The sequence below is a fragment of the Nocardia sp. NPDC050717 genome (assembly GCF_040654275.1).
In the GTDB taxonomy this organism is placed as follows: domain Bacteria; phylum Actinomycetota; class Actinomycetes; order Mycobacteriales; family Mycobacteriaceae; genus Nocardia.
In genome coordinates, this window is sequence record NZ_JBFAHR010000010.1 from 1 (window position 1) to 224,619 (window position 224,619).

At 70.7% G+C, this 224,619-nt stretch carries 217 protein-coding genes, 1 pseudogene and 1 riboswitch (1 of these 219 only partly in view); of the genes and pseudogenes, 98 read left to right on the top strand and 120 right to left on the bottom strand.

Translation table 11 applies throughout. From position 1 onward, the window contains the following. Positions 1–50: 50 nt before the first annotated feature. From AB0H56_RS20150 to AB0H56_RS20210, 13 genes are all read right to left on the bottom strand, one after another. The gene (locus AB0H56_RS20150) at positions 51–1,376 is read right to left on the bottom strand and encodes a helix-turn-helix domain-containing protein (protein ID WP_357165261.1); all 1,326 of its coding nucleotides are present in this window, start codon (positions 1,374–1,376) and stop codon (positions 51–53) included. 14 nt (positions 1,377–1,390) lie between these two features. Next, positions 1,391–2,617 carry a helix-turn-helix domain-containing protein gene (locus AB0H56_RS20155; protein WP_357165264.1) on the bottom strand — a complete coding sequence of 409 codons (1,227 nt, stop codon included), beginning with the start codon at positions 2,615–2,617 and terminating at the stop codon, positions 1,391–1,393. Next, positions 2,614–3,207, bottom strand: coding sequence for a hypothetical protein (locus AB0H56_RS20160; RefSeq protein ID WP_357165267.1), 594 nt, complete (start codon positions 3,205–3,207; stop codon positions 2,614–2,616). The genes AB0H56_RS20155 and AB0H56_RS20160 overlap by 4 nt, the downstream gene beginning before the upstream one ends. Positions 3,208–3,223: 16 nt before the next feature. After that, the gene (locus tag AB0H56_RS20165; protein ID WP_357165270.1) at positions 3,224–4,408 is read right to left on the bottom strand and encodes an MCE family protein; all 1,185 of its coding nucleotides are present in this window, start codon (positions 4,406–4,408) and stop codon (positions 3,224–3,226) included. Continuing rightward, a complete protein-coding gene (locus AB0H56_RS20170; protein ID WP_357165273.1) occupies positions 4,405–5,517 on the bottom strand; it encodes an MCE family protein in 1,113 nt (370 codons plus the stop codon). Before AB0H56_RS20170 ends, AB0H56_RS20165 begins: the two co-directional genes overlap by 4 nt. After that, complete coding sequence (locus AB0H56_RS20175; protein ID WP_357165275.1) at positions 5,514–6,620, bottom strand: MCE family protein; 1,107 nt, start codon at positions 6,618–6,620, stop codon at positions 5,514–5,516. Before AB0H56_RS20175 ends, AB0H56_RS20170 begins: the two co-directional genes overlap by 4 nt. Further along, positions 6,620–7,633 carry an MCE family protein gene (locus tag AB0H56_RS20180; RefSeq protein ID WP_357165278.1) on the bottom strand — a complete coding sequence of 338 codons (1,014 nt, stop codon included), beginning with the start codon at positions 7,631–7,633 and terminating at the stop codon, positions 6,620–6,622. The genes AB0H56_RS20175 and AB0H56_RS20180 overlap by 1 nt, the downstream gene beginning before the upstream one ends. Next, a complete protein-coding gene (locus AB0H56_RS20185) occupies positions 7,630–8,652 on the bottom strand; it encodes an MlaD family protein (protein WP_357165281.1) in 1,023 nt (340 codons plus the stop codon). The genes AB0H56_RS20180 and AB0H56_RS20185 overlap by 4 nt, the downstream gene beginning before the upstream one ends. Next, the gene (locus AB0H56_RS20190) at positions 8,649–10,082 is read right to left on the bottom strand and encodes an MCE family protein (protein WP_357165284.1); all 1,434 of its coding nucleotides are present in this window, start codon (positions 10,080–10,082) and stop codon (positions 8,649–8,651) included. Before AB0H56_RS20190 ends, AB0H56_RS20185 begins: the two co-directional genes overlap by 4 nt. A gap of 9 nt (positions 10,083–10,091) precedes the next feature. Continuing rightward, positions 10,092–10,955 carry an ABC transporter permease gene (locus AB0H56_RS20195; RefSeq protein ID WP_357165287.1) on the bottom strand — a complete coding sequence of 288 codons (864 nt, stop codon included), beginning with the start codon at positions 10,953–10,955 and terminating at the stop codon, positions 10,092–10,094. A gap of 1 nt (position 10,956) precedes the next feature. Then, positions 10,957–11,766: an ABC transporter permease gene (locus AB0H56_RS20200; RefSeq protein WP_357166000.1), complete on the bottom strand. Its 810-nt coding sequence runs from the start codon at positions 11,764–11,766 to the stop codon at positions 10,957–10,959. A gap of 83 nt (positions 11,767–11,849) precedes the next feature. Then, positions 11,850–12,035, bottom strand: a complete 186-nt coding sequence (locus AB0H56_RS20205) for a hypothetical protein (protein ID WP_232998558.1) — start codon at positions 12,033–12,035, stop codon at positions 11,850–11,852. After that, positions 12,035–12,259 carry a hypothetical protein gene (locus tag AB0H56_RS20210; protein ID WP_110038543.1) on the bottom strand — a complete coding sequence of 75 codons (225 nt, stop codon included), beginning with the start codon at positions 12,257–12,259 and terminating at the stop codon, positions 12,035–12,037. Before AB0H56_RS20210 ends, AB0H56_RS20205 begins: the two co-directional genes overlap by 1 nt. Before the next feature lie 356 nt (positions 12,260–12,615). Between AB0H56_RS20210 and AB0H56_RS20215 the strand changes: the two genes are divergently transcribed. After that, on the top strand, positions 12,616–13,779 hold the full coding sequence (locus AB0H56_RS20215) for a thiolase family protein (protein WP_357165292.1): 1,164 nt from the start codon (positions 12,616–12,618) through the stop codon (positions 13,777–13,779). Between the two features lie 50 nt (positions 13,780–13,829). Here the strand turns inward: AB0H56_RS20215 and AB0H56_RS20220 are convergent, their stop codons facing one another. Continuing rightward, entirely contained in the window at positions 13,830–14,582 is a 753-nt protein-coding gene (locus AB0H56_RS20220) for an oxygenase MpaB family protein (RefSeq protein ID WP_357165294.1), read from the bottom strand. Then, a complete protein-coding gene (locus AB0H56_RS20225; protein ID WP_357165297.1) occupies positions 14,579–15,934 on the bottom strand; it encodes an AMP-binding protein in 1,356 nt (451 codons plus the stop codon). Before AB0H56_RS20225 ends, AB0H56_RS20220 begins: the two co-directional genes overlap by 4 nt. Before the next feature lie 285 nt (positions 15,935–16,219). Here AB0H56_RS20225 and AB0H56_RS20230 point away from each other — a divergent pair, with 285 nt between their 5' ends. Both AB0H56_RS20230 and AB0H56_RS20235 read left to right on the top strand, forming a co-directional pair. Further along, positions 16,220–17,041, top strand: coding sequence for an oxygenase MpaB family protein (locus AB0H56_RS20230; RefSeq protein WP_357165300.1), 822 nt, complete (start codon positions 16,220–16,222; stop codon positions 17,039–17,041). A 183-nt stretch (positions 17,042–17,224) separates the two neighbouring features. Further along, positions 17,225–18,223, top strand: coding sequence for an oxygenase MpaB family protein (locus AB0H56_RS20235; protein ID WP_357165303.1), 999 nt, complete (start codon positions 17,225–17,227; stop codon positions 18,221–18,223). Between the two features lie 48 nt (positions 18,224–18,271). Here AB0H56_RS20235 and AB0H56_RS20240 read toward each other — a convergent pair whose 3' ends face one another. The 3 genes from AB0H56_RS20240 to AB0H56_RS20250 all read right to left on the bottom strand — a co-directional run bounded on the left by AB0H56_RS20240 (position 18,272) and on the right by AB0H56_RS20250 (position 20,838). Then, positions 18,272–18,667 (bottom strand): Rid family hydrolase, encoded by a 396-nt coding sequence (locus AB0H56_RS20240; protein WP_357165306.1) that lies wholly within the window; start codon positions 18,665–18,667, stop codon positions 18,272–18,274. A gap of 82 nt (positions 18,668–18,749) precedes the next feature. Beyond that, entirely contained in the window at positions 18,750–19,901 is a 1,152-nt protein-coding gene (locus AB0H56_RS20245) for a hypothetical protein (RefSeq protein WP_357165309.1), read from the bottom strand. Between the two features lie 10 nt (positions 19,902–19,911). Continuing rightward, positions 19,912–20,838 (bottom strand): metal-dependent hydrolase, encoded by a 927-nt coding sequence (locus AB0H56_RS20250; RefSeq protein WP_280221580.1) that lies wholly within the window; start codon positions 20,836–20,838, stop codon positions 19,912–19,914. A gap of 134 nt (positions 20,839–20,972) precedes the next feature. Here AB0H56_RS20250 and AB0H56_RS20255 point away from each other — a divergent pair, with 134 nt between their 5' ends. Beyond that, the gene (locus AB0H56_RS20255) at positions 20,973–21,593 is read left to right on the top strand and encodes a TetR/AcrR family transcriptional regulator (RefSeq protein WP_357165312.1); all 621 of its coding nucleotides are present in this window, start codon (positions 20,973–20,975) and stop codon (positions 21,591–21,593) included. Here AB0H56_RS20255 and AB0H56_RS20260 read toward each other — a convergent pair. Genes AB0H56_RS20260 through AB0H56_RS20270 form a run of 3 tightly spaced genes read right to left on the bottom strand, consistent with a single transcriptional unit; the run spans position 21,559 to position 23,844 of the window. Further along, the gene (locus AB0H56_RS20260; RefSeq protein WP_357165315.1) at positions 21,559–22,392 is read right to left on the bottom strand and encodes a sugar nucleotide-binding protein; all 834 of its coding nucleotides are present in this window, start codon (positions 22,390–22,392) and stop codon (positions 21,559–21,561) included. The two genes, AB0H56_RS20255 and AB0H56_RS20260, sit on opposite strands and share 35 nt — an antisense overlap. Positions 22,393–22,397: 5 nt before the next feature. Beyond that, complete coding sequence (locus tag AB0H56_RS20265) at positions 22,398–23,039, bottom strand: LysE family translocator (protein ID WP_357165318.1); 642 nt, start codon at positions 23,037–23,039, stop codon at positions 22,398–22,400. 22 nt (positions 23,040–23,061) lie between these two features. Continuing rightward, positions 23,062–23,844 (bottom strand): crotonase/enoyl-CoA hydratase family protein, encoded by a 783-nt coding sequence (locus tag AB0H56_RS20270; RefSeq protein ID WP_357166003.1) that lies wholly within the window; start codon positions 23,842–23,844, stop codon positions 23,062–23,064. A gap of 188 nt (positions 23,845–24,032) precedes the next feature. Here AB0H56_RS20270 and AB0H56_RS20275 point away from each other — a divergent pair, with 188 nt between their 5' ends. The 3 genes from AB0H56_RS20275 (at position 24,033) to AB0H56_RS20285 (ending at position 27,246) form a co-directional block, all read left to right on the top strand. Then, complete coding sequence (locus tag AB0H56_RS20275; protein WP_357165321.1) at positions 24,033–24,452, top strand: YciI family protein; 420 nt, start codon at positions 24,033–24,035, stop codon at positions 24,450–24,452. Positions 24,453–24,460: 8 nt separating this feature from the next. Next, the gene (locus tag AB0H56_RS20280; protein WP_357165323.1) at positions 24,461–25,756 is read left to right on the top strand and encodes a DUF6596 domain-containing protein; all 1,296 of its coding nucleotides are present in this window, start codon (positions 24,461–24,463) and stop codon (positions 25,754–25,756) included. A gap of 128 nt (positions 25,757–25,884) precedes the next feature. Then, on the top strand, positions 25,885–27,246 hold the full coding sequence (locus tag AB0H56_RS20285; RefSeq protein ID WP_357165325.1) for an MFS transporter: 1,362 nt from the start codon (positions 25,885–25,887) through the stop codon (positions 27,244–27,246). 41 nt (positions 27,247–27,287) lie between these two features. Here AB0H56_RS20285 and AB0H56_RS20290 read toward each other — a convergent pair whose 3' ends face one another. The 6 genes from AB0H56_RS20290 to AB0H56_RS20315 all read right to left on the bottom strand — a co-directional run bounded on the left by AB0H56_RS20290 (position 27,288) and on the right by AB0H56_RS20315 (position 33,450). After that, positions 27,288–27,764, bottom strand: coding sequence for a nucleoside deaminase (locus AB0H56_RS20290; RefSeq protein ID WP_357165328.1), 477 nt, complete (start codon positions 27,762–27,764; stop codon positions 27,288–27,290). Further along, the gene (locus tag AB0H56_RS20295) at positions 27,761–28,741 is read right to left on the bottom strand and encodes an ornithine cyclodeaminase family protein (protein ID WP_357165331.1); all 981 of its coding nucleotides are present in this window, start codon (positions 28,739–28,741) and stop codon (positions 27,761–27,763) included. The genes AB0H56_RS20290 and AB0H56_RS20295 overlap by 4 nt, the downstream gene beginning before the upstream one ends. Positions 28,742–28,770: 29 nt before the next feature. Then, the gene (locus AB0H56_RS20300) at positions 28,771–29,697 is read right to left on the bottom strand and encodes an ABC transporter permease (RefSeq protein ID WP_357165334.1); all 927 of its coding nucleotides are present in this window, start codon (positions 29,695–29,697) and stop codon (positions 28,771–28,773) included. Beyond that, positions 29,694–30,764, bottom strand: a complete 1,071-nt coding sequence (locus tag AB0H56_RS20305; RefSeq protein ID WP_357166006.1) for an ABC transporter permease — start codon at positions 30,762–30,764, stop codon at positions 29,694–29,696. The genes AB0H56_RS20300 and AB0H56_RS20305 overlap by 4 nt, the downstream gene beginning before the upstream one ends. A gap of 110 nt (positions 30,765–30,874) precedes the next feature. Further along, the gene (locus tag AB0H56_RS20310; RefSeq protein ID WP_357165336.1) at positions 30,875–32,452 is read right to left on the bottom strand and encodes an ATP-binding cassette domain-containing protein; all 1,578 of its coding nucleotides are present in this window, start codon (positions 32,450–32,452) and stop codon (positions 30,875–30,877) included. Between the two features lie 5 nt (positions 32,453–32,457). After that, positions 32,458–33,450, bottom strand: coding sequence for a BMP family protein (locus AB0H56_RS20315; protein ID WP_357165339.1), 993 nt, complete (start codon positions 33,448–33,450; stop codon positions 32,458–32,460). A gap of 160 nt (positions 33,451–33,610) precedes the next feature. Here AB0H56_RS20315 and AB0H56_RS20320 point away from each other — a divergent pair, with 160 nt between their 5' ends. The 3 genes from AB0H56_RS20320 (at position 33,611) to AB0H56_RS20330 (ending at position 35,087) form a co-directional block, all read left to right on the top strand. Beyond that, positions 33,611–34,333 (top strand): GntR family transcriptional regulator, encoded by a 723-nt coding sequence (locus tag AB0H56_RS20320; RefSeq protein WP_357165342.1) that lies wholly within the window; start codon positions 33,611–33,613, stop codon positions 34,331–34,333. 209 nt (positions 34,334–34,542) lie between these two features. After that, positions 34,543–34,830 (top strand): hypothetical protein, encoded by a 288-nt coding sequence (locus tag AB0H56_RS20325; protein WP_357165345.1) that lies wholly within the window; start codon positions 34,543–34,545, stop codon positions 34,828–34,830. Next, entirely contained in the window at positions 34,827–35,087 is a 261-nt protein-coding gene (locus AB0H56_RS20330; RefSeq protein WP_357165347.1) for a hypothetical protein, read from the top strand. The genes AB0H56_RS20325 and AB0H56_RS20330 overlap by 4 nt, the downstream gene beginning before the upstream one ends. Positions 35,088–35,115: 28 nt before the next feature. On the opposite strand, the gene AB0H56_RS20335 is transcribed toward AB0H56_RS20330, so the two are convergent. Further along, entirely contained in the window at positions 35,116–36,027 is a 912-nt protein-coding gene (locus AB0H56_RS20335; RefSeq protein ID WP_357165350.1) for a LysR family transcriptional regulator, read from the bottom strand. A gap of 71 nt (positions 36,028–36,098) precedes the next feature. Here AB0H56_RS20335 and AB0H56_RS20340 point away from each other — a divergent pair, with 71 nt between their 5' ends. Beyond that, entirely contained in the window at positions 36,099–36,992 is an 894-nt protein-coding gene (locus AB0H56_RS20340) for a dihydrodipicolinate synthase family protein (protein WP_357165353.1), read from the top strand. A 67-nt stretch (positions 36,993–37,059) separates the two neighbouring features. Continuing rightward, positions 37,060–38,586, top strand: coding sequence for a DHA2 family efflux MFS transporter permease subunit (locus AB0H56_RS20345; protein WP_357165356.1), 1,527 nt, complete (start codon positions 37,060–37,062; stop codon positions 38,584–38,586). A gap of 61 nt (positions 38,587–38,647) precedes the next feature. On the opposite strand, the gene AB0H56_RS20350 is transcribed toward AB0H56_RS20345, so the two are convergent. After that, positions 38,648–39,079, bottom strand: a complete 432-nt coding sequence (locus tag AB0H56_RS20350) for an SRPBCC family protein (protein ID WP_357165359.1) — start codon at positions 39,077–39,079, stop codon at positions 38,648–38,650. A 284-nt stretch (positions 39,080–39,363) separates the two neighbouring features. On the opposite strand from AB0H56_RS20350, the gene AB0H56_RS20355 reads away from it, so the two are divergent. From AB0H56_RS20355 to AB0H56_RS20375, 5 genes are read left to right on the top strand one after another with little or no spacing between them, the layout of a single operon-like run. Then, positions 39,364–40,749: a sensor histidine kinase gene (locus tag AB0H56_RS20355; RefSeq protein WP_357165362.1), complete on the top strand. Its 1,386-nt coding sequence runs from the start codon at positions 39,364–39,366 to the stop codon at positions 40,747–40,749. Beyond that, positions 40,727–41,137, top strand: a complete 411-nt coding sequence (locus tag AB0H56_RS20360) for a roadblock/LC7 domain-containing protein (protein WP_110038567.1) — start codon at positions 40,727–40,729, stop codon at positions 41,135–41,137. Before AB0H56_RS20355 ends, AB0H56_RS20360 begins: the two co-directional genes overlap by 23 nt. After that, positions 41,137–41,487: a DUF742 domain-containing protein gene (locus AB0H56_RS20365; protein WP_110038568.1), complete on the top strand. Its 351-nt coding sequence runs from the start codon at positions 41,137–41,139 to the stop codon at positions 41,485–41,487. The genes AB0H56_RS20360 and AB0H56_RS20365 overlap by 1 nt, the downstream gene beginning before the upstream one ends. Further along, entirely contained in the window at positions 41,462–42,067 is a 606-nt protein-coding gene (locus AB0H56_RS20370) for an ATP/GTP-binding protein (RefSeq protein WP_110038569.1), read from the top strand. Before AB0H56_RS20365 ends, AB0H56_RS20370 begins: the two co-directional genes overlap by 26 nt. Next, entirely contained in the window at positions 42,064–43,269 is a 1,206-nt protein-coding gene (locus AB0H56_RS20375) for a cytochrome P450 (RefSeq protein ID WP_357165367.1), read from the top strand. Before AB0H56_RS20370 ends, AB0H56_RS20375 begins: the two co-directional genes overlap by 4 nt. A gap of 6 nt (positions 43,270–43,275) precedes the next feature. Here the strand turns inward: AB0H56_RS20375 and AB0H56_RS20380 are convergent, their stop codons facing one another. Then, complete coding sequence (locus tag AB0H56_RS20380; RefSeq protein ID WP_357165370.1) at positions 43,276–43,824, bottom strand: helix-turn-helix domain-containing protein; 549 nt, start codon at positions 43,822–43,824, stop codon at positions 43,276–43,278. 193 nt (positions 43,825–44,017) lie between these two features. On the opposite strand from AB0H56_RS20380, the gene AB0H56_RS20385 reads away from it, so the two are divergent. From AB0H56_RS20385 to AB0H56_RS20395, 3 genes are all read left to right on the top strand, one after another. Next, entirely contained in the window at positions 44,018–45,253 is a 1,236-nt protein-coding gene (locus tag AB0H56_RS20385; RefSeq protein ID WP_357165373.1) for a cytochrome P450, read from the top strand. A gap of 468 nt (positions 45,254–45,721) precedes the next feature. Further along, on the top strand, positions 45,722–46,534 hold the full coding sequence (locus AB0H56_RS20390) for a carbohydrate-binding protein (protein ID WP_357165376.1): 813 nt from the start codon (positions 45,722–45,724) through the stop codon (positions 46,532–46,534). A gap of 108 nt (positions 46,535–46,642) precedes the next feature. After that, positions 46,643–47,035 carry a hypothetical protein gene (locus AB0H56_RS20395; RefSeq protein ID WP_357165379.1) on the top strand — a complete coding sequence of 131 codons (393 nt, stop codon included), beginning with the start codon at positions 46,643–46,645 and terminating at the stop codon, positions 47,033–47,035. A gap of 54 nt (positions 47,036–47,089) precedes the next feature. Here the strand turns inward: AB0H56_RS20395 and AB0H56_RS20400 are convergent, their stop codons facing one another. Continuing rightward, positions 47,090–49,663 (bottom strand): ATP-dependent Clp protease ATP-binding subunit, encoded by a 2,574-nt coding sequence (locus AB0H56_RS20400; RefSeq protein WP_357165382.1) that lies wholly within the window; start codon positions 49,661–49,663, stop codon positions 47,090–47,092. Between the two features lie 274 nt (positions 49,664–49,937). Between AB0H56_RS20400 and AB0H56_RS20405 the strand changes: the two genes are divergently transcribed. Then, positions 49,938–52,004, top strand: a complete 2,067-nt coding sequence (locus tag AB0H56_RS20405) for an AMP-binding protein (protein ID WP_357165385.1) — start codon at positions 49,938–49,940, stop codon at positions 52,002–52,004. Here the strand turns inward: AB0H56_RS20405 and AB0H56_RS20410 are convergent. The 4 genes from AB0H56_RS20410 to pruA form a co-directional block, all read right to left on the bottom strand. Beyond that, complete coding sequence (locus AB0H56_RS20410) at positions 51,987–52,598, bottom strand: TetR family transcriptional regulator (protein WP_357165388.1); 612 nt, start codon at positions 52,596–52,598, stop codon at positions 51,987–51,989. The genes AB0H56_RS20405 and AB0H56_RS20410 overlap by 18 nt on opposite strands. A gap of 34 nt (positions 52,599–52,632) precedes the next feature. Then, positions 52,633–54,060, bottom strand: a complete 1,428-nt coding sequence (locus tag AB0H56_RS20415) for an amino acid permease (RefSeq protein ID WP_357165391.1) — start codon at positions 54,058–54,060, stop codon at positions 52,633–52,635. A 96-nt stretch (positions 54,061–54,156) separates the two neighbouring features. After that, complete coding sequence (locus tag AB0H56_RS20420; RefSeq protein ID WP_357165394.1) at positions 54,157–55,116, bottom strand: proline dehydrogenase family protein; 960 nt, start codon at positions 55,114–55,116, stop codon at positions 54,157–54,159. Further along, positions 55,116–56,768 (bottom strand): L-glutamate gamma-semialdehyde dehydrogenase, encoded by a 1,653-nt coding sequence (gene pruA, locus AB0H56_RS20425; protein WP_357165397.1) that lies wholly within the window; start codon positions 56,766–56,768, stop codon positions 55,116–55,118. Before pruA ends, AB0H56_RS20420 begins: the two co-directional genes overlap by 1 nt. Before the next feature lie 129 nt (positions 56,769–56,897). On the opposite strand from pruA, the gene AB0H56_RS20430 reads away from it, so the two are divergent. Next, positions 56,898–58,514 carry a helix-turn-helix domain-containing protein gene (locus AB0H56_RS20430; protein ID WP_357165400.1) on the top strand — a complete coding sequence of 539 codons (1,617 nt, stop codon included), beginning with the start codon at positions 56,898–56,900 and terminating at the stop codon, positions 58,512–58,514. Positions 58,515–58,729: 215 nt separating this feature from the next. Then, positions 58,730–60,643, top strand: coding sequence for an alkyl sulfatase dimerization domain-containing protein (locus AB0H56_RS20435; RefSeq protein WP_357166009.1), 1,914 nt, complete (start codon positions 58,730–58,732; stop codon positions 60,641–60,643). Between the two features lie 47 nt (positions 60,644–60,690). On the opposite strand, the gene AB0H56_RS20440 is transcribed toward AB0H56_RS20435, so the two are convergent. Next, on the bottom strand, positions 60,691–61,494 hold the full coding sequence (locus AB0H56_RS20440) for a VOC family protein (protein WP_357165403.1): 804 nt from the start codon (positions 61,492–61,494) through the stop codon (positions 60,691–60,693). A gap of 262 nt (positions 61,495–61,756) precedes the next feature. On the opposite strand from AB0H56_RS20440, the gene AB0H56_RS20445 reads away from it, so the two are divergent. After that, positions 61,757–63,796, top strand: coding sequence for a CocE/NonD family hydrolase (locus tag AB0H56_RS20445; protein ID WP_357165406.1), 2,040 nt, complete (start codon positions 61,757–61,759; stop codon positions 63,794–63,796). Positions 63,797–63,885: 89 nt separating this feature from the next. Next, positions 63,886–64,368, top strand: coding sequence for a gluconokinase (locus AB0H56_RS20450; protein ID WP_357166012.1), 483 nt, complete (start codon positions 63,886–63,888; stop codon positions 64,366–64,368). Here the strand turns inward: AB0H56_RS20450 and AB0H56_RS20455 are convergent. From AB0H56_RS20455 to AB0H56_RS20465, 3 genes are all read right to left on the bottom strand, one after another. After that, positions 64,359–65,105: a M50 family metallopeptidase gene (locus tag AB0H56_RS20455; protein WP_357165409.1), complete on the bottom strand. Its 747-nt coding sequence runs from the start codon at positions 65,103–65,105 to the stop codon at positions 64,359–64,361. The genes AB0H56_RS20450 and AB0H56_RS20455 overlap by 10 nt on opposite strands. Before the next feature lie 9 nt (positions 65,106–65,114). After that, entirely contained in the window at positions 65,115–65,720 is a 606-nt protein-coding gene (locus tag AB0H56_RS20460; RefSeq protein ID WP_357165412.1) for a pyridoxamine 5'-phosphate oxidase family protein, read from the bottom strand. Positions 65,721–65,800: 80 nt separating this feature from the next. Further along, a complete protein-coding gene (locus AB0H56_RS20465; protein ID WP_357165415.1) occupies positions 65,801–66,793 on the bottom strand; it encodes an LLM class flavin-dependent oxidoreductase in 993 nt (330 codons plus the stop codon). 145 nt (positions 66,794–66,938) lie between these two features. On the opposite strand from AB0H56_RS20465, the gene AB0H56_RS20470 reads away from it, so the two are divergent. Both AB0H56_RS20470 and AB0H56_RS20475 read left to right on the top strand, forming a co-directional pair. Further along, complete coding sequence (locus tag AB0H56_RS20470) at positions 66,939–68,354, top strand: amino acid permease (protein WP_357165418.1); 1,416 nt, start codon at positions 66,939–66,941, stop codon at positions 68,352–68,354. Positions 68,355–68,488: 134 nt separating this feature from the next. Continuing rightward, the gene (locus tag AB0H56_RS20475) at positions 68,489–69,496 is read left to right on the top strand and encodes a hypothetical protein (RefSeq protein ID WP_357165421.1); all 1,008 of its coding nucleotides are present in this window, start codon (positions 68,489–68,491) and stop codon (positions 69,494–69,496) included. A gap of 55 nt (positions 69,497–69,551) precedes the next feature. Here AB0H56_RS20475 and AB0H56_RS20480 read toward each other — a convergent pair whose 3' ends face one another. Then, on the bottom strand, positions 69,552–70,100 hold the full coding sequence (locus tag AB0H56_RS20480; RefSeq protein ID WP_357165424.1) for a hypothetical protein: 549 nt from the start codon (positions 70,098–70,100) through the stop codon (positions 69,552–69,554). Positions 70,101–70,208: 108 nt separating this feature from the next. Between AB0H56_RS20480 and AB0H56_RS20485 the strand changes: the two genes are divergently transcribed. Together AB0H56_RS20485 and AB0H56_RS20490 are read left to right on the top strand one after the other, a co-directional pair. Further along, positions 70,209–71,360: a histidine kinase gene (locus tag AB0H56_RS20485; RefSeq protein WP_357165427.1), complete on the top strand. Its 1,152-nt coding sequence runs from the start codon at positions 70,209–70,211 to the stop codon at positions 71,358–71,360. Continuing rightward, entirely contained in the window at positions 71,357–71,998 is a 642-nt protein-coding gene (locus AB0H56_RS20490; RefSeq protein ID WP_357165430.1) for a response regulator transcription factor, read from the top strand. The genes AB0H56_RS20485 and AB0H56_RS20490 overlap by 4 nt, the downstream gene beginning before the upstream one ends. On the opposite strand, the gene AB0H56_RS20495 is transcribed toward AB0H56_RS20490, so the two are convergent. The 3 genes from AB0H56_RS20495 to AB0H56_RS20505 form a co-directional block, all read right to left on the bottom strand. Further along, positions 71,985–72,770 carry a class I SAM-dependent methyltransferase gene (locus AB0H56_RS20495; RefSeq protein WP_357165433.1) on the bottom strand — a complete coding sequence of 262 codons (786 nt, stop codon included), beginning with the start codon at positions 72,768–72,770 and terminating at the stop codon, positions 71,985–71,987. The genes AB0H56_RS20490 and AB0H56_RS20495 overlap by 14 nt on opposite strands. 115 nt (positions 72,771–72,885) lie before the next feature. Continuing rightward, complete coding sequence (locus AB0H56_RS20500; RefSeq protein ID WP_357165436.1) at positions 72,886–74,319, bottom strand: MFS transporter; 1,434 nt, start codon at positions 74,317–74,319, stop codon at positions 72,886–72,888. A gap of 99 nt (positions 74,320–74,418) precedes the next feature. Next, positions 74,419–75,168 carry an IclR family transcriptional regulator gene (locus tag AB0H56_RS20505; RefSeq protein ID WP_357165439.1) on the bottom strand — a complete coding sequence of 250 codons (750 nt, stop codon included), beginning with the start codon at positions 75,166–75,168 and terminating at the stop codon, positions 74,419–74,421. 212 nt (positions 75,169–75,380) lie between these two features. Between AB0H56_RS20505 and AB0H56_RS20510 the strand changes: the two genes are divergently transcribed. Genes AB0H56_RS20510 through AB0H56_RS20545 form a run of 8 tightly spaced genes read left to right on the top strand, consistent with a single transcriptional unit; the run spans position 75,381 to position 82,952 of the window. Further along, positions 75,381–76,418 carry an NrtA/SsuA/CpmA family ABC transporter substrate-binding protein gene (locus tag AB0H56_RS20510; RefSeq protein ID WP_357165442.1) on the top strand — a complete coding sequence of 346 codons (1,038 nt, stop codon included), beginning with the start codon at positions 75,381–75,383 and terminating at the stop codon, positions 76,416–76,418. A gap of 1 nt (position 76,419) precedes the next feature. After that, the gene (locus tag AB0H56_RS20515) at positions 76,420–77,235 is read left to right on the top strand and encodes an ABC transporter permease (protein WP_357165445.1); all 816 of its coding nucleotides are present in this window, start codon (positions 76,420–76,422) and stop codon (positions 77,233–77,235) included. Continuing rightward, a complete protein-coding gene (locus tag AB0H56_RS20520; protein ID WP_357165448.1) occupies positions 77,232–77,996 on the top strand; it encodes an ATP-binding cassette domain-containing protein in 765 nt (254 codons plus the stop codon). The genes AB0H56_RS20515 and AB0H56_RS20520 overlap by 4 nt, the downstream gene beginning before the upstream one ends. Then, positions 77,993–79,018, top strand: a complete 1,026-nt coding sequence (locus AB0H56_RS20525) for an ABC transporter substrate-binding protein (RefSeq protein ID WP_357165451.1) — start codon at positions 77,993–77,995, stop codon at positions 79,016–79,018. Before AB0H56_RS20520 ends, AB0H56_RS20525 begins: the two co-directional genes overlap by 4 nt. Beyond that, a complete protein-coding gene (locus AB0H56_RS20530) occupies positions 79,015–80,109 on the top strand; it encodes an LLM class flavin-dependent oxidoreductase (protein WP_357165453.1) in 1,095 nt (364 codons plus the stop codon). The genes AB0H56_RS20525 and AB0H56_RS20530 overlap by 4 nt, the downstream gene beginning before the upstream one ends. Next, complete coding sequence (locus AB0H56_RS20535) at positions 80,106–81,275, top strand: LLM class flavin-dependent oxidoreductase (RefSeq protein WP_357165456.1); 1,170 nt, start codon at positions 80,106–80,108, stop codon at positions 81,273–81,275. Before AB0H56_RS20530 ends, AB0H56_RS20535 begins: the two co-directional genes overlap by 4 nt. Before the next feature lie 16 nt (positions 81,276–81,291). Further along, positions 81,292–82,011 (top strand): class II aldolase/adducin family protein, encoded by a 720-nt coding sequence (locus AB0H56_RS20540; protein WP_357165459.1) that lies wholly within the window; start codon positions 81,292–81,294, stop codon positions 82,009–82,011. Next, entirely contained in the window at positions 82,008–82,952 is a 945-nt protein-coding gene (locus AB0H56_RS20545) for an ABC transporter substrate-binding protein (RefSeq protein ID WP_357165462.1), read from the top strand. Before AB0H56_RS20540 ends, AB0H56_RS20545 begins: the two co-directional genes overlap by 4 nt. Positions 82,953–83,013: 61 nt before the next feature. Here AB0H56_RS20545 and AB0H56_RS20550 read toward each other — a convergent pair whose 3' ends face one another. Next, the gene (locus tag AB0H56_RS20550; RefSeq protein ID WP_357165465.1) at positions 83,014–83,160 is read right to left on the bottom strand and encodes a hypothetical protein; all 147 of its coding nucleotides are present in this window, start codon (positions 83,158–83,160) and stop codon (positions 83,014–83,016) included. 283 nt (positions 83,161–83,443) lie between these two features. Here AB0H56_RS20550 and AB0H56_RS20555 point away from each other — a divergent pair, with 283 nt between their 5' ends. The 6 genes from AB0H56_RS20555 to AB0H56_RS20580 all read left to right on the top strand — a co-directional run bounded on the left by AB0H56_RS20555 (position 83,444) and on the right by AB0H56_RS20580 (position 87,008). Next, entirely contained in the window at positions 83,444–83,725 is a 282-nt protein-coding gene (locus tag AB0H56_RS20555) for a hypothetical protein (RefSeq protein ID WP_110038598.1), read from the top strand. 41 nt (positions 83,726–83,766) lie between these two features. Further along, on the top strand, positions 83,767–84,354 hold the full coding sequence (locus AB0H56_RS20560; protein WP_357165468.1) for an NAD-dependent epimerase/dehydratase family protein: 588 nt from the start codon (positions 83,767–83,769) through the stop codon (positions 84,352–84,354). 52 nt (positions 84,355–84,406) lie between these two features. Next, positions 84,407–85,297 (top strand): transcriptional regulator CynR, encoded by an 891-nt coding sequence (cynR, locus tag AB0H56_RS20565; protein ID WP_357165471.1) that lies wholly within the window; start codon positions 84,407–84,409, stop codon positions 85,295–85,297. Positions 85,298–85,409: 112 nt separating this feature from the next. Then, entirely contained in the window at positions 85,410–86,000 is a 591-nt protein-coding gene (locus tag AB0H56_RS20570) for a carbonic anhydrase (protein WP_357165474.1), read from the top strand. A 25-nt stretch (positions 86,001–86,025) separates the two neighbouring features. Then, on the top strand, positions 86,026–86,496 hold the full coding sequence (gene cynS, locus AB0H56_RS20575) for a cyanase (protein ID WP_357165477.1): 471 nt from the start codon (positions 86,026–86,028) through the stop codon (positions 86,494–86,496). A gap of 8 nt (positions 86,497–86,504) precedes the next feature. Further along, a complete protein-coding gene (locus AB0H56_RS20580; RefSeq protein ID WP_357165480.1) occupies positions 86,505–87,008 on the top strand; it encodes a nucleoside deaminase in 504 nt (167 codons plus the stop codon). Here AB0H56_RS20580 and AB0H56_RS20585 read toward each other — a convergent pair. From AB0H56_RS20585 to AB0H56_RS20625, 9 genes are all read right to left on the bottom strand, one after another. Continuing rightward, on the bottom strand, positions 87,001–88,236 hold the full coding sequence (locus tag AB0H56_RS20585; RefSeq protein ID WP_357165483.1) for a serine hydrolase: 1,236 nt from the start codon (positions 88,234–88,236) through the stop codon (positions 87,001–87,003). The two genes, AB0H56_RS20580 and AB0H56_RS20585, sit on opposite strands and share 8 nt — an antisense overlap. Before the next feature lie 43 nt (positions 88,237–88,279). Then, a complete protein-coding gene (locus AB0H56_RS20590) occupies positions 88,280–88,669 on the bottom strand; it encodes a VOC family protein (protein ID WP_357165486.1) in 390 nt (129 codons plus the stop codon). A gap of 95 nt (positions 88,670–88,764) precedes the next feature. Then, positions 88,765–91,479, bottom strand: a complete 2,715-nt coding sequence (locus AB0H56_RS20595; protein ID WP_357165489.1) for a fumarate reductase/succinate dehydrogenase flavoprotein subunit — start codon at positions 91,477–91,479, stop codon at positions 88,765–88,767. Further along, positions 91,476–92,216: an ABC transporter ATP-binding protein gene (locus AB0H56_RS20600; RefSeq protein WP_357165492.1), complete on the bottom strand. Its 741-nt coding sequence runs from the start codon at positions 92,214–92,216 to the stop codon at positions 91,476–91,478. Before AB0H56_RS20600 ends, AB0H56_RS20595 begins: the two co-directional genes overlap by 4 nt. After that, positions 92,213–93,130, bottom strand: coding sequence for an ABC transporter permease (locus AB0H56_RS20605; protein WP_357165495.1), 918 nt, complete (start codon positions 93,128–93,130; stop codon positions 92,213–92,215). The genes AB0H56_RS20600 and AB0H56_RS20605 overlap by 4 nt, the downstream gene beginning before the upstream one ends. After that, a complete protein-coding gene (locus AB0H56_RS20610; protein ID WP_357165497.1) occupies positions 93,127–94,557 on the bottom strand; it encodes an ABC transporter substrate-binding protein in 1,431 nt (476 codons plus the stop codon). The genes AB0H56_RS20605 and AB0H56_RS20610 overlap by 4 nt, the downstream gene beginning before the upstream one ends. Before the next feature lie 16 nt (positions 94,558–94,573). Further along, positions 94,574–94,801 (bottom strand): ferredoxin family protein, encoded by a 228-nt coding sequence (locus AB0H56_RS20615; RefSeq protein WP_019046727.1) that lies wholly within the window; start codon positions 94,799–94,801, stop codon positions 94,574–94,576. Next, positions 94,802–95,578, bottom strand: a complete 777-nt coding sequence (locus tag AB0H56_RS20620; RefSeq protein ID WP_357165500.1) for a GntR family transcriptional regulator — start codon at positions 95,576–95,578, stop codon at positions 94,802–94,804. 188 nt (positions 95,579–95,766) lie between these two features. Beyond that, complete coding sequence (locus AB0H56_RS20625; RefSeq protein WP_357165503.1) at positions 95,767–96,441, bottom strand: PaaI family thioesterase; 675 nt, start codon at positions 96,439–96,441, stop codon at positions 95,767–95,769. Between the two features lie 166 nt (positions 96,442–96,607). On the opposite strand from AB0H56_RS20625, the gene AB0H56_RS20630 reads away from it, so the two are divergent. Then, entirely contained in the window at positions 96,608–97,093 is a 486-nt protein-coding gene (locus tag AB0H56_RS20630; RefSeq protein ID WP_357165506.1) for a hypothetical protein, read from the top strand. Positions 97,094–97,108: 15 nt separating this feature from the next. Here AB0H56_RS20630 and AB0H56_RS20635 read toward each other — a convergent pair whose 3' ends face one another. From AB0H56_RS20635 to AB0H56_RS20645, 3 genes are read right to left on the bottom strand one after another with little or no spacing between them, the layout of a single operon-like run. After that, positions 97,109–97,375 (bottom strand): hypothetical protein, encoded by a 267-nt coding sequence (locus tag AB0H56_RS20635; protein ID WP_357165509.1) that lies wholly within the window; start codon positions 97,373–97,375, stop codon positions 97,109–97,111. A 54-nt stretch (positions 97,376–97,429) separates the two neighbouring features. Then, a complete protein-coding gene (locus tag AB0H56_RS20640; protein WP_357165512.1) occupies positions 97,430–98,212 on the bottom strand; it encodes an ATP-binding cassette domain-containing protein in 783 nt (260 codons plus the stop codon). Then, complete coding sequence (locus tag AB0H56_RS20645; RefSeq protein WP_357165515.1) at positions 98,209–98,880, bottom strand: FCD domain-containing protein; 672 nt, start codon at positions 98,878–98,880, stop codon at positions 98,209–98,211. Before AB0H56_RS20645 ends, AB0H56_RS20640 begins: the two co-directional genes overlap by 4 nt. 264 nt (positions 98,881–99,144) lie before the next feature. On the opposite strand from AB0H56_RS20645, the gene AB0H56_RS20650 reads away from it, so the two are divergent. Beyond that, positions 99,145–100,806, top strand: coding sequence for a 2-isopropylmalate synthase (locus AB0H56_RS20650; protein ID WP_357166017.1), 1,662 nt, complete (start codon positions 99,145–99,147; stop codon positions 100,804–100,806). Positions 100,807–100,849: 43 nt separating this feature from the next. Here AB0H56_RS20650 and AB0H56_RS20655 read toward each other — a convergent pair whose 3' ends face one another. Beyond that, positions 100,850–101,854, bottom strand: coding sequence for a putative sulfate exporter family transporter (locus AB0H56_RS20655; RefSeq protein ID WP_357165518.1), 1,005 nt, complete (start codon positions 101,852–101,854; stop codon positions 100,850–100,852). Between the two features lie 142 nt (positions 101,855–101,996). Between AB0H56_RS20655 and AB0H56_RS20660 the strand changes: the two genes are divergently transcribed. The 3 genes from AB0H56_RS20660 (at position 101,997) to AB0H56_RS20670 (ending at position 104,574) form a co-directional block, all read left to right on the top strand. Continuing rightward, positions 101,997–102,599 (top strand): YdcF family protein, encoded by a 603-nt coding sequence (locus tag AB0H56_RS20660; protein ID WP_357165521.1) that lies wholly within the window; start codon positions 101,997–101,999, stop codon positions 102,597–102,599. 36 nt (positions 102,600–102,635) lie between these two features. Next, positions 102,636–103,613, top strand: a complete 978-nt coding sequence (locus AB0H56_RS20665) for a LysR substrate-binding domain-containing protein (RefSeq protein ID WP_357165524.1) — start codon at positions 102,636–102,638, stop codon at positions 103,611–103,613. Positions 103,614–103,740: 127 nt separating this feature from the next. Continuing rightward, entirely contained in the window at positions 103,741–104,574 is an 834-nt protein-coding gene (locus tag AB0H56_RS20670; protein ID WP_357165527.1) for an IclR family transcriptional regulator, read from the top strand. A 7-nt stretch (positions 104,575–104,581) separates the two neighbouring features. On the opposite strand, the gene AB0H56_RS20675 is transcribed toward AB0H56_RS20670, so the two are convergent. Further along, positions 104,582–106,276: an FAD-binding dehydrogenase gene (locus tag AB0H56_RS20675; protein WP_357165530.1), complete on the bottom strand. Its 1,695-nt coding sequence runs from the start codon at positions 106,274–106,276 to the stop codon at positions 104,582–104,584. Positions 106,277–106,364: 88 nt separating this feature from the next. Between AB0H56_RS20675 and AB0H56_RS20680 the strand changes: the two genes are divergently transcribed. Together AB0H56_RS20680 and AB0H56_RS20685 are read left to right on the top strand one after the other, a co-directional pair. After that, positions 106,365–106,580 (top strand): hypothetical protein, encoded by a 216-nt coding sequence (locus AB0H56_RS20680; protein WP_232998640.1) that lies wholly within the window; start codon positions 106,365–106,367, stop codon positions 106,578–106,580. Positions 106,581–106,753: 173 nt separating this feature from the next. Further along, positions 106,754–107,416: a cutinase family protein gene (locus tag AB0H56_RS20685; protein WP_357165533.1), complete on the top strand. Its 663-nt coding sequence runs from the start codon at positions 106,754–106,756 to the stop codon at positions 107,414–107,416. A gap of 19 nt (positions 107,417–107,435) precedes the next feature. On the opposite strand, the gene AB0H56_RS20690 is transcribed toward AB0H56_RS20685, so the two are convergent. Beyond that, positions 107,436–108,038, bottom strand: a complete 603-nt coding sequence (locus AB0H56_RS20690) for a TetR family transcriptional regulator (RefSeq protein ID WP_357165535.1) — start codon at positions 108,036–108,038, stop codon at positions 107,436–107,438. Between the two features lie 141 nt (positions 108,039–108,179). Between AB0H56_RS20690 and AB0H56_RS20695 the strand changes: the two genes are divergently transcribed. The 6 genes from AB0H56_RS20695 to AB0H56_RS20720 all read left to right on the top strand — a co-directional run bounded on the left by AB0H56_RS20695 (position 108,180) and on the right by AB0H56_RS20720 (position 112,920). Next, entirely contained in the window at positions 108,180–109,403 is a 1,224-nt protein-coding gene (locus tag AB0H56_RS20695; RefSeq protein WP_357165538.1) for an alkane 1-monooxygenase, read from the top strand. Continuing rightward, a complete protein-coding gene (locus AB0H56_RS20700; RefSeq protein WP_357165541.1) occupies positions 109,403–109,579 on the top strand; it encodes a rubredoxin in 177 nt (58 codons plus the stop codon). Before AB0H56_RS20695 ends, AB0H56_RS20700 begins: the two co-directional genes overlap by 1 nt. Further along, entirely contained in the window at positions 109,576–109,758 is a 183-nt protein-coding gene (locus AB0H56_RS20705) for a rubredoxin (protein WP_280300448.1), read from the top strand. Before AB0H56_RS20700 ends, AB0H56_RS20705 begins: the two co-directional genes overlap by 4 nt. Beyond that, the gene (locus tag AB0H56_RS20710) at positions 109,755–110,936 is read left to right on the top strand and encodes an FAD-dependent oxidoreductase (RefSeq protein WP_357165544.1); all 1,182 of its coding nucleotides are present in this window, start codon (positions 109,755–109,757) and stop codon (positions 110,934–110,936) included. Before AB0H56_RS20705 ends, AB0H56_RS20710 begins: the two co-directional genes overlap by 4 nt. Positions 110,937–111,048: 112 nt before the next feature. Continuing rightward, on the top strand, positions 111,049–111,978 hold the full coding sequence (locus AB0H56_RS20715) for a DMT family transporter (RefSeq protein ID WP_357165547.1): 930 nt from the start codon (positions 111,049–111,051) through the stop codon (positions 111,976–111,978). Between the two features lie 63 nt (positions 111,979–112,041). After that, positions 112,042–112,920, top strand: a complete 879-nt coding sequence (locus tag AB0H56_RS20720; protein ID WP_357165550.1) for an NAD(P)H-binding protein — start codon at positions 112,042–112,044, stop codon at positions 112,918–112,920. A 46-nt stretch (positions 112,921–112,966) separates the two neighbouring features. Here the strand turns inward: AB0H56_RS20720 and AB0H56_RS20725 are convergent, their stop codons facing one another. The 4 genes from AB0H56_RS20725 to AB0H56_RS20740 form a co-directional block, all read right to left on the bottom strand. Further along, positions 112,967–114,991 carry an SDR family oxidoreductase gene (locus AB0H56_RS20725; RefSeq protein WP_357165553.1) on the bottom strand — a complete coding sequence of 675 codons (2,025 nt, stop codon included), beginning with the start codon at positions 114,989–114,991 and terminating at the stop codon, positions 112,967–112,969. Positions 114,992–115,288: 297 nt separating this feature from the next. Continuing rightward, positions 115,289–116,920 carry an ABC transporter permease gene (locus AB0H56_RS20730; protein ID WP_357165556.1) on the bottom strand — a complete coding sequence of 544 codons (1,632 nt, stop codon included), beginning with the start codon at positions 116,918–116,920 and terminating at the stop codon, positions 115,289–115,291. Next, positions 116,917–117,855 carry an ABC transporter ATP-binding protein gene (locus AB0H56_RS20735; RefSeq protein ID WP_357165559.1) on the bottom strand — a complete coding sequence of 313 codons (939 nt, stop codon included), beginning with the start codon at positions 117,853–117,855 and terminating at the stop codon, positions 116,917–116,919. Before AB0H56_RS20735 ends, AB0H56_RS20730 begins: the two co-directional genes overlap by 4 nt. A gap of 3 nt (positions 117,856–117,858) precedes the next feature. After that, positions 117,859–118,506 carry a TetR family transcriptional regulator gene (locus tag AB0H56_RS20740; protein WP_232998651.1) on the bottom strand — a complete coding sequence of 216 codons (648 nt, stop codon included), beginning with the start codon at positions 118,504–118,506 and terminating at the stop codon, positions 117,859–117,861. A gap of 113 nt (positions 118,507–118,619) precedes the next feature. On the opposite strand from AB0H56_RS20740, the gene AB0H56_RS20745 reads away from it, so the two are divergent. Next, on the top strand, positions 118,620–120,551 hold the full coding sequence (locus tag AB0H56_RS20745) for an acyl-CoA dehydrogenase (RefSeq protein WP_357165562.1): 1,932 nt from the start codon (positions 118,620–118,622) through the stop codon (positions 120,549–120,551). On the opposite strand, the gene AB0H56_RS20750 is transcribed toward AB0H56_RS20745, so the two are convergent. From AB0H56_RS20750 to AB0H56_RS20760, 3 genes are all read right to left on the bottom strand, one after another. Further along, positions 120,548–121,159: a phosphatase PAP2 family protein gene (locus AB0H56_RS20750; protein ID WP_357165565.1), complete on the bottom strand. Its 612-nt coding sequence runs from the start codon at positions 121,157–121,159 to the stop codon at positions 120,548–120,550. The genes AB0H56_RS20745 and AB0H56_RS20750 overlap by 4 nt on opposite strands. A gap of 22 nt (positions 121,160–121,181) precedes the next feature. Further along, the gene (locus AB0H56_RS20755; RefSeq protein ID WP_357165568.1) at positions 121,182–122,060 is read right to left on the bottom strand and encodes a nuclease-related domain-containing protein; all 879 of its coding nucleotides are present in this window, start codon (positions 122,058–122,060) and stop codon (positions 121,182–121,184) included. A 112-nt stretch (positions 122,061–122,172) separates the two neighbouring features. Next, positions 122,173–123,561 carry a DUF2252 domain-containing protein gene (locus AB0H56_RS20760; RefSeq protein WP_357165571.1) on the bottom strand — a complete coding sequence of 463 codons (1,389 nt, stop codon included), beginning with the start codon at positions 123,559–123,561 and terminating at the stop codon, positions 122,173–122,175. Between the two features lie 123 nt (positions 123,562–123,684). On the opposite strand from AB0H56_RS20760, the gene AB0H56_RS20765 reads away from it, so the two are divergent. The 7 genes from AB0H56_RS20765 to gcvP all read left to right on the top strand — a co-directional run bounded on the left by AB0H56_RS20765 (position 123,685) and on the right by gcvP (position 130,814). Beyond that, positions 123,685–124,320 (top strand): CDP-alcohol phosphatidyltransferase family protein, encoded by a 636-nt coding sequence (locus AB0H56_RS20765; RefSeq protein WP_357165574.1) that lies wholly within the window; start codon positions 123,685–123,687, stop codon positions 124,318–124,320. A gap of 42 nt (positions 124,321–124,362) precedes the next feature. Continuing rightward, a complete protein-coding gene (gene gcvH / locus AB0H56_RS20770) occupies positions 124,363–124,761 on the top strand; it encodes a glycine cleavage system protein GcvH (protein ID WP_357165576.1) in 399 nt (132 codons plus the stop codon). A 178-nt stretch (positions 124,762–124,939) separates the two neighbouring features. Then, positions 124,940–125,425, top strand: a complete 486-nt coding sequence (locus AB0H56_RS20775) for an FHA domain-containing protein (RefSeq protein WP_110041099.1) — start codon at positions 124,940–124,942, stop codon at positions 125,423–125,425. A 70-nt stretch (positions 125,426–125,495) separates the two neighbouring features. Continuing rightward, a complete protein-coding gene (locus tag AB0H56_RS20780) occupies positions 125,496–126,290 on the top strand; it encodes a MerR family transcriptional regulator (RefSeq protein ID WP_357165579.1) in 795 nt (264 codons plus the stop codon). 170 nt (positions 126,291–126,460) lie between these two features. Then, positions 126,461–126,934 (top strand): bifunctional nuclease family protein, encoded by a 474-nt coding sequence (locus AB0H56_RS20785; protein WP_019046780.1) that lies wholly within the window; start codon positions 126,461–126,463, stop codon positions 126,932–126,934. 170 nt (positions 126,935–127,104) lie between these two features. Beyond that, a complete protein-coding gene (locus tag AB0H56_RS20790) occupies positions 127,105–127,662 on the top strand; it encodes a MerR family transcriptional regulator (RefSeq protein ID WP_110041101.1) in 558 nt (185 codons plus the stop codon). 83 nt (positions 127,663–127,745) lie between these two features. Further along, positions 127,746–127,845, top strand: a riboswitch (glycine riboswitch). Positions 127,846–128,003: 158 nt separating this feature from the next. Beyond that, entirely contained in the window at positions 128,004–130,814 is a 2,811-nt protein-coding gene (gene gcvP / locus AB0H56_RS20795; RefSeq protein WP_357165583.1) for an aminomethyl-transferring glycine dehydrogenase, read from the top strand. 58 nt (positions 130,815–130,872) lie between these two features. Here gcvP and AB0H56_RS20800 read toward each other — a convergent pair whose 3' ends face one another. After that, entirely contained in the window at positions 130,873–131,463 is a 591-nt protein-coding gene (locus AB0H56_RS20800) for a TetR/AcrR family transcriptional regulator (RefSeq protein WP_357165586.1), read from the bottom strand. Between the two features lie 72 nt (positions 131,464–131,535). Between AB0H56_RS20800 and AB0H56_RS20805 the strand changes: the two genes are divergently transcribed. Together AB0H56_RS20805 and AB0H56_RS20810 are read left to right on the top strand one after the other, a co-directional pair. Next, positions 131,536–133,014, top strand: a complete 1,479-nt coding sequence (locus AB0H56_RS20805) for an ABC-F family ATP-binding cassette domain-containing protein (RefSeq protein WP_357165589.1) — start codon at positions 131,536–131,538, stop codon at positions 133,012–133,014. Then, positions 133,007–133,852 carry a virginiamycin B lyase gene (locus tag AB0H56_RS20810; RefSeq protein WP_357165592.1) on the top strand — a complete coding sequence of 282 codons (846 nt, stop codon included), beginning with the start codon at positions 133,007–133,009 and terminating at the stop codon, positions 133,850–133,852. Before AB0H56_RS20805 ends, AB0H56_RS20810 begins: the two co-directional genes overlap by 8 nt. A 198-nt stretch (positions 133,853–134,050) precedes the next feature. On the opposite strand, the gene AB0H56_RS20815 is transcribed toward AB0H56_RS20810, so the two are convergent. The 8 genes from AB0H56_RS20815 to AB0H56_RS20850 form a co-directional block, all read right to left on the bottom strand. Next, the gene (locus tag AB0H56_RS20815) at positions 134,051–135,718 is read right to left on the bottom strand and encodes a VWA domain-containing protein (RefSeq protein WP_357165594.1); all 1,668 of its coding nucleotides are present in this window, start codon (positions 135,716–135,718) and stop codon (positions 134,051–134,053) included. Positions 135,719–135,828: 110 nt separating this feature from the next. After that, a complete protein-coding gene (locus tag AB0H56_RS20820) occupies positions 135,829–136,083 on the bottom strand; it encodes a WhiB family transcriptional regulator (protein ID WP_232998661.1) in 255 nt (84 codons plus the stop codon). Further along, the gene (locus tag AB0H56_RS20825) at positions 136,080–136,622 is read right to left on the bottom strand and encodes an HNH endonuclease (protein WP_357165597.1); all 543 of its coding nucleotides are present in this window, start codon (positions 136,620–136,622) and stop codon (positions 136,080–136,082) included. The genes AB0H56_RS20820 and AB0H56_RS20825 overlap by 4 nt, the downstream gene beginning before the upstream one ends. 272 nt (positions 136,623–136,894) lie before the next feature. Then, positions 136,895–138,448 (bottom strand): GMC oxidoreductase, encoded by a 1,554-nt coding sequence (locus tag AB0H56_RS20830; protein ID WP_357165600.1) that lies wholly within the window; start codon positions 138,446–138,448, stop codon positions 136,895–136,897. Next, a complete protein-coding gene (locus AB0H56_RS20835) occupies positions 138,445–139,959 on the bottom strand; it encodes an aldehyde dehydrogenase family protein (protein WP_357165603.1) in 1,515 nt (504 codons plus the stop codon). The genes AB0H56_RS20830 and AB0H56_RS20835 overlap by 4 nt, the downstream gene beginning before the upstream one ends. 12 nt (positions 139,960–139,971) lie before the next feature. Further along, entirely contained in the window at positions 139,972–142,125 is a 2,154-nt protein-coding gene (betT, locus tag AB0H56_RS20840; RefSeq protein ID WP_357165606.1) for a choline BCCT transporter BetT, read from the bottom strand. A gap of 87 nt (positions 142,126–142,212) precedes the next feature. After that, positions 142,213–143,502: an acyl-CoA dehydrogenase family protein gene (locus tag AB0H56_RS20845; protein WP_357165609.1), complete on the bottom strand. Its 1,290-nt coding sequence runs from the start codon at positions 143,500–143,502 to the stop codon at positions 142,213–142,215. A 2-nt stretch (positions 143,503–143,504) separates the two neighbouring features. Next, positions 143,505–144,164: a TetR/AcrR family transcriptional regulator gene (locus AB0H56_RS20850; protein ID WP_357165612.1), complete on the bottom strand. Its 660-nt coding sequence runs from the start codon at positions 144,162–144,164 to the stop codon at positions 143,505–143,507. A gap of 223 nt (positions 144,165–144,387) precedes the next feature. Between AB0H56_RS20850 and AB0H56_RS20855 the strand changes: the two genes are divergently transcribed. Both AB0H56_RS20855 and AB0H56_RS20860 read left to right on the top strand, forming a co-directional pair. After that, positions 144,388–146,565: a malate synthase G gene (locus AB0H56_RS20855; protein ID WP_357165615.1), complete on the top strand. Its 2,178-nt coding sequence runs from the start codon at positions 144,388–144,390 to the stop codon at positions 146,563–146,565. 191 nt (positions 146,566–146,756) lie between these two features. Then, a complete protein-coding gene (locus tag AB0H56_RS20860; RefSeq protein WP_357165618.1) occupies positions 146,757–147,323 on the top strand; it encodes a hypothetical protein in 567 nt (188 codons plus the stop codon). Positions 147,324–147,433: 110 nt separating this feature from the next. Here the strand turns inward: AB0H56_RS20860 and ilvD are convergent, their stop codons facing one another. Further along, entirely contained in the window at positions 147,434–149,122 is a 1,689-nt protein-coding gene (gene ilvD / locus AB0H56_RS20865; protein WP_357165621.1) for a dihydroxy-acid dehydratase, read from the bottom strand. A 140-nt stretch (positions 149,123–149,262) separates the two neighbouring features. Next, on the bottom strand, positions 149,263–150,375 hold the full coding sequence (locus AB0H56_RS20870; RefSeq protein ID WP_357165624.1) for an esterase-like activity of phytase family protein: 1,113 nt from the start codon (positions 150,373–150,375) through the stop codon (positions 149,263–149,265). Between the two features lie 285 nt (positions 150,376–150,660). On the opposite strand from AB0H56_RS20870, the gene AB0H56_RS20875 reads away from it, so the two are divergent. Next, complete coding sequence (locus tag AB0H56_RS20875; RefSeq protein WP_357165627.1) at positions 150,661–151,530, top strand: alpha/beta fold hydrolase; 870 nt, start codon at positions 150,661–150,663, stop codon at positions 151,528–151,530. A gap of 36 nt (positions 151,531–151,566) precedes the next feature. Here AB0H56_RS20875 and AB0H56_RS20880 read toward each other — a convergent pair whose 3' ends face one another. Further along, on the bottom strand, positions 151,567–152,052 hold the full coding sequence (locus AB0H56_RS20880; protein WP_357165630.1) for a DUF6326 family protein: 486 nt from the start codon (positions 152,050–152,052) through the stop codon (positions 151,567–151,569). A gap of 159 nt (positions 152,053–152,211) precedes the next feature. Here AB0H56_RS20880 and AB0H56_RS20885 point away from each other — a divergent pair, with 159 nt between their 5' ends. Further along, positions 152,212–153,330: a histidine kinase gene (locus AB0H56_RS20885; protein WP_357165633.1), complete on the top strand. Its 1,119-nt coding sequence runs from the start codon at positions 152,212–152,214 to the stop codon at positions 153,328–153,330. Continuing rightward, positions 153,327–153,982, top strand: a pseudogene (locus AB0H56_RS20890) (response regulator transcription factor). The gene AB0H56_RS20885 and the pseudogene AB0H56_RS20890 overlap by 4 nt, the downstream one beginning before the upstream one ends. A gap of 133 nt (positions 153,983–154,115) precedes the next feature. Here AB0H56_RS20890 and AB0H56_RS20895 read toward each other — a convergent pair. Further along, complete coding sequence (locus AB0H56_RS20895; protein ID WP_357165636.1) at positions 154,116–154,805, bottom strand: helix-turn-helix domain-containing protein; 690 nt, start codon at positions 154,803–154,805, stop codon at positions 154,116–154,118. 92 nt (positions 154,806–154,897) lie between these two features. Between AB0H56_RS20895 and AB0H56_RS20900 the strand changes: the two genes are divergently transcribed. The 3 genes from AB0H56_RS20900 to AB0H56_RS20910 all read left to right on the top strand — a co-directional run bounded on the left by AB0H56_RS20900 (position 154,898) and on the right by AB0H56_RS20910 (position 157,237). After that, positions 154,898–155,398, top strand: a complete 501-nt coding sequence (locus tag AB0H56_RS20900) for a hypothetical protein (RefSeq protein ID WP_357165639.1) — start codon at positions 154,898–154,900, stop codon at positions 155,396–155,398. Between the two features lie 88 nt (positions 155,399–155,486). Beyond that, the gene (locus AB0H56_RS20905) at positions 155,487–156,380 is read left to right on the top strand and encodes an alpha/beta hydrolase (RefSeq protein WP_357165642.1); all 894 of its coding nucleotides are present in this window, start codon (positions 155,487–155,489) and stop codon (positions 156,378–156,380) included. 311 nt (positions 156,381–156,691) lie between these two features. After that, positions 156,692–157,237 carry a hypothetical protein gene (locus AB0H56_RS20910; protein ID WP_357165645.1) on the top strand — a complete coding sequence of 182 codons (546 nt, stop codon included), beginning with the start codon at positions 156,692–156,694 and terminating at the stop codon, positions 157,235–157,237. On the opposite strand, the gene AB0H56_RS20915 is transcribed toward AB0H56_RS20910, so the two are convergent. The 9 genes from AB0H56_RS20915 to AB0H56_RS20955 all read right to left on the bottom strand — a co-directional run bounded on the left by AB0H56_RS20915 (position 157,228) and on the right by AB0H56_RS20955 (position 167,577). After that, positions 157,228–158,595 (bottom strand): hypothetical protein, encoded by a 1,368-nt coding sequence (locus AB0H56_RS20915; RefSeq protein ID WP_357165648.1) that lies wholly within the window; start codon positions 158,593–158,595, stop codon positions 157,228–157,230. The two genes, AB0H56_RS20910 and AB0H56_RS20915, sit on opposite strands and share 10 nt — an antisense overlap. 11 nt (positions 158,596–158,606) lie before the next feature. Next, positions 158,607–159,428 (bottom strand): ABC transporter permease, encoded by an 822-nt coding sequence (locus AB0H56_RS20920; RefSeq protein ID WP_357165651.1) that lies wholly within the window; start codon positions 159,426–159,428, stop codon positions 158,607–158,609. A gap of 20 nt (positions 159,429–159,448) precedes the next feature. Next, positions 159,449–160,396: an ATP-binding cassette domain-containing protein gene (locus AB0H56_RS20925; RefSeq protein WP_357165654.1), complete on the bottom strand. Its 948-nt coding sequence runs from the start codon at positions 160,394–160,396 to the stop codon at positions 159,449–159,451. Beyond that, a complete protein-coding gene (locus tag AB0H56_RS20930) occupies positions 160,393–161,649 on the bottom strand; it encodes a nucleotide disphospho-sugar-binding domain-containing protein (protein ID WP_357165657.1) in 1,257 nt (418 codons plus the stop codon). The genes AB0H56_RS20925 and AB0H56_RS20930 overlap by 4 nt, the downstream gene beginning before the upstream one ends. Positions 161,650–161,653: 4 nt before the next feature. Next, positions 161,654–163,075, bottom strand: coding sequence for a condensation domain-containing protein (locus AB0H56_RS20935; protein ID WP_357165660.1), 1,422 nt, complete (start codon positions 163,073–163,075; stop codon positions 161,654–161,656). 395 nt (positions 163,076–163,470) lie between these two features. Beyond that, positions 163,471–164,790 carry a diacylglycerol kinase family protein gene (locus AB0H56_RS20940; protein WP_357165663.1) on the bottom strand — a complete coding sequence of 440 codons (1,320 nt, stop codon included), beginning with the start codon at positions 164,788–164,790 and terminating at the stop codon, positions 163,471–163,473. A 28-nt stretch (positions 164,791–164,818) separates the two neighbouring features. Continuing rightward, positions 164,819–165,250, bottom strand: coding sequence for an acetyltransferase (locus tag AB0H56_RS20945; RefSeq protein ID WP_357165666.1), 432 nt, complete (start codon positions 165,248–165,250; stop codon positions 164,819–164,821). Between the two features lie 173 nt (positions 165,251–165,423). Next, positions 165,424–167,028 carry an MFS transporter gene (locus tag AB0H56_RS20950; RefSeq protein WP_357165669.1) on the bottom strand — a complete coding sequence of 535 codons (1,605 nt, stop codon included), beginning with the start codon at positions 167,026–167,028 and terminating at the stop codon, positions 165,424–165,426. Between the two features lie 15 nt (positions 167,029–167,043). Next, the gene (locus AB0H56_RS20955) at positions 167,044–167,577 is read right to left on the bottom strand and encodes a hypothetical protein (protein ID WP_357165672.1); all 534 of its coding nucleotides are present in this window, start codon (positions 167,575–167,577) and stop codon (positions 167,044–167,046) included. Positions 167,578–168,245: 668 nt separating this feature from the next. On the opposite strand from AB0H56_RS20955, the gene AB0H56_RS20960 reads away from it, so the two are divergent. Next, positions 168,246–168,617, top strand: a complete 372-nt coding sequence (locus tag AB0H56_RS20960) for a hypothetical protein (RefSeq protein WP_357165675.1) — start codon at positions 168,246–168,248, stop codon at positions 168,615–168,617. 52 nt (positions 168,618–168,669) lie between these two features. On the opposite strand, the gene AB0H56_RS20965 is transcribed toward AB0H56_RS20960, so the two are convergent. Continuing rightward, positions 168,670–169,011, bottom strand: a complete 342-nt coding sequence (locus AB0H56_RS20965) for a hypothetical protein (protein ID WP_357165678.1) — start codon at positions 169,009–169,011, stop codon at positions 168,670–168,672. A 218-nt stretch (positions 169,012–169,229) separates the two neighbouring features. Here AB0H56_RS20965 and AB0H56_RS20970 point away from each other — a divergent pair, with 218 nt between their 5' ends. After that, entirely contained in the window at positions 169,230–169,955 is a 726-nt protein-coding gene (locus AB0H56_RS20970) for a hypothetical protein (RefSeq protein ID WP_357165681.1), read from the top strand. Here the strand turns inward: AB0H56_RS20970 and AB0H56_RS20975 are convergent. The 9 genes from AB0H56_RS20975 to AB0H56_RS21015 form a co-directional block, all read right to left on the bottom strand. Beyond that, complete coding sequence (locus AB0H56_RS20975; protein ID WP_357165684.1) at positions 169,945–170,283, bottom strand: ferredoxin family protein; 339 nt, start codon at positions 170,281–170,283, stop codon at positions 169,945–169,947. The two genes, AB0H56_RS20970 and AB0H56_RS20975, sit on opposite strands and share 11 nt — an antisense overlap. Beyond that, positions 170,280–171,869, bottom strand: coding sequence for an FAD-binding protein (locus tag AB0H56_RS20980; protein WP_357165687.1), 1,590 nt, complete (start codon positions 171,867–171,869; stop codon positions 170,280–170,282). The genes AB0H56_RS20975 and AB0H56_RS20980 overlap by 4 nt, the downstream gene beginning before the upstream one ends. A 61-nt stretch (positions 171,870–171,930) precedes the next feature. Further along, positions 171,931–172,866, bottom strand: coding sequence for a TauD/TfdA family dioxygenase (locus tag AB0H56_RS20985; RefSeq protein WP_357165690.1), 936 nt, complete (start codon positions 172,864–172,866; stop codon positions 171,931–171,933). Between the two features lie 103 nt (positions 172,867–172,969). Continuing rightward, entirely contained in the window at positions 172,970–174,310 is a 1,341-nt protein-coding gene (locus tag AB0H56_RS20990; RefSeq protein ID WP_357165693.1) for an LLM class flavin-dependent oxidoreductase, read from the bottom strand. Between the two features lie 14 nt (positions 174,311–174,324). Then, entirely contained in the window at positions 174,325–175,218 is an 894-nt protein-coding gene (locus AB0H56_RS20995) for an ABC transporter permease (protein WP_357165696.1), read from the bottom strand. Continuing rightward, positions 175,211–176,071 carry an ABC transporter ATP-binding protein gene (locus AB0H56_RS21000; RefSeq protein WP_357165698.1) on the bottom strand — a complete coding sequence of 287 codons (861 nt, stop codon included), beginning with the start codon at positions 176,069–176,071 and terminating at the stop codon, positions 175,211–175,213. The genes AB0H56_RS20995 and AB0H56_RS21000 overlap by 8 nt, the downstream gene beginning before the upstream one ends. Next, on the bottom strand, positions 176,068–177,150 hold the full coding sequence (locus AB0H56_RS21005; protein WP_357165701.1) for an ABC transporter substrate-binding protein: 1,083 nt from the start codon (positions 177,148–177,150) through the stop codon (positions 176,068–176,070). Before AB0H56_RS21005 ends, AB0H56_RS21000 begins: the two co-directional genes overlap by 4 nt. Positions 177,151–177,456: 306 nt before the next feature. After that, the gene (locus AB0H56_RS21010) at positions 177,457–178,197 is read right to left on the bottom strand and encodes an IclR family transcriptional regulator (RefSeq protein WP_357165704.1); all 741 of its coding nucleotides are present in this window, start codon (positions 178,195–178,197) and stop codon (positions 177,457–177,459) included. A gap of 102 nt (positions 178,198–178,299) precedes the next feature. Further along, positions 178,300–179,097 carry an IclR family transcriptional regulator gene (locus tag AB0H56_RS21015; protein WP_357165707.1) on the bottom strand — a complete coding sequence of 266 codons (798 nt, stop codon included), beginning with the start codon at positions 179,095–179,097 and terminating at the stop codon, positions 178,300–178,302. Between the two features lie 65 nt (positions 179,098–179,162). On the opposite strand from AB0H56_RS21015, the gene AB0H56_RS21020 reads away from it, so the two are divergent. The 4 genes from AB0H56_RS21020 to ptsP are packed head-to-tail and all read left to right on the top strand — an operon-like array spanning position 179,163 to position 184,283. After that, positions 179,163–179,900, top strand: a complete 738-nt coding sequence (locus tag AB0H56_RS21020) for an aquaporin (protein ID WP_357165710.1) — start codon at positions 179,163–179,165, stop codon at positions 179,898–179,900. An 11-nt stretch (positions 179,901–179,911) separates the two neighbouring features. Further along, complete coding sequence (gene dhaK, locus AB0H56_RS21025; protein WP_357165713.1) at positions 179,912–180,913, top strand: dihydroxyacetone kinase subunit DhaK; 1,002 nt, start codon at positions 179,912–179,914, stop codon at positions 180,911–180,913. A 2-nt stretch (positions 180,914–180,915) separates the two neighbouring features. Beyond that, on the top strand, positions 180,916–181,536 hold the full coding sequence (dhaL, locus tag AB0H56_RS21030) for a dihydroxyacetone kinase subunit DhaL (protein WP_357165716.1): 621 nt from the start codon (positions 180,916–180,918) through the stop codon (positions 181,534–181,536). Then, positions 181,533–184,283 carry a phosphoenolpyruvate--protein phosphotransferase gene (gene ptsP / locus AB0H56_RS21035; RefSeq protein WP_357165719.1) on the top strand — a complete coding sequence of 917 codons (2,751 nt, stop codon included), beginning with the start codon at positions 181,533–181,535 and terminating at the stop codon, positions 184,281–184,283. The genes dhaL and ptsP overlap by 4 nt, the downstream gene beginning before the upstream one ends. 3 nt (positions 184,284–184,286) lie before the next feature. Here ptsP and AB0H56_RS21040 read toward each other — a convergent pair whose 3' ends face one another. Then, positions 184,287–184,433: a hypothetical protein gene (locus AB0H56_RS21040; protein WP_357165722.1), complete on the bottom strand. Its 147-nt coding sequence runs from the start codon at positions 184,431–184,433 to the stop codon at positions 184,287–184,289. A 53-nt stretch (positions 184,434–184,486) separates the two neighbouring features. Then, positions 184,487–185,110 (bottom strand): carbonic anhydrase, encoded by a 624-nt coding sequence (locus tag AB0H56_RS21045; protein ID WP_357165725.1) that lies wholly within the window; start codon positions 185,108–185,110, stop codon positions 184,487–184,489. A gap of 231 nt (positions 185,111–185,341) precedes the next feature. Here AB0H56_RS21045 and AB0H56_RS21050 point away from each other — a divergent pair, with 231 nt between their 5' ends. Next, on the top strand, positions 185,342–186,214 hold the full coding sequence (locus tag AB0H56_RS21050) for an LLM class flavin-dependent oxidoreductase (RefSeq protein WP_357166020.1): 873 nt from the start codon (positions 185,342–185,344) through the stop codon (positions 186,212–186,214). Positions 186,215–186,378: 164 nt separating this feature from the next. Here the strand turns inward: AB0H56_RS21050 and AB0H56_RS21055 are convergent, their stop codons facing one another. The 6 genes from AB0H56_RS21055 to AB0H56_RS21080 all read right to left on the bottom strand — a co-directional run bounded on the left by AB0H56_RS21055 (position 186,379) and on the right by AB0H56_RS21080 (position 193,195). Beyond that, the gene (locus tag AB0H56_RS21055) at positions 186,379–187,758 is read right to left on the bottom strand and encodes a hypothetical protein (protein WP_357166029.1); all 1,380 of its coding nucleotides are present in this window, start codon (positions 187,756–187,758) and stop codon (positions 186,379–186,381) included. Between the two features lie 10 nt (positions 187,759–187,768). Beyond that, positions 187,769–188,590 carry an ABC transporter permease gene (locus AB0H56_RS21060; RefSeq protein WP_357165728.1) on the bottom strand — a complete coding sequence of 274 codons (822 nt, stop codon included), beginning with the start codon at positions 188,588–188,590 and terminating at the stop codon, positions 187,769–187,771. Further along, complete coding sequence (locus AB0H56_RS21065; protein WP_357165731.1) at positions 188,587–189,549, bottom strand: ATP-binding cassette domain-containing protein; 963 nt, start codon at positions 189,547–189,549, stop codon at positions 188,587–188,589. Before AB0H56_RS21065 ends, AB0H56_RS21060 begins: the two co-directional genes overlap by 4 nt. Beyond that, positions 189,546–190,802 (bottom strand): nucleotide disphospho-sugar-binding domain-containing protein, encoded by a 1,257-nt coding sequence (locus AB0H56_RS21070; protein WP_357165734.1) that lies wholly within the window; start codon positions 190,800–190,802, stop codon positions 189,546–189,548. Before AB0H56_RS21070 ends, AB0H56_RS21065 begins: the two co-directional genes overlap by 4 nt. Positions 190,803–190,804: 2 nt before the next feature. Then, positions 190,805–192,229, bottom strand: a complete 1,425-nt coding sequence (locus AB0H56_RS21075; RefSeq protein WP_357165737.1) for a condensation domain-containing protein — start codon at positions 192,227–192,229, stop codon at positions 190,805–190,807. A 282-nt stretch (positions 192,230–192,511) separates the two neighbouring features. Continuing rightward, positions 192,512–193,195 (bottom strand): TVP38/TMEM64 family protein, encoded by a 684-nt coding sequence (locus AB0H56_RS21080; protein ID WP_357165739.1) that lies wholly within the window; start codon positions 193,193–193,195, stop codon positions 192,512–192,514. Positions 193,196–193,349: 154 nt separating this feature from the next. Between AB0H56_RS21080 and AB0H56_RS21085 the strand changes: the two genes are divergently transcribed. Genes AB0H56_RS21085 through meaB form a run of 3 tightly spaced genes read left to right on the top strand, consistent with a single transcriptional unit; the run spans position 193,350 to position 198,576 of the window. Continuing rightward, positions 193,350–195,221 carry a methylmalonyl-CoA mutase family protein gene (locus tag AB0H56_RS21085; protein ID WP_357165742.1) on the top strand — a complete coding sequence of 624 codons (1,872 nt, stop codon included), beginning with the start codon at positions 193,350–193,352 and terminating at the stop codon, positions 195,219–195,221. Further along, on the top strand, positions 195,221–197,485 hold the full coding sequence (scpA, locus tag AB0H56_RS21090; RefSeq protein ID WP_357165745.1) for a methylmalonyl-CoA mutase: 2,265 nt from the start codon (positions 195,221–195,223) through the stop codon (positions 197,483–197,485). Before AB0H56_RS21085 ends, scpA begins: the two co-directional genes overlap by 1 nt. Beyond that, positions 197,482–198,576 (top strand): methylmalonyl Co-A mutase-associated GTPase MeaB, encoded by a 1,095-nt coding sequence (meaB, locus tag AB0H56_RS21095; protein ID WP_357165748.1) that lies wholly within the window; start codon positions 197,482–197,484, stop codon positions 198,574–198,576. The genes scpA and meaB overlap by 4 nt, the downstream gene beginning before the upstream one ends. Before the next feature lie 6 nt (positions 198,577–198,582). Here meaB and sigJ read toward each other — a convergent pair whose 3' ends face one another. Then, positions 198,583–199,467, bottom strand: coding sequence for an RNA polymerase sigma factor SigJ (gene sigJ, locus AB0H56_RS21100; RefSeq protein ID WP_357165751.1), 885 nt, complete (start codon positions 199,465–199,467; stop codon positions 198,583–198,585). 101 nt (positions 199,468–199,568) lie between these two features. On the opposite strand from sigJ, the gene AB0H56_RS21105 reads away from it, so the two are divergent. From AB0H56_RS21105 to AB0H56_RS21120, 4 genes are all read left to right on the top strand, one after another. Continuing rightward, positions 199,569–200,180, top strand: a complete 612-nt coding sequence (locus tag AB0H56_RS21105) for an NAD(P)H-dependent oxidoreductase (protein WP_357165753.1) — start codon at positions 199,569–199,571, stop codon at positions 200,178–200,180. Next, positions 200,155–200,607, top strand: coding sequence for a nuclear transport factor 2 family protein (locus AB0H56_RS21110; RefSeq protein ID WP_357165756.1), 453 nt, complete (start codon positions 200,155–200,157; stop codon positions 200,605–200,607). Before AB0H56_RS21105 ends, AB0H56_RS21110 begins: the two co-directional genes overlap by 26 nt. A 79-nt stretch (positions 200,608–200,686) precedes the next feature. Then, positions 200,687–201,052, top strand: a complete 366-nt coding sequence (locus AB0H56_RS21115) for a metalloregulator ArsR/SmtB family transcription factor (protein WP_357165759.1) — start codon at positions 200,687–200,689, stop codon at positions 201,050–201,052. Beyond that, positions 201,049–201,522: an SRPBCC domain-containing protein gene (locus tag AB0H56_RS21120; RefSeq protein WP_357165762.1), complete on the top strand. Its 474-nt coding sequence runs from the start codon at positions 201,049–201,051 to the stop codon at positions 201,520–201,522. Before AB0H56_RS21115 ends, AB0H56_RS21120 begins: the two co-directional genes overlap by 4 nt. 40 nt (positions 201,523–201,562) lie before the next feature. On the opposite strand, the gene AB0H56_RS21125 is transcribed toward AB0H56_RS21120, so the two are convergent. Continuing rightward, positions 201,563–203,050 carry a multicopper oxidase domain-containing protein gene (locus AB0H56_RS21125; RefSeq protein ID WP_357165765.1) on the bottom strand — a complete coding sequence of 496 codons (1,488 nt, stop codon included), beginning with the start codon at positions 203,048–203,050 and terminating at the stop codon, positions 201,563–201,565. Positions 203,051–203,206: 156 nt separating this feature from the next. Between AB0H56_RS21125 and AB0H56_RS21130 the strand changes: the two genes are divergently transcribed. The 3 genes from AB0H56_RS21130 to AB0H56_RS21140 all read left to right on the top strand — a co-directional run bounded on the left by AB0H56_RS21130 (position 203,207) and on the right by AB0H56_RS21140 (position 205,717). Continuing rightward, positions 203,207–204,358, top strand: coding sequence for a histidine kinase (locus tag AB0H56_RS21130; protein ID WP_357165768.1), 1,152 nt, complete (start codon positions 203,207–203,209; stop codon positions 204,356–204,358). Continuing rightward, entirely contained in the window at positions 204,355–204,993 is a 639-nt protein-coding gene (locus AB0H56_RS21135; RefSeq protein ID WP_357165771.1) for a response regulator transcription factor, read from the top strand. Before AB0H56_RS21130 ends, AB0H56_RS21135 begins: the two co-directional genes overlap by 4 nt. Positions 204,994–205,087: 94 nt before the next feature. Further along, positions 205,088–205,717 carry an NAD(P)H-binding protein gene (locus AB0H56_RS21140; protein ID WP_357165774.1) on the top strand — a complete coding sequence of 210 codons (630 nt, stop codon included), beginning with the start codon at positions 205,088–205,090 and terminating at the stop codon, positions 205,715–205,717. A gap of 7 nt (positions 205,718–205,724) precedes the next feature. On the opposite strand, the gene AB0H56_RS21145 is transcribed toward AB0H56_RS21140, so the two are convergent. Together AB0H56_RS21145 and AB0H56_RS21150 are read right to left on the bottom strand one after the other, a co-directional pair. Then, the gene (locus tag AB0H56_RS21145) at positions 205,725–206,606 is read right to left on the bottom strand and encodes an amidohydrolase family protein (RefSeq protein ID WP_357165778.1); all 882 of its coding nucleotides are present in this window, start codon (positions 206,604–206,606) and stop codon (positions 205,725–205,727) included. Continuing rightward, positions 206,603–207,640 (bottom strand): nucleoside hydrolase, encoded by a 1,038-nt coding sequence (locus AB0H56_RS21150; RefSeq protein WP_357165781.1) that lies wholly within the window; start codon positions 207,638–207,640, stop codon positions 206,603–206,605. The genes AB0H56_RS21145 and AB0H56_RS21150 overlap by 4 nt, the downstream gene beginning before the upstream one ends. Positions 207,641–207,755: 115 nt before the next feature. Between AB0H56_RS21150 and AB0H56_RS21155 the strand changes: the two genes are divergently transcribed. After that, entirely contained in the window at positions 207,756–209,303 is a 1,548-nt protein-coding gene (locus tag AB0H56_RS21155) for an acyl-CoA carboxylase subunit beta (RefSeq protein WP_357165784.1), read from the top strand. A 5-nt stretch (positions 209,304–209,308) separates the two neighbouring features. Here the strand turns inward: AB0H56_RS21155 and AB0H56_RS21160 are convergent, their stop codons facing one another. Then, a complete protein-coding gene (locus tag AB0H56_RS21160) occupies positions 209,309–210,523 on the bottom strand; it encodes an FAD-dependent monooxygenase (RefSeq protein ID WP_357165787.1) in 1,215 nt (404 codons plus the stop codon). A gap of 106 nt (positions 210,524–210,629) precedes the next feature. Here AB0H56_RS21160 and AB0H56_RS21165 point away from each other — a divergent pair, with 106 nt between their 5' ends. Continuing rightward, complete coding sequence (locus tag AB0H56_RS21165) at positions 210,630–211,199, top strand: TetR family transcriptional regulator (protein ID WP_357165790.1); 570 nt, start codon at positions 210,630–210,632, stop codon at positions 211,197–211,199. Positions 211,200–211,320: 121 nt separating this feature from the next. On the opposite strand, the gene AB0H56_RS21170 is transcribed toward AB0H56_RS21165, so the two are convergent. Next, positions 211,321–212,748, bottom strand: a complete 1,428-nt coding sequence (locus AB0H56_RS21170) for a CoA transferase (protein WP_357165793.1) — start codon at positions 212,746–212,748, stop codon at positions 211,321–211,323. A 49-nt stretch (positions 212,749–212,797) separates the two neighbouring features. Between AB0H56_RS21170 and AB0H56_RS21175 the strand changes: the two genes are divergently transcribed. Beyond that, positions 212,798–213,544, top strand: a complete 747-nt coding sequence (locus tag AB0H56_RS21175) for an alpha/beta fold hydrolase (RefSeq protein ID WP_357165796.1) — start codon at positions 212,798–212,800, stop codon at positions 213,542–213,544. Here AB0H56_RS21175 and AB0H56_RS21180 read toward each other — a convergent pair. Further along, complete coding sequence (locus tag AB0H56_RS21180) at positions 213,525–213,905, bottom strand: DUF2784 domain-containing protein (protein WP_357165799.1); 381 nt, start codon at positions 213,903–213,905, stop codon at positions 213,525–213,527. The genes AB0H56_RS21175 and AB0H56_RS21180 overlap by 20 nt on opposite strands. Before the next feature lie 72 nt (positions 213,906–213,977). After that, the gene (locus AB0H56_RS21185) at positions 213,978–215,408 is read right to left on the bottom strand and encodes an SDR family NAD(P)-dependent oxidoreductase (RefSeq protein WP_357165802.1); all 1,431 of its coding nucleotides are present in this window, start codon (positions 215,406–215,408) and stop codon (positions 213,978–213,980) included. Positions 215,409–215,643: 235 nt separating this feature from the next. Here AB0H56_RS21185 and AB0H56_RS21190 point away from each other — a divergent pair, with 235 nt between their 5' ends. Further along, entirely contained in the window at positions 215,644–216,195 is a 552-nt protein-coding gene (locus AB0H56_RS21190; protein WP_357165805.1) for a TetR/AcrR family transcriptional regulator, read from the top strand. Here AB0H56_RS21190 and AB0H56_RS21195 read toward each other — a convergent pair. Further along, positions 216,192–216,551, bottom strand: coding sequence for a hypothetical protein (locus tag AB0H56_RS21195; RefSeq protein WP_357165808.1), 360 nt, complete (start codon positions 216,549–216,551; stop codon positions 216,192–216,194). The genes AB0H56_RS21190 and AB0H56_RS21195 overlap by 4 nt on opposite strands. 256 nt (positions 216,552–216,807) lie before the next feature. On the opposite strand from AB0H56_RS21195, the gene AB0H56_RS21200 reads away from it, so the two are divergent. Further along, on the top strand, positions 216,808–217,512 hold the full coding sequence (locus AB0H56_RS21200) for a hypothetical protein (protein ID WP_357165811.1): 705 nt from the start codon (positions 216,808–216,810) through the stop codon (positions 217,510–217,512). A gap of 42 nt (positions 217,513–217,554) precedes the next feature. On the opposite strand, the gene AB0H56_RS21205 is transcribed toward AB0H56_RS21200, so the two are convergent. Together AB0H56_RS21205 and AB0H56_RS21210 are read right to left on the bottom strand one after the other, a co-directional pair. After that, positions 217,555–218,106, bottom strand: a complete 552-nt coding sequence (locus tag AB0H56_RS21205; protein WP_357165814.1) for a hypothetical protein — start codon at positions 218,104–218,106, stop codon at positions 217,555–217,557. Between the two features lie 29 nt (positions 218,107–218,135). Then, positions 218,136–219,779, bottom strand: coding sequence for an AMP-binding protein (locus tag AB0H56_RS21210; RefSeq protein ID WP_357165817.1), 1,644 nt, complete (start codon positions 219,777–219,779; stop codon positions 218,136–218,138). A gap of 130 nt (positions 219,780–219,909) precedes the next feature. On the opposite strand from AB0H56_RS21210, the gene AB0H56_RS21215 reads away from it, so the two are divergent. Continuing rightward, a complete protein-coding gene (locus tag AB0H56_RS21215) occupies positions 219,910–220,497 on the top strand; it encodes a TetR/AcrR family transcriptional regulator (protein ID WP_357165820.1) in 588 nt (195 codons plus the stop codon). Position 220,498: 1 nt separating this feature from the next. Here AB0H56_RS21215 and ligD read toward each other — a convergent pair whose 3' ends face one another. The 3 genes from ligD to AB0H56_RS21230 form a co-directional block, all read right to left on the bottom strand. Then, entirely contained in the window at positions 220,499–221,500 is a 1,002-nt protein-coding gene (gene ligD / locus AB0H56_RS21220; RefSeq protein ID WP_357165823.1) for a non-homologous end-joining DNA ligase, read from the bottom strand. Next, positions 221,497–222,576: an ATP-dependent DNA ligase gene (locus AB0H56_RS21225; RefSeq protein ID WP_357165826.1), complete on the bottom strand. Its 1,080-nt coding sequence runs from the start codon at positions 222,574–222,576 to the stop codon at positions 221,497–221,499. The genes ligD and AB0H56_RS21225 overlap by 4 nt, the downstream gene beginning before the upstream one ends. A gap of 120 nt (positions 222,577–222,696) precedes the next feature. Then, positions 222,697–223,083 carry a cold shock domain-containing protein gene (locus tag AB0H56_RS21230; RefSeq protein ID WP_232998739.1) on the bottom strand — a complete coding sequence of 129 codons (387 nt, stop codon included), beginning with the start codon at positions 223,081–223,083 and terminating at the stop codon, positions 222,697–222,699. 198 nt (positions 223,084–223,281) lie between these two features. Between AB0H56_RS21230 and AB0H56_RS21235 the strand changes: the two genes are divergently transcribed. Then, a protein-coding gene (locus AB0H56_RS21235; protein WP_357165830.1) for a condensation domain-containing protein crosses the window boundary here: on the top strand, positions 223,282–224,619 show its 5' portion. It continues 201 nt past the right edge of the window; 1,338 of the gene's 1,539 nt are visible here — the first part of the coding sequence; its start codon is at positions 223,282–223,284; its stop codon lies off the right edge, out of view.

Here is a 224,619-nt window from a genome sequence, read left to right on the forward strand (position 1 = left end):
GCGCGCGGGGGCGGCGCGGGGCCGGCCCGCGGGCGGCACGCCCACGTCGGTCAGCGCCGGGGCCTGCCGAGCAGAATAGCCTCCAGCAGCTGGATCACGGTGTCCTGCGGGCAGATCCGGTCGTCGAAGGCGCGACCGAGATCGACTACGAGGCTGAACGCGGCGTGCACCAGGATCCTGGCCTCGCCCAGCGAGAGTTCCGGGCGCGCGGCCACGACCAGCTTCGCCCACTCGGTGATGATCAGCTGCTGCAGATGCCGCAGGGTCACCTGGTCGGCGTGATCGACGTGGCCGAATTCCGCGTAGTACACGAAGGTCAGCGCGCGTTCGTCGAACGAGCCGGCCACGTACAGCCGGATCAGGGTGCCCAGCGCCGCGGCGGGACCGTCGGCCGCGGCGATCGCGGGGGCGATGGCGCCCGAGACCCGGTCGGCCGCGCGACGGAACGCGGCCACCAGCAGGTCGCTCTTGCTGCGGTAGTAGCGGTACACCGCCGAGGCGGCGGAGAGGTCGGCGGCGGTGGCGATGTCCTCCACGCTGACGTTCGGATAGCCGCGCTCGTGGAACAGCTCCACCGCCCTGCGCAGCAACAGGTCGTGCTTGAACGGCTGGTAGTCCGCCTTGGCGGGCGCGCTCGGCGCCGCGGTGTCCGGGCGGACCAGGTCGGCGTCGATCAGCGCCCAGCTCGTCGCGGCGAGCAGCGGGGCGAGCGCTTTCGCGGGCACATTGGCGTGGTGATCGCCGATGCTGCTGATCACCGCGAAGATCGACACCGCGCGAATGGCCAGATCGCGCCGGTCCAGTTCGGGGCGGACCGCGCCGATGAGGGCGCGCAGCGCGGCGATGGCCGCGGTGAACTGCGCGGTGAGCTCGTCGAAATCGGCGGGCTCGAGATAGCGGCGCTCCCAGCGCACGAGGGCGACGGTGGGCCGGTTGGCGATCGTCAGGCCGATGATCGCGTCGAGGACGTGCTCGACGCGCTGCCTGGCGGTCCAGTCGTCGGCCTCGGCGGGCAGCTCGGTCGCGCTCAGCGCCAGGCCGGACAGGCGCAGCAGTTCTTTGCGGAACAGCGCGTACTTGCTGGGGAAGTGACGGTAGAGCGCGGTGGAGCTGATGTCGAGCCGCTTGGCGATGTCGTCCATGGACACGCCGTGATAGCCGTGCGCGCCGAACGCGGCCGCCGCCTCGGCCGCGATCTGGGCACGCCGGTTCTTCGGCCTGCGCCGGATCGGGCGTTCCGGCGCGGCCGCGGGTGCTTCGTCTGCCTGCTTGCTCGTCGTCTCGCCCTTTGTTCCTCGGGTGCCGCACAGTCGGCGATGATCTTGCCGCCATGCTATCGCCTGACCGGGTGGGCGCCGCGCACCGGATTCGGTCACCGCGCCCCGTGCGCTCAGTGGGGCAGCGGCCGGCCGAGGGTGACGATCTGGAGCAGCCCGATCACCAGTTCGGGCGGGCAGATCCCGTCGTCGCCGAAGGTGCGGCCGAGGTCGACGACGAGACTGAACGCCGCGTGCACGAGGATCTTGGCCTCGCCGAGCGACAGCTCGGGCCTGGCCTCGGTCACCAGGGCGGCCCACTCGGTCACGATGAGCTGCTGACGGTGGCGCAGGGTGACCTGGTCTGCCTGGTCGACGTGGCTGAACTCGGCGTAGTAGACGAAGGTCAGCGCGCGTTCGTCGAAGGACCCGGTGACATAGAGATCGATCAGTGTCGCCAGCGCCTCGGCGGGCGTGGCCGCGGCGCTCACCGCGGGCAGGATCGCGCCCGAGACCCGGTCGGCCGCGCGCCGGAACGCCGCGGCCAGCAGGTCGCTCTTGCTGCGGTAGTAGCGATACACCGCCGAGGCCGCCGACAGGTCGGCCGCGGTGGCGATGTCCTCCATGCTGACGTTCGGATAGCCGCGCTCGTGGAACAGCTCGACCGCTCTGCGCAGCAGCAGCTCGTGTTTGAACGGCTGCGCCCGGCCCGCGGCCCTGCGCATGAGCTCCGGCGCGCGGCCGCAGGCCGGGTCGGCGTCGATCATCGCCCACGCCGTCGCCTTCAGCAGCGGGGCGAGGGTTTTCGCCGACATCGTCGTGTGGTGGTCGCCGATGCTGCTGATCACCGCGAACAGCGACACGGCCCGGACCACGCGGTCGTAGCCGTCGAGTTCGGGGCGTACCTCGCGCAGGAGCGCGCGGAGCGCGGCGATCGCGGCGGTGAACTGCCCGGTGAACTCGGCGAAGTCGTCGGGCTCGAGATAGCGGCGCTCCCAGCGGGCCAGCGCGGCGGTGGGCCGGTTGCCGATGGTCAGCACGACGATCGCGTCGAGCACGTGATCCAGGCGGTCGCGCGGGGACCAGGTCGTCGCCTCCGCGGGCAGCTCGACCGCGCGCAGCGCGAGTCCGGACAGGCGCAGCAGTTCCTCCCGGAACAGCGCGTACTTGCTCGGGAAGTGGCGGTAGAGCGCGGTCGAGCTGATGTCGAGCCTGCGGGCGATGTCGTCCATGCTCACGCCGTGATAGCCGTGCGCGCCGAAGGCCGCCGCCGCCTCGGCCGCGATCTGGGCCCGCCGGTTCTTCGGCCTGCGCCGGACCTGGCGGGGGCGCGCGGCCGAGGTCGAGGAGGGTTCGGTCACTGGGCGGGTACCGCCGGTAGGGGGGAGTTCACCTTCTCGACCAGCCAGCGGCCGTCGTCGTTGCGCAGGCTGAGCACCATCGACAGCTGGCCGGGCTTGGCCTTGTGCTCGGTGCCGAGGCTCGAGATGCTCGTCCCGATCACCACGATGGCCTCGGCGGCGTTCTCGTCGCCGGTGCGTAGCGCGCACTGGGTGTCGGTGGATTTCGACACCACCTCGCCCTGGGTGAGGGCGTCGCGCAGCTCGGCGCTGGTGGATTCGAACTGCTTCTTCCAGTCGCCGGTGGCGCCGTCGAGCACGGCCCGGAAATAGGTGTCGAGGCTCTTGCTGTCGTAGTCGGCCAGCACCGGGCCGTACCGGCAGGCCGCCTCCCTGGCCTGCTGCTGGGCCGCGAGCAGGTCCTCGCTGTCCTTGTTCTCGAAGAACAGGTACACCGAGGTGGCCACCGAGGCGCCGAGCACGATCGCCGCCGCGCCGCGCAGGCCGAGCGTCTTGCGATCGAGGGCGGACCAGCGGCTTGCGCGCGTGGCGGGCGTCGTGGCCGGGTCGTCCGATTCCGCGGTGGCGGTGGGTGTTTCGTCCTTGCTCATGGTTGGTCGATGCTCCTTATCGAGGTGCGGGCACGGCGGGCTGGGACAGTTCGTCGCCGGTGACTCCGGGCGGCGGGCCCGCGCCGTTGTCGGGTCCGGCGGGCCGTGGCGCGTTGGCCGAGCCGCGCACCTGGAGCGCGGGATTGTCGGTGACGCAGTAGTTGTAGAGCCGCACCCTGGTGTCGGTGGTGGGCGTGGTCGGCACGATCGGGACCGTGTCGTAGTCGCAGGTCGGTCGCGGCCACGGGTCGACGAGGGTGAAGAACGCGTTGTCGTGGGCCGGGACGCCGACCGCCTCGGTGAAGCGGCTCAGCGTGGGGAACAGCAGCTCGATCGCGGGCTGGCGCAGCTTGGCCGCCCGGGTGATGGCGACGAAGTTCGTCACCAGGTCGGTGATCGGATCGTGGGTGCGGGAGAGGAATCCGCCCAGGGTGCTCAGCTGACCCGGTCCCCGCTCGAGCAGCTGGCGCAGTTCGGCGTCGGCGGCGGTGAACTGCTGGAACAGGGCGCTGCCCGCGCTGGTGATGGTGCCGAGGTCCGGCTGGGCGTGCGAGGTCGTCTCGGCGATGACCTCGAGATTGCGCAGCAGATGCTCGGTCTCCGGGAGCAGATCGGTGAGCCCCGCCATCGCCCGCGACAGCCCGGAGATCATGTTGCGCAAGCTGTCCGGCCCACCGGCCAGTGCTTTGTCGAGCTCGTCGACGATGACGTTGAGCCGCTCGGGGTTCATACCGCCCACGAGCCCCGCCATGTTGCCCAGCACCGACTGCACCTGCACGGGCACGGCGGTGTCGGCCCTGGCGACGACGGCGCCGTCGGTGAGGTAGGGGCCGGTGTCGGTCGCGGGCCGGAAATCCAGGTACTGCTCACCGGCCGCCGACAGCCGCGCGACCGAGACGGTGCCGCCGCGCGGAATCCGCGTGCCCTCCTCGATCTCGGCCACGGCCGCGATGCCGGTGCCGTCGACGCGGACCTGCGCGACCCGGCCCACCCGCACACCGCGGAAGGTCACGTCGCTCCCGGTGGTGAGCCCGCCGGAGGTGGCCAGCTCGACGGTGACGGCGAACCGCTCGCTGGTCGGGTCGATCCGCAGGACCGCGCCGCCGAGATACAGACTGCCGAGCACCATGACCACGACCAGGCCGGCATTGGCGACCGCGACGCGACGGCGAACCAGCCACTGCCACAACGGTGAATTCATCGGGGGCCCTCCTGCGGCGGCAGCTGTGGGGTGCTGTTGAGGCGTCCGGTCACCTTGGCGATGACATCGGTGATGCTGCCGACGAACGCGGGAATGTCGGTGCCGTCGGGCCAGCGGCTACCGGCCGGATCGGTGATCGCGCCGATGTCGAGATAGGACAGGATCGCGCCGACCGAGAGGTTCGGCCCGCGCATGCTGTCCATCACCGAGGGGTAGATCTGGTGGAAGCCGTCGAGGGCGCCGGTCAGGTCGTCGCCCATCGCCACGAACCCGTTCATCAGGTTCTGGATGCTCTGGAACAGGCTCACGAACTGCGGTCCGTTCGTCTGGCTGAAATCGCCGAGCGCGTCCATGGTGACCGCGACCTTGTTGATCAGATCGACCATCGCCTGGTTGTTCTCGGCGAACAGGCCGATCAGCTGCGGGAAGCTGTCGGCCGCCGCGCCGAGTTCGGCCTTGCGCCTGGCCAGTTCGCCGGTGAGCACCGACAGGCCGTGCAGGGTCGCGTCCAGATCGCCGGTGCGCGCGTTGAGCGCGGCGATGACCGAGGTCATCTCGCCGATCAGGTGCTGCAGCTGCGGCGCCTTGCCTGCGAAGATGGAGTTCAGTTCGGAGGTGACGCGGGCGGCCTGATTGAGCCCGCCCCCGTTGATCAGCATCGAGACCGACATCATCAGCTGTTCCACCGAGGCCGCCGAGGCGGTGCGCTCGGGGCCGATCCGCGCGCCCTCGCGCAGCGGTGGTCCCGCCTCCGCGGCGCTGGGCAGGGTCATCGCCACGAAGATGTCGCCCAGCGGGGTCGCCTGCCGCAGCTCGACGGTGGTGCCCTCGGGCAGCTGGATGTCCTCGCGGATCAGCATCTCGACATCGGCGAGGAACGAGGTGGTCGAAATGCCGGTCACCACACCGATATCGGTGCCGCCGATCTTGACGTGCGCCCGGTCGGGCAGGTTGAGTGCGTCGCGGAAGGTGGCGTGCAGGGTGTAGCCGGGCCCGCCGATGCCGGGTTCTGGCATCGGCAGCTCCGCCACGGTCATCGAGCAGCCGGTGGCGGACGCGGCGACCGCGGCCGCGCAGAACGCCGCGGCCAGCGTGGTGCGAAGGGTCATTTCGTGAGTCCCAACAGCGCGGCGGTGAGCCCGAAATCCGGGCCCATGTCGGAGATCTTGCCGGTGCGGCAGCCGTCCAGACGCATCTGCACGCGCTCACAGAAGGTGGCGAGCACCTCGCTGTCGAGCACGATCTTGTCGAGCAGGCCGTGCAGGCGCAGCGCCTGGTGCTCGCGGCTGATCGCGTTGTCGAAGTTCTGGAACATCAGCGGCCCGACATCGATGATCTCGGTGAGATTGCGGGCGTTGGCGCGCATCTGCGCGGCGATCGCGACGAACTTGGTGAGCGCGCCGGCGAGCTGATCCTGATTCTGGCCGACGACCGTGGAGGTGTTGGTGATGAAGTCGTCGAGCTGGGTCAGCACGGCCTGCAGGCCGGGAGACTGCTGGCCGAACAGCGCGATCAGTTCGGTGATGCGGCCGCTGAAATCCCGGACCGTCTGGTCGTTCTCGGCGATGATCTGGGTGATCTCGCGCAGGCGCACGATCGTGTTGGCGATCTGGTCCTTGTTGGCGAAGGTCACCTCGAAGGCCGCCGAGAGCTCGTCCAGCGTTTCGCGCAGCCGGTCACCGTTGCCGTCGAGCAGGGGGAACAACACCCGGCTCGCCATCGGGCCCTGCTGGCTGTCGCCTTTGAGCGCCTCGCCGAGCTGGTCGAAATTGGCCAGGATGCGGTCGAGTTCGACCGGCGTCCTGGTTCGTGCCAGCGGAAGATGCGCGCCGTCGGCGAGCTGGGGGCCCGATCCGGTGTAGGCGGGGGCCAGTTCGACGTGGCGGTTGGTGATCAGCTGCGGCGAGATCAGCGCGGCCATCGCGTCGGCGGGGATGCGCACGTCGCGATCGACCGACATCACCACCTCCACGTAGCTGCCGCGTGGTGTCACCGAGTCGACGACGCCGACCGGCACGCCGAGCACCGCGACCTCGTTTCCCGGGTACAGCCCGGCCACGTTCTCGAAGTCGGCGCTGATGCGCTTCTGCCTGCTCAGCACGCGCTCGCCCGCGCCGGTGACGCTGTCGGGCAGCAGCGCGCAACTCGCCGCGAGCAGCGCGGCCAGGCAGAGCGCGGCCACTTTGCTCGCGCGAACGGTTCCCGTGCTCATCAGTTGCACCCCTGTACGGCCTGCGCGAAGCACAGCCAGTTGTCCGGCAGGATCCACGGCGCCCAGATCTCGCCGTAGGGACCGTTGCCCAGCAGATTGTTGAACTGGCGCAAGGTGACCGGGGCGATCTCGTAGATCCGGTCCAGGTTCTCCTTGTTCTCGGTCAACCCGTCCGCCATGGTGTTCAGGTTCGCGATGAGCGGCCCGAGCTCGCCGTTGTTCTCGATGCCCATGTCCTGCAGCAGCTTCGACATCGCGGCGACGTTGTCGAGCAGCTGGGTGAGCAGTGTCTGGCGCTGCTGCACGGCCGCGCCGATCGCCTCGCCCCTGGTCAGCAGCACGAGCACGCTGTTGCGGTTGTCGGCGACGAGCTGGGAGACCTGATCCATGCTCTTCAACAACGTGTCGACCTCGTCGCGCCTGCTGTTGATCACCTGCGCCAGCGCGCCGATGCTGTCGAGGGCCTGCACCGCCATGGCCGGGGAGTCCCCGAGCTGGGCGCTGAACACGTCGAGCGCGGTGCGCAGCTTGTTCGGATCGATCCGTTCGATGCGCTCGAACGAGGAGGTGTACTCCGGATCCTGGATGACCTTGCTCAGGTTGTACGGGACCGAGGTCCGGTCGAGCCCGATCCGTTTGCCGGGCAGGCCCTTTCCGTCGCCCGGTTTCAGATCGACGTGCAGCCTGCCGAGGATGGTCGACATCTTGATCGCCGCGCTCGCGTCGGCGCCGAGCCGGATGTCGTGGCGGATCCGCAGCGCCACGTCGACCCGGTCGTCGACCAGCTTCACCGACTGCACCTCACCGACCTCGATGCCGGAGATGTCTACGGTCGCGCCCTGCTGCAAGCCCGCCGCCTGGGCGAACTCGGCGTGAATGGTGATGTCGCCCAGCCGGATCTGCGTGAGCACACTGGACGCGCCGAGCAGGACCAGCACCGAGGCTCCGGCCAGCAGGCCGAGGCGCAGATGCCGGTTGCGCAGCAGGAATTCTGGAACGCGTGGTCTGATCATCGACACACTCCCGATTGCGAGTTGCCGCCGACCTGTGAGAACAGGCCCTCCGGCAGGAGAACGCCCCACAGGGAAACATCGAGGCGACAGATGTAGGCATTGCCGTAGGTGCCGTACTGGGTGAAACGCGCGACACCGTTGAGGAAGTCGGGGAACTCGAGCGCCATGCGATCCAGCGCGGCGCCGTTGTAGAGCAGCATCATGACGCCGGTGGTGGCGTTGCGCTGCGCGTCGGCCATGCCCGGCTTCACCTGGCCGATGAGCGAGACCAGCGAGTCCGTCGCGCCCGAGACCCGCTCGACCGAGCTCTTCAGCGATTCGCCCTCGGCGTAGAGCCCGTCCATCAGGCTGCGGGTCTGGGTGATCAGCGTCTCCAGCTCGCCGCTGCGGTTGGCCAGGCCCGCGAGCACCGAGCTGAGGTTGCTCAGCACGTCACCGAGGATCTGATCGCGTTCGCCGAAGGTGTTGGCCAGCTGCGCGGCCTGGGTGATCAGTGCCGACAGCGACACCTCGTTGCCCTGCAACGCCTGGATGAGCGTCTCCGACAGGGAATTGATCTGGTCGGGCTGCAGCACGCTGAACAGCGGTTCGAAGCCCGACAGCAGCGAGGACACGTCGAAGGACGGCTCGGTCCGGTCCATCGGGATCTGCGAACCCGGCGGCATCGTCGTGCCCGCGCCCTCGCCCGCGGCCAGCGCCAGGTAGCGCTGGCCGATCAGATTCTGGTACCGCACCAGGGCTTTGGTGGTGTCGGTCAGCTGCTGGCGGGCCTCGATCTGGAAGTCGACCCGCGCGGCGTAGTCGTCGGTGAAGTCGATCTTGTCGATCCGGCCGACCCGCACCCCAGCCATCCGCACGTCGTCACCGACGCGCAGGCCGAGGACATCGGAGAACACCGCCGAGTAGCTCGAGGTGGTGCCGGGCACGCTGCGCTGCAGCGTCGACCAGATGGTGTAGGTGAGCACCGTCGCCAGCACGACGAAGAAGCTGAACCCGATGAGCGCTTTGCCGTATTTCACTGCTGGACACCGCCTTCGGCATCGGGGACGACGGGCAGGCCGCCCAGGATCGCGCCGAGCAGCAGCAGCTGACTGAACGTCGGCCTGCCGCCGACCAGCGCCGACACCGCGGCGACACCGGTCAGCCGCGGCGCCGCCGCGGGCGTGGCCGCGGGGGCGGGATCGAGCGCCGCGGCGGGCGCGGTGATCCCGGGGATGGCGGGCAGCCCCGGAATCGCGGGCAGGCCGGGCACGGTCGGCAGCGTGATGTTCGGCAGGGTGGGTAGTCCGGGCAGCGGTGCCGTCGGGGCCACCGGGGCGGGCCCGGCGGATTCGAGCCACTGCGGCAGCATCGAGGCCGGGTACTCCTGGGGCGGTGCCACCTCCGGCACCGTCGGTCCACCGCAGCGCGGTCCGGTCATCTCGCCGTAGCGCGGGCAGTCCTGCGCGGTGTACTGCTGGAACGGTGTGAAGGTCACATCCATCCGCCAGGTCATCTGCTTGCGCGGGCCGAAGGTGAAGGTCTGCTGCAGCTTTCGCAGCGACGCGTTGAGATTGGCCGCCGTCGACTGCAGCGCGCCCGGGTCCTTGGCGACGCCGCCGATCAGCCCGTCCAGTCCGGCGACGAGCTCCTTTCCCGAATCGGGATTCGCGGCGAAGAGCGCGTTCACCGAGTCGACTGTCGCGTTGCCCTGTACGAGCAGTTCGACGAGCTGGGCGCGGTGCTCGTTGAGCGTGCGCGCCGAGGTGACCGAATCGGCCAGCACCCCGACCAGTTCGGGCGCCGATTGGCTCAGCGCGGTCGCGGCCCGGCCGAGATTGCCCAGCAGGCCGCCGATCTCGGGAATCTGGTGCACGGTGGTGAGCCAGGTGTCGAGGCGCTCGATGGTCGAGCCGGGCACGCGCGCGCCCGGCTCCAGCGCGGCCGAGAGCGTGGCGAGCACCCGTCCGAGCTTCTCGGGCTGGATGGTGGACAGCACCTCGCGCAGGGTGTTGAGCGTGGACTGCAGCTGCACCGTCGCCTCGCTGGTGTCCTCGGCGATGGTGGCGCCCGCGCGCAGCGTCGAGGCGGCCGCGCCGTTGTCGACCAGCTGGATGGAGGAGACGCCGAAGATGTTGTCCGGCACGACCCGGGCGGTCACCGTGTCCGGGATGGTCTCGGCCAGACCGGGTTTCAGCTCGAGGGTGGCGCGCTGGCGCTCACCCTTGGCCACCATCTGCACCGAGCCGACCGCGCCGACCACCATGCCGCGGAACTTCACGTCGGCGCGCTGGGGTAGCCCGTCGCCGGTGCTGGTGAGGTCGGCGCCCACCACCACGGTGTCTTCGAACTCGCCGTTGTAGCGCAGCGCGAGCAGATACAGCGCGACCGCGAAGGCGGTGATCACCGCCAGTCCCGCGAGCGTGAGCTGCAGGGGTTTGGGGCCGCGGCCGCTGAGATCGAGAATCATCCGATCGACCTATCCCGAGATCCGGAATCCGGGGTCGATGCCCCAGATAGCAAGGGTGAGAAAGAGATTGGTGAAGACCATCACGACGATGACCATCTTGATGGCCCGCCCGGCGGCCACGCCGACCCCTTCGGGTCCACCGGTGGCCACGAAGCCGTAGTAGCACTGGATGAAGGCGGCGATCAGGACGAACACCACCACCTTCCCCAGGGAGAAGAACACGTCCCCGCCGAGCAGGAACTGGAAGAAGTAGTGGTCGTAGGTGCCCGCGGTGGTGCCGCCGAGGACAAGCACCGAGAGCTTGGTCGCCACGTAGGCGACCGCCAGGCCCAGCGTGTAGAGCGGGATGATGGTGATGGTGGCCGCGAGCATCCTGGTGGTCACCAGGTACGGCAGCGGCCGGATGGCGATGGATTCCAGCGCGTCGATCTCCTCGGAGATCCGCATCGAGCCGAGCTGGGCGGTGAACCGGCACCCGGACTGGATCGCGAAGGCGAGGGTGCCGAGGATCGGCGCGATCTCCCTGGTGGTGGCGAAGCCGGAGATGGCGCCGGTGAGCGGTCCCATCGTCAGCAGGTTCAGCGCCGTATAGGACTCGACGCCCACGGTGATGCCGCCGAAGGCGCACAGCACGACGACCACGCCGACCGTGCCGCCACCGACGATCAGCGAGCCGTTGCCCCAGCCGACGTCGGCGACCAGCCGGGCGACTTCCTTGCGGTAGTGGCGCAGCGTGAACGGGATCGCGAGCAGGGTCTGGAAGAACACGATCGCCTGGTGCCCGAGGCGCTGATTGGCCCGCACCGGGACCTTGGCCGCGGCGCCGACCACGCGGACCGGGCGCAGGGTCGGCGGGGTGTACTCGGCCGCCATCTCAGACCACCTTCGAGGGGAAGAAGCTGTTGTAGAGCTGGGTGACGATGATGTTGGTGGCGAACAGCATCAGCGCCGAGCTGACCACCGCCGAGTTCACCGCGTTCGCCACCCCACCCGGTCCGCCCTTGGTGTGCAGACCGATGTCGCAGGCGATGATCGCGGTGAGTGCGCCGAAGATCGCCGCCTTGAACAGCGCCACCAGCAGATCGTTGGCGACCGCGAACGAGGCGAAGGAGCTGATGAACGAACCGGGCGTGCCGTGCTGGGCGTAGACGTTGAACATGTACGCGGTGGCGAAGCCGACGAAGACGATGAACCCGCACAGCAGCATGCTGACCAGCACCGCCGCCGCCAGCCGCGGTGCGACCAGCCTGCGCACCGGGTCGACGCCCATCACCTTCATCGCGTCGATCTCCTCGCGGATGGTGCGCGAGCCGAGGTCGGCGCAGATGGCCGAGCCGACCGCGCCGGCGATCATCAGCGAGGTGACCAGCGGCGCGCCCTGGCGGATGATGCCGAGCCCGGCCACCGCGCCGATGAAGGTGGTCGCGCCCACCTGGTTGACCAGCGCGCCGACCTGGATCGACACCACCACCGCGACCGGGATGGCCACGAACACCGTCGGCAGGGCCGAGACGTTGGCCATGAACGCGCACTGTTTGACGAACTCGTGGAACGGGAATCGTCGGTGCGCGATCGACAGGACCAGCTGCACGATCGCGGTCCGGCCGAGCAGGACCTGTCGGCCCAGCGTCTCGATCGACTGCTGGGGGTGTCGTCGCCAGAGCCCGGTGGCGCTGTCGATGATCCGTCCGACCTCGGACGGTTCGGTGGCCGGTTGCGGCGTCACGCTGCACCGATCCTTTCTTGCTTCGGGAGGGCGCTCGGTGGCTAGAGCGTGCTCAGCCAGTGATGGAGCAGGGCGACGAGACCGGCGACGGCCGCGAGACCGAGGACCAGGGCGCAGAGGACGGCGAGCCACAGGCCGAATCGGAGTACCGGATTGACCTGCGTGCGTCCGCCGAGGATCTTGACGATGATCACCACGAGATCGATGACCCAGACCAGTGCCATCATCAGGTCATCGTCACGTTCGCGAAGAGGAGCACGGGCCAGCAGACGATGGACCCGAGGAACGAGACCACCAGGTCCACCCCGTGCAGATCGCCGAGATGGCTTGTGTGGGTGAGGGTCCAGACGCCGCCGACGAGGGCGTAGGGGATGCCGATGATGATGAGCGTGCCGAGAAATTCCGACACCTTCATCTCGTAGCTGAGAAACCTGTCCAGCCGTCGCAACATGGCGGTACCGGTGTTCCTTCCTGCGGGGACCGTCCGGGCGAGCGGTGGGTGTCCGACGTCGTCGACGGTCGCATGATGTTTCCGAGCATTCTTGGGGAAGGGTGCTTGACGCCCCGGGATCCTCCCCGTGATCTCGGGACAGCTCAGTGCTCGTCTGCGGGAACCCCCGTCGTGCACGTCGGCTAAGTTACTACATATTCTCGCCGATGTGACGAGAATTACCGGTAACATATTTTAGGCGGCCCCGATTGTCCACAGCGTGCGGCCGGAGTGGCCCGGTCCTTGTCGCCTGCGAGAATGATCGGTAACTTATGGTCGGAGTCGCCGAGGTCCGGTGACCGTGTAGGAGGAACTCGATGTCCGCAGTCATCGTCGATGTGGTTCGCACGCCCTCGGGCCGGGGCAAGGCAGGCGGCGGATTGTCGTCGGTGCACCCGGCGACCCTCCTGGCCGGGGTGCTCGGCGCCCTGGTCGAGCGCACCGGCATCGATCCGGCGCTGGTCGACGACGTGATCGGCGGCTGCGTCACCCAGAGCGGCGAGCAGGCCAACAACATCTCCCGCACCGCGGTGCTGGCGGCGGGCTTCCCGGAGTCGGTCCCGGCGACCACGGTCGACCGGCAGTGCGGATCGAGCCAGCAGGCCGTGCATTTCGCGGCGCAGGGCGTGCTCGCCGGCGCCTACGACATCGCGATCGCGTGCGGTGTCGAGTCGATGAGCCGGGCCCCGATGTTCTCCAACACCCAGGGCAAGGACTCGCTGCGCGCGCCGCTCGCCGCGCGGTACCCCGACGGCCTGATCGGGCAGGGGATCGCCGCGGAGATCCTGGCCGCGCGCTGGAAGCTCGACCGCGCGACCCTCGACGAGTTCGCCGCGCGCTCGCACCGCCTCGCCGCCGCCACCGCGGCGGCGGGTGGGTTCGACGCCGAGCTGGTGGCGGCCGGTGACCTCACCGCCGACGAGACCATCCGCTCGGGCACCACGGTGGACGGGCTGGCCGGCCTGCGTCCGGCGTTCACCGATCCCGCCATGCTGGAACGCTTTCCGGAGATCGGCTGGTCGGTGACCGCGGGCAATTCCTCCCCGCTGACCGACGGCGCCTCGGCCGCGCTGATCATGAGTGAGGCGGCGGCGAAGAAGCTGGGGCTCACCCCGCGCGCCCGCTTCCACTCCTTCGCGGTCATGGGCGACGACCCGACGCTCATGCTGACCGCGGTCGTGCCCGCCACCCGCAAGGCGCTCGAGCGTGTGTCGCTGACCGTCGACGACATCGACGCCTTCGAGGTGAACGAGGCGTTCGCGCCGGTACCCCTGGTCTGGCAGCACGAGCTCGGCGCCGATCCGGAGCGGGTGAATCCGCGCGGTGGCGCGATCGCGCTCGGGCATCCGCTGGGCGCCTCGGGCACCCGGCTGCTCGCCACGATGGTCAACCACCTCGAACAGACCGGTGGCCGCTACGGGCTGCAGACGATGTGCGAGGCCGGTGGTCTGGCCAACGCGACCATCATCGAACGACTCTGAGCTGGTTCCGGTGGAAGTCCCTGCGCGGCACGGGCTTCCACCGATCGCACTCAGTGCCTCGCCTGGGGAACCGAGCGCAGCCGCGGCACCGTGGTGACGCCGAGCCGGGTGATCGCGGCGACCGTGCGCAACGCCGCCGCGTCCGCCGGGCGGGGTGTCAGGCCGTAGAGCTCGACGGCGCGGGGGTGCTGCATGGCCCGTACCGCGGCGCTCGGCAGCTGCCGGACGATCCACGCGTCCGGCCGGAGGACCTGGGGGCGGAGTGTGGCCGCGGCCGGGGTCATCCGGAGCGTGGCCGCGCAGGTGCCGGCGAAGTACTCGGTGAATTCCGGCCAGCCGGCGGGCAGGTCGCGGTCGCTGATCCCGTAGCTGCGGTACCACCGGCAGCACTGGGTGTAGAGCTCGGCTCTGGTCTCGGCGGTGAGGGCGGGCCCGAACATGTCGGCCGCCGTCATCAGGGCGTCGACGTAGGTGGCGTGCTGGAACAGGAACGTGTCGGGGCGCAGCGCGTGGTAGCGGCTCCCGCGGTCGTCGGTGCCCTTGACGTGCTCGTGCGCGAAGCGGATCGCGGCGGCGGTGTCGTGCGCGGCGCAGGCCAGGTGGATCATCTGCAGCACCGCCCGCTTCTTGTGTTCCCACAGCCGGGTCGTCGTGTGCTCGGCGAGGGCGGGCGCGATCGCGGGGTGTAGGACCTGGAGTCCGACCGCGCGCGGCAGGGTCAGCAGGAACCGGCGGTCACCGAGGTGCCTGCGCAGCAACGCGCCCGCGGCGGGTCGCTGGAGCGCGGCGCGGGGGAGCGTCACCGCCGATCGTCTTCCACGCGGCCATCGATGAACAGCCTGCCCTCGGCGTCGACATGGCCGAGGTCGCCACTGGAGTGCATGCCGTCGACGACCTCGGGGCCGGTGCCGTCGGTGTGCCCGACCACGGAGAGTCCGCTGGACACGAACACGGTGCCGACGACACCGGGCGTGGTGATCCGGCGCCGATTCCGGTCGTACACGGCGACCCGGCACCCGACCGGTGGGTGACCGACGGTGCCCGGCGCCGCGCGCAGGTCCTCCGGTGTCGCGACCGCGGCCACGGCGACCTCGGTCGAGGCGTACAGGTTGTAGAGCACGTCGCCGAACAGCCGCGCGGTCCGGCTGCTCAGGTCCGGCGCGAGGGCCGCGCCCGCGGAGAGGATCACCGCCGGTGTCGCCGTGGGGAATTCGGCCCGGACCGCCGGACCCAGGTCGACGATCTGCCGCAGCATGCCCGGCGTCAGGACCACCGCGTCGGCGCGATGGTCGGCGATCGCGGCCAGGGTTCGGCGGGCATCGAACCGGCCGGGCAGTACCACCACGGTGTTGCCGAGTGCCCAGCCCAGGATCAGCTGGGACAGGCCGCTGCCGTGGAACAGGGGCGCGGCGAGCACGATCGTTCCCCCGGTCGGCAGCGGGACGCGGTCCAGGAACTGCGCCGCTTGCAGCGGCGAAACCCGGCCGCGCTGTACGCCTTTCGGCGTTCCGGTGGTGCCGCTGGTGAGGACGACGATGCCGCCGGGGTCCTCGGGGGCGGGCAGTGGCAGCGCCGAGCGCCACGCCGCGATGCCGTGGATCGTCGGCAGGCCGCGCCGGTTGGTCTCGGCCGCCCTGGTGAGGATGATCGGCGCCGCGCGCGGGTGCTCGTCGAACCGGTCGACGAACTCCGCGTCGACCAGCAGCAGGTCGATCCGTTCGCGGTCGAGCACCGTGCGCAGCCGCGCGCCTGCCAGGTCGGTGCCGAGCAGCACGATGCGCGCGCCGAGCTTGCCCGCGGCCAGCAGCGCGAGCACGAAGCCACGGTGGTCGCGGCACAGCGCGCCGAGCACCGTGTCGGTCGTGACGCCCTGCGCGGCGAGCCCGTGGGCCAGCCGGTTGGACGCGTGGTCGAGTTGCTCGAAGGTGATCGGCCCGCGGTCGTCGATCAGCGCCGCGGCGGCGAGGGTGCCGCGGGTCGCGTGCGCGAGTGTGGTGACGACCGGGCCGAGCGTGGTGGCATCGCGGGCCGTGCGGACCAGTTCCAGCGGCTGCCGGAGCTCGATCGCGCCGCGCCGGAGCAGGACGGCGACGGCGCCGAGCGCGTCGGCGACGGCGCGGACGACGGCGGTCGGCGCGGAGGGGGCGGTCGGCACGGGTACCTCCGGGAGAGGGGTGATCGGAAGAGGGCGGAGCGAGACGTCGACACCCCGGCATCGAGCATACTCAGACATGGAATCAACGGTAACTTAGTTCGGCGAATATGCAGGTGCTTCGGCATGTACGAGTGAGTGCGGAACGGCGAATAGATGAATGATAAGTAACTTATCGACCGCGCGACCGTTGTGTGCAGGAAGAAGCAATGAGAGACTCTGTGTGTGAATCTCTCAACAACGGTGTTTCGAGGTAGGTCATCGGCGCGGGCGGCGAGCCTGCCGGTCGTGGACGCGGATCTGGCGCGCAGGCGCCGCTATCTGAGCGGGTTCGGCGCCGCGCTCGGCGGTCCGGCCAATGTCATCATGCAACTGAGCCTGCCCCCGGTGGGGCGCGGCGTGGTGGAGAGCGTCGTCGAGTCCGGCAGCTTCACCGCCCATCCGCTCAAGCGCGGCCGGACCACTCTCACCTATCTCGCCGTGGCCATGGTCGGCACGGACGAGGATCGCGCCGCCTATCGCGCCGCCGTCGGCACCGCGCACCGCCAGGTCAGGTCGGGTCCCGACAGTCCGGTGCGCTACAACGCCTTCGATCCGCGGTTGCAGCTGTGGGTGGCCGCGTGCCTGTATCGCGGCACGCTCGACGCGTTGACCTGGCTCAACGGTGGACTCGACGAAACCTTTGTCGACGAGTTGTACCGCGACGCCGCGCGATTCGGGACGACGCTGCAGGTGCCCGCCGAACTCTGGCCCGCCGACCGCGCCGCGTTCGCCCGGTACTGGGACTCGATGCTCGGCGAGCTGTCCTTCGACGACGAGGTGCGGGCCTACCTGCTCGAGCAGGTCGTCGGCCTCGGCCCGTATCGCAGGCACACCCGGCTGCTGTTCGGCCGCGCGAACCGGTTCTTCACCACCGGTTTCCTGCCGCAGTGGTTCCGAGACGAACTCGGTCTGGCCTGGAGCCCGCGCAGGCAGCGCGTGTTCGAGTTGTCGCTGCGCGCGGCGGGCCGGTTCCTCGCGGTCATGCCCGAGTCGGTGCGGATGCAGCCCTTCGACCTCTATCTCGCCGACATGCGCAGGCGCCGGGCGAAGGGGCTGAATCTCATCTAGTCGCCGCCCCGTCGCCGGTTGCCCATCGAGTCGTGAATGATCGCCAACTTATCTCCACCGTCTTTGGTTGAAACCCTGTGTAGGTAACGAGAATGAGCGGTAACATAGTGCGCTAGAGGGCCGCTCCCGGTGTCGATTCGCAGTGGTGGGGATCCGGGCGGACACCTCGGGGAAAGGATGGCGATGACCACGGCAACGAAGCCCGGCGAACCCGACTACGGGAATCCGGACAGTGCGGGATACGTCGAGGAGGGGCCCGCGCCACAGTGGCGATCCGCGCGCAGCCCGTCCGGCGACGCGGAGCGGGGCGAGCAGGTCCTGACCCTCGAGCGGGTGCGGATCCACATTCCCGACATCTACCGCTCGCCTCGCAAGCGGCCCGCCCACCTGGCCGACGCGCTGGACTTCTGGATGTTCGCCGGCGCGGCGGCGAACGTGGCCATGCAGTTCGCGCACCAGGGCGTCGCGGCGGGCGTGATGGAGAGTCAGGTCGAATCCGGTGCGCTGATGGTGCATCCGTGGAAACGGTTGCGCACCACCGCCGCCTACCTCGCGACCGCGATTCTCGGCACCGACGAGGACAAGAAGGCCATGCGGGAGGCCGTCAACGTCGCGCATCGGCAGGTGCGCTCGCGGCCGGACTCGAAGGTGAAGTACAACGCCTTCGACCGGCACCTGCAGATGTATGTGGCCGCGGCCATCTACATCGGCTTCGAGGACACGCACCAGATGCTGCACGGCAAGATGTCGGCCGAGGAACTCGAGGTGTTCTACCAGGGCGCCGACACCTTCGGCACCACCCTGCAGGTGCATCCGGACATGTGGCCCGCGACCAGGGCCGACTTCGACGCGTACTGGCTCGAGGCCTGCAAGGGCGTGGTGTGCGACGACGAATTCCGTGCCTACATCGACGATCTGCTGCATCTGCGGATGATCAACTGGCCGATGCGGGTCGTCGCGGGCGGGCTGCTGCAGTTCCTGACCGCGGGCTTCCTGCCGCCACACTTCCGCGAGCAGATGGGCGTGGAGTGGAGCGCGTCGGATCAACGGCGCTTCGAGCACCTGTTCCTGTTCGTCGGTTTCGTGAACCGTTTCATCCCGAAGTTCATCCGCTTCGCGGGGACGCACGCGATGATGCGCGATGTGCGCAGGCGGATCCGAAAGCAGAAGGCGCTCATCTGAACCCGCGCACTCGCCGTGGCGGGGACGGCGAGTGCGCGAGCCGAGCGCTCAGGGGAGCGCGGCGAGTGCGTCCACCTCGAACAGCATGCCGGGCAGGGCGAGCGCCGCGACCCCGAGCAGGGTCTGTGCGGGTGGGCGCTCGCCCCAGATCTCGGCGATCTTGGCGCCGAGGATCGCCAGCTTGTCCCCGTCGTGGTCGACGATGAACGTGCGCAACTGCGCGACGTCGGCCCAGCTCGCGCCCGCCGAGCGCAGCGCGATGCCCAGATTTTCGAAGGCCCGGTCCACCTGGCCGGCGAAATCCGGTGCGGTGGTGTGCCCTTCGCGGTCCGAGTCGTACTGGCCGGCGATGAGCACCAGCTCACCGGTCACCCGGGCGACGTGGCTGTAGCCGAACCCGGTCGGGTCGTGCAGGCCGGACGGGTTGCTGATCACCACGGACATACGGAAACTCCTGTCGTCGACTGTGTCGTGCACACAGACGACGACGGTGCGGTGCCGAGTGTGACACCGCACCGTCGGTGACTCAGCCGGTGACGGTCGTGCGCTCCGGGACCGGCTCGGCCGCCGCGGCCACGGGGCGGGGGAGCGTCCAGGTCGCGAGGACCGACAGGATCGCCACCGCGAAGCAGGCCAGCGTGTACCAGAGGTTGCCGATCGGATCGCCGTTGGCGGTGCGGCCGTCGACGGCGTCGAAGAAGTCGGGCAGCGACGCGATCCAGAGCGCCGCGAACACGACCAGATACACCACGGTGTAGATCTGGACGAAACGATCGACGTACCCCGGGGCGGATCCGGACCCGGCGCGCAGTCGCCGCCATTGCCGCGTCATCGCCACCACGGCCACCACCGACATCGTCAGCAGTTCGAGCGCGTAGACGACGCCGCGGACGGTGTCGCCCGCCAGGCCGATCACCGTCGCCGGGAGCGGGAGCAGGAACGTGCCGACCGAGGCGAGCAGGCCGATGACCACGGTGCGCCAGGTCAATTCGACGCCGCTGAAATGCCTGCCGTCGTCGACGTGCCTGCCCACGAAGTACTGCACGCAGAAGGCCAGCGACATCGGCCACAGCGCCGCGAACACGACCACGCTGCCCATCGGCACCGAATCGAACATGGGCTGGTTGATCGGATTCTCGACGGTCCACTCCCACCAGCGCAGCTGCGGGCCGAGGTGATCGAAGATCTCGTAGAAGGCGTGGTGGACGAAGCCGACACAGGCGGCGCCGATCAGGACGCCGTACTGCCGGAAGACGCCGAGCATCCGGACCAGTCCGAAGGCCATCGTCGCCATCAGCGGGTAGATCGCGACGATGTAGAGCGGTAACCGTCCCCAGAGGAAGTCGACGGTGAACACGTTGTGCGCGAACATCGTGTCGACGTGGTCCTCGATCCCGAACGCCGCGGGGAAGTACAGCGGGGGTTCGATGACGAACAGATAGGCCGTCGCGCCGAACCACAGCACCAGGTTGGTGGGGTCGCCGTGGCGGCGCAGGCGGACGATCGCGAACCACAGGGCCAGCACGGCCCCGACGATGATGGTCAGCTCCAGGACCGGCAGCGTCCAGTTCTCCAGGGCGAACGGACTGCGGAACTCGACGAGGCCGCCGGCCTCCGCGCAGGAGAAGCCGAGTTGGGTGGCGAGGTCGGCGAAGGTGGGTGAGCAGTGCTCGGCCATGATCGAGCTCCTAGGAATTCACGGAATCGGCGGTGTACCACCGGGTCACGTCGTAGCCCTCGTCGTAGCGGCGGAACCACTCGTCGGCCAGCGCGGGCAGATTCTCGTGCGCGGGATTGTGCCGCGGCATCTGGCTGCGGATGATGCCGACCAGGGCGACGAGCTGTTCGCCCAGGCCCAGATCGTCGAACGCGCGCGGCATGGTGCCGTTGTCGGCGGGGCGCAGACCCGGCAGCCAGCGGCGCAGCGTCTGGCCGCGGCGGTAGTTGGCGAACATCGACAGCGCGTCGACCTGCCGATCCGCCAGTGGCACATGCTCGTTGAAGCCCTCGCAGGCCACCCGGATCACCTGCAGCACGTGCCGGAAGATCGAGGGCGCCACGCGCATCCGGTACATCTCGCTGTCGACCACGGAGTTGAAGATGATCAGCGCGGAGCTGCGATGTTCGACCTCCTCGACGAAGTGCCAGATGAACAGCGAGGCCACCCGGTCGTCGCCGGGGGCGAACAGGCTCTTGTCGTTGTCGAGCATGAGCTTGAACACCGGGGTGAAGGTGGCCTCGAGGTCGGCGGTGTAGGCGAGGCGGTACTTGACCGGGGTGCTCGCGGTGAGCTTGTCGAATTCGGCGATCACCGCGTCGAGGGTCTGCTGCAGGCCGGGGTAGCGGCGGATCAGCGCCTTGACGTGCTGGCGGTGCGCGGTCGAATGCTGGCCCTCCTGACGCATGAACGCGTCGGCCTCCTCGGCCACCTCGGGATCGGTGATCTGCGGCTTCGCCTGGGTGATCAGCTGCACGATCATCTTCTCGAAGCCGATCGCCAGGAACGAGACGGCATTGGCCATCGAGGAGAACGCCGGGTTCTGCGGGTTCCACAGAAACGGCACGTCGTAGTCGGAGAAGGCGAAGTCCATCTTGCGGACGTGAAGGTCGGTCACGGTGGGATACCTCGTTGTTCGGGCGTGCGCCTGCCGCTCGGGTCGGATGCGGCAATCATACAAAGAAGGCTTCGTGTGTATGGTCACTTTCGCCGAATCGGCCGTGACCAGGGGTTTGTGCTAGCGTCCACCCGGTGGCGCGCAGACGTGGATGGGGTGGCAGTCCGCCGAAGGACGATGCGGAGGCCTCGTGCCGGATCATCGCGGCGGCGGTGGAACTCATCGGGCGGACCGGGGCGGAGATCAGCATCGCCGACGTCGCCGAATCGCTCGGGGTGATCCGCCAGACCGTGTACCGGTATTTCCCCAGCGCGGACGCGCTGATGACGGCGGCCGCGATCGCCTCGGTCGACGGCTTCCTCGACCGGCTGACCGCGCACGTGCGCGGACTCGACGACCCCGCCGCCGCGATGATCGAAGCCGTCGTCTACACCCTGACCGAGGTCCGCCGGACCCCGCACCTGGGCATCCTGCTGTCGAGTTCGTACTCGAACCTGCACACCGACAGCCTCACCTCCGACGAGGCGCAGGCCTTCGGCATGACGATGATCCGCCGCTTCGACGTCGACTGGGCGGCACACGGTTACGACGACTTCGCGCTGAGCGATCTCGTGGAGTACGCGCTGCGGACCATGCAGTCGTTCTTCCTGTCGCCGGGGCATCCGCCGCGCACCGACGACGAGCTGCGGCGCTACCTGTGGCGGTGGATGGGGACCGCGATCAGCGCGCAGGCGGAGTCCGCGCCGGGCCGATGAGATCGGTCAGCGCCGCCTCGACGTCGGGAGCGGCGAGGGCATGGCGGACGCTGCGCAGGACGAGCAGGCGCGGGCGCGGGCAATCCGGTGGCGCGGAATCGAGGTCGGTGGGCACGACGCGGGTCGCCGCGCCCAGCCGGTCGCGCACGCGGATCATCAGGTCGTAGCGGCTGATCGGCTCGGGGCCGGCGAGATGGACGACGCCGGTCTCGTCGAGGAGTTCGACGAGCAGCGGTGCGAGCGCGGGCAGGTAGAGCGGGGTGCCGATGATGTCGGTGCGGGCCTCGAGCACCGGTGCGGTGAAGCGGGCCAGGAACTTGTCCGAGGTGGGGCTGCGGCCGTACACCAGGGGCAACCGGACCACCAGGTGCCCGTCGCGCTGCAGGACCCGTTGCTCGGCGGAGGCCTTGGTGCAGCCGTAGACGTTGATCGGGCTGCGCAGCGCGGTCTCGTCGTAGGACTCGCGGGTGCCGTCGAAGACGTTGTCGGTCGACAGGTACACCAGCTTGGCCCCCGCGTCGTCGACCGCGTCGAGCAGCGCGGGCATCGGGGCGACGTTGGCGGCGTACGCGGCGTCGGGATCCCGTTGGGCGGCAGCCAGATCCACGAGTCCGGCCGTGTGGACGACGACGTCGAACCCGCCGCCGACGAGCGCGCGGACGGCCTCGGCGTCGGCCAGATCGAGCGGGACGAGTCCCTGCCCGCGCCTGCTCGTGCCGACGACCTCGTGGTCGCGGGCGAGCTGGACGGTCAGCGCGCTGCCGACGAACCCCGAGGCGCCGAGAACCAGAATCCGCACGGGCGTCAGTCTTTTCGCCCGGTCAGTGCCAGCGACGCGCCGAGCCCGATCATGACGAGCCCGCCCGTCCCGCCGACCGCGGCGAGGCGGCGCGGCGAGCGGCCGAACCAGTCCCTGGCCGCCCCCGCCGCCAACGCCCACACCGAGTCGAGCAGCACGCCGAACACGGGGATGCAGACGCCGAGCAGCATCATCTGCAGGGCGATCGATCCCCGCGCGGGATCCACGAACTGCGGCAGCAGCGCCGCCAGGAAGACGATGGTCTTGGGATTGGCGACGCCGACGACGAAGCCGTCGCGCAGCGCCACCCACGCGCCGGGACGCGCCGATTCCCCGGCGGGGGAGAGCGCGGTGGCGATGTCGTGCCGGTGCCGGAACGCCTGCACGCCCAGCCACACCAGGTAGGCGGCGCCGATCAGCTTGAGGGCGGTGAAGATCGTGGCCGAGGCCAGCACGACAGCGCCGAGCCCGACCGCGACCGCCACGACCTGCAGATAGACCCCGACCGCGTTGCCGATCACCGTCAGCAGCGCGACGCGCCGCCCCACCGTGATCGCCCGGCCGATGGTGAACAGCACACTGGGACCGGGGATCACGACGAGGACGAACGCCAGACCGGCGAAGGCGAGCAAACTCTGGGTGGACACCACCCGAGCAAGCCTAACCGCCTCAGCGCGCCTGCCAGATCGGCTTGCGCTTCTCGGCGAAGGCGAGTGTGCCCTCGCGGACGTCCTCGGTGCGGGCCACGGTCATGATCTCGCGGTTGGTGAGATCCCAGGCGGCGTCGTCGTCGATCCTGCCGTCGACGAGTCCGAGCGCCACGCGCTTGCTCGCCTGCACGGCCAGCGGCGCGTTGGCCGCGATCCGGTCCGCCAGCGCGAGCGCGGCGTCGAGCACCTGCTCGGCCGGGACGACCCGGTTCACCAGACCGAGCTCGAGCGCCCGTGCCGCGGTGATCGGCTCGCCGGTCAGGATCATCTCCATGGCGACCTTGCGCGGCAGCTGCTCCGGCAGCCGGAAGGCGCCACCCGCGGCCGCGAACAGGCCGCGCGCCACCTCGGGCAGGCCGAAGGTGGCGGTCTCGGCCGCGACCGCGAGATCGCTGGCGAGGACGAGTTCGGTGCCGCCGCCGAGCGCGAAGCCGTTCACCGCGGCGATCGTCGGCTTGCTGACGGGATGGCGCACGTAGCCTGCCAGGCCCCACTCCTCGTGGCCGGGAGCGAGAATGTTCTGACCGCGGCCGATGGCCTTCAGGTCGGCGCCCGCGCAGAACGCGCGCTCGCCGGCGCCGGTGAGCACCACGGCCCGGATCGTCGCGTCGGCCTCGGCCCGCTCGAGCGCTTCGCCCACCCCGGTACTCACCTCGGCGTCGACCGCGTTCATGGCCTGCGGCCGGTTGATGACGACGACCAGCACATGTTCGCGTTGTTCGACGAGGACTGCGCTCACGATTGACTCCTTGTTTCCATGCCCGCCCGCCGCGTCGCGTGACAGGTCTGATCGAGATGTATCACGTCTGCCCGGCCCCGTCGTAGGCTGCGCAGTACTCGTGGGAAACAAATTTCTCGATCGGTGTCGATCGGTGGCCGCGCCGTTCGACCTAGGCATGAACGAACACCACCTACCCGAGGAGTCAGACCATGAAGTACATGCTGATCATGCGTTCCACCGACGAGGCCGCCGCCCAGTGGGAGAACGTCGATTTCGACCAGATGCTCGAGACGATGGGCCGCTTCAACGACGAGCTGATCAACGCCGGTGTGCTCGTCGCCGCGGAGGGCCTCGACGACGCGGCGGAGTCCGTGATCGTGGACTACAGCTCCGATCCGCCGACCGTCACCGACGGCCCGTACGGCGAGACGAAGGAGCTCTTCGGCGGCTACTACATCCTGAACGTGGCCTCCAAGGAGGAAGCGATCGAATGGGCCAAGCGCGCCCCGATGGGCGGGTCCGGCTCCAAGATCGAGATCCGGCGGGTGCCGTCGATCGACGAGTTCCCGCAGGACAACGAGTGGATCAAGCGGGAGAAGGCCTGGCGCGAGTCCACCGGTCAGCTCTGACGCGGGCGATGCCGTATTCCGGCCGGGAGGCCGTGGCTGCCGTCTGGCGGATCGAGTCGGCGCGGATCGTCGGCGCGCTCGCGCGCTACACCGGCGATTTCGCGCTCGCGGAGGATCTCGCGCAGGAGGCACTGGCCGAGGCGCTGGTGACCTGGCCGCGCGACGGCGTGCCACGGCAACCGGCCGGCTGGCTGCTCACCTGCGGACGGCGGCGCGCGATCGATGCCTTCCGGCGCCGCGCCGCCCTCGATGAGCGCTACGCCACCCTCGCCGGGACACTCGGTGAGGGTGGCGTACTGACCGGGGGTGCGGCCGCCGACCCGGTCGGTGCCGGCGGCGACGTGCTGTGGGATCCCGATCAGATCGACGACGACGTGCTCGCGCTGATCTTCATCTCCTGCCACCCGGTGCTGTCGAAGGAGGCGCGGCTAGCGCTGACGCTGCGCGTGGTCGGCGGTCTGACCAGCGACGAGATCGCCAAGGCGTGCCTGGTCCCCACCGCGACGGTGCAGGCCCGGATCACCAGGGCCAAGAAGACCCTCGGCGCCGCGGGCGTGGCCTTCGCGGTGCCGCCCGCCGCCGAGCGCCGGGCCCGGCTGGGATCGGTGCTCGGCGTCATCTATCTGATCTTCACCGAGGGCTCGACGGCCAGCACGGGCGAGGACCTCATCCGCTTCGACCTGGCCGGGGAGGCGCAACGCCTGGCCCGCGTACTCGCGCGGCTGATGCCGGGTGAACCGGAGGTCTTCGGGTTGCTCGCGCTGCTGGAGCTGACCGCGGCCAGGTTTCCCGCCCGGATCGGTGCCGACGGCGAACCGGTCCTGCTCGAACAGCAGGACCGGCGTCGCTGGGATCGCTCGGCCATCCAGCGCGGCCGGGCGGCGCTGGCCAAGGCGGCCCAGGTCGGACGGGGTCTGGGCGCCTACGGGCTGCAGGCGGCGATCGCGGAATGCCATGCCGTCGCGCCGTCGGTCGCGGAGACCGACTGGGCGCGGGTGGTGCTGCTCTACGAGGCGCTGGGCCGTCTCGCGCCGTCGCCGGTGGTGGAGCTGAACCGCGCGGTGGCGGTATCGATGGCCAGCGGGCCCGCGGCCGCGTTGCCGATCGTGGACGAACTGGCCGCGGCCGGCGCGCTGGCGGGCTCGCACCTGCTGCCGAGCGTGCGCGGCGAACTGCTCACCCGGCTGGGCCGCACCGCGGCGGCGCGCGAGGCGCTGACCGAGGCCGTGCGGTTGTGCGGCAACGCGCCGGAACAGGCGGTGCTCGACCGGAAATTGCGCGCCCTCGACCCGTCGGCCCGCTAGATTGCCTCGAATTCGACAGGGTATTTCCCCAGCACAACAGATGGATTCGGGTCGTCGTCGCACGCTCGTAAGGTTTTCTCGGCGAACTACCCGGGTAGCCCGAAGAGGCGACGACGAGAGGTATGTGGATGTCACAGGAATCGAAATCGGTGCTGCATCGGGCCATCGGTGCATCGGCGATCGGCAATGCGGTCGAGTGGTTCGACTACGGCGTCTACGCCTACTTGGCGACCTACATCGCCGCGTCGTTGTTCCCCGGCGACGGTGCGGGCTCGAGCGTGCTCTACACCCTGCTCGGCTTCGCAGTCTCCTTCTTGATCCGCCCGATCGGCGGCATGATCTGGGGCCCGCTGGGCGACCGGATCGGCCGCAAGCGCGTGCTCGCCACCACCATCGTGCTGATGGCGGCGTCCACGCTGTGTGTCGGCCTGATCCCCAGCTACGAGGTCATCGGGATCGCCGCGCCGATCCTGCTCTACCTGCTGCGCATGGTGCAGGGGTTGTCCGCGGGTGGTGAGTACGGCGGCGCCGCGACCTTCATGGCCGAATACGCGCCGGACCGCAAGCGCGGCTTCTACGGCAGTTTCCTCGAGGTCGGCACGCTCGCGGGATTCACCCTCGGTAATCTCGTCGCGCTGCTGCTGGTGAACGTGCTCGACGATCCGGCGATGCAGTCGTGGGGCTGGCGCATTCCGTTCCTGATCGCCGCGCCGCTGGGCCTGATCGGTATGTATCTGCGGAGCCGGGTGGAGGACACCCCGGTCTTCCGCGAGGTCGACGAGAAGGACGAGACCGAGGAAGCGGTCGGCGTCTATCGCGATCTGGCGACCAGGTACCTGCGCCCGGTGCTCACCCTGTTCGGGCTGGTGATCGCGCTGAACGTGGTGAACTACTCGCTGCTGAGCTACACCCCGACCTACCTCGGTTCCACCCTCGGCATGGAGGAGTCCGATGCGCTGCTGGTGCCGCTGATCGGCCAGATCGCGATGCTGGTGACGCTGCCGTTCCTCGGCGCGCTCTCCGACCGGGTGGGCAGGCGCCCGATGTGGCTGTTCTCCTGCGCGGCGCTGATGATCATGGTGATCCCGGTGTACAAGCTGATCGGCACCTCGCTGACCGGCGCCATCGTCGGCTTCGCCATCCTGGGTCTGCTCTACGCGCCGCAGTTGGCGACCATCTCGGCCACCTTCCCCGCCATGTTCCCCACCATCGTGCGCTTCGCCGGCGTGGCGATCGGCTACAACGTGGCCACCTCGATCTTCGGTGGTACCGCGCCGGTGATCAACCAGGCGCTCATCGACGCCACCGGCGATCACCTGTTCCCGGCCTACTACATGTTCGGCGCCTGCGCGATCGGCCTGGTCGCGGCGTACTTCCTGATCGAGACCAAGGGCATGTCGCTGCGCGGGACCCAGGTGCCCGGCACCCCGGAAGCCCTGGAGGAGCAGCGCGAACTGGGCGAGCTGGACGACTCCGTCGCGGCCCGCTGACCTCGCCCGCCGGTCGCGGCGCGCGCGACCGGCGGGCCGGGTCACCGTGCGGCGGCCGCCCGGAAGACGGCCAGCGCTTCCTCGCCCAGGTGCGGCCCGCTGACCTCCACCGGCACATTCGACGAGGCCACCAGCTCCGCGCAGGTGAGCGTGAAACTCGGCCCGCCGGGCAGGATCTGCCCGAACTCGGCGGCCGCCGCGGCGAACACGATCCGCCCGACCTGCGCCCACACCATCGCGGCCGAACACATCGGGCACGGCTCGCCGCTGGCGTAGACGGTGGCGCCACGCAGATCCTCGGCCCTGCCCGCCGCGGTGGCGACGGTGATCGCGACCAGCTCGGCGTGCGTGGTGACGTCGCCGGTGCTGCTCACCGCGTTCGCGCCCTCGGCGACGACGGTGCCGTCGCGGTCCACGGCGACGGCACCGAAGGGGCGGTCGCCGCGCTCGGCGGCGAGGGCGGCCAGGTCGATGGCGCGGCGCAGGTGGGCGCGGTCGATGTCGGTGAGTTCGGTCATGCGCTGAGGTCCACTTCCGTTCCGATGCCGTTGGCGCGAGCCTTGTCGATGAGCAGCCGGGCGGCGGCCAGATCCTGCAGGCCGATACCGACCGAGTTGAACAGGGTGATGTCCGTGTCGCCGGTGCGGCCGGGTGCCCGGCCCGCGATCACCTCGCCCAGTTCTGTGCGCACCGCCGTCTCGGTGATCGCGCCCTCGGCGAGCGCGAGCAACGTGTCACCGGACTTGGTGAGCGTTGTCGCGACCGAGTCTACGACCACCCGCGCCCGGCGCATGGCCGCCCCGTCGACCTCCCGGTGATCGGCGCGTGGCGGTGCGCCGACCGCGTTGACGTGCAGCCCGGCGCCGAACCAGGCGCCGTGCACGACCGGCTCGCGCGCGGGGGTCAGCGTGCACAGGATGTCGGCCGCGCGGGTCACCGCCTCCGGGGTGGGCAGTGCCCGCACGTCGAGGCCGAGATCGGCGACGGCGGCGCGGAACCGGTCGACGGTCGCGGTGGTGCGCGACCAGACCAGCACGGTCTCCAGGTCGCGGACCCGGGCGATCGCGTGCGTGTGCTCGACGGCCAGGCCGCCCGCGCCGATCAGTCCGAGCGTCGAACTGTCCTGGCGGGACAGGTGTTTCGTGGCGACCGCGCTTGCGGCGGCGGTGCGGACGGCGGTGACCAGCCTGCCGTCGATGAGTGCCTCGCACGCGCCGTCGGCGGCGGAGGTCACCACGATCACCGACCGCTGGACGGGCAGCCCGCGCTCCCGGTTGGCGGGCAGGTCGGCCAGCAGTTTCACCGCGGCGGCGCCCGCGGCTTCGGCGGCGGCCACCATCGGCACGAAGGCGGCGTCGCCGAGGGTCACGGCCGGGGGCGCGGGCACCAGCGCGGTGCCGAGCGCGAGGTCGGCGTGGGCCCGCTCGACCGCGGCGAGTACCTCCGCGCGGTCGAGCACGGCGGTCACATCGGAATGCGACAGGATCAGAGTCACGGGGGCAGCTCCTCGAAAGTGGGTGCGGGTCAGGAGGTCCGGGCGAACGCGACGGTCAGGTCGCGCGGCGAGCGGCTGTTGCCGACCAGGCCGCTGACGGCGACGATCGCGATCAGGTAGGGCAGCATCACCAGCACCGCGAACGGCACGTCGACCCCGAGGGCGGGCAGCGCGAACTGCAGTGCCTGGGCGATGCCGAAGAACACCGACGCCCAGATCACCCCGAGCGCGCGCCAGCGGCCCGCGATCACCGCGACCACGGCGAGGTAGCCGATGCCGCCGGTCATGTTGTCGCTGAACGAGTGCACCTCCGACAGCGCCAGCTGCGCACCGCCGAGACCGGCGGCGCACGCGGCCAGCAGCACGCAGCCCGCCCGGACCACGCGGACCGGCAAGCCGGTGCGGTCGGCGGCGACGGCGTCCTCACCGATCGCGTCGACGACCAGACCGAGCTTGGTCCGTCGGGCGAACACCACCGCCAGGACGGCCACGACGGCGAGGCACATGTAGCCGAGGGCGGTCTGCCCGAACAGGGCCGAGCCGATGACCGGGATGCGGTGCAGCAGCGGGATACGCAGGGGATCGAAGCCGGGCACACTGTGCCCCTTACCGTCGGCGAGCAGCAGCCGCGCGCCGTAGGTGGTGGCGCCGAGTGCCAGCGCGTTGCTCGCGATGCCGACCACGATCTGGTCGGCCCGCAGCCTGATGCTCCAGATCGCTTGCAGGACACCGAAGATCAGCGCCGCGGCCACGGCGGCGAGTGCGCCGAGGACCGGGGATCCGGTGCCGACGGCGCCGAGCACGCCGGCGAACGCGCCGGTCAGCATCATCGCCTCGAGGCTCAGATTGAGCACGCCCGCGCGTTCGCTGACCAGCTCGCCACTGGCGGCGACGAGAATGGGCAGGGTGAAACCGATTCCGCTGGTGGCGATGTCGGTGACCGTGTCGAGGCTCATCGGGGCGCTCCCGCCAGATCGGTGGTGTCGGTGCTGTCGACCGGGGTGCTCGGCGCGGGATCGGCCGGTGCGGATCCGCGCGCGCTCCTGGTCCACAGAGCGGCGCCGGCGATGAACACGATCATCAGCGACTCGACGACCGAGATCGTCGAGGCGGGGACGTCGACCGCCAGTTGCAGGTTGATCCCGCCGGAGACCAGGAAGCCGAGCAGCAGCGAGACGGCCACCACCGCGGCCAGCGAGCCGCGCGCCAGCAGCCCGACCACCAGGCCGGAGAAGCCGTACCCGGAGGAGAAGCCCTCCGCGAGCACGAACGGCGCGGTGGCCACCAGCAATCCGCCGGCCAGACCGGCGAACGCGCCTGCGCCGGAGAGACTGAGGAATCGCAGCCGCCGCACCGGCACGCCGAGTCGCGCGGCCGCGTCGGGATTGAGCCCGACCGCGCGCAGCCGGGTGCCGAGCGCGGTGTGGCGCACCAGGATCGCGGTGCCCAAGGCCGCCACGAGGGCGATCCACAGGGCAATGGTGGCCGGGGACCGTTCGATCCCCAGAAGCGGGAGATGGGCGGCCGCGGTGAGCGGTTCGGACTGCGGCAGGGTCTCCGAGGAGGTCACCGGCTGGCGCAGCAACGCCGGCTCGTGCACCACGAGCAGGACCATCGCCAGCCCGACGAAGTTGAGCAGCAGGGTGGTGATGATCTCGCTGGTCCCGCGCCGGACCCGCAGATAGGCGGCGATCGCGGCCCACAGCCACCCCGCCGCGGCCGCGCCGAGCAGGACGGCGGGCAGGGTGAGCGCGGCGGGCGCGCCGGTCAGCGTGGTGCCGATGCCCGTGGCGGCGATACCGCCCGCGCAGATCTGGCCCTCGCCACCGACATTCACCAGCCCGGCCCGGTGCGCGATGGTGAAACCGACCGCGACCAGCATGAGCGTGGCCGCGACATTGAGCGAGGCGCCGATGGCGTAGTCGCTGCCGAACATCCCCTCCCACAGGGCCGTCATCGTCGCGCCCGGCGCGGCGCCCGCCGCGGCGGCGAGCAGCAGGCCGATCACGCCCGCCGCGACCATTGCCGCGGCGGCGACCACGACCGGCTGGTGCGTCCAGCGCCGCAGGTCGATCCGGCGCGCGACGGTCCCGGCCGACGGCGGCCGGGGGAGCGGGTTATGCGTCGAGGCGGTCATACCGACACTCCCATCATCAATTCGCTGATCTGTTGTGCCGCTGTGGGATCGGCGGTCTCGACCGGTCCGGTCAGCGCCCCGCGATAGGCGACGAACACCCGATCGCACAGGGCGAGCAGCTCGGGGACCTCGCTCGACACCACCAGCACGCCGCAGCCGTCGGCGGCCGCGCCGCGCAGCTGGGTGAGGACGAAATCGACCGCGCCGATGTCCAATCCACGTGTCGGCTGCCCGGCGACCAGGCAGCGCAGCCGCGCGGCCGACAGCTCGCGGGCCAGCACCACCTTCTGCTGGTTGCCGCCCGAGAGCGAGCCCATCCGCAACCACGGCCCGGCGGCGCGGACGTCGAAGCGGGCCAGCAGGGCCGCGGCGGCGCGACCCATCGCGCGCTTGTCGAGCAGTCCGAAGCGGCGGAAACGGTCCAGCCGGCCGAGGAAGAGATTCTCGGCCAGTGTCATGTCGGCCACCATCGCGTCGCGATGCCGGTCCTCCGGCACGACGCCGAGGCCGAGCCTGGTCCGGGTCGCCGGTGTCGCGGTGGTGATGTCGACGCCGTCGAGGTGGACGGCGCCACCGCGCACCGGGGTGCTGCCCGCGAGGACGGCGAGCAGTTCGCTCTGCCCGTTGCCCTCGACGCCCGCGATGCCGACGATCTCACCGGGGCGCACGATCAGGTGCGCGTCGTCGAGCGCGGTGCTCCCGTCGTCGCGACGCACGGTGACGGCCTCGACGGTGAGAACCGGTGCGGGCGAGGCGGTGTCGTCCGCCGGTTCGGCGCGTTCGGGCCGCGGACCGGACTCCGGCTCGGGGGCGGGTTCGAGCCCGATGGTCGCGGCGACCGTCGGATCCAGCTCGGCGGCCGTGCGCCCGACCATGGCGGTGAGCAGCTGCGCGATGCCGGTGTTCGACATCCGTCCGCCGCCGGCGACGGTGCCGCGCCGCAGCACCGTCGCGGCATCGGCGACCCGGGCGACCTCGCCGAGCTTGTGCGTCACCAGCACCACGGCCTTGCCGTCAGCCGCGACGGCGCGGCAGGTGTCGATGAGCGCGTCGATCTCGGCGGGATCGAGCACACCGGTGGGCTCGTCGAGCAGGATCAGGGACGGGTCGGGCAGCAGCGCCTTGACGATCTCGACCTTCTGCCGCGCGCCCACCGGCATCGTGGCGACCCGCTGATCGAGATCGACCCGCAGGCGGTACCGCGCGGCGATCTCGTCGAGCCGGTCGGTCAGCTCGCGCCTGCGCAGCCGGGCGCCCCGCTGGGTGAGCAGCAGATTCTCGGCGACCGTCATGGTGGTGACCAGGCTGAAATGCTGATGCACCATCGCCACCCCGGCGGCCATCGCGGCGGCGGGGGAGTCGGGCCGGAACTCGGTGCCGCCCAGCGTCATCCGGCCGGTATCGGGTCGGCAGCCGCCGAACACCAGGTTGCACAGCGTCGACTTGCCGGCCCCGTTCTCGCCGAGCACACAGTGCACGGTGCCGGATTCGACGGTGACGTCCACATCGTGCAGGGCCCGCACGTCACCGAAACTCTTGCCAAGCCCCTGCAGGGCCAACGCGGGTGTGCTCATGCCGGTCAGTACGGCTTCACCGCGCCGGTGGCCAGCGCCGACTTCGCCTTGGTGAGCGCGTCGGCCACCGCGGCGTCCTTGCTGCACAGCACGAAATCGGTGCCGTTGTTGGGCGAGGTGAGCCCGAACCGAACGTTCTCGGCTTTCCACGAGTTGTCCAGCGCCGCCTTCACCGCGTACTCCAGCTCCGCGCCGATGTCGGTGTGCACGTAACCCAGGTACACGGGGTTCGAGCAGTCGCCGGGAATCGGTCCGCCGACCATGGTCGCGCCGGACTGGGCCGCGGCCTGTTCCATGCCCGACTTGCCCAGGTTCACGATCTGGCCGAGCGCCCCGGCGCCCGCGCCGTAGTCGGCCAGCGCGGCCTGCTTGGCCTTGGCCGGATCGTTGAAATCGCCCACGTACTGCGGGGTCAGGACCTTCACGTCGGCCTTGGCGAAGCGGGCGCCGTTGCCGAAGGCGGTGGCGGCGTTGACGATCGCGGGCAGCTCGACACCGCCGACGAAGGCCACCGTGCCGGTCTTCGCGCCCGCCGCCGAGACCGCGCCGCTGAGGAACTCGGCCTCGGCCTGCTGCGGATCGTAGTAGGCGAGATTGGCCATCGGCTTCGCGTCGGCGGGGCCACCGATCTCGACGAACTTCACGTCGGGGAACTGCGGGGCGACCTTGCGGACATCGGCGTCGGTCTGCCCGCCGAGGGAGATCACCAGATCGTTGGTCGAGGCGAAGCGCACCAGCGCCTGCTGGTAGTCGCTGGCGGCGACCTGCTCGACCTTGCTCAATTCCACCTTGTCGCCGAGCTCCTCGGCGATGCGCTGGTAGCCGAGGTACCCCGACTGCATGAAACCGGTGTCGGAGAGCGAGCCGGGGAAGAAGACGCCGACCTTCAGCTTGCCGCCCACGGTGGCCGAGTCAGAAGAGCCGCAGGCCGACAGCAGGGCGGCGGCGGCCAGCGCGGCCGAGCCGAAGGCGATCGCGCGCCGAGTGGACTTGTGCACGGGGTACTCCTTGATCTGACGAACCGCACGCTTAGCGGTATACCGTTAAGTGTCAGCCTGCGGCTCGCAGATGACGGGCGGATTACCGAAACGTAAGAAACGGTCGCTCGCCTGAGTCGCCGCTACGGTGGGAGACGGACAGGAGCGGAAGGACGGTGTGGTGGCGGAGGAACCGGCGAAGAAATCGCTGCGGGACAGGGCCTACGAGGAGCTGCGCGATCGGATCGTGGACCTGCGGCTGAGCCCCGGTCAGCGTCTGGTCGAACGCGACCTCGCCACCGAACTCGAGATCTCCCGCATCCCGCTCCGTGAGGCGCTGCAGCTGCTCGAGCGGGAGGGGCTGGTCGTGATCGTGCCGCGGCAGGGCGCGATCGTCGCGCCGTTCACCGTCACCGACGTGCGCGATCTGTTCGACGTCCGCGAGAGCCTCGAGGTGCTGGCCGCCCGCCTCGCCGCCGAACGCGCCGAACCCGCCGACCTGGCCGCACTGCGCGAACAACTCGACGCCGCGCGCGCCGCCACCGCCGCGGGCGACCAGGCCGCGATCGCCGCCGCCAACGCCGGCTTCCACGCGCGCATCGTCGAGGTCTCGGGCAACCCCCTGCTGCAATCGTTGTTGCGCCCCTTGGAGTCTCGCGTGCGCTGGTTGTTCCACCTGACCAAGGAGCGCGATCCGGGCACCCAGTGCGCCGAGCACGAGGACCTCTACGCCGCGATCGCCGCGGGCGACGCCGAGGCCGCCGCCGAGATCGCCTACCGGCACGTGGCCTCGGGCCGCGAACCCAGCCTGGCGCTCTCCGCGCAGTGGTCCATGCCCGAGATCGACCCCGTCACCGCCACCCGCACCCGGCAGCGCACGCCGCAACGGGAGAAGTCGGCTTGACGTCCGAGTCACCACGCTGACGGTCGGCTCATGCCCCTTCGCGTGGATGGCCGGGGGAGGACCTTCTCGGGCTCACAGACGGCAGACAGGCACGGATAGGCTGGCGGTGTGTCCGGGACACGAGGATCACGGAGACACATCGCACGATGGGACGGATCGTTGGTCGAGAAACACTCGAGCAGGACGAGTCGCCCGCATCGGATGTGCGCGTGAGCGGGGCGGATCAGATGCACAGCCGAGCACGGCTCGGCGGATTGCTCGCCGTCCCCGTGTTGCTTGCCGCCGCGATCGTGGTGTGGTTCATCGCCGTGCCCGGAGGTGGTTTGGCTGACCGCTTCTACCGGTTCGACGGCATCCCTCTGGCCGCGGCGCCGATGCTGTGGACGGCTGCCGTCGTGCTCTGCTTCGTGTGCGCCCCAACGCTGAGCCGGTACCGCAAGTGGGTGTGGCGGATGTTCGTCGCTGTCGTGACGGCGACGTCGAGGACACCGCGGTGAGCCCCGACGGCCGGCATGAAGTGGTCGTGGTGCCCTACTACGCCTTCGACTCCGGCTGCCGCGTCTGGCTTCGGGAGCGCGGTGGGCTGTTCAGCAGGCAGGCGCTGGTGTGGATCGAGTCCGAAGGACCTTGCCCGGCACGGATATCTTTCGTAGGTGACAGCACGATCAGCATCACTCCACCGCACGATGCGAAGGTTCTGACGACGATCTTCGACCCCGACCGAACTTCCGTGCCCGCCGTGTTGCGCTCGTAGGGAAGCTCCGGTGGCCTCCGGTTGGTCGTCAAGCGGTCTCGGCGTCGCCGGTGCTGCGGTCCGCGGTTCCCGCCGCGGCGAGCAGGGCGGTGCGGGCGGCGCGGAGGGTGGGGTGGGTCGCGGTGCCGTTGCGGTAGGCGAGGTGGGTGTGGCGACGGGTGGTCAGCGGGGACAGTGCGATGCCCGGCGGCGGGGAGTGCAGGGCGAGGGCGGGCACGATGGCCGTGCCCGCGCCCGCCGCGACCAGGGCGAGGACCGTGTCGAAGTCGTCGGCGTGGTGGCGGATGTGGGGTGTGAATCCCGTTGCCTGGCAGGCGCGCACGGTCACGGTGTGGCAGAGGGTGCCTGGTGTGCCCGCGATCCAGGGGGATTCGCGGTGGGCACGCAGGGGATCGTCGGCCGGGGCGGGGTGCCGGGTGGCGAGGTGGACGGTCTCGGTGTACAGCGGTTCGGTGTGGATGGCCGGGTCGGGGGTGGCGGGGACGAGGTCGTAGTCGTGGGTGAGGGCGATGTCGAGGGTGCCCGCGCGCAGGGCGTCGGGCACGTTCGCGGGATCGATCTCGGTGACGGTGAGCTCCAGGCGCGGATGCTCGGTGCTCAAGCCGACCAGGGCGGGGGAGAGCAGCTTGCGCGCCGCGGTGGGGAACGCGCCGATGCGCAGGGTGCCGACGAGTTCGTCGCCGACCTTGGCCAATTCGGCGTCGGCGCGTTCGAGCGCGGCGAGGATGGTCTCGGTGTGCTCGACGAGCACCTGCGCGGCGGGGGTGAGCGTCACGCGTCTGCCGGTGCGTACGAGCAGCGACACCCCTGCCTCGCGTTCGAGTGCCGTGAGCTGCTGGGAGACGGCCGAGGGCGTGTAGCGCAGTGCGTCGGCGACCGCGGCGATGGTGCCTCGGTGGGCGAGTTCGCGCAGCAGGCGGAGCTTGCGGACATCCAGCATCAGTTCAGCTTACGTTCCTCGTCAAGAATGTGAACTGGACCTGATGTATCGTCCGGCTCGACGATGGACCCATGACTTCCCTCCACGGACTCTTCGTCCCGATGATCACGCCGTTCACCGCCGACGGTGCCCTCGCGCCCGCCGCGCTGGACGCGCACGCGCGCCGGGTCCTCGACGCGGGCGCGACCGGACTGGTCGCCCTGGGCACCACCGCCGAACCCTCCGCGCTCACCGCCGACGAGCGCGTCGAGGTCCTCGATCGCTGCGCGGCCGTGTGCGCCGAGCGTGACGCGCCACTGATCGTCTGCGCGGGCGGCAATGCCACCGCCGAATCCGTGCGTGCTGTCGGCGCGCTGCGGCATCCGGTGGCGGCGGTGCTCGCCGTGGTGCCGTACTACGTCCGGCCGAGCGAGGCGGGCGTGGTCGCGCATTTCACCGCCATGGCGGCGGCCAGTCCCGCGCCGCTGCTCGTCTACGACGTGCCCTATCGCACCGCGCGACCGCTCAGCGGGGACACGCTCGTGCGGCTCGCGGGGATCCCGAACATCGCAGGGTTCAAGCATTCGGTCGGTGGCGTCGACGCGGCGAGCATCGAAGTGCTCGCGCGGGCCGGAGACACGACGACGGTGCTGTGCGGCGACGACCGTTTCGCCTCGGCCCTGCTGGCTCTCGGCGCACGGGGCGGGATCCTGGCGGCGGCGAATGTCGCGCCCGCCGCGTACGCCGCGCTGATCGCGGCGTGGCTCGCCGACGACGCCGCTCTGGGGCGCGCGCTCGGTCATCGCCTCGACGCGCTCGGCGCCGCTCTGTTCGCCGAACCCAACCCCACGGTCGTCAAGGCGGTCCTGGCCGAGCAGGGGCTCATTCCCAGCGCGGCGGTGCGCCTGCCGCTGCTGCCCGCCGCCCCGGAATCGACTGCGGCGGCGCTGCGCGCGGCGGCGAGCGCGACCGTCGCCCCGGTCTGACCCGGGCGCCGTCGACGAACAGAAAATTTCACTGGTCATCGCGGCGGAAAGGTGCCACTGTTAACCGGTGACGAAACCTCCGGATATCGGCGTCGCCGATCCCGCTCCCGACAAGCTAGACGCCGCCGTTCTCAAGGTGGCCGGCGTGGTCGTCCTCGGTGCCGTGATGTCGATTCTCGACATCACCGTGGTCACCGTCGCGATTCCGACCTTCATGACCGACTTCCAGGCCTCCGTCGAGGTCGTCGCCTGGACGATGACCGGCTACACCCTGGCCCTGGCCTCGGTCATCCCGATGACCGGCTGGGCCGCCGACCGCTTCGGCACCAAACGCCTGTATCTGGCGGCGCTGACCTTCTTCATCATCGGGTCGGTGCTGTGTTCGATGGCGTGGAGCATCGAATCACTGGTGGCGTTCCGCGTCATCCAGGGCATCGGCGGCGGCATGCTCATGCCACTGGGCATGACGATCATGACCCACGCCGCGGGCCCGCAGCGGATCGGCCGGGTGATGGCCGTGCTCGGCGTGCCCATGCTGCTCGGCCCCATCTGCGGCCCGATCCTCGGGGGCTGGCTGATCGACTCGTTCAGCTGGCACTGGATCTTCCTGATCAACCTGCCGCTGGGCCTGATCGCGCTGGTGCTCGCCGTCGTCGTCTTCGAACCCGACAAGCCCAAGCCGTCGGAATCGTTCGACTTCGTCGGCATGCTGCTGGCCTCGCCCGGCCTGGCGCTGTTCCTGTTCGGTGTCTCCTCCATCCCGGAGAAGGGCACCGTGCTCGCCGGGCGCGTGCTGATCCCGGCGATCATCGGCGCGGTGCTGCTGGTGGCCTTCGTCTTCCACGCGCTGCGCACCGAGCACCCGCTGATCGATCTGCGCCTGTTCCGCAACACCTCGCTGCGCTACTCGGTGCTCACCATGTCGCTGTTCGCCACGGCGTTCTTCGGCGCCGGCTTCCTGCTGCCGAATTACCTGCAGCAGGTCCGCGGGGAAACCGCGTTCGACTCCGGGCTGCTGATGGCGCCCCAGGGCATCGGCGCCATGCTGACGATGCCGATCGCCGGCTTCCTTGTCGACAAGATCGGACCGGGCAAGATCGTCATGGTCGGCATCACCCTGATCACGCTCGGCCTGGCCGGGTTCACCCAGCTGGGCGCCGACACCTCGTACCTGGTGATCGGCGGGGCGCTGTTCGTGATGGGTCTCGGCATGGGCTGCACCATGATGCCGGTGATGACCGCCGCCATCCAGACGCTCACGCACGCGCAGGTCGCGCGCGGGTCGACGTTGATGAACATCATCAACCAGACCGCCGCCTCGATCGGCACGGCGACGATGTCGGTGGTGCTGGCCGCCCAGCTCAACGATCATCCCGAGGCGAAGATGGCGATCGGCGCCACCGTGAAACCGGAACTCGCCGCGCAGATCCCGCCCTCGATCATCGAGCAGGGACTGGAACTGGCCGCCGACGCGTTCAGCACCACCTACTGGGTGACCGTCGTGCTCGCGCTGCTGACGCTGGTCCCGGCGTTCTTCCTGCCGCGCACCAAGCCGCAGGCACCGGTCGACGCCGAGGCCGTCGCGCTGGTCTGACCCCCTCCACCGGAAAGCCCGGGCCGAACACCGTGTTCGGCCCGGGCTTTCGCGTGTGCGCTCAGGCGTAGAGCTTGACGAAGTTCTCCAGGGACCGTTCGATGTCGCCACGCAGCGCCTTCGCCACCGCCGAGCCGATCGGCCCGAACAGCGGCGCGCCACCGAGGTCGATGTCGACGCTCACCTTGGAGCCGCTGCCCGCGGGCTCGACGAGCAGGCCGAGCCCGAACTTGGTGCCGCCGATCCCGGCGCCGGTCAGCGCGAGCCGCCGCGGCGGCTCGGCGGTGCGCACGGTCCAGGTGACCTTGTTGCGAAAACCCTTCACGCGCGCGATGCCGACGAGCACGGTGCCCGGGGTCAGGTCCGCGGGCAGCTCGCCGCGCCACGCCTCGTGAATGGTCAGCCAGTCACCGAGTGCGGGCAGGTCGGCCGCGTGCGCCCACGCCTGGTCCGGCGGGACGGGGACATCGACGGAGAGCTTCAGTTTCGCCACGACCGGATGGTATCCGGTACCCGTGGTTCCGTGTCGGCCGGTCCGGACCCGGCGCGTCAGAATAGTGCATGGTCCAACCCATCCGGGTCGGAATTATGATGGCGGACAGGATGATCCACGACGAGGTCCGCGCGGTGCTGCTACTGTGTGCGAGTCGCAGGCAGCGGGGCATGTGAATCGGATATTCGCGCCCGCCTCGCGGTCGCGCGCGCATGCCTCCCCGGGCCGACCGGTGAGGGACCCACCGACCCAGCCGTGTGTGGTCGACGACGACGAAAGATCTGATGAACTCAGGAATCGCGGTGCTGTTACTCGTCATCGGAGCGCCGCTGTTGTTGCTCGCGCTGGCCGTGACGATCCTGGCCATGCGCAACGAACGCCAGCAACGGCGCCGCGCCGACGCGGCCATCCGCGAGCGCCTCGCGTGCGAGAACGCCCTGATCCAGCTGGCGCACACCACCCTGCCCGCGATCACCGAGGCGGTGCGCCGCCACGACGTTCCCGCCGTCGCGGTGGATGTGCCCGTGGAGCTGCGCGACTCGCGCTACGCCGAAACGCTGCAGCACATCGCCACCGGCCACGCGGAGGACCTGCGCACGGTCACCGAGGAGACCAGGGTCATGGTCGAGCGGTACGGCGAGCAGCGCCGCCTCGCCGAGGTGCAGGCCGCCGACGAGGCGGCCAGGGCCGAGGTGGCGGCGACCTCGCGCGCCGCGACCAGTGCCGCGGTGCGCTCGTTCGGCACCTCGGTGGTCAGCCTCGGCACCGACCTCGGCCAGGTGGTGAGCGCGGCCCTGCGCGAACACCGCGACGACGCGATCTACGAGACGCTGACCCGCATCGACCACACCGTGCAGCAGATGATCCGCCAGGCGCAGTCCTATGTGATCGTCTCCGGCGGCCTGCCGGGCCGGCGCTGGCCGCAGCAGTCGCTCACCGATGTGGCGGGCGGCGCGACCGGACGTGTCCGGGAATTCCTGCGGGTGCGGTCCGGGCAATCGGAGCGCGTGGTCATCAGCCGCGCGGTCGAACCGCTCGTGCACACCCTGGCCACGCTGCTCGACAACGCCCTGCGGTACTCGCCGCCGTCCTCCTTCGTCGAGGTCGGGTTCCAGGAGGGCCACCACGGCGTCACCGTCATCATCGACGACGCGGGCATGCGGATGAGTCCGGAACAGCTCGAGGACGCCCGGCAGGTGCTCAGCGGCGAACGCGCGGTCGACATCCACGATCTGGGCCCGGCGCCCAAGGTCGGGTTCCCCGGCATCGCGGCGCTGGCACGCCGGTACGGATTCTCCGTGCACGTCGACGGGCCCAACATCTTCGGTGGCATGCGCGCGATGGTCTACGTGCCCTCGGCCCTGCTCGTCAGCGGCGCCGCGCCACGGCTGCCGGAGCCCGAACTCACCGCGCCCGCCCATGTTCCGGTGCCCGTCCCGGTACCGGCCGAGAACGAGACACCGGGAGCGGAGATCCACGAGATCACCAGTGGGGGATTACCCAAGCGCCGCCGCAGGCCGGTCGCGCCGGATCGGTCGGGGGTGCCCGGCGAATCGGGGCAGCCGCGGCCGGAACTCGCCGCTGCCTGGCACAGCGGTTCCCGTAGCGGCCGCGCCGCGGCCGAGCGAACGACGGAAGGAACAGCCGATGAGCACACCGGTGGCCGATAGCACGAACCGATTGGCGTGGCTGCTCGAGGATCTGCAGATCCCCGGCGTCCGTTTCGCGGTGCTGCTGTCCGACGACGGACTGCGGATCGCGCACTCCCGCGGTGTCGCCAAGGACGACGCCGAAAGGTTCGCGGCGGCGGCCTCGGGGCTCCGCTCGCTCGGCAAGGCGCTCGGCGAGTTCTGCGGCGGCCCGTCGAACGCGGTGCGCCAGAACATGACCGAGTACGACGAGGGCATGATCATGATCACCGCGGCGGGCGCGGGCGCGCTGCTCGGCGTGGCGACCACGGTCGATGTCGACGTCGCGCTGGTCGCGCACCGGATGAACGAACTGGCCTCCCGGGTCGGCCACGAGATCGGCAGCGCGCCCCGCAACGGTGGCCGGTAATGAGCCGGGGCAGGCGGGATCCCGACCTGGTCAGGTCGTATGTGCGCACCGGCGGCCGGGTACGGGCCGCGCATGAACTGGATCTGGTGACCCTGGTCCGCGCCGTCGCCGACGCGCGCCCCGATCATCGCCCCGACGAGCGCCGGGTCCTCGCGCTCACCAGCCGGCGTGGCGCGCTGTCGATCGCCGAGCTGTCGGCGTATCTGGACCTGCCCGCGTCGGTCGTCAAGATCATCGTGTCCGACCTGCTCGACAGCGGACATCTGCACTGCCCCACCCCGGCTCAGGTGAAGCCGGAACTCGCGTTGATCAAGGAGGTGCTGCATGGTCTCCGTGCCATCGCGGGCTGAGGTCGATTACGTCCCCGAGACCGTGACCAGGTCGGTGAAGATCCTGGTCGCGGGCAACTTCGGCGTGGGCAAGACGACGTTCGTCTGCGGGGTGTCGGAGATCCGGCCGCTGCGCACCGAGGAGACCATCACCGAGGCCAGCATCGGCGTCGACGACATGGCCGGGCTCGGCACCAAGGTGCAGACCACCGTCGCGCTCGACTTCGGCCGGATCACCCTGAATCCGCAACTGGCCCTGTACCTGTTCGGCACACCCGGCCAGGAACGGTTCGCCCCGCTGTGGGAGGAGCTGGCCCGCGGCGCGCTCGGCGCGCTGGTGCTCGTCGACACCCGGCGCATCGAGAAGGCCGACGACGTGCTCGCCGCGCTGGAACTGCGCGGGGTGCCGTACGCGGTGGCGGTCAACGAGTTCGAGGGCTTCCGGCGCTACCCGCTCGAGGAGGTCCGCGAGGCGCTGGACCTGGCGCCGGAGACCCCCGTGGTCGCGGTCGACGCCCGGCGCCGCGATCACGGCCTGCGCGCGCTGATCACGCTGGCGGAGTACCTGTTCCAGCGGCAGGAAGCCGCGGCGGTGTCATGACGCTCGACCTCGCGGTCGGCGAGCGGGTGCCCATGTACGCGCCCGAGTTCGCCGCCGACCCGCAGGCGGCCTACCGCGCGATGCGGCAGCGTTTCGGCGCCCTGGTGCCGGTGGAGTTGTCGCCCGGGATCAGGGCCACGCTGGTGATCGGCTATCACACGGCGGTCCGGATCCTCAACGACCCGGAGCACTTCCCGGCCGATCCGCGCATGTGGCAGCGCAACATTCCGCAGGACTGCCCGGTGCTGCCGATGCTGCAGTTCCGCCCGGCCGCGTTGCGCACCACCGGCGCCGAGCACACCAGGTACCGGCAGGCCAATGTCGCCGCGATCGCCGGGGTCGATCTCTACGCGATGCACAGCACGGTGGAACGGTTCGCGATCCCACTGATCAACGGCTTCTGCGCGACCGGGTCGGCGGATCTGCTGAGCCAGTACGCGTTTCCGCTGGTGTTCCAGGCGCTCAACGCCATGCTCGGCTGCACGCCGCAGATCGGGCAGCGCGTGGCCACCGGCATGGCACAGATCTTCGAGGGCAACGACGCCGAGGCGGGCAACGAACTGCTCGCCACCGCGCTCGCGGACCTGGTGACGCTGCGTCAGCGCGAGCCGGGCGACGATGTCGCCACGCGCCTGCTGACGCATCCCGCCGCGCTCACCGACGAGGAACTGGTGCATCAGCTGCTGGTGCTCTACGGCGCCGGCATCGAGCCCATGCTCAATCTCGTGGTCAACACGCTGCGGCTGATGCTCACCGACCGGCGCTTCGCCGGCGATGTGCTCGGCGGCAGCATGTCGACCCGCGACGCCCTCGACGAGGTGCTCTTCACCGATCCGCCGTTGGCCAACTTCTGCATGACCTACCCGCGCCAGCCCACCCTGGTGGACGACACCTGGCTGCCCGCGCACGAGCCGGTGGTGATCAGCATGTCGGCGTGCAACAACGATCCGGCGATCGCCGGACGCGATGTCGTCGACAACCGGGCGCACCTGGCGTGGAGCGCGGGTCCGCACGGCTGCCCCGCCAAATCGGTGGCGTACCTGATCGTCCAGGACGCGATCGACCAGTTGCTCGACGCCCTCCCGGAGATGCGGCTCGCGGTGGCCGCCGAGGACCTGGTGTGGCGTCCCGGCCCCTTCCACCGGTCGCTGGCCGCGCTGCCGGTGGAGTTCCCGAAGACGCCGCCGCTGCCGATGCCCTGATCGCCGTCAGGCGGTACGCAGGGCGGGTCCGACGAACCGTTCGACGAGCCGCCGCTCGGCCGCGGCATCGGGCAGCGGCCAGGTGAGCAGCGACAGCACCACCCGCACGATCCAGCCCGCGGCCGCGTCGTCGGGGGCGATGTGGGTGAGCGCGGTCGCGATGCGGCCGAGTTCCGGTGCGCCGGCCAGCAGGTCGTCGGTGCCGGGGGAGCGATGCCGGACGAGCCACTGGCGCAGGACCGGGTCGGCCCGGATCGCGGTGACGGCGGCCAGGATCGCCTCGACGGGTCGCCGTCGAGGCGGAACCCGTTCGACGGCCGCCTCGACGCGGGCGGCCACGGTTTCGGCCGCCCTGACCATCACCGCGCGCACCAGTCGCGGCTTGCCGCCGACGTGGCGGTAGAGCGTCGCTCGGGAGCACCCCGCTGCGGCGGCGATGTCGTCGACGGTGACCTTGTCGATGCCGTGTTCGAGGAACAGCGCGAGGGCGGCCCGTTCGATGCGGTCGATCGCGACGGTGCCGCGATCACCGTCGGTGAGCCAATCGGACGGCATCGCTCCTCCTTCTCGTGCTGAGACAGTTCGCGAAATATGTCTAGCGCACTTCGGCCTGGCCGCAGGCCCTTTTCCGCTCAGCCGGGTGGTCGTGCGCGCGGGCATCGCAGTCTCGAGCTGAGACAGCTGTTGCCGGGACGGCTCGCGCCGGGGACCGTGAGCGCCGACGAATCGACCAGGAAAGGCGGCGGCCATGACCACCGAACTCGCGGCGACGGACCTCTTCGACCCAGCGGTGCTCGATGACCCCTACCCGCTCTATCGCGCCCTGCGGGAGCACGCTCCGGTCCACCGGGTCCCGGGCACCGACTTCTTCCTCGTGTCCTCGTGGGCCGCGGTCGCCGAGGCCACCGCCCGCCCGGCCGACTTCTCCTCGCACCTGACCGGCGTGCTCGTCGCACGACCCGGCGCGGCGCCGACGACCTTCGACCTCGACGCCACCGGCCAGGCCGTGCACGTGCTCGCGACCGCCGATGCCGAGGTGCACGCGGTGCATCGCGGCATCGTCGGCCCCGCGCTGGCCAAGCGGGTGCGGGGCATGGGACCCACGGTCTCCGCGCTCGCCGAACAGCTGTGGGCCGAAGAACTCGACGGCGACCGGATCGACTGGGCGACCGGGATGGCGGATCGGCTGCCGCTGGCGCTGATCGCCGAACTCGTCGGCCTGCCCGGCGCCGATGTGCCGCGGCTGCTCGGGTGGGCCTACGACTCCACGGAGATGCTCGGCGGCATCGTGCCCGACGGCCGGATGACCGCGCTGGTCACCTCGGCCGCCGAACTCGCCCACTACGCCCACGGTGCCGTCGTCGCGGCGAAAGGCCGGGTCGCCGCGACGGATTCGCCCGCGGCGCTGATCGATGTGCTCGCGGCGGCACTGGCGGCCGGTCGGATCGACGAGCAGCAGGCGGTGCTCATCCTGGTGCAGTTGATCGGCGCGGGCGGTGAGTCGACCGCGGGACTGATCGCGGCGGCGGCCCGGTTGCTCGCCGAGGACCCGCAGCTGCAAGCGCGCGTGCGCGCCCGGCCGGACCTGCTGCCCGCGTTCCTGGAGGAGACGCTGCGGCTGGAGTCGCCCTTCCGCGGCCACCACCGGCACGTGGTGGCCGACACCGAGCTGTGCGGAATCGACCTGCCCGCGGGCAGCCACCTGCTGTTGCTCTGGGGCGCCGCCAACCGCGACCCCGCGCGGTTCGCCGAGCCGGAGCAGGTCGACCTGGCGCGCCCCCGTGGCCGGGCGCACGCGGCCTTCGGCGCGGGCGCGCACTTCTGCATCGGCTCGGCGCTGGCCAGGCTGGAAGCCACCGCCGCCCTCGGCCTGCTGCTCGAACGCAGCACCGAGTTCACCCTGATCGAGGATGCCCCGCCCCGCTGGGTCCCGAGCCTGTTCGTCCGCCGCCACGCCGCGCTGCCGCTGCGGATCACCCGCTGAGCCACCCAGACCCCGGTGGCCGAGCGGCCACGCCGCGGGGTGATGTCGTGGCGTGTGCCGGATCAATTCCGCCGGCGCCGCGCAACATTCGCAGGCCGTAGATCGGCGGGTGCGGGCGTGCTGAATCGTCGCGTCCCGCCTCGCTCCACGGAATTCCCGCCATCTTCTGGCAACCGGCCGCGCGGCCGTGAACTGGTGGATTAGCCGAACGATTGCCTGTAGATCGAACCGGTCGGGTTGAAACACGCATGCTTCGCAACTTCGCAGACGGGCTGAGAATTGCTGCTTCGTACTCGCCGGTAGTCGAATTCGGTGCTGGAGAACTCCTTGACGAGGGCATCGGGCCGCCCTACCGTTCCCCATCACAGTTCGATATCGAAGTGTTCTGCAGCGTCATCCGAAATCGTTTTCCCGGACGGTATGTCGGCCCCTGCCGTCCATCCGTGTGCATTTCAAGGAGTACTGAGAGTGCGAAATCGAATTCTGTCCGTCGCCGGTGCCGTGGCCTTGGCGCCCCTGGCGAGTCTGCTCGCTCCCGCGGCGGATGCCGGGGCGCACGGCTGGGTCACCGGACCGGCGAGCAGGCAGGAACAATGCGCCAAGGGGCTCGTCCCGTGCGGTGCGGTGAAATACGAACCGCAGAGTGTCGAGGGGCCGAAAGGCCTCACCAATTGCAGCGCGAACAAATATCCCGAGCTCGACGACGACAGCCTCGGCTGGGTGCCGCAGAAGGTGTCCGGCCGCACGACCTTCACCTGGAAGAACACCGCCAATCACCGCACCCTCAATTGGGAGTATTTCCTCGGCGACACCCGAATCGCGGTGATCGACGGCGGGAACGAACAGCCCGCGATGGAAGTCACGCACACCATTGATCTGTCGAATTATTCGGGGCGCCAGAAACTGCGCGCGGTCTGGAACATCGGCGACACCGCGGCGGCCTTCTACAGCTGTGTCGACCTGGAGATCGGCGGCTCCGGTGGCGGCACGACCACGCCGACACCGACCACCACGAAACCGACGACCACGAAACCCACGACCACCCCGCCGGCGACGACCACCAAGCCCCCGGCCACCACCACCCCGGCGCCGACGACCACCCATCACCATCCGACGACGACCACCGCCCCCGCGGGAACGGCCTGGCGGCAGGGCGCGACCTACGCCGTCGGCGACAAGGTCACCTACCAGGGGCGGACCTATACCTGCAGGCAGGCGCACACCGTCCACGATCCGAACTGGACCCCGCCGAACACGCCGGCCCTCTGGTCCGCGGCGTAGCGATTCGTTCGTGTGTTCTCCCGACATCGGTCCCGCGATGGGGTGAGGATGGGGGTCGACTCGCCGGCCTCGCGTTCGGCCGGCCCCCGCAGCACAAGGACGTGAGATATGAGTGACCGGAAATTCGCCTTCGCCATCGCGGCCACCGGGACAGCGTTGCTGGCCATGACCGCCGGTTCGCCCTCGGCCGGTGCGGCGGTCTCGCAGCTGACCGTCGACCCCGGCCTCAGCGTCGGCAGCGCAACCAATTACGGCACCGGGTGCACCCATCACCTGGTGGCCCGGCTCAGTGTCGGCATCGAGCCCGTCTCGTTCTACGACAACGGCGCCCTGCTGGCGGTGGTCACCCCGACCGACGGCATCGCCGACCTGACCTGGGTGCCCAGCAGTACCGGCCCGCACACGCTGGCGGCGCTGCAGGGCGGGGTGGGGCGCGGCGCCGACGTGCACGTGGGCCGCGGCTACCGGTTCGGGGAGTCCTGCGTGGTCACCGGCGGCTGAGACGATCACGACGGAGGCCCGGTCCGGCGCGGACCGGGCCACCGTCGCGTCGCGCTACTTCTTCGCCGCGACCTTCTTGTCCTCGCCCTTCTTCTTGGCCTGCTTCTTCACCGATTTCGGCGCCGCGCCGTCGGTCTCGGCCTTGCCGCCGCTCGGCGCCACCGCGGTGACGACCAGGTCGTCGTCGGCGGTGTCGACCCGGACCGTCGCTCCCGCCTCCAGCCCGCCGTCGAGCAGCAGCCGCGAGACCCGGTTGTCGAGTTCACGCTGCACCGTGCGCCGCAGCGGCCTGGCGCCGAACTCGGGCTGGAAGCCGCGCTCGCCGAGCCAGTCCACCGCCGCGTCGCTGATGTCGAGCTCGATGTCCTGGGCGGCCAGCAACCGTCGGGTCTTGTCCAGGATCAGGTTCACGATCCGTTCCAGCTGCGTCTTGTCGAGGCGGTGGAACACGATCTGCTCGTCGATCCGGTTGAGGAACTCCGGCCGGAAGTGCTGGCGCAGGCGCTCTTCCAGCTGCGGCACGACCGAATCCAGGTCACCCTCGGGCGCGGCCAGGATCAGATCCGAGCCGATGTTGGAGGTCATGATGACGATCGTGTTCTTGAAATCGACGGTGCGGCCCTTGGAATCGGTGACCCGGCCGTCGTCGAGCAGCTGCAGCAGCACGTTGAACACATCCGGGTGCGCCTTCTCCACCTCGTCGAACAGGATCACCGAGTACGGCTGCCTGCGCACCTTGTCGGTGAGCTGGGCGGCGTCGTCGTAGCCGACATAGCCGGGCGGGGCGCCGACGAGCCGGGAGACCGTGTGCTTCTCCTGGAACTCGCTCATGTCGAACCGGATCAGCCGGTCCTCGTCGCCGAACACCGCCTCCGCCAGCGCTTTCGCGAGTTCGGTCTTGCCGACACCGGTCGGGCCGAGGAACAGGAACGAGCCGATCGGCCGGTTCGGGTCCTTGAGTCCGGCCCGCGCGCGGCGCACCGCCTCGGCCACCGCGACGATCGCCTCGTCCTGCCCGATGACGCGTTTGTGCAGCACGTCCTCGAGCGCGAGCAGACGCTGCTTCTCCTCGGCGGTGAGGTCGGCGACCGGGATGCCGGTCTGGCGCGAGATGACCTCGGCGATGGCGAGCACGTCGACTTCGGGTTCGGCGGCCAGTTCACCGGACTCCGCGAGCTCCTCCTCCTTGGCCGCGATCTCGGCCTTGAGGGCGGTGGCCTTCTCGTAGTCCTCGTTGTCGACGGCGGCGTCCTTCTCCCGGTACAGCCGCGCGATCTCCTCGTCCCTGGCCTTGGCCTCAGGGTCGGGGGTGCCCGAGCGCAGCCGCACCCGCGCGCCCGCCTGATCGATGAGGTCGATCGCCTTGTCCGGCATGAACCGGTCGGTGATGTAGCGGTCCGACAGCTGGGCCGCGGCCACCAGCGATTCGTCGGTGTAGCGCACCTGGTGGTGCTCCTCGTAGACGTCGGCGAGGCCGCGCAGGATCTCGATCGTGTCCTCGACCGAGGGCTCCGACACCAGCACCGGCTGGAAGCGGCGCTCGAGCGCGGCGTCCTTCTCGATGTGCTTGCGGTACTCGTCGATCGTGGTCGCGCCGACGACGTGCAGATCGCCGCGCGCCAGCGCGGGCTTGAGCAGATTGCCCGCGTCCATCGAGCCCTCGCCGCCGCCCCCGGCGCCGACGATGGTGTGCAGCTCGTCGATGAACACGATCTGCTCGTCCTTGTGGGCGCGCACTTCGTCGAGGATCTTGGTCAGCCGCTCCTCGAACTCGCCGCGATATTTGCTGCCCGCCACCAGCGTGCCGATGTCGAGCGCGATGACCCGCCGATCGGCGAGCGTGGCGGGCACGTCGTCGTTGACGATGCGCTGCGCGAGCCCCTCGACGATGGCGGTCTTGCCGACACCGGGATCACCGATGAGCACCGGATTGTTCTTGCGGCGCCGCGAGAGGATCTCGATGGTCTGCTCGATCTCCTCGGCCCGGCCGACGACTGGGTCGACCAGACCTTCACGGGCCTCGGCCGTGAGATCGCGCCCGTACTCGTCCAGCGTCGGCGTGTCCGACTTGCGTTGCCGCTTGGCCGGCGCGCCGCCCGGGGTCGCCGGGCCCGCGGAATTGCCGCTCTGCGTGGCCGCGATCCCCGCCATCAGTGCCTGCGCGGCGACGCTGTCGGGGACCGACGCGATGCCGAGCAGCACGTGTTCGGGACCGATGTAGCTGCTGCCCGCCTGGGCGGCCTGGCGCTGCGCCGCGCGCAACGCCGTCTTCGTGGCGGGGCTCAGTGTGATGTCGGACAGATCGTCCTCGCTGGGCGCGCCGGTGTCGAGGTGGTCCTGCATCTGTTCGGCAACCTGGTCGGGATCGAGGCTGAGCTCGGCCACGATGCTGCGGCCCGGCTCGGCTTCGGTGGCCGCGTAGAGCAGATGCTCCGGGGTGATCTCGGGATTTCCCCACTCCTGGGCGGCCTCGCGCGCCGTGGCGATGAGCGCTTTGGCGTTGTCGGTCATGAGTCTGCCCAGGTCGATGCGTTGCACGGGGGGTTTCGCCGACATCCCCGGGCCGAAGAATCGCTGGAAGATGTCGTCGAAGGAATTCATCGAACTACCCGGCCAGCTCGCTGTCATGTCCCACCTCTTCGCTCGTCGTGCCGCTGCGCGGCGACTTCCTGCAGATCAGGTTGGTACTGCTGGCAATACTTCGGCATCCCACGGCGGGGTGCAAGGAGTTGGACAGTTTCACATCGGCAACATCGCGAGGTATGGCGCACGAACCAAATTCCGGTCGAACCCGTCCCAAACCACCGGTTTTGTCCGATTCTTGGTCGTGGAGCGGCACGGAAAGGTAGCGTGACGAGCCCGACCGAGCTGGTCGAACAGGTCGACGGGAAGAGCACGGAGTTTGGTCACCGACGTCATCGATGTCACCGCGGATTTCACCATCGCGCGGCAAGCCCTGTGGAATGTGCTGCTGGATCCGCAGAGCTATCCACGGATGTTCACCGGTATCGGCAGTTGCGAGCAGGTGGAGGGACCCGACGGGTCGGTCCTGTGGCAGGTGCGGGTCGGGTCGGCCGCCGCCGGGATCGAGTGCCACGATCTGATCCTGGAGATCGGGCGCTGGTACGAGAGTTTCGAACTGCGTTGTTCGGCGCTGGGTAGTTTCGTGGCGGTCCGGCTGCGCGGTGACGAGCGGCGCACCCGCCTCGACATCACCCTGTTCGCCGCCGCCACCGTGCACCCCGCCCTCGCCGAGTGCGGCAACTCCGCGGTCACCGACTGGGTCAAGGCCGGTCTGCGCCGCACCGCCGACGTCATCGCGGGCACCCGGTCCTCGGTGGTGATCAACGCCGAGCGCTCACCGCTGCGCCGCAACGCCGGGGTGGTGCGCAGCATCGCCGCGACCGGCCTGGTGCGCGCCGAACCGCGCTCGATGGTGCGCCAGCTGCGCTCGCTGACGAAATGGGGATTCAACCTGGCCGGGGGATACGCCGCGGGCGCCGCGCACGCCCCGGACCGGCTCGCGCTGATCGATCCGCACGGCACCCGCACCTTCGCCGAGATCGACGCCGACTCCACCGCGCTGGCCGCGGCGATGTACGCGCAGGGCCTGCGCGCGGGCGATGCCATCGGCCTGCTGGCGCGCAACCACGCGGGCATGGTCGAAACCATGGTCGCGGCGGGCAAACTCGGGGTCGACGTGGCCCTGCTCAACGCCGGACTGTCCGGGCGGCGCATCGAGGAGATCGTGCAGCGCCACCGGCTCAGCGCGGTCTATGTCGACGGGCGGCTGGAGACCCTGATCCGCTACCTGCACAGCGCGGTGCCCCGCATCACCACCGACGCCGAGCCGCCCGATCCCGAGCGCACCACCATCGCGGACATGATCGCCTGCGCGGGCGCCGATTTCCCCGTTCCCGCGCATCCAGGCCGGTTGATCGTGCTGACCTCCGGCACGAGCGGGTCGCCGAAGGGCGCGCGCCGTCCGCACGCCAAGGGCTTCGGCACCATCGCCGCGCTGCTGTCGCGGATCCCGATGCGGGTGGAGGAGGTGATGCTCATCCCGGCGCCGCTGTTCCACACCTGGGGGCTGGCGGGGCTGCAGTTGAGCACCGCGCTGCGCGCCACCGTCGTGCTCAGCGACGGTTTCGACGCGCTCGATTGTCTGCGCGCCGTCGCCACGCACCGGATCACCACCCTGATCGTGGTGCCCACCATGGTCGAGCGCCTGCTCGATGTGCCCGAGGCGGTGCGCGCGGGCATCGACCTGTCCAGTCTGCGCCAGGTGATCAGCTGTGGCGCGCCGCTGGCAGGCGCCACCGTGCTGCGCTTCCTCGACTCCTTCGGCGACGTGCTCTACAACGTGTACGGCTCCACCGAGGTGTCCTGGGCCAGCGTCGCCACACCCGCCGACCTGCGCGTCTCACCGACCACCGCGGGCCGTCCGCCGCTGGGGACCAGGGTGGCCGTGCTCGGCCCCGACCTGCGCCCGGTGCCGGTCGGCGTCACCGGGCACATCTTCGTCGCCAATCACATGCTCTTCGACGGCTACGTCAACGCGGCGCCGCCGGAGGAGGCCGACGGCATGCTCGACACGGGCGATCTCGGCTATCTGGACGCGGCGGGCAGGCTGTTCGTGGCGGGCCGCGACGACGAGATGATCATCTCCGGCGGCGAGAACGTCTTCCCGCGACCGGTGGAGGAGGCCCTGGCTCATCTGCCGCAGATCTCCGAGGTGGCCGTCGTCGGCGTCCCCGATCGCGAATTCGGGCAGCGGCTGGCCGCCTTCGTGGTGAAACGCGAAGGGGCGGGCCTGGATTCGGACATGGTGCGCACCTACATCCGCAACCGGCTCAGCCGCTTCTCCGTCCCGCGCGATGTCACCTTCCTCAGCGCGCTGCCGCGCGGCGAGACCGGCAAGATCCTCAAACGCGTACTGGTGCCCTCGGAGTCAGCGCTGAGCGAGTAGCAGCCGCAGGGCCCGCTCGATCGCCGCCGTCGCCGCCTCGCCGGAGTGACCGCGCCGATCCTGCAGGTGGTGGCGCGCCGGCCAGGCCAGGGCGGCGTCGACCAGGTCGAGCAGTTCGTCGTCGCCGGCCAGTTCGGGGGCGAACAGCGCGGCCAGGGTCGCGCGGATGCGGTCGTCGGTGCGGCGCATCCGCGCGTCGATGGCGGCGACGGTGCGGGACTCCTGCAGACCGGGCAGCCGCGGCGTGCGCTGCAGGTCGAAGATCGCCCGGCTCTGGCGCGCCGCGAGTGTGATCCGCTCGGCCAGCGGCAGCCCGGGATCCGGCTCGACCAGACACGCCTCGACCATCTCGGACTGCCGCTCGACGGCGGCGATCAGCAGGGCCTCGCGGTCCGGGAAGTGCACGAAGACACTGCGTTCGGAGGCACCGGCCCGCGTGGCGATCGTGCGGGCGGTGGGCGCGAAGTCACCGTCGGCGATCGCGGCCAGCAGCCCGTCGATGATGGCTTCCCTGGTCTTCTCCGGATCGCGGCGCCGACGCGGCGGACGCGCCTGCTGCTCGTCTGCCGCCTCGATCCCGTGCCCTGCGCTCATCGCCCCATCACAGCACAGTCGCGCGGGGACCGGCCTACTCGCTGGGCTGGGGCGCCGTCCGGTTCATCACCGAATGGGTGCGCGAGTAACCGAAGTAGACGATCAGGCCCACCACCAGCCAGGCCAGGAACCGTAGCCAGGTCTGCCACGGCAGCGAGTAGATGAGGTAGGCGGAGAAGCCGATGCCGATCAGTGGGATCACCGGCATCAGCGGCAGGCGGAACGAGCGCGGCGCGTCGGGCCTGGTGCGGCGCAGCACGATCACCGCGACACAGACCACGATGAACGCCATCAGGATGCCGATGTTGGTGAGCTCGGCGACGGTGTTGATGGGCAGCACACCGGCCAGGATCGCCGCGCCGATGCCCACGATCCAGGTGACCCTGGTCGGCACCTTGCGGGTCGGATGGGTCTTGGCGAACCACGCGGGCAGCAGCCCGTCGCGGCTCATCGCGAACCAGACACGGGTGACGCCGAGCATGAACGTCAGCACCACCGTGATGATGCCGACGATCGCGCCGATCGCGATGATGTTGGCGACGCCCGGCATCCCGACCGCCTCGAACGCGGTGGAGAAGCCGCTGGTCGGACTGATCTCGGTGTATTTCTGCATGCCGGTGAGCACCAGCGTGGCCAGCACGTACAGCACCATCGCGATCGCGAGCGAGTAGATGATCGCTTTGGGCAGATGCTTGCGCCCGTCGACGGATTCCTCGGCCGCGGTGGACATCGCGTCGTAGCCGAAGACCGCGAAGAACACCGTCGCCGCGCCCGTCCACACCGCTCCGGCGCCGAACGGGAAGTACGGGTCGTAGTTGGCGCTGTCGATGTGGAAGACCCCGAGCGCCACGATGAGCACCACCAGCGCGACCTTGATGCCGACCGCGACCGTCTCGAACCGGCCGACGCTGCCGATGCCACGCGAGAGGATCCACGCCGTGCCCAGGCAGAACAGCACGGCGAACAGGTCGACCACCCGCCCGTCGCCGGTGTCGGGCGCGCCGAGCATCCACTCCGGCAGCGTCAGGCCGACCTGATCGAGCAGGAAGCCGAAGTACCCGGACACACCGATCGCGACCACCGCGGCCACCGCGATGTACTCGAGCAGCAGGTCCCAGCCGATGAACCAGCCCGCCAGCTCGCCGAGCGAGACGTAGCCGTAGGTGTAGGCCGAGCCCGCTTTCGGGACCATGCCCGCGAATTCGGCGTAGCACAGCGCCGCCGCAGCGCTGGCGACACCGGCGATGAGGAACGACAGCAGCACCGCGGGACCGGTCACCGAATGGGCGACCGACCCGGCGAGGGTGAAGATGCCCGCGCCGATGATGCCACCGACGCCGATGGCGGTGAGCTGCCACAGGCCGAGCGATTTGGCGAGCCGCTCATCGCTCGGAATCTCGTCCTCCACCTCGACGAGCGGTTTGCGGCGCAGCATCTGGGCGCGCAACTCTGCGAATGACATTCGCGTTCCTTCCGTCGGCACGCACCGCCGCTGCGCGATGCACGCACCTGAGTACACCGCCATCACACGACCGCGGGCACCGAGAGTGAATATTGTTCAGCGCCCACCGGCGAGTGCGCGCAGGAAGAACCCGAGGTTGGCGGGCCGTTCGGCCAGCCTGCGCATGAAATACCCGTACCACTGATCACCGTAGGGGACATACACGCGGACATGGTTTCCCGCGTCGGCGAGTCGCTGCTGTTCGTCGGCCCGGATGCCGTAGAGCATCTGGTACTCGTACTCCTCGGTCTTGCGCTGCGCCGACACCACGGCCACGCCCGCCGCCGCGATCACCGCCGGATCGTGCGAGGCGATCATCGGATACCCGGACCCGGCGGTCAGGATCGCCAGGCAGCGCAGATACGAGGCGTCGACCTCCGCGCGGTCACGGAAGGCGACCGCGGCGGGCTCGTCGTAGGCGCCCTTGCACAACCGGATTCGCGATCCCGGGCCTGCCAGCGCGCGGCAGTCGTCCTCGGTGCGGCGCAGGTAGGCCTGGAGCACGGTGCCCAGCCACGGATAGTCGGCCCGCAGGTCCCGCACGATCGCGAGGGTCGAGTCGGTGGTGGTGTGGTCCTCGGCGTCGACGGTGACCCAGATGCCCGCGGCCTCGGCGGCGGCGCAGATCCGGCGGGCGTGCTCGCGGGCGACCGCGTGCCCCTCGCGCGGGAGCGCCTGCCCGAGGGCGGACAGTTTCACCGAAACCTCCAGCGGCCGTACGGCGCCGGGGGCCACCTCGGCGTGGGGGAGGCCGCCCAGCGCGGCGATCAGGTCGAGGTACTGCGCGACGGTCGCCTCGGCCGCGGCGAGGTCGGTGGTGTCCTCGCCGAGGTAGTCGATGCTCACGAAACGTCCGGAGCGCAGCAGGGTCTCGGCCGCGCGCACCGCGTCGGCGGTGCTGGTCCCCGCGACGAACCGCGCCACCACCGACCGGCTGACGGGCAGGCCGGTGATCGCGCGCTCGAGCCGCGGCGAGCGGGCGGCGGCGAGCAAGGGCGAACGCAGCAGGGCAGCCATCACCGGACCTCCGTCTCGGGCGCCTGATGGGGATAGCGATGATCGGTCGGCGGGGTGAAGGTCTCCTTGATGGTCCGGGCGGAGGTCCAGCGCAGCAGGTTCAGTGCCGAGCCTGCCTTGTCGTTGGTGCCCGAGGCGCGGGCACCGCCGAAGGGCTGCTGACCGACGACCGCGCCGGAGGGTTTGTCGTTGATGTAGAAGTTGCCCGCCGCGAAGGTGAGCCGCTCGATCGCCGCGGTGATCGCGGTCCGGTCCTCGGCGATGATCGAGCCGGTGAGGCCGTAGGCGCTGCCCCGGTCGACCAGGTCCATGGCGTCGTCGAAGCCGGTGGGGTTGCTGTCGTCGTAGACGTGGACCGCGAGGATCGGGCCGAAGTACTCGGTGCGGAAGACCTCGTCGGCGGGATCGTCGCCGACGACGATGGTCGGTTCGACGAACCAGCCGACGCTGTCGTCGCCGTGCCCGCCGGCGACCACGGTCAGCCCCGGGGTGGCCTTGGCCCGTTCCAGCGCGGCGGTGTTGCGCTCGAAGGCGCGCCGATCGATCAGCGCCCCACCGAAGTGGGTGAAATCGGTGACGTCGCCGTAGCGCAACTCGGCGGTCTTGCCGATCAGGTCCTCCGACATCCGCGCCCACACCGAGCGCGGGATGAACGCCCGCGAGGCCGCCGAGCACTTCTGGCCCTGGTAGTCGAACGCGCCGCGCAGCAGCGCGGTGGTGAGCACCGCCGGGTCGGCCGAGGGATGCGCGAGCACGAAATCCTTGCCACCGGTCTCGCCGACCAGCCGGGGGTAGCCGCGGTAGGTGTCCAGGCGCCGCGCGACCTCGCGCCACAGGTGCTGGAAGGTGGCGGTGGAGCCGGTGAAATGCACACCGGCCAAGCGCGGATCGCCCAGCACCACGTCGGAGATCTCCGGGCCTGGTCCGTGCACGAGGTTGATCACCCCGGGCGGCAAGCCGGCGGCCTCGAGCAGCCGCATCGTCAGATACGCCGCGACGGCCTGGGTCCTGGCCGGTTTCCACACCACCGTGTTGCCCATCAGCGCGGGCGCGGTGGGCAGGTTGCCCGCGATCGCGGTGAAGTTGAACGGGGTCACCGCGTAGACGAAGCCCTCGAGCGACCGGTACTGCGTCCGGTTCCACACCCCGGGCGCGGAGAGCGGCTGCTCGGCCAGGATCTGGCGGGCGAAGGCGACGTTGAACCGCCAGAAATCGACCAGCTCGCACGGTGCGTCGATCTCGGCCTGGTAGGCGGTCTTGGACTGCCCGAGCATGGTCGCCGCGGCCAGTGTCGCCCGCCACGGTCCGGCGAGCAGGTCGGCGGCGCGCAGGAAGATCGCCGCGCGGTCGTCGAAGGACATGGCCCGCCAGGCCGGCGCGGCGGCGGTGGCCGCCTCGACCGCGGCCGCGGCCTCGGCGGTGCTCGCGTCGTGCAGGGTGCCGAGGACGGCGGCGTGGCGGTGCGGTTGCACCACGTCGAAGCCGGGACCGTCGCCGCGCAGGTGGCGGCCGCCGATCACGTGGTGGATCTCGGTCGGTGCCGCCGACAGGTCGGCGAGGGCGGTGCGCAGTGCGGCGCGCTCGGGGGTTCCCGGCGCGAAGGTGCCGACCGGTTCGTTGACCGGCGGCGGGGTGGTCGCGATGGCGTCCATGACGGCGGCTCCTGCGTCTGAGGGGGCGGGATGTGACGTAGTCAACACCGATGCGCGGCGGTCATAATCATCTGATCGGACGAAGAACCAACGGATTGCTTGTCCGATCGGATGAAGGAGGTTCGGGACATGCCGGAGGCGGTCACCACGCTCGGCGAACTGCTCGCCGCGCTCGATCACACCGTCGCGACCCTGGTCGCCGCACCGGCGGGGGAGACGATCACGGTGCGATCGGTCGCGCTGGCCGAACCCGCCGATCTCCCCGAACAGCTGGAGACCTCCGCTCGGCTGCCGCACGTGTACCTGCTCGTCGGTGTCGACGCCGTGGCCACCGCGGCCTGGCTCCGGGCGGTCGCCGCCAGGGAACCCGGGCACCGCCCTCGCGTGCTGATGACCAAGAGCGCCAACGACTCTCCCGAGCTCCGCGCCGCGGCGGCCGCCGCGGGCATCGCGCTGGTCCACGTGCACCGGCAGGCACGCTGGGACCAGGTGTTCGGGCTGGTGCGGCGGATGCTGAGCCGGGTCGCCGGTGCGCGCGCCGGCGACGACGAACCCGACCTGCTCGCGCCCGACACCGACCTGTTCGGGCTGGCCCAGGTCGTCGCCAGGGAAACCGGCGGCATGGTCTCCATCGAAGATCCGCAGTCACACGTGCTGGCCTACTCGGCTTCCGACGCCTCCGCCGACCAGTTGCGCATCCGCTCCATCCTGGGGCGCGAGGGCCCCGCCGACTATCTGCGGATCCTGCGCGACTGGGGCGTGTTCGACCGGGTCCGCGGTGGCGACGAGGTCGTCGACGTGCCCGAACATCCCGAACTCGACATCCGCCGCAGGCTCGTCGTCGGCATCCGGCGGGGGACACCGGCCCGGATGCTCGGCACCATCTGGCTGCAGCAGGGCGACCGGCCGTTGCGGCCCGACGCCGCCGAGGTCCTGCGCGGCGCCTCAGCGGTGGCCGCGCGGATCATCGCCCGCGGCCTGGACGCGCCGTCGACGGAGGCGCTGCTGGTGCGCCGGCTGTTCGGCGCGCACGGCGAGGGTGTCGACGTGCCGTCGGTGGCCGCCGCGCTGCACCTGCCCAGCGCGGGGCCCGCGGCCGTGATCGGCATCGCCGCGCTCGGCCCGGTCGCCGACCTGGCGGCGTCGAGCGGACTGATCCGCCTGCACGCCAGCGCTTTTCGCGAGGACTCGGTGACCGAGGCGATCGGGGACCGGGTCTATGTCCTGTTGCCCGCCTACCACTCCCAGCGCGCCGTCGGTTCGTGGGTGCGGCGCCTGGTGGCCCAGTTGGAGCAGACGCGCGGTCTGGTCGTGCGCGCCGCCGTCGCCGCCCCGGTGGCGGGACTGACCGCGGTCGCCGGGGCCCGCGCCGAGGTCGATCGCGTCCTGGACAGCCCGGCCACCGGCGGCGACCGCGTCAGCACCCTGGCCGAGGCGCGCACAGCCGTGCTGCTCGCCGAGATCGTCGGGCTGATCCGCGATCGCCCGGACCTGCACGATCCCCGCCTCGCCGCCCTCGATGCCTACGACCGGGAGCACGCGGCCGCACTGCGTACCTCGGTGCGCGCCTATCTGCGGGCGCACGGCGAGGTGAGCGCGGCCGCGACGGCCTTGCGCGTGCATCCGAACACGCTGCGCTACCGGCTGCGCCGCGCCGAAGCCGTGCTCGGGCTCGACCTGGCCGACCCCGACGACCGGCTGCTGCTCGAGATCCAGTTGGCCGTTGTGCCGATTGCCCGGACATAACCACGCTATTGCAGTTATTCTGCAATAGCGGCGCGGGTCGCACCGCCGGCGACGGCGGCACAGGATCGTCTGAATGAGGTTGGGCAGTGGTGGATGGTGCGCACGGGGACCGGTTCGCGGTGTCGCGACGAGGACTGCTCGGTGTCGGGGCGGGTGCCGCGGCCGCGGTCGCCGTCGGCCTGACCGCCACCGGCTGCGCCGACGAGGCGGCGGGCATCGCGCCCTCGGCGACGCAGACCGACCCGACCGAGGCCGTCGTCGAGGCCCAGCGCGCGCTTGCCGACACGTTGCCCTTCGGCGACACCGCCGACTTCGCCGACGCCGATCGCGGCTGGATCGCCTCCCTGGAACCGGGCACCGTCACCGACGCGTCGGGAAAGGTGGTGTGGGACACCGAGTCCTACGACTTTCTTGCCGGGTCGTGTCCGCAGTCGGTGAATCCGAGCCTGTGGCGGCAGGCCCAGCTCGCGGTGAAGCAGGGACTCTACGAGATCGCGCCCGGCTTCTATCAGATCCGCGGTCTCGACCTGTCGAACATGACGCTGATCGAGGGCCGGACGGGCGTGATCGTCATCGACCCGCTGATCTCGGCGGAAACCGCGGCGGCCGGACTCGCCCTGTACCGCAAGCATCGCGGCGACCGGCCGGTGACGGGCCTGATCTACTCGCATTCCCACGTCGACCACTTCGGCGGCAGCTACGGCGTGATCACCCCGCAGGACGTGGCCGCCGGGCGCTGCCCGGTGATCGCGCCGTCCGGGTTCCTCGAGCACGCCGTCGCGGAGAACGTCTACACCGGCACGGCGATGGCCCGCCGCTCCGCCTACATGTACGGCGCCGCCCTGCCCCGCGGTCCCAAGGGGCAGGTCAGCGCCGGACTCGGGCAGACCACCTCGACCGGAACGGTCAGCCTCGTCCCGCCGACCCTGCACATCACCCGCACCGATCAGGAGGAGATCGTCGACGGGGTGCGCATGGTCTTCCAGCTCACCCCCGGCACCGAGGCACCCTCGGAGATGAACTTCTACTTCCCCGACCGCCGCATCCTGTGCATGGCCGAGAACGCCACCCACACCATGCACAACATCGTCACCCTGCGCGGCGCGCTCGTCCGCGATCCGCACGTGTGGGCGAAATACCTCACCGAGTCGATCAATCGCTACGGCCGCGCCTCGGATCTGGTGTTCTCCTCCCATCACTGGCCGATCTGGGGCACCGAACGGATCGTCGAGTTCCTCGGGCTCCAGCGCGACATGTACGCCTACCTGCACGACCAGACCCTGCGGCTGCTGAACCAGGGCTACGTCGGCGCGGAGATCGCCGAGATGATCACCATGCCGCCCGCCCTCACGCGGTCGTGGTCGACCCGCGGCTACTACGGGTCGGTCAGTCACAACGTCAAAGCCGTCTACCAGCGGTACATGGGCTGGTTCGACGGGAATCCGGCGCACCTGTGGGAGCACCCGCCGGTCGAGAACGCCCGCCGCCACGTCGCCGCGATGGGTGGCGCCGCGGCCGCGCTGCAGCAGGCGCAGCGGGCCTACGACGCCGCCGACTACCGGTGGGTCGTGCAGCTGGTGAACTACGTGATCTTCGACGACCCGGCCAACGAGACGGCGAAAGCCTTGCAGGCCAGCGCTTTCGAGCAGCTGGCCTACGGCGCGGAGAACGCCACCTGGCGCAATTTCTACCTCAGCGGCGCGCACGAGCTGCGCCACGGCTCGTTCGGGACGCCGACCACGGCGAACTCCGCGGCCCTGGCGGCGGCGCTGAGCGTGGAGCAGGTGTTCGACGCGATGGCGCTGCGCCTGGACGGGCCCAAGGCCTGGGACGTCCGGATGAGCACGGACTGGCGGATCAGCGACGAACGCGACCGGGTGCACCGCGTGGAACTGCGCAACGGCGTGCTCGTGCACCACGACCGGTTCCCCGGCGACCAGCTGCCCGCGCCCGACGCGACGCTCACCCTCACCCGCGCGGTGCTGATCCGGGCCCTGATGGGCCGCGGCGACCTGAAGAAGGAGGTGGCCGACGGCGCCATCGTCATCGAGGGCGACGCCACCGCGCTCGCGAAGCTGCCCGCCCTGATCGACAAGCCGAACCCGGACTTCGCCATCGTCACGCCGTAGGCGTCCCACGCGCCGGAGTCCCGCCCCGGCGCGCGCCGCCACGCGGATCAGGACCCGGTCGGCACCTCGCCCACGGCCTTGGCCGGATCGATGATGCCGAAGACCTCGCCCTGCGGCGCCTGCAGAATGCCCATGCGGCCGAACGGGCTGTCGTCGGGGCCCATGATCACCGACGCGCCGAGGTCGGTGGCCTTGGCCAGCGCGCCGTCGGTGTCGTCGACCTGGATCCAGGTGAGCCAGTAGGTCGGCGTGCTCAGGGCCGAGGCGTCCATCATGCCGCCGACCTCCTCGCCGCCCCCCGGCAGCTTGAAGGTGGAGTAGGTGAAGCTCTCGCCGTCGCCGATCTCGGTGTAGGTCCAGCCGAACACGGCGTGGTAGAAGTCGTGCGCCTGCTCGTAGCCGCCGGTGTGCAGCTCGTTCCAGCAGTAGGCGCCCGGCTGGTTGAAGATCCCGGCGCCGGTGTGCGCCTTGGCTTCCCACACACCGAACACCCCGCCGGTCGGGTCGGCGCCGATGAACATGCGCCCGACATCGAGCACGTCGAACGGTGGCATGAACACCTGGCCGCCCGCCTTGCTCACCTTCTCCGCGATCTCGTCGGCGCGCTCGGCGGCGAAATAGGTGGTCCAGGTCGACGGCATCATCCGCATGTTGTCGGGTTTGGGGCCGATGCCCGCCGCCGGCCGGCCCTCGAGGGTCGCCATCAGGTACCCGCCCGCGTCGGCGGGGCCGTCCTCGACGGTCCAGCCGAACAGGGCGCTGTAGAAATCGCGGGCGGCTGCGGTGTCGTCGACCTGACAGTCGATCCAGCAGGGCGTGCCCTGCGGCCAGGCTTCGTCACGTGTCGGCATGTCGAACGTCCTCCTCGGCGATGGAATGGAAACCGGCCGGAACCGCTCCGGCATGCGCTCAGTCAACCACCAGCCACCGACACCGCGCGTGCGTTCGCGCGCGACCGGCAGGCCGCTGAACTGGAACAACGCGTAGTCACTGCGACAGTCCGAGCGGGCCGAGGCTGCCCGCCCGTGGTCGTGAGCACTGCTACAGTTTCGGCGCTGTTCCTGCGGTGCTAGGTCAACTGTGCAGAAGACGAACCGGTCGGGGAGCGACACAATGGCGGGTAGAGGTTCGGAACGCGGGTTCGTCCGGATGGCGGTGACGATGCTCGCGCTGATAGTCGTGCTCGGGTGCGGCGGCGGTCCGGCGGCCGGACAACCGCCGGAGACGCCCGCGGCGCGCTGGACCGCGCAGCACGACACACCAGGCGCCTACCCGGAGGTCCGGGTGGAACGCGGTGTCGAGATCGCCATGAGCGACGGCGTCGTTCTCAAGGCCGACATCTACCGGCCCGCCGACGCCGCCGGCGTGATCGAGACGCGGCCGCTGCCGACGATCGTCAGCCTCACGCCCTACTCGAAACTGATGACGGGCCTGATCGAGTCGGCCGCGGCCGTCCCCGGTCTGCAGGCCACCGCCGTCGACATCGTGCGCAGGCTCAATCTGTCGACCACGCCGATCAGCGGGTTCGGCGATCTGATGCAGGCCCTCGACGGCGGCATGATCCAGACCATGCTCGGTGTCGACCGCAAGCTCATCGCCGGTGGTTACACCGTCGTCGTGGCCGATGTGCGCGGAACCGGTCTGTCGCAGGGCAAATGGGACACCCTGGGCGCCAGGGAACAGCTCGACACCCGCGAGGTGATCGAGTGGGCCGCGCGCCAGCCGTGGTCGAACGGGCGGATCGGGATGAGCGGGGGCTCCTACTCGGGCATCAACCAGCTGCGCGCCGCGGAGAACGCCCCGGCCCCGCTGCAGGCGATCTTCCCGGTGGAGCCGGGCAGCGATCTGATGCGGGACGTGGTCGCGCCCGGCGGCGGTGTCGGGACCACCTTCCTGCCGCTGTGGCTGAACTCGGTGAACCAGCTCAAGCTCGTCCCCGACGTCGCCTCGATGGCCGACGGCAGTTTCGACTGGACCTGGTTCCACGACCGGCTCGCCGATCCGACCACCAATTTCGATCTGCTCGCCCAGTCGCTGCTCACCCCGTCCCTGGACGAGATGCCCTCGGCGCTCGACGGCGCCCTCGACGACACCTCCGCCTTCCGCGAGGCGATCATGGGCCACCCCGACCGGGTGAACGTGCCCACCTTCGTCTACGGCGGCTGGCACGACATCTTCGCCAACAGCGCCACCAAACTGTACGAGCAGATCCCGCTGCCCGCCGGTCGCAAACAGCTCGTCGTCGGCGACACCTATCACGCGAATCCCGGTGCGGGAACCGGTGTTCCGGGCGCCCCGCCGCGCCTGGACGTGCTGCAGCGCGCCTGGTTCGACAAGTGGCTCAAGGACATCGACAGCGGCATCGAGGCGTTCGGGCCGGTGACCGTGAAGCAGCAGGGCGGCAGCTGGGTGACCCTGCCCGAGTTCCCGATGCCCGGGGTGACGCACCGGCGGGTCTACCTCTCGGCGTCCCCGAGCGGCAGCACCGAGGACAGCCGCCACGACGGATCGCTGAGCGCCACCGGCCCCACCGCGGTCGACAACCTCACCGTCGCACCGGGTCTGAGCACGATCTGCTCGCGGGACGCGGCGCAGGGCTCGGCGGGCATGACCGCGGCGCTCGACATCTGCGCCAAGGACTCCCGGATCGCCGAGCGCAACGCGCTCACCTTCACCAGCGCGCCGATCACCGAGCAGACGGTGATCTCCGGCCCGATCAACGTGCGGCTCAACACCGTGCACGACGCGGCCGACGGCTTCTGGAACGTCACCGTCAACGATGTCGCCCCGGACGGCACCTCGACGGTGCTCACCACCGGCCAGCTGACCTCGTCGATGCGTGCCATCGACGAGCGGCGCAGCGCCCGCTCGGTCAACGGCGACCTCACCGCCCCGTTCAACCCGCTCACCGTCGACCGCCTGCTCCCGGTGGAACCGGGCGCGCCGACCGACCTGGACGTGGCGGTGATCCCGACCCAGGCGGTGCTGGCGCCGGGGCATCGGCTGCGGATCGACGTCTACGCGGGCAACGCGCCCAAGGCGCTGCCGTTCCGGCCGATGCTCAACGCGACCGAGCTGGCGCCCCAGCACGTGCGGCTGGACCCGGCCGCGCCGAGCTTCGTGAACCTGCCGACGGACCGGCCGATTCCCTGATCGGCGCGATGCGCGGTCGCGGGCGCCGTACGGTGGGGTGAGCCGTTCGCCTGGAGGAGGTCGCCGTGGTTCAACCCGTCATCGTGGTGATGGGCGTGTCCGGGTGTGGGAAGACGACGGTCGGCGCGCTCACCGCGCAGCGGCTGGAGGTGCCCTACGCCGAGGGCGACGACTTCCATCCGGTCGAGAACATCGAGAAGATGGCGGCGGGGATCCCGCTCACCGACGAGGACCGGTGGCCCTGGCTCGACACCGTCGCGACGTGGCTCGGCGAGCACCAGGACTCCGGTGGGGTCGCGTCGTGCTCGGCCCTGCGCCGTGCCTACCGCGACCGCCTCCGCGCCGGCGCCCCGGACACGTACTTCGTGCACCTGGCCGCGACCAGGGAAGAACTGCTGCGCCGCATGACCGGCAGGCTCGGCCACTTCATGCCCACGATCCTGCTCGACTCCCAGCTCGCCACCCTCGAACCGCTGGAACCGGACGAGCCGGGCGTGAGCCTCAACGCCCTGGCGCCGCCGAACATCCTGGTGACCGAGGCGATCGAGGCCTGGCGCGCCGATCACCGCTGAAGCAGCGGGTGCAGCTGTTCGACCGGCGCCAGCAGCAGGCCACCGCCGACGACCAGCGCGGCCAGGCACAGCACGGTGAAGAACAGCACCCACAGCAGTGCGGGCAGATGAGTGAGCCGCGCGAGCTGATCGGCGTCGGAATCGGTGCGGCCCGGCTGACGGCGCCTGCTGCGCTGCAGCTCGATCACCGGCCGCACCGCCGCAGCCAGCAGGAACCAGGCGGCCAGATACGCGAACGCGGCCTGCAGCTGATCGGTGCCGAACCACGAGACCCCGAACACCAGCGCGCCGAGCACGGCGACGGTGAGCAGGCCGTAGACATTGCGGACCTTGACCAGGACCGCGGCCAGCATGAGCAGCGTCGCCCAGAGCATGAGCGTCACCCGGCCCGTGCCGAGCAGGGCCGCGTAGCCGAGGCCGAGCGCCGCGGGCGCGGGGTAGCCGGCCGCGGCGGTGAGGATCATGCCGAGTCCGGTGGGCTTGCCGCTGGACACGGTCAGCCCGGAGGTGTCGGTGTGCAGCGTGATCGCGTGCAGCCTGCGCCCGGTGAGCAGGGCGACCAGCGCGTGCCCGCCCTCGTGGACCACGGTCACCGCCGCCCTGGTGAGCCGCCACAGCGGGCGGTACCCGACCAGGATCACCGCCGCCGCGGCGGTGACGAGCACCAGCCACCAGGCGGGCGCGGGCTGGGTGGCGAGGAGACGGTCGAGCAACGAGCTGGCGGATCCGGTGTTCACCGCCGCACTTTAGCTGTCCACGGCGTCGGGCGTGCGCTCGCGCGAAACCTGCGAGGGCAGCGGATGATCGGGTTCGAGGGCGGGCAGGCCGTCGATGCTGGCGGAGTTGTCGCCCGCGATCCGGCGGGCGAAGTCGGCGTCGGTGCGGCGGGCGTGCGCCTCGTCCAGGATGGCGCGTTCCTCGACGAACTCGAGGGCGGGCACCGACCAGCCGCAGGAGTCGGCGATCCGGTCCACCGAAATCGACACCACCGCGCGGATTCCGGGATGCTCGGTACCGAAACGGTCACGCAGCGCGGCGAATTCGGCCGAGTCGGGACGCACCACCCGGCCGGTGCCGAACAGGCGCACGATGCGGGCGGGCCGGGTGAACGAGCAGAACATCACGGTGATGCGGCCGTTGTCGCGCAGGTGCGCGATCGTCTCCACGCCGCTGCCGAACAGGTCGAGGTAGGCAACGGTGTGGTCGTCGAGCACGGCGAAGGTGTCGCGATATCCCTTGGGGGAGACGTTGACATGGCCGCCCACCGACGGCGCGGTGCCGACGAAGAACATCGGCTGCTCGGCGAGGAAGGCCCGCAGCTTGTCGTCGATCCGGTCGAACACCCTGCCCATCACGCACTCCCCACTCCCGCCGGGCGGCGGGTTTTCCCGTGTCCCATCGTATCGGCGCGCTGTCGCGCGCCCGAGCCGCCTCAGCCGTTGATCGCCTTGCGGGTCAGTTCGAGTGAGCGGATGCGGGCGTCGAGGTCGTAGACGAGCGTGTTGAGCATCAGTTCGTCGGGGGCGATGTCGGCGAGCAACCGCGTGGCCTGCGCGCGCACCGTCTCGGGCGAGCCCTGCAACTGCCCGGCCTTGCGCTGCGCGGCGAAGCGGCGCTCGGCCTCGCTGCCGGGGAAGGCCGCTGCCTGCTCGGGAGTGGCCAGCGCCTGGGGCCTGCCCGAGCGTAACTGGGCGAAGGCGAGATCCCGGGGCGCGGCCAGCCGGTCGGCGGCCTCGTCGGTGTCGGCGCAGATCGCCGACGCCGCGACGATCGTGTACGGCTCGCTCAGCGTCTCGGAGGGCCGGAAGTTGTCCCGGTAGAGCGCCAGCGCGGCCGCGGTGTTGTCCGGGGCGATGTGGTGCGCGAAGGCGAAGGGCAGTCCGAGGACCGCCGCGACCTGCGCGCTGTAGCCACTGGAGCCCAGCAGCCACACCTGCGGTTCGGCGTCGCGGCCGGGGCTGGCGACGATTCCGTGCGGGTCCGACCCGCGGAAGAAGCCGAGGAGAGCGGTGAGCTCGCGGGGGAACTCCTCGCCGCCGAGCCCGTCGGCGTTGCGGCGCAGCGCTCGCGCGGTCACCGGATCGGTGCCGGGCGCACGGCCGATGCCGAGGTCGATGCGGCCGGGATGCAGTGATTCGAGGGTGCCGAACTGTTCGGCGACCACCAGCGGCGGATGGTTCGGCAGCATCACCCCACCCGAGCCGACCCGGATCCGGGAGGTGGCGGCGGCCAGGTGGGCCAGCACCACGGCGGGCGCGGCACTGGCGATGCCGGGCATGTTGTGGTGTTCGGCGACCCAGAAGCGGCGAAAGCCCAGTTCCTCGGCGTGCTGGGCCAGGCGGGTCGTGGCGTGCAGCGCCTCGCCCGCGGTCGCGTCCGCCTGGACCGGCGCGAGATCCAGAACCGACAGCGTGACCGTGCTCATGAGCCTCCTCGACAGTGGACATCCCCACAGCAGGCCAACCCGCGCCGAGCTGCCGGTATTTCCGGGTGGCGGTGGTGGTGACCGGGGCCACGGTAGCCAGGCGGTAGCGTGCAGCACTGATCGATGCGTAGGAAGGACACCATCCATGTCAGCTGACGGCCCCGGCCTCACCACCGAAGCCGTCTCGGCGCCCACCCCGGCGGCCGACTCGGAGGGGTACGCGCGCGGGCTGAGCCCGCGCACCATCCAGATGATCGCCATCGGTGGCGCGATCGGCACCGGCCTGTTCTACGGCGCAGGCGCGGCGATCGAGCAGGCGGGACCGTCGCTGATCCTGGCGTACCTGGCCGCCGGTCTGGCGATCTTCGTGATCATGCGCGCGCTGGGCGAGCTGCTCACCTATCGGCCGGTGTCGGGCAGTTTCGCGGAGTACGCGCACGAATTCCTCGGCCGTTTCGCCGGATTCGCGACCGGCTGGTCGTATTGGGCGGTGTGGGTGTCCACCTGCATGGCCGAGATCACCGTCGCGGGCAAATACGTGAAGTACTGGTTCGACATCCCGGAGTGGGTGACCGCGCTGGTGGTCCTGGCCGTGCTGTTCGCGGCCAACCTGATCTCGGTGCGGATCTTCGGTGAGGGCGAGTTCTGGTTCTCGGCGATCAAGGTGACCGCGATCCTGGCGATGATCATGATCGGCATCGGCGTGCTGGTGTTCGGCTTCGGGCACGCCGCCGATCCGACGGTGACCAACCTGTGGGCCGACGGCGGGGTGTTCCCGCACGGCTTCGGCCAGACGCTGCTGGTCTTGCAGATCGTCGTGTTCGCCTATGTCGGTGTGGAACTGGTCGGCGTGACGGCGGGCGAGGCGCGTGACCCGAAGACGACGCTGCGCAAGGCGATCAACACCCTGCCGTTCCGGATCGGCCTGTTCTACGTCGGCGCGCTGGTGGTGATCATGTCGGTGGCGAGCTGGCGCAGCTTCCACGCGGGCCGCAGCCCCTTCGTGGAGGTGTTCGAGCAGATCGGTATCCCGGCGGCCGCGGGCATCATCAACTTCGTGCTGCTCACCGCCGCGTTGTCCTCGTGCAACTCCGGCATCTACTCCACCGGGCGGATGCTGCGCAGCCTCGCCCTGCGCGACGAGGCGCCCGCGAAGTTCGCGGCGCTGAGCAAGCAGTCGGTGCCGTTCACCGGCATCTGCGCGTCGGCGGGGGCCATGGTGATCGGTGTCGTGGTCAACGTGCTCTCGCCGGACAAGGCCTTCGCCTACATCACCTCGGTGAGCACGGTCGGCATCATCGTGGTGTGGAGCGTGATCCTGGTGTGCCACATCAAGTACCGGGCCAAGGTCAGGGCGGGTGAGCTGCCCGCCAGCGACTACCGGCTGCCCGGCGCGCCCGTGACCACCTGGGCGGCACTGGGTTTCCTCGGCCTGGTCGTGGTGCTGTTGCTGTGGACCGAGGGCGGCCGGACCGCGCTCGTCGTCGGCGCGGTGTGGGCGGCGCTGGTCTGCGCCGGCTACTACGCCTTCGGCCGCCGCGGGGTGTCGCACACCGCCTGACCGGGCGCCCCCGTTTGCTGGAAAGCCGCTGGCAGAGAAGCGTTTTCTGTCATACCCCACCGGTATTGTCGAAGGGTCACACAACGAGCCCGGCGGCGAGTGTGGCCGGGCGGTGCGAGAACGGGGGCACGGGGATGAGTGACGACGACCGTGGCGAGCTGCAGCCACCGAGCAGGCATGGCACCACCTGGCGCGAATCGGAATACCGGGTACTGGCCGACGACCTGCGCGCCGGGGCCGACCTGGCGCGCACCGCGCGCACGGTGGGGCGCACCGAATCCGCGGTGCGCGCCGCCCTCCGCAACTTCGTGCCACCGGAGGAACGGGTGCCGACCGCCGAGCGCGAACACTGGATCCGGCGTCGTCTGGTCGCCGAACCGGAATGGGACTGGTGGGCGGTGGTGGTCGAGCACCATCGGCGCTCCCGCAGCGGATTGTGGTTCACCCGGCACGAGCACTGCGCCCGGATCGGCTGGCGGCGCCGCACGCCGATGACGGCGCTCGCCCAGGAACTGGGCACCTCCGAGCTGTCGGCCGCCGAGCTGCTGCGCGCGCTCGGCCTGGTCGAGAGCATCGAGGAGGCGGCCGAGCGGCTCGGCGCCACCCCGGGACTCGCCCTGGCGAAGCGGGTGGCGGCCCGCCGCGACGACGCGGTGGGCGCCCGCTGGATCCTGGTCGTCGACGGCGCGGCGGGCACCACGCGATCGCGCAACGCGCCGATCCGCCGCCAGGTCTCGCTGCACGAGACCAGGGCCGCCGCCGAGAGCGAACGCGACCGGGTACTGGCCTGGCACGCCCGCGTCGGCGCGGACGCGCCCCCGGCGTCCGTGTGGTGGACCATCGCCGAACGCGGCCTCGGCGCGACCACCGGGCCCACCCGCTGCGGTGTCTTCGACCCCGCGGAGCTACCGGGCGGTCCGGTGCGCGCGGAGGCGCTGACGGTGGGCGACGTGATCCGCGTCGCGGTCCCCGACGGCGGTTTTCTGCAGGATCGGATCACCGCGATCACGCAGGCGGGCGCGGGGGCGCCGATCGTCGTCGATCTCGCGCCGGTCGCCAACTCCCGGGTGCGCCGGGTCGTGGAGTTCGCGCCGGGCGAGGCGGTCGACGTGGTGCGGGGTGTGGCCGAACGCGCGAGCTGACCGCCGCCGAACCTCGAGGTGACCGATCGGCGATCACCTCGAGGTCGCGGGCGGGTCAGGTCCGCCGCGAGCCCGTGACCCACACGGGCCCGGTGAGCAACCAGATCACGGTGATCACCCCGAGCGTGCCGAACACGCCCGTGAGCTGTTCGCGCTGCTCGGCGTCGGCCACGGTGTAGCTCAGCACGAGGGTGAGCGCGCCCGCGATGCCTGCCGCGCCCAGCCAGCGCAGGAAGTCGGCCCACTCCTTGCGGGTGCGTTCCGGCCCGTACTTCGGGACGCGGACCGGTGCCGGACCGCCCGCGAACCGGTAGGCGAAGCGTTCGTCGAGCCACTGGATCATCCGGTGCCCGAACATCACCGTGCAGCCCAGGTAGATCCCGGCCAGCCGGTGCGCGAAACTCACCTCGCCGCCCCGGTGCAGGTCGATGGCCACCGCGACCACCAGGACCACGTCCAGCACCGGGACCAGCGCGAGGGCCACCATGCCCGCCCGCCGCAGCCGCGCGACATAGCGCAGCAGCAACCCGCCCACCACCAGCACCCAGAAACCGACCTCGCACGCGGCGATCGTCAGCAGTACGGGGTTGTTCAGTTCCTCCATTCCTCCACTGTGCGTGGCACACCGCGGTGCGGTCGTCCCGCTGGGGGACCCCACGCCGTCCGTCCTTCGGGGGACCCGGCGGGCGCGGCGGGTGTGCTGGAATGAGGTATGCCGCTGCCGTCCCGCCTGTCCCCGAGCAGGCTCGCGGTCGTCGTCGACAGCTCGACCGCGGCCGCGGTCGGCGTCTTCCTGGTGGGCCTGCTGCTGTGGGCCGCGGGCGGCTGGGCGATCGTCGCCGACCGCGACGTCTATCCGGCGGCGCTGAAGCTCGCGCTTCTGTGCGCGGCGTTCGCGATCCAGATCAGCGCGCAGTTTCGGCCGGGGCTCGCCTTCGTCCTGATGATCGCGCTGCTGGCGCTCGATTTCGGGTTCAGCCCGTCGTTGCCGCTGTGGATCGCGCTGACCGATGTGATCTTCCTGGCCGTCAGCATCGGCTCGGACCGGTTGGGCACGCTGGTCAGCTGGTTCGCGCTGCTGGTGCCGGTGCTCGGCGCGCTGGGGGCGCTGACGCTCGTCGGCGTGCGCGCGGGCCTGTACGTGGGCCTGATCGGGATCGCGCTCACCTGGTCACCGCTCGGCTACGCTCGCGCGGTCCGCGCCTCCCACCGCGCCGTCGACGTCGAACGCCGCGCGGCCAGGGCCGATCTCGCCGCCCGCGACGCCGAGCGTTCGGCCGCCCTCGGCGAGGAACGGCGCAGACTGGCCAGGGACCTGCACGACACGGTCGCCGGGCACCTGTCCGCCGTCGCGATCCTCGCGGAGGTGGCGCAGAAGGACCCGGGCAATCTCGCGGTGCTGGCCTCGATCCGCTCGGGCAGCCTGGCCGCCCTCGACGAGATGCGCGCGACGATCGACCTGCTCACCTCACCCGACGACACCGCCGTCACGGCCCGGTTGTCCTCGCTCGACGGGCTGATCGACGCGGCGCACGCGGCGGGCGGCGCGGTGACACTGCGCCGCGACGCCGACCTGCCGCTGCCGACCGCGGTCGAGGCCGTCATCACCCGTATCCTCGGCGAGACCATCGCCAACGCCACCAAGCATGCGCCGGGCGCGCCCCTGGACATCGATGTCCGCCGAGACGGCGACCGGGTGGTGGTCACGGCGACGAATCCGATCACCTCGGGCATCCCGGAAGGAGAGGGAAACGGAGTGCGCAACATGATGTTTCGCGCCGAATCGGTGGACGGCACCCTCACCGCTGGCCGCGCGGACGGCCGCTGGCGGGTGGCGGCCAGGATTCCGCTGGGGGAGCGATGACGGTGACCGTCGTGGTGGCCGACGACCACGCCACGATCCGGGCAGGCATCACCATGCTGCTCGAGTCCTCCGGCCAGGTCAGCGTGATCGGGGAGGCGGCCGACGGGCTCGCGGCGGTGCGGCAGGCCCGCGCGCTGCAGCCCGACGTGGTCCTGATGGACGTCCGCATGCCCCGGGTCGACGGTCTCGAGGCCACCGCGGCCGTGATCGCCGAGACGACCGCGAAGGTGCTGGTGCTCACCACCTTCGCCATCGATGACTACGTCCTGGGCGCGCTGGCGGCGGGTGCCAGCGGTTTCCTGCTGAAGTCCGTCGGCGGGGACGATCTGGTCCGCGCGGTGCTCGCGGTGGCCGAGGGCGACGCGGTGCTCGACCCGAAGGTGACGCGCGCGGTGATCGCCGCCCTCCCCGGCCCCGCCACCACGGAATCCCCCGATCTGTCCGCGCTCACCGAACGCGAGCGCGAGGTGCTCGCCGGCGTGGGCGCCGGGCTGTCCAACCACCAGATCGGGACCCGCCTGCGTATCGGCGAAGCGACGGTCAAAACCCATGTCTCCCGGGTACTGACCAAACTGGGCGTGCAATCCCGGGTACAGGCCGCGGTGCTCGCGACCCGAGCCGGCCTCACCCCACCCTGACCCCCACCGCGCGGATCACCTCGGTGTGCAGCGGGTAGTCGAACTCGCCGGTGGCGGTCTCCGGCCGCCCGCGCAGGTAGTCACCGATCCGGCCGAGCAGCGCGGCCCGCTGGTCGGCGGGAATCACCACGGTGTGCGAGTGCGTCCCGATGGTCTCGACCAGCGAATCCGCGGTGCGTCGTTGCGCATGCGCGAAGACGGCCTTCTCGAAGGGAACGAACAGCGGGTGGCCGGGCAGTGGCTCGTCCGCGGGCGGCGCCGGCATCGATGCCGGCGAGCGCGCCACCCGCTGCAAGCCCGCCACCCACTCGACTGTGCCGTCCTCGATGTTCCAGAAGGCCGCGAACACCCCACCGGGTCGCAGCACTCGCGCGATCTCGGGAAACGCCCGCGCCTGCTCGAACCAGTGGAACGCCTGTCCCGCGACCACGGCGTCGACCGAATCATCCGGCAGCGGAATCTCTTCCGCCGTGCCGGCCAGCATCGTCACCGCGGGGTGTCGGCGGACGAATTCGGCGCGCATCGACGCATCGGGTTCCACGGCCACCGGCTCGGCGCCGACCGCGAGCAGTCCGTCGGTCAGCTTGCCGGTGCCCGCCCCGAGATCGAGCACGGCGGGAGCCTCGATCGCCCCGACCGGTTCGAGTGCCCATCGGATGGCCGCGGCCGCGTAGTCCGGCCGGTGCTCGGCGTAGATCGCCGCCTGTGTACCGAACGACCTGGCCCGTCGCGCCCAGCGATCTCGCGCCGCCGCATCCCCGTCACCCCGCATCCCCCGACGATACCGGCTCGCGGCGGGCCGCCCGGCCGCTGCCTGCGGTGCGCGCGGTCCGGGATCGTCACGCTTGCGCCGCGCTGAGAGCAGTTGGCGGGCAGGTGTTTCCGTGTCAGCCGGCGGTGCGGGACGGGAGGGCCGATACACGGCCACCCGGCATCGTCGCCGCCGCCACGAACAGCAGGACGGCCATGGCCAGCAGGGTGACGAACACCAGGTGGACGGCGTTGGCCAGTTCGGTCGGGTCGGGCCGGTCGACGGCGTCGACCCGGGAGTTGACGATCGCGCCGAATACCGCCACGCCGACCGCGCTGCCGAGGGAGCGGGCGAACATCGTCGCCGAGGTGACCACGCCGCGCTCGGCCCAGGCCGCGCTCGTCTGGGCGGCGATCAGGGTCGGGTTGGCGAGCAGACCCATGCCGGCGCCGATCACGAAACAGGTGCCGGCGATCTGCCACGGGCTCGATTCCGCGCCGATCGGCACCAGGGCGGCGCACCCGAGCAGCGCGATCGCGCCGCCGATCAGCGCGGTGCCGCGGAAACCGATCCGCAGATACAGTGTGCCCGCCTGTGAGGCGGTGATCGGCCAGCCGATCGTGAGCGCGCCGACGGTGAGCCCGGCGATCGTGGCGCTGGTACCGAGCACCCCCTGCGCGAACGTCGGCACATAGGAGGTGAGGCCGAGCACGACCGCGCCGATCAGCAGCGACACGGCGCTGGCCGCCACCACCACCCGCCGGGTGAAGATCCACAGCGGCAGAATCGGATTCGCCGCCCCGCGCTCGACGAATCCGAACGCCACCAGCACGAGCGCACTGCCCGTGAAGAGCCCGATGCTCACCGGTGATCCCCACGCCCAGCTCTGCCCGCCCTCGAGCAGCGCGAGAATCACCGCGCCGGCGCCCAGGGTGAGCAGCGCTGCCCCGAGATAGTCGACCTGCTGTCGCGGACCCCGGGGCGCGGTCTCGACGAACTTGCGCGACAACATGAACCCGGCGAGACCCGCCAGCGGCAGATTGACGAGGAAGATCCAGCGCCAGCTCGCGAAATCCGCGAACGCCCCGCCGAGCAACGGTCCAAGCACGGCCGAGCCCGCCCACACCCCGGCGAGGTAGCCCTGCACCTTCGCCCGCTCCGGCAGGGTGTAGATGTCGCTCGCGATCACCATCGTCATCGGCTGCACCGCACCGGCGCCGATGCCCTGGAGCGCCCGGAACACGATGAGCGCCACCATGTTCGTCGCCAGCCCGCACAGCAGCGAGCCGAGCGCGAACACCGCGATCCCGAACAGGATCACCGGTTTGCGGCCGACGGTGTCGGCCACCTTCCCGTAGATCGGCACGGTCACGGCCTGGGTGAGCAGATAGACCGAGAACAACCACGGGAACAGCGCGAACCCACCGAGATCGGCGGTGATGGTGAGGACACCGGTCGCGATGATCGTGGAGTCCAGCGCCACCAGACTCGTCGCCATCATCAGCGATCCGAGGATCGCCCCGCGCTCGGAGCGCAGTCCGACGGTCGAGCGCGCGGTATCGATCGCCATCCCACTCCTTCCCTTACCTCAGCTAATGATTGCGACGCTAACGGTCGGTGACCGGCGTCGGGGGCGGAACGGGGGAGGTGTGACGGGATCGGGGCCCGCTCACTCCGCGGCGGCGAAGGTCGCGGCGATCTCGGCCGCGGTCACCTTCGCCAGTTCGACGAAGAACGGCACCCGCTCGTCGATCATCAGCGTCACCGGTCCGCGCAGGCCGAGGGCGAAGCGGCAGTGCCCCCGCGGATCGAGGATGGGCAGGCCGATGGTGCGGAAGCCGGGATCCAGTTCGCGGTCGTTGAACGCGTAGCCGCGTGCGCGCGTGGCGACGAGTTCGGCCCGCAGTTCCTCGGCGCTCGACACCGATCGTTCGGTGCCCTCTTCGTAAGGGAGCGAGCGCAATTCGTCGTCGCTCACCTCGGACCAGGCGAGCAGCGCCTTGCCCAGCGCACTGGCGTGCAGCGGCAGCCGCACGCCCTGCAGTTCGTGGCCGTCGGTCTCGCGCCAGCGGCTGGTGCCGAGCAAGACGGCGTGGATGCCGTGCCGGGTCGCCACCGAGCCGGTGGCGCCGGTGGTCGCCGCGAGCTGCTCGAGCGCGGGCTCGGCGAGATAGATCTTGTGCTGGCGATAGGCGATCTGGCCGTATTCGGCGAGGGCGCCGCCCATTCGGTAGCGGCTCGACGCGGCGTCCTTCTCCAGGAACCCCGCCTGGACGAGCGCGCCGAGCAGGCGATGGGTGGTGCTCACGGCGAGTCCCTGCGCCCGCGCGACCTCCGAGACGCCCCGCTCCTCACCGCCGCGGAAGCAGTCGAGGACCGACAGGGCTCGCGTCACGGTCTGCACGCTGGTGGTCTCCACGAACCCGACGGTAACACAGCGGTTCGCCCCGACCTCGTCGGTCATTCCGCTATTCGGAAAGCGTGGGCGTTGTAGCCCCGGAAACACGCCATAAAGCGCAGGGTCGACGCCTGTCAAGCTTTCCAATCTGCGGAATGACATCCCTCGTTCGGTGCCATCACCGCTTCTACGCTGCCAAGGCATCACCCGCTGATCCCCGAACAGGAGCCCCGATGTCCCGCAGGCTGCCGGCCTTCACGCGAATCGCGCTCGCGATCGCCCCCGTCGTCGCCCTCGTCGCGGCGTGTGGCTCCGGTTCCACACCCGAGAACACCGCCGAGGCGTCCTTCGTGCTCGAGATCGCCGATCCGGGCAACTCCGGTCCGCTCGCCGTCGGCAAGCGCGACGGCACCTTCGACGCCGCACTGGCGCCACTGGGGGCCAAGGTCCGATGGGTCACCACCACACCGGGTTTCAGCTCCATGCTGAAGCTGTTCAACACCGGCGAACTCGACGTCTCCGGCGCCGCGTTCAGCCCGGTGGTCGGCGCACTGTCCAAGGACGTCGGCGTGAAGATCGTCGCCGTGGCCGACCCGGCCGGGCAGGACCAGAGCGGCATCATCGTGAGTCCGGAGTCCGGGATCACCTCGGTGGCCGGGCTCGTCGGCAAACGGATCGCGGTGAACCCCGCGGGCAAGGGCGAGTACATCACCCTGAAAGCACTGGCGCAGGCCGGAATTCCCGCCGACAAGGTGACCAGGGTCCCGCTGCAGCAGAAGGACGCGGCCTCGGCCTTCGCCACCGGCAAGGTCGACGCGTGGGCGTCGTTCCTGGTGCCCTACCAGGAGGCCAAGGCCGCGGGCGGCCGCGAGATCGCCACGGAGAAGTCGATCGGCTCCAACGACAACACCGTCGTCGTGTTCCGCACCGAGGTGCTCGAACAGCGCCCCGATGTCGCCGCGAAGTACCTGGAGGTGCTGCGGGGACTGACAGCGCGGCAGAAGGCCGCGCCCGCCGACTTCGAGAACGTCTTCGAGAAGACCGGCCCGCGCGCGCTCACCGGTGATCGGCTCGCCGACGCGGTGCGCGTGGGCTCCGAGGTGACCGTGCCGCGCCTGCCGGTCGACGCCGATGCCGCCGATCTGGCCGATGTCGTGAACACCTTCGCCGACAACGGCGTCATCAGCCGCCGGATCACCGCCGCCGACATCTTCTACGACCTGCGCGCCGCGCTCAGCCCGGAGCAGCTGGCCGCGCTGAAGGACAACTGACATGACCACGCTCGAACTCGCGGCGCCGCGGGCCAGGGTGCCGGGGCGACGGCCGCGATGGCTCTCCCTCGGCCTGCGGGCCGCCCTGCCCGCTGCGCTCGTGCTGGCCTGGTGGGTGGGCTCGGCGACCGGCGCCCTCTCCCCGCGCGTGCTCGCCGGTCCCGCCGCGGTGTGGTCGGCCCTGCTGGAACTGGCCGAGAGCGGTCAGCTGCTCGATTTCGCGCTGGCCTCGTTCGGCCGGGCCGCGGCGGGCGTCGCCCTCGGCGTCGGCGTCGGCCTGGTGTTCGGCCTGCTGTCGGGCCTGTCGAGCCTGGGCGAGGAACTGGTCGACTCGACGATGCAGATCGTGCGGGCCGTGCCCTTCCTCGCGCTGGTGCCGCTGTTCATCTCCTGGTTCGGCATCGACGAGCTCTACAAGGTGCTGCTGATCGCCGTGGCGACCACCGCGCCCATGTACGCCTACACCTACCTCGGTGTCCGCAACGTCGACCGCAAGATGGTCGAGGCCGCCCGCGGTTTCGGTCTCACCGGCACCCGGCTCGTCGTCGAGGTGATCGTGCCCGCCGCGCTGCCCGGCATCCTGATGGCGCTGCGCGTGTGCCTCTCGATCAGCATCACCGGGCTCATCGCGGCCGAGCAGGTGGGCACCCAGCAGGGCGTCGGCTATCTGGTGACGCTGGCCCAGGAATACAACCGCACCGACTACATGGTGCTGTGCGTGGTGCTCTACGCGCTGCTCGGTCTGGTGTTCGACGCACTCGTACGGCTCGCGGAACGCTACGCGATGCCCTGGCGCGCACAGGTGGCGATCCGATGACGACGACGACAGCCGCCCCCATCGATCCGGCCGCCGGCCACCGGGAGCCGGTCGCGGTCTCGATCACGGGACTGCGCAAGGCCTTCGGGACCAAGACCGTCCTCGACGGCGTCGACCTGACCATCCGGCGCGGTGAGTTCGTGGTGCTGCTCGGTCCGAGCGGTACCGGGAAGACCACCCTGTTGCGACTGCTCACCGGCCTCGAGACACCCGACGCCGGTGAGGTGCTGGTGCCGCCCCGGCGCACCACCGTCTATCAGGAGCCCCGGCTCATTCCGTCCAAGCGGGTGCTGGCCAATGTGCTCGTGGGACTGCGCCGCACCAGGACTCAGCGCGAGGCCGGGCTGCGCGCCCTGCGCGAGGTACACCTCGACGGCAAGGCCGGGCAGTGGCCCGCCACCCTGTCCGGCGGCGAGGCCCAGCGCGCCGCCCTGGCCAGGGCACTGGTGCGGGAACCCGAGCTGCTGCTGCTCGACGAGCCGTTCGCCGCGCTGGACGCGCTGACGCGGCTGCGGATGCAGGACCTGGTGGGCGATCTCGTCGCCCGGCACCGGCCCGCGGTGCTGATGGTCACCCACGACGTCGACGAGGCGATCCGGCTCGCCGATCGGGTGATCATCCTCGACCACGGCCGCTTCGCCGTCGACGACGTGATCGACCTGCCGCACCCGCGCGACCACGCCGCGGCCGAAACCCTCGGCTACCGCACGCGATTCCTCGCCCATCTCGGCGTCGGACCAGAACCAAGGAGCACGTCATGACCGAAACCCTGTGGTACACCCGCTGCCCGGTGCCGACCGCGAGCGGCCTCGCGCACAGTCTCGGCTGGCTCGGCGCGACCGCGGCGGAGGCGGGCCTGGAGTTCGGCGTCCTGCAGGACGCGGGCCCCGAACTGGCGGGCCACCACTTCCTGCACGACCTGCCCGGCCTGATCCGCGAGGGCGGCAATGTGCCCGCGCTGGCCGCACGGGCCCAGGGCTCGCCGACCCGGCTGGTCGGTCTCACCTGGATCGACGAGGCACAGGCCATCCTGGTCGGCCCGGACTCGCCCGTCACCGATGCCGCCGGTCTGGCCGGGCTGCGGGTGGGCGTTCCGGGGTGGGCCCAGGATCAGGCGCGCAGCTTTCCGCGGGCGATGGCCCTGCACGGCTTCGCCAACGCCTTGCGCCCGGCGGGGCTGACGCTGGCCGACGTACGGATCGTCGAGCTCGATGTCGAGCGGGATCCCCAGGTGCGCACCGAGATCCAGTCCTCGCGCCGGTCGACCACGTGGGGTGTCGAGGAGTTGCTCGCGGGCGAGGTCGACGCCGTCTATGTCAAGGGCGCCCGCGCGGCGGAGGTGGCGACAGCGAACGGGCTGCGCGTCGCGGTCGACCTGGACGCCTCGGCGACCCGGCGCCTGCGGGTCAACAACGGCACCCCGCGCCCGATCACGGTGCACGCGGACCTGCTCGAGTCCCGGCCCGAGGTCGTGATCGGGTTCCTCGCCCAGAGCCTGCGCGCCGCCGACTGGGCGGCAGGCGACCTCGACGGGGTCCGCGCGGTCCTGCAGCGTGAAACGCTGTCCGGTCCCGAGGGGGTCGCCGCGGCCTACGGCACCGAGTTCCACCGCGGCCTGCACCCCTCGCTCGCCGACGACCGGGTGGAACTGCTCGGCGTGCAGAAGCAGTTCCTCTACACCCACGGCTTCCTGGCCGCCGACTTCGACCTCGAATCCTGGGTCGCCCCCGAGCCGTTGGCGCGGGCGCGCGAACTCGTCGCCGCCGAGCGGGTGCCCGCATGAGCGAGTTCGTCTGGAAACTGCCGAGCCGCGGCGACGGTCGCCGCGCCCGGCCCGCGCTGCGCGGCCGCGGCGGTTTCGGTCCACCGCCACCGCACACGGTGGCCACCGACGTGCGTCCCGGCCGCTTCGGTCCCTTCGACGACCTGGCTCAGATCGTCGACGCCGCGGAACTCACCGGCTTCGACGGCGTCCTCGCCCCCTACGACCCCCTCGGCGAGGAATCCTGGATCGTCGCGGGCGCCGCCCTGCGGGCCACCCGCTATTCGCACGTCACCGTCGAATTCCAGCCCGCCTTCGGCACTCCGGTGTACGCGGCGAAGATGTCGGCCACCCTGCAACGACATTCGCGGGCACGGTTGCGGTGGCAGCTCGCGGTGGAGACGGAGGCGGCGGAGGCCCGAGCCCGCGGCGACCGGGTCGAGGGTGACGAACGCTACCGGCGCGCCGCGGAATTCCTCACCGTCGCCCGGGGCGTGTGGAACGAGACCGAGGTCGGCGCGGCAGGCTTCGCGGGCACCGGGTTCGAGTACACGGGCCGGTACTACGACGTCGTCGACGGCGGTTTCCGCGGCATCCTGTCCGGACTGCCGTTCCCGACCGTCCAGCTGAGTGGCACCTCGGCCGCGGCCCTCGCGCTGTCGGCCGCACACGGCGACGTCCACGTGTTCGGCGAAGAACGCGACGGAATCGCCGGTGCCGTCGCGGAACTGGGTGAGCGGGCCGCCGCCGCGGGCCGCACGGTGGGGGTCGCGCTGGAACTGCCGATCATCGCCAGGGAGACCGAGGACGAGGCCTGGGCCAGGGTGCACCGGCAGTGGGCGGAGACGGGCAGGCCCGGCTCGGCGGCCGAGCACGCGCTCGGTGACGGGCGCTGGGCCGGCTTCGACGCGCTCGGCTACGACCGGCCCATCGGCCTGGTCGGCAGCTACGAACAGGTCGCCCGGCAGCTCTCGGTCTACGAGCTCGCGGGTGTGCGGACCTTCGTGCTCGCCGGGCATCCGAACATCGAGGAGATCCACCGCGCGGGCGAGCATCTGCTGTTCCGCGTCGACCCCGCGGGCCGCACCCGCGCGCAGGAGGCCACCGCATGAGCATCGATGTCTACTGGCGCATCGGCATGGAGGGTGATCACGCCTCCCTGCGCACGCCGCGCCGCTACAACCGGGGCAATGCGGGCGGTTACGGGCCGGGCAACATCGCCCCGGCCGTTCGCGGTGGGGAACTGGACGAATACAGCTACCTCGACCACATGGCCGCGGTCGCCAAGGCCTCGGAATCGGCGGGCTTCCTCGGTGGGCTGCTGCCCTCGTTCCCGGTGACCGACGACCCGTGGGCGGTGTCCGCCGCGCTGGCCGCCGAGACCACCACCTACCGCTTCATGGTCGCCTTCCAGCCCGGCTTCCTGCACCCGGTGCAGGCGGCCAGGATGTCGGCCGGTCTGCAACGGGCCACCGGCGGCAGGCTCGTCTACAACATCATCAGCGGCGGCGGTGGTCCCGCCCAGTTGTGGTGGGGCGACAAGGTTTCCCACGACGATCGCTACGCGCGCACCAGTGAATTCCTCGACGTGCTGCGCGGCGTGTGGGACGGCGAGCCGTTCGACCACGACGGCCGCTTCTTCCACACCGAGGGCGCCGCGCTGCCGCCGGGCCTGGCCGGTCAGCCGTTCCCCGAGGTCTACTTCTCGGGGTCCTCCGGCGCCGCCGTGGCCGCCGCGGGCCGCCATGCCGACTACTACCTGTCCTGGCTCGAGCCCTTCGCCGACCTGCGCGCCAAGTTCGACCGCGTCCGCGTCGACGCCGACAAGCTCGGGCGCACACCGAAGTTCGCCGTCCGCATCGACATCGTCGCCCGGCACACCGAGGAAGCGGCCTGGGCTGAGGTCGAGAAGGGCTGGGCCTTCGTCGACCGCGCGGCGGCCGATCGCGCCGCGCAGGGCGACTCCGTCGGTGCCGCGCGCATCGCGGGCTGGGTACCCGAAACCATCACCGGCTACCGCGATCTCGAGGTCCAGCCCAATGTCTGGTGCGGCTTCAGCCTCATCCGCGGCGGCCCCGCCTTCGGCCTCGTCGGCAGCTACGAGCAGGTGGCCCAACGGCTCGACGAACTGATCGAGCTGGGCGTCGACGCGTTCATCCTCGCGGGCAATCCGCACCTGGAGGAGGCGTATCGCGTCGGCGAGGAAGTCCTGCCCCTGCTCGGCCGCTCCCGGCTCACCACCCCGTCCACCGAGACCGTCCTCGCGACGGCCCGATAACGCAGGAGACCCACCGATGACCACCACCGAAACCCGCGTGCCGGAAGCCGTCACGGCCTTCGTCGACGCGGTGACCCGCGATGCCGAGACCGCGTTCCGTGTCTTCCGTGACACCGGCACCGTCACCGGCAACGGCACCGTCAACTTCGTCGAGCGGGTGCCGGGCGAGGAGATCGCCGTGGCCCTCAACGCGCCGGGGCCGTGGGCCGCCGACCAGCGCGTCGCGCCCGTCGTCGCCACCTTCGACGGAGATGTGCTGTCCGGCACCGGATCCGCCGGTTTCGTCACCGGCTACGCGAAGGTCTTCCGCGCGCATCCGGAGATCACCTCCGTCGTGCACATCCACACCCCGTGGCTGGGTGGCTGGGCGCAGACGCACCGCACCCTGCCGATCCGCTACGCCGCCTCCCAGCGGCTCACCCTGTCCCGCGAGATCCCGCCGCACATCGACCGCACGATCGGCGCGGGCGAGTTCATTCTCGACCGGCTCGAACACGACCCGCACCTGGTCGCGATCTTCGAGGCCAACGGCGGCGCCAACGTGATCGGGCGCGCGGGGCTGCTGGAACTGGCGAAGTTCGTGGTCCTGCTCGAGGAGGGCGCGCAGTACCAGGCCATCGCCGAAAGCCTGGGCGGCTCGGTCGAATTCGATCCGTCCAACCTCGCGGTGCAGTGGAGCCGCAGCGGTCTGGCCGACGAGGCCCGCCGGCTCGGCCTGATCGGAGACGCGCGATGAGCCTGCGGGTCGGCTACTTCCCCCACAACAACTCGCTGTTCGTCCTGCGGCACCGCGGCGTGCTCGAACAGCTGCTGCCCGACGTCGAATGGGTGGACCTGCGCGCGCTGCCGCAGGCCGCCCGCGTGGATCCGAAAAGCGGTCTGCCCGGCGAACATTCGGACTGGCTGTTCACCGAGGGCGGCTACGACGTCATCGGCACCGGCTTCACCCCGCCGCTGACCGCGCTGGCGAATCAGCGCGACATCGTCTACCTCGGCATCTCGGGCCCGCGGGTGGAGAACGGGCGACTCGTCGCGACCGCGAACAGCGGCATCACCTCCGCGGCGGACCTGAAGGGCAAGCGGGTCGGCATCGCGCACGGCTCGTGGCAGACCACGCTGTTGCTGTTCGCCCTCGACCGGGTCGGCCTGACCTGGGCCGACATCGAGCCGGTCGACGTCGACGTGCGCGGCGGCGGGACGGCCCTGCTGGCCGGTGAGCTCGACGCCTGGGTCGGCACCTACCCCGGCCTGGGCGAGGTGGAAGCCGCCACCGCGCTCACGACCCTGGTCGACACCGCCTCGGTGTTCAGCCATCCGTCGCTGTGGTTCACCCGCCGCGACCTGGCCGAGAGCGATCGCGGTGCCGTCGAAGCGGTGCTGACGGCACTGCGCGCGTCGGATGCCTGGATCACCGCGCATCCGCGTTCCGCCGCGCAGTACTTCGTCGACGACGCGCGCTCGCGCGGCGTGCCCGCCGACCTGGACGCCTGGGAGGCCGCGCTGCGCGGACGCCCGTTCGGCGTGCACCCGGTGAGCGCGGACTTCCTCGACGAGCAGCAGCGCGCCGCCGACCTGCTGGTCGCCAACGGCCTGCTGCCCCGCGCGATCGACGTGCGTTCGGCGGTCCTGCCGTGGATCGGCGAGTTCCTCGCGGAACCGGCGGGCACCCCGGCCTGAGCCGTACGCGACGATGCCCCGGTACCGCGTCGGTACCGGGGCATCGTGCTGCGGGGGTGGATCAGCGTGCGGGTTGGGGGTCGTTTCGGTCCGGACTGATACGGCGAGACTCGAACCAATAGGTCAGGGAAACGGTGGCGTAGGACGCCACGACCACGGCTGCGGTCACCAGCAGAATCGCGACGATCAACGGAATCAGCAAAGCCATGCTGTCCTCCTCGCGGTACGGTAGATGAGCGATGAAGGTGGTGGTCAGCGCCTCGTCGCGCCGTTGGTGGGCATGCCCCGCGCTATCGATGGTAGGGCCACGGCGCGAGGGGAGCACGGCGCGACGGCTGTGACGGCGGTCATGGTTTCGCCGGAGTGTCGTCCGCGTCATCGAAGCGGCCTGAGGTTGAATGTTCAATAGATCTGGGGTTCTACCGCGTCACGAGTTCTCGACATCGGCTTCACCATGATGAACATCCGACGAAGGAGCAACGATCGTGAGCATGATCCTGGCTGTGCTGGACAGTGCCGTTCTCGCCCAGGTCGGCAACCCCACGCCGGAGGCCCCGCCGATGGCGGACAAGATCCTGCAGTTGGGCCGGTACTTCACCTGGATGATCCTGCTGTCCGGCGTCACCGCCATCACCTATGGCGGCGGCCGCTTCGCCTGGGAGAAGTGGAGCGGCGGCGGACTGCAGTCGCCGAAGATGATCGCCAGCGCCATGGCGGGCGGTGCCGTGGCGACCAGTGCGGGCACGATCATGAACGCCGTGATCGGGGCCTGACCCGCGGTCCCGTGGCGCCCGTCCCGGACTAGGGTCGAAGTGTGCGTATCTTCCTCGCCGGCGCCACGGGCGTCATCGGAACACGGTTGGTGCCCTTGCTGGTCGAGGCCGGGCACGAGGTGGCGGGCCTGACCCGCTCCGCGAACAAGTCGGCCGCCCTGCGGGCCGCGGGTGTGCGACCGGTCGTGCTCGACGTCTACGACACGGCCGGGCTCACCGCGGCGGTCGTCGACTTCGCGCCGGAGCTGGTGATGCACCAGCTCACCGACCTGCCCGACGACGTGGCCATGCTCGCCACCTCCGCCGAGGCGAACGCGCGCATCCGCAGCGAGGGCACCGCGAATCTGCTCGCCGCCGCGGCGGCCGCGGGCGCGACACGCTTTCTCGCGCAGAGCATCGCGTGGGAGCCGCCCGCGGGCCGCGGCGCCGTGATCGCGGCACACGAGTCCGCGGTGCTCGAGGCGGGCGGCGTGGTGCTGCGCTACGGCCAGTTCTACGGTCCCGGCACCTATTACGAGACCACGCCGCCGGAACATCCACGCATCCATGTCGATTCGGCCGCGGCGCGCACGGTGGACCTGCTCGAGGCGCCCTCGGGGACCGTGGTCGTCGTCGAACCCGTGGAATAGCCGAGACCGCGGGGCAGGCCGCCATTCGATAGTCGGCACCTATCATGGCGGGATGGAGCTGCGTCATGTCCGGTATCTGCTCGCCGTCGCCGACCACGGCAATTTCACGCGCGCGGCCGAGGCGCTGCACATCTCGCAGCCGACGCTGTCGCAGCAGATCAAGCAGCTCGAACGGCTGCTCGGGGTCCAGTTGCTCGACCGGTCGGGGCGCACCGTCCGGCTCACCGACGCCGGCGCGGCGTACGCGCGGCACGCCCGCGACGCGCTGCGCGACCTCGAGGCGGGCGAGCGAGCCGTACACGACGTCCAGGACCTGAGCCGGGGACATCTGCGGGTGGCGACCACCCCGACGATCACCGCCTATCTCATCGGTCCGTTGATGCACGAGTTCCATCGCGCGTTTCCGGAGGTCACGGTCGCGGTCACCGAGGCCACCCAGGATCGGATCGAGGAGGACCTGCTGGCCGACGCGCTCGACCTCGGCATCGCGTTCAGTGGCGGCCACGCGGCCGGGATCGGCGCCGACGCGCTGTTCACCGAGAACCTGAGCCTGGTGGTGGGGTCGGCGCACCCGCTGGCGAGCCGGCCGGGCCCGGTTCCGATCCAGGAGCTGGCCGTCCAGCCGCTGGCGCTGCTGAGCCGGGACTTCGCCACCCGCAACCACATCGACGACCATCTCGTCGCGTCCGGCGTCGCGCCGCGGACGGCGATCGAGGCGAACACGATCACCGCGCTCGTCGCGTTCACCCGTCGCGGCACACTCGCCACCGTCCTGCCCGACGCGATCGCCCACGCGCACCCCGACCTGCGGCCGGTCGCCCTCGATCCGGGGTTGCCGAGCCGGACCGTGGAGCTGCTGCGGCGCGACACGGCCTACCACTCCGCGGCGGCCCGGGCCTTCACCGCGATCGTCCGGCGCGAAGCGGGGCATTTCCAGCTATAGACACCAGCAATGAAAATGGTTGAAACTGGATATTTGACGCTATAACTCCTGGCGGGCAGGGTGGAAATCGGGCACACACACCGAGTCCGACCACCACCGAGGGGAGCGTTCCATGTCCGATCTGGCCCAGGGCGTCACGCGGTTCCAGCACGACGTGTTTCCCGGCAAGGCGGCGTTGTTCGCCGATCTGGCGACCACCCACTCGCCCCACACCCTGTTCATCGGCTGCTCCGACGCCAGGGTCGTCCCGGAGCTGATCACGAGCAGCGAGCCGGGGGAATTGTTCGTGATCCGTACCGCGGGCAATCTCGTGCCCGCCTACAGCCCCGGCGGTGACGGCGTCGCGGCCAGCATCGAATACGCGGTCGCGGTGCTCGGCGTCACCCGGATCGTGGTCTGTGGTCACTCCGGCTGCGGCGCGATGACCGCGGTGGCCGAACACCACGACCTCACCGCGATGCCCACGATCGCGCAGTGGCTGCGGCACACCGATGCCGCCGCCGCGCTGGTCGGCGCCGCGACCGACCGGGTGCCACGGCTGGTCCGCGCCAATGTCGCCGCGCAGCTGTCGAATCTGGCCACCCATCCCGCCGTGGCCCGCGGCCTCGCCGCCGGGACCCTGCACGCCGAGGGCTGGGTGTTCGACATCGCCTCGGGCGAGGTCGACCTCGTCGGGCACAGCGGTTCCGAGACCGCGGCCTGATCCACTCCGAAGAAAGGAAACGCACATGGTGCACGCACAGTTCGATCCCTCCGCCCGTCAGGCCCTGGCGGTCGCCGCCGTGGCGGCGAAGACCGCCAAGGACCTGACCTGGCAGGAGATCGCCGACGCGGCCGGCCTCTCGGTCGCCTTCGTCACCGCCGCGGTCCTCGGCCAGCACGCGCTGCCCGAGCGGTCCGCCGTGGCCGTCGCCGACCTGCTCGGCCTCGACGCCGACGCCGCGGCTCTGCTGCAGACGATTCCCACCCGCGGCTCGATTCCCGGTGGCGTCCCGACCGATCCGACCATCTACCGCTTCCACGAGATGCTGCAGGTCTACGGCACGACGCTCAAGGCGCTGGTCCACGAGCAGTTCGGCGACGGCATCATCAGCGCCATCAACTTCCGGCTCGACGTCCGCAAGGTCGCCGACCCCGAGGGCGGCGAACGCGCCGTGATCACCCTCGACGGAAAGTACCTGCCCACCAAGCCGTTCTGAGGAGTGACATGGACTTCGCACAGCACACCATCGAGCTCGCCCGCCGCAATGTCGCCGAGGGCGGTCGCCCGTTCGCGACCGTCATCGTCAAGGACGGCGAGATCCTGGCCGAGAGCCCGAATCTGGTCGCGCAGACCAGCGATCCCACCGCGCACGCGGAGATCCTCGCCATCCGCGCGGCGTGCACAACACTGGGCACCGAGCATCTGATCGGCGCCACGATCTACATCCTCGCGCTGCCGTGCCCCATGTGCCTGGGGGCGCTGTACTACTGTTCGCCCGACGAGGTCGTGTTCCTCACCACCAGGGACGCCTACGAACCGCACTACGTCGACGACCGGAAGTACTTCGAGCTCAACACCTTCTACGACGAGATCGCCACGCCGTGGGAGGAACGCCGCCTGCCGATGCGGCACGCACCGCGCGCGGACGCGGTCGAGGTATACCGGTTCTGGCGGGAACGCAACGGCGGCGAACGCCGGGTCGCCGGCGCGCCGACCGGCGCTAACTGAGCAGCCAGCCCGGCACGGGATCGAGCCGGGGGAACAGCGCCGAGGCCTGGGCCACCAGCTGCGTGGGACGTGTGGTGTCCGTGGTGGCCTTGCCGCTGGTGAGGACGGCGCCCGAGAGGCCGCGCGCGGGATCGGCCCAGCCGTACTGGGTGGTCAATCCGCTGCGGCCGAAATGGAACTCGGTGTGGCGCCCGAACTTCGAGCGCCTGCCGCCGAGCTCGAATCCCGCCCGGCTCACCCGCCCCGCCGCGCCCGGCATCCGATCGGCGGGGCGGATCGCCGCGCGCAGGCTGTCCGGCCGCAGGATGCGCACGCCGTCGAGTTCGCCACCGCGCGTGAGGATCTCGTAGAACCGGGACAGCTCCGCCGCGGTGGTGACGAGATTCCCGGACGGCAGTTCCGCGGTGAGGAAGGCGTCGTTGTCGGCCTTGGACGCGTTGTCCATCCGGCCGCCCAGCGCCTTGCGTGCCAGCAAGCCCGCCAGCCGGGAGGGCGGCGGGCCGGTCTTGACGCTGGGCACCACCTTGTCGACGTCGGCGGGGTCGACGCCGAAGTTCGTCCACCGGAACCCGAGCGGTTCGAGGACCTGTTCGGCCACGTGCTCGCGCATCCGTTTGCCGGTGGCCCGCTGGACGAGCAGCCGCTGGATCAGTCCGCTGGTCAAGGCGTGGTAGACGCGGAAGCGGCCCGGCGGCCAGCTCGGGACCAGCTCGGCCAGCACGGTGACGGCGAGTTCCTCGTCCATGACCGCGGCCGTGCCGGAGTGCGGCGCGGTGATGAAGGGGATGCCCGCCGAATGCGACAGCACGTCACCGAGGGTGATCCGGTCCTTGCCGTGTGCCGCGAACTCCGGAATGTAGCGGCAGACAGGATCGTCCAGGGCTAAGGCGCCCTGTTCGGCGAGCATGGTCATCACCGTGGCGGCGACGCCCTTGGCGGTGGAGAACCCGCAGAACGGGGTCTGCGGTGTCACGAGCACCTTGTCCGCGTCGGCCGGGTCGGTCGGCGCGTTGCCCCATCCGTGCCCGATCGCCCGGTTCAGCACGACCTTCCCGTGGCGCCGCAGGCACACCTGGATCGCCGGGGTGGTTCCCATCGTGTACCAGTCCCGCACCGAGGCCCACAGCGCCTCGGCCGCGGGCGAGGACGAGTCGTCCTCCTCGCCGCGGGTCGTCACCGCGTCGAGGTCGTCGGACACCGGGACCAGCCTGCCAGGAGAAGCACCCATCCAGCCACCCTACCGAGGCCGGGGGCGGCCTCTCGGGTCCCGATCAGGGGAACTGGCCACGCAGGACGCAGAACTCGTTGCCCTCGGGGTCGGCGAGCACGACCCACGTCTGTTCGCCCTGGCCGATGTCGGCGCGGCGGGCGCCGAGCCCGAGCAGCCGCTCGACCTCGGCGTCCTGGTCGACGTCGGTGGGATTGACGTCGATGTGGAGCCGGTTCTTGACGGTCTTGCCTTCGGGCACCCGGATGAAGGACAGGGTCGGCGGCACCGGGCCGGGTCGCTTCTTGCCCTCGGGGACGAGCGGTGAGCCGATGGAGACGTACTCGTCGCCGTCGACGTCCTGCACCTCGTAACCCAGGACCGCGCACCAGAACCGGGCCAGGCCCCGTGGGTCGGCGCAGTCGATCGCGAGCTCGGTGAACTTGCTGGTCATCTCGAGAGTCCCCGTCCTGTCGTGGTGCACCTCGCATCGAGGCTAGCCGTGGGGCGCCGCCCTGTCCGCCGGATTTTCGTGGCGGCGCCCCGCGGTCAGCCGTCGACCTCGACCAGGGTGGGGGAGCGGTCCGCGGCGGCCACCCCACGGCGGGCGTAGGCCCGCACGTCGGCATCGGGATCGGTGACCGCCGAGGCGAGCGCGTCGACCGCGGCCGCATCGCCCGGCCAGGTCGACAGCGCCAGCACCGCAGCCTTGCGCACGTCGAGGTGGCGATCGGCCAGCGCCTCCGTCAGCGGCGTGACCGCGTCGTCGGCCGCCGCCCCGGCCAGGCCGCGCGCCGCGCCGACCCGGACCTGCCAGGCCGGGTCGCGCAGCGCCGCGACCAGCAGCGGGAGGTCGGTCTCGGCCGCGCCGAGCGTCGCGTAGGCCGCGGCCGCGGCGGCCCGGACCAGCGGATCGGGATCGGTGGCGAGCACACGGACGACCTCGGTGCCGCCTGCGCCGATCGCGGACAGCCCGTGCGCGACGGCGACGCGCACCTCGCGATTGACATCGCCCGCGAGCGTGGCCACGGCCGCGGCGTCGTCGAGCGACACCAGCGCCCGCACCGCCTCGATCCGCACCCGATGATCGGAATCGGCCAGTGCCGCACGATATTCCGTCGCGGTGCCGGCCCGCAGCGCCCGCAGCAGGTCCACCACGGTCGCCCGGACCAGCGGATCGGGGGATCGTAGCTCCCCGGCCAGCCCGCCCGCGCCGGGCAGCACCTCGATCAGCTCGCGCAGACTCTCGGCGGCGGCCCGGCGCACCGAGGCCGCCTGGTCGGCGAGTGCCAGGACCAGCTCGTCGGCGAATCCGTCGGGGGTGTTCTCGGTGAGCACCGACAGCGCCGCCACCCGCACCACGGGGTCGGGATCGCGCAGATAGCTCGCCAGGTCCTCGACGGTGGGCGAATCCAGCGACAGCAGCGTCACCACGCGCGGCGATCCCGGCGAGGCGGGCGCGGGTTCGGCGCGCACCGTGGCCGCACGCTGGGGCGCGCGGGTGGCCACGAGTTCCGGCTGCGCGATCACCTCGACGATCGGCTCGGCCGAGGGGACGTCGTCGAGGCCGGGCACCGGCACCAGATACGGTGCGACCGAACGCTTCACGAACTCCATCGACCCGTCCGCGGTCTTGCGCAGGTTGAGGTGGAAGTTCCACGCGGCGTCGTCGCGGTCGGGCAGGTCGGCCCGATCGTGGTAGAGGCCCCACCGGGATTCGGTGCGCGTCAGCGAACTGCGCGCCGCCATCTCCGCGCAGTCGCGGATGAACGACACCTCCGCCGCCCGCATCAGCTCGTGCGGCGTGTGCGCCCCGATCCCCGCGACCTCCTCCCGCATCCGCTCGAAGGTCTCGACCGCGATCGAGAGCTTGGCGGCGGTCTTGGGCGGTGCCACATAGTCGTTCACGAACCGGCGCAGCTTGTACTCCACCTGGGGCTGCGGCGGACCCTCCGGCTGACGCAGCGGCCGGTAGATCAGCTCGTGCGCCTCGGCGAGCTGATCGGCGGGGAGCGCCTCGGGTGCCTCGACCTCGGTCAGGGTGGACGCGGCGTGCGCGCCGGCGAGGTCGCCGTAGACGAACGCGCCGATCATGTAGTTGTGCGGCACGCACGCCAGGTCGCCCGCGGCGTACAGGCCGGGGACGGTGGTCCGCGCGTTGTCGTCGACCCACACTCCGGACGCGGAATGTCCACCGCACAAACCGATCTCGGAGATGTGCATCTCGATGTCGTGGGTGCGGTAGTCGTGGCCGCGGTTGGCGTGGAAGGTGCCGCGGGTCGGGCGCTCGGTGGTGTGCAGGATCGATTCGAGGGTCGACAGCGTCTCGTCCGGCAGGTGCGAGACCTTGAGATAGATGGGGCCGCGGGCGGATTCGATCTCCTGCTTCACCTCGGCCATCATCTGCCCCGACCAGTAGTCGGAATCGACGAAGCGTTCGCCCTCGGCGTTGACCTGGTACCCGCCGAACGGGTTGGCGACGTAGGCGCAGGCGGGGCCGTTGTAGTCCTTGATGAGCGGATTGATCTGGAAGCACTCGATTCCGGAGAGCTCAGCGCCGGCGTGGTAGGCCATGGCGTACCCGTCACCCGCATTCGTCGGGTTCTCGTAGGTGCCGTACAGATAGCCCGAGGCGGGCAAACCCAGGCGGCCACACGGCCCGGTCGCCAGGATCACCGCCTTCGCGCCCACCGCCACGAACTCACCCGTGCGGGTGTTCAGCGCCGCGGCGCCGACGGCGCGACCGGCCTCGGTGAGCACCCGCACCGGCATGAGCCGGTTCTCGATGCGGATCCGCTCCCGCATCTTCCGCTGTCGCAGCACGCGATACAGCGCCTTCTTGACGTCCTTGCCCTCGGGCATGGGCAGCACGTACGAGCCGGAGCGGTGGACCCGGCGCACCGCGTACTCGCCGTACTCGTCCTTCTCGAATTTCACGCCGTAGCGCTCCAGCCGCTGCACCATGGCGAAACCCCGTGTCGCCGTCTGGTACACGGTCCGCTGATCCACGATGCCGTCGTTGGCGCGGGTGATCTCGGCGACGTAGTCGGCCGGTTCGGCCTTGCCGGGGATGACGGCGTTGTTGACTCCGTCCATCCCCATCGCGAGCGCGCCGGAGTGGCGCACGTGCGCCTTCTCCAGCAGCAGCACGTTCGCGCCGGACTCGGCGGCGGTGAGCGCGGCCATGGTGCCCGCGGTGCCGCCGCCGATCACCAGCACGTCGCAGTCGAGGCGCACCGGATCGGACAGGTCGGGGATGTTCACAGTGCCTCCAGGATTCGGGCCCGGGTGGCGCTCCGGTCGACCGGTTCGCGCGGCTCGGGCACCTCGACGAGGGTGCGCAGCGTGCCGTCGCCGAGTACGGCGATCCGGTCGCCGAGCAGCAGCGCCTCGTCGAGGTCGTGGGTGACGAAAACGATCGTGGTGGGATGCGCGCGCCAGGTGTCGACGAGCAGGCGCTGCATCTCCGCGCGGGTCTGGCTGTCGAGCGCCCCGAACGGTTCGTCCATGAGCACCGCGCGGGGCGACCCGGCCAGGCTGCGGGCCAGCTGCACGCGTTGCCGCATGCCGCCGGAGAGATCGCGCGGCAGATAGTCGGCGTAGCCGGTGAGCCCGACCTCGTCGAGCCAGCGCCGGGCCCGCTCCGCGCGGTCGGCGCGGGCGACACCGCGAAGGCGCAGGGCCAGTTCGACATTGGCGCGCGCGGTCCGCCACGGCAGCAGCGCGTCGTCCTGGAAGACCAGCGCCCGATCCGCGGACGGCGCGGTGACCGGGTCGCCGTCGGCGCGGATCACGCCGCCGCTGGGCAGGCGCAGACCGGCGATGGCGCGCAGCAGGGTCGACTTGCCGCAGCCGGACTTGCCGACCAGGACCAGGATCTCGCCCGGCGCGATCTCGAGGTCGAGGTCACGCACGACGGTCTTGGCGCCGTAGCCGACGCGGACGGAGTCCAGGCTGAGCCGCATGCCCACCGAGACGGCGGACGTGGTGGTGGTGGTCATGACGCGACCTCTCTCGGCAGCCAGCGGGTCACCCGGCGGCCTGCCAGTTCGACGATGCCGGAGGTGAGGAAGCCGAGCACGCCGATGGTGATCATCCCGACGAACACGGCCGGATAGTCGACGATGGTGTAGGACTGCCAGGTGCGGTAGCCGATGCCGAGCCTGCCGGAGATCATCTCCGCCGAGATCAGGCAGATCCAGGCCACGCCCATGCCCACCGACAGACCGCTGAACACACCGGGCAGGATGCCGGGCAGCACCACCCTGGTCAGGACCTCCCGGCGCGAGGCGCCCAGGGTGCGGATGGCGTCCTCCCAGATGGTCGGCAGCGCCCTGGTGGCGTGCCGGGTGCTCACCAGCACGGGGAACAGCGAGGCGGTGAACGTGATGAACACGATGCCGGATTCGTCGCTGGGGAAGAGCAGGATCGCCACGGGCACCAGCGCGATCGCCGGGATCGGGCGGACCAGCTCGGCCAGCGGGCCGAACACGTCGGCCAGCACGCGCGAGCGGCCCAGCCCGATGCCGGCCAGCACGCCCACCGCGGCGGCCAGCCCGAAGCCGGTGACGATGCGGATCAGCGATTGCGCCACGTCGACGTAGTACTGACCGGTGCCGAGGTGCTCGCCGAACTCGGCGATGATCTCGGTGACCGTCGGCAGCGTGTCGAAGCGCAGCACCGCCCGCACGTCGTTGGCAGTGAGCAGTTGCCACAGGGCGATGGCCAGCGCCACCGACGTGACGCGGAGGATCCTGGACCGCCAGGGAGCACGGTCGGCCTTCGCGACGACCTCGGCGGGTGGCGTTGTCGCGGCGGCGCCGGCGCCGGAACCGGTGTCGGTGGACGACGGTCCGGTCCGGTCGACCGGACCGTCGGCGCGGACCGGCGCGGGCGCCTCGGAGAGCCCGCTCATCCGCGGACTTCCGCGACGGCCTGCGCGTAGGTGACCGGCGCTGCGGCGGGATGGGCGGCCCGGTAGCGGTCGGCGGCGGCCTGCGTGGTGAACGGCAGGTACCGGGCGTCCTCGCGCAGCCAGATCGCCTTGTCGGCGAACCAGCGGGTGCCCAGCTCGGCGTCGGGCAGATAGACGGCCCTGATCTTCTTGCCCTGCGCCTGCGCGGCCTGCACGCCGCGCAGCAGGCAGGCGGGATTCGCGGCGGGCTGTGGCCGGTCGGCGCCCTCGATCCAGATCTCGCCCGCCAGAGCCGGATCCTGAACCGGCACAGCGCAGATCGGGTCGGTGCCGGTCACCTTGCTCGGGTTGACCAGCGAGGCGAGCTCGGTGTCGTACCCGCCGCGGCCCGTCTCGGTGAAGGCCTGCCGCAGCGGACCGTCCTGGACGAACGCGTCGATGTCGAGGTCGGCGAAGTCGCCGATCGACTTCAGATACGTGACATCGTCTTTGAACGCCGCGATCAGTTCCGGCTTGAGCGTGGTGTCGAAACTGGTGCCGCCAGGCCCGTTGTAGAGGTAGACGACCTCGGCGGGCAGCCCCGAGCCCTTCGCGACGAGATCGGCCGCCTCGAACGGCTTCTCGTTGAGGAAGGCGGTCGCGTCCAGCTGGGCCGCCAGAAACGCCTGCAGCACCTCGGGATGTTCGGCCGCGTAGGCGCGGCGCGCGACGACACCGTGGAAGGTCGGCACGTTCAGCTCGGCGCCGTCGTAGAGGAGCTTGGCCTTGTCCTGCTGCACCAGCAGGCCCGGCCACGCCACGAACTGCGACAGCGCGCTCACCTGATGCGATTCCAGGGCGGTGGCGCCCACCTGCGGCTGCTGGTTGAGCACCTCCACGCCCTTGGCCGGATCGATCCCGGCGCGGGTCAGCGCCTGCACGAGGGTGCCGTGGCCCGCCGAGCCGACACTCGCCGAGATCTTCTGCCCGGCCAGCTCGGTGAGCGAGCGCGCGGGCGAATCCTTCGGCACCACCACCATGTTCAGCGCGCCCTTGGGGTTGTAGCCGGTGATCGACACCAGCTCGGTGCGCGCGCGGTCGTTGGCCTGGGTGCGGGAGCCGTTGATGAGCAACGGGTAGTCGCCCATCGAGCCGATATCGATCTTCTCGGCCACCATCTGGGCGGTGATGGGGGCGCCGGTGTCGTAGTCCTGCCACTCCACCTGGTACTTCGCGCCGCCGGCGTCGGTGATGCGCTGGAGCCGCTGCTCCAGATATCCCTGCGCGCGCAGCAGTGTGCCCGCGGTGACGGTGTTGATGGTCTTGGACTGGTAGCCGATGACGACCTTGACGGTGCCCGCGGGCGCGGCATCGGTGGTGTCGAGCGAGCAGCCCGCCGCGGCGAGCGCGACGGCGAGCAGGACGGGGGCGAGACGGGTGAACTTCATGCGTGGATTCCCGGGATCAACGGAGCAGATAGGGCATGTTGACGGTGACGGCGCCGGTAGGACAGCGGGCCGCGCAGGGCCCGCAGTACCAGCACTCGTCGACGTGCATGTAGGCCTTGCCCGAATCCTCATGGATGGCAAGGGAATCGAGGGGACACATGTCGACGCACAGGGTGCAGCCGGTGATGCACAGCGATTCGTCGATCGTCACCGGGACGTCGGCGCGCTGGGGGACCAGAGCCATCTAGAGGACCTTCCATTCGGGGGCGCCGCGGGTGAGGCTGCCGCGCATCGTGATGCGGTCACCGCGCATGCGGATGTACTCGAGGTCGACGGGCCTGCCGTCGTCGAGGTGGGTCAGGCGCTCGAGCATCAGCAGGGGAGCGCCGGGCGGGGTGTCGAGGGTGGTGGCGGTGTGCGGGTCGGCCGCGACCGCCTCCAGGGCGAGGTCGGCCGCGCCGAGCGACTGCCCGGTGACCTGCTCGAGCAGGACGAACACGTCGGTCGTCGCGAGATCGTGCGCCAGCACCGCGGCGCCGACGTCGGGGGCCAGATAGGTGAGATCCAGGCTCAGCGGCAGCTCGGCGAGGAACCGCAGCCGCTCGATGTAGACGACCCGTTCCCCGGGCGCCAGACCGAGCCTGCGCGCCACCGCGGGGGGAGCGGTGATGTGGGTGGCGGCGCGGACCTCGTTGCGGACGGTGCCGTGCTCGGTGAGCGTCTCCTGCAGGCCGCGCAGCGTGTCCAGACCGTGGTCGAACTTGCGGGCGGCGACGCGGGTGCCGACCTTGGGCGCGCGGTCGATGAGCCCCTCGTCGCGCAGCAGGGCCAGCGCTTCGCGCACGGTGTTGCGTGAGGTGTCGTGTTCGGCGGCCAGTTCCTGCTCGCCGGGCAACGTGCCCTGGACGGCGCCCGCCAGGATCTGGTGGCGCAGGATGTCGGCCACCCGGCGCGCCCGATCGGCGCGGTGGCCACGGAGCTGGGTGGGTTCCGCGGTGGCGGTTGTCTCGCTGACCTGCATGAACAGCGACGATAGCGGCCGTTTCGGTGGCCGGATTCCGGCCGCGAACACCCCGGAATTCAGGGGATGTTTCTGCGCCGGGTGGGGGGTGGCCGGGACCTGCGGTGATCGCGCGCCGAGCCGCTATTGCGCCACCCCGGCGTGGCCGGGCGACATTGCGATCACGCCGATCGCAATGTCGCCGGGGCTCAGGGCTGGCCGGGCTTGAGGAGGATGAACAGGCCGTTGGCCTCGGCGCAGAGCCGCTCGCCGTCGTGCATCGTGGCGCGCAGATACACCTTGCGGCCGTCGACGCGCTCGACCCAGGCCCGGACGGTCAGCTCGCGGTTGAGCGGAGTGATCGAGCGGTAGTCGACGGTGAGCGAGGCGGTCCGGGTGACGGCCTTGGTGTGCACCGCGGCGGTCATGCCGAGGATGTCGTCGAAGGCGAGCCCGATCTGGCCACCGTGCGCGGCACTGTTGCCGCCCAGGTGGAAGGTGCGGAACGTCAGCTTGGCGGTCACACCGTCGATGTCGGCGCTGTCGACGGTGTACGGCGGCAGCGTGATGTTGCCGCGCGAGGGCAGGTCGGTGCGCGTCCAGCTGGGGGCCGACCACTCGTCCACGACCGCCTCGTCCAGGCGCGCGTTGAGCTGCTCGAGGGTGGCGATCACGTCCTTGGCCAGTTCGTCGGACGGGTTGATCAGGCGGGCCTTGTCCATCAGGGTTCGCACCTGCTCGATCAGCTCCCCGTAGTGCGGGCCACCGATCGTCTTGTCCTGCATCGCGGCCCTGCGCTGCTGGATCAACTCGGTGACCGGCCGGAATCCGCCTTCGTGGTGTTCTGCGTCCGGCAGCGACGCGCCGAGGTGTGTATCGTCCATATGCAACACGTTATCGCTGCCGAGCTGGATGTTCGCGCCGGGTGTCCCAGTGCACGGCCCTCAGCCGCCGGTGAACCGCTCGGCGCCGAGCGGCGGGACAGCGTGCGACCGCGGCGATTCCGCGTTGTCGTTGGTGGGGCCGGTCCGGATCCGGCACACTGGCCCGATGGGTGATCGACGTGACGAAGCGCCGGAGGTCGTGGTCCACCTCGGTGACGGTTCCGGCGCGCCACGGGCCGTGGATCCGGCCGACCCGGGGATCGCCGCGACCGATCCGGCGCCCGAGCACCCGTTTCTGCTGTTGACCCGCGCCGACACCGAGCGCATCCAGGCCCGCTATCTCGACGACGGCATTTACGAGCTCGAGCACACCGGTGCCGCCGAGCACCGCCGGCTGTTCACCGACGACGCGCTGCTGGTCCGCGACATCGTCTGGTCCTGGATCCAGCGTGACGACTGGTGGTGCGACACCGTCGCCTGGACCACGGTCGACCCCGCGATCGCCGAACTCGACGCCCTGCGCGCCGAACTGTCCGACATGCTCGACGGCATGTCGGTCATGGACTCCGTCACCGACGAACTCGACCGCGCGCTGGCCCGCGCCGACGAACTCCTCGGTGCCGACCTCGACCTCGGCGACGACCTGGGCTGACCGCTCGGCGGTGCCCTAGTCGCTCGGGCCCTCGCACCAGTCGTCGAAGGCGTCGAATTCCGGTTCCCACGCGGGCGGGACGGAATCCTCGATGGCGTCCTCGACGGGGTCCCAGGTGGCGTTGCACCAGGACGGGGCGGGCGGCCACGACTCGATGTAGCGGACCAGCGGAGACTTGGGCGGCTCCGGCTCGGGGTCCTGGGCTGCCGCGACACCCGTCCCCGTGAGCGCGAGGGCCGCGGCGGCACCCGCGGTGGCGACGATCCGGTGAACGATCCTCATGACATCCTCCTGTCCGCGCCGACATGCGATGTGCCCGCGATCCTACGCCGGGCGTCAACGGGCCCTGGCGCTCCAGCGGCCGTCGTAGCGCACATCGATCGGGTGGTCGAAGGCGACGGAGATGTGGCCTGTGGTGATCACCTCGGCCGCCGGACCAGCGGCGACGGTGCGGCCACCGGCGATCAGCAGGGCGTGGGTGGTGCTGCTAGGCAGCTCCTCGAGATGGTGGGTGACCAGGACCGACGCGACGTCGGGGTGGGTGCGGTCGAGGGTGTCGATCGTGGTGAGCAGTTGCTCGCGGGCGGCCAGGTCGAGCCCGGTGGCCGGCTCGTCCAGCAGGAGCACCCGCGGATCGCTCACCAGCGCGCGGGCGATGAGCGCCCGGCCCCGCTCGCCCTGGGACAGGGTCGGCCAGATCTCGCCGGCCTTGCCGCCGAGGCCGAGGGTGTCGATGGTGGCCTCGGCGCGGGCGAGGTCGTCGGCGGTGGGGGACCAGCGCAGCGGGGTGTCGATGGTGCCGGTGATCCCGGTGAGGACGACCTCGCGCACGGTGAGCGGCGAGCGCAGCGGGTGGCGGGGATTCACGTGGCCGATCGAGCGGCGCAGCCGCGCCAGCTCCACCCGCCCGAACTGTTCGCCGAGCACCCGCACCGTGCCCGTGGTCGGGAAGGTGACCGCGCCACAGAAACCGAGCAGCGTGCTCTTGCCCGCGCCGTTGGGGCCGAGCAGCGCCCAGTGCTCACCGGCCCGGACGGTCAGTGAGATGCCGTCGATGATCTTCTTGCCCTCGCGCCGGAAGCTCACCTCGCCGAGTTCGATCACCGGGTCGCCGCTCATGCGAAGGCCTCCTTCAGGGTGGACAGGTGGGTGCGGCTGAAATCCGCTGCCGCCGTGGGGTTCCGGTCGGCGATGGCCTGGGCCAGGTGTTCGTGCGCGGCGTGGTCGGCGGCCTCGGAGGGGACCGGGCGCAGGGCGAGCATGTCGATCATGGCCAGCCGCAGCCGCGGCAGGAAGCTGTCGAAGAGCTGGGTCAGCACCGCGTTGTGCGCGGCGAGGACGACCGCGCGGTGGAAGGCCATGTCGGCATCGACATGCTCGGCCACGGTCTGGCCCTCGGTGAGACGGCCGGCGAGGGTGCGCCGGATCGCGCGCAGGTCGGCGGGGGTGCGGCGCTGGGCCGCCAGGGCCGCGGCCTCGGCCTCGATCGCGATGCGCGCCTCGATCACCGCGACGACGGTCGCCCCGCGCAGCACCACGTCCCAGTCGTCGGTGACATCGAGCGCGGTCACGAACACCCCCGCGCCCTGTCTGCTGTCGAGCACACCCTTGCCCGCCAGTTCGCGGATCGCCTCGCGCAGCGTCGACCGGCCGACGCCCAGCTGCGCGGCGAGCAGCGTCTCGCCCGGCAGCCGATGGCCCAGCGGCCACTCACCGGCGCGGATCCGGGTGAGCAGGAGCTCGGCCGCCTGGGCGGCCAAGGGTTGACGGCGTACCTGCGCGACCACCGGGTCACCTCTCTACTTGTCTGAGGAGTTGTGGTAGAAGTGTACCCATCATGACGCACACCGCGCTGCTCCTCGGCCGCCACGGCGGGGCCTGACCGACCGGCCGCCCCGCCGTGGGGCTCTGTCGTGGCCGGTCGCCGTTGCCGTGTGGCCGACCGTGGCCAGGAAGCAGAGACCGTCATGAACACCTTCCCCACCCTCAGCACCCCCGCGGGCGCCGTTCCCGCCGCCGCGCCCGCCTGGAACCGGCAGCGCCACTCGGCGATGCCGTCGCACCGTTACCGCGACATCCACCGACGCGTGGCGGTGCCCGCCGGAGAGCGTGAGTGGCCGAACGCGCGGATCACCGCCGCCCCGCTGTGGGTGCCCGTCGACCTGCGCGACGGCAACCAGGCACTGGCCGAACCGATGGACCCCGCGCGCAAACGGCGGTTCTTCGAACTGCTGGTCGCCATGGGCTACAAGGAGATCGAGGTGGGCTATCCGTCCGCCTCGCAGACCGATTTCGACTTCGTCCGGCTGCTGGCGCGCGAGCCCATCGCGCCGCCGGACGTCACCGTCGTCGTGTTCACCCCCGCCCGCCGCGACCTCATCGAGCGGACCGTGGAATCGGTGCGCGGCATCGCGAACGAGGTCGTGATCCACCTCTACACCGCGACGGCGCCGGTCTGGCGCGAGGTGGTCCTCGGCAAGGACCGCGCGCGGCTGCGGGCCCTGATCGTCGACAGCGCGCGCGATGTCCTCGCCGCGGCCGCGGACCTGCCGAATGTGCGCTTCCAGTTCTCGCCGGAGGTCTTCAACCTCACCGAACCCGACTTCGCGCTCGAGATCTGTGACGCTGTCACGACGGTGTGGCAGGCCTGCCTACAACGTCCCGTGACGCTGAATCTGCCCGCGACGGTGGAGGTCGCGACGCCGAACGTCTACGCCGACCAGATCGAGTACATGCACCGCAACCTGGCCCGCCGCGACGGGGTGATCCTGTCGGTGCACCCGCACAACGACCGGGGGACCGGCATCGCCTGCGCCGAACTGGCGGTGCTGGCCGGTGCGCAGCGGGTGGAGGGCTGTGTGTTCGGCAACGGCGAACGCACGGGCAATGTCGACATCGCCACGCTGGCCCTGAATCTGCACGCGCAGGGCGTCGACCCGATGATCGACTTCTCCGACATCGACGAGATCCGCCGCACGGTCGAACACTGCACCCGGCTCCCCGTGCACGAAAGGCACCCCTACGTGGGCGATCTCGTGCACACCGCCTTCTCGGGCACCCATCAGGATGCGATCCGCAAAGGCATGGCACGCCATCGCGCCCTGGCCGCCGAGACCGGGCGGTCCGAGCGCGAACTGGAGTGGCAGGTGCCGTATCTGCCGATCGATCCGGCCGATCTCGGACGCTCCTACGATGCCGTGATCCGGGTGAACTCGCAGTCGGGCAAGGGCGGGATCGCGTATCTGCTGCAGACGGAATACGGGCTGGATCTGCCGCGCCGTCTGCAGATCGACCTGGCGCGCCGTGTGCAGCGGCACACCGACGACACCGGCGCCGAGATCACCGCGAAGGAACTGTTCACGCTGTTCGAGCAGGCCTACACCGTCGCGGAACCGCGGATCCTGTTGACGCGGTGGCAGATCGGTGAGGAGGTCACCGAGATCGTGCTCACGATCGACGGGCGCGCCCTGTGGTCCGCGCATCACGCCGTCGGTCCGGTCGACGCGCTGGTCACCGCGCTGGCCGAGGCCGGTCATCCGGTCGATGTCCTGGGTCTGACCCAGCATTCGGTCGAGCAGGGATCGGGCAGCGCGGCGGTGAGCTATCTGGAATACCGGGTGGGCGGCCGCACGGGCTGGGCGTTCGGCCGTAGCGGCTCGATCCTGGCGGCCTCGCTCGACGCGGTCATGAACGCGGTGAACGCCGTCGAGTAGCGGCCCGCGGTGGGGGCGGTGCCACGGCATCGCCCCCACCGCGTCAGCACCAGCCGGTGAGGACCATCAGGCCCAGGCTCGTGGCGCCGAGGATCAGCCCGAGCGCGCCACCGAGGAGCAGTGGGCGCGGGCCCGCGGTGCGGAGCCGTTCGACGCTCAGCGACATGCCGATCGCGGCGAGCACGGTGGCGATGAGCCAGCCGCTGAGCGTGGCGAGCGGTGTGGTGAGCGCGCTCGGCACCAGGCCGAGCCCGGCGACGATCGATGCCGCCACGAACAGCACGACGAACAGCGGAAAGGCTTGCCACAGTGAACCGGTCGGGTCGCCTGGCTCTGTGAGTCGGCGTCGCCCCACGTGCAGTCCAAGGCACAGCGGGATGATCGCCAGGCTGCGGACCATCTTCACGATCACCGCGAACTGCGCCGCGCCCGCGCCGTAGACGACGCCCGCCGCCAGCACCGAGGAGGTGTCGTTGATCGCGGTCCCCGCCCACAGCCCGAACGCCTCCTGCGACATGCCCAGTGCCCGCCCGAGCGGCGGATACACCAGGACCGCCGCCACATTGAAGACGAAGATGGTGCCCAGCGCGTAGGCCACCCGCTGCTTGTCCGGCCGCAGCACCGCGGTGGCCGCCGCGATCGCCGACGCGCCACAGATCGTCGTCCCGACGGCCACCAGCGTCGCCGACTCCCGGTCGACCGCCAGCATCCGGCCGACGACGAAGGCCGCCACCGCGCCGACGATCAGCGTCCCGACCAGCACCACCCCGGTCTCGCGGCCCACGCCCAGGACCGAGCCCAGCGGCAGACCGAGGCCGAGCAGCACGATCGCCAGCCCGAGCAGTCGCTGCCGGGCCACATCCAGACCTGGGGCGAAACGCTCCTCCACGGCCCGGTCGCGGCGCAGCACCGCGCCCGCCACGGCCCCGAGGCCCAGCGCCAGCACCGGCGTGCCGACCATCGGCAGGGCCGTGCCGAGCGGCGTGGCGACGGTGGCGACGAGGGCGGCGAGGGTCAATCCGGGGGCGAGGGTCTGTACGCGATGCACCACTCCACCCTCGCGGGATCGAGGATGCCGAGGTAGGCGCCGTTTTCCGAGGTTCCCATAAATGAGGCTTATGGGTGTCGCTGGATCCCCGGGAGCAGCCACGTCCACTGCCGCATCGATGGAGCTGTGGTTTGCTGGAGATGTGCGGAAACGAACCCGGCTGACCATCGCCGCCGGTATCGGTTCGATGCTGTGGGGTGAGTGGGCGAACTGGCGGGCCTCGCGCCGGGGCGTGGGGCCGGAGGCAGGCGGGTCCGAGGCCGTCGTCGTCCTCGGCTACCGGAATCCCGGCCCGACGGCCAATGCGATGAACCGCTGGCGGGTGCGGGCCGGACTGCGCTCCATCGACCCCGCCGCGCCGCGGACCCGCCTCGTCCTGAGCGGCGGAGCCGTCGCCGGACCGATCCCCGAAGCCACGCTCATGGCCGACTACGCGACGCGCGAGCGCGGGTATCGCGGCGAACTCGTCCGTGAGGACGCCAGCCGATCCACCTGGGAGAACATCGCTTTCGCGATCCCGTTCCTGAAGGACGTGGACCGGATCAAGATCGTCTCGCTGCCCACCCACGCCGCCACCGCCCGCGCCTACCTCGCCGAACAGGCCCCGGAACTCGCCGCGCGGCTCGTGCCGGGACGCGAGTACCGCTTCGGGGAGTGGCTGCCGCTGAAACCGGTCATCGCGCTCTACGGCGTGGCCAAGGCCCTGCGGGGGCGGGTGCGGGATCGCGGCGCCGAGGGTGCCTGACGGCGGGTCCGTTCCCCGGTCGCCGATAATCGGCCCATGACGCTGCCGCCCGGTGCCCCCGACCTCGAGGTCCTCGACCTGCTGGTGTCGGTGGCCGAGCTGGGCAGTCTCGGCGCCGCGGCCCGCCGCCACGGCATCAGCCAGCCCGCGGCGAGCATGCGGATCAGCGCGCTCGAACGCCGGACTCGGGTCAAGCTGCTCGACCGGGGACCGACCGGGTCCGCGCTCACCGATGCCGGGCGGGCGGTGGTCGAGCACGCGCGGACGGTGCTGGCGGCCGTGCGGGATCTCGTCGACGAGGTCGACCACCTGCGTGCCGCGCAGGCCCCGCGCCTGCGCATCGCGGCCTCGAAAACCATTGCCGACCACCGGATCCCGCACTGGCTCGCGGCGCTGCGCACCGACCACCCCGAGGTGCTCGTCTCGCTCGAGGTGGAGAACTCGACCCAGGTGGCCGCCCTGGTGCGCGACGGCGTCGCCGATCTCGGCTTCGTCGAAGGCCCGCATCCGCCCGCGGCGCTCGGCAGCCGGGTACTCGGCACCGACGACCTGGTGGTCGTCGTGGCGCCCGGCCACCCGTGGACCCGCCGGACCACACCGGTCACCCTGGCCGAACTCGCCGGCACCGCCCTGCTGTGGCGGGAACCGGGTTCGGGTACCCGCGAGACCGTGTGGGATCTGCTCAGTACGGCGGCGACCCCGGCGGGCCCCGCCGCCGAACTCGGCTCGGCCGCGGCGATCGTCGCCGCGGCGCGCACCGGCATGGCGCCCGCGGTCCTGAGCGGGCTCATCGCCGCGCCCGACCTCGCCACCGGCGCCCTCGTCGCCGTGCGCACGGCCGACGCCGACCGTCTGACCCGCAAGTTCCGCGCCATCTGGCGCCGCGCCACGCCGCCGTCGGGCGCCGCCGAACTCCTCGTCGACCGTGCGGCCCGCCTCGAGATCGCCCGCTCGGCGGCGGCCGGACCCGCCGCGGCGAAAGACGCCGCGCCGGGCGGGGAATCGCCCCGATAGCGCGCGGCGGCGCGCGGTTCGGGCAGGCCCGTCCCCGCCGGGGAACCGGGCGGTCCGGCGAAATGGTGCGTCGGCGGGGTGAACGGCTCTAGTCTGTATCCGCTACACACTGTGGAGGTTGGATCACATGACGGTCGAGATCGTGACCGAGCCGGCGCCGGAGGATCTGTGGACCGGATCGGGCCGCGCGACCGGGGCGCCGCCGACGTCGATGATCGAGCGGATGACGCTGATCCTGGACGCCTTCGACGCGACCACCCCCACCCTCACCCTGCTCGGCCTCGCCGAACGCACCGGCCTGCCGCGCTCCACGGTGCACCGCATTCTCGACCAGATGATCCGGCTGCGCTGGCTCGCCCACACCCCCGGCGGCTACCGGCTCGGCCTGCGCGTGCTCGAACTGGGCGGGCTCGCCGCCGAACACAACGAACTACGGGAGGTGGTCGGTCCGCTGCTGCACGACCTCAGCCAGCGCACCGGCCTGATCGGGCACCTCGCCGTGCTCGACGGCCGCGAGGTGCTGATCCTGGATCGCGCGGGCAGCCGCGGCCACGCCGCCGTGCCCACCCGGGTCGGCGGCAGGCTTCCCGCTCACTGCACCGCCGTCGGCAAGGCTCTGCTGGCCACCCTGGAGCCGGGGATCGCCGACGCCTCCCTGCGCGGCAACACCGCCCCGCGCACGGCGCGCACGATCGTCGACCGGGCCGAACTGCACCGCGAACTGGCCCGCATCCGCAATCGGCAGGGCGTGGCCGTCGACACCGAGGAGTCGCTCCCCGGAGTCGGCTGCGTGGCGGTGCCGATCCGCGGCCGCGGCGCCGCGTTGGCCGCGATCTCGCTGTCGGGCAGCCTGCACGGCGACCGCAGCGCCCTCGACACCGCGCGACTGGCGAGGGCGCTGGCCGAGGTCGCCAAGGAGGCGGCACGCGCCCTGGTGCCCCGGCACGGCCGCCCGCACTAGCCTCGGCTCAGCCCGCCGGCCGCGCCGCCATCGCCCGTCCGGCCGCACGCCCGGAGAAGATGCAGCCGCCGAGGAAGGTGCCCTCGAGCGCGTTGTAGCCGTGCACGCCACCGCCACCGAAACCGGCGACCTCACCCGCGGCGAAGAGCCCGGGGAACACCGAGCCGTCCGGCCGCAGCACCCGCGACTCCAGGTCGGTCTGCAGACCGCCGAGGGTCTTGCGGGTGAGGATGTTCAGGCGCACCGCGATGAGCGGACCGTGCGCCGGGTCGAGGATGCGGTGCGGTTTGACGACGCGCCCGGCCTTGTCACCGAAGTACTTGCGCGCGTTGGTGATCGCGCTGAGCTGGGCGTCCTTGCCGAACGGATTGGCGACCTCGCGGTCACGAGCCACGATCTGGCGTTCGAGCGTGGCCGCGACGAGCTGGGGACCGCGCGCGATCGCGTTCATCCCGTCCACCAGTTCGGTGAGCGAGTCGGCGACCACGAAGTCCACGCCGTGCCGCTTGAACGCCTCCACCGGTCCCGGGGCTCCCTTGGCGACGCGGCTGCGCAGGGTGAGCTTGAGGTCCTTGCCGGTGATGTCGGGATTCTGCTCCGACCCCGACAGCGCGAACTCCTTCTCGATGATCGTCTGATTCAGCACGAACCACGAGTAGTCGTGCCCGGTCGAGAGGATCTGCCGCATGGTCGCGTTGGTGTCGAAACCCGGGAAACACGGTGCGGGCATGCGGTTTCCGTTCGCGTCGAACCACAGCGAGGACGGCCCGGGGATGATCCGGATGGCGTGATCGGGCCAGACCGGGTCCCAGTTGTGGATGCCCTCGGTGTAGTGCCACATCCGGTCGCGGTTCACCAGCGCGGCGCCTGCCTGCTCCGAGATGCCGAGCATGCGCCCGTCCACATAGGCGGGAACGCCCGAGATCATCGTCTCCGGGCACGGGCCGAGCCGTTCGGTGGGCCAGTTGCGGCGGATCAGCTCGTGCGCGTGCCCGATCCCGCCCGAGCTCACCAGCACGGCGGGGGCGTGGAAGGCGAACTCGCCCACCACCTCCCGGCTCGAGGCCACGCCGCGCTCGGTCTCGCTCGGGGCCAGCACGCTGCCGCTGATCCCGGTGACGGCGCCGTCGGTGACGACGAGCTCGTCCACCCGGTGCCGGAACGCGAAGCGGACCAGGCCGCGCGCCTCGCCGGCGAGCACGGGTTCGAGGAAGACGCGCAGGACTTCCGGGCCGGTGCCCCAGGTGAGATGGAACCGAGGAACGGAGTTCCCGTGCCCACCGGCGAGCCCGCCGCCGCGTTCGGCCCAGCCGACCAGGGGAGTGACCCGTAAACCCAAGGCGTGCAGGTAATCCCGCTTCTCGTCGGTGGCGAACCGGACGTAGGCCTCGGCCCAGCGGCGCGCCATCCGGTCCTCGTCGTCGCGGTCGAATCCCGCCGAACCCAGCCAGTCCTGCAGGGCGAGCTCGTAGGAATCCTTGATGCCGAGCCTGCGCTGCTCGGGGCTGTCGACGAAGAACAGGCCGCCGAGCGACCAGAACGCCTGCCCGCCGAGATTGGCGCGATTCTCCTGGTCGACGACCAGGACCTTGCGTCCGGCGAGGACGAGTTCGTGGGTGGCGACCAGGCCCGCGAGCCCGGCGCCGACGACGATCGCGTCGGGGGTGAAATCTTCGATGCTCTCTGGGACTGTGCTCGACATACCCGGGAACGTAGCATTGGTGCGTCGGGGCCGGGGGTAAGTCTTGGAAACGCCCTGACCAGCCAGGTTTCCGGCAGAGAGGTCTTCCATGCCCATTCGTACGCGCACCGGTGCGGCCGTGCTCGTTCTCGCGGTCCTCGCCGGTCTCGGCGCCACGTCCTGCTCGCGCACGGAGCGGTGGTGTGAGCGCGATCAGGGCGACGTCCTGGTCGAGAACTCGTATTGCGAGCGCGGCGTCCCCGGCTACGAGTGGGAGCCCGACCACGACAAGCCGAAGAAAAAGAAGAAGCCCAAGAAGCGCTGACCCGGGCGGCCTTGCGCCGCAGGTGATCCGAGACCCGGCCGTGGCACAACAGATGCCGAGTCCACGCCGTGTCGATGCGAGTCCGCGGGTATCCCCTCAGTGAGCGCCGAAAACCCTTGTGGTGGACGGTAATCGCTCGCGATTTCTCACAACGGCGTGAGTGGGTGGGTGCCATGAACTCTCGAAAGGTCATGTCCGGTATCGCACGGCGGGCAGCACGGATGCTGTCGGTGGTGCTCCTGGCCGCGGGGATCGGGACAGCGATGTCCCAGGGGTCGATCGCGCTGGCGCACAGTTGCGCCACGATCGACGTCGTGATCGCCCGTGGCACACAGGAACCCGGTTATCTGGGGGCCGCTGTCGGCGATCCGCTCTACGCGGTGCTGAGCAGGCAGCTACCGGTCGACACCACCGCCCACCGGGTCGAGTACCCGGCCGACCTGCTGGTGCCCAGCTCGGTGAGCGACGGTACGCGGGCGATGACCGCGCACGTCCTGGCCCAGGCCGCGGCCTGCCCGGAGCAGCGATTCGTGCTCGTGGGCTACTCCCAGGGGGCGGTGGTCACCCACGGGGTGCTCGGCTCCGCCGCGGCCACCGCCCTGCCCGGGCTCTGGGTGCTGCCGCCGGAGCTGTCCCCGCGCATCGTGGCGGTGCTGCTGTTCGGTGACCCGCTGCGCCTGGTCGGCGGCACGATGGCGCCCCTGTACGCGGATCGCACCGAGAACTATTGCACCGCAGGTGATCCTGTCTGCGCGGGCGGGGTGTTCCCGACCGCGCACGGCGCCTACGACTGGGCGTTCGCCGCGGCCGCTGGGCAGGTGGGCGCGCGGCTGTGAGGGTGGACCTGCCCGCCGCTCAGGCGGCGGGCAGGACGCCGGACAGGACCGTGCTGATCTGCGCTACCGCGCGGTCGACGCTGCCGGTCGGCTGGAACAGATGGCTCAGCGTGAGCCGGACCATGATCTCCACGACCGAGGTGAGCTCGTCGTCGGACAGCGCCGCGAGCCGGTAGCGCTCGCGCACCGTGCCGGTGAGCGCGGCGACCGCGCGGCCGAGCACCGGTTCGGGCTCGCTCAGCAGTGCGGGCAGTAGCGCCGTGTCGGCCTCGGCGCGGGCCGCGAGCACCGCCTTGATCAGGGTGTTGTCGCCCGCGTTGCGCAGGGTGTAGTCGGCGGCGGCGGTCATGCCCGCGAGGGGATCGGCCGGGTGTTCGGTCAGCGTGTCGGCGATGCCGGCCAGATAGATGCCCAGCTCGCGCTCGATGAGCGCGTCGGCGAGTGCCTGCTTGGTCCCGATCTCCTTGTAGAGCACGGGACGGCTGATCCCGACCTCCTTGGCCACGCGCGACATGTTGACCGCGCCCCAGCCCTCGGTGACGACCATGACCCGGGCAGCGTCGAGCATGCGGTCGCGCAACAGCTGCCGCATCTCGGCGTGGAAGTTCGGCGATTCGGTCACGGACGCCATCGTACATGTCTGCCCATTTCGAATCGATCATTGACAAATCCATAGTGACTGTCTTCACTAGAACACATTGCTTGAATGTGTAAACGGGCGCGGCAACCACGGTGTCGATGTCCCAGCGGCAGGAGAACAACGATGACGACATCTCGGATCGACCACGACGGGTCGGCGGCGGTGCTGCACTGGCGCGACCCCAAGCGCTATCTGTGGCTGTTCGGCCTGATCGCGCCCAGCGCCGCGCTGCTGGCCTGCGCGTTCGTGTGGACGTTCAACCAGCTGGGCTGGGGCGCGGTCGCGCCGGTCTGGTGGTGGCTCGGCCCGATCCTGCTCTACGTGCTGCTGCCGATCCTGGACCGCTTCTTCGGCCCCGACGGCAAGAACCCGCCGGAGGAGGTGATGGAGGCGCTGGAGAACGACCGGTACTACCGCTACTGCACCTATGCCTACATCCCGCTGCAGCTGATCAGCCTGGTGCTGGCCTGTTACCTGTGGACGGCGGACGACCTGTCCTGGCTCGGCATCGACGGCGGCCTCGGTCTGGTCTCGAAGATCGGCCTGGCGTTCACCCTCGGCGCCATGGGCGGCATCGGCATCAACACCGCGCACGAGCTCGGGCACAAGAAGGACGAACTGGAGCGGTGGCTGTCGAAGATCACCCTCGCCCAGACCGGCTACGGCCACTTCTACATCGAGCACAACCGTGGCCACCACGTGCGTGTCTCGACTCCCGAGGACCCGGCCAGCGCCCGCTTCGGTGAATCGTTCTGGACGTTCCTACCGCGCAGCGTGTGGGGGAGCCTGACCTCGGCATGGGAACTCGAACGCACGCGCCTCGAGCGACTCGGCAAGGGGCCCTTCACGATCCACAACGACGTGCTCAACGCGTGGCTGATGACCGTGGTGCTGTGGGGCGCGCTGGTCGCGGTGTTCGGTCCGGCGGTCCTGCCCTTTCTGCTGATCCAGGCGGTGTACGGCTTCTCGCTGCTCGAGACCGTGAACTATCTCGAGCACTACGGTCTGCTGCGGCGCAAGACCGCCTCGGGCCGCTACGAGCGGTGCACCCCGGAGCACAGCTGGAATTCCGACCACCTCGTCACCAACATCTTCCTCTACCACCTGCAGCGCCACAGCGACCACCACGCCAACCCGACCCGGCGCTATCAGACCCTGCGCCACATGGACGGCGCGCCCGAACTGCCCAGTGGGTACGCCAGCCTGATCGGCCTGGCCTACCTGACCCCGCTGTGGCGCAAGGTGATGGACCCGCGCGTGCTCGCGCACTACGACGGCGACATCACCCGCGTGAACATCCAGCCCGCCAAGCGGGACAAGGTCCTGGCGAAGTACGGAGCGCGCTGATGACCGTCTACCTCTGCCCCGTCTGCGACTACCGCTACGACGAGCGTCTCGGCGCGCCGCGGGAGGGATTCCCCGCGGGCACCGCGTGGTCGGCGATCCCCGAGGACTGGTGCTGTCCCGACTGCGGTGTCAGGGAGAAGCCCGATTTCACAGCGACCGAGGAGGTTTCGCGATGAACGACTATCGGCTGTTCCGCTGCGTGCAGTGCGGCTTCGAATACGACGAGGCGCTGGGCTGGCCCGAGGACGGCATCGCACCGGGCACCCGGTGGGACGACATCCCCGAGGACTGGTCGTGCCCCGATTGCGGCGCCGCCAAAGCCGATTTCGACATGCACGAGGTGAGTCGCGGATGAGCGGGCGGATCGTCGTCGTCGGCGCCGGTGTCGCCGGCGCCACCGCCGCGCAGACGCTGCGGCGGGAGGGCTTCGCGGGCGAGATCGTGCTCGTCGGCGCCGAACCCGACCTGCCCTACCGCAGGCCCGCGGTCTCCAAGGACCTGCTCGCCGGGACCGGCACGATCGAGCGCGCGGCGCTCAAACCGGCGACGTTCTGGGCGGAGAACCGGATCGATCTACGCCCCGGCGTCACCGTCGAGGCCGTCGACACCGACCGCGCCACCGTGCGTTTGGCCACCGGTGAGACGCTCGGCTATGACAGCCTGCTCCTGGCGACCGGCGCGCGGGCCCGAACGCTGGACACCGCGTCGAAGCGGGTGCACACGCTGCGCGGCCGCGCCGACATCGAGGCGCTGCGCGCGGCCATCGGCGCCGGCGGCTCCCTGCTGATCATCGGCGGCGGGTTGATCGGGTGCGAGGTCGCGGCGACCGCGCGGGGTCTCGGCGCGCGGGTGACCCTGCTCGACGCGGCCTCCGCGCTGATGGACCGGGTGCTGCCCGCCCCGGTCTCGGAGCTGATGCGGCGCCGTCACCACGAGCACGGCGTGCGGATCGAGAACGACGTCGTCACCACGGATCTCATCGACACCGGTGACACGGTTACAGCCGTCGCCGCCGACGGCCGCACCTGGTCGGCCGCCGCCGCGCTGGTCGCCATCGGCTCCGTCCCCGACACCGCGCTGGCCGAAGCCGCCGGGATCACGGTGAACGACGGCATCGTCGTCGACCACCACCACCGGACCTCCGCGCACAATGTCTTCGCGGCGGGCGACGCGACCACGGTCTACCACCCGTTGCGCGGCGCCTATGAGCGTCCGCAGCACTGGAATTCGGCGATGAGCGCCGGTGCCGCGGCGGCGATGTCCATCCTGGGTCTGCCCGCCGCCGCCGTCGAGGTCCCGTGGGGCTGGACCGATCAGCACGGCAGGTCGTTGCAGTTCGCCGGCTGGCTCCACCCGCACGACGAGCTGATCGTCGACGGCGACCTCGACAGTGGCGAGTTCCTGGTCACCGCCCTGCACCAGGGCATCCCCGTCGGCGCCGTGGCGATGGCGCGGCCGCGCGAGCTGCGCGCGGCCCGCGCGCTCATCGACGCGGGCCGCCCCTACCGGACGCCTGCGGTGCCCGCGCCCTGAGCTGCGATCATGCGCGAGAGGTCATAGGTCGTTCCGGAAACCGGCGTTGATCAGGGCACTTCGCGAGGGCGATGGTGAATGCGCTGTATTCGTCACGCCTTTGGGAGAGACCTTGACCCTCGTATTTCTGGCCGCGGCGCTCGCCGTGGGCGGCCTGCTCGCGGTGCAGGCTTCGGTGAATCTGCAACTGGGGAAGGCGGTCGGCACCCCGTATGGCGCTGCCACGGTCCAGCTGGTGGTGTCGACCGTGGCGCTGGCCCTCGTCGCCGCGGTGGCGGGCGGCTGGGGCGCGCTCGCCGGGATCGGTGGCGTCGACGCGTGGAAGCTGGTGGGCGGCATCGCCTCTCCGATCTACATCACCAGCGCGATCGTGTTGTTCCCCCGGCTCGGCGCGCTGGCTTCGGTGGGATTGTTCGTCACCGGGCAGATGTTCGCCTCACTCGTTCTCGACGTCGGCGGGCTGCTCGAGGTGCGGCCGCGCGCCCTCGGGCCGGGCATGGTGCTCGGCGCGGTGGCGGTGCTGGCGGGCATCGTGGTGGTGATCCGCAGCCAGCTCGGTGGCGACCGGGCACCGGGTTCGCTCGCCGCGCGGTTCGGCTGGATCGCGCTGGGGCTCGTCGCCGGCGCGGTCCTGCCCGTCCAGGGCGCGGCCAATGCCGCGCTGCGCCGTGATCTCGGCGACCCGTTCGTCACCGGATTGTGGTCGTTCCTCGTCGCCACCGTCACCATCGCGGTGGTCCTGGTGGTGCTGGTGAGCACGGCCAGGACGCCGCGACCGCGCCTGGCGCCGCTGCGGACGGTGCCGTGGTGGGGGTGGCTGGGTGGTCTCGCGGCGGCGACCTATGTCACAGTGACGTTCACGGTGATCCCCGAGATCGGCGCCGCCACCACGATCGCCCTGACCGTCACCGGGCAGCAGGTGCTCTCGGCCGCCATCGACCATCGCGGCTGGTTCCAGCTGCCCGCGAAACCGGTCACTGTCGGGCGCATGACCGGCCTGGCCGCCTTGATCGTCGGGTGTGCTCTGGTGCAGCTGGCCTGACCCGGACGACACCGGGCCGATCGCGGCCGGAAACTGACCGCGATCGGCCCTAGCGTGGGCGGCATGCGAACACGAGAGAAGAGGATTGTCGTCACGACCCCGCGCGGTCATGTGGGCTCGCGCGTGGTCCAGTTGCTGATCCAGGCGGGCGTGCGGCCCACGGTGTTGATGCGCGACCCCGCTCGCCTCGATCCCGCCCTCCGGGCTCGCGTCGACGTGGTGCGGGCCGACCAGGGAGACGCCGAGGCGGTGGTCGCGGCCACCCGCGGCGCGGACCGGCTGTTCTGGGTCGACCCGCCCGCCCTCGTCGACGGTGACCCGGTCGCCGGCTACACGCGGATGGGGGAGTCGGCGGCCAGGGCGATCACCGCGAACGGCATCGAGGCCACGGTGTTCCTCAGCAGCATCGGCGCCGAGAAGCGCGGCGGCGCGGGCGAGATCGACGGCCTGGCCCGCACCGAGGAACTCCTCGACGCGACCGGCGCGGCCGTGCTCCACCTGCGGTGCGCGTACTTCTTCACCAACCTGCTCACCCAGGTCGACGAGATCAGGGCGGGCACCCTGTCGACACCGTGGCCGCTCGAGCACGTGATGCCCTGGGTCGATCCCCGCGACATCGGTGAGGTGGCCGCGGCCCGCCTGCTCTCGGACGCGTGGTCGGGCCGGGTGGTGCAGGCCGTGCACGGGCCCGAAGACCTGACCTTCGCGCAGGTCGCGAAGATCCTGGGCGCCGAACTCGGCCGCGACGTGACACCGCTTCCGATCAGCGACGAGCAGTTCCGTGGCGTGCTGCGCGAGGCCGGGCTCGGCGCGGGACAGATCGACGGCATCGCGGGCATGTCGGCGGGGTTGAGCTCGGGATTCGTCGCCGAGCAGCCACGCTCGATCGACACCACCACGCCGACGACCCTGGCCGCCTGGGCGCGGACCCACCTGCGCTGAGCACGAGGGCCGGTCACCACGGTGACCGGCCCTCGGCGCCGCTGTCCTACCAGTGCACGCCGGGCAGCATCCGGCTCACGCGTGCCGCCGGGCTCGGCATCACCATCAGCGGGGTGAGCACGGGGGCCAGCACGGTCAACGCGTTGCGGCTCGGCGCGTCCGGCTCGGCGGGCTCGCCGACGACCGGCACGGCGGCCGGCTTGCCCTGCGCCGCGGTGGATTCGCCGAAGAGGCGGAATCCGGTGTGCAGGATCGACCGCTTGAGCGAGGGCAGGAACATCTCGACCGCCTGGGCGAACGTGCCGACCGGCGTATCGATCCGATCGGGTCGCTCCAGCAGCGCGCGGACCACGATGTCGGCGGCCCGATCGGGGTCGGGCAGCGGCAGCGCGCGGTACAGATCGGTCGGCGCGATCATCGGCGTGCGCACCAGCGGCATCCGGATGGAGGTGAAACTCACTCCGGCACCACGGTTCTCGACCGCCGCGATCTCGCTGAAGTTGTCCAGCGCCGACTTGCTCGCCGCGTACGCCGCGAACCGCGGCACCTTGGTCTGCACCGCGATCGAGGAGATGTTCACGATGTGCCCGAACCGGCGCTCCCGCATCGAGGGCAGCAGGGCCAGGATCAGGCGCACCGCGCCGAAGTAGTTGACCGCCATGGTGCGCTCGAAATCGTGCATGCGGTCCACCGAGTTGACGACCGACCGGCGGATCGACCGGCCCGCGTTGTTCACCAGGTAGTCCACGTGGCCGTGCCCGCGCAGCAACTGGGCGACGAGCTCGTCGACCGCGGCCGCGTCGGTGATGTCGCACGGGTACGCGTAGGCGGTGCCACCCTCGGCGCGCACGGATTCCGCTGCGGCCGTGAGGTCGTCGGCGCCACGCGCCACCATGAGCACCGTCGCGCCGCGCTTTGCCACCGCGTGCGCGGTGGCCAGCCCGATCCCCGAGGAGGCGCCGGTGATGAGCACGACCCGGCCCGCCAGGCGGTCGGCGTCGGCGGCCGGCCGGCGACGATGCGGATCCAGGTTGGCCCGCCAGTAGTCCCACAGCTTCGCGGCGTAGGTGTCGAAAGCGGGCACCTCGAGCCCGGGCAGCTGGGCGCGGGTGGAATCGGCGACGAATTCCGCGGTGAACCCGACGTGCGGTGCCACTTCGGCCGGGATCCCGGCCTGCTCGAACAGGAAGTCGCGCACGGCGTGCGCGCCGGGGACGTGGCCGAGCCCGCTCAGCGCGCGGGCACTGCCCGGCACCGTGCCGATCCCGGCAGGCCCGCCCGCGGCACTCGCGAGCGCCCGGTAGATCTCGCCGAACGGCTGCGGCTTCGGATTGACCAGGTGGAAGGTGCGCCCGTCGAGGCCCTCGCGGCGGACCAGCCGCACCATGGCCTCGGCGACGTAGTCGACCGGGACCACGTTGGTCGCGCCGAGATCGGGCAGCGGCAAGGGCAGTTCGGCGGGCAGCGCCGCCAGCGCCCCGATCGCCTGGAAGAAGTAGTACGGGCCGTCGATCTTGTCCATCTCGCCGGTGCGCGAATCGCCGACCACGATGGCCGGGCGATACACCCGCCAGCGCACATCGGCCGCTTCGCGGACGAGCTTCTCGGCGCCGAACTTGGTGCGGTGATACGGCGAGGTCAGGTTCTGTCCGAGGTCGAAGTCCTCCTCGAAGAACTTGCCGCGGTGGTCACCGGCGACGGCGACCGAGGACACGTGGTGCAGCACGGCGTCGAGCTTGCGCGCCAGCTCGAGCACCGAGCGGGTGCCCGCGACATTGGCCGCGTGCGCGGTGTCCTCGTCGGCGGTCATGTCGTAGACCGCGCCCAGATGCAGGATGTGATCGGCGCGCGGCGGCTCGTCACCGAGTCCGAGCCCCTCGGCGGTCAGGTCTCCGACCAGGGCGAACACGCGATCGCCGTCGGGGTGCTGCGCGGTGAGCGCGGTGAACTTGGCCAGCGACTCGGCGCGCACCAGCACGTGCACGATCGCGGTGGGGTCGGCCGCGAGCAGCCCTCGCACCACGCGCCTACCCAGAAAACCCGTACCGCCTGTCACGATGTAGGAAACCATCGCCCCTCCTGAAGAATTCGTCGAAACACGGTGTCGTGCAACAGTGATCCGGCATGCGGCGGTGGATGCGGGCATCAGCGAAACCGGGCACAGCGTCGTCCCGGCTGCGCTAACCGTACTCGTCAGTAACCTAGCTGGGCAAGCGCGTGGCGCCCGATGGTCGTGTGGGAATGGTCACCTGTCGTCGCAGGTCAAAGGGTATGTGTGACAGTTACTTTCAGTAACCGAGAGTTTCGGACAACTTGTCGCTACCGCCCCGCGTGGGGTGCCGAGCGTGCCCGGCACCCCACGTCCGGCTCAGCGCAGATCGCGTCGGCGGAAGGCGATGAGCCCCACGGCGATCCCGGCCGCGGCCACCACGAGCAACCAGGCGACCGGCACGATGTCGAACGCCCCGCCGGGCAGCTTGGGCGGGTGCACGAACGGCACCAGATCCATCAGCCATTGCGGGAACGTGCCCAGCGAGCCGAGCAGCATGATGACCACCGTCGCGCTGAGCACCGCCCAGGCGAGCGTCGCGTACTTGGGCACCACGCCGAACAGCAACAGCGCGATCGCGGTGATCACCCAGACCGCGGGCAGCTGCACCGCCACCGCGCCGAGCGAATCACCGATCTTGCCCACAACGTCGCCGTCGGTCGCGCCCCACACGATGCCGATGCCCAGACCCGAAACCAGCAGGGCCACAGCGGGTCCGGCGATCGCGAACAGCAGGTGGCTCGCCACGAACCCGGTCCGCCCGACCGCGGCGGCCAGCACGGTCTCGGCGCGCCCGGTGTTCTCCTCCTCGTGCAGCCGCAGCACCGACGACACCGAGTAGGCGGCCGCCGCGGCGGCGAGCATGGTGATGCCGTAGGCGATGAACGATTTCTCCAGGTCGGTCGAACCGCCCATGGAGGTGACCACGTCCTGCAGCGTGCCGCTGTCGTCGAGCATGCCGCCGATGCTGTTCACGGCGCCGCCGATCAGCAGCCCGTACAGTCCGAAGCCGATCGTCCAGCCCAGCATCGACCCGCGCTGCAGCCGCCACGCCAAGCCGACCGGGCCGGCTAGCGCGCCGCCCGCCGTCGCCGGACCGGGGCGTTCGGCCAGCAGTCCGGCACCGAGATCGCGGGTGCGCAACAGCTGGTAGGCCAGCACCGTCGCGCCCGCGCCGACGACGGCCAGCGGAACGAGCACCCACCAGCGTTCGCCCGCGTACGGCCGGATCTGCAGGCACCAGCCCAGCGGCGAGAACCACGACAGCACACCGTTTCCCGCGTCGCCCACCGCGCGCACGGCGAACGCGGCGCCGAGCGTGCCGAGCGCGACACCGCGCGCGATCCGCGCGCCGTTGCTCAGCTGCGCGGCCACCGCCGCGACGGCCGCCCACACGATGCCGGAGGCCGCCAGCGCCAGGCCCCAGGCCAGGGAACCCGCCGTCGGCAGGTCGGCGGCCAGCAGCGAAGCGGCACAGGCGATTCCGGCGACCACGGAGGCGCCGAAGGTGAGCAGCAGCGCGCCGGTGAGGCCGGCGAACCGCCCGATGCTGGTCGCGCCGACCAGCTCCGCGCGCCCGGTCTCCTCCTCGACCCTGGTGTGCCGGATCACCGTGAGCACTGTGGCGATGGCGATCATCGAGTACATCGCCCCGGCCTTCCAGGTACCGATGGAGCCGAGCGAGGAGTTGAAGACCGGACCGTACATGGCGAGCAGGGCGGGACTCGCCGCCGTCGTGGCCGCGAAGCTGTCCAGCTGCTGCTGGGTGGCGTAGAGGTCCTTGATCGAGACGATCTGCAGGGCGGGCATCAGCCCGATCAGCAGCGACCACAGCGGCGCGATGATCCGGTCGCGGCGCAGGAACAGGCGCAGCATCTGGCCCGTGCCCGCGAATTCGCTCGCGGTCCGCGACGTGTGCAGGAAGCCGGGTGCGGCGGCGAGAGTGGTCATGCCCGCACCGCCGCTTCGGTCGCCGCCGCCCCGTCGGCCTCGACGTGGTAGTGGCGCAGGAACAGGTCCTCGAGCGTCGGCGGCGCGCTGGTGAGGCTGCGCACCCCCGCGTCACCGAGTACCCGGATGAGCGCGCCGAGATGCTCGGCGTCGACCTGGCAGCGCAGGGTCGACCCGTCCCGCTCGACATCGTCGACACCGGGCAGTGTGCCGACATCGCCTGGGTCGCCGATCAATTCGGCGGTGATGGCAGTGCGGCTCAGGTGCCGCAGCTGATCGAGCGAACCGGATTCGACCGTGCGCCCGGCCCGGATGATCGTCACCCGGTCGCACAGGTGCTCGACCTCGGACAGGATGTGGCTCGACAGCAGCACCGTCGCCCCGCGGGCGGCGGCCTCGCGGACGCACTCCTGGAAGATCTGTTCCATCAACGGATCCAGGCCCGAGGTCGGCTCGTCGAGGACGAGCAGGTCGGCGTTCGCCGAGAAGGCCGACACCAGCGCGACCTTCTGCCGGTTGCCCTTGGAGTAGGTGCGGGCCTTCTTGGTGGGATCGAGCTCGAAACGCTCGATCAGTTCCGCGCGCCGGTTCTCGTCGAGGCCGCCGCGCATCCTGGCGAGCAGGTCGATCGTCTCACCGCCCGAGAGCGAGGGCCACAGCGTGACATCACCGGGGACATAGGCGATCCGGTGGTGCAGGGCGACCGCGTCGGTCCACGGGTCGCGGCCGAACAGGGACGCTTCGCCGCCGGAGGCCCGCAGGACGCCGAGCAGGACGCGGATCGTGGTGGATTTGCCCGCGCCGTTGGGGCCGAGGAAGCCGTGGATCTCGCCGGGGCCGACCCGCAGGTCGAGGCCGTCGAGCGCGGTGAAGCGGCCGAAGTTCTTGCGCAGGTCACGAACATCGATGACCCGATCGGTGGTGTGGGAGGGCATCGTCTACTCCTCGCTGAGGCTGTCGAGCAGAGTCGAATCGGTCAGCATGCCCTGGGTGTAGAGCTCGAGCGCCGGAAAGGTGATCTCTTCGGAGAGTTCCCGAATCGCCTTGCGGTAGTCGAGCTTTCCCTCGCGCTGACTTCGCATCTGCAGATAGAGGTTCATGGCTCCGACATGGCAGAGCACGATGTATCTGGCCCGGGCCGCGGGGTCGCGACTCGGTTTGAGCTGGCCTTCCTCGACCGCGGTCTGCATGTATTGCTCGGCGTCGGCGATCATGTGCTCGAGCAGCGATTCCGCCAGCGTGCCGCCGGCTTGGAAACTGCGCAGCATGTAGGCCACGAGCGGGGCGTACATCTCGATCTCGGCCATCGCGTTGAGCATCCCGGTGGGACCGGACGAACGGATGACGCGCAGCTTCTCGTCGCGGATGATCTCGAGCACGCGGTCGTCACAGGCGGCGCGCAGGCCGTCCTTGGAACCGAAATGGTGGTTCACCAGGCCGGGTGAGACGCCGGCCGCCGCGGCGATCGCCCGGACGCCGACCCCGAAACCTTGGTCGCCGAACAGGTCGATCGCGGTGTCGCGAATGCGGGCCGCGGTCGTCAGATCAGGGGAGGGTCCTTGCGGTACGGGCTGTTGGCTGAACACATGTTCAATATACTAAACGAGTGTTCAATCGTCGAGCAAGGGGTCGGCGCGAGTTTTGTGACGCGAGTTTCGTCGGCGCCGTTCCCGGCCCGGTCGGCGCTAGGGTCGGAGGTATGGCTACCGGCACATCGACGACGGCAGAACATCTCCGCGCAGCGCTGGACGGACCGTGGCGCGCGCTCCGCGACCAGGCGCGAGCTCAGCTCGCCGACGAACGCTTCAGCGGCGACCCGGAACTCGACATCCACGCGGCCAGGGCGCGCGTGCTCGAACAGATGAAGATCATCGCGACCCTCGGCTACCCGGAACGCGGCTTCCGGTCCGAACACGGCGGCACCGGCGATCCGGGAGGCGCGGTCACCAGTCTGGAGATGCTGGCCTACGCCGACCTGTCGCTGTGGGTGAAATCCGGTGTGCAGTGGGGACTGTTCGGCGGCGCGGTGGAGAACCTCGGCACCGAACGGCACCGCGAATACATCAAGCGGGTGATCTCCCTCGACCTGCTCGGCTGCTTCGCGATGACCGAATCCGGGCACGGCTCCGATGTCGCGAACCTCGAGACCACGGCCACCTACGATCCGGCGACCCAGGAATTCGTGGTGCACACCCCGACTCCGTCGGCGCGCAAGGACTACATCGGCGGTGCCGCCGTCCACGCGCGGATGGCGGCGGTGTTCGCCCAGCTCATCACCGGCGGCGAGAACCAGGGCGTGCACTGTCTGCTGGTGCCGATCCGTGACGAGCTCGGCGCCGACCTGCCCGGCGTGACCACCTATGACGACGGCCTCAAGGGCGGTCTGCCCGGAGTCGACAACGGCCGCATCGTCTTCGATCACGTCCGGGTGCCGCGGGAGAACCTGCTCAACCGGTACGCCGACGTGGCACCGGACGGCACCTACAGCTCCGACATCGAGAACCCCAGCCGCCGCTTCTTCACCACTCTCGGCACGCTGGTCCGCGGCCGGGTCAGCGTGGGCGGCGCCGCCGCGGCCGGTGCGCGCGTCGCGCTGAGCATCGCGGTCAGGTACGCGCTGGCGCGGCGCCAGTTCGCCGATCCCGACACCGGCGCCGAGACGCTGCTGATGGACTACCGCAGCCATCAGCGCAGGCTGCTGCCGCTGGTCGCGAAGTCGTTCGCGCTGGCCTTCGCGCAGAACGACCTGGTGCGCCGGATGGACCTGATCCAGTCCGGGCGCGAAACCGACCCGGCCGCCCAGCGCGCCCTGGAGAAGCGCGCGGCCGGCCTCAAGGTCGCCCAGACCCGCCACGCCACCCGGGCCATCCAGGAGTGCAGGGAGGCGTGCGGTGGCGCGGGCTATCTCACCGAGAACCGCCTGGTGACGCTCAAGGCCGACACCGATGTGTTCACCACCTTCGAAGGCGACAACGTCGTCCTGACCCAGCTGGTCGCCAAGGAACTGCTCACCGCCTACTCCGACGAGGTCCGCGATCTCGACGCGCTGGGCTGGGTGCGCTTCGCCGCCACGATGGCCGGTGACGTGGTGCGCAAGCAGACCGGTGTGCGCCAGCTGATCCAGACCCTGCGCGACCGCTCCGACGAGTCCGTCGACGAGGGTGACCTGTCCAAGCGCTCGGTCCAGCTGCAGCTGTTCGCCGATCGCGAGGACTACCTGTTGCGGACCGCCGCGCACCGGCTGCGGGCCAGGGCCGCCGACACCGGGCCCTTCGAGGCGTTCAACAACGCCCAGGACCACATCCTGGCCGCCGGCTCCGCGCACATCGACCGGCTGGTGCTCGAGGAATTCGTCGACGGGATCGCCGAGATCGAGGACCCCGCGGCGAAGGAACTCGCCGAAACCGTCTGCGATCTCTATGTGTACGCGACGCTGGAGGAGAACCTGGCCTGGTACATCATGCACCGGTTCATGTCGGTGGAACGGGGCAAGTCGGTGCGGCGCGGCGTGAACGAACTCGTCGACCGGCTGCGCCCGGACGCGCTGACCCTGGTGGAGGCGATGGGCGTGCCCGAGACCATGCTGCGCGCCGAAATGCTGCACGACGCCAGCGTTTTCGACCGCGCCTAGTCGACGGGCCTGGCACGCGGCCTGCGCGCGAGCAGGCACAGCCCCATCGCCATGGCCGCGGCGGCCGCCGCCCCACCGACGACATCGGTGGGGTGGTGGTAGCCGAGTTCGGCCATGCCCGGGGTGATCACGAGTATCGCGAGCACGGTGAGCACCGCGACCACGATTCGCGTGGTCGTGCTCGTCACCAGGCACGCGAACGTCGTCGCGACGGCCACCAGATGGACGGTGTGCCCGCTCGGATAGGCGAGGTAGTCCTCGATCCGCCTGTCCCACAACGGTTTCAGCAGCCAGGTGTTGATCGCGAGGATCACCTCGGGCACCACCAGCATGGTCACCGCGCGGCGCCGGTCCCGCCGCGCGGCGAACCACGCGCAACCGCACAGCAACAGGAGCAGCACCACCGGGCCGTCGCTCGGCGCGACGAGCACCTCGGCGACGCCGGGGGAGAGGGCGGACGCGGCGGGCTCGGCGATCGCGGTGTCGAACGCATTCGGCCCGCCGTCGTCGGGGAAGGTCAGGGGGAGCGCGGCCGTGACCGCGGCGCCGACGCCGATCGCCGTCGCGCGGGCCACGGTGACCGCACGCGCGGAACTCTCGTCGAACACGCCCCGACGGTAGCGGAACCGCTCAGGCCGGGCCGTAGGTGAGTACCGCGGTCACCACGAACCACAGCACCCACACGATCGCCACGATCATCCCGATGGCGAGGGTGATCCGCAGGAACGCGCGGCCGAAGTCGAGATCGCCGCCGACGCGCGGGTAGAGCTTCCACGGGCTGTACCAGGGCGCGACCAGCCCGCGCGACTGCAGCTGCCGCTCGAGCTCGGCCTGTTCCTCGGCGTACTGCTCGGCCTGGGCCTGGGTGGGGCCGCCGTGCCAGAGGGTGACATCGATCGGCCCGAGGAAACCCTCGTTGAGCAGATCCTGCGGGGCGGGCAGATACGGCAGGATGCCGAGGCCACGGAACGCGATGGCGATGTCGTTGGCGGTCCAGCGATTGTGTTCCTTCTCGGCCAGCACCTCGAAATACTGTTCGAGCCGGTGCGGGTCGTCGGTGACGATCACGTCGAAGCTGGGGTCGCTCCAGCCCTGGTGCACATCGATCTGTGCCCCCGGCTGCGGCACGATGACGCCGAGGCCGTGCACCGCGCGCTGTCCGAGCCCGCGCGCGGCCAGATAGTCCTGCAGCGCGAAGGTGTGTTCGCGTGACCGTTCCAGCGGGGTCGACTTCTCCCCGCCCGCGAACTGCGCCGGCTCGCCGGAGACCATCCACGGGCCGTTGAGCGGGATCTCCAGCACGCCGTCCTGCGCGACGGTGAAGGTCTCCGCCTCGATCACCACGCAGCTGGTCGGCGTCCACACCACCGCGTCGAAATGGTGCAGGCGGTCGTCGTGGAACAGACTGCAGTTGATGGTGGCGACGCCGTGCGGGCTGGCCGGATCCTTCCAGGTGCGCAGCCAGTCGATCAGTGCGAGCTCGGCATCGGTGCCTGCCGCATTCTGCACGCGCACGAGCATGGGGACCGCCCTTCTGGGTCGTTGGCGCCGCGGGCCGAGAACCGTTGGCGTACATCGTAGCTCGGTGACGTGCCGAAGCCGGGCAGGACGGGGGTGGTGTTCAGCTCGGCTCGGCCTCCAGCCTGCCCGCGTCCACCGCGGCGACCAGCTCGGCGTGATCGGCCTCGGTCCGGTCGGCGTAGCGCACCGCGAAGGCCGCGATCGCCTCGTCGAACTCCTCGCCGTCGTCGTCGAGGTAGCCGGCCAGGGTGCGCGGGTCGAGCGACCGCGCGTGCGCCCGCGCCAGCAGCGCGCCCGCGAGCCTGCCGTAGTCGTCCAGATCGTCGGCCGACAGCCCAGCCGGGTCGATACTGCCCTTGAGATTGCGGAACTGGCGCACGATCACCGGGATCTGCCGGTCCAGGTGCAGCGTCGACCAGCCGAGCAGGATGTCGGTCTCGGATTGCACGCTGCGGGCGCCGACCACGATCCGCTCGCCCTCGTGCCGGGGCGCGGCAGGCGGGAGGAAGGGGGCCAGCGAGGACGGATTCGCCTGCTTGACCTGCAGCACCAGCGACTCGCCGTCGTTGCCGTGCAGCAGCGCGACATAGCTGTGCAGGCCCACACTGCCGGTACCGACGATGCGGAACGCCACGTCCGAGACCGCGAACCGGGCCAGCAGATTGCGCCGCGACTCGCGGATGGTGCCCGCGTACCGCTCCAACCCGTCGATCACCGCCTCGGCGACCCGCTCGTCGACGGCGGTCAGGATCGGCGGATCGCTGACGAAGCGATGCTTGCTGATGTCGGTCTCGTGGTCGTCGAGCTGTTCGGTCCACTTCGCGACGACCTTGGCGCTGGTGTTCTTGCGCGCCTTCTTGGCGGCCTTCTTGAAGTCGTCGAGCAGGTCCTCGGCCTTGGCCTCGGTGAGGATCGACTCGTCGTGCATCGCGGTCCACGACTGCAGGAACGGCATCTCGGCGAGGTCGGCGGCGGTACGGCGGTAGGACTTGGCGGCGTCGCGGGCGGCGCGCACGCAGTCGTCGGCGTCGGCGCCGCTCTCCCGGCCCGCCAGCACGAGGCTGGCCGCGAGGCGCTCGAGGTCCCATTCCCATGGTCCGAGGATCGTCTCGTCGAAATCGTTGATGTCCATGACGATCTCGCCGCGCTGGGTGCCGTAGAGGCCGAAGTTCGCGGCGTGGGCGTCACCACAGATCTGGGCGGGCAGGCCGCTGTCCGGGCCCGCGGCGAGGTCGGCGGCCATCAGCCCGGCGGCGCCGCGGAAGAAGGTGAACGGCGAGGCGGCCATGCGGCCGATCCGCAGCGGGATCAGCCGGTCGATCCGGCCCGCGTTGCTCGCCTCGACGAACTCGAGCACCGTCGGCCTGCGCGGGCTCTCGGCGGCCCGGTCGCGCGTGCGCACCGGCACCCTGGCACGGGCCGCGCGCCCGCGTTCGCGTGCGTCCTCGGCGGAGACGTAGGAGCGCAGATCTATACCACTGTCGGACACAACCGCCCAGGTTAGCGGTAGGCCGGGGGAATCGGCAGCGCGACCGCCCGCGTGGGCACACGGTGGCCGGATTTTCGGCGTGTGCGGATGGCGCGGGTAGGGGTCGGTGCGGTATGCAGGGGCGTGGCAACCGAATCGGGAACGCCGGAGACCAACGACACCACACCGGGTGGCGTGTTCAGCGACCGCATCCTGACCGTGCCCAACGTGCTGAGCCTGCTCCGGCTGATCGGCATCCCCGTTTTCCTCTGGTTGATGCTGGTCGAGCGGGCCGACGGCTGGGCCTTCGCCTTGCTGATCGCCAGCGGCTTCACCGACTTCCTCGACGGGAAACTCGCCCGGCTGCTCGACCAGTCCTCGCGCCTGGGGGCGCTGCTGGATCCCCTCGTCGACCGGCTATACCTCGTGACGACACTCGTGGCGTTCGTCGCACGTGGGCTCATCCCGTGGTGGATCGCGGTGATCCTGATCGGCCGCGATCTCGTGCTCACCCTCACGCTGTCGGTGTACAAGCGGCGCGAGCTGCCCGCACCGGAGGTGATCTACCTCGGCAAAGCCGCCACCTTCGCGCTCATGTCCGCGCTGCCCTGGCTGCTCACCGGGGAGATGGACTGGGCGGGGGCGGGTTTCGGCTGGGCCTTCGGCTGGGCACTGCTGATCTGGGGCACCGCGCTGTACGTCTGGACCGGGGTGCTCTACGCGGGGCTGGCGGTCGCCGTCGCGCGATCCATACCGCCTGTGCCGCACCGGGGGAGCTAGTCGATACTGTTGCGTGCAACGTTCACGACGAAAGGACGTCCTGTGACCCGGACCCCTGAGGATCTGCGCTACACCGAGGAGCACGAATGGGTGCGGCGGACCGGCCCCACGGCGGTTCGTGTCGGCATCACCGACTACGCCCAGTCACAACTGGGTGACGTCGTGTTCGTCCAACTGCCCGACGTCGACAAAGAGGTCACGGCGGGTGAGAGCATCGCCGAGGTCGAGTCGACCAAGAGCGTGTCCGACATCTACGCCCCGCTGGGCGGCAAAGTCGTTGCGGTGAACGAGGATCTGGTGTCCGCGCCGGAGACGCTCAACTCCGATCCCTACGACGCGGGCTGGCTGTTCGAGCTCGCCTTCGACGACGCGGCGGCCCTGGATTCCGCCCTCGCCGAACTGCTGGATGCGGCGGGTTATCAAGGAGTTACCGAGGGCTGAGCAAGCCTTCACAGTTCTCCCTGCACGGGTACGCCCCGGCAGGGTACGGTCAAAGCCAAGCGGATACGTCGGGGAATCGACGCCGGGATCTTTTCCTGGCGATGGGATCGCGCCGGTCGTGTCGCCGGAATACAGCACCTGCTTGCATGGATAATCAGGTTCGAGGAGGAGAGAAACGGTGAGCGAGAACAGGGACCCGGGTTACGGGGAGACCGCGGCCGAGACGACGTCGGTCTTCCGCGCGGACTTCCTCAACGAGGTCGACGCGTCGCGCTCCGGAGAGCCGACCGGCGAACAGCCGGTTCAGGGCGTCGAGGGCCTGCCGGTCGGCGCGGCCCTCCTGGTGGTCAAGCGCGGCCCGAACGCGGGCTCGCGTTTTCTGCTGGATCAGCCGACCACCTCGGCCGGCCGCCACCCTGACAGTGACATCTTCCTCGATGACGTCACCGTCAGCCGTCGGCACGCGGAGTTCCGTCAGGACGACGACTCGTTCCAGGTCGTCGATGTGGGCAGCCTCAACGGCACCTACGTCAACCGGGAGCCGGTGGACTCCTCGGAGCTGCAGAACGGCGACGAGGTCCAGATCGGCAAGTTCCGGCTGGTCTTCCTGACCGGTCCGCGTGCGCAGGCGAACGAATCGGCGTCGGGCGCGGGGTCGCGATGACCCCTACGGTGCTGGAGTCCGCGAAGGGCGCAGTGCTGTGACTGGGGCGGCGCAGTGGGCGCGCGGAGGAATGTCGATCGGCTCCGTGCTCGACCTGTTGCGACCAGATTTTCCTGACATCACCATCTCCAAGATCCGGTTCCTCGAATCCGAGGGCCTGATCCGGCCGGAACGCACGCCGTCGGGGTACCGCCGCTTCTCGGTGGCCGACTACGAACGGCTGCGTTTCGTGCTGACCGCGCAACGCGATCAGTATCTGCCGCTGAAGGTGATCAAGGAGCAGTTGGAAGCGATCGACAGTGGTGCGGCGACGCTGGGCGTGCGTGAGGCGCGCGCCCGCGCGCATTCGCGCCACGGCAGCGCGGAGGCCGGGTCGTCGGTACCCGGCTCCGCGCGCGCCGGCAACGGCGACGCGGCGGCCGAACCGGCGCCGCCGCGCCGGCTCGGAGTGGTGCCCGGCGAGATCACGCCCGAGGAACTCCGGGTCGAGGTCGCGGTGCGGCTCACACGCGCCGATCTCCTCGAGAAGGCGGGCATCGACGACCGGTTCCTCGACGACCTCCTGCGCGCTGGCCTCATCGTGCCCGGCGCGGGCGGCTTCTTCGAATCCGACGCGGTGACGCTGGCCAACGCGGCCAAATCGATGGCCGAATTCGGGCTGGAGGCCCGGCATCTGCGCGCGTTCAAGCTGGCCGCCGACCGCGAGGCGGCACTCGTCGCCCAGATCGCCGCGCCGATCGCCAAGAGCCGGGACGCCGACGCGCGGGCCAGGGCCGAGGAGACCGTCCGCGAGCTGGCGGCGCTGTCGCTGAACCTGCACGCGGCACTGGTGAAGGCCGCCGTGCGCGCCGCGCTCGGCAACTGACACACCCGGGCGCCGGATCCGGTATCACCGGAGCAACACGCGGATTTCGGCTCGATCGTCCCCGTTGCGCGGCCGGGAATTCGCCTAGACTCGTGGGTACGGCGAGCGGGGCAAGCGGTCGTGCCCGTCGGCGGCGAGTATTGGGAGGACAGGATGAGCGAGGTGCAGGCGTGAGTGAGATGCGCGTCATCGGCATCCGTGTCGAGCAACCACAGAACCAGCCCGTGCTGTTGCTGCGGGAGGCGGCGGGCGAGCGGTACCTGCCGATCTGGATCGGGCAGGCCGAGGCCACCGCGATCGTGCTCGAGCAGGAGGGTGTCACCCCGATCCGTCCGCTCACCCACGATCTGATCAAGATCCTGATCACCGAGCTGGGTCACACCCTCAAGGAAGTGCGGATCGTGGATCTGCAGGAGGGCACCTTCTACGCCGATCTCGTCTTCGACGGTGATCTGCGGGTCTCGGCCAGGCCGTCGGACTCGGTGGCCATCGCGCTGCGGGTCGGCTGCCCGATCTTCGCCGAGGAACCGGTGCTCGCCGAGGCCGGGCTCGTGATGCCCGACGAGCGCGAGGACGAGGTGGAGAAGTTCAAGGAATTCCTGGAGTCGGTCTCGCCCGACGACTTCAAGGCCACCGACAGCTGAGTCACTTGATGATCTTCTAGACCTGAAGTAGAGGTCGAGGGAATCGCCGCGTGCGGTGCTTGGTTCGACAACCCTGCGCGTCCGACAATGGCAGGAGTAATCTCGAAAGTCGGGCAACATCCGTCGTGACTCCGGTACTTCGAGAACGTCGGCAGAGCAAGGAGTGGTCAGTGGAAGAGCAATCGCAGGATGTGGTGCAGCCTGGCTTGTTCCCGGACGACTCGGTTCCGGACGATCTGGTGGGCTACCGTGTGCCGAGCGCGTGTCAGGTCGCCGGCATCACCTACCGTCAACTCGACTACTGGGCCCGGACCGGGCTGGTCGTACCGTCCATCCGGGGTGCCGCCGGGTCGGGGAGCCAGCGGCTGTACTCGTTCAAGGACATCCTCGTCCTCAAGATCGTGAAGCGGCTGCTGGACGCGGGCATCTCTTTACAGAACATCCGGATCGCGGTCGATCATCTGCGCAGCCGGGGTGTCCCGGACCTGGCCGGGATCACCCTGTTCTCCGACGGCACCTCGGTCTACGAGTGCACCTCGCCCGAGGAAGTCGTCGATTTACTGCAGGGTGGGCAGGGCGTCTTCGGAATCGCGGTCAGCGGCGCCATGCGGGAACTGACCGGAGCGATCGCCGACTTCCCGGCCGAGCGGGCCACGGCGATCACCGACCGCCCGGAGGACGAACTGTCCTACCGGCGCAAGGCGCGGGAGAACCGCAAGACCGGCTAGCGCCGACGTGACGAGCGCTACACCCCCGGCGCGCCCCTGGTGGCGCGGCCGGGGGTTTGCTGCATTTAGACTCGATGGTGCGTCGCCGCCGTGCGGGAGAGTCCTGGGTTCAGCCGAGTCCGGGCGCCGAAGGAGCAGCACCTCCCCGTCAATCTCTCAGGCAACAGGGACCGCACGGTGATTCGACGCCTCTGGAAAGCGGTGGCATCCGGCTGCCCGCCCACGGGGAAAGGGGCACGGCCGCCTGCGGTCGGGTCACCGAATCTCTCAGGCGCCACGACAGAGGGGGAGGGCTGGTACCCGTCGACCGCGCGGTCGACCCGCCCGACCTTGGAGCAGCCGTGACCCGTTCGTTCGCCGACCGCCACATCGGACCCGATTCCGGCGAGCTCGCCCGGATCCTCGAGACCGTCGGCGTCGACTCCCTCGACGCGCTGGCGACCACCGCGCTGCCCGCCACGATCCTCGACGAGTCCGGTCTCGGCGCGCTGCCCGCGCCCGGCACCGAGCACGAGGTGCTCGCCGAACTGGCCGCGCTGGCGCACGCCAACACCGTCGCCACCTCGATGATCGGCCTCGGCTACTACGACACCCTCACCCCGCCGGTGCTGGTGCGCAACCTGCTCGAGAACCCGGCCTGGTACACCGCCTACACGCCGTATCAGCCCGAGATCAGCCAGGGCAGGCTCGAGGCGCTGCTGAACTTCCAGACCATGGTGTCCGACCTGACCGGCATGGACGTCGCCAACGCCTCCATGCTCGACGAGGCCACGGCCGCCGCCGAGGCGATGACGCTGCTGCGGCGCGCGGGCAAGTCGAAGTCGAACCGGCTGGTCCTCGACACCGACCTGTTCCCGCAGACCAAGACCGTCATCGGCACCAGGGCCGAGCCGCTGGGCATCGAGCTCGTCGAGGCCGATCTGTCCGCCGGTGTGCTGCCCGAGGGCGAGTTCTTCGGCGTCATCGTGCAGACTCCCGGCGCGTCCGGCCGGATCGTCGACCACACCGCGCTGTTCACCGCGGCCCACGAGCGCGGGGCGCTGGTGGCCGCGGGCGCCGACCTGCTGGCGCTGACCTTGATCACCCCGCCCGGTGAGCAGGGTGCCGACGTGTGTTTCGGTACCACCCAGCGGTTCGGTGTGCCGATGGGCTTCGGCGGTCCGCACGCCGGATACCTCGCGGTGCGGACCGCGTTCGCCCGTCAGCTGCCGGGCCGCCTGGTCGGCGTCTCGGTCGACGCCGACGGCGCGCCCGCCTACCGCCTCGCGCTGCAGACCCGCGAACAGCACATCCGCCGCGAGAAGGCGACCTCCAACATCTGCACCGCACAGGTGCTGCTGGCCATCGTCGCCGCCATGTATGCCAGCTACCACGGCGCGAACGGGCTGCGCGCCATCGCGCGCCGGGTGCACGGGCACGCGGCGGCGGTCGCGGCCGGGCTCGGCGCCGCGCTCGTCCACGACACCTTCTTCGACACGGTCCTCGCCCACGTGCCCGGCACCGCGGAAGCCGTTGTCGCGAAGGCGAAGTCGCAGGGCATCAACCTGCGCCTGGTCGACGCCGACCATGTCGCCATCGCCTGCGACGAGGCGACCACCGACACCCACGTCGCCGCGGTGATCGAATCCTTCGGCACCGCGCAGGCGCCCGGGTCCGGTGCGGGCAACCAGCCCGCCACCATCGAGACGCGCACCTCGGACTACCTCACGCATCCGGCCTTCACCCGCCATCACACCGAGACGGCCATGCTGCGCTACCTGCGTTCGCTCTCGGACAAGGACATCGCGCTGGACCGCAGCATGATCCCGCTCGGCTCGTGCACCATGAAGCTCAACGCGACCGCCGAGATGGAGGCCATCACCTGGCCCGGGTTCGCCCGGCTGCACCCGTTCGCGCCCACCGAGGACGTGCCGGGCATCCTGCAGCTGATCGGCGATCTCGAGCAGTGGCTCGCCGAGATCACCGGGTACGACGCGGTGAGCCTGCAGCCCAACGCGGGCAGCCAGGGGGAGTACGCGGGTCTGCTCGCGATCCGCCGCTACCACCTCGACCGCGGCGACGATCATCGCGACACCTGCCTGATCCCGTCGAGCGCGCACGGCACCAACGCGGCCTCGGCGGCCATGGTCGGCATGCGGGTCGAGGTCGTGAAGTGCCGCGAGAACGGCGACGTCGACCTCGACGACCTGCGCGCCAAGATCGCCGACCACGCCGAGCGGCTGGCCTGCATCATGATCACCTACCCGTCCACGCACGGTGTGTACGAGCACGAGGTCGCCGAGCTGTGTGCCCTGGTGCACGACGCGGGCGGGCAGGTGTACGTCGACGGCGCCAACCTGAACGCGCTGGTCGGGCTCGCCCGGCCGGGCCGCTTCGGCGGCGATGTGAGCCACCTGAATCTGCACAAGACCTTCTGCATCCCGCACGGCGGCGGTGGCCCCGGTGTCGGTCCGGTGGCGGTGCGGTCGCATCTCGAGCGGTACCTGCCCGGTGACCCGCGCGAGGCCGGCTCGCACGCGGTCTCGGCCGCCCCCTACGGCTCGGCCTCGATCCTGCCGATCACCTGGGCGTACATCCGGATGATGGGCGCCGAGGGCCTGCGGTCGGCCACGCTGACCGCCATCGCCTCGGCCAACTACATCGCCCGTCGCCTCGACGCCTTCTTCCCGGTGCTCTACACCGGCGAGAACGGCATGGTCGCGCACGAGTGCATCCTCGACCTGCGCGAGATCACCAAGCGCACCGGCGTCACCGTCGACGACGTGGCCAAGCGCCTCGCCGACTACGGCTTCCACGCCCCCACCATGAGTTTCCCCGTGGCTGGCACGCTGATGGTGGAGCCCACCGAGAGCGAGAACCTGGAAGAACTCGACGAGTTCATCGCCGCGATGATCGCGATCCGCGGCGAGATCGACCAGGTCGCGGCCGGTGTGTGGCCGGTGACCGACAATCCGCTGCGCGGCGCCCCGCACACCGCGGCCAGCCTGGTCGGCGACTGGGACCACCCCTACAGCCGGGAAGTTGCGGTGTTCCCGCGCGGCGTCGCCCACACCCGCCCGAAGGTCTGGCCCCCGGTGCGCCGCATCGACGGCGCCTTCGGCGACCGCAACCTGGTCTGTTCCTGCCCGCCTCTGGACGCCTACGAGAACTGACCCTCCGCGCCTGGGCCCCGCCGACGACCGTCGGCGGGGCCCACGCGTATCCGGCCGGTTAGTCGCCGAGCGGAATCGTCGCCACAGCGGCCGCGGTGTCGGCTGCTCGGCGGGCGTCGGCGTCGGTGACCGGTTCGTGGGTGATGAACAGTCGGTGGAACACCGGAGCCACCGCTGTTCGGATGATCTCGACGGCGTCGACGCCGGGGGCGAGTTCGCCCCGGGCGACGGCGCGTTCGACGAGTACGGCCGCGTCCCGATGCCTGGCTTCGTAGAACGCGCGGAGCGCCGCCGCGGCCTGCGGGTCGTGCATGCCGGCGATGATGAACGCGGTGGCCAGGGGAGCGGTGTCGGGGTCGTCGAAACTGTCGCGCAGCAGAGTGGTGAGGCCGCGCAGGTCGCCGAGGAAGCTGCCGGTGTCCGGGATCGGCCACGGTTGACCCAGTGCCCGCTCGAGCGCGTCGGCGACCAGTCCTTCCGGTCCCCGCCAGCGCCGGTAGACGGTGGTCTTGTGGACCCCTGCCCGCTGGGCGACGGCATCGATCGTCAGGCCGAGGTATCCGTGCTCGGCGAGCTCGGCCACGGTCGCGTCGAGCACGGCCTCGCGCACCCGTGCGCTGCGGCCGCCGGGACGGCGTTGCGGTTCCAAAAACAACTCCTGTTGCGTTAGTGGCGAATCGTTGCTAGCTTAAAGCTACACGAGTTGCGATTGGAGTACTGCTTGGCCACTCAGATGACCCTGCGCGGAGTATCGAAGTCCTATACGGACCGGCCCGTGCTGGACGGTGCGACCGCCACGATCCGGCCCGGTGAGCGGATCGGGATCGTCGGCGAGAACGGGTCGGGCAAATCGACCCTGCTGCGACTGCTGGCGGGCGTCGACCGCCCCGACGCCGGAACGGTCACCGTCTGCGCCGACGGTGGTGTCGGCCATCTCGCCCAGACACTGTCCGGTGTCACCGTCGCCGACGCGATCGACCACGCCCTGGCGGAGCTGCGCGAGCTGGAACGCGGCCTGCACGCCGCCGCCGAGGCCCAGGACATGGACCGCTACGGCGACCTGCTCACCCGGTTCGAGGCACGCGAGGGCTACACCGCCGAGGCCAGGGTGGAGGCCGCCATGCACGGTCTCGGCCTGGCCGGCATCGCGCGGGATCGCTTGCTGGACAGTCTTTCCGGTGGCGAACGTGCCCGGTTGGGCTTGGCGTGTCTGCTGGCGGCGTCCCCGGAGGTGCTGCTGCTGGACGAACCGACGAACCACCTCGACGAGCAGGCGCTGACCTGGCTGGAGGAGCGCCTACGCACCCATCACGGCACCGTGGTCGTGGTCTCGCACGACCGGATCTTCCTGGACCGGGTGGTCACCGCCGTGCTCGAGGTCGCCGACGGCGGGCTGACCCGCTTCGGCGGCGGCTACAGCGGTTTCCTCGCGGAGAAGGCCGCCGCCCGGGTGCGCTGGGAACAGGCCTACGAGCAGTGGTGCGCGGAGATCGCGCGACTGGAGGAGTTCGCGACCGGCACCGCCCAGCAGGTGGCGCACGGACACGCGATGAGCGACAACAACAAAATGGCCTACGACCGCAACGCGGGCCGGGTGCAGAGTTCGGTCGCCTCGCGGGTGCGCCAGACCACCGAGCGGCTGCGCCGGTTGCGGGCCGATCCGGTACCCCGTCCGCCCGAACCCCTGTGTTTCCGTGGGTGTTTCGCCGCCACGGGGGCACGGCCGGAATTCCGGATCGGTCCGGTGACGCTCGGTGCGCACGACAGGCTGCTCATCCACGGCCCCAACGGCGCGGGCAAGTCGACCCTGCTCGACGCCCTCCACGCGGACGCGCCAGGGCGGGTGGGCTACCTGCGCCAGGAGGAGCGTTTCGATCCGGAGCGCACGGTCACCGAGACCTACGGTCTGGGTCGCGCGGCCCTGCTCGCGACCGGACTGTTCGCGGCCGAGCTGCTCGACCGGCCGGTGGGCACCCTCTCGGAGGGGCAACGGCGGCGCCTTGCACTGGCGAAAGTGCTGGCGGGCGAACACGATCTGCTGCTGCTCGACGAACCGACCAACCATCTGTCGCTGACGCTCGTCGACGAGGTGGAGCGGGCGCTGCACGACTACCGGGGCGCGGTGGTCGTGGTCTCGCACGATCGCGCGCTGCGCCGCCGGTTCCGCGGAATACAGAAGGGAATTCAGGACTTTGGCTGAGATCGCAAGGGTTGTCGAAGTGCCCGGCGCGCCGTACGGCGTGACCGTCGGCCCGGACGGCGCGCTCTGGTTCACCCTCGTCGCGCAGGGCATGATCGGCCGCTACGCCGACGACGACGTGAGCACCTTCCCGCTGCCCCAGTCGGACGGGCAGCCCACGGTGATCGTCGCCGGGCCGGGGGAAGCATTGTGGTTCACCGAGTACCAGGGCGACAGACTCGGCCGCATCACCGCCGACGGCACGGTGACAAGCGTGGCCGCGCGTGGCCCCTACGGTGCGTGCACCGGTCCCGACGGCGCGCTCTGGTTCACCGAACTGGCCGCAGGGCGGGTGTGCCGGCTGGCCGCCGACGGATCGGTGACCGGCGTCGCGGTCGACGGGATGCCGTCGATGATCACCGCGGGATCCGATGGCGCCCTGTGGTTCACGGTGAACCAGGGCAACGCCGTCGGCCGCGTCGACCTCGACTTGTCCCTGACCGTGTACCCGCTGCCGACGCCGGCCGCCGCGCCCGTCGGCATCACCGCGGGCCCGGACGGCGCGCTGTGGTTCACCGAGATCGGCGCGGGTGCCCTCGGCCGCGTCAGCACCGACGGCACCGTCACCGAGTTCGCCCTGCCCGACCGGAATGCCCGCCCGCATGCCATTGTCAGCGGCCCGGACGGCGCCCTCTGGTTCACCGAATGGGGCAGCGGCGCCCTCGGCCGCATCACCGTCGACGGAACGATCGACCACCTGCCGCTCCCCGGCGCCGAACCGCACGGCCTCGCCGTCGACGCGGCGGGCCACCTCTGGATCGCGATGGAATCCGGTGCGCTCGTGCAGGTCTCACCCTGACGGGTCCTGCTGACGCTGTCGTCGGAGCAGCTCGCGCAGGCCCGGTGCGGTCGCCACCCGTGGCCGGGTCGAGGGAGCCCGGTGACAACCTCGAGCAGCCGCGGTGGACAGGCGTCGCTGATCACCTTATCGGTGTCGGTGACCGGCGAACCCGGCCGGCCTGCGTGATGAACTGTGTTGCCGTGCGGCTGTTCCGGGTCAGGGCGTCGTGAGCGCCTTGACGACCGCGGTGCCGAAGCCGAGGTCGTTGCTGGTGGGCAGGCGGGTGTAGGTGCCGCCGGTCTGGGCGGCGACGGTCTGCAGGGTCTGGGTGCCCTGACCGCCGATGACGATGACGTCGACACGGACCGGAGCCTTCGCCGAGGTCGCGGCGGTGATCTGCTCGATCAGCGCGGGCCCGGTGAGGGTGGAGTCGTCGTCGGGCCCGTCGGTGATCACCAGGATCGAATTGGTGCGGCCGGGGGAGTAGGCCGCGACCGCCGCCCGGTAGGCGGCGAGCAGGCTCGGATAGGCCTGGTCGGAGCTGTTCGAGGACGCCTTCACGCTGGTGACGGCCGAGCCGACGGCATTGCGCTGAGCGTCGGTGAGCAGCGCGGTGGGTACCTGCGTCTTGTACGGGGTGGTGCCGTCGAGGTTCTTGCCGAACGTCCACAGCCCGAGACCGAAGTCCGGCGGCATCACCGTCAGGGTCGAGGCGACCGCGGCGCCGGCGTTCGCGAGCCGGGTGGTGGACCCCTCCGCGGAGCCCATCGACGACGACACATCCAGCAGCACCGTGGCATTCACGCCGAGCACGGGATTCGCGAGCGTCGACCGCACCTTCTCCAGCGCGGCCTTGTCCGGGTTCGCGGGCGCCGCGCCGATGGCGGGGCCGAAGCCCTCCGCGGCCAGCGCGCCCGCCTGCTCGGGGGCGCGCAGGAAGTCGATGAACCGCGACGCGATCAGGTTCTGCGTCTTGTCCACCCACGGACCCGACAGCAGCGCGGCCGGATAGTCGGCCAGCGGTGCCGTGCCGACCGGCCGGAAGGCGGTGAGCCCACCGGTGCGCAGCTGCTGCTCGGTCGCGGCGACCGCGTGCACCTCGTCGGCACGCGGGTCGGCGCTGACCGCCGCCATCGCCGAGGCGAGGTCGGCGGGTTCCTGAGCGCCCGCCGCGAGCCCGGAGATCGCCGCGACGACCTGTCCGGAACCGGCGGCCTCGGCGGTGAGCGGGTCGGTGCCCGACACCGCGCCACCGACAGCGGCGGCGGCGGCCGTGGTGGCGTCACCGGCGGGCAACGCCATCCGCAGCCCACCCCAGCCGGACAGCCCGACCTCGTCGAGCGAACCCTGTTGCAGCCGAGGCAGATCCGCCCACGCGACCTGATGCTGTTCGAGGGCCTGCCGCAGCGCGTCGGGCACCGCGAGCACGATCGGGCTGGTCGCGACGGAGGCGGGCGTCCCCTCGATCAGTCCGGGCACCCTGATCTGATCGATCGAACGGCTGGAATCGGCGACCCACAGCCCCGGCTTCGCGCCGAGCGCCGGATCCCAGGCGGCGATGTCGGCCAAACCCGCGGCGACTGCCGTCGACGGGTGTACGGCCACCCGCACCTGCGCGCAGTGATCGCGCACCCGCGGCTTGCTCGCGTTGAACCGATCCGCCGCGGCGCGCACCGGGCCCGCGATCGCCGGATCGACGGTGACGTCCAGCGCCGCCGGACCCTCGACGCATTCCGCCGCCGCGGCGTCGTCGCTGCTGGCGGCCCGATCGCTGAGCTGGAACCAGGCGAACACGGCCACGAGCACCAGCACGAGTACTGCCGCCGCGATCACCGGTCCCTTGCTGATTCCCCGAGATCTGGCCGCGCTGCGATGAGTACCCACGCGGCAAGTTTAAGGACATCGATCGATGCCGTCGCACGGCGCATGCCGGTGCCTATCGCCCTGGTCACACGACGGGGCCGGGTGTCACGACGGACACCCGGCCCCACCGCTCATTCGCGGATCACCCGGCCGCGGTCGTACTCACGACCGCCCCAGACACCGGACTGACCGGTGCGCGCCGCGTACTCGGTGCACCCCGCGAGCAACGGGCACCCGGCGCAGATCCGGCGGGCGTAGTCGAAGTCCTGCGACGGGTACGGAAACCACGCCTCGTGGTTCGGGTCGCCCCGGCACGCGGCCCGGTGCCACCGGCCCGAATCGGACAGGGTGAGCAGTTCGGTCAGTGCGAGTTCGGTGGTGGTCACGGTGCGTACTCCTTCCAGATCCGGCGCTGGGTGCGAGCCAGCGGGTCGGGAGCCTTGGGCTCCCACAGCAGCCGCATCCCCGCCTCTTCGGGGGTGCGGTCGGCCTTGCTCGTGTTGCACGGCCCGCAGCAGGCGATCAGGTTGCCCCAGGTGTTCGGTCCGCCCCTGCTGCGCGGGCGGATGTGGTCGACGGTCTGGGCCCAGCTGTCGCAGTAGCCGCAGCGGTGCCGGTCGCGGCGCAGGACCGCGGCCAGCGTCGCGCGGCTGTCCTCGCCCACCGGGGCGAGGTGGCCGAGGTAGACGTAGCGCAGCAACCGGATCGTCTCCGGCAGCGCGATTTCGAGCCGCTGGGAGCGGATCGGGAACCGCGGCGCGCGGTCGATCACGGATTCGGCGGCGCCGCTGAGCAGCAGGGTCACCGCCCGGTCGGCGGTGATCTCGTCGAGCGCCTCGTAGCTGGCGTTGAGCACCAGCACGCGGCTGTGTATCCAGGATTCGGCGGTGGGCACCACCGGGTCGACGGCATGACGAAGCAACATCGGGATCACCATGTTTCACAGAAAGAATTGAGCAGAGAAAGGGAAAAAGAATGCCGGCGTCAGCGCCGCGCGATCAGGAGACGACCGCTCTCGGCATGGCGCCGCTGCTTGGTCGCCGTATCGGCGACCGGTGCTGCGAACCCTGACTCATGCTGTCGCACAGGGTATTCCACGATCGTCTCCTCCTCTCCGTACTGCTCCGGCGGCCTCGCCCGGTGCGATCGGCCGCGTGGGAATCATGGTGACATACGGCGCCGGAATTGTCGGGTGATTTATTTCCGGTCGGCGGCTACGAGTTCGGCGCAGCGTTCCCCGACGAGCATCACGGTGATATTCGGATTCACCGTCGTGTGCGCCGGGAACACCGAGGCGTCGGCCACCCGCAATCCCGCGACGCCCTTGACCCGCAGCTGCGGGTCGAGCGGGCTCATCGGGTCGTCGGCCGGACCCATCCGGACCGTGCCCACCGGGTGGTAGACGGTGTTGTGGGTGCGCCGGATGTAATCGGCCAGTTCGGCGTCGGAGTTCACCGACGGACCCGGATACAGCTCCCTGGCCACCCAGTCCGCCAGCGGCGCCGCGGCCGCGATCTCGCGGGCCTTGCGCAGCCCGGCGATCATCACCCGCAGGTCGTGGCCCTCGGGGTCGGTGAAGTAGCGGGGATCGACCCGGGGCTTGTCGCGGAAGTCGCGCGAGCGCAGCCGGACCGTGCCCCGTGATCGGGCGTGGGTGACGTTCGGGGTGAGGCAGAAGGTGTTCTCGGCGGTCGGGTAGCCCTGCCGCAGCGTGTGCATGTCGAATGGCACGCTCCCGTAGTGCATCATCAGGTCGGGCCGGTCGAGGCCGTCGACCGTGGTGGTGAAGATGCCTGCCTCCCACCACTGCGTCGAGGTGCGCACCATCGGCCGGGTCGTCTCGAACCCGATCACGCCCTCCGGATGGTCCTGCAGATGCGCGCCGACACCGGGGGAGTCGACCAGCACCTCGATGCCGTGTTCGCGCAGGTGATCCGCGGGACCGATGCCCGAGAGCATGAGCAGCTTGGGTCCGTCGACGGCGCCCGCGGACAGGATCACCTCGCGCCCCGCGCCGATCCTGGTGGTGCGGCCGAACGCGTTGTCGGTCAGGTCGACCCCGACGGCGCGGCCGTCCGCCACGACGATCTTCTTCACCCACGCGCCGGTCCGGACGGTGAGGTTGGGCCGGTCCAGGATCGGGTGCAGATAACTCACCGAGGACGAGGCCCTGGTGCCGTCGGCCTGCCGGTTGATCTGGAAGAAGTTGGCGCCGTTGACGACTGTGCGTCCGGAGTTGAACTCGGCGCGCGGAATGCCGACGGCCTCGCACGCGTCGAGCACGGCGACACCGCACGGATCCGCCGGCGGCACCGTCATGATCTGCACCGGTCCGCCGCGACCGTGGTGCTCGCCCGGCGCGTCGTTGGTCTCGATCGCGGTGTACAGGCGATACACCGAATCCGCGCCCCACCCCGTGCAGCCGTGCTCGTGCTCCCAGGCGTCGAGGTCCTCGCGCGGCGCCCAGAAGGCGATGCAGCTGTTGTGCGACGAGCAGCCGCCGAGCACCTTGGCGCGGGCGTGGCGCATGAAGGAGTTGCCGTTCTCCTGCGGCTCGATCGGGTAGTCCCAGTCGTAGCCGGATTCGAGCAGCTCCATCCAGCGATCGAGACGCAGGATCGCCGGATCGCCGACATCGGAGGGTCCGGCCTCGAGCAGGCAGACCGTCACCGCGGGGTCCTGCGAGAGGCGCGCCGCGACGGCGGCGCCCGCGGAACCGCCACCGATGATCACGTAGTCGAACTCCGTCACTGCTGCTCCCCTCGATCGGCGAACCAGCCGGTGACGCCCGGCCGGAGGTTCTCGTAGACGTGCTTGGCCTCGCGGTACTCGTGCAGCCCGGACGGGCCGAGCTCCCTGCCCACCCCCGAATGCCCGAACCCACCCCATTCGGCCTGCGGCAGATACGGCCCGAAGTCGTTGACCCACACCGTGCCGTGCCGCAGCCGTGCCGCGATGCGCCGGGCGCGCGCCGCGTCGGCCGACCACACGGCACCGGCCAGGCCGTACTCGGTGTCGTTGCCGATGGCGACCGCCTCGTCCTCGGTGGTGAAGGTCTCGACCGTGACGGTCGGGCCGAACGCCTCGTCGTGCACGCACGCCATGGCGCGGGTGGCCCCGTCGATGACGGTCGGCAGGTAGAACCAGCCGTTGTCGAGGGACCCCGAGCCCTGGTCGCCGGTGGCGAACGCGCCGCCGGTGCGGATCACGGCGCCCTGGGCGCGGGCCTGCTCGACGTAGGCGTGCACCTTGTCGCGGTGGGCCGCGGAGATCAGCGGTCCCGTCTCGGTGCCCTCGGCGAACGGCAGGCCGAGGCGGATCTGTTCGGCGCGCCGCACGAGCTCGTCGACGAAGCGATCGTGCGCGGAGGCCTCGATCACCAGCCGAGCGCCCGCCGAGCACACCTGGCCGGAATGCAGGAACGCGGCGTTGAGCGCGTTGTCGACGCAGGCGGCGAGCCGCTCGTCGGTGTCGCAGGCGTCGGCGAACACGACGTTCGGATTCTTGCCGCCCAGCTCGAGCGCCACCTTCTTCACGGTGGCCGCGGCCTCGCGGGCGATCACCTTGCCGGTGGCCAGGCCGCCGGTGAACGAGACCAGGTCGACATCCGGATGCGACGACAGCGGCGCCCCTGCCGTCGCGCCCGCCCCGAGCACGAGATTGGCCACCCCCGGCGGCACACCGAGGTCGTCGAGGACGGTCATCAGCAGGATCGCCGTGTGCGGGGTGAGCTCGGCGGGCTTGAGGACGAAGGTGTTGCCCGCCGCGAGCGCGGGCGCGATCTTCCAGGCCGCCTGCAGCAGCGGATAGTTCCACGGGGTGATCAACCCGCAGACCCCGACCGGCTCGTAGACGATCCGGGAGTCGACATCGGGCGACCCGGCATCGACCACCCGGCCCGCGTCCTCGGCGGCGAGCTTGCCGAAATAGCGGAAGCAGTTCGCGATGTCGGACATGTCGATGTCGGATTCGTAGGGGCGTTTGCCGGTGTCGAGGGTCTCGGCCCGGACGAAGTCGGCGCGCCGATCGTCGATGGCGTCGGCGACGCGCAGCAGCAGGTCACCGCGTTCGGCGGCCGAGGTCCGGCGCCACGAGCCCTCGTCGAAGGCCCGCCGCGCCGCGGCGATGGCGGCGACGGTGTCCTCGGCGTCGGCTTCGTCGACCACGCCGACGAGGGAACCGTCCGCCGGACAACGGATGTCGCGGGTCCGGCCGGAGGCCGCGCGCCGCCAGGCGCCGTCGATGTAGAGGGTCTCACTCATGGGCTGGTCCCTTCACAGTTCGCGGTCGGCGGTGTCGGCATCGCCGGCTTCGGGCTCGTGGTGATCGGTGGCGGTGCGGCGCAGGTGCAGGTAGCCCAGATGCCGCTCGTACTGGTCGAGGATGTCGCCGATCGTCTGCTCGCGGGTGTACCCGTTGAGCGAATACCCCTGCGAGCCCTCCGACAGGTACACCTCACAGCGGAAGTAGCGGTCACCGGAGCGTTGCGCGAGCACCGCGTAGGTCGGCGCGGGCGCCGAGACCGGGCACACCATGTATTCGAAGCGCGGTTCGTTCGCCTGGTCGACGACCAGGCGCGGGGAGGGCAGGCCTTCGTGCTGCTCGGATTCGTCCACGGTGGCCGTGACGCCCATGCGGTCGAACTCCGCCGCGACCTCGCGCATCGCGGGCACGACGGTGTTGGTGACGAACTTCCTCGTCGCCGTGGGCCCGGGGTAGTGGACGGTGGCGATGAGCCTGCGCCGCCAGCTGCTGTAGTCGTTGGGCCCGCGCCCCGCCGCGATCGCCTTGGGCAGGGAGGTGCGGTAGCTGTCGATCTTGTAGGACTCGTTGCGCACCGCGCGCAGCATCGCGATGCCGATCAGCGCCAGGACGAAGGAGAACGGCAGGCCCATGATGATCGTGGCGTTCTGCAGCGTGGTGATCGAGCCCCCGGCGCCGGCGAACAGCATCGACAGCGTCAACAGGCCGATGGCGGCCGACCAGAAGATGCGGGTGCTGCGCGCGCAGTCGGCCATGGGGTCGGGCAGTTTCGAGGTGAAGTTGCCCATCACCAGCGAGCCGGAATCCGCGCTGGTCACGTAGAACAGCAGACCGGTGACGGTGGCGATGCCGAGCAGGAAGGTGGCGCCGGGATACTTCTCGAGCAGCGAGTAGAAGCCCAGTTCGGCCCTGGCCGCGGTCTGCTCGGCGAAGGAGCGGTCTTCCCTGGCGACCTCGAGCGCGCTGTTGCCGAACACCGAGATCCACATCAGTGTGAAACTGAACGGCACGACGAGGACGCCGAAGACGAACTGGCGCAGCGTGCGTCCGCGCGAGATGCGGGCCAGGAACAGGCCGACGAACGGCGCCCACGCCACCCACCACGCCCAGAAGAACAGCGTCCAGCTGTCCAGCCAGGTCGAGGGCGCGTTCGGCGATTCCGGATTGCGTTCCCAGGCGAAGGTGTCGAGGGTCCGGTCCAGGAAGGTCGACAGGTAGTCGCCCGCGTTCTGGGTGAGCCCGTTGAGCAGGAAATCGGTGCGCCCGGCGACCAGGATGTAGATCAGCAGCGCGATCGCCATGATCACGTTCAGCTCGGACAACCGGCGGATGCCCTTGTCGACGCCGGTGGTGGCCGAGATGGTCGTGATGGCGACCGACAGCGCGATGAGCCCGATCTGAGCGGCCTTGCCCTGCGAGATGCCGAACAGCTGGTTCAAGCCGTAGTTGAGCTGGACGATGCCGATGCCCAGCGAGGTGGCGATGCCGAAGATCGTGCCGAGCACCGCGGCCACGTCGATCGCGTCGCCCCAGCGGCCGTGCACCCGCTTGCCGAAGATCGGGTAGAGCGCGGCGCGGATGGTCAGCGGCAGGTTGTGCCGGAACGCGAAGTAGGCCAGCGCGCCACCCATCAGCGCGTACATGGCCCAGCCGGTGACGCCGTAGTGGAAGATCGTCCACGTCACCGCGTCGCGGGCGGCCTGATCGGTGCCGGGTTCGCCCAGCGGCGGGCGCAGATAGTTGTAGACCGGTTCGGCCACGGAGAAGAACATCAGGTCGATACCGATGCCCGCCGCGAACAGCATGGCCGTCCAGGAGAACAGGCTGTACTCCGGACGCGATTCCTCCGGACCCAGCCGGTACTTGCCGTAGCGACTGGCACCGAGGAAGACGACCAGGCCCAGGATGGCCGTGGCCAGCACGAAGTACCACCAGCCGAACCAGGTGGAGATGAAGGTCTTCACCTCGCCGACGACGGTCTCCGCGCTCGACGGCGAGGCCAGCGCCCACAGCGCGAAGGCGAGCACGATCCCCGCCGCGAGCAGGAACACGGGCAGGTTGACCGAGCGCCGGTCGGCGACCGGATGCACCGGGACCGCGTCGTGCGCGGTCCCGGCAGGTGTTTGGTCAGAGCTGTCGTCCCCGGGTTTGCTGACACCACCCATGCCGGGAAGGCTAGTTCGTGCGCACCCGCATGTCCGGGACCTCGACCGGCCTCGCCGGCCGCGTGTTGAGCCGCTGAGCGGCCCGGTTCAGTGGTTGCCGACCTCGTGCTCGAGCCTGCGCGCCACCAGATCGCGAGCCTGTTCCCGCAGTGCCGGACGGTAGCCGCTCGGGTACACCGGATCGGCGGGCGCGTAGTTCTTCAGCACCTCCTTGGCCAGGGTGATCTTGTGGACCTCGGTGGGTCCATCGGCGATGGCCATCACCTCGGCGTAGGTGGTCATGTCCAGGAACGGCAGGTCGGTGCTCACGCCGAGCGCGCCGTGCAGGTGCAGCGCGCGGCGGGCGATGTCGTTCATCACGGTCGGCATCGCGACCTTGATGGCGGCGATGTCCTTGCGGACGGCCCGATAGTCGGCGGCCTGGTCGATGCGCCAGGCCGTGCGCAGCACCAGCAGCCGGAACTGCTCCATCTGGATCCAGCTGTCGGCGATGCGTTCCTGGGTCATCTGGAAGCCGCCGAGCACACCTTTGCGGGCCGGTCGCGACACCGCGCGCTCACACATCATGTCGAACGCCTTGCGTACCAGCGCCACCGTGCGCATCGCGTGGTGCACCCGGCCGCCGCCCAACCGGGTCTGCGCGACCACGAACCCGGCGCCCTCCGCGCCGAGCAGGTGGTCGGCGGGCACCCGGACATCGGTGAAGCGCAGATGTCCCTCGTGCTCACTGAATCCCGGCACGGTGAAGTTGCGCACGATCTCCAGACCCGGGGCGTCGGCGGGCACGATGAACATCGACAGCCGTAGGTGCGGTTCGGCGTCCGGATCGGTCACCACCATCACGATGTGGAAGGTGGCGAACTCGGCGGCCGAGTTGAACCACTTCTCGCCGTTGATCACCCACTCGTCGCCGTCGCGGACCGCGGTGGTGCGGAAGGCCGTCGGATCCGAGCCGCCGGTGGGCTCGGTCATGACGTAGCAGGACCCGATCTCGCCGTCCAGCAGCGGCTGCAGATACTTCGCCTTCTGCTCCGGGGTACCGAAGTGCGCCAGGATCTCGGCGTTGCCGGAATCCGGTGCCTGACAACCGAAGACGAGCGGCGCCCACATCGAGGTCCCGAGCACCTCGTTGAGCAGGGCGAGTTTGAGCTGACCGTAGCCGGGTCCGCCCAGTTCGGGGCCGAGGTGGCAGGCCCACAGACCCTGCTCCTTGACCTGCTGCTGCAGCGGCCGCATGAGCGCCCGGATCTCGGGGTCGGTCCGGTCGTAGGGATTGGGGTAGAGCAGATCCAGCGGTTCGACCTCGGTGCGGACGAACTCCGCCACCCAGTCGAGCTTGCGCTGGTACTCCGGGTCGGTCTCGAAATCCCAAGCCATGGTCAGCCTTTCGTGTCGGCGCCCGCGGCGGTGAGCCCGGACAGGACGGTGTCGGTGAGGATGTCGGCGATCTCGGCGGGGGAGCGCGTGCCGCGCTCGCGGTACCAGTAGCCGAGCGAATTGAGCATGCCGAGCAGGCCGTTGGTGACGACGTGATCGGCGGTCCGCAGCAGGCCTGCCGCGTATCCGGCGTCGAGCACGTCCTGCCACCGGCGCTGCAGGCGGTCGCGCAGTCGCTGCAGATCGGCAGCGCGTGCACCGGTGAGCGCGTCACCGTCGCGCAGGTGCACCGCGACCGCGCGCCGGTGCGTGACGATCAGTTCGACGTGGCTGCGGATCAGCAGGCGCAGGGTCGCGACCGGATCGGCGCCGCGGTCGACGATGCGCTCGGCGTCGGCGAGCAGCAGGCGGGTGTAGTCGCCGAGGATCTCCCACAGGAGTTCCTCCTTGGAGCCGATGTGGTAGTACAGCGCGCCGCGCTGGACATCGGCCCTGGCGCCGATCTCGGCGACGCCGGTGGCGTGGAATCCCCGCTCGGCGAACAGGTCGAGGGCGGCGGCCCGGATGCGCGCCCCGGTGTCGGCGGCCCCGCGCTCGCTCGCGCGCGGCCTGCCGCGGCGGCGCACCGGAGCCACGGGCTCGTCGGGTCGCGCGCTGGTCACGGTGTCTCCACTCGGCCGGTAAATGTTCCGGTCAGTACATTATTCCGGGCGGTGCCTACAATCAAGAGGTGAGCCGCCACGCCCACCGCGTCGACCCGGCGCTTCGGCGTGGCGGAATGGTCGAAGCCCCTGAGGCGTTCGTACCCACACGAGGTGTCAGCACTACCCACGGGTAACATGACATCGACTTTCCCACCCGGCTATCTCAAAAGTGAGGCAGTAGATGACAGAGCGGATTCAGGTCGGCGGGCTCCAGGTGGCCAGCGTTCTCCACGATTTCATCGAGAACGAGGCGCTCCCCGGTACCGGTGTGGACTCCGCCGCGTTCTGGGCCGGTGCCGAGCAGGTCATCAACGACCTCGCCCCGCGCAACCGTGCCCTGCTGGCCGAACGCGACGAGATCCAGGGCAAGCTCGACGCCTGGCACCAGGAGAGCCCCGGCGCGAACTACGACAAGGGCGCCTACAAGCAGTTCCTCACCGAGATCGGGTACCTGCGCCCCGAGCCCGCGCCGTTCCAGATCGGCACCGGCAACGTCGACGCCGAGATCGCCACCACCGCGGGCCCGCAGCTCGTGGTGCCGGTGATGAACGCGCGCTTCGCGATCAACGCCGCCAACGCGCGGTGGGGCTCGCTCTACGACGCGCTCTACGGCACCGACGCCATCTCCGAGGCCAACGGCGCGGAGAAGGGCACCGGCTACAACCGCGTGCGCGGCGACAAGGTCATCGAGTGGGGCCGCAACTTCCTCGACGACGCCGTCACCCTGATCACCGGTTCGCACATCGGTTCGTCGTACTACAAGATCGTCGACGGCGAGCTCGAGGTCGGCCTGGAAGACGGCACCGACATCGGCCTGGCCGACCCCTCACAGCTGGTGGGCTACCTGGGCGACCCCGAGGCCCCCACCTCGGTGCTGCTCAAGCACAACGGCCTGCACATCGAGATCCAGATCGACGCGAACTCGCCGATCGGCTCCACCGACACCGCGGGTGTCAAGGACATCGTGCTCGAGTCCGCGCTCACCACCATCATGGACTTCGAGGACTCGGTCGCCGCGGTCGACGCCGACGACAAGGTCGTCTGTTACCGCAACTGGCTCGGCCTGATGAAGGGTGACCTGGCCGAAGAGGTCACCAAGGGCGGCAAGACCTTCACCCGCACCATGAACCCCGACCGCGTGTTCACCGCGCTCGACGGTTCGGAGCTGGTGCTGCACGGCCGCTCGCTGCTGTTCGTGCGCAACGTGGGCCACCTGATGACCTCCGACGCGATCCTCGACGCCGAGGGCAACGAGGTGCCCGAGGGCATCATGGACGGCCTGATCACCTCGCTGATCGCCGTCCACTCGCTCAACGGCGACACCCAGCGCCTCAACTCGCGCACCGGCTCGGTCTACATCGTGAAGCCGAAGATGCACGGCCCCGACGAGGCCGCCTTCACCAACGAGCTGTTCGGCCGGATCGAGGACGTCCTCGGCCTGACCCGCAACACCCTCAAGGTCGGCATCATGGACGAGGAGCGCCGCACCACGGTCAACCTCGCCGCCTCGATCGAGGCCGCCAAGGACCGCGTGGTGTTCATCAACACCGGCTTCCTCGACCGCACCGGCGACGAGATCCACACCTCCATGGAGGCCGGCCCGATGGTCCGCAAGGCCGAGATGAAGACCCAGACCTGGATCACCTCCTACGAGGACTGGAACGTCGACACGGGCCTGGCCAAGGGCCTGCCCGGCAAGGCCCAGATCGGCAAGGGCATGTGGGCCATGCCCGACCTGATGGCCGGCATGCTCGAGCAGAAGATCGGCCACCCCAAGGCCGGCGCCAACACCGCCTGGGTGCCCTCGCCGACCGCCGCCACCCTGCACGCCACCCACTACCACCAGGTGGACGTGTTCAAGCGGCAGTCCGAGATCGCCAAGGCCGGCCCCCGCGCCACCGTCGACCAGATCCTGGAGATCCCCCTCGCGCAGTCCACCGACTGGTCCGACGAGGAGAAGCGCCAGGAGCTGGACAACAACTCCCAGGGCATCCTGGGCTACGTCGTCCGCTGGATCGACCACGGCGTCGGCTGCTCGAAGGTGCCCGACATCAACGACATCGGCCTGATGGAAGACCGTGCCACCCTGCGCATCTCGAGCCAGCTGGTCGCCAACTGGCTGCGCCACGGCATCGTCTCCGAAGCCGACGTGATCGCCAGCCTCGAGCGCATGGCCCCGGTCGTCGACCGCCAGAACGCCGGCGACAAGTCCTACACCCCGATGGCCCCGAACTTCGACGCCTCGATCGCCTTCCAGGCCGCCAAGGAACTGGTCCTCGAGGGCACCAAGCAGCCCAACGGCTACACCGAGCCGATCCTGCACCGGCGTCGTCGTGAGTACAAGGCCGCGCAGAAGTAGCGCGGTCGAGTGTGTGAAAAGTAGCTAGTAGCAGCACTTTTCATCAGCGGCCCCGCTCCGGAGGAATCCGGGACGGGGCCGCTGTCTCTTTCGAGCCGAAGCCGAGGTGGTTCGGCATGTTCGCGCGCGGCGCAGCGCCTACTCCAGGGATGCGGCGCGCGGATGTCGGACGCTGTTTCTACAATCCGGGCGTGACGTTCACCCTCGCCGATCTCGTCGGCTACACCGATCGCGGCCTAGACACCGACCTCGCCCGCTGGTTCCCTGACGCCGATTCGGTCGCCATCCCCGCCGAAACCCGTTCGGTTGCCCCGTTTCTCGAGAAGCTGGCCCCTGCCGATGCCGCCGCACTGGCGGCCTTCGACCGCCGGGTCCGCTCCGGCAGGCTGCCGCAGTTCCTCGACATCTTCGACTGGTCCTACGCGTTCGACTTCGCCGGCAACGAATGCACCATTCTCGATGCCGACTACACCACCGAACTCACCGACGAGGACGTGTTCTCCCTCGGCGCCGACGGCAGCGGCAATCTCTACGTCATCCTCACCAACGGCCAGGTCGCGGTGTGGTTCCACGAGGAGGACGTGCTCGAGGGCGGCACCCGTTTCGACAACCTCGACGTCTTCCTCTGGTCCTATGTGCGCTATCGAGCAGTGCGGGCGGGCAAGCTCGCCCGCACCGACGTCGAGGCCGACTTCCTCGCGCTCGGCCAGGACGGCGCACTGGCCGAAGAGGTGGGGCTGCTGAGCATGATGGCCTGAGTTCGGCGGCGTGGGAGTTCGGATCGTCGCGGCACGGTGGCGAGGTAGCGTCCCGGCAAGGCGCGCTCCTGCACCACAGTCCGGGCGGGCTCGTCGGGCCGCTTCTCGCGTCAGCCGGTGACGGCACCGTGGGCGGCCGAGCTGACCAGTTTGCGGTACTTGGCCAGTACGCCCGAGGTGTACTTGGGTGGCTGCGGTTGCCAGCCGAGTTTGCGTGCGGCGAGGTCGTTTTCGTCGATCTCGACGTCGAGGATGCGGTTGGCGACGTCGAGGACGATCGGGTCGCCGTCGCGGACGAAGGCGATCGGGCCGCCGTCGACGGCTTCGGGCGCGAGGTGGCCCACGCACAAACCCGTTGTGCCGCCGGAGAATCGGCCGTCGGTGAGCAGCAGGACATCCTTGCCGAGGCCGGCGCCCTTGATGGCGCCGGTGATGGCGAGCATCTCGCGCATGCCCGGTCCGCCCTTGGGGCCCTCGTTCCGGATGACCACCACGTCACCGGCCACGATCGTGCCGTCCTCGAGGGCGTCCATCGCGGCGCGTTCGCCGTCGAACACCCGGGCCGTGCCGCGGAAGACGTCGGATTCGAAGCCTGCGCTCTTCACCACGGCGCCTTCGGGTGCGAGGGTGCCGTGCAGGATGGTGAGCCCGCCCGAGCGGTGGATCGGCCGGTCGAGCCGCCGGATGACCTCACCGTCGAGACCGAGTTCGATCTCGGCAAGATTCTCGGCCATCGTGCGGCCGGTGACGGTCATGACGTCGCCGTGCAGCAGACCGGCGTCCAGCAGGGCCTTCATGACCACCGGGATCCCACCGACCCGGTCCACGTCGTTCATGACGTAGCGGCCGAACGGCTTGAGATCGCCCAGGTGTGGCACCTTGTCACCGACCCGGTTGAAATCGTCGAGGGTGAGCTCGACCCCGGCCTCGCGGGCGATGGCCAGCAGATGCAGGACGGCGTTGGTCGAGCCACCGAGCGCCATGACGACGGTGATCGCGTTCTCGAACGCCTGCAACGTCATGATGTCGCGGGCGGTGATCCCGCGGCGCAGCAGGCCGACGACCGCGGCGCCGGACTTCTCGGCGTAGTCGTCCCGGCGGCGGTCGGGGGCGGGCGGTGCGGCCGAGCCGGGCAGGCTCATCCCGAGCGCTTCGGCGGCCGAGGCCATGGTGTTGGCGGTGTACATGCCGCCGCACGCGCCCTCGCCCGGACAGATCGCCCGCTCGATGCGGTCGACCTCGGCGGGGGTGATCAGGCCCTTGATACACGCGCCGACGGCCTCGAAGGCGTCGATGATCGTGACGTCCTTGCCGTCGACATTGCCGGGCAGGGTCGATCCGGCGTAGAGGAAGACGCTCGACAGGTCGAGGCGCGCGGCGGCCATCAGCATGCCGGGCAGGCTCTTGTCGCACCCGGCCAGCAGCACGGAGCCGTCCAGCCGCTCCGCCATCATCACGGTCTCGACGGAGTCGGCGATGATCTCGCGGCTGACCAGGGAGAAGTGCATGCCCTCGTGGCCCATCGAGATGCCGTCGGACACCGAGATCGTGCCGAATTCGAGCGGGAAGCCGCCGGCGTCGCGCACCCCCCGCTTGACCGCCTTGGCCAGGCGATCGAGCGAGAGGTTGCACGGCGTGATCTCGTTCCAGCTGGACGCGACACCGATCTGCGGCTTCGCCCAGTCCTCGTCACCCATGCCGACGGCACGGAGCATGCCGCGGGCGGCGGTTTTCTCGAGTCCGTCGGTGACATCACGCGAGCGGGGCTTGATATCGATCGATCGGTCGTCGTCTGCCATACGGCAAGCCTACGAGCACGCAGCGCCGATCCGCGCGCATCACCCCGTGGTGTTTCGACCGAGGCCCGCCGCGCGCCCACGACTCCACCAGCCACTCAGGCCGCCTGACCGATCCGGTCGGTTGCCGCTGTCGTCACCGTTCAGAGATCGGCAGCGACCGACAGCAGGTGGAATGCGGTCTTGCCGGCGAGCCCGAAGTTGTTGTCCGACACCAGGACCAGCGAGCGAGAGCCGTCGGGCAGGGTCGGGCCCCAGCTCATGCCTTCGACGCACTGGGGATCGGTGCCCACCGAGGCGAAGTCGAACAGCAGCTTCTTCCGCATGGGCGCGGCGCTCGCGGGTGCGGCTGCGAGACCAGTGACCGCGTCCGCACCGGCGGTGGAGGTTTCGTAGAGACGGACGGTGAAGCCCTTTCCGGGGACGAGGCCGCGCTCGAGGGTGAGGTACCGGTTGTCGTCGAGCGACAGGATCTCTGCCACACCGGTCGCCAGCGCCACCCCGCCGGGCGACACCCGGTCGACCGGGTACAGGTACTCGGCCAGATCGGTGCCGTTGTTGCGGTGGATCTGGACCAGCCGAGCGCGGCTCTCGGCCTCGGTCGTCGCGGCCGGGCCGTCTTGCACCAGGGCGTTCTCGCTCATCGCGACGATCGCGGAATTGCCACGGGTCAGGTCCATGCTCTCGAAACCCAGATTGTCGCGGATCCCGGATGTCAGGGCGTTGTCGGCGTCGAGCGCCGGGGTGAACGCGCCGGGGACCGGCACGTCGCGGACGTAACCGCCGTCGAGGTTCGCTTCGCGAAGGAAACCTGCCCGGCCGACCTTGGCCTCGCCCTCGCTGGTGTAGAGGAATCCCTGGTGGTTGGGCAGCCATCGAATCGATTCGGTGTCGGACGTGCGTGGACGGTACGGGTTTCCGTCGGCATCACGCAGGGGGATGAGCTGGTCGAACCGTGGCTCACCCAGCGTGCCGTCCGCGCCGATCGGCAGGTTCAGCGTGTAGGCGCGCACCGGGCCTTCCTCGCCGCGGTTGTCGCTGATCGTGACATAGGACTTCTTCGCGGCGTCGTAGTCGATGCCGGACAGCCCACCGACCGGGAACCCACCGAGTCGCAGATCGTCGGACAAGGTCACCGTGTTCACGTAACGGATCGCGCCGCCGCCCTCGTCAGCGTGCGCGGTCAGCGGACACAGCGAGACCGCGCCGAGCACTGCCGCCGTCGACGCCGTGACGCCGAACCTGTGAAGCCTCATCGCTACCGATACCCTTCGCTCGTGGTGAGTCGGCCACAGCATCGTCGGCCTGCCGCGAAGCCCTCCAGCCCCGCCTCCCGCTCACCGGTCCACCTCGCGCCACCGCACGCCCGGTGCAGGAGCGCGGCACGGGCCGCCTCCGAAAGCGCTGTGCGCCTGCCTCATCCGGGAGCTGCCGCCACGCACACGCACCGGAGCTGGGAAATCCTGCCGATCCAGCAGGTTGGTCCAAGCCGGGAGGCGGGGGAGTCGGAGAGGCTCGAGCAGACCGGAAAGGAACTGCTCGTGACCGATTCACCCCTCGTCGACTCCTGCACGCCGGAGCGCGGCGGCCCCCGACTCACCACACTGCGCTGGATTCCGGGCGGGGCGCCGCGGGCCAGTGTCGTCATCATGCACGGGCTCGGCGAGCACGCCGCACGCTACGACAGCACGGCCCGGATGTTCACCGCGGCCGGCTTCTCCGTCCTCGCCATGGACTACGAAGGATTCGGGCGATCCGGAGGACGCCGCGGCGATGTCCGATACCCGTCGACGGCGCGGGCCCTGGACCATCTCCTCGCGCGGGAGCGCGAGCGAACGGGCGGCGCACCGGTCGTGCTCTACGGCCACAGCCTGGGCGGGCTCTACGCGTTCCTCTACGCCGCGGACCGGCCGGGCGCGGACGTGACCGCGGCGGTCGTGACCGGACCCGCTTTCGACTCGGAGCTGCGGAAGCAGCGAGCCAAGGTGGCCGTGGTCAGGAGCCTCGGCCGGATCCTCCCCCTCCTGACCTTGCCGAACGGGCTGCGGTTCGAGCGTGTCAATCGCGACCCCGACGTCGTCGCCGCACGCTACGCCGATCCCCTGGTCCATGGGCGAGCGACCGCACGCTTCGCGATCGACGTCCTGGCGCAGATGGATCGCGTGACCTCGGCGGCCGGCGGAGTCACCGTGCCGCTGCTCGTGGTTCACGGAGACGCCGATCTGATCAATCCGGTCTCCGCCAGCCGCCGGGTGGTCGATCTCGTGCCCTCGGCGACATTGAAGATCTGCCCTGGCGTCTACCACGGGGTGGAGGACGAACCCGAGGGTCCGGTCATCCTGGCCGAGGTCATCGCGTGGATCGACCGGACTCTGGGCGGCGAGAAGTCCGACGTCGAGTTGTCCCGGTGAGAAGTAGCGGTCCGGTACGACGCGACATCGCTCCGATCAGTTCGGCGCGACGAAGGCGCCGGCCGGTCCGTGACTGGGCGCCGAGGTGGTCGACGCTGCGCTGCGGGGCCAGGCCCAGGCGTATCGCAGGATGGCGGCGAGAAGGATCAGTTCCAGGACGACGCCGAGACCGTAGAAGAACAGCCAGGATTCGCCCGACACGTTGAATGCCGTGACGGGGACGTAGAGCGCCGCCACGGTGAGATTCGCGACGCGGCTCACCGCGGCGGGCAGCGTCATCGAGACCACGATCATGGAGATCGGGACGGCCATGAGGATCAGGGCGGCGGTCGAAAAGGTCTGGGAGAGATCGAATTCGAAGACCTTGCCGGCGAGGATCTCGTCGATGACGCCGGGGGTGAAGAAATTGAGAATGTCCACGTAGGCGTACAGGAACATGAAGCTCGTCCACGCCGCGGCGAGCTTGGCGCGCACCGGCATCGGCTGGTCGTCCAGAGGGGTGGGGTGTTGACGTGTGGTCATCGTGGGCTCCGTGGTCGGGTGGATCGGTACGTCCACGATCGCCGAGCCCGGCGGCGGGCACACCGGCCCCGAGGCCGGAGTCCGCCCGGCCGATGGCACGATCTCGTTCTCGTACTTTCGGCGGGTCCGCCCGGGCGTGCCGATCCCTATGCTGAAGCCGTGGTCACTGCCCGGCGCTCCTTCTGGCACGAGCCGCGACCAGGTGACGCGCCACCGATCGGTCGCCTCGACTGGTTGCTGGTGGGCGTGTTCGTAGCCGTCACCGTGGTGGAGAGCGTCCTTCGGCCGGGCTGGCCCCTGCCTGTGGTGCTCGCCTTGGTGCTGGTACCCGCCCTGCTCTGGCGGCGACGCCGCCCCCTGGCTGCCGCCCTGGTCGGCTGGGGCGTCGCCGGGCTGCTCGCCGTCCTCCAGGTGACCGCGCCCGCCGCCGATCTCGACCTCTTCTCCCTGATGGCCGTCCTGGTTCTGCTCTACGCGCTGGTGCGCTGGGGTTCGGGCCGGGAGATCGTCGCGGGGACGGTGTTCGTGACCGCCGTTGTCGCGCTCGGGATGTACGCCTCCGCCGCGGGGCGGGCCGACGTTTTCGGCGGCACTGTCCTGCTGTTGCTGATCGTCGCGCTCGCGGCGGTGTTCCGCTACCGCGCGGACCTCTGGCACCGCCGACAGCGCGAAATCCGCAATCAGGAGCGGGTGGCGCTGGCACGCGAACTGCACGACATCGTGGCCCACCACGTCTCGGCCATCGCGGTGCAGGCGCAGGCCGGTCGCGTGGTCGCGGCAGGCAGGCCGGACAAGGCCGCCGAGATCCTGGCCGCGATCGAGGCCGAGGCGTCGCGGACACTGGCGGAGATGAGAGCCATGGTGCGGGTGCTGCGCGCGGACGATGCCGTCGCCTTCGCGCCGCCGCCGGGTGTCGCCGACCTGCACGCGCTGGCGCGCGCCGACACGACGCCCACGGTCGAGGTCGCGCTGCACGGGTCGTTGACCCGGCTGGCCCGTCCCGTGGACACCGCGCTCTACCGGCTCGCGCAGGAGTCGGTGACCAACGCCGTACGGCACGCCCGGAGCGTGACCCGCGTCGGGATCGACGTCCGGCGCGAGGGGGACGCCGTCAGGCTGCGGGTCAGCGACGACGGACAGCACGAGCCGGGGCCGGTTCCCGAGCGTGGCTTCGGCCTGCTCGGGATGGCCGAACGCGCGCAACTCCTCGGCGGGTCGCTCGTCGCCGGACCGGGGCCGGACGGTGGCTGGGTGGTCGAGGCGGTGCTGCCCGCATGAACATTCGCGTGGTCGTCGCCGACGATCAGGACCTGGTCCGGACGGGGCTGGTGATGATCCTCGGCGCGCAACCCGGGCTCGAGGTCGTCGGCGAGGCGGCGGACGGGCTCGCGGCGCTCGACCTGGCGATCCGGCTGCGTCCGGATGTCCTGCTCGTCGACATCCGGATGCCCGGGCTCGACGGCGTCGAGGTGACCCGGCGCCTGGCCGGGCCGGGTGTCCCGCGACCGCTGGCGGTCGTCGTGATCACCACCTTCGACCTCGACGAGTACGTCCTCGGCGCCCTCCGCGCCGGCGCCCGCGGGTTCCTGCTCAAAGACGCCGGGCCGGAGCTGCTCTGCAGGCCGTCCACGCGGCGGCCGCCGGGGACGCGCTGATCGCCCCCAACATCACCCGCCGCCTGCTGGCGACCTTCGCCGACCAGGCCCCGATCACGCCGGTCCAGCCCGTCGATCCGCTCACCGAGCGCGAGGAGGAAGTGCTCGCGCTGGTGGCGCGCGGCCGGACCAACGCCGAGATCGCCTCCGCACTCTTCGTCGGCCTGAGCACGGTGAAGTCCCACGTCGCCTCGCTGATGAACAAGCTCGGCGCCCGCAACCGCGTCGAGATCGCGATGTGGGCCTACGACACCAGACGCGTGCGCGCCGAATAGCCGAGTGAGTGCTCGACGGTGGGAGACCGACTGCGCCGCACGCTACTTCGGCGGTCGGAGACGGTCCTGACGGACGGAGCGACCGGCAGCGCCGGGTGTACCAGCGGCGATCGGTCACCGATGCGACCGATGGTCAGGCGAGCGACAGCCCGAACGCCTCGACGAGGTCGGGCAACCTGTCGAGATCACCGGCGACGGTCAAGGTGCCGGCCTCGAGCGCAGCCGACAGAGACAACGCGCCGCTGTTGACGGCGACCAGCGTCGGTGTGTCCGTGGCGATCGACAGCTGTGGCGCGTCGACCGCGCCGGCGCGGATATCGACGCCGGTTTCGGTGATCTCCACGCGATAGGAGCGGTCGTCGATGCGCAGTTCGTGGACGCCTACCGCCCCCGCGGAGGCGTCGACGTCGAAGCGCGCCTGCACGCCGAGCGCCAGCAGATCGGGTGCGATGTATTGCTGTTCCGTCGGCTCGCCGAGCCGGGTCAGTCCCCAGCGTGCGAGGCCGACGAGGATCGGCCGCAGGGCCTCACCGTCGGCGGTGAGCTGATAGACCGCCGAGGCGGCCGGAGGCGGCAGCGTGGCTTTCACGATCACCCCGGCCGACTCGAGCTGTTTGAGCCGCTCCGCCAGCAGCGCGGTCCCGATCCCCGGCAGGCCGTCGCTCAGATCCTTGAATCGTTGCGGACCGAGCAGCAGATTGCGCAACACGAGCAGCGACCAGCGCTCACCGAGCAGATCGAGCGCGATCGCCAGACCGCAGTACTGGTTGTACGAGCGTTTCGCCACCCCAGGAAGTCTACAAGAACGAACTATGTACTTCATAATTCGACCGTGTTAACTTCAATATTATTCCAGTCGCGAATCTCGCAGAGCATGCGCACATCTCGTCCACCCGGGTCTCAGGGAGCGTGGAAATGTCCATCACACACGGCACAGAGTCGAAGCCCGACGCGACCGCTTTCGCCGCGGCCGTCGAGAGCATCACCAACCACGCACAGCTCGACGAGGCAGTTGCGCTCTTCCGGGAAGACGCGGTCGCGGAATGGATCTTGGACGGCGCCTACGAACGGCACGAGGGGATCGTGGCGATCCGCTCGGCCTTGTCGGTGATGACCGCGGTGTGGCGGCAGCGGCGGCTGCGTGTCCGCAAGACCGTCGAGTGCGTCGGCGCCGAAACGATCGTGCAGTCCTGGCGCGGCGGCTTCGGCGACGACGAGCGGCAGTTCGGGACCGAGATCTGGACACTGCGCGAGGGCCGGGTTGCCCGCCACCAGATGTACGGCTACCTGAACGTGCGGCGCCGCACCTCCCTACGCGCTGCGGTCCGGCTGACGATCGCCGCGCCGCGCACCTCGCTGAGCGCCGCGCGCAGCCAGGTTCGGCACGCGGGTCTGCGATCACTGTTCCGCACATGAGCGCCCACACTGCGAACCCCCTGCCACGCACGGCCTTCCCCGCGTCCACCTGCCTCTGTCCGCCCCGCCCACCAACGAGGAGATTCCGATGAAACGCGTCGATCAACGTCACAGCAGCAGTCTGGGCACCGCGCACGAGCGGGCCCTCACGGGTGGGACGATCCGCTACTACGACACCGGTGACGGTCCGCCGGTCGTCTTCGTGCACGGATTCATGACGAACGCCAACACCTGGCGCGACGTCGTCCCGAACGTCGCCGCCGCGGGACACCGCTGCATCGCTCCTGACCTCCCGCTCGGCGCCCACAGCATTCCTGTGCCCGAGGCCGGCCTCACGCCCGTCGGGGTCGCGGACATGGTCTCCGAATTCCTCGACGAGCTCGACCTCACCGATGTCACGTTGGTCGCCAACGACTCCGGTGGGGTGGTCACCCAGATCCTGCTCGCCCGCGGCCTCGCCCGGGTATCGCGTGTCGTGCTGGCCTCCGTGGACTGCTACGAGGCGTTCCCCCCGACCCGTTACCGCTGGTTGACGGCGGCGATCAAGATCCCGGGGGCGACGCGGGCAGTCACGTCGATTCTCCGCTTCCGCCCGCTGCAGCGGCTGCCCTTCACCTTCGGCCCGGCGACGAAACGACCGATCCCGCGCGAAGTCATGGACGGTTTCCTCCTGCCGAGTCGTCGAAGTGCCGAGATCCGTGCGGATCTCGCACACTTCGTCTCCCAGGGCGTCAGGAACGAATTCACTCTCGACGCCGCCCGGAAATTTCCCTTCGTCAGCACACCCGTGCTCATCGCGTGGGCCCGTGAAGACCGGCTGGTCCCGGCCGAATACGCCGAACGTCTCGCGAACGACCTGCCCAACTCGACGCTCGCCTTCATCGACGACTCCTACATGCTGGTGCAGGAAGACCGCCCGGATGCGCTCACGGAGCTGATCATCGAATTCGCCCGACAGCATGCCGCGCCGACACAGCGGTGACCGCTGCCCGCCGACGTCCGGGATGGCCTAGCGATCGGCGCGTTGGCGCAGTCTGGTTGTCATGACGCCGCTGTGTCCCGAAACGCGCCTTGCCGCCTATGGTTCCGTCTCTACGGCGCTGGCACTGCTCAGCGGTCACGCGCTGCGACGGACGTTGGACGCCGCGGTGCCGCTCGGGTCGGGCATCGGGGGGACGGCGGTCTTGGCGGAGGTTGCCGGGAGGCAGGTGTTCGTCAAACGGATACCGCTGACAGAGCGGGAATTGCGGCCGGAGAACATCCGCTCCACGGCCCAACCTCTTCGACCTGCCGATGTTCTGCCACTACGGCGTCGGCGGCCCCGCGTTCGGAGCGTGGCGAGAACTCGCCGCGCACGTCATGACGACCAACTGGGTGCTCACGGGCGAGTTCGCCGGGTTTCCCGTGATGTATCACTGGCGGATACTGCCGGATTCGGCGCCGCTGCCCGAGGAACTGGCTGATATCGATCGCGGACTGGCGATCTCCTCCCGGTTCGAGGTGGCGAACGACGAACGCGCCTTCTTCGACCGGCACCGGAACTATGACCGGTGCTATGCCGCCATGTACACGGGACAGTGGCTGGTGGCCGAGTTCTTCGGGGCCGGCCGCGCCCAGCGCGAGGCGAGCCTACGCGCATACGCCGCGGGCGGAGTACCGACCGGGATCCCGGACACCGCCGCGGCGATCCGCACCCGCGACGCACCCGTCGCCGTCGCGATGACCGAATTCTTCGATCTGCTCCGCTACGAGACGCGACGGGCGCCGTATCCGGCAGAGCTTTTGGCTGGTGGCGGGCGACGAGGTCCCGGCGACCGCGCAGGCCCCGATCACCAGTAGTGAGGTGTGAGGCCCCATGAGGCGAACTCGGCGGTGAGGAGGGTGCGGAGGGTGGCGCGGGTGGGGAAGTGGTCGGGGTCGGCGCCGGTGACGGCGAGGGTGACCGTGTGGCCGTCGGTGGAGAAGGACAGGTTCACGCCGGCTTGGAGGCGGCGGAACAGGGCGGGGTCGTTGGTGCAGACGACCGGGCGCATGAGTACCGCGGCGGCGCGGTGGTGGCCGATCGCGGCGACGCCCTCGGCGGTGTCACCGAGGTTGGTGCACAGGCATTCCGGGGCCGTGGCGGTTCGGGCGAAGTGACGCAGGACGACCCGGGGGAGGATCCGCTGCACGGGTTGCAGGTGCTGGAGGGCAGGGGTGGTCGCCGGGTCGCGATAGGCGGTCGCCGCGCGTTTGACCGCCGTCCTCACCGCGCCGAGGTCGACGCGGTCGGTGGCGCGGTAGCGGACCGAGATCGGCAGGCCGGTCGTGGCATTCGCGCGTGGATCGCCCGGAACGCGCAGGGAATGGGGAATGTCGACGCGGATGTCGGCGGCGTCGCCGACGCGGCCGCTGCGGCCGAGCAGACCGGCGCCGAGCGCGATCAGCAGACCGTTCGTAGTGCCGGAGTGTGTGGCGGCGACGGAATTCCACTGAGCCAGGGACAGATTCACGACCACGTCGGCGGGCGACCAGCGATCCGGCAGCGGGAGCGGCGGTGTCGCCGGCCGGGGAGTGCGCGCGGGTTCGGTGACGGCGCGCGCCGCGACCGCGGCGCGGACACCCCTCGTCACCGCGCGCAACTGCAGTGCCGCGTCGAAGACGTTCGCGCCGAACGCGTGTCGCGGCGCGCGACCGACCAGGGCCCCGGAACTCGTGGCCCGGTCGGGTTGCTCGCTCATGCGGGCCAGCGCGTCACCCACGGCGAACAGCACCGCGCCACCGTCGGAGGCCACGTGCGAGGTGACCAGGGAGACCACGGTGCCGCCCGCGGTGGTCGGCGCGGCGGACAATCGCCACACCCGACCGGACGCCGGGTCGAAATCCACCCGGCTCTGCGCGAAATACCAGTCCAGCACCTCGTCGTCGGCGACCCGCACGGTGTCCCAGCCGAGCGGGATCGACGCCGTGGCGGGCAGCCAGTAGGGCCGCGCGAACGGAACCCGGGCCGGGTGGACCCGGCGCGCCAGGAACCCCTGGGCGAGCTGGGCGTGGAAGCGGTCGAGCAGGTCGCGGTCCAGTGGTTCGTCGAACTTCCAGGCCAGCTGGTTGACCAGTGCGTTGCCATAAAGGCTGTGCAGTGTGAGGAACAGGTCGTCGTCGGCGGTGAGCCGGTTGACGGCGGTCACGGGGGTGATGGCGGGCGCCGTGCGTGTCATGGTGGCTCCTCTCAGCGGGCGCGCAGGGTGCGGACGGTCAGGGGCGCGAAGACGGCGACGACCACGAGCGAAGCCACGATCGACCAGCAGGCATCCGCGCCGACCGCCCCCTCCTCGGCGAGTGCCCGCACGGCCGACACCAGGTAGGACACCGGGTTGAAGTCGGACACGTACCCGAGCCAGGTCGGCATCGATTCCTCGGGCACCAGGGCGTTGGAGGCGAAGCTGAGGAAGGTCAACACGAGCATCGACAGGCCCTGCACGGCGGCCGGCCGCGACACGGTGACCCCGATGAACGCGAACAACCAGCTGATCGCGGTGGTCGCCGCCACGACGAGCACCGCGCCGGCGAGGAAACCCACCGGGTGCGCGGGCCGGTAACCCATGCCGAAGCCGACGAGTACGACCGTGGTCGCGGCGAGGACATATCGCGTCGCCCCGGCCAGGAGTGCGCCGGCGACCGGCGCGGAGCGGGCGATGGGCATGGCGACGAACCGGTCGAACACCCCGGACCGGATGTCCTCGGACAGCTGGACCCCCGTCGCGACGGAGGAGGTCAGCACGATCTGCACCAGCACGCCGGGGACGAGAATCGGCAGATACGCCTCGGTGCTGCCCGCGATGGCCGTGCCGAAGATGCTGCCGAACAGCAACGGCCCGACGATGGGCAGCAGCAGGGCGTCGTAGAGCAGCTGCGGGCTGTGCCGGAAGGTGAGCAGGCCGCGCCACGCCATGAGCAGCGACTGGGTCAGCGAGGCGCGCAGGCTGACGTGGGTGACGCGGGGACGGCGCTCGATCGGCGCCGCGGTGCGCCCGACGATGGTGACGGTCATGGTGGTCTCGGCTTCCGTGATCAGGCGGCGGCGCGTGTGGTGCCGGTGAGAGCGAGGAACACCTCGTTCAGGTCGGGTCGGTCGACGGCGAAACCGCGCAGGGCGATGCCCGCACCGCGGCAGGCCGCGACGATGTCGGCGGCGGTGCCCGCGTCGGCGAGCGCGACGGTCAGCACCCCGGCGGACGAACCCTCGGGCACCTCGCCGGTGAGCCCGGCGACGATGGCCTCGGCGTGCGCGGACCGGGCCGGCTCGGCGAGTTCCAGCCGCAGCACCTGCTCGCCGATCGCGGACTTGAGCTCGGCGACGGTGCCCTCGGCGACGACGGTGCCCCGGTCGATCACCGCGATCCGGTCGGCCAGGGCATCGGCTTCCTCGAGGTACTGGGTCGTGAGCAGCACCGTCGCGCCGCGGGCGACGAGCTTGCGGATGATGCCCCACATACGGTCGCGGGTATGCGGGTCCAGACCGGTGGTCGGCTCGTCGAGGAAGATCAGCGGGGGATCGGTGATCAGCGTCGCGGCCAGGTCGAGCCGCCGCCGCATGCCACCGGAGAACCGGCCGACCGGGCGATCGGAGACCGCGCTCAGTTCGAACTCCGCGAGCAGTTCGGCGCTGCGCGCGGCGGCCTCGCGACGGGAGAGCCCGAGCAGGCGGCCGAACAGGCGCAGATTCTCCCCGGCGGTGAGGGTTTCGTCGACGGAGGCGTACTGGCCGGTGAGCCCGATCATCGAGCGCACCGCGGTGGCCTCCCGCACGATGTCGTAGCCGAAGATCTCGGCGCTGCCGCGATCGGGACGCAGCAGCGTCGCGAGCATGCGCACGGTGGTGGTCTTACCGGCGCCGTTCGGGCCGAGCAGGGCGAAGACGGTGCCCGCCGCGACGGTGAGGTCGACCGCGCCCACGGCGGTGAAATCGCCGTAGGACTTGCCGAGTCCGGTGATCCGGATGGCGATGTCGGGGTTCATGGCATTCTCCCTGCGGCGTCGAGGAATTCGGGCACGAGCGGAGCCAGCGCCGCGACGGCGTCGGCGGCGCGTCCGACTCCGTCGGTGGTGAAGGTCGTCGCGTAGTCGGTGCTCCGGCGGCGCGCCTCGGGGGTCGTGATCCGGTCGAGCAGCGCGTCGAGCCGCGCGGCGGTGAGTGTGCGGGCCGGGGTGGTCGCCGCCAGTCCACGTCGCCGCAGGGCCTGTCCCCAGTAGGGCTGGTCGGCCTGCACCGAGCAGATCACCTGCGGCACACCGGCTCTCAACGCGGCAGCGGTGGTGCCCGCGCCGCCGTGATGCACGGCCGCGACGCACCGCGGCAACACCGCGCCGTGGTCGACCTGGTCGACCACGGCCATCTCGGCGTCGATGTGGGGCGCAATCGCGGCCCACCCCGAGGCCAGCAGGAGCCTGCTGCCGCGGCGCCCGCAGACCTCCCGCAGCATGGCGACGAACTCGACCGGATCGCCGACATCCATCGAGCCGAACCCCACGTAGACGGGCGCGGAACCGGCGGCCAGCCACCGGTGGGCCGCCGTCGTGGCATCCTCACCCGAGGCGGGATCGGTCGGCGCCGCGGCGAGGAAACCGTCGGCGTCGACCGGAAATCCGGTGAACGGGCCGGGCAGCTCGTCACGCAGGCCGGGGAACAGCGCGGGATCGTACGCCTGGATGCGCACTCGGACAGGTGGTTCGCCCGGCGTCAGCACCGGAGCCAGCGCGGCGGCCCGCGCGCGGGCCAGCGCCGACCACCCCCAGCGGTGCACGACGCCCGGGACCCGCTCCGCCCACCGCGCCGGAACGACCGGGACGACCGTGTTGGCCTGAATCGGGAAGAAGTGCATCGCCGCGAACGGCCGCCCCGTCTCGCGCGCCACCGCCGCGGCGGCCTCCTCGCCCGCCATGCCCGCCACCACCACATCGTGACCGGCCACGAGCTCGCGCAGGTCGGCGACCATCTCCGGCACACCGCGCCGCTGCAGGTCGAGCACGGCCCGCGCGCGTGACCACGGATTGCGGGAACCGAGTCGGGGATCACGGCGCTGGGCGCGCAGCAGCTCGGCGCTGTCCCGGCCGAACGGAACGGCGGGTACGCCGCGCTCGGTCGCGAAGTCGACGAGGTTCGGCGCGAGCGCGAGGGTCACCTCGTGCCCCCGGGCGCGGAGGGCGCGCGCCAGCAGGATGCCGGGCTGGGCGTCGCCCCGGCTGCCGGTGAAAGCCAACAGTGCTCGCATCGGTTCACACCGCCTGCGCGACGACCGGCGCCGTGGCGGGCGCGGGCGCGTCGAGGTGGACCGCCGCCGTGATCTCCGCGAGCGCCTCGCCGAAGGCGGTGAGGAACTCGTCCATCACCTCGGCGGGCAGGCCCGCGGGGTAGCGGGTGGAGACGTAGAGGCCGTCGGCGGCGCGCACGACCCACAGGAACACCTCGTCGCTCGAATACGATTCGGCCCGCAGGGTCCGGCCGCGCAGGTCGGCGACCAGCTCGTAGCCGGGCAGCACCCGGATGTCGAGGAACGAGATGCCGAACCGGGGCGTGTCCCGCACACCGAGGATGTCCAGGACGCGGCACCACGACGCGTCGTTCGCCGTCCGCGACCGGCGCAACGCCGTGCGCGTGCTCTCCAGCGCCGCGGTCATCCCCGCACCCGCCTCGACCCGGATGTCGACCGGGACGACATTGACGAACCAGCCCATCGCTTCCAGCCAGCGCAGGTCGGGCCGGGTGGCGATCGGCATCACCGTGCGCATCCGCTCCGCGCCGAACCGGCGCTGATGGGCCACGGCCAGTGCGGCGAACACCGCCACCGACATCCGATGCCGCATCTGGTCGAGGACCGCCTCGATCTGCTCGAGCCGGTCGAGCGCGATCACCCGCCGCGACACACTCGGCTGCGCGAGTTCGGCGGCCACGGGCCGGTGCGCGTGCGGGGCGAACCGTGGCATGGTGCCGTCGTCGCCGGCGAGGAACTCCCGCCAGACCGCCACCGCGGGCGACTCGGCGTCGAGCTGGGCGGCGGCGGCCCGTTCGGCGACCGCGAAGTCCGCGGGGCTGCCGAACGTGGCCGATTCACGGGGCCGCGCGCCCGCCAGCACCTCGCTGTACAGGGTGCGCAGCTCCAGAATGAGGATGGCCTGGGAGTAGGCGTCCAGCACCGAGTGATCCGCGGCCACCAGCACGGTGAAGTCCGTGGTCGCGGTGTGCTCGACGGTCGCGGCGAGCAGATGCGGCCACACCAGCGGCGACAGGCGCAGTTCCAGTGCGCCGCAGAGGAATTCGTTGATTCGGGCCCCGTCGGTGTGTGCGTCGACCACCTGTTCGGCGATGTCGACTGCCGTGGCGGGCGCGAGGAGCCTGCGTGGCTCGCCCGCGCCGTCGGCGCGCACCGTCGTGCGCAGCCCTTCGTGCCTGGCATGCCAGCGGCGCAGGGTCTCGCGCCACGCGGCGCGATCGAGCGGGGCGTCCATTTCGAAGACGGTGCCGATCCAGCGGCCACGGCCGGGTCGCGGATCGGCGGGGTCGATGCCCGCGCAATAGCCGGCGTGCACGCTGGACAGTGGTCGGTCGTCGGGATGCCACGCGTCCGCGGGGAGTTCCGGCGTCCAGAGCGACAACGTGCCGGAACGAATCTCGAATTCGGACAAATGGGTGTATTCCATGACCGGTTCACCTCGTGACGAATACATGCCGGAACGGCGGAAGGTGGATTCGAAAAAGAGGGGGCACGTCGATGTGTCACCACTGATGCGCGGGTACTTCGGCGGCAGATGTTCCGGGAAGCCTCGGCGGATCTGATGCTATAGCCGGGCTGTGGGAATTCATGCCTGTGACAGCCGTCACCGGTTGTGCTGAACAAAACTCCGCTGCGCGTGCTCATCGACGAGGAACCGGTGGATTGCGGCTGTCTCCCAGAATGTTTCGGATGGAATCAGTCGCGCACAGTATTGTCCGCCGATATTTTTGTTCACCCGAAGCCGGCGCGCGTTGTCGCGGTCATCACAGCGCGAGTGGCTCGTTGTCCGATGCTGTTCTCCGGCCGTTCATCCGGGCGTCCTCAGTACGTCGTCCCGGCATCGCCGCGAAGGGCCAGGTCGCGCAGGCGGAGCCAATCGATCGTCGGCGGTGCGGGCGGCGCGCTCGGCCGGTTCCGCGGCACCCGGACGCGCAGCGCGCCCCGCTCGATGACGCAGCGCACGGGCGTGTCGAACCGGCGGGATTCACCGTCGACGCCGACCGGGATCTGCGGCGCGTCGGCGTCGACGTCGACCTGCGTGGTGGTGTGCTGGGTGAGCCCGCGGCCGCGGGTGCGCCGGAGGAGACCGACCGCGTCGCGAGTGCCCGCCACTGAGACGGTGACCGCGCCGAGCATGCCGAGATCGAGCCGATCGCGGCGGTTGAGGCCGGCGAGATCGCCCGTCCGGTACGGATTGTTGCTCACCAGGATCGCCTGCGGCCCGGCGACCGTCGTGCCGTCGATCCGGGCGACGAGCCGGTGGCCGGTGTGCCCGGCGAGCAGATCGGGCAGCAGGCGCAGGACCGTCGCGGTCTTGTCGTCACGGTAGGCGGGACTGCGCACGATCTCGGCGTAGACGCCGAACGACGCGTTGTTGACGAACGGCAGACCGTTGATGCGGCCCAGGTCGACCCGCAGTTCCACGCCGTCACGGAGCGCGTCGAGCCCGGCGGCCGGATCATCGCGATCCAGGTGGAGGTCCATCGCGAAGTGGTTCCGTGTCCCGGCGCTGAGCACCAGGAACGGGAGATCGTGCTCGGCCGCGACACCGGCCACCAGCGCCTGGGTCCCGTCACCGCCCGCGACTCCGAGCAGGTCGGCGCCCCGCGCGACGGCCTGCCGGGCCAGCTCCTCGATATCGACGTCGCCGTCGAGCAGCGCTACTTCCGCGCCGAGTGCTTCGGCGCGGCGACGCAGGTCGTACTTCTCGACCTTTCCGCCGCCGGACCGCGGATTCATGATCAGGAACGGGCGCCGGGCCGGCGGGGCAGGCACTGCGGACGCGGCGGCGGATGCTGGTCCGGCGCGCAGCGCGACGCGCGCGCAAGCCACCGCGAGCAGGGCCGCCGCCACGGCGAGCACCACCACCCACAGCAGGCGGGCTCGGACGAACACGACCACGACGACGATCGGCGCGAGCACCGCGATCGCCAGCGCCACCCAGCGCAGCAGTCCGTACCTGGTCAGGAACCAGTACAGCGCGGCGATCGTGACGACCACGCCGCCGGTACCGATGATCAGCACACCGAGGGTCCCCGCCACGCCCGCGAACAGGATCGGGATCGCCGCTGTCAGGGCCGCGAACACGAAGGCGCCCCGCGCCGACCAGCTCCGGAGCCGCATTCCGGAGTCGCCGCTCATCGCCCGGCCCCTCGTGGCACAGGGCGGCTCAGTGCTGTGGTTTCCAGGTGGAGACCGCCCAGATGATCACCACGCTGAGGGCGATGATGATGAACGACCAGGCGGGATAGTAGGGCAGGGACAGGAAGTTCGCGACGATCACGAGCCCGGCGACGGCGAGCGCGCTGTATCGGCCCCAGGTGGCGCCGATGGCGAGGCCGACGCCGACGATCAGCGCCAGTACGCCGAGGACGACATGAATCCATCCCCAGGTCGTCGTGTCGAACTCGTACACGTAGTCGACCCCGGCGACGTATATTTCGTCTTCCAGTAATGCGGAAATACCCTGCAGGACCGAGACGGCCGCCAAGATGAGCAGCATGCACGCGGCGGTGATGGAAATTCCCTCCGCCACCGCTTGTCGTTGGAACGGTTCTGCTTCGGGTGGCGCGCGATGCGCCGACGAGGTATTGCTGGTCATGTTCCACTCCTCGCGATATTGAGGCCACCGGCCCGTCGCGAAAGGGACCGCCGAAGAATTCGGCCGACGCTCCGAGGGGACGAAGTCGGCGAGCTCGACGACATCGATCGAAGAACGTCCCGATTTTACCGAAACAGTTTCCGCCGAACAAGGAATGGGGACGGGCTTCGGGTTCAGGTCGTCGGCGAGGGCGCCGCCGTCGGCCGGCGTGGCAGCAGGCCGGTGCCGAACAGTGCCAGCACCGCGATCAGGGCGGTCACCGCGAACGCCACCTGCAGCGCCTCGAGGCGGGCGTCGGCGTTGACGGACCGGACGGCCTCGGCCGTGGCGTCGTCGACCCCGGCGTTGTCGAGGGCGTCGGCGAGCTGCCGGTCCGACAGGAACGGCACGCCCGCGGCCAGCTCTGTGGAGGCCTGTTGCTGCACGGCGACCGGCACCGCGGGGTTCTGCTCGATCCCGGTGACGACCGAAGTGGTCAGCGTGGCGATGAGGACCGACCCGATCAGCGCGGTCCCCAACGAGGCGCCGAGCTGGGTGGCGGTGTTCTGGATCCCGCCGACTTCGGAGCTGTGCGAATCGGGCACGGCCGAGACGGTGACCGCACCGAGCTGGGAGGCCAGCGCACCCAGTCCCAACCCCATCAACAGCATCGGGATCGACACCACCGCCGCGTCGGCGCCGGGATCCATCCCCGCCGCGAGCATCAGCACCCCGACGATGATCACGCCCCATCCCAGCCGCACCACCCGGCGCGGGTCGGCCTGCGGACGGAACTTGGGAATACCGGCGGCGGCCAGCACCAGCGCGACCGACAGCGGCACGATGCGCACCCCGGTCTCGACCGCGCTGAGGTCGAGGACCACCGACAGGAACAGCGGCACGGTGAAGAACACTCCGGCCTGCACGGCGAACTGCGCGAAGAACATCGTCGACCCGCCCACGAGCTGACGGTTCCGCAACAGCGCCGGGTCGACGAGCGGATCCCGGCCGCGGTCCACCAGGTACCCCTGTCTGCGCAGAAACAGATACAGCGTGAACAGTCCGCCCAGCAGCAGCCAGATGACCGCCGACAACCCGAACAACACAGGTGCGCCGGATTCCGGGCGCACCCATCCCCATTCGCTCGACCGCAGCACACCGAACACGATCGCGCCGAGCCCGACGGCCGACAGGACCGAGCCGAGCAGGTCGAGCCGGATCCGCTCGGCGGGTGCGTCCTCGATGCGGCGCAGCACCAGCAGAATCGCGATCACGATGATCACTTCGCCGAAGAACACATAGCGCCAGGACGCGAACGTCGTCACCGCGCCACCGAGCAACGGCCCGACCGCGACCGCCATCGCGCCCGCCGCCGCGACCATCCCGTAGGCCGCCGCCCGCCGCTCCGCGGGAAAGTTGCCCGCGACCAGGGAGACGATCGCGGGCATGATCAGTGCCGCGCCGAGACCCTCCAGCAGCGACCAGCCCACCAGCAGGATGGCGAGATTCGGCGCCAGGCCGGTGACGAACGAGCCGAGGCCGTAGATCACCAGCCCGATGCCGAACACCCGGCGCCTGCCGACGATGGCACCCACCTTGCCGCCGGTGATCATCAGCGAGGCCATGACCAGGGTGTAGAGCGTGATCGCGGTCTGGATGCCGGTGATCGTGGTGTCGAGGTCGTCGGCGACGGTGGCCATCGACACATTCATGACCGAACTGTCCAGGGTCATCAGGAACTGGCCCGCCGCGAGGACGAGCAGGACGAACGACCGGGATGTCACCGGGGGCGCCGACATCCGCTCCTCCTCTGCTCAGTGGGTCAGGGCGATCTTGACCGCCACGACCGTGGTGGCAGCGCAGCCGAGCAGGACCGCGCCGATCAGTGTCGATCGATCGGGGCTTCGGCCCTGCAGCCGCCGGATCACGAACACGATGCCCGCGATGCGCACGAGCATCACGACCTCCGCCAGGATCTGCGCGGTGCGTGGTTGCAGCCAGCCGAAGGCCGCGGCCGCGAGAATCGCGCACGGCAGCACCGCGGACGTGAGAATGGGCAGCGAATCGCGCAGATTCGCCCAGCGCGGCGCGGCCGGCACGGCCCCACCCTGGCGCACCGATTGCCCGACACTCTCGGCGAACGCGTGTGCGACGAACGTGGAGACGGCGGTCCCGAGGACGATCAGGATGCCGACGTGCTCGACCGACGGCGCGACCGGGATCAGGGCGGCCAGGATCAGCACGTTCCCGTAGATGTAGGCGCTGATGCGGCTGGCCGCGTTCCGCTGGTCGAGGGGGACGCGGGAGAACAGGGGCCTGTGCAGGAGCTCGTGGGGGGTGCCGTCCATCTGTCCTCACCGTGTTCGTCGGGCACTACCGGTCGCACGTCGGAAAGGTTCGCTCCCTGTGTACTGTATTCGGTTCCCCACGTCCGCGAGGATGTTCGACAGCGGTGCCGCGGCGAGGTGGCGACGGCGACGTTTCGACCACGCGACGAATATGTCGCGGGTGAATATCGCGGGCTCGGCGCGGTCGTCGAAAATGCGGCAGGCCGGCATTTGATCAGTGGAAGTTCCCGTCGCGGACAGCGCTGACCGCGTCGGGTCGATCCGCTCCGACAAGGCTCTCACCTGCTGAAACGGTGCTCTGATGGTCGGTGAAACGAACGCGCGCGAGATCCGGCTGGAAATGTTCCAGCCCGTCGAGATCACCTCGTGATCGTTCGTGGCGAGTTGCTATGGTGGGCAAGCGAATCGTACATACGAATGTTAGGAAGCTTGATGGGAAGCACTGTCCTCGACATCATGGCCCTGGTTCTCAACCGCGCCGCCGAGTTCTGGAACTGGATGGCGACCGGCTCGTCGGGATTCCCGCCGCTGTGACCGTCTGAGTTCTGCCCCGCGAAACCCCCGGAAGCCCTCGGCGCCGGGGGTTTTCGCTGTCACGACGGCGAAGGCCGGTTGTGTCGTACCCCGGCGCTACCGTTGGCGCACAGCCCATATCGAGGAGGGTGACGATGACCGACAGTGTGGACGGTGTCCGTGAACGAGCGCGGCGGCCGGAGGATCTGAGCCGCCTGGTGGTCGAGCGGCTGAACGCCGGTGATGTGGAGGGGCTGGTGGAGCTCTACGAGTCCGAGGCGGTCCTGGCCTTGCCCGATGGCGTGGTGGCGACCGGGATCGAGGAGATCCGGGCGGCCTACACCCGGCTCGTCGCCGATCGTCCGGTGTTCCAGCCGGGCGCGCAAGCCCCGGCGCTGCGCGCGGGCGACCTCGCGATGACCTCCACGCGGCTGCCGGGTGGGATCGGCGCCACCGTCGAAGTGGCGCGCAGGCAACCCGACGGGAGCTGGCGCTGGATCCTGGACCAGCCGAACGTGCTGGGCTGAGGCGAACGGTGGGCCCGGTCGGAAACCGCCGCCGCCCAGGGGGTTTCGTGGATCAGTTCGGGGTCAGGCCGGAGTTCAGCACGACGACCACCTTCTGGTCGGTCACCTCGGTGACCCGCACATCGGTGCCGTTGGACTCCTGAGACTGGCCCACCGGCACCGTGACGTTCTGCCCGCCGATCTTCAGCGTCACCATGTCACCGTCGACGGCCACGAGTTCGGCGTCGATCCCGAGCACCGAGGCCTTCGCGTTCACGCCGCGGTCGAAGGTCACGGTGCACCCGCTGACCGTGCACTCGGAGGAGTAGCCGTCACCCGACATGGAACAGGCGGTGGCGGCGAAGGGCAGCAGGAGGGCGAACGCGGAGAGCGTGATCAGCCGACGAACAGGCATGACGCCAGTGTAGTGGGGATCGAAGCTGCAACGGATCGGTCTCGTCGTGTTGCGGGCGGCCGGAGCGGGTAATACCGTCGCTGACAGGTAACTGACATCGCAGCATGGGTGCCGATCGTGTCCGGTCGCGTCGGGGTGAACTGGTCGAAGCTGTCGATGGTGGGCAGCCTCGCCGGTCAACCGGATGTTCGCTGGGGGCGTTGGGCGTGGATCGGGAGGTGGGCACGATGATCGCGGGCGAGATGACTGTTGCCAGCCGCTGGTGGTGGCGGCCGGGGTGGACGGCGGGACGATCCTTCTACGACTGGCAGGTCACCCCGACCCAGCCGGTCGCCGACAAGCTGGTGGAGATCTTCGCACCCACCCTGTCCCGGCTGCCCGGGCTCGAACCGGTCGACGCGGCCCGCCTGCGCGTCGGCGTGCAGGGCGTCGGCTTCGTCGACGGGGTCAAGGGTGTGCACCTGGCGGCACTGGTCGCGGGGTCACGGAGCCGGCTGGCCGCGCACGCGCCGTTCCAGGTGACGTTCGGCCCGCCCGTGATCGCCGCCGACTCGATCCGATTACCGATCACCGCGCCCGCGCCGTTGCTCGCCGTCCGCGAACAGCTGACCGAGGCGCTCACCGACGTGTGGATTCGCGAACGCGTCCCGGAATTCGGTGAGCCGTTGAAGCCCTACCTGGCCCTGGCCCACGTGCGCGACCCCGCACCGGTCGACGAGATGCGGGCGGCGTTCGCCGCGGACGGTTTCGACGACTTCGCCCTCGACGACACGGTCGCGGCCCTCACCCTGGCAGAATTGCAGTGCGAGAACGGACGATACGACTTCGCCGAAGTGAGCCGCGCCGACCTGCTCCGGGTGCCGGAGCCGGTCGTGGAGCGCACGGTGTACGACGATCCGCTGTTCGGTGAGCTGCGGTGGCCGGAGGACGTCCTCAAGGGTTGAGCCGGGGCGGCGGTGCGCCGTGCGGCAGCCGCGGGCCCACCGCGAGCCGGGCGCCCGCGGTCCGGCCCTGGCCCCAGCCGAGCTTCTCGCGGTATCGGCCGATCTGCTCGGTCGGCAGCGTGGCCGTCGGTGCGAGCGGTGTGGCATCGGGGGCGACGTAGAGCGCGTCCGTCGGGCAGTAGGCCTCGCACATGAAGCAGGTCTGGCAATCGGATTGCCGTGCGATAACCGGGATTCCGGTGTCGGTGCGGTCGAAGACGTTGGTGGGGCAGGCCACCACGCACTTGTCGCAGCCGATGCAGTCCTGTGCGCGCAGCAGTTCGATCACGGCGCCACCGCCAGACCGGAATTGCGGGCATCGGCGGTGCCGATCCACGGTGCGTCGAGTCCGCCGGCGACCACATGGTGATGCTGCGCCGGGTCGGTGCCCGGATGATCGGCGCGTTTGCTCATGCCGCGAGTCTCGGTGCGCGACAACGTCGATCGATACATGAGCCGGCCCACTGCGGTGATCGCCGCGGCCTGCCTGGCCCGCACCCGCTCGTCGCCGGTCGCACCGCCCAACTCCTGCGCCGCCGCGCTCCAGAGCTCGTCCAATCGGGCCAGCGCGGGCCGCAGCCGATCGCCGTGGCGCAGATAGTTCTTCTCGAACGGGATCAGCTCCTGCTGCGCGGCCGTCACCACTTCGGTAGCGGTCAGTGATCCGGAACCGCTGGGTCGCAACCCGACTCGGCCCGCACCCGCGACCTCACCGCCGCGCGAGGCGGAGCGGGCATAGCGCGCGGCGCCCGCTCCCGCCCAGCTGCCGGACGACATCGCCCACGCCGCATTGTGACTGCCGCCGCCGGTGAAGCCGCCGCAGATGCGCTCCCTGGTCGCCGCGTCGCCTGCCGCGAACAAACCGGGCACCGTGGTGGCGCAGTCGTCGTCGACCACATCGAGGCCGCCGGTGCCACGCACGGTGCCCTCGGCGAGCAGGTCGATCTCGAAACGCCGGCTGAACGGGTCGATGCCGCGCCGGTCGAACTGGAGGAAGAAGTTCGGCTGACCCAGGCGCATCTGCGCCTGCACGGTCGCGTCGGCGCGATCGAGCTGAGCGAACACCCTCTCCTGCAGCAGGGTTCGCGCGATCACCGACCGGCCCTTGGTGGAGCCCGCGTCCTCCAGGACCCGTCCGTCCTCGCCGAAGAAGGTGGCGTAGCCGTAGTACGCGGTCTTGGTGATCGTCGAGCCCTTCGGCACGATCGCGTAGGCGTTGGAGAATTCCATCCCCGAGAACCTGGCGCCCACCTCGGCGGCCATCAGCGCGCCGTCGCCGGTGTCGACATTGGTGCCGAGCGCCCCCGACAGGAACGCGCAGCCACCGGAGGCCAGCACCACCGCGCCCGCGGTGATCCGGTAGTCGCGGTCGAGCTGACGCTGATGACCCGCGGCACCGCGCACCGCGCCCGCATCGTCGACGAGCAGTTCCAGCGCGGGGGAGTGATCGTGGATCCGGACGCCGATCCGCTGGAGCCAGGCGCGCATCCGGCGCATGTACTCGGGCCCCTGCACACCGGTGCGCAGCTGCTCGCCCGTCGCCGGGTCGACGGGGAACGGATAGCGGCCTTCGACGGCGAGCCGGCCCATGTTCGTGTAGGTCTGGTCGAGGACGCGGTCCATCCAGTAGTGGTCGGCGAGGTGGCCGCCCAGTGCTTCGCGGGACGCCTTGGCCGACGCGCGCGCCTCGGCTTCCGGCGCGACGTACCAGACGCCGGTGCCCGAGGGCGCCGTGGCGCCACTGGTTCCGCAGTACCCCTTGTCGACCAGGGTCACCTCCGCGCCTGCCTCCCGGGCGTGAATCGCTGCCCACGTGGCGGCCGGTCCGCCGCCGATCACCAGGACGTCGGTGCTCGCGTGCCAGGTTTCGCTCATCGAATCGTTCTCCTGTCGGGAACCGGTGCCCGGCCCGGAAGGCCGGGCACCGGAAGGGTTGTCAGGCGCCGGTGAATTTCGCGCCGGCCACCGAGCTGGACGCCACACCGTCGACGCCGACCGGGATGTCGCCTTCGAGGGTGGTGCGGTAGAGCACCCGGGTGACGTCGAGATGGTCGAGGTCGCTCGGGGCCAGGTGGGCGGTGGCGCGGTTGTCCCAGAACGCGATGCTGCCCTTCGCCCACCGGAATCGGACGGTGTAGGCGGGGTGCGAGATCTCGTCGAACAGCAGCTGCAGCAGGGCGTCGCTCTGCGGCGGGGTCAGGCCGATGATCCGGGTGGTGAAGCCGGGATTGACGAACAGCACCCGCTCACCGGTCACCGGATGCACGCGCACCACCGGGTGCTCGGTCACCAGCGGCGATGCCGCGACCTTGCGGGCGTAGTCGCTGTCGGCCTCCCAGGGCGGAATCCGGCCGCCGAAGCGGTGCTCGGCGCGGAGTCCGTCGAGGAAGGTGCGCAGCGATTCCGGCAGACCGGCGTAGGCGGCGGCCAGGTTGGTCCACTGCGTGTCGCCGCCCTGTTCCGGGGCGATCTCGGCGCGCAGGATCGACGCCGCGGGCGGGTTGATCAGCGGCGAGACATCGGTGTGCCACTGGTTGGTGTAGCTGAACTTCTTACGCCCGAACCGCTTCTCGTAGAGGCGGCTGTCGACGGCGAGGATCTCCGGGTGCTCGGTGGGCGCGTCGTCGTCGTAGGGGTGCGAGGGGGTGACGGCGCCGAAGCGACGCGAGAACGCGATCTGCTCGGCGTGACCGATGTGCTGATCGCGGAAGAACAGCACCTTGTGCCGGTGCAGTGCCGCGGTGAGCTCGGCGACGGTGGCGTCGGTCAGGTCCTCGCGCAGGTCGATGCCGGTGACCTCGGCGCCGATGTGCCCGGCGACCGGGGTGATCTCCAGTGCGGTGGCGGTGCGGGGGCTTTCGATGGTGGTCATGTCGTTGGTCCTTCGGGGAGCAGGCGGGAGGTGGGTGGTCGTCGGCCTGGACAGGAGCTGCTCACCACCCGCATGAGCGCGATGTCGAGTCGCCGGGTGCGCATCAGGCGCTCACCCGTGCCTCGCGCGGGGCGAACTGGCTTTCGACGGGATCGAGCCCGTAGTGACCGCGCAGCGTGGTGGATTCGTAGTCGGCGCGGAACAGGCCGCGTTCCTGCAGGATCGGCACCACCCGGTCGACGAAGTCCTCGAGGCCGCCGGGCAGGTACGGCGGCATGATGTTGAAGCCGTCGGCCGCGCCCGCCTCGAACCAGGTCTGCAGCTCGTCCGCCACCTGCTCCGGCGTTCCGGCGAAGGTTCGGTGCCCACGGCCACCGCCCAGCTTGCCGATGAGCTGACGCACCGTGAGATCCTCGGATTCGGCCAGCTCCTTGACGAGCGTGAAACGGCTCTTGCCGCCCTGTATCTCGCTCTCGGCGGGCAACGAAGGCAGCGGTGCGTCCAGGGCGTGCGCGGTGAGGTCGACGCCGAGCATGGACGAGAGCTGACGCAGTGCGTAGTCGGGCGAGATCAGGTCGGTGAACTCCTGCTCGAGCGCCTTCGCCTCCTCGACGGTGTCGGCGATGAACGGGACGAGTCCGGGCAGCACCTTGAGTTCGTGCTCGGCGCGACCGTACTTGGCCAGCCGGGATTTGAGATCGCGGTAGAACCGGACGCCTTCCTCGACCGTGCGCTGCGCGGTGAACACGGCTTCGGCACGGTGCGCGGCGAACTCCTTGCCGGACTCCGAGGATCCGGCCTGCACCAGCAGCGGCCTGCCCTGCGGACCGCGCGGCGAATTGAGCGGGCCGCGCACCCGGAACCGCTCCCCGGCGTAGTCGAGGGTGTGCACGCGGGTGGGGTCGGCGAAGACGCCCGCCTCGGTGTCGAGCACGATCGCCTCGGATTCCCAGCTGTCCCACAGCGCGACGGCCACGTCGACGAATTCCTCGGCCCGCTCGTAACGGCGGGCGTGTTCGGGGATTGCGTCGAGGCCGAAGTTGTAGGCCTCGTCGACATTGCCGGAGGTGACGATGTTCCACCCGGCCCTGCCCGCGCTGATGTGATCGAGCGAGGCGAACTTGCGGGCCAGGTTGAACGGCTCGTTGTAGCTGGTGGAGGCGGTGGCGATCAGACCGATCCGCTCGGTGGCGGTGGCGATCGCCGACAGCAGCGTCACCGGCTCGAACACCGCGAGGGTGTTGCGTTCGATGCGCGGGCCGACGGCGAGGGTGTCGGCGAAGAACACCGAGTCGAGCTTGCCCCGCTCGGCGATGCGGGCCAGGTTCTGGAAGTGCCGGACGTCGAGCACTCGGTGCGCGTCGGTGCGCGGGTGGCGCCAGGCGGCCTCGTGGTGGCCGACACCCATCAGGAAGGCGTTGAGATGGAAGGTCTTGCGGGACATGGTCGATCTCCTGGTCAGGCGTCGGTCGGTGCGGTGCGCCAGCGCGACAGGCGGCGTTCCAGTGCGACGAGGGCGAAGTTGAAACCGAGGCCGATCAGCGAGATGGCCACGATGCCCGCGTACATCTGCGGGATCTGGAAGTTCTGCTGGGCGGCGGTGATGAGGTAGCCGAGACCGGCGCGGGCGCCGACCATCTCGGCGGCGATGAGCACCAGGATCGAGCCGGCCGCCGCCATCCTGATCCCGGTGAAGATCGACGGGATCGCGGCGGGCAGGATCACCTTCTGGAACAGCCGCAGCGGCGAGAATCCCAGCGAGACCGCGGATTTCACGAGCAGCGGGTCGACGGTGCGGACCCCGGTGATGGTGTTGAGCAGGATGGGGAAGAAGGTGGCGTAGCCGATCAGGGCGATCTTCGACGTCTCGCCGATCCCGAGGATCAGGACGAACACCGGCAGCAGCGCCAGGGCGGCGGTGTTGCGGAACAGCTCGAGGACCGGATTCAGGAAATCCGACACCGGCTTGTACCAGGCGATGGCGATGCCCACCGGCACCGCGATGACCAGGGCGATGGAGAAGCCGGTGACCGACCGGGTGAGGCTGGCCGACACATGTTCGCCCAGTTGCCCGTTCGCGGCGAGCTCGGCGAAGGCCTGTATCACCACCGAGAACGGGGGCAGGAACACCTCGTCGACCAGGCCGAGCCGCGGCGCGAGTTCCCACGCGCCGAGCAGCAGCACGAAGGCGAGCAGGGGTTTGGTGACGCGCGCCAGGGTGGTCGCACCCGTGCGCGCGGCGCGCACGAGTCCGGCGGGGAGCGCGGGCCTGTGGATCGCGACGGCACGTGGCGCGGCCGGTTCGACGGTGACCTCGCCCGGGCGGACGAGCAGGGGGACGGCGCTAGACATGGGTGAGGCTCCTGTCGGTGGACGCGTCCGCGGTGGGGGCGCTGTCGTCGGTGGCGAGCTCGAGCCGCTGGGCCCGGCTCACTTCGCTCTGCAGTTCGGTCCAGATGCGGTGGCGGTAGTCGCGGAACTGTTCGCTGGAGCGGACGTCGATGTCACCGGTGCGGTCGATGTCGATGTCGATCACGGCCTTGACCCGGCCCGGCCGGGAGGTGAGCACCGCGACACGCTGACCGAGATACACGGCTTCGTCGATGCCGTGGGTGATGAACAGGATGGTCTTGCCGGTCGTGCGCCAGATGCGCAGCAGTTCGTCCTGCAGCGACTCCCTGGTCTGGGCGTCGAGCGCCGCGAACGGCTCGTCCATCAGCAAGACCTCGGGGTCGAAAGCCAAGCTGCGGGCGATGGCGACGCGTTGCTTCATGCCGCCGGACAGCTCGTGCGGGTAGCGGTCGCCGAACCCGGCCAGGCCGACCAGTTCCAGGTAGTGGTCCGCGATCTGCTTGCGTTCCCTGCGGGCGACGCCCTTGGCCTCGAGCCCGAACTGGATGTTGGCGCGGGCGGTGCGCCACGGCAGCAGCGCGTACTGCTGGAACACCACACCGCGGTCGAGACCGGGGCCGGTGATCGGTGCGCCGTCGAGCAGGATCTGCCCCGAACTCGGCGTGCTCAGGCCGCCGAGCAGGTCCAGCAGGGTGGACTTGCCGGAACCACTCGGACCGACCAGGACGAGGAACTCGCCCGCGCCGACCTCGATCGTGATGTCGTCGATCGCGGTGAACTTCTCGGCCGCGCCGCGGACGGCGAACTGTTTGCCCACGCCGCGCAGCGCGAGTTTGGCTGTGGCGTTACTCATTTCGCGGCCACCACCTCTCCGGTCGGGCCACTGGCCGGCTGATAGGTGCCGTTGGCGTAGGGGTTGTCCTTGTTGGTGAACAGATCGGTGGCGGTGATCTTGCCCTTGGGCAGTTCGCCGTTGCGCTCGAGCCAGTCGATCCAGATCTGGATCTCCTTGTCCGCGATCACCGCACCCGGGACCGGAATGCCGGAGCTGCGCCAGTAGTCGAGCAGTTTGAGGTTCTCGTTGCGGCCGCGCTTGGTGATGATGTCGGTGAACTTCGCGATCACCTCGTCACGCGGCGTGATCTGCAGCCAGCGGGTCGCGCGGGCCGTGCCCTGCACGAAATCCTTCACCGCCTCGGGGTTCTGCTCGATGAAGTCCTTGCGGAAAACATAGGTGCCGTAGTCGAATTCACCGAAGATGGCGGTGTCGGTGAACAACGGACGTACGCCACCACGGCCGACGGCCGTCTCGCGCCAGACACTGTTCAGCGCGCCGACATCGATCTGACCGCTGCGCAACGCCTCCTCGGTGTTGACCGGCGGCACCACGATCAGCTGAACCTGCTTGATCTCGGCCTCGGTCAGACCCTGCTGGTGCAGCCATTCGCGGGTGACGAACTCGTGGTGCGCGCCGAGCGTGTTGACCCCGACCTTCTTGCCGATCAGATCGCGGGCGCTGGTGATCCCGGAATCCTCACGGACGAAATAGCCGGTGAAGGACTTGGCGTCGGAGCCGTAGGAACTCAGCACGGCTTTGACCGGGGCGCCGCCGGCGGCGAGCTTGACCACCGCGCCGTTGAACGCGCTGCCGAATTCGATCTGCTTGGTGGCGGCGGCCTGGATATTGGCCGGTCCGCTGGTGGTGTCGCCTTCCCATTTCAGGCTGATCTCGCTGAAATAGCCGAGATGATCGGCGAGTTCGTAGGGGGTGACGAGGCCGGTCTGGCCCTGATAGCGCAGGACGGTCTTGCCGTCGGCGGTGGTGGGCGCCTCGGCGGCGCCGCACGCGGTGACCACCGCGAGGGCGGCGGGGGCGACGAGCGCGGCGGCGAGCGCACGCAGCGGACGTCGTCGGAAGAAGGTGGACAACATGATTCGGGGTTCTTTCGACGGCACGCGTCATCGCGCGGCGAGCCACAGGGGCGCACGCCGCGACGATCCGCGCGAACGGATATCCGGGGGAGAGAGAAGGTGGCGACGGACGGTGCCGCCGCGTCGTCAGCGGCGACAGAATCCGGGCGACAGGCGCATGAGGTCCACCGTGCGGCGGCGGACGAGCGCGGGGGATTCGATCATGTCGGGACTCTCGTGACAGGTGCGGCGGAGGCTACGCCGCATCGAATTCCATAGTGCGCCCACCGATATCGGCGGAGCAACGGCGTTTTCGCATCGTGGAAATCATGGTGCGCCGAATCCCGCACCAGCGGCGGCGGTGTGGAAGTACGGGCCGATCCGCACGGCGATCTGATGCATCGCGGGCACGACCGCCCGCACCAGTTCCCGGTCGAGCCGGACCGCGCGCGCCTGGACGCCGAGCGCGCCCCAGACCTGGCGGTCGGGCCCGAGCACGGGGACGGCGATCGCGCGGATCGGCTCGTCGGCCTCGATCTCCTCGACCGCGAACCCGCGTCGGCGCACCGCGTCGAAGAGTTCGCCGTTGCCACGCTCGGTCGTGGTGGCGGTGTGCGCGAGCAGTGCGTGCCCGACGGCACTGGCCTCGAGCGGCCTGCGCTCCTGGGGAATCTGGTTGTGGCAGAAGAACACCGGTGGGCGAGCCTGGAACACGGTGAGCGCCTCGCGGGCATCGGGGACGCTGAGGCTGACGGTGATCTTGATGCCCGCGGCGAGCGCGTAGAGGTGCGGCGCGGCGGAGTCGAGACCGAGGCGTGACAGGGCGGGGCGGGCCAGGCAGGCCAGGCCGTGCCCGATCCGGTAGCGGTCGGTCGCCGGGTCCTGTTCGAGCAGCCTGCCCCGTACGAGCGCCTGCGCGAGACGGAAGGTGGTGCTCACGGGGAGTCCTGAGCGCTGTGCCAGCTCGCTCAGGGAGAGCTCCGGATCGCCGCCGTGGAAGCAGTTGAGCACGTGCACCGCGCGGTCGACGGCCTGCGCGCCGGAACGCGGCGGTTCGGTGGTGGTCATGGCGGCCTCCTCGGGACGAAGTGCCGTGAACTATGGTCACCGCGGGACGCGGGCACAATCCTTCCGCGCAGCGGTAGCGGAATTCGCGGCCGCCGTGCTGATTCAGGACCGCGTGGGCGGCGCGGGCCAGGTGGAGGCGCCGAGCTCCCGGGAGATCGTGCGGGCGGTGGTGCGGACGGCGTCGACGGTGGCCTCCGGCGCCGGCCACTCGGTGGTCGGCAACACCACGCCGACCGCGCCGACGGCGGCGCCCGCCCGATCGAAAACCGTCCCCGCGACGCAGGATTCGCCGAGGACCGCCTCGTCGCACTCGTAGGCGATCCCGGTCGAGGCGACCTCGCGGAGCTGGTCGGCGAGGAGAGCGGGATCGGTGACGGTGGCGCCGGTCATGCTGCGCAGCGGGTCTGCGGCGGGTTCGAGGTGGGCGAGGACGGCCTTGCCGAGGGCGCTGGCGTGCGCGGGGATCTCGATGCCGACCTCCGGCATCTGCCTGCTGCCGTCGGGGCGCGGCTCGTGGTGGATGATCACGATGTCCTCGCCGAGGAGCACCCCGACCCGCACCGCGAGGCCGGTCTGCTTGGCCAGCTCGTGTGCCCAGGTCAGGGCTCGGGCGCGCAGGTCGAGCGTGTCGAGGTAGACGTTGCCCAGCCGCAGCACCGCGGGGCCGAGCTGATAGCGGCCGCCGCCGTGTTCCTGGACCACCATGCCGTGCGCGGTGAGCGTGCGGACGATGCCGTGCGCCGTGGTGGCGGGCAGCCCGAGCTCGGCGGCCAGCTCCGACAACGTCATCCGCCGGGAGCCCTGCAGGGCGAACAGGATGCGGACGGCTCGATCGACCGACTGGATCACGTTGCGCCCTTTCGAGGAATCACCGGCGGGGTCTTGTGACCCACGCAACATCAACGTACTCTACGAATTCAATTCGACATTGTCGAATCTGATTCGTAAACACTCGGGAGATCCCCATGGATGGTCTGCGCATCCCGCAACAGCTCGCCGCCGAAGTCCTCGGCACGGCGTTCCTCGTCTTCATCGGTGTCGGCTCGGTGCCCGCCACCCTCATCGTCAACGGGGACGCGCCCTTCACGATGGCCGACCTCGGCGTCGTCTCGCTGGCCTTCGGCACCGTCGTCGTCGCCACCGTCTACGCGTTCGGTCACGTCTCGGGCAACCACATCAATCCGGCGGTCACGCTGGCACTGGCGCTGTCGGGGCAGTTCCCGTGGCGCCGCGTCCCCGCGTATCTCGCCGCCCAACTGGTGGGCGCGGTGCTCGGCGCGCTCGCGATCGTCGGGGTGCTCGGACGACGGGCCAGCGAGGTCGGCTTGGGGGTCGCGGCCTACGCCGACGGGGTGGGCGCCGGGCAGGCCTTCGTCGCGGAGTTCGTCGGCACGTTCATCCTGGTGCTGACCGTGCTGCTGGTGATCCAGCGGGCCGCGCCGGCCGGATTCGCCGGGATCGCGATCGGACTCGTCGTGTTCGCCGCGATCGTGCCCGTCGCCCCGGCCACCGGCGCGTCCATCAATCCCGCGCGCACCCTGGGGCCCATGCTGGTGCAGCAGCTCTGGGGCGGTGCCGTCGACTGGAGCCAGGCCCCGGTCTATCTCGCCGCCGAATTCTGTGCGGGCGCCGCCGCCGCGCTGGTGGTGCGCGCGCTCACCCGCACCGAGACCGTCCGTGTCACCGCCGACACGACCGCCTGAGGAGAAGGCAGATGAAGAAACTGATCAACGATCCGGCCACGGTGATCCACGACGCGCTGTCGGGCCTGGCCGCCGCGCATCCCGAACTGCGCGTCGACCTGGACAACCGCCTGGTGTTCCGCGCCGAACCGGCCCGCCAGGGCAAGGTGGCGCTGCTCTCCGGCGGTGGGTCCGGGCACGAGCCGCTGCACAGCGGGTTCGTGGGCCGGGGCATGCTCGATGTCGCCTGTGCCGGTGAGGTGTTCACCTCGCCCGTGCCGGATCAGATCCTGGCCGCCACCGCCGCGGCCGACACCGGCGCCGGGGTGCTGCACGTGGTGAAGAACTACACCGGTGACGTGATGAACTTCGAGATGGCCGCCGAGTTGGCGGCCGCCGAGACCGGCACCGAGGTGGTCTCGGTGATCGTCGACGACGACGTCGCGGTGCGCGACAGCACCTACACCGCGGGCAGGCGCGGGGTCGGTGGCACCGTGCTGGTCGAGAAGATCGCCGGCGCCGCGGCCGAGCAGGGCCGCGCGCTGGCCGACGTGGCCGCGGTCGCCCGCGCGGTGAACGAGCGCACCAGGAGCATGGGCATGGCGCTCACCTCGTGCACCGTGCCCGCGGCGGGGAAACCCACCTTCGAGCTCGGTGCCGGTGAGATGGAGATCGGGATCGGCATCCACGGCGAGCCCGGCAGGCACCGCGCACCGCTGGCCCCCGCGAAAGAGGTGGCCGCCATGCTGGTCGAGCCCATCCTGGCGGACCGGCCGGTGGGCAAGGGTGGCCCGGTGATCTGCTTCGTGAACGGGATGGGTGGGACACCGCTGCTGGAGCTGTACATCGTGTACGGCGAGGTCGCACGGATCCTCGCCGCGCACGGGATCGAGATCGTCCGCTCGCTGGTCGGGCCGTACATCACCTCGCTGGAGATGGCGGGCTGCTCGGTGACGCTGACCGAGGTGGACGACGAACTGCTGACACTGTGGGACGCGCCGGTGCGCACGCCCGCCCTGCGCTGGGGAGCCTGACCATGACGACCATCGACGCGAACCAGTGGCTGCGCGCCTTCGCCGCCCTGATCGACGAGCACACCGACGAACTCACCGCCCTCGACGCTGCGATCGGCGACGCCGACCACGGCAGCAATATGCAGCGTGGCACCGCCGCTGTCGTCGCGGCACTGGACGACGAACCGCAGGCGGGAGCGGGCGCGGTGCTCAAACAAGCCGGAATGACGTTGATCCGCAGTGTCGGCGGTGCGAGCGGACCGCTCTACGGCACCTTCTTCCTGCGCGCCGCCACCGCGACGGGGGAGGGCGAGCTCGACGGGCCCACCTTCGCGGCGGCCTTCCGCGCCGGACTCGACGGGGTGGTGGCCCGCGGCAAGGCCGAATCGGGCGACAAGACCCTGTTCGACGCGCTCGCCCCGGCCGCCGACGCCCTCGACGCGCGCCTGGCCGCGGGCGACGACCTCGCCCCGGCCCTCGACGCCGCCGCGGCCGCAGCCGCCGCGGGTCGCGACGCCACCATTCCGCTCGTCGCCCGCAAGGGCCGCGCCTCCTATCTCGGCGAACGCAGTGCGGGACACCAGGATCCGGGCGCGACGAGCGCCACCCTGCTCGTCCGGGCGGCCGGGCAGGCACTGCGATGATCGGCATCGTCGCGGTGTCGCACAGCCACGCGCTCGCCACCGCCGCGCTCGCCCTGGCGGGGGAGATGCTGCACGACAGTCCCGTCCGCGTCGAGTTGGCCGCCGGCCTCGACGAGCACACATTCGGTACCGACGCCGTCGCGGTGTCCGAGGCGATCGCCGCGGCCGACAGCGGTGACGGGGTACTGGTCCTGATGGACATGGGCAGCGCCGTCCTCTCCGCCGAACTCGCCCTCGACCTGCTCGCCGAGGAACACCGGGTGCGCTTGTGCGCGGCGCCGTTCGTCGAAGGGCTGATCGCCGCCGCGGTGTCGGCGGCCGGGGGTGCCGACCTGGACGAGGTTGCTCTGGAGGCGTCGAACGCGTTGGTGGGCAAGAAGGTTCACCTGGGCGAGGACGCTGCCGACCTCGGCGGAGAGGCGACGGCTGCTGGCCGGGTCCACGGGGGGAACGTCGCCGGACTCCCGGCACGGGGCGAGTTCGTGCTGGCGAATCCCCATGGGCTGCACGCCCGTCCGGCTGCGAAGGTGGTCGGTGCGGTGCGTGGACTCGACAGCGTTGTCGTCCTGCGCAACCTCGACACGGGAGTTGGCCCTGTTCCCGCGAACAGTCTGAGTCGCCTCGCGGCCCTCGGTGCGCTGACAGGCCACCGCGTGGAGGTGACGGCGACCGGGCCCGACGCGCCGACGGCGGTGGAGCGCGTGCTGGCGCTCGCCGCAACGGATTTCGGTGAATCAGCGGTCGCCGACCCGGTGACGGAATCCGGCCGAGCAGGCGGGACGGCATCCGGCCGAGCTGGCGCGACGGCACCCGGCCGAGCTGGCGCGACCGCATCCGGCCGAGCTGGCGCGACCGCATCCGGCCGAGCTGGCGCGACGGCGAATCACCTCGGCACGCGGCACGGCGAGCCCGCGACGCCGACGGCGGCTTCGGACGTTCCTGCCGGGAGCGGGGCCCGCCTCTCCGAGGACATCGCGGCGGCGCTCCCCGGCGAGAACGTGGTGCCCGAGACGGTCGGTGCGGGCCGCATCAGCGGTACGGCCGTGGCGTCGACCGGTGTCGTGCGGTCCACGGACGGCACTTGCGCGGCGCGACGTGCAGGCGCACTACCCGCGTCGCCGGGTATCGGGGTGGGGGCGTGCTGGCACCTCGCGGCGGCGCGATTCGATGTCGCGGACCTCGACGATCCCGGGCGCGCGCCGACGGCGACAGGCGAGCACAGCAGGCTCGCCGATGCCGTCGCACGAGTGCGGGGCGAGCTGGACACGCTCCGCGCGGGAGCCGGGGCCGAAGGGGACATCTTCGAGGCCCACCAGCTGCTGCTCGACGACCCCGCGGTGCTCGACACCGTGCGGGCGAGGATCACCGCGGGCGACGGCGCGGCGGCGGCGTGGGCCGAGGTGCTCGACAAGGGGGCGGCGGACCTCGAACGACTGCCCGACGCGTATCAGCGGGCCAGGGCGGCGGATCTGTGCGCCGTCCGCGACCAGGTGCTCGCTGCCCTGCTCGGCCGATCGACACGTCTCCTCAGCCGGGAAGGGGTGCTCGTCGCGCCGGATCTGACACCCGCCGAAGCCGCCGCGCTCGATCCCGGCCTCGTCACCGGGGTCGTCCTGGCGCACGGCAGCCCCACCGCGCACAGCACCATTCTGCTTCGCGCGCACGGCATTCCGGCGGTTGTCGGAGCGGGACAACCGGTCCTGGAGATCCCAGCGGGCACCACGGTCGCCCTCGACGGGCAGACGGGCGCACTGGCCGTCGACCCCGCGCCGGAGGTACTGGCGGAGTTCGCCGATCGCGCCGCGGCGCAACGGCGACAGCGGGCGGCCGCCCTGGCCGAGGCCGACAAGCCCGCCGTCACCCGCGACGGTGTCACCGTGCACGTCGCGGCCAATGTCGGCGAGCTCGCCGACGCGGCGACCGCGATGCGCCACGGTGCCGATCTCGCGGGCCTGGTCCGCACGGAATTCCTGTTCCTCGACCGTGCCGACGCGCCGTCGATCGACGAGCAGGAACAGGCCTACCGGGAGCTGGCCGAGGCCTTCGCCGGGCGCCCCTTGATCCTGCGCACCCTCGATGTCGGCGGTGACAAGCCGCTGCCCTACATCCCGCGTCCCGCCGAGGCGAATCCCTTCCTCGGTGTGCGGGGCATCCGGCTGGCGCTGGCCCGGCCGGAACTGCTGCGCGACCAGCTGACCGCCATCGGCCGGGTGGCCGCCGACCATCCCGTCGGCGTCATGTTCCCGATGGTGACGACATCGGCCGAGCTCGAACAGGCCCGCGCGATCCTCGCCGAGGTGGTGCCGTCGCGGGTCCGGCTCGAGATCGGCATCATGGTCGAGGTCCCCGCGGTTGCCGCCAAGACCGCCGCCTTCGCCGACCACGTGGACTTCCTGAGCATCGGTACCAACGATCTCACCCAGTACGCCATGGCGGCCGAGCGCGGCAACGAGGCCCTGGGCTCGCTCGCCGACCCCCTCGACCCCGGCGTCCTGCACCTGATCGACACCGTCTGCCGGGGCGCCGCGGGCCGCGCGCGCGTCGCGGTGTGTGGTGAGGCGGCGGCCGACGCCGCCGCCGCGCCGATCCTGTTCGGCCTGGGTGTCCAGGAGCTGAGTGTGGCGCCCCCGGCGGTGCCGGGAGTGAAGGCGGCGGTGCGGCAATGGGATTCGCGAGAATGTCGTGATCTCGCCCAGCGCGCCCTGCGCTGTGTCTCCGCCGAGGAGGTCAGGGCACTGACGACGTGAGCGTCATCGCTCCGGTTCCGGCGGCGGGGCCGCGACGGCCCCGCTCAGCCGGATCACCCCCGCGTCGAGGTCGACGGCCAGTGCCGGCTCGTGGTCCTGACCGTCGCTGTCCCCGCTGCCCTCGTTCTGCAGCTTCTTTCCCGGAAACATTTCGCCCATGATGCCCACGACTCCACGATAGCGAGCCGCGGGCGCGCGGGTTCCTACTCGAGTTCGCCGATGTTGCCGATGACGCGGTTGAGCTTGGCGCGACCGTCGGACAGGTTGTAGGTGACGCAGGCGATGGCGAGTTCGCCGGCCGCGATCTTCTCGGCGACGATGGTCGAACGCTGGGACAGCAGCAGACCGGTCTCGGCCACATGGCGGGCCTCGAGGTCGTCGACGGAGTCGAGCCCCTCCGCGCGGCCGAGCAGAATCGACGGGGAGACACGCTCGACGACGCTGCGAATGAAGCCGCCGGGAACGGCGCCGGAATCCAGCGCGTCGATGGTCGCGCGGACCGCGCCACAGCTGTCGTGGCCGAGGACGACGATCAGCGGAACGCCGAGCACCGCGACGCCGTATTCGATCGAGCCGAGCACCGATTCGTCGACGACGTGACCGGCCGTGCGCACGACGAACATGTCGCCGAGGCCGCGGTCGAAGATGATCTCGGCGGCGACCCGGGAGTCCCCGCACCCGAACAGAATCGCCGAGGGATGCTGCCCGGCGGTGAGCTGGGCACGGTCGGCCGCACCCTGGTTGGGATGCTGCAGTCGGCCTCCGACGAAGCGATCGTTTCCTTCGCGCAGGGTCTTCCAGGCGGTGACGGGGCTGGTATGCGGCATATGTCCGTTCTAACATGCGCCCGCGGAATGCGTCGACCGGCCCGGTGCACGGCCGCGGCGCGAGCGGCCGCCACGGCGTCGACAGCGGTGGCCGTGGGCTCCGAGCCGTTGACGTGTTCGCTTACCTCGGGGTCAGGATCTGACCGGAATGTGCGTACTTTCGCCCGGCCTGTCTCGCTGCCACTCTCACAAGGGAATTCGCTGCGGCGAACAGGTGAAAGGACTGCGATCGTGCGTGCTCGTGATTTCGGTGTGCTGGTGTTGCCGGACGCTTCGGCTCCCGCTGTGCTGGAGCGTTTCCGGCGGGTCGAGGAATTCGGATTCGATCAGGTGTTCCTGCCCGACCACATCGCCAACGTCTTCGCGACGGAACCGGCATGGCTGGACGGCGCGACGCTGGCGGCCGCGGCGGCGGTGGCCACCGAGCGGATTCGGATCGGCACGCTGGTGAGCAACCCCGTCCTGCGCCCGCCCGCGCTGCTCGCCAAGGAGGCGCTCACGCTCGATCACCTGTCGGGTGGGCGGTTCGAGCTGGGCATCGGCGCCGGGATCGTGGCCGCCGACCACCACGCCACCGGAACCGAGCCGTGGTCGGTGCGGGAACGGGTCGCCAGGTTCGCCGAATACGTCCGTGTCCTGGACGAGATTCTGTCGGCAGACGGGGAGCCGTACACCTTCGAGGGCCGGTGGTACAGCGTCCGCGACCTCGCCACCGGGCCCGCTGCCGTGCGGCGGCCTCGTCCACCGATCGTGATCGGCGGCCAGGCGCCGTCCATTCTGCGCGTCGCCGCGCAACGGGCGGACGTGTGGAACACCAACGGCAAGCCGGAGCTGAGCCTGGACGAGAACATCGCGCTCGTCGCACGGCAGAATCGGGAACTGGACGAGCTGTGCGACGGATACGGTCGCGATCCGCGCGCGCTGCGCCGTTCGGCACTGCTGTGGGCGACCACCGATCCGCTCACCGGGCCGGCGGGGCTGGAAGAACTCGTCGAACGGCTCAGCGGCGCGGGGATCGAGGATTTCGTTCTCGGCTGGCCCGAACCGGCACAGGCCGACCGGTTCGAGACGCTGGTCCGCGAGGTGATCCCGAAGCTGCGCTGACACAGGGCCGCCGGATGCCCGCGGTCTCCGGCGGAATCCGGTGACCACGGGCTTCCGCCCAGCACACAGCCGACGGCGGCGCCGCCGAGGCCACCGACCAGCGTGCCGATCGCGGCGCCGAGCGAGATGGTGCTCGTCATTCGCGACCAGGCCGCCTGGTCCCTCTACCAGAACCGTGGCGTCAGACCCCAGTCGGCGAACTCAGCGGACAGGAGGTCCTGCAGGGCCGCACGGGTGGGGAAGCGGTCGGGGTCGCCGCCGGTGACGACCAGGGTGACCGTCGTGTCGTCGCAGGAGAACGCGAGGTTGACGCCGACTTCCACCTGGCGGAACAGCTCGACGGGTCCGGGGTTGACCACCGGGCGCATGATCACGTCGCGGGCCCGGTGCCCGCCGAGATCGGCGATGTTCTGGGCGGTGCGACCCATGTTGGTGCACAGACATTCCGGGGCCTTGGCGGTGCGGGCGAACCGGTGCAGCACCGCCCTGGGCAGCAGCATCTGCACCGGTTGCAGATGCTGGATCGGGGGGATCGTCGCGGGATCGCGGTAGGCCAGCCCGGCCGCCTTGAGCGCCGCGCGGATCGCGGGCAGGTCGGCGCACCTGCCGGCACGGTAGGTGACCGCGATCGGCAGACCGGTGGTGGCGTTGGCGCGGGGATCGTCGGCGACCCGCATCGAGTGCGGGATGTCGACACGCACCTCGGCGCCGTCGGCGACGCGCCCACTGCGCCCGAGCAGGCCGACCGCCACGCCGATCAACAGGCCGTTGGTGGTGCCGCCGTGGGCCGCGGCGACCGCATCCCAGTCGGCGAGATCGAGCTGCACGATCGTCTCCGCCGCCTGCCAGGTCTCGGCGTGCGGCAGGCGCGGCTCGGCGGGCCGGGGATTGCGGGCCGGCTCGCTGACACCTCGTGCCCGGCGCGCGGCGCGCACCCCGCGCGCCACCGCGCCCAGCTGTGCCCGCGCGTCGGCGAGGTCCGCGGCGAAGCGACCGGCGCCTGCCACGGGGCCGACGAGCCGTCCCGCGCTGGCCCGGCGGTCCGGTGCCTCGCCGCGATTGAGCCGGTCGAGGGAATCGACGATCGCGTGCATCATGCCGCCGCCGTCACAGACGACGTGGGAGGCGACCAGGGTGACGACGGTGCCACCGGAAGCGGTGTGCGCGCCGGCCAGCTGCCACACCAGCCCGCGCTCCGGATCGAATTCCACGGCGGCCCTGGCCAGGAACCAGGACAGGACGTCCTCGTCGGCCAGCGGGTTCTCCGACCAGATCAGCGGCATCGACTCGGTCGACGGTTCCCAGTGGGCGCGAGCGATCGGGAACCGCGTGGTCCGGACCCGGCGGGCGATGAAACCGGTGGCCAGATGTTCGTGCCAGCGTCGCAGCAGGTCGGGGTCGAGCCGTTCGTCGAAGCGGTAGGCCAGCTGGTTCACCAGGGCGTTGGGGTAGAGGCTGTGCAGCTTGAAGAACAGGTCGTCGTCGGCGGTGATCCGGTTGAGTGCGGTCGGCGCGGCCGCGACGGCGGGGGAGGTGACGGTCATCGGGGACTCCTCATCGGGAACGGAGGGTGCGCACGGTGAGCGGCGCGAAGACGGCGACCACGAGCAGCGAGGCCACCAGCGACCAGCAGGCGTCCGCGCCGACGGCGCCGTCGGCGGCCAGCGTGCGCACGGCCGAGACCAGGTAGGACACCGGATTCAGGTCGGAGACGTGCCGCATCCAGGTGGGCATCGATTGCTCGGGGACCAGGGCGTTGGAAGCGAATCCGAGGAAGGTGAGCACGAGCATGCACATGCCCTGCACGGCGGCGGGCCGGGCGACGGTGGCGCCGATGAACGCGAACAGCCAGCTGATCGCCGTCGTCGCGAACACCACCAGGACCGCGCCGGCGAGGAAGCCCGCGGGGTGCTCGGGCCGGTACCCCATGCAGAAGCCGACGATCACCACGGTCGTGGCGGCGATCAGGTAGCGCACCGTGCCCGCCAGCAATGCCCCGGCAACCGGCGCCGAGCGGGCGATCGGCATGGCCACGAACCGGTCGAACACCCCCGAGTGGATGTCCTCGGACAGCTGCACGCCCGTGGCCACCGAGGAGGTGAGCACGATCTGCACGAGCACCCCGGGGATCATGAGCGGCAGGTACGCCGCCAGGCTGCCCGCGATCGCGGTGCCGAAGATGCTGCCGAACAGCACGGGCCCGACGATGGGCAGCAGGAGCGCGTCGTAGAGCAGCTGAGGACTGTGCCGGAAGGTGAGCAGCCCGCGCCACGCCATCATCAGCGAATGTCGCAGTGCCGCACCGGGACCGACCCGGGTGACGCGGGGCGCGCGGACCACGCGCGGCGCGGGGGCGGTCTCGCGGAGCGTGGTCATCGCGCACCCGCCTCGGCCGTGCCTGCGGCGTGCCCGGTCAGGGACAGGAACACCTCGTTGAGATCGGGCCGGTCGATCGCGAAGCCGCGCAGCGTGATGTCGGCGGCACGGCAGGCGGTCACGATGTCGGCGCCGAGGGCGACATCGCGCAGGGCCACGGTCAACGTCCCGGTCGACGAGCCGTCGGGGATGTCGCCGGTGAGATCCCGGATCAGGGTCTCGGCGCGGCGCAGGTCGGCGGTGTCGGGGATGTCCAGGCGCAGAACCTGGTCCCCGATGGAGGTCTTGAGCTCCGCGGCCGTCCCCTCCGCGACCAGCGTGCCGCGATCGATCACCGCGATCCGGTCGGCCAGGGCGTCGGCCTCCTCCAGGTACTGGGTCGTGAGCAGGACCGTCGCGCCGCGCTCCACCAGCCCGCGCACGATGCCCCACATGCGGTCACGGGTGTGGGGGTCCAGGCCGGTGGTCGGTTCGTCGAGGAAGATCAACGGCGGCACGGTGATCAGCGTCGCGGCCAGGTCGAGGCGGCGGCGCATCCCGCCGGAGAACGCCGAGACGCTGCGCCGCGCCACCGCGGTGAGCTCGAACTCCTCGAGCAGTTCGTCGCCGCGTCGCGCCGCCGCCCGCCGCGACAGCCCGAGCAGGCGGCCGAACAGGCGCAGATTCTCCCCGGCGGTGAGGGTTTCGTCGACGGAGGCGTACTGGCCGGTGAGCCCGATCATCGAGCGCACCGCGGTCGCGTCGCGCACCACGTCGAAGCCGAACACCTCGGCGCTGCCACGATCGGGGCGCAGCAGGGTGGCCAGCATCCGCACCGTGGTGGTCTTGCCCGCGCCGTTGGGGCCGAGCATCGCGAACACCGACCCCGCGTCGATGCTGAGATCGATCGCGCCGACGGCGGTGAAGTCGCCGTAGGACTTGCCGAGGCCGCGCGTGCGGACGGCGATCTCGGTACTCACTGCGGCCTCCCGGCATGGTCGAGAACGGGTGTCGGAAACGACACGGGGACAAGGGCTTCCACCTCGTCGGCGGCGCGGGCCACCCCGCCGGTGGGGAACCGGCGCGCGTAGGCGGCCGCGCGGTCGACGACCGCCGGATCGGCGACACGGTCCAGCAGGGTGTCCAGGGCCTCGGCGTCGAGGGCGGCGGCGCGGCGGGTGACGGCGAGCCCGAGCCGGGTCAGCGCCTGCCCCCAGTACGGCTGGTCGGCCTGCACCGAGCAGATGACCTGGGGGACACCGGCGCGCAGGGCCGCCGCGGTCGTCCCGGCCCCGCCGTGATGCACCGCGGCGACACAGCGGGGGAGCACCGTGGCGTGGTCGACCTGCTCGACGATGGCGACCTCGGCGCCGACTCCGGGTTCGATCCCGGCCCAGCCCGCCGCGAGCAGCAGGCGCCGGCCCCGCCGGGCGCACACGGTCCGCAGCATGCGCACCAGCTCGTCCGGGTCGTCGACGGTCATCGACCCGAAGCCGACATAGATCGGTGCCGGGCCCGCGTCCAGCCACGCGGTGAGCGTCGCCGCGGTGGGGCTGCTGAGGAAACCGTCGGCGTCCACGGCGAAGCCGGTGACCGGGTGGCGCGGTGGCAGTTCCGCGGCGAGGCCGGGAAACAGCTCGACGTCGTAGGCCTGGATCGACACCCGGGCGGGCAACGGATGCTCGACGACCCCGAACTCGGCCAGCGGCTGCGCGAGCGCGGTGTCACGCGCCCAGCGCAGCCCCGACCAGACCCGCCGATTGAGCCCGCCGGGGATCCGGCGACCCCAGTCCGCGGGGACCACCGGCACCGACCGGCTCGGGTGGATGGGAAAGAAGTGCACTGCCGCCAACGGCACCCCGACCCGCCGCGCCGCCTTCTCGGCCGCCTCCTCGCCCGCCATGCCCGTCACCAGGACGTCGTGACCGGGTGTCAGCGCGAGCAGATCCCGCACCGCCTCGGCCACGCCCCGCCGTTGCAGGTCCAGCACCGCGCGCAGGCGCTGTCGCGGGCTGGGGCTGCGGAATCGGCGATCGGCGTGCTGGGTGGCCAGCAGTTCGGCACTGTCACACCCGAATTCGACGGCGGCGACGCCGTGCTCACGGGCGAAGCCGACGAGATTGGGCGAGAGGGCGAGGGTGACCGCGTGCCCGCGCGCCCGGAGCTCGCGGGCCAGCAGGATGCCCGGTTGGGCATCCCCGCGGCTGCCGGTGAAGGCCAGCAGTGCGCGCATCGTCAGCTCGCGCTCAGCGCCGCCGACGCGCTGTCGGCGGCCGGCGCGGCGACCGCCGGTGCGGCCAGCGTGGTGACCGCGTAGATGGCCCTGGCGAATTCGGTGAGGAAACGGTCCATCACTTCCGCGGGCAGGCCGGCCGGATGCCGGGTGGAGACGTAGAGCCCGGCAGGGCCGCGCACCACCCAGAAGTAGACCTCGTCGGTGGAGTACGACACCGCGCGCAGTGTGCGACCGCGCAGGTCGGCGACCAGTTCGTAGTCCGGCAGCATGCGGATGTCGAGGAACGAGGCGCCGAAGGTGGGGCCCTCGAGCGCGCCCGCCATCGCCAGCGACCGACCCCAGGACGCGTCGTTGCAGACGTGCGCGCGTTTGAGCGCCGACCGGGTGACCTCCAGCGCGGCGCCCATGTCGGCGCCGGGCGGCAGGACGATGTCGACGGGGACGACGTTGACGAACCAGCCCATCGACTCCAGCCAGGTCAGGTCCGGCCGGGTCGCGATCGGCATGATCGTGCGGAACCGGTCGTCGCCGAACACTTCCCGCGACGCGGTGGCCAGCGCGGCGAAGACCGTGACCGAGAGCCGGTGCCGGAGCCGGTCCAGCGCGGCCTCGACCTCCTCGAGCTGCTCGAGGCTGAGCAGGGTGTGCGACAGGCTCGGCTGCGCGTGCTCGCCGTCGAGCTCGGCGACCATACCCTCGGCGAAGCGCGGCATGGGCGAGCCCGGCGTGCCCACGAAGTCGCGCCACACGGCGACCGCGGGGGAGTCGGGGGTGAGTTCCTCGGCGGCGGCGCGTTCGATCGCCGCGAAGTCGGCGGCGCTGCCGAAGGTGGCCGAGTCGCGGATCTCGCCGCCGGTGCGGACCGCGGTGTAGAGGGTGCGCAGTTCGAGGATGAGCACGGCCTGGGAGTAGGCGTCGAGGACCGAGTGATCGGCGCCGACCAGGACGGTGAAATCGTCGGTGTCGTGCGCGACGGTGGCCACGATCAGGTGCGGCCACGCCAGCGGTGACAGCCGCAGTTCCAGTGTGTCGCAGAGGAACTCGTTGATCAGGTCACCATCGGTGAGCTCGGGGACCGCGACGCCGGCGACCCGGACGGTGCCGGGTGCGGTGGTGACGCGGTGGTAGTCGCCGTCGCCGGTCGGGGCCACGGTGGTCCGGAAGCCCTCGTGCCGGTCGTGCCACAGTTCCAGGGTGCGTGCCCACGCCTGCTCGTCGAGCGCGGCGTCCATCTCGAAGATCGTGCCGATCCAGCGGCCGCGACCGGGCCTGGCGTCCTCGGGATCGAGAAAGCCCAGGTACTGGGAGTGGACGCTGGCCAGCGGGCGCTCGTCGTCGAACCAGGAGTCGGCGGGGGCGGCGGGGGTCCACAGCGTCAGTGCGCCGGAGCGGATCTGGAAATCGGAGAGATGGGTGTATTCCATCGGATCACCTCGAGGTGCAGTGCAGAGCCGGAATCGGCGCGAACGGAGAGGATTCGGTGCACGCGGACGCGGCACCTGGGTGTTGCTCTGGATCCCGCACCGGATGTAGCTGGCGAACCCTGGGCTATCCCGAGTCTATTACTCTGAGAGTTTTCTAAAACATGGGTTCTTCACATTTGGCGTATGTGAAGAAGGTCACTTTCATTTGTTGGCGGATCGCCAGCGTAACCCGGTGCCCCTGAAGTAAGGGGCTTTCTGTTCAGAAATCCGTTCGCGCGCTGGTCAGCCGCGCACGGGCAGCGGCTCTTCGGTGGTTTCCCCAGCCTTCACCACCGGCATCCTGGCGTCGACGACGAGGCCGAGCAGTCCCAGCGACAAGCACAGCGCCGACACCGTGACGGCGATCGGGTCGGTCCCGCCTGCCAGTGATCCCGCCAGGACGACCGTCGAGATCGTGCCGGGCGCCGAGCCCACGAGGGTGGCGACCAGATAGGGCGCGACCCGGACCGAGGACAGGCCGCAGCAGTAGTTGACGATCGAGAACGGCGCCATCGGGATCATCCGCAGCGCGGCCACCGCCAGCCAGCCGCGCTGGGCCAGCCGCTCGTCGATCGCGCGCACCGCCGGATGGTGGAGGTGCTCGGCGACCCGGCGACGGCCGACCGCGCGGACGCCGAGCAGCGCGAGCGTCGCGCTGACTCCGGTCGCGCCCAGCGCGAGCGCCGATCCGAGGACGGGGCCGAACAACACCCCGCTGGTGACCGTGAGCACGGTGCGTGGCACCGGCGCGACGGCGACCAGCGCGTAGAAGAGGAAGAACAGCACCGGCAGCAGCGGACCGGCGCCCCCGGCCCACTCCCTGATCTGTTGCGGACCCGGGAGCGGCACGAGCATCGCCACCACGAACAGCGCGGCGAGCCCGGCCAGCGCCGCCAGGACGCGCGGGGAACGGATCAGTCGGAACACCCGGGTAAGCGTACCGGCCGGTAGGGGATGGCCCGGGCGAGCGGACAGGATGTCACAGTTAACATCGAGGTGGAACCGGGCACCTCCCGGTTCGCCGGAGCACCCGCTCATCACGCTGAGCTGGGCGAACGCGTTGGAAGAGAGAACAGCAGCTATGCCGATTGGTTCAGAGTCCGGGGCCGGACTCGCACCGGATCCGGTGCCCGAGTACGCCGCCTGGCGCAAGGGTGTGGCAGGCGTGCTGGCCAAAGCGCGACGAGTCGAGGCTTCCGAACTCCCCGCGGAGCCCGAGCACCTGCTCGACGAGACCACCTATGACGGGCTGACCATCGCCCCGCTCTACACCCGCCGTGACGAGCTGCCCGAGCAGCCGCTGCCCGGCGCCTTCCCGTACGTGCGTGGCGGCACCGCGACCCGTGATCCGCAGCGCGGCTGGTTCGTCAGCGCGTTCGCGGGCACCGCCGACGCCGAGGCCACCAACCGCACCATCCTGAGCGGCCTGGAGAACGGCGTGAGCGCCGTCGCGCTCGGCGCGGGCGCCTACGGTGTCGCGGTCGAGGACATCCCCGTCGCCCTGCGCGGCCTGCTCTTCGAACTGGCGCCGCTGACCCTGGTCGCGGGCAAGGACACCGCCGAGGCCGCGGCACGCGTGTTCGAGGTGCTCGACGGCTACGAGATCGCCGACCGCGCGCAGATCCGTGTCGGTCTCGGCGCCGCACCGCTGACCAGCGCGTTCACCGGCGCGGACGATCTCGACGAGGCCGCCGCCGTCGCCCTGGCGCAGCGGGCGATCGCCCGCCCCGAGACGGTCCGCGCGATCACGGTGGACGGCATCGCCTTCCACAACGCCGGCGCCGCCGACGCGCAGGAAGTGGGCGCCGCGATCGCCGCCGGGCTGGCCTACCTGCGCGTGCTCACCGCCGCGGGCGTCGACATCGCCGACGCCTTCGGTCAGCTCGAGTTCCGCTTCGCGGCCACCGACGACCAGTTCGCCACCATCGTGAAATTCCGTGCCGCGCGGCGCCTCTGGGCCCGGGTCGCCCAGGTGTGCGGCGCGCCCGCCTTCGGTGCCGCTCCGCAGCATGCGGTGACCTCCGCCGCCATGATGACCCAGCGCGATCCGTGGGTGAATCTGCTGCGCACCACGCTGGCCGCCTTCGGCGCCGGTGTGGGCGGCGCCGACTCGGTGACCGTGCTGCCCTTCGACTCCGCGCTGCCCGCGGGCGAACTCGGTGTGTCGCAGTCGTTCTCGGAACGGATGGCGCGCAACATCCAGCTGCTGCTGCTCGAGGAATCGCGCCTTGGCCACGTGCAGGACCCGGCGGCCGGCTCCTGGTACGTCGACGCGCTGACCGACGAACTCGCCGCCAAGGCATGGGAGTTCATGCAGGAGCTCGAGGCGGCGGGCGGCTACCAGGCCGCGCTGTCGGCGGGCCTGCTGGCCGAGCGCATCGCCGCGACGGCGGCCACCCGCGGCGCCGATGTCGCGCACCGCAAGACCGCGGTCACCGGCGTCAACGAATTCCCGAACCTGGCCGAGCCGCCGCTGTCGGAGCAGGCCCGCGCCGAGGCGTCCGCCGTCCGGTACGGCGCCGCGTTCGAGGCGCTGCGCAACCGATCCGATGCCTACCTCGCCGCCCACGGCGCCCGCCCGAAGGCGCTGATCGTGCCGCTGGGCCCGGTCGCCGAACACAACGCGCGCACGATCTTCACCGCGAACGTGCTGGCCTCCGGCGGCATCGAGTCGGTGAACCCCGGCCCGCTCGCCGTCGACGGAATCGCCGCCGCCGCGGCGGAATCCGGAGCGCGCATCGCGGTGCTGTGCGGCGCCGACAAGCGCTACGGCGACGAGGCGGGCGCCGCGGTCGACGCCCTGCGCGGCGCCGGGATCGACACGGTGCTGCTGGCCGGGCCGGAGAAGTCGGTCGAGCGGTACAGCGGCACACAGCGTCCCGACGGGTACCTGACCCTGCGCATCGACGCGGTCGCGGTCCTGTCGCAGCTGCTGGAGAAGGTGGGAGCCTGATGACCACATCCGATATCGAGCACCGCATCGGCAGTTTCGCCGAGGTCCCGCTCACCGAACACGCGCCGGAACCGGCCGCGGTCGACGACGCGCAGGTGAAGGAGTTCGTGGCCGAGGCGGCCGCGGCCAACCACACCACCGCCGACCAGCTCACCTGGGCGACGCCCGAGGGCATCGACGTGCCGCCGGTGTTCACCAAGGCCGACCGCGATGCCGTTGTCGCGCAGGGTTATCCGCTGGACACGGTGCCCGGTGTGGCGCCGTTCCTGCGCGGTCCGTACCCGACCATGTACGTCAACCAGCCGTGGACCATCCGCCAGTACGCGGGTTTCTCCACCGCCGCCGACTCCAACGCCTTCTACCGCCGCAACCTGCAGGCCGGTCAGAAGGGCCTGTCGGTCGCGTTCGACCTGGCGACCCACCGTGGCTACGACTCCGATCACCCGCGCGTGCAGGGTGACGTCGGTATGGCCGGTGTCGCGATCGACTCGATCCTGGACATGCGCCAGCTCTTCGACCAGATCCCCCTGGATCAGGTGTCGGTGTCGATGACCATGAACGGCGCGGTGCTGCCGATCCTGGCGCTCTACGTCGTCGCCGCCGAGGAGCAGGGCGTCACGCCCGAACAGCTGGCCGGAACCATTCAGAACGACATTCTGAAGGAGTTCATGGTCCGCAACACCTACATCTACCCGCCCAAGCCCTCGATGCGGATCATCTCCGACATCTTCGCCTTCACCAGCGCGAAGATGCCGAAGTTCAACTCGATCTCCATCTCCGGCTACCACATCCAGGAGGCGGGCGCGACCGCCGACCTGGAGCTGGCCTACACGCTGGCCGACGGTGTCGAATACATCCGCGCCGGTATCGCGGCGGGCATGGACGTCGACAAGTTCGCGCCGCGCCTGTCGTTCTTCTGGGCCATCGGCATGAACTTCTTCATGGAGGTCGCCAAGCTGCGCGCGGGCCGCCTGCTGTGGAGCGAACTGGTCTCGAAATTCGAGCCCAAGAGCGCGAAATCGCTGTCGCTGCGGACACATTCGCAGACCTCGGGCTGGTCGCTCACCGCGCAGGACGCCTACAACAATGTGGCGCGCACCTGCATCGAGGCGATGGCCGCGACCCAGGGCCACACCCAGTCGCTGCACACCAACGCTCTCGACGAGGCGCTGGCCCTGCCGACGGACTTCTCCGCCCGCATCGCCCGCAACACCCAGTTGCTGATCCAGCAGGAGTCCAACACCACGCGCCCGATCGACCCGTGGGGCGGCTCGTACTACGTCGAATGGCTCACCCACCAGCTCGCCGAGCGCGCCCGCGCGCACATCGCCGAGGTGGAGGCGCACGGCGGCATGGCGCAGGCGATCTCGGAGGGCATCCCGAAGCTGCGCATCGAAGAGGCCGCGGCCCGGACCCAGGCGCGCATCGACACCGGCCAGCAGCCGGTGATCGGCGTCAACAAGTACCAGGTCGAGGAGGACCACGAGGTCGAGGTCCTCAAGGTCGAGAACTCGCGGGTGCGCGCCGAGCAGATCGAGAAGCTGGAACGCCTTCGCGCCGAACGCGATTCGGCCGCCGTCGAGGCCGCGCTGGCCAACCTGACCCGCGCCGCGGCCGCGACCGAGGGCGGCATGGAGAACAACCTGCTGGCCCTGGCCATCGACGCCGCCCGCGCCAAGGCCACCGTCGGTGAGATCTCCGACGCACTGGAGCAGGTGTACGGCCGCCATCAGGCCGAAATCCGTACGCTCTCCGGTGTGTACCGTGACGAAGCAGGCAAGGCCTCCAACATCGGCGCGGCCATCGCGCTCGTCGAGGAGTTCGCCGAGGCCGAGGGCCGTCGTCCCCGCATCCTGGTCGCCAAGATGGGCCAGGACGGCCACGACCGCGGCCAGAAGGTGATCGCCACCGCGTTCGCCGACCTCGGCATGGACGTCGACGTGGGCCCGCTGTTCCAGACCCCCGAAGAGGTGGCGCGCCAGGCGGCCGACAACGACGTGCACATCGTCGGTGTCTCCTCGCTGGCCGCGGGTCACCTCACGCTGGTGCCCGCCTTGCGGCAGGCGCTGGCCGATGTCGGTCGCCCCGACATCATGGTCATCGTCGGCGGCGTGATCCCGCCCGGTGACTTCGACGAGCTGTACGAGGCGGGCGCCGCGGCGATCTTCCCGCCCGGCACCGTCATCGCCGACGCGGCCATCGATCTGCTGAAGAAGCTGGCAGGCTCGCTCGGGCACGAGATCGGCGGCGGCACAGCCGAATGAGCGACGCGGCAGCAGGAGCCGGGGGTGCCGCGGCGCACCCCCGGCTCGGGACCACCGCGGGCGTCGGCGCGCCCCGCAACGCGGGCCGCGCGGTGGCCAGCGCGGTGCGCACCATCGACGTCGACGCGCTCGCGACGGGGATCAGGGCCGGGGAGCGGGCCGCACTGGCCCGCGCCATCACCCTCGTCGAATCGACCCGCGCCGATCACCGGGAACTGGCCCAGCAGCTGCTGTTGCGGCTGGGTCCCGAGCCGGGTGGTGTGGTGTCGAACCGGGTCGGGATCACCGGCGTGCCCGGGGTCGGGAAGTCGACCTTCATCGACGCGCTGGGCATGTACCTGCTGGGCAAGGGGCACCGGGTGGCGGTGCTGGCCGTCGACCCGTCCTCGACCCGCACCGGCGGTTCGATCCTCGGCGACAAGACCCGCATGGCCCGCCTGTCGCTCGAACCCGACGCGTTCATCCGCCCGTCGCCGACCGCGGGCACCCTCGGCGGTGTCGCCAAGGCGACCCGCGAGACGATCGTGCTGCTCGAGGCCGCGGGCTACGACGTGATCCTGGTGGAGACCGTCGGCGTCGGTCAGTCGGAGGTGACCGTCGCCAACATGGTCGACGTGTTCTGTTTCCTCACCCTGGCCCGCACCGGAGATCAGCTGCAGGGCATCAAGAAGGGCGTGCTGGAGCTGGCCGAGCTCGTCGCGGTGAACAAGGCCGACGGCAAGCACGAGATGGAGGCCAAGAGCGCCGCGCGCGAACTGCAGGGCGCGCTGCGGCTGATCCACCCGCACGACGCGCTGTGGCGCCCGCCGGTGCTCACCATGAGCGGTCTCGAGGGGTCGGGTCTCGACAAGTTCTGGGACACTGTCCTCGAGCATCGGCGCGTGCTCACCGACGCGGGAGAGTTCGCCGAGAAGCGGCGCCGTCAGCAGGTCGACTGGACCTGGACCATGGTCCACGACCAGATCCTGCGTCGTCTGGCCGATAATCCCGCGGTGAAATCGGTACGCGCCCAGGTGGAATCGGCCGTCCGCGACGGGACGCTCACGCCGGCGCTCGCCGCCGAGCGGATCCTCGGCGCGTTCGACGCCTGAGCCTGCTCAGCCCGTCGTCCACGCGCGCAGCTTCTCCGGGTTCCGGATCGCCCAGATGCGGGTGATCCGGCCCTCGGCGACGGCGAAGGCGTAGACCGCGACGACCACCCCGTCGAGTTGCGCGACCAGACCCGGCCGGCCGTTGACGGTCCGTTCGAGCAGGGTCGGCACGGGTCCGCGCGCCGCGATCCGCATCCAGGCGTCGGCCACCCGCTCGCCGCCGTGGATCGGGTCGAGGAAGGCCGGTGCGAGGCCGCCGCTGTCGGCCGTGGCGATCACCCGCGGGTCGAGCAGGCCGATCAGCGCCTCGATGTCCTGGGTCTGCCACGCCCGCTTGAACTCCCGGATCAGCTCGGCGCGCTCGTCGCCGGTGGGCGCCCGCGAGGTGTCGATGCGGCGCCGGGCGCTCGAAGCGAGTTGACGACAGGCCGCGGGGGTGCGCCCGACGATGTCGGCGATCTCGCCGAAGGAATAGCGATAGACGTCGTGCAGCACGAACGCCACCCGCTCGGCCGGGGTCATGGAATCGAGCACCACCAGGAACGCCATGCTGATCGATTCGTCGAGGGTGACGCGGTCGGCGGGATCCTCGGCGGCGGGCGCGAGTTCGGACCGGCCGGGGATCGGCTCCGGAATCCATTCGCCCACATAGCGTTCCCGCCGCGCCCTGGCCGAGCCGAGCAGGTCGAGGCAGATCCGTCCGGCGACCGTGGTCAGCCACGCGCCGGGTGTGACCACCTCGCGGCGCTGCCGCTCCGGCAGCGCATACCAGCGGGCAAAGGTCTCCTGGACCACGTCCTCGGCCTCGGCCAGCGAACCCAGCAGCCGATAGGCGAGAGCGAGCAGCTGGCGACGTTCGGCCAGGACCTCGTCCGATGGCGATGCAGTCATGGTCGGCTCCTTCGGTGCGCGCGGGTCACCCTCTTCGACGACACAGCGCCGCGAGTTGTGAGGCGGCCTGACATTCCGCGGTGCTGCGTCGTCGGACGGTCATGACACTCAGAATCGGCATCATCCTCGGCAGTACCCGGCCTCACCGTAACGGCCCGCAGGTCGCGCGGTGGGTGCTGGACTCGGCATCGCGACGCGGCGACGCCGAGTTCGAGCTCATCGACCTGCACGATCATCCACTCCCACACCTGGACGAGCCAGTCGCCCCGATGCACGGGCCGTCCCGCCACGCGCACACCCGCGCCTGGGCCGCGCGGATCGCGCCGTTCGACGGGTACGTGATCGTGACGCCGGAGTACAACGGCGGCATGCCCGGCGTGCTGAAGAACGCGATCGACCACGTCTTCGCGGAATGGGCCGACAAGGCGATCGGCTTCGTCTCCTACGGCGCGGGCGGCGGCGGTCGCGCGGTCACGCAGCTGCGCACTGTCTGCGGCACGCTCGGCATGGCCGATGTGAGCCGCGCGGTGGAGATCTCGGTGCTCACCGACTTCGAGAACTACACCGCCTTCACCCCGCGCGAGCATCATGCGGCCGCGTTGACGATGCTGCTGGACCAGCTGATCGCGTGGAGCGGGGCGCTGGCGCCGCTGCGCTCGGCCACCGAAACCACCGAAGGAGCCGACCATGGCCACGTCGCCGTCGCCCGCTGACCACGCCGCCGACCCGGGGCCGCGCGAGGTCGTCAGCCGCATCGTCGAAGGACTGCGCGCCAAAGAGCTCGCGGCGCTGCGCGAGCTCTACGCGCCCGATGTGGTGTCCTTCGACGTGGAACCGCCCCTGCAGCACGTGGGCGTCGCGGCCAAGCTCGGGAACTGGGCGCGGGTGTTCCAGGTCTTCGAGACCGTGGACTACGAGGTGCGCGACCTGCGGTTCGCCGTCGGCGAGGACGTGGCGTTCGGGCACGGCTTCGGCCGGCTCAGCGGCACCACGGCCGGTGGCGCCGCGGTCGCGGGCATGTGGGTCAGGGCCACGATCGGGGTGCGCAGGATCGACGGGGCCTGGTTGATCGCGCACGACCAGGTCTCGGTGCCGCTCGACATCGGGAGCGGGAAGGGCGTGGTGGATCTCGTGCCGTGACGGTCGAGAGTCGGGCAGGGATCGACCTGCCCGCCTCCGCGGGTTGCGCGAAGGGGGCACGTCGTGAATACTTAGGCATGTGCCTAAGTATTCGAACTCCGAACCGGACGGTGGACTCGACAGCGTCTTCCGTGCCCTGGCGGACCCGACCCGGCGAGCGATCGTCGAGCGGCTCGCCAGGGGACCGGCCTCGGTCTCGGATCTCGCGGCGCCGTTCGACGTCGCCCTGCCGACGATCGTGCAGCACCTGAAGGCCTTGGAAGCCGGACGGATCGTCGACTCGGCCAAGATCGGCCGAGTGCGGACCTACCAGCTGGCGCCGGGGGCCTTCGGGCCCGCCATCGACTGGCTGCGGCACCAGCGGCCCCCGGCCGAACGTCAGCTGGACCGGCTCACCGCACTACTCGTGGAATCAGCGAAGAACACAGAGGGAGAACAACAATGACCGACACCGTGACCCGCAGCGTCAAGCACGCACAGTTCACCATCGAGCGCGAGGTGCCGGTGGCACCGGCCGTCGCCTTCCAGGCGTTCGCCGATCCCGCGATCAAGAGCGCGTGGTTCGGCGGCGAGGAGGGTTGGGAACAGGGCGAGGTCTCCATGGACTTCCGCGTCGGTGGCGTCGAGATCAACGAGGGCACCTTCCAGGGTGAGATGACCTCCCGATTCGTCGCCACCTACACCGACATCGTCGACAACGAACGCCTCGTCTACACCTACGACATGTGGCTGAACGGCGCCCACATCTCCACCTCGGTCGCCACCTGGGAGTTCGCGCCGACCGCCACCGGCACCAAGCTCACCCTCGTCGAATTCGGCGCCCACCTCGACGGGTACGACACCGGCGCCCAGCGCGAGGAGGGCACCAGGGAACTGGTGGAGAACCTCGTGCGCTACCTCACCGGCCGCTCCTGACCGATCCGCGCGACGCCGTGCGTGATCGGGCCCGCCGTGCTCAGCCGTGGTGCATGCCGCCCATGTCCACGGCCCGTGGTGTCGGCGTCATGCCCGGCGCGAGGACCAGGAACTGGCCCATCATGCCCTGATCCTCGTGGTGGAGCAGGTGGCAGTGATACATGTACGGGTACGTCGGATCGGTGTGGTCGGCGAAGTGCATGGCCAGGGTGTAGGTGACCCCGGGCGCGGTGTACACGGTGTCCTTCCAGCCAGACAGCGCCGGGGGCGGCGGGTTCCCGTCGACGGCCAGGATCTGGAACTGCACGTCGTGGACGTGGAAGTTGTGTGGCCAGTTGTCCTCGTTGCGCACCGCCCACACCTCGGTGGTGTCGACCGGGATGGTCATGTCGACGCGGTTCATGTCCATCCGCTGGTTGTTGATCATGAACCACTTCAGCTCGAAGGTCCGCGACGGGGCAGTGGTGGCGGGGGCCAGCGGGCGGATCGGGACGAGTGCGGCGGGCAGCGCCGCGGACGGGTCCAGCGTGTCGGCGGCGCGCAGCGACAGGACGTCGAAGGTGTCGTCGAAACCGAACTCGGCGGCGCGGTCGATCCCGGCACGCTCCGCGATCGGCCGGGACCGCAGGACGGTCCGCTCACCCGGTCGCAGCGTGACCACGATCTCGGCGCGCTCACCCGGGCTGAGCGGGATCCGGTCGAGGACAACGGGTTCGGGAAGCAGACCACCGTCGGTGGCGATGAGCTGGAAGCGGCGACCGTCGGCGAAACCCAGGTTGTAGAGGCGGCCGGAGGAGCCGTTGAGCAGGCGGAATCTGACCCGCTCGGTGGTGGCTGTGAAATGCGCGTCGGCGATGCCGTTGGTGATCAGGGTGTCGCCGAGCAGACCCACCTCGGTGGGATCGGATTCGTCGAGGCCGCCGTCGGCGGAGAACCGCCGGTCCTGGATCACCAGCGGAATGTCGTCGACCCCGTAGCTCTTCGGGAGGTCGAGCGCGTCCCCGGCGTCGTCGTCGACCAGGAAGAACCCCGAGAGTCCGCGCTGTACATGCTTTTCCGTGGCGCCGTGCGGATGTGGGTGGTACCACAGCGTGGCGGCCTGCTGGTTCACCGTCCAGCGCGGCTGCCAGCGCGCACCGGGCGCGATCGTCTGGTGCGGTCCGCCGTCGCAGGCCGCCGGGACGTGCATGCCGTGCCAGTGCACCGATGTCGCCTCGGGGAGATCGTTGACCACGGTGACTTCGACAGCCTCCCCGCGCCGGGCACGCAGCGTCGGGCCGAGGACGGACCCGTTGTAGCCCCAGGTCGCGGTCGTGGTGCCGGGCAGCATCTCGGTGGTTCCCGCCTGGGCGCGCAGAGCGAACCGGCGTACGCCGTCGGCGCCGACGGTCGAGGGTGCCTGCGGGGGGATCGGCAGGGCGCGGGGAGCGGCGCCGGCCGCCTGCGGCGTCGTTCCGGCAGCGCAGCCGGCCGCGTAGACGACCGGGGTGAGGGCGAGGCCGGTGAGGAATCCTCGTCGCGAGACCACGTGTGCTCCTTGTCTGTGGGGAACCTCCAGCTTCGGGCGGGCGCGACACGGTGAACTCCGCCCCGCGGACGGAGTGGGGCGGCGGATTCCGCCCGCGCGGCTGTTGCGGACGCGCCGATCGCGTGCTAGCCGCCCGCCGTCGCCTACCGTGGGTCCGTGATCGACGTGCGCGCCCACCGCGACCCGCGGCCGCTGCTGCGGTGGCTGCCGCTGGCGCTGATCCCGGTGTTGCTGCTCGCCAGCACGTATCCGGGGCAGTACCGGGTGCCCGCGCACTACTGGGCGCTCGCCCTCACCGCGGGCGTCGTGTTCCTCGCCGGTGCGCGGTGGCCGCTGGCGGTCTCGATCGCGTTGTCGGTCCTCGCCGTGCCGATGCTGCGGACCCCGGCGTGGGGTGTGTCGGGACTCGTGCCCGCGCTCGGCGCGGTGGCCCTGGTCGATGTGGTGGCGCGCACACATCGCCGGCTGGTCGTCGGGGTGGCCACGGCCTGCTGGGCCGCGGCGATCGTGCTCGGCCGGGTCGGACTGCACGACACCTCGATCGGCCGCGCGTCCACCGTGGTCGAGGCCGCGGCCTATGTGGGGCTGCCGCTGCTGCTCGGGTTGTACCTGCGCGGTCAGCGCGATCTCGCCGAGAACCTGCGGCTGCGCGCCGCCGACGCCGAGGCGCGGATCCGCGTCGACGAACGCGCCGCGATGGCGCGGGAACTGCACGACGTGGTCGCCCATCACATGGCCTCGATCATCCTGCGTGTGTCGGTGGCGGGCCGGGTGCTGCGCGCGGCCGATCCGCGCGTGGTCGCCGTCCTCGACGACGTGCGCGACACCGCCGCCGACGCCCTCGCCGACATCCGGCGGTTCCTGGCGGCCCTGCGTGACCCGGCGCTCGGGACGGTCTCGCTGGTCGAAGCCGACACGCTCGGCACCGAGATCGACGCGGCGGTGAGCCGGGCCGGAGCCGCCGGGTTCACGGTCGAGACCGATCTCGACGTTCCGGTCGGCGGACTCGACGCGATGAGCAGGCTCACCCTGCTGCGGCTGGTCCAGGAGTCGCTGACCAATGTCATGAAACACGCGCAACGAGGTGTGCCCGTGCGGGTCCGGATCGGCGGTGGCGCGGCCGGCGGCACCGACGTCGAGATCGTCAGTGGCGCCACCGGTTCGGCGTCGGCCCAGGGGCACGGCATCGTGGGGATGCGAGAACGGGTGGCCCTCGCCGGCGGCACCCTCGACATCGGCGCCGAGGGCGGGCGATGGGTGGTGCGGGCCTGGTTGCCCGGCACCGAGCGCGGAGCGGGCCCGCGATGATCACGGTGCTGCTGGTGGACGACCAGCGCCTGGTCCGGGCGGGACTGCGGATGCTCATCGAGGACACCACCGACCTCGCGGTGATCGGCGAGGCCGCCGACGGCGCCGAGGCGGTCCGGCAGTTCGCCGAACTCGCCCCCGACCTCGTCGTCATGGACCTGCGCATGCCCGGCCTCGACGGCGTCGCGGCGACCCGGCGGATCACGGCCACGGCCCCGCGTGCGAAAGTGCTCGTGCTGACCACCTTCGACGACGACGATCATCTGTTCCCCGCCCTCGCGGCGGGGGCCGCGGGGTACTTCGTCAAGGACACCGATCCCGAGATCCTGCTCGACGCCATCCGGCGGACCGTCGAGGGCGACCTGCTCTTCTCCCCGGCACTGCTGCGCCGCCTGGTCGATCGCGCGCTGGCGGCACATGCCGCGCCGAGCCCGGCGCCCGCTCCGGAGCTGACCCCGCGGGAGCTCGACGTTCTGCGCCTGGTCGGTGCCGGGTACGGCAACCAGGAGATCGCCGAACGCCTCCATCTCGGCGTGAGCACCGTCAAGAGTCACATCGCGAGCCTGCTCGAGAAGACCGGCACCGACAATCGCGTGCGGCTGGCCGTGTACGCGGTCAGGCGGCTCGACCCGTGATATCTCAATGGTGAGATATATCATGATTGAGTAAATCAATGTTGAGATATATTCGACGCGCAGGGAGTCGGGTTGTCGCACAGGAGGATTGATCATGCGGATCGTGGTGTTCGGAGCAGGCGGGGCCGTCGGGAGCCGGGTGGTGAACGAGGCACTCGCTCGCGGACACGAGGTGACGGCGGTCTCGCGGCGTGCGGTCGCCGTGCCCCCGGGCGCGCACGGCCGGATCGGTGACGCCGGCGACGTCGACGACGTCGAGAAGCTCAGTGCCGGGCAGGATCTCGTGATCGCGGCCACCCGGCCGAGCCCCGGCGCCGAGGCCGAGTTGCCGCGGGTCACCGCGGCGCTGCTCGAGGGCGTGACGCGCAGTGGTGTGCGGATCCTGGTCGTCGGCGGGGCGGCGACGCTGACGGTTCCCGGCGCCGGGGTGGCCCTGTCGGAATCCGAGGGCTTTCCCGCCGAACTCGCCGCGATCGCGCGGGCCTGCGCCGAGCAGCTGGCGGCCTGCCGCGCCGATGACGGGGCGGACTGGACCTACCTGAGCCCGCCCGCCGAGCTGGCGCCCGGGGTGCGTACCGGCGGCTACCGGGTCGGCGCCGACGAACTCCTCGTCGACGCGGACGGCGAGTCGGCCATCTCGATGGAGGACTTCGCGGTGGCCCTGCTCGACGAAGCCGAGCGACCGGCCCATCGGCGAACCCGATTCACCGTCGCCGCCCGCTGACCGTCGCTCAGCGCAGGTCGAACAGGGCGACCGCGTTGTCGTGGCAGACCTTGCGCAGCCAGTCGTCGCCGAGTCCGAGGCGCTCGAGCGCCTGCACGGCCTCGGCGTACGGGTAGGGGATGTTGGGGAAGTCGCTGCCGAACAGGATCCGATCGCCGAAGCGGCGCAGGCGTTCCCGCTCGCCCGGCGGGAACGGGGCACCGGATTCGCTGAAGTCGGTCCACACCATGGTGGTGTCCAGGCGCAGCAGCGGATGCCGCTCGGCGAGGTCGAGGAACTCGGTGTACTCGGGGGTGCCCATGTGGGCGATGATCAGGCACAGGCCCGGAAAGCGCCGCAGGAGTTCGGCGATGGGCGCCGGACCGGTGAATTCGCCGGGGGCTGGCCCGGATCCGCAGTGGATGAGCACGGGCACACCGGCTTCGGCCAGCATCGCCCACACCGGATCGAGGAGCGGATCGAGCGGTGAGAACGCGCCCACCTGGATGTGCACCTTGAACACGCGCGCGCCGTGGTCGAGGGCGGAGCGGACGTACTCCGGCGCCTCCGGTTCGGGATAGAACGTCGCGGTGTGCAGGCAATCCGGGGTGCGGGCGGCGAACTCGGCGGTCCACTCGTTGAGCCACGCCGCCATCGCCGGCTTGTGCGGATACACCAGCGACGTGAACGCGCGGACACCGAAGTCGCGCAGGGTCTTCACCCGTACCTGTTCGTCGTCGCGGTAGGTGATCGGCCACGGCCGCCCGGTCAGCGGACCGGCCTGATCGAAGTAGGCCCACACCTTGCGCATCACCTGATCGGGCATGAAATGGGTGTGCACGTCGACCAGGGCGGGCAGGTCGAGGCGGCGCCGGAAATCGGCGAGGTAGGCGGCGGTATCGACAGTCATGACGGCTCCGTGGACAGGCGGCGGGCCAGGGCGCCGACGCGGGTGACGAGGCGGTCGAAGAAGACCGCGGGATCGGTGCCGATCACGATGTCGGCGTTGGGTTCCCGGCCCCACATGCCCGTCCAGTCGGCCACGGTGGTCGCTCGGGTGATGGTGCCGGTGAGTTCGACGTCGACCGTGGCGGGCCGGGTCGTCACCAGCGTCGGGTCGAGCGCGACCGCGGCGGCGAACGGATCGTGCATGTGCGCCAGATAGCCGAGGTCGTAGAGCCGGTGGAAGTCGAAGTAGAAGCGCACCGCGTCGACGAGGTACCGGATCACGGGATCGCTCGCGGCCGAACGCCATTCGACGCCCTCGTCCCCGGTGAGCGCTTCGACCGGGGTGCTGCCCGCGGCCTCGGCCAGCGCCACCAGGTGGGCGGGGCGCATCTCGATCGACTCGGTGATGTCGAGCGCGCAGACCAGCGGCCTGCGGTCCGGTGGCGCCGCCGAGAACGCGTCGAACACCTCCTTGGCGGCTTCCGGGTCGACGTGGATGTTCCACTCGTTCGTCGGGGTCGTGTTGCCGGGGTGATGGAACGCCCCACCCATGATCACCAGGCGGCCCAGCAGCCGGGGCAGCTCGGGTTCGAGGCGCAGCGCCAGCGCGAGATTGGTGAGCGGGCCGGTGCACAGCCCGATCGCCCCCGGGTTGCCACGGGCCAGCTCCACCCACATCCGCGCGGCCGATCGGTCGGAGAGCGGCCGCGCCGACACCGGGAGCTCGGCGTAGCCGAGCCCCTGCGGGCCGTGCGTGTCCTCGGTGGTGCGCAACGGGATCGCCAGCGGCGCGGCCGCGCCCGCGGCGACCTCGATCTCGCCCGCCCGCGCCAGATCCAGCAGTGCGAGGGTGTTGGCGGCGACCTGCGCGGTCGCGACATTGCCCGCGGTGGCGGCGATCCCCAGGATCTCGGCCTCCGGCGAGGCCAGCAGATACAGCAGCGCCAACGAGTCATCGATTCCGGTATCGACGTCGAGGATGATCCGCTGCGGCACGGCTCGAGCGTAGCCGGGCGACGGTGCGCCGCGGCGCGGGCCCGGACGCCGGGTCGATTACGCTCGCTGGAGATCTGCAGACCGATAGCTCAACACTGGCGAGGGTAGGTGCATCGTGAAGGCGACAACCGCTGCGAAATTGGCAGAGTTGCGAAAGAACCTGGCAGCCGCGCAGGAGCCCGCGGGGGATGTGGGAGTCGCCAAACGAGCAGCGAAGGGGATTCCCAGTCCACGCGAACGGATCGGCATGCTGCTCGATCCCGGCAGTTTCGTCGAGATCGGGGCGCTGGTGCGCCAGCCGGGGGTGCCCGACAGCCTCTACGGCGACGGGGTGGTCACCGGGCACGGCACCGTCGACGGGCGGCCCGTGGTGGTCATCGCGCACGATCAGACGGTGTTCGGCGGTTCGGTGGGGGAGATGTTCGGCCGCAAGGTGGCGACCGCGATGGACCTCGCCGCCGAGATCGGCTGCCCGTTCGTCGCGATCAACGACTCCGGCGGCGCCCGCGTGCAGGATGCGGTGACCTCGCTGGCCTGGTACGCCGCGATGAGCAGGCGCCAGCTCGGCCTGTCCGGGGTGGTGCCGCAGGTGTCGATCATGCTGGGCAAATGCGCCGCGGGCGCGGTGTACGCGCCGATCAACACCGACGTGCTGATCGCGACCGAGAACGCGTATATGTTCGTCACCGGACCCGAGATCATCCGCGAGACCACCGGCGAGGAGGTGACGCTGGAGGAACTCGGTGGCGCGTACAACCAGGCGCAGAACGGCACCATCCACCACGTCGCGCCGGACGAGCGGGCCGCCTTCGACTGGGCCAGGAACTATCTGAGCTACATGCCGTCGAACTGCTTCGAGCAGGGACCGATCGTCAATCCCGGACTCGAACCCGCGATCACCGATACCGACCGCGAACTCGACACGCTGATCCCCGATTCCGACCGCGCGGGCTACGACATGTACGACGTGCTGCTGCGCATCTTCGACGACGGTGAGTTCCACGAGGTCGGCGCCTCGGCGGCGCGCAATCTGATCACCGGATTCGCCCGGGTCGACGGCCGCGCGGTGGGTGTCGTCGCCAATCAGCCGCTGGTCTTCAGCGGGGCCATCGACGCCAGATGCTCGGACAAGGCCGCCCACTTCATCCGGCTCTGCGACGCCTTCGGGCTGCCGCTGGTGTTCGTCGTCGACACGCCCGGCGTGCTGCCCGGTGTGGAGGAGGAGAAGATCGGCGTCATCAAGCGGGGCGGCCGATTCTTCTACGCGGTGGTGGAGGCGACCGTGCCCATCGTGACCGTCGTGGTGCGCAAGGCCTACGGCGGCGGGTACGCGGTGATGGGCTGCAAGCAGCTCGGCGGCGACATCAACCTGGCCTGGCCGACCGCGCGGATCGCGGTGATGGGCGCCGAGGCGGCGATCGGGCTCACCCAGCGCAGGCAGCTGGCCGCGGTGCCCGAGGCCGAGCGCGACGCGGTCCGCGCGCAGATGATCGACTTCTACAACGCCGCCGTCGCCACCCCGTGGACCGCCGCCGAACGCGGCTACATCGACGCGGTGATCGAGCCCTCGCAGACCCGGCTCGAGATCCGCAAGGCCCTGCGGCTGTTGCGGGACAAGCGGGTCGAGCAGGGGCCGCGCAAGCACCATCTGATTCCGCTGTAGCGGGCTCAGTAGTTCGGCAGGCTGAAGTCGTCGGTGTGGCCGAAGTAGATCTTCTTGGTCAGCGGCCGCATCGGACGCGACATCATGATCCGCACGTTCAGCTTGGCCAGGGCCGCCATGGCGCGCGAGTTGGGCAGCATCAGCGCGAGGCTGCCGCCGGGAATCTCCTTCGCCTTGTCGAGGAAGGGGGTGATCACGTCCTGGTAGCGGCGTTGCGCGCCGGCCAGATCGTCCGGCGTGGCGGCGATCTCGGCAGCCAGCACGTACGCGCCGACGATGGCCATGGCGGTGCCCATGCCGGTCAGGGGTGAGCCGCAGTAGCCCGCGTCGCCGATCAGGGTGACCCGGCCTGCCGACAGTTCGGGCACGTCCACGCGCGCGACCTCGTCGAAGTAGAAGTCCGGGGTGGTCTCCAGGGCGGCCAGCACCTCGGGCGCGCGCCATCCCGCCGCGGCGAACGTGCGACGGATCAGGGCTTTCTGGGCCTCGGGGTCGCGGCGCAGCGCCGGATCGGGCGCGGTCCGGATGGTCATGATCGCCTTGCTGGTCGCCGGGTCGGCGTCGGGCCGGATGCCCAGCATCGCGCCGGGGATCATGCGCATCCCGAACCAGCCGGGTTCGATGCCGGCCGGGCTCGGCATGGTGAAGAACGCGCCGTAGGCGCCGAGGTTGGTGCTGAATTTCTCCTCCGGCCCGAAGACGAGCGCGCGGGTCGCCGAGTGCACGCCGTCGGCGCCGATCACCAGGTCGAAGCGCTCGCTGGCGCCCGAGGCGAAGGTGACGTCGACGCCCGTCTCGTCCTGGGCGATCGTGTCGATCCGTTCGCCGTAGCGGTAGTCGAGGATGCCGGTGTCGGCGGCGGCCACCGCGTCCAGGAGCACCTGGTTCAGGTCGCCGCGGGTGATCTCGATGTCGGCGACGATGCCGGCGCCGTCGAAATCCTCCATCGCCATCCTGGCGTAGATCTCGCCGTCGCCGTCGACGTAGGACATGCCCCGCTCGTCGAGCTGGTACTTGGCGATGCCCTCGAGCAGGCCCATGCGCTCGGCGGCGACCTTGCTCGGGCCGCGCAGGTCGACCGCCTGGCCGCCGGGGCGGGGAGTGGCGGCGCGCTCGACCACGGTGGTGCGAATGCCGTTGCGCAGCAACTGGAGTGCGACCGCGTTGCCCGCGATCCCGCCGCCGGAGACCAGGATGTGCAGGGGGCTGGTGGTGGCCATGATGGTGCTTCCCGTCTGAAGAACGAATGTCTGAGACATATGTCTAACACTGGCTGGCACGGATGTCTAGTACAAATGTCTAAGACGTTCCGGTAGGGTCGGGGTCATGGGTAATCGGGAAGATCTGCTGGCGGGAGCGCGCAAGGTCATCATGGAGCGCGGCGTGGCCAAGGCGACCGCGCGCGACATCGCTGCGGCGGCCGGGGTGAGCCTGGCCGCGATCGGCTATCACTTCGGGTCGAAGGACCGGCTGGTCACCGAGGCGCTGAGCGAGGCGCTCGGCACCGCGATCGGGGACGCGATGGAGGACGTCATCGCCGACGGCGCCGGCACCTCGCCGCTGAGTGGGTTCACGCGACTGTGGAACGCGATGCCCGCGGTGTTCGCGGCCAATCAGGAAGCCATGCTGGCCAGCCTGGAGAACATCGTGCGGATCGTGCGCTCGGAAGAGGCCAGGGCCCAGTTGGGCGACCAGCTCGGCGCGGCGGTCACGGACTTGGCCGCCCATGTCCGTGCGGCGCACCCGGAACTCGACGCGGCCCAGGCCGAGGCCATCGGCCGCATGTACTTCGTCCTGGTCCAGGGCCTGGGGGTGCTGTGGCTGCTGAATCCCGGGCAGACGGTCGCCGACGGTGACCAGCTGGCGGAAGCGGTGCTGGCGATCGCCGGCGAGTAAGACCCGGACGCGGCGGCGCAAAGCGGTGATTCGGCGCGACTCGCGCCGCCACGCACGGCCGTGCCGCGAAATGGTGTGTGCACCTGGAGCATTCGCGCGGTGGGGAGACGCGGCAGCGTGGTCAGGCGGAGTACTCGGGCCAGAAGGGCTGCGCGGAACCGTAGGGCGGCGCGGGCGCGGAGTAGTCGGGGTAGTCGGCGAAGGCCGGTGCGGCGGTGGTCACCTCGCCGTGGATGGTCGCCGAGTGCGGGTCGGGTGGTGCGGCGGCGGGGTGGTCCGCGTCGCGGTGTCCGGCGGCGAGGAGCCAGGCGCCGGTGCGGGCCAGGGACACACGGACCTCGCGGCCGAGACCGTCGGCCCATCGTGCGCGGAGCGCGTCCATGACGCCCGCGGCCAGCAGGTAGCCGGAGCCGTGATCGAGCGCCTGCGCGGGAAGCGCGCCGGGCCGGTCGGGTCCGCCTTCGAGGAGGGCGATGCCCGACGCCGCCTGCACGATGCTGTCGAACCCCCGCCGCGCACCCCAGGGCCCGGCCTCGCCCCACGCGCAGACGCGCGCGTGGATCAGGCCGCGACGATCGTCCGTGCGGACGCCCGCCGCGGCCAGCGACCCGGGCCGGTAGCCGGTCACCAGCACATCGGCCGCGGCGAGCAGCTCGGCGAACAGGACGGGATCGGTGCGCAGATCGAGCAGGGTCGAGCGTTTGCCCTGGCAGGTGTCCTGGAACTGCCATTCGATCTCGGGCAGCCCGGGGGGATCGATGCGGAGCACGTCGGCACCGAGCAGCGCCAGGGTCCGGGTGGCGACCGGTCCGGCGAGGACGCGGGTGAGATCGAGGACGCGCACTCCCCGCAGCGGCTGGGCGACGGTCCCGCTCCGAAGGCGTGTCGGCGCGCTCGGCGGACCGAGGGACGATGCCGGGGTCCCCGCGCCAGCGGCGTGCCGGAAGTGGATGGCCGCTCGCGCCCGGTCGGCATCGGTGCCTTCCGACGGCCTGATCGCGACGAGCGGTCCCGCGGCGGCGGCGACACCCGGCGGGCTCGCGGCCCATTCATCCTCCGTGCGCACGCGCACCGCGACGGCGCCCCCCGCGGTGGCGAGTTCTTCGATCTCGGCGGCGGACATGCTCGCGAACCGGGCGATCGCGGCGTCGGCGGTGACGTCGGGGGACAGCCCGATCGCGGCGGTGAGGCGTGCGCGGTGGTGCGGGTAGTTGGCATGGGTGCGGATCCAGCCGTCGCGGGCGCGGAAGAAGCCCGACAGCTCCGCGAACACCGACGGCGCGCGGCCGTCCCGCCGGAACAGCCGCTCGCTGCCGAACGCCGCGGCGATCCGGTCGGGATCGAGGCGCACGGGCACGGTCGCCAGGCCCGCCGCCGCGCGAAACCGGTTCGCCGACTCCGCCGCGGCCGCCACCGATCCGGCGGCCAGCGCCCACACCGGTAGCGTGGCCGCCAGCCGGGCACCGGGATCGGGTTCGTCGGTCGCCGCCGACAGGGGGCGGCCCAGTCCGGCCTCGTAGGCGTGCACGAGCTGCCGCGCGGTGGTCACCTGGACCAGCCTAGCGGCGCCGACATCGGGTGAGGAGCGTGGGATCAGCGTGAATACCGCTGCGACGGAATGGCTTCGGGTACTGCGGGCCGATCAGGCGGCCCGCCGTCGGCTCGTCTGCTTCCCACCCGGTGGGGGATCGGCGCCCGCCTACCGGGCGCTCGCGGGGCACCTCGGCGCCGGTGTCGAGGTGACCGCGGTGCAGTATCCCGGCCGTCAGGACCGGCTCGCCGATCCGGTGATCACGGATCTGCACGAGTTGGCCGACCGGATCGCCGAGGACCTGCTGCGCCGGCCGGGACCGGCCCGCGTGCTGTTCGGACACAGCATGGGCGCCACGGTCGCCTACGAGACCGCCCGCCGCCTCGCCGCCGCAGGCGAACCCGCCGCCGCCCTGATCGTCTCCGGTCGCCCCGACCCGACCCACGTCGACACCGGGCGCCTGCACCTGGCCTCGGACGACGCTCTCATCGACGACCTGGAACGACTCGCCGTCGACCCGGCCCCCGTACGGCTGCTGCGCACCGAGCCCGGCCTGGCCGATCTCGTCCTGCCCGCACTGCGCGCGGACTACCAAGCGGTGGAGACCTACGCGCATCGACCCGGCCCGGTGCTGACCTGCCCGGTTCTCGCCCTCGTCAGCACCGAGGATCCGACCACCACGGTCGAGCAGGCCGAGCGGTGGCGCGCGATGAGCGACGGGCCGTTCCGCCTGCGGACCTTCCCCGGCGGGCACTTCTACCTCGACGAACGACCCGCCGAGGTGGCCGGGGAGATCATGCGGCACCTGAGCTGAGCCTGCGGTGGCGCTGCGCCAGTCGCCAGTAGCCCACCCACGACACGAGTACCGCCACCGCGGCCAGCAGCCGGACCAGGCCGAGCGCGCTGTCCGGATAGATCACCCCGGTCAGGTAGTGGTCGATGAACCCGGCCTCGGGAAGCTGAGCCAGCCCGGCCTGCCTACGTGCCCAGTTCTCGGCGTAGGTCAACGGGCAGTCGAAGCCGATGAGGATGGTGCCGAATCCCCACGACGCCGCGAGCAGATGGACGCCGATGGTCCGGGGCCACCGCCACGCCAGGAAACCGCCGGCGACCACGTACGCGATGAACGCGACGTGGGTGACGGCGATCAGATCGGCCAACACCCGGTACGGCACCCCTCCAGGATAGGGACCCGCGCGTTCCCCCGGAATCATGATCAACATTCCGGTTCGGCATCGCTTCGGCGATCACCAGGGCGACGGGCGATAGTCCTTGAGGAAGCAGCCGTACAGGTCGACGCCGTTCTCGCCCTGCACGATCGGGTCGTAGACGCGGGCGGCGCCGTCGACCAGATCCAGCGGGGCGTGGAAGCCCTCCTCGGCCAGCCGCACCTTCGTGTAGTGCGGGCGCTCGTCGGTGATCCAGCCGGTGTCGACCGCGGTCATCAGGATCGAGTCGGCCTCGAACATCTCCAGGGCGCTGGTGCGGGTCAGCATGTTCAGCGCGGCCTTGGCCATGTTGGTGTGCGGGTGGCCCGGCCCCTTGTAGCCGCGGCTGAACTGGCCCTCCATCGCGGAGACGTTCACGACGTACTTGCGCCGCCCCGCCGCGGCGGCCATCGCCGGGCGCAACCGCGACACCAGGATGAACGGTGCGACCGAATTGCACAGCTGCACCTCGAGCAGCTCGGTGGCGTCGACCTCCGCGACCGTCTGCACCCAGCTGTTGGTGTGCGCGAGATCAGGGACCAGCCCACCCGCGTCGATCGCCACGCCCGCCGCGATCCGCTCGGGGGTGGCCGATCCGGCGACCAGCGCCAGCTCGGCGACATCGGCGGCCGACAGCGACGGCGTCAGCGAGGCGGTCAGCGCGGTGGGATGGGCCTGCATGGTCTTGCCGAAGGTGACCATCTCCGGCAGCGCCCCCACCGGCAGCGGCGCGGACTCGGCGTCGACCAGGGCACTGTAGGCGCCTGCCGAGCGGCGCACGGTCTGCGCGGCGTTGTTGATCAGGATGTCGAGCGGGCCCTGCGCGGCCACGTCGTCGGCCAGCGCGACGACCTGGGCGGGATCCCGCAGATCGATGCCCACGATGCGGAGCCGGTGCAGCCAGTCGGCGCTGTCCTCCATCGCGGCGAAGCGCCGGATCGCGTCGTTGGGGAAGCGGGTGGTGATGGTGGTGTGGGCGCCGTCGCGCAGCAGGCGCAGCGCGATGTACATGCCGATCTTGGCGCGGCCGCCGGTGAGCAGCGCGCGCTTGCCGGTGAGGTCGGTGCGGGCATCGCGCTTGGCGTGGCTCGCGGCCGCGCACTCGGGGCAGAGCTGGTGGTAGAACGCGTCGACCTGGGTGTAGCGCTGCTTGCAGATGTAGCAGGGCCGCGGCCGCAGCAGGGTGCCCGCGCTGGCGCCGGTGGTCGCCGAACTGATCGGGATGCCCGCGGTCTCGTCGTCGATGCGCTGCGGCGAGCCCGTGGCGGTGGCGGCGATGACCGCGCGATCGGCGGAGGCGACCTGCTCGCGCGCCTCGATCCGGCGGCGCTGCTTGAGCTTTTTGAACATGTGCCCGACGGCGCGCTGCACCGCGATGGAATCGGGGTGCTCCTTCTCCAGCCGTCCGGCCTGTTCCAGCACCCGCAGACAGGTCGCCAACTCGTCCGGATCGATCGTGTTCTCGGTCATCGGGGCGCGCGGCATTCCTTCGTGCGGGAGCGGGGGACGACACTCATTGTCTCATTGGCCGTCGAGCGGACCCGCTGGGTATCGTGGTGGACCGCTGCCGCAACCGCGCGGTGGCCACCGAACCCGACGGAGCAGCCCGATTTCCCCGCTCGACACCGATACCGCAGACGCGCCGCGCAGGCGCAGGCTCGAACCCGACGAGCGACGCGCGCAGATCCTGGCCTGTGCCATCGACATGTTCGGTGAACGCCCGTACGCGGCGGTGTCGACCGCGGAACTCGCCCAGCGCGCCGGGGTGGCGCGCGGGCTGATCAACCACTACTTCGGCAACAAGCGCGACCTGTATCTGGCCGTCGTGCGCCGCATGGTGACGTTGCCGCGGCCGGAGAAGGTCACCATCCCCGAGGGCTCCCCGCGCGAGCGGGTCGACGCCATCGTCACCTGGCTGCTCGACACCATCGTCGAACACGGCACCACCTGGGTGAAGGTCACCAGCCACGAGGGCGTCGGCGACGATCCCGAGGTCCAGCAGATCCTCGACCAGGCCGACGACGCGGCCGCCGAACGCATGCTGGTGATGATCGGGCGCGCCGATCTGGCACACAGTGCGCAATTGCGCGCACTGGTCCTCGCCTACGCGGGCATGGTGAAAGTGGCGGGCCGCGAATGGATCACCCGGGGCACCCTCACCAGGGACGAGGTGCACCGGCTGCTGACCGACACGCTGCTCACCGTCATCACCGAGACCATCCCGTCGGTGGAACCGCGCTCGGACGCGGTGGGCTAGGGGTCGAGGCCGTGCTGCCTCGGCGGCGGCATCGCGATGTCGCGCGCGCTGTAGCGCTGCGCGCCCATGTGCCCCGGCGCGTGCCCGCTGCGGCCGTACGACAGTTCGATCCGCTGTTCCCGGCGATGTTCGAACAGCAGCGCCCCGACACCGCCGAGCAGGAACACCGCCGTGGCGATGCCGGCGACCACGGCCCAGCCGACGTGGCCGGTTCCCGCGGCGACGAGCGTGCAGGCGAGGCCGACGACGCCGATTCCGCAGGCGATGATCCCCGGCACGTTGTAGTCGTCGGCGAGCAGGTCGCCGGCCTGGGCGTGCCAGCTCGGCCGGTCTGCGGGAGTGGTGCTGCCGGACATCGTGTCCTCCTCGCGGGCTCGGACTGCGCGCAGTGGTTCACCTGATGACCAGCATGGACCCGCACCGGGCCGGCAGGCAAAGGTGTTTGCGGGTTCGTTACCGGCGTCCACACCCCTGGATCGGCCGCCTGTGAGGTGTCCGCGCATTTCGCGTTTGCGCTGAAGGACGGGTCGGGAGTCCCTATCCTCGTCGCGTAACCCGGTGCCGCATGGTGTTCGTTTCGCGCCGGGGGGATCGGAGAGGGACCCGGGGTTGATGGCACGGTACGAGGAATGGGACGACGACCCCGAGGAGGAGCTCGACGAACGGCGCTGGAACGGGCAGCGCTGGCCGCACGCGACCACCGAGCAGCACGGGTCGGGCGGGGGCCGTGGTGAGCAGCCGCGGGTGAACCCGTACGCGATGGTCGCCCTGGCCGCGGCACTGGTGTTGCTGTTCCCGATCGCGATCGTCTTCGGGCTGCTGTCGTTCGGCCATCCACGGGGACGGGGAATCGCGACGTTCGCGTTACTGATCGGCATCGCCGAGGTCGCGGCGGTGGCCACGGCGGGCCTGGTGCTGTTCGGCGGGCTGGAGCTCGACGTCCCGGCGATGGCTCAGCAGCCCGCCACCGTGACGGCGGTGTCGACCACCGTCCCGTCGCAGGGCACGCCGACGGCGACGGTCACGGGGACGGTTCCGGTGGTGAGTCCGGTGGGCACCGTCGTGGAGAAGGGCGCCGCCTGCTCGGCCGATCGCGTGGGACTGCTCGGCGTCGCGGCAGACGGTGCGACTCTGCTCTGCCTGCGCAAGGACGGCGACTACACGTGGTCGGGGCCGTTCAAGGTGTCCGGGTCGTATTACGCCGCGGGCGCGGGCTGCGATCCGTCGGTCGACAAGTCGGGGCGCACCTCCGACAACCACGCCCTGGTCTGCGAGGGCAAGGCGGGCTCGGCCACCTGGGTGCCCTGGACGGAATAGGCCGGGCGGCGAGACCGCCGGGTCTCGCCGCCGGGGTACCGGTCAGGCCTGGCGCAGGGCGGCGAAGTCGGCGGGCAGCTCGTCGTCCTCGAGCACGCGCATCTCCATCGGGCCGCCGGTGTAGGAGTCCTCGCCGATGATCATCAGGTCCTCGTCGAAGGACCAGAAGATCACATTGCGCATCCGCAGCAGATAGTTCTTGTCGGCCTGGGCGAACTCGCCCGCCATCGGATGCCGCACCATCAGGGCGCCGGGCTGGATCATGGTCAGCCTGCCCTCGATGACGATGCAGTGATCGTCGACGACCATCCGTTCGCAGAAGAACTCGAGCACGTGTCCGTCGTTCTCCACGAGGTCGCGGTAGTACTCGGCGACCCCCGCGCGGGTCTTCGGGCCGACGTCGCCGGTGAGCTGCCAGAAGTGATAGTTCGTCGCCTCGCCGAGCGTGCCGACGAGGGTGTCGAGATCGCCGTCGCGCTCGGCGGCCGCGTGCACCCGCATGCGTTCGAGCATGGTGCGCTGGCGCGGGGATTCGGTGGTCGCGAGCCGGGCGGTGATGCAGTCGACGAGGTGGCTGCGATCGAGTTCGAGCATGGGTCGTGCCTTTCTGAAGGTGAACGGTGTCAGGGCAGGAGGGCCTGTCGGCCGTGGGCGGCGAACGCGGCCGCACGGTCCGCGCGGTCGGCGGCCGTGAAGGGCCGGTAGCCGGTCTCGGTGGCGAGCAGCAGGGGGTCGTCGGTGTGCCAGGCCTGGCTGCGCAGGGCCTGTTTGTCGAGCTTGCCGGTGCCGGTCAGCGGCAGATCCGCGACGACGCGCACCAGGCGCGGCCGCCACTTGGTGCCGAGATCGGGCTGGGCGGCCAGGAATTCGTGCAGTTCGGCGGGGTCGAGGGTGTGGCCGGGGAGCGGCAGCAGCGCGGCCATCACCTCGTCGCCGGTGCGCGGGTCCGGGACGCCGTACACGACGGCGGTCGCCACGGCGGGGTGGCGGGCGAGGATGCGTTCGATCGGGGCGGTGGTGAAGTTCTCGCTGTCGACGCGGATCCAATCCGAACTGCGGCCCGCGAACCAGAAGTTGCCCGCGGCGTCGCGGTAGGCGAGGTCACCGGTCCAGTAGTCGCCGTCGCGGACCTTGTCGGCCATCGCGCCGGGATTGTTGTAGTAGCCCTCGAACCGGGCCGCCGCGCCGCGCACCACGATCTCGCCGATCGCGGTGGCGGCGTTGCGCAGACGGCCGTCGTCGCCGAATTCGGCGACCGGACAGGGCTGTCCGTCCGTGCCGACGATCTCGAGGCCCATCGCCGGATCCGGCGCGCCGAGCGCTCCGGGCGGCGTGGACTCGGTGCGCAGGATTGTGCACACCCCCTCCGAGGACCCGTAGGACTCCACGATCCGGCAGCCGAAGCGGCGCTGGAACTCCTCGCGGTCGCGGGTGGAGGCCTCGGTGCCGAAGCCGAACCGCAGCCGGTTGTCGGCCTCGTCCGGATGTTCCGGCTGCGCGAGGACATAGGACAGCGCCCGGCCGACGTAGTTGAAGAAGGTGGCGCCGAAGCGCCGCACGTCGGGCCGGAATCCGGAGGCGGAGAAGCGCGGTCGCATCGCGTACGTGCCGCCGACGGCGAGGATCGGGGCCCAGGCGGCCATCAGCGCGTTGCCGTGGAACAGCGGCATGGCGTTGTAGGCGACGTCCGCGCGGGTCAGGCCGTGCACATTGAGCTGACCGATGGCGGCGAGCCGGAACGAGGAGCAGATCACCGCTTTCGGCGCGCCGGTCGAGCCCGAGGTGAACAGCAGCAGCAGCGTGTGGCCGGGCCCCGCGGGCGGGGTCGCGGTGTACGCGGCGCTGCCGGCGACGAGGGTCCGGTAGCGCTCGCCCTCGGCGTCGATCACCTCGACGTCCGGCAGGTCGAGACCGTCGAGCAGGGCCCGATGCGATGCGCCGACGAGCAGTGTGCGGCAGTCGGTGCCGCGGATGTCGGCGGCCAGTTCCGCGCCGCGCCGGGTCGGATTGACGCCCACCACGGTCGCCCCGCACAGCGCAGCGGCCGCGATCACCAGCAGATACTGCGGATCGTTGTCCATCAGCACGCCGACGTGCCACGGGCCGGGGCGGCGGAGCTCGGTGAGCGCGGTGGCGCGGCGGGCGGCCGCGGCGACGAAGTCCCGCCAGGTGAGGACGTCGTCGCCGAACAGCAGGGCGGGGTGGTCGTCCTCGGCGCGGGCGAGCAGGAGCTCGGCGACCGAGCTGGACGCGAAGGGTGATGTCACGAGCGCTCCAGGGCAGCAATTACATTACGTTGTGACACGGAACATAAGTAGTCGCGCGGTGTGCCGTCTCCGTTTTCGCGATAATGGCACGCACATCGAGATCGCGACCGAGACGCAGGAGGCCGGGACCGTGAGTGAGGCACCGCCCGCCGGGCGGCCGCGGGACACCCGCATCGACGAGGCGGTGCTGGCCGCCGCCCGCGATCTCGTCGCCGAGGTCGGCTATGCCGACCTGACCTTCCGCGCGATCGCGGAGCGCGCGGCGACCTCGGTGCCCGCCATCCGGCGGCGCTGGGCCTCCAAGGCCCACCTCGTGCACGAGGCGGTCTATCCGTCCGACGCCGTCGCCGCTCCCACCGGAGCCGCCGACCTCAGATCCGAGGTGCGGGCCGTGGTGGAACGCTGCCTCGAGATCGTCGGGTCACCGGCGGGCAGACGGGCCACGCCCGCCCTGATGAGCGAACTGATGGCCGATCACGCGCTCGAGGAGGAACTCAGCGCCCGCCTGCTCACCTCGGGCTGGGACAGCCTGGCCGGCCGGCTGGCCGAGGCCGCCGCCCGCGGCGAGGCGCGACCCGATGTCGACCTCGGCGTGTTCATCGAGATGGTGTTCGGCACGACGCTGGTCGCGCTCGTCCTGCGCGGTCGGCCCGCACTCGACGAGGCCTGGATCGACGGACTGGTCACCACCCTCGTCGACGGTCTCGCGGTGCGCTGACTCAGTCGCCCTTCTTGGCCCGGCTCGGCTGCACCCGCGGCGGCTCGTTCGGCATCTTGGGGTACTGCGGCGGCCACGGCGCGTCCATCATCCCGGCCGCCATGTCGCGTTCCGACATCGCCAGCAGCGGCTCGATCGACTGCGGCGTGCGGTCGGCCCACGGATCGCCGCGCTCGGCCAGCCGGGCGGGAACGGTGGACAGCGTGAGCTCGTCGGGGACCACGGTGTCCAGATCGTCCCAGGTGATCGGCGTCGAGACCTGGCCGCCGACCTTGGGCCGCACCGACCAGGCACCGAACACGGTCTTGTGCGGCGCGTTCTGGTTGAAGTCGATGAACACGCGCGAGCCGCGTTCCTCCTTCCACCACTGGGCGGTGATCTCCTCCGGGTGCCTGCGCTCGAGTTCGCGGGCCAGCGCGACGGCGGCGGCCCGCACCTCGTAGCCGTCCCAGCGCGGCTCCAGCGCGGCGTAGATGTGCAGACCGCGCGACCCGGAGGTCTTGATGCGGCAGTCGATGCCGAGTTCGGCGAGCAGTTCCCTGGTGCGCACGGCGGCGCGACGCAGATCGTCGAAGCCGATGCCGGGCGAGGGGTCGAGGTCGATCCGCAGCTCGTCGGCGATCTTCAGGTCGGGGACGTGATTCGGCCAGACGTGGAAACCGAGGCAGCCCTGATTGACCGCCCACAGGATGTGGGCGAGGTCGTGGGCGACGAGCGCGTCGCTGGTGGTGCCGTTGGGCGTGGACACCTCGACGGTGCGCAACCAGTCCGGCGCCGATGCGGGCACCCGCTTCTGGAACCACGACTTGCCCGAGGCGCCGTCCGGATACCGCTCGAGCAGCAGCGGCCTGCCGCCGATGACACCGAGCAGCGGCTCGGCGACGGCCTGGTAGTAGCGCACCAGATCGAGCTTGGTCTCGCCACGCTTGCTGAAGTAGACCTTGTCGGGATTGCTGATCGACAGCGCCTGCCCGTCGACCTCGACCTCGATCGCCGCGCTCATCGGTCGCTGCCGAAGATCGCGCCGAGCTCGGCGGGGGCCACCTCGTCGAGCTGGGCGTAGGTGCACGAGTCGGGGGTGCGGTCGGCCCGGAACCGGACCAGCCTGCCACCGTGCCGGAATCGCCCGGACTGCACGTGCTCGTAGCGCACCTCCGCGACCAGTTCCGGCCGCAACGGCTCCCATGACAGGTCCTTGCCGCCGGTCCACCGGCTCACACCGCCCGGCATCTTGCCGCCTGCCCCGGCCTGCGCGACGGCATCGGCCCAGTCGCGCCAGGGGTGGTCGGCCAGAGCGTTCTCCCGCAGCGGCGCGAGCTCGCCGAGCAGTTCCCGGCGCCGGGCGGCGGTGAAGCTGGACGCGACGCCCACGTGGTGCAGGTCGCCCGCCTCGTCGAACAGGCCGAGCAGCAGCGACCCGACGCCCTCGCCGTCCTTGTGCATCCGGTAGCCGGCGACCACACAGTCGGCGGTGCGCTCGTGCTTGATCTTGAGCATCACCCGTTTGTCCTGCAGATAGGGCAGGTCGTCGGCCTTGGCCATCACGCCGTCGAAGCCGGCGCCCTCGAACCGGGTGAACCAGTCCTGGGCGACCTCGGGGTCGTGGGTGATCGGGGTGAGGTGGATGCGGCCCGGTGCCGCGTCGAGCAGTTTCTCCAGCTCGGTGCGGCGCGCGCTGAACGGCTCGGTGGTCAGGTCGCGATCGTCGACGGCGAGCAGGTCGAAGGCGACGAAACTGGCCGGTGTCTCCGCGGCCAGCTTGTTCACCCGCGAGGCCGCCGGGTGCAGTCGCTGCTGCAGGGTGTCGAAATCCAGGCCGTCACCGGTGACGACGACGATCTCGCCGTCGACGACGCAGCGCTCGGGCAGCGCCGCGCGCAGCAGCTCGACCAGTTCGGGAAAATACCGGGTGAGCGGGCGGTCGTTGCGCGACCCCAGTTCGATCTCGTCGCCGTCACGGAACACGATGCAGCGGAAGCCGTCCCATTTCGGCTCGTAGCTGAGCCCGGCCTCACGGGGCAGCGACGGTGTCGACTTGGCCAGCATCGGACGCACGGGCGGCATCACCGGTAGATCCATTCGATCCTCCTCGCGGGTGGGGTCACCCGTGTCGACGTCGCGGACGCGCCCGATTCATCGGTGCGGGATCGATCGTAGGGCGACCCGCCGACACCGGCGCGGACCTCGGCGCCGCGTCGCTCAGCCGTCGAGCCAGCCGTGTTCGTCGGCGAAGAGGGTGAAGCGCTCGCGGATGGTGATGATCTCGGCCGCCGTGAGCGCGGGGGAGGCCTCGAGCAACAGCTCGGTGATCTGCTGTCGCAGCTCCTCCTGCCCGAGTCGCCCGTTGGCCCGGTCCTTGCGGGCCTTCGGCGCGGGCGCCGGCGCGCCGACCGCGGTCAGATTGACGGCCTTGGGGCCGCGATCACCCTCGGTGACATCGAATTCGAACAGCCGCCCCTGACGCAACTCGTCCTCGTCGAGGCCGATGTCGTTGACATGGACGAACACATCGGGCCCGCCGTCGTCGGGCCGGATGAACCCGAAACCCCGTGACCCGTCGAACGACACCAATTTCCCGATGGACACCGACCAGCTCCTCGCTCCGCTTCCCGAGTCACTCTAACGCGGCATTTGGGCGTTTTTCCGGGAAAGCGCCAGACCACGGCGACGGGCCGGTGCGCGGCGGCCGGACCGACCTGACACGGTCACAATCCGGTCACTGATTGTTCACATCCGCTCGTTAGCGTCCCGAATCTGTTCGAACTGGTGAGGAGGCTGCGACGCGTGTTCGACCCCGGGTCGGGGATGAGGTCGGGGGGATACGACGCCGCGCGCGGCGTGCTGACGGCGTACTCGCGGCCGGGCACGGTGCCCGCGTGTTTCCGGCCGCAGGCACCGCCGGTGCTGGTGCCCGCGCCGCGTCCGCGGCCTGCGCACGTGCCGCTGGCGCCCGCGCAGGAACGCATGTGGCACGCGGCCCGGCTCGGCCGGTCCGCGGACTGGAACGTGGCGGTCGCGATGCGGCTGCGCGGCGCGGCGGTCGACGTGGCGGCCCTGCGCGCGGCGCTGACCCATCTGGTGGCGCGGCACGAACCGCTGCGCACCCGCTACCCGGCCACCGAGCACGGTCCGGCCCAGCAGGTCGCCGACCTGGCTGACGTGGAGCTAACGGTGACCGAGAAGGTCTGCACCGGAAGCGAACTCGGCGCGACGGTCGCCGAGCTGGCCGCGCGCCCGTTCGATCTCGCCCATGATCTGCCGCTGCGGGCCGGGCTGCTCGTTCTCGGCCCCGATGAGGTGGTGCTGACCCTGGTCGTGCACCACATCTCGGTCGACGGCCGCTCGATGGGCCCGCTGATCCGTGATCTGGTGACCGCCTACCTGGCCTGCCGGGCGGGGACGACGCCGCGCTGGGCGCCGCTGCCGATCACCTACACCGACTACACGCTGTGGAAGCACGCCCAGCTCGGCGAGTTCACCGACGAGTGGAGCCGCGCCACCCACCAGCTGCGGTACTGGGCCAACGCGCTGGCCGGGCGTCCCGCCGTGCTGGATCTGCCCACGCGGCAACAATTGTCGCCGCCGCTGGACCCGGCCGAGGGCGCGCTGATTCCGGTCGCGTTCGACGCTCGGGTCCACGCCGGTCTGCTGCGGCTGGCCCAGGATCGGCGGGCGAGCCTGTTCATGGTGCTGCAGGCGGCGTTCGCGCTCGCGGTGGGCGCGTTCGCGCGCAACGCCGATGTCACCGTGGCCACCGCGGTGCCCGGCCGTGATCACCGTCTGCTCGACGATCTGGTCGGCAATTTCTCCGACGACGTACCGCTGCGAGTGCGCCTCGACCGTGCCGCCGATGTGGACGAACTCGTCGACCAGGTGCGGCGGGTCGCCCTGGCGGCCTACGCCCACCCCGACACGCCCGCGCCGCGGCTCAAACGCTGTCTGCTGCAGGACGCGGCGCTGCCGCTGTTCCAGGCCACGCTGATCCTGCAGCGTGCGCGGACCGCACCCCTGGAACCCACCGCGGCACCGGACTTGTCGATCGCCGAGGTGCCGACCGGCGTGGTCCGCGCCAAGCACGATCTCGAGTTCGGGCTGACCGACCGCTACGACCCGGCGGGCGCG

What these genes read in the sequence shown, in the direction of transcription:
- AB0H56_RS20160 (WP_357165267.1), bottom strand. Translation starts at nt 3,207, where the DNA reads ATGAGCAAGGACGAAACACCCACCGCCACCGCGGAATCGGACGACCCG.
- AB0H56_RS20165 (WP_357165270.1), bottom strand. Translation starts at nt 4,408, where the DNA reads ATGAATTCACCGTTGTGGCAGTGGCTGGTTCGCCGTCGCGTCGCGGTC.
- AB0H56_RS20170 (WP_357165273.1), bottom strand. Translation starts at nt 5,517, where the DNA reads ATGACCCTTCGCACCACGCTGGCCGCGGCGTTCTGCGCGGCCGCGGTC.
- AB0H56_RS20175 (WP_357165275.1), bottom strand. Translation starts at nt 6,620, where the DNA reads ATGAGCACGGGAACCGTTCGCGCGAGCAAAGTGGCCGCGCTCTGCCTG.
- AB0H56_RS20180 (WP_357165278.1), bottom strand. Translation starts at nt 7,633, where the DNA reads ATGATCAGACCACGCGTTCCAGAATTCCTGCTGCGCAACCGGCATCTG.
- AB0H56_RS20190 (WP_357165284.1), bottom strand. Translation starts at nt 10,082, where the DNA reads ATGATTCTCGATCTCAGCGGCCGCGGCCCCAAACCCCTGCAGCTCACG.
- AB0H56_RS20195 (WP_357165287.1), bottom strand. Translation starts at nt 10,955, where the DNA reads ATGGCGGCCGAGTACACCCCGCCGACCCTGCGCCCGGTCCGCGTGGTC.
- AB0H56_RS20205 (WP_232998558.1), bottom strand. Translation starts at nt 12,035, where the DNA reads ATGATGGCACTGGTCTGGGTCATCGATCTCGTGGTGATCATCGTCAAG.
- AB0H56_RS20210 (WP_110038543.1), bottom strand. Translation starts at nt 12,259, where the DNA reads ATGTTGCGACGGCTGGACAGGTTTCTCAGCTACGAGATGAAGGTGTCG.
- AB0H56_RS20215 (WP_357165292.1), top strand. Translation starts at nt 12,616, where the DNA reads ATGTCCGCAGTCATCGTCGATGTGGTTCGCACGCCCTCGGGCCGGGGC.
- AB0H56_RS20235 (WP_357165303.1), top strand. Translation starts at nt 17,225, where the DNA reads ATGACCACGGCAACGAAGCCCGGCGAACCCGACTACGGGAATCCGGAC.
- AB0H56_RS20240 (WP_357165306.1), bottom strand. Translation starts at nt 18,667, where the DNA reads ATGTCCGTGGTGATCAGCAACCCGTCCGGCCTGCACGACCCGACCGGG.
- AB0H56_RS20245 (WP_357165309.1), bottom strand. Translation starts at nt 19,901, where the DNA reads ATGGCCGAGCACTGCTCACCCACCTTCGCCGACCTCGCCACCCAACTC.
- AB0H56_RS20275 (WP_357165321.1), top strand. Translation starts at nt 24,033, where the DNA reads ATGAAGTACATGCTGATCATGCGTTCCACCGACGAGGCCGCCGCCCAG.
- AB0H56_RS20280 (WP_357165323.1), top strand. Translation starts at nt 24,461, where the DNA reads ATGCCGTATTCCGGCCGGGAGGCCGTGGCTGCCGTCTGGCGGATCGAG.
- AB0H56_RS20285 (WP_357165325.1), top strand. Translation starts at nt 25,885, where the DNA reads ATGTCACAGGAATCGAAATCGGTGCTGCATCGGGCCATCGGTGCATCG.
- AB0H56_RS20290 (WP_357165328.1), bottom strand. Translation starts at nt 27,764, where the DNA reads ATGACCGAACTCACCGACATCGACCGCGCCCACCTGCGCCGCGCCATC.
- AB0H56_RS20300 (WP_357165334.1), bottom strand. Translation starts at nt 29,697, where the DNA reads ATGAGCCTCGACACGGTCACCGACATCGCCACCAGCGGAATCGGTTTC.
- AB0H56_RS20305 (WP_357166006.1), bottom strand. Translation starts at nt 30,764, where the DNA reads ATGGTCGCGGCGGGCGTGATCGGCCTGCTGCTCGCCGCCGCGGCGGGC.
- AB0H56_RS20310 (WP_357165336.1), bottom strand. Translation starts at nt 32,452, where the DNA reads ATGAGCACACCCGCGTTGGCCCTGCAGGGGCTTGGCAAGAGTTTCGGT.
- AB0H56_RS20335 (WP_357165350.1), bottom strand. Translation starts at nt 36,027, where the DNA reads ATGCTGGATGTCCGCAAGCTCCGCCTGCTGCGCGAACTCGCCCACCGA.
- AB0H56_RS20340 (WP_357165353.1), top strand. Translation starts at nt 36,099, where the DNA reads ATGACTTCCCTCCACGGACTCTTCGTCCCGATGATCACGCCGTTCACC.
- AB0H56_RS20355 (WP_357165362.1), top strand. Translation starts at nt 39,364, where the DNA reads ATGAACTCAGGAATCGCGGTGCTGTTACTCGTCATCGGAGCGCCGCTG.
- AB0H56_RS20360 (WP_110038567.1), top strand. Translation starts at nt 40,727, where the DNA reads ATGAGCACACCGGTGGCCGATAGCACGAACCGATTGGCGTGGCTGCTC.
- AB0H56_RS20365 (WP_110038568.1), top strand. Translation starts at nt 41,137, where the DNA reads ATGAGCCGGGGCAGGCGGGATCCCGACCTGGTCAGGTCGTATGTGCGC.
- AB0H56_RS20370 (WP_110038569.1), top strand. Translation starts at nt 41,462, where the DNA reads ATGGTCTCCGTGCCATCGCGGGCTGAGGTCGATTACGTCCCCGAGACC.
- AB0H56_RS20375 (WP_357165367.1), top strand. Translation starts at nt 42,064, where the DNA reads ATGACGCTCGACCTCGCGGTCGGCGAGCGGGTGCCCATGTACGCGCCC.
- AB0H56_RS20380 (WP_357165370.1), bottom strand. Translation starts at nt 43,824, where the DNA reads ATGCCGTCCGATTGGCTCACCGACGGTGATCGCGGCACCGTCGCGATC.
- AB0H56_RS20385 (WP_357165373.1), top strand. Translation starts at nt 44,018, where the DNA reads ATGACCACCGAACTCGCGGCGACGGACCTCTTCGACCCAGCGGTGCTC.
- AB0H56_RS20395 (WP_357165379.1), top strand. Translation starts at nt 46,643, where the DNA reads ATGAGTGACCGGAAATTCGCCTTCGCCATCGCGGCCACCGGGACAGCG.
- AB0H56_RS20400 (WP_357165382.1), bottom strand. Translation starts at nt 49,663, where the DNA reads ATGACAGCGAGCTGGCCGGGTAGTTCGATGAATTCCTTCGACGACATC.
- AB0H56_RS20410 (WP_357165388.1), bottom strand. Translation starts at nt 52,598, where the DNA reads ATGAGCGCAGGGCACGGGATCGAGGCGGCAGACGAGCAGCAGGCGCGT.
- AB0H56_RS20415 (WP_357165391.1), bottom strand. Translation starts at nt 54,060, where the DNA reads ATGTCATTCGCAGAGTTGCGCGCCCAGATGCTGCGCCGCAAACCGCTC.
- AB0H56_RS20420 (WP_357165394.1), bottom strand. Translation starts at nt 55,116, where the DNA reads ATGGCTGCCCTGCTGCGTTCGCCCTTGCTCGCCGCCGCCCGCTCGCCG.
- pruA (WP_357165397.1), bottom strand. Translation starts at nt 56,768, where the DNA reads ATGGACGCCATCGCGACCACCCCGCCGCCGGTCAACGAACCGGTCGGC.
- AB0H56_RS20430 (WP_357165400.1), top strand. Translation starts at nt 56,898, where the DNA reads ATGCCGGAGGCGGTCACCACGCTCGGCGAACTGCTCGCCGCGCTCGAT.
- AB0H56_RS20440 (WP_357165403.1), bottom strand. Translation starts at nt 61,494, where the DNA reads ATGCCGACACGTGACGAAGCCTGGCCGCAGGGCACGCCCTGCTGGATC.
- AB0H56_RS20445 (WP_357165406.1), top strand. Translation starts at nt 61,757, where the DNA reads ATGGCGGGTAGAGGTTCGGAACGCGGGTTCGTCCGGATGGCGGTGACG.
- AB0H56_RS20450 (WP_357166012.1), top strand. Translation starts at nt 63,886, where the DNA reads ATGGGCGTGTCCGGGTGTGGGAAGACGACGGTCGGCGCGCTCACCGCG.
- AB0H56_RS20460 (WP_357165412.1), bottom strand. Translation starts at nt 65,720, where the DNA reads ATGGGCAGGGTGTTCGACCGGATCGACGACAAGCTGCGGGCCTTCCTC.
- AB0H56_RS20465 (WP_357165415.1), bottom strand. Translation starts at nt 66,793, where the DNA reads ATGAGCACGGTCACGCTGTCGGTTCTGGATCTCGCGCCGGTCCAGGCG.
- AB0H56_RS20470 (WP_357165418.1), top strand. Translation starts at nt 66,939, where the DNA reads ATGTCAGCTGACGGCCCCGGCCTCACCACCGAAGCCGTCTCGGCGCCC.
- AB0H56_RS20475 (WP_357165421.1), top strand. Translation starts at nt 68,489, where the DNA reads ATGAGTGACGACGACCGTGGCGAGCTGCAGCCACCGAGCAGGCATGGC.
- AB0H56_RS20480 (WP_357165424.1), bottom strand. Translation starts at nt 70,100, where the DNA reads ATGGAGGAACTGAACAACCCCGTACTGCTGACGATCGCCGCGTGCGAG.
- AB0H56_RS20485 (WP_357165427.1), top strand. Translation starts at nt 70,209, where the DNA reads ATGCCGCTGCCGTCCCGCCTGTCCCCGAGCAGGCTCGCGGTCGTCGTC.
- AB0H56_RS20490 (WP_357165430.1), top strand. Translation starts at nt 71,357, where the DNA reads ATGACGGTGACCGTCGTGGTGGCCGACGACCACGCCACGATCCGGGCA.
- AB0H56_RS20495 (WP_357165433.1), bottom strand. Translation starts at nt 72,770, where the DNA reads ATGCGGGGTGACGGGGATGCGGCGGCGCGAGATCGCTGGGCGCGACGG.
- AB0H56_RS20500 (WP_357165436.1), bottom strand. Translation starts at nt 74,319, where the DNA reads ATGGCGATCGATACCGCGCGCTCGACCGTCGGACTGCGCTCCGAGCGC.
- AB0H56_RS20510 (WP_357165442.1), top strand. Translation starts at nt 75,381, where the DNA reads ATGTCCCGCAGGCTGCCGGCCTTCACGCGAATCGCGCTCGCGATCGCC.
- AB0H56_RS20515 (WP_357165445.1), top strand. Translation starts at nt 76,420, where the DNA reads ATGACCACGCTCGAACTCGCGGCGCCGCGGGCCAGGGTGCCGGGGCGA.
- AB0H56_RS20520 (WP_357165448.1), top strand. Translation starts at nt 77,232, where the DNA reads ATGACGACGACGACAGCCGCCCCCATCGATCCGGCCGCCGGCCACCGG.
- AB0H56_RS20525 (WP_357165451.1), top strand. Translation starts at nt 77,993, where the DNA reads ATGACCGAAACCCTGTGGTACACCCGCTGCCCGGTGCCGACCGCGAGC.
- AB0H56_RS20530 (WP_357165453.1), top strand. Translation starts at nt 79,015, where the DNA reads ATGAGCGAGTTCGTCTGGAAACTGCCGAGCCGCGGCGACGGTCGCCGC.
- AB0H56_RS20535 (WP_357165456.1), top strand. Translation starts at nt 80,106, where the DNA reads ATGAGCATCGATGTCTACTGGCGCATCGGCATGGAGGGTGATCACGCC.
- AB0H56_RS20540 (WP_357165459.1), top strand. Translation starts at nt 81,292, where the DNA reads ATGACCACCACCGAAACCCGCGTGCCGGAAGCCGTCACGGCCTTCGTC.
- AB0H56_RS20545 (WP_357165462.1), top strand. Translation starts at nt 82,008, where the DNA reads ATGAGCCTGCGGGTCGGCTACTTCCCCCACAACAACTCGCTGTTCGTC.
- AB0H56_RS20550 (WP_357165465.1), bottom strand. Translation starts at nt 83,160, where the DNA reads ATGGCTTTGCTGATTCCGTTGATCGTCGCGATTCTGCTGGTGACCGCA.
- AB0H56_RS20555 (WP_110038598.1), top strand. Translation starts at nt 83,444, where the DNA reads ATGATCCTGGCTGTGCTGGACAGTGCCGTTCTCGCCCAGGTCGGCAAC.
- cynR (WP_357165471.1), top strand. Translation starts at nt 84,407, where the DNA reads ATGGAGCTGCGTCATGTCCGGTATCTGCTCGCCGTCGCCGACCACGGC.
- AB0H56_RS20570 (WP_357165474.1), top strand. Translation starts at nt 85,410, where the DNA reads ATGTCCGATCTGGCCCAGGGCGTCACGCGGTTCCAGCACGACGTGTTT.
- cynS (WP_357165477.1), top strand. Translation starts at nt 86,026, where the DNA reads ATGGTGCACGCACAGTTCGATCCCTCCGCCCGTCAGGCCCTGGCGGTC.
- AB0H56_RS20580 (WP_357165480.1), top strand. Translation starts at nt 86,505, where the DNA reads ATGGACTTCGCACAGCACACCATCGAGCTCGCCCGCCGCAATGTCGCC.
- AB0H56_RS20585 (WP_357165483.1), bottom strand. Translation starts at nt 88,236, where the DNA reads ATGGGTGCTTCTCCTGGCAGGCTGGTCCCGGTGTCCGACGACCTCGAC.
- AB0H56_RS20590 (WP_357165486.1), bottom strand. Translation starts at nt 88,669, where the DNA reads ATGACCAGCAAGTTCACCGAGCTCGCGATCGACTGCGCCGACCCACGG.
- AB0H56_RS20600 (WP_357165492.1), bottom strand. Translation starts at nt 92,216, where the DNA reads ATGACCACCACCACCACGTCCGCCGTCTCGGTGGGCATGCGGCTCAGC.
- AB0H56_RS20605 (WP_357165495.1), bottom strand. Translation starts at nt 93,130, where the DNA reads ATGAGCGGGCTCTCCGAGGCGCCCGCGCCGGTCCGCGCCGACGGTCCG.
- AB0H56_RS20610 (WP_357165497.1), bottom strand. Translation starts at nt 94,557, where the DNA reads ATGAAGTTCACCCGTCTCGCCCCCGTCCTGCTCGCCGTCGCGCTCGCC.
- AB0H56_RS20615 (WP_019046727.1), bottom strand. Translation starts at nt 94,801, where the DNA reads ATGGCTCTGGTCCCCCAGCGCGCCGACGTCCCGGTGACGATCGACGAA.
- AB0H56_RS20620 (WP_357165500.1), bottom strand. Translation starts at nt 95,578, where the DNA reads ATGCAGGTCAGCGAGACAACCGCCACCGCGGAACCCACCCAGCTCCGT.
- AB0H56_RS20625 (WP_357165503.1), bottom strand. Translation starts at nt 96,441, where the DNA reads ATGGACGATACACACCTCGGCGCGTCGCTGCCGGACGCAGAACACCAC.
- AB0H56_RS20630 (WP_357165506.1), top strand. Translation starts at nt 96,608, where the DNA reads ATGGGTGATCGACGTGACGAAGCGCCGGAGGTCGTGGTCCACCTCGGT.
- AB0H56_RS20635 (WP_357165509.1), bottom strand. Translation starts at nt 97,375, where the DNA reads ATGAGGATCGTTCACCGGATCGTCGCCACCGCGGGTGCCGCCGCGGCC.
- AB0H56_RS20640 (WP_357165512.1), bottom strand. Translation starts at nt 98,212, where the DNA reads ATGAGCGGCGACCCGGTGATCGAACTCGGCGAGGTGAGCTTCCGGCGC.
- AB0H56_RS20650 (WP_357166017.1), top strand. Translation starts at nt 99,145, where the DNA reads ATGCCGTCGCACCGTTACCGCGACATCCACCGACGCGTGGCGGTGCCC.
- AB0H56_RS20665 (WP_357165524.1), top strand. Translation starts at nt 102,636, where the DNA reads ATGACGCTGCCGCCCGGTGCCCCCGACCTCGAGGTCCTCGACCTGCTG.
- AB0H56_RS20670 (WP_357165527.1), top strand. Translation starts at nt 103,741, where the DNA reads ATGACGGTCGAGATCGTGACCGAGCCGGCGCCGGAGGATCTGTGGACC.
- AB0H56_RS20675 (WP_357165530.1), bottom strand. Translation starts at nt 106,276, where the DNA reads ATGTCGAGCACAGTCCCAGAGAGCATCGAAGATTTCACCCCCGACGCG.
- AB0H56_RS20680 (WP_232998640.1), top strand. Translation starts at nt 106,365, where the DNA reads ATGCCCATTCGTACGCGCACCGGTGCGGCCGTGCTCGTTCTCGCGGTC.
- AB0H56_RS20685 (WP_357165533.1), top strand. Translation starts at nt 106,754, where the DNA reads ATGAACTCTCGAAAGGTCATGTCCGGTATCGCACGGCGGGCAGCACGG.
- AB0H56_RS20695 (WP_357165538.1), top strand. Translation starts at nt 108,180, where the DNA reads ATGACGACATCTCGGATCGACCACGACGGGTCGGCGGCGGTGCTGCAC.
- AB0H56_RS20700 (WP_357165541.1), top strand. Translation starts at nt 109,403, where the DNA reads ATGACCGTCTACCTCTGCCCCGTCTGCGACTACCGCTACGACGAGCGT.
- AB0H56_RS20705 (WP_280300448.1), top strand. Translation starts at nt 109,576, where the DNA reads ATGAACGACTATCGGCTGTTCCGCTGCGTGCAGTGCGGCTTCGAATAC.
- AB0H56_RS20710 (WP_357165544.1), top strand. Translation starts at nt 109,755, where the DNA reads ATGAGCGGGCGGATCGTCGTCGTCGGCGCCGGTGTCGCCGGCGCCACC.
- AB0H56_RS20720 (WP_357165550.1), top strand. Translation starts at nt 112,042, where the DNA reads ATGCGAACACGAGAGAAGAGGATTGTCGTCACGACCCCGCGCGGTCAT.
- AB0H56_RS20725 (WP_357165553.1), bottom strand. Translation starts at nt 114,991, where the DNA reads ATGGTTTCCTACATCGTGACAGGCGGTACGGGTTTTCTGGGTAGGCGC.
- AB0H56_RS20730 (WP_357165556.1), bottom strand. Translation starts at nt 116,920, where the DNA reads ATGACCACTCTCGCCGCCGCACCCGGCTTCCTGCACACGTCGCGGACC.
- AB0H56_RS20735 (WP_357165559.1), bottom strand. Translation starts at nt 117,855, where the DNA reads ATGCCCTCCCACACCACCGATCGGGTCATCGATGTTCGTGACCTGCGC.
- AB0H56_RS20745 (WP_357165562.1), top strand. Translation starts at nt 118,620, where the DNA reads ATGGCTACCGGCACATCGACGACGGCAGAACATCTCCGCGCAGCGCTG.
- AB0H56_RS20780 (WP_357165579.1), top strand. Translation starts at nt 125,496, where the DNA reads ATGTCGATCGGCTCCGTGCTCGACCTGTTGCGACCAGATTTTCCTGAC.
- AB0H56_RS20825 (WP_357165597.1), bottom strand. Translation starts at nt 136,622, where the DNA reads ATGTTGCTTCGTCATGCCGTCGACCCGGTGGTGCCCACCGCCGAATCC.
- AB0H56_RS20835 (WP_357165603.1), bottom strand. Translation starts at nt 139,959, where the DNA reads ATGAGTGAGACCCTCTACATCGACGGCGCCTGGCGGCGCGCGGCCTCC.
- betT (WP_357165606.1), bottom strand. Translation starts at nt 142,125, where the DNA reads ATGGGTGGTGTCAGCAAACCCGGGGACGACAGCTCTGACCAAACACCT.
- AB0H56_RS20845 (WP_357165609.1), bottom strand. Translation starts at nt 143,502, where the DNA reads ATGGCTTGGGATTTCGAGACCGACCCGGAGTACCAGCGCAAGCTCGAC.
- AB0H56_RS20855 (WP_357165615.1), top strand. Translation starts at nt 144,388, where the DNA reads ATGACAGAGCGGATTCAGGTCGGCGGGCTCCAGGTGGCCAGCGTTCTC.
- ilvD (WP_357165621.1), bottom strand. Translation starts at nt 149,122, where the DNA reads ATGGCAGACGACGACCGATCGATCGATATCAAGCCCCGCTCGCGTGAT.
- AB0H56_RS20870 (WP_357165624.1), bottom strand. Translation starts at nt 150,375, where the DNA reads ATGAGGCTTCACAGGTTCGGCGTCACGGCGTCGACGGCGGCAGTGCTC.
- AB0H56_RS20880 (WP_357165630.1), bottom strand. Translation starts at nt 152,052, where the DNA reads ATGACCACACGTCAACACCCCACCCCTCTGGACGACCAGCCGATGCCG.
- AB0H56_RS20895 (WP_357165636.1), bottom strand. Translation starts at nt 154,805, where the DNA reads ATGAAGTACATAGTTCGTTCTTGTAGACTTCCTGGGGTGGCGAAACGC.
- AB0H56_RS20900 (WP_357165639.1), top strand. Translation starts at nt 154,898, where the DNA reads ATGTCCATCACACACGGCACAGAGTCGAAGCCCGACGCGACCGCTTTC.
- AB0H56_RS20905 (WP_357165642.1), top strand. Translation starts at nt 155,487, where the DNA reads ATGAAACGCGTCGATCAACGTCACAGCAGCAGTCTGGGCACCGCGCAC.
- AB0H56_RS20910 (WP_357165645.1), top strand. Translation starts at nt 156,692, where the DNA reads ATGTTCTGCCACTACGGCGTCGGCGGCCCCGCGTTCGGAGCGTGGCGA.
- AB0H56_RS20915 (WP_357165648.1), bottom strand. Translation starts at nt 158,595, where the DNA reads ATGACACGCACGGCGCCCGCCATCACCCCCGTGACCGCCGTCAACCGG.
- AB0H56_RS20920 (WP_357165651.1), bottom strand. Translation starts at nt 159,428, where the DNA reads ATGACCGTCACCATCGTCGGGCGCACCGCGGCGCCGATCGAGCGCCGT.
- AB0H56_RS20925 (WP_357165654.1), bottom strand. Translation starts at nt 160,396, where the DNA reads ATGAACCCCGACATCGCCATCCGGATCACCGGACTCGGCAAGTCCTAC.
- AB0H56_RS20930 (WP_357165657.1), bottom strand. Translation starts at nt 161,649, where the DNA reads ATGCGAGCACTGTTGGCTTTCACCGGCAGCCGGGGCGACGCCCAGCCC.
- AB0H56_RS20935 (WP_357165660.1), bottom strand. Translation starts at nt 163,075, where the DNA reads ATGGAATACACCCATTTGTCCGAATTCGAGATTCGTTCCGGCACGTTG.
- AB0H56_RS20940 (WP_357165663.1), bottom strand. Translation starts at nt 164,790, where the DNA reads ATGAGCGGCGACTCCGGAATGCGGCTCCGGAGCTGGTCGGCGCGGGGC.
- AB0H56_RS20945 (WP_357165666.1), bottom strand. Translation starts at nt 165,250, where the DNA reads ATGACCAGCAATACCTCGTCGGCGCATCGCGCGCCACCCGAAGCAGAA.
- AB0H56_RS20950 (WP_357165669.1), bottom strand. Translation starts at nt 167,028, where the DNA reads ATGTCGGCGCCCCCGGTGACATCCCGGTCGTTCGTCCTGCTCGTCCTC.
- AB0H56_RS20955 (WP_357165672.1), bottom strand. Translation starts at nt 167,577, where the DNA reads ATGGACGGCACCCCCCACGAGCTCCTGCACAGGCCCCTGTTCTCCCGC.
- AB0H56_RS20960 (WP_357165675.1), top strand. Translation starts at nt 168,246, where the DNA reads ATGACCGACAGTGTGGACGGTGTCCGTGAACGAGCGCGGCGGCCGGAG.
- AB0H56_RS20965 (WP_357165678.1), bottom strand. Translation starts at nt 169,011, where the DNA reads ATGCCTGTTCGTCGGCTGATCACGCTCTCCGCGTTCGCCCTCCTGCTG.
- AB0H56_RS20980 (WP_357165687.1), bottom strand. Translation starts at nt 171,869, where the DNA reads ATGAGCGAAACCTGGCACGCGAGCACCGACGTCCTGGTGATCGGCGGC.
- AB0H56_RS20985 (WP_357165690.1), bottom strand. Translation starts at nt 172,866, where the DNA reads ATGACCACCATCGAAAGCCCCCGCACCGCCACCGCACTGGAGATCACC.
- AB0H56_RS20990 (WP_357165693.1), bottom strand. Translation starts at nt 174,310, where the DNA reads ATGTCCCGCAAGACCTTCCATCTCAACGCCTTCCTGATGGGTGTCGGC.
- AB0H56_RS20995 (WP_357165696.1), bottom strand. Translation starts at nt 175,218, where the DNA reads ATGTCTAGCGCCGTCCCCCTGCTCGTCCGCCCGGGCGAGGTCACCGTC.
- AB0H56_RS21000 (WP_357165698.1), bottom strand. Translation starts at nt 176,071, where the DNA reads ATGAGTAACGCCACAGCCAAACTCGCGCTGCGCGGCGTGGGCAAACAG.
- AB0H56_RS21005 (WP_357165701.1), bottom strand. Translation starts at nt 177,150, where the DNA reads ATGTTGTCCACCTTCTTCCGACGACGTCCGCTGCGTGCGCTCGCCGCC.
- AB0H56_RS21010 (WP_357165704.1), bottom strand. Translation starts at nt 178,197, where the DNA reads ATGACCACCACCGAACCGCCGCGTTCCGGCGCGCAGGCCGTCGACCGC.
- AB0H56_RS21015 (WP_357165707.1), bottom strand. Translation starts at nt 179,097, where the DNA reads ATGTTGCGTGGGTCACAAGACCCCGCCGGTGATTCCTCGAAAGGGCGC.
- AB0H56_RS21020 (WP_357165710.1), top strand. Translation starts at nt 179,163, where the DNA reads ATGGATGGTCTGCGCATCCCGCAACAGCTCGCCGCCGAAGTCCTCGGC.
- dhaK (WP_357165713.1), top strand. Translation starts at nt 179,912, where the DNA reads ATGAAGAAACTGATCAACGATCCGGCCACGGTGATCCACGACGCGCTG.
- dhaL (WP_357165716.1), top strand. Translation starts at nt 180,916, where the DNA reads ATGACGACCATCGACGCGAACCAGTGGCTGCGCGCCTTCGCCGCCCTG.
- ptsP (WP_357165719.1), top strand. Translation starts at nt 181,533, where the DNA reads ATGATCGGCATCGTCGCGGTGTCGCACAGCCACGCGCTCGCCACCGCC.
- AB0H56_RS21040 (WP_357165722.1), bottom strand. Translation starts at nt 184,433, where the DNA reads ATGTTTCCGGGAAAGAAGCTGCAGAACGAGGGCAGCGGGGACAGCGAC.
- AB0H56_RS21045 (WP_357165725.1), bottom strand. Translation starts at nt 185,110, where the DNA reads ATGCCGCATACCAGCCCCGTCACCGCCTGGAAGACCCTGCGCGAAGGA.
- AB0H56_RS21055 (WP_357166029.1), bottom strand. Translation starts at nt 187,758, where the DNA reads ATGACCGTCACCTCCCCCGCCGTCGCGGCCGCGCCGACCGCACTCAAC.
- AB0H56_RS21060 (WP_357165728.1), bottom strand. Translation starts at nt 188,590, where the DNA reads ATGACCACGCTCCGCGAGACCGCCCCCGCGCCGCGCGTGGTCCGCGCG.
- AB0H56_RS21070 (WP_357165734.1), bottom strand. Translation starts at nt 190,802, where the DNA reads ATGCGCGCACTGCTGGCCTTCACCGGCAGCCGCGGGGATGCCCAACCG.
- AB0H56_RS21075 (WP_357165737.1), bottom strand. Translation starts at nt 192,229, where the DNA reads ATGGAATACACCCATCTCTCCGATTTCCAGATCCGCTCCGGCGCACTG.
- AB0H56_RS21085 (WP_357165742.1), top strand. Translation starts at nt 193,350, where the DNA reads ATGCCGATTGGTTCAGAGTCCGGGGCCGGACTCGCACCGGATCCGGTG.
- scpA (WP_357165745.1), top strand. Translation starts at nt 195,221, where the DNA reads ATGACCACATCCGATATCGAGCACCGCATCGGCAGTTTCGCCGAGGTC.
- meaB (WP_357165748.1), top strand. Translation starts at nt 197,482, where the DNA reads ATGAGCGACGCGGCAGCAGGAGCCGGGGGTGCCGCGGCGCACCCCCGG.
- sigJ (WP_357165751.1), bottom strand. Translation starts at nt 199,467, where the DNA reads ATGACTGCATCGCCATCGGACGAGGTCCTGGCCGAACGTCGCCAGCTG.
- AB0H56_RS21105 (WP_357165753.1), top strand. Translation starts at nt 199,569, where the DNA reads ATGACACTCAGAATCGGCATCATCCTCGGCAGTACCCGGCCTCACCGT.
- AB0H56_RS21110 (WP_357165756.1), top strand. Translation starts at nt 200,155, where the DNA reads ATGGCCACGTCGCCGTCGCCCGCTGACCACGCCGCCGACCCGGGGCCG.
- AB0H56_RS21120 (WP_357165762.1), top strand. Translation starts at nt 201,049, where the DNA reads ATGACCGACACCGTGACCCGCAGCGTCAAGCACGCACAGTTCACCATC.
- AB0H56_RS21135 (WP_357165771.1), top strand. Translation starts at nt 204,355, where the DNA reads ATGATCACGGTGCTGCTGGTGGACGACCAGCGCCTGGTCCGGGCGGGA.
- AB0H56_RS21140 (WP_357165774.1), top strand. Translation starts at nt 205,088, where the DNA reads ATGCGGATCGTGGTGTTCGGAGCAGGCGGGGCCGTCGGGAGCCGGGTG.
- AB0H56_RS21145 (WP_357165778.1), bottom strand. Translation starts at nt 206,606, where the DNA reads ATGACTGTCGATACCGCCGCCTACCTCGCCGATTTCCGGCGCCGCCTC.
- AB0H56_RS21160 (WP_357165787.1), bottom strand. Translation starts at nt 210,523, where the DNA reads ATGGCCACCACCAGCCCCCTGCACATCCTGGTCTCCGGCGGCGGGATC.
- AB0H56_RS21165 (WP_357165790.1), top strand. Translation starts at nt 210,630, where the DNA reads ATGGGTAATCGGGAAGATCTGCTGGCGGGAGCGCGCAAGGTCATCATG.
- AB0H56_RS21185 (WP_357165802.1), bottom strand. Translation starts at nt 215,408, where the DNA reads ATGACCGAGAACACGATCGATCCGGACGAGTTGGCGACCTGTCTGCGG.
- AB0H56_RS21190 (WP_357165805.1), top strand. Translation starts at nt 215,644, where the DNA reads ATGTTCGGTGAACGCCCGTACGCGGCGGTGTCGACCGCGGAACTCGCC.
- AB0H56_RS21195 (WP_357165808.1), bottom strand. Translation starts at nt 216,551, where the DNA reads ATGTCCGGCAGCACCACTCCCGCAGACCGGCCGAGCTGGCACGCCCAG.
- AB0H56_RS21200 (WP_357165811.1), top strand. Translation starts at nt 216,808, where the DNA reads ATGGCACGGTACGAGGAATGGGACGACGACCCCGAGGAGGAGCTCGAC.
- AB0H56_RS21205 (WP_357165814.1), bottom strand. Translation starts at nt 218,106, where the DNA reads ATGCTCGAACTCGATCGCAGCCACCTCGTCGACTGCATCACCGCCCGG.
- ligD (WP_357165823.1), bottom strand. Translation starts at nt 221,500, where the DNA reads ATGAGCGCGGCGATCGAGGTCGAGGTCGACGGGCAGGCGCTGTCGATC.
- AB0H56_RS21225 (WP_357165826.1), bottom strand. Translation starts at nt 222,576, where the DNA reads ATGGATCTACCGGTGATGCCGCCCGTGCGTCCGATGCTGGCCAAGTCG.